The organism is Streptomyces sp. NPDC001536 (assembly GCF_042894505.1).
Taxonomy (GTDB): Bacteria; Actinomycetota; Actinomycetes; order Streptomycetales; family Streptomycetaceae; genus Streptomyces.
Window position 1 is genome coordinate 509,186 of sequence record NZ_JBIAVQ010000003.1, and the last position, 226,425, is coordinate 735,610.

Sequence of the window (226,425 nt, forward strand, 5' to 3'; positions counted from 1 at the left end):
ACACCGGTGGCGAAGGCGACGGCACCTGACCCAGCAGACCGCCCCACGCGCGCGTACGGACCGGAAGCGGACCGTACGCGCGCGTGGCGTTTTCCCGGGCGGGCGGCTCAGTCGGCGAAGGCCTCGCACACCGCCTCGTACTCCCTTGTCCACCACACCGCGAGCGCCGAGGCCGCCGGGAACTGGGGGTCCGCGCGGGTGTCGCCGCGTTCGTAGTGCCAGCGCAGCATCCAGAAGTCGTTGAGGCGCTCCCACCACACCCGGTGCACGGCCGCCGTCAGCTCCGAGGGCGTGGCGCCCGCCGTACGCCGGTACGCGCGCGCGTACGCCCGTACCTTCCGCAGGTCGAGGGCCCCCGCGGGCCGTACGAAGAAGATCGCGGCAGCGCGTACGGCCTCCTCCGCGCGGGGCTGCACGCCCAGCCGGTCCCAGTCGACGATCGCGGCCGGGGCGTCCCCCTTGTAGAGCAGGTTGAACGGGTGGAAGTCCCCGTGCACCCACCCCACACTCCCACCCCGCGGCGGCCGCCGGTCCGCGTGTTCCTCCAGCAGCGCCCGCCGCTCCAGGAGCCGGTGCCGGGCCAGTTCGTCGAAGGAGTCGGCGGGCCGGTGCCGGCGGACTCGGGTGAGCAGGTCGTCGATGAGCGCGAAGGTATGGGCGGGGTCGGCGCTCTCGGCACGGGAGCCTGTGGTGGGCGCGGGCGTGCGGCTCTGTGCCCCGGCGCGCGGCTCGCTTCGCGCGCCCGGTACTCGCCCCTGCACCGGCATCACCCGCTCCAGGCTCGCGTGCACCACCCCGAGCAGCGCGCCCAGGCGTCCGCACTGCTCCGGTGTCAGCTGGCCACCGTGGCGGTGGCGGCCCTCGATCCAGGGGTGGAGGGCGTAGGCGTGGCCGCCGACGACCGCGACCGTGCGGCCGTCGCGGTCGGGCAGGGGCGGGGCGACCGGGACGCCCAGGACCGCGAGGCGCTCGGTGGCGCGGTGCTGGCGGGCGATGGCGGCCGGGTCGGCGGTCTCGGGGTCGAAGTGGTGCTTGAGGAAGTAGTGGCCGCCGGTCGTGCGCAGGCGGTAGCCGCGGTTCAGCAGCCCCTGGTCGACGGGTTCACAGGTGACGGCGGAGCCGGCGGCGTACTGGCTGAGGAGGGCCCGCAACGGGGGCGCGTGAGGCATGGGGGGTGGTACACAAGGGCGCGGCACGCGCCAGATGCTAGGGCACAAGCCGGGCCTGTGAGCTGGGCGTTGTCACAGCCAGTCGCTTTCGGTCACGGCATGTGCGCGAAGTGACTTTCCAGGGCGCCGTCGGTGGAGTGGACGGTGCCGAACTGCGGCTCTACGCGCAGATAGACGGGCTCATAGGGCTCTCCGTCCACGACCCTGGGCGCCGGCCCGAACCGCGCGAGCTCGGCGGCCGTCGGCTCGTACGCCGTGCACTCGCCCACGACCTGCGCGGACCACAGTCCCTCGCCCGGCCGGGCCGAGCTCAGGTTGTCCGCGCCGTACGCGACGACCCCGCCGACGCACGCCCGGTGGTAGCCGCAGATCCTGGGCAGCCGCAGCAGGACCCGCCCGTCGTCCACGACGTGCCGGGCGAAGGCGAGGAAGGGCAGGGCGCGCATGCTGGTGGCCACCCGGCCGTAGTCGGTGCGGGCGAGCAGTTCGACGGCGAGCCGTTCGTCGGAGGGCATACGACCAATGTCGGCCGTGGGCGGTTGCCGGGTCAGGGGTCTTTGGTCCCTAATACGGCGCGATACGGCCGCGACACGGCCGTCGTACCCCCGCCGTGCCCCTCAGCGACGCTCCTGCTCGACCTGCATCCGCGCCACGTACGCCGCCGCCTGCGAGCGACGCTCCATACCGAGTTTGGAAAGCAGACTCGACACATAGTTCTTGATCGTCTTCTCCGCCAGGTGCAGCCGCTCGCCGATCGCCCGGTTGGTGAGCCCCTCGCCGATCAGGTCGAGGATCCTGCGCTCCTGCTCGGTGAGGTGCGCGAGCCTGTCGTCGCTCTTGGCGGTGCCGCCGTCCCGCAGCCGTTCCAGCACGCGCGCGGTGGCCACCGGGTCGAGGAGCGACTTGCCGGCGGCGACATCACGTACGGCCGCCAGGAGTTCGCTGCCGCGGATGGCCTTCAGGACGTATCCCGAGGCGCCCGCCATGATCGCGTCGAAGAGGGCCTCGTCGTCGGCGAACGACGTCAGCATCAGGCACTTGACGTTCTCGTCCCCGGACCGGATCTCCCGGCAGACCTCCACCCCGCTGCCGTCCGGGAGCCGCACGTCGAGGACGGCCACGTCGGGCCGGGTGGCCGGGATCCTGACCAGCGCGTCGGCCGCCGTACCGGCCTCGCCGACCACCTCGATGTCGTCCTCCACCGAGAGCAGCTCATGGACGCCCCGCCGGACGACCTCGTGGTCGTCGAGGAGAAATACCCGGATTTTTCCGTCTTCGCGCACGAGGTCAGTCTCACACAGCCTCTGAGACCTCGCGCCAAGTGGCCTCTTCCCGTGACCTGGGTCACCGGGTTAACGTGCCGTTGTTCCGGCCCCCTGCAAGGCTGTGACCAGGAGTTGTTCCCGACTTTCGCGATTTACTTGGAAATCCAAGCAAAATCGCAGGTCAGGAGGGGTTTCACAGAAATGTGGAGCACTGGGTAACGTGCATTGTGCAGGGCGCTCGCCGGGGCACCTGTCACGCCTGTTCCCGACCGAGCCGCACCCACCCCGTGCGTCCGTAGGGCTTCAGGTGAGCCGCACTGGCGCCCGGCGAACCCGGGTAGCCGGACCGACGGAGGAGCACACGTGACCGTGGAGAGCACTGCCGCGCGCACATCGCGACGCAGCGCCAGTACCAAGAGCACGGCCGGCAAGCGCACGACCGCCAAGAAGCAGCCGGGCACCGAGCCCGAGCTCGTGCAGCTGCTGACGCCCGAAGGCAAGCGCGTCAAGGACGCCACGTACGACAAGTACGTCGCCGGCATCACCCCCGAAGAGCTCCGCGGTCTGTACCGCGACATGGTGCTCACCCGCCGCTTCGACGCCGAGGCCACCTCCCTGCAGCGCCAGGGCGAGCTGGGCCTGTGGGCCTCCCTGCTCGGCCAGGAGGCCGCCCAGATCGGCTCCGGACGAGCCACCCGCGAGGACGACTACGTCTTCCCGACCTACCGCGAGCACGGCGTCGCCTGGTGCCGCGGGGTCGACCCGACCAACCTGCTGGGCATGTTCCGCGGCGTGAACAACGGGGGCTGGGACCCCAACACCAACAACTTCCAGCTCTACACGATCGTCATCGGCTCCCAGACCCTGCACGCCACCGGCTACGCGATGGGCATCGCCAAGGACGGCGCGGACAGCGCGGTCATCGCCTACTTCGGCGACGGCGCCAGCAGCCAGGGCGACGTGGCCGAGTCCTTCACCTTCTCCGCGGTCTACAACGCCCCGGTCGTGTTCTTCTGCCAGAACAACCAGTGGGCGATCTCCGAGCCCACCGAGAAGCAGACCCGGGTGCCGCTCTACCAGCGCGCCCAGGGCTTCGGCTTCCCCGGCGTGCGCGTGGACGGCAACGACGTGCTGGCCTGCCTCGCGGTCACCAAGTGGGCCCTGGAGCGCGCCCGCAACGGCGAAGGGCCCACCCTGGTCGAGGCGTACACCTACCGGATGGGCGCCCACACCACCTCCGACGACCCGACCAAGTACCGGGCCGACGAGGAGCGCGTGGCCTGGGAGGCGAAGGACCCGATCCTGCGCCTTCGCCAGTACCTGGAGACCTCAAACCACGCGGACGAGGGATTCTTCGCGGAACTCGAGACCGAGAGCGAGGCGTTGGGCAAGCGAGTACGTGAAGCGGTCCGCGCCATGCCCGACCCGGACCACTTCGCCATCTTCGAGCACGCGTACGCGGACGGACACGCGCTCGTCGACGAGGAGCGCGCCCAGTTCGCCGCCTACCAGGCGTCGTTCGCAGAGGAAGAGGGGGTCTGACCATGGCAGCCGAAAAGTTGGCCCTGGCCAAGGCGATCAACGAATCGCTGCGCCGCGCCCTGGAGACGGACCCCAAGGTCCTCATCATGGGTGAGGACGTCGGCAAGCTCGGCGGTGTGTTCCGGGTGACGGACGGACTGCAGAAGGACTTCGGCGAGGAGCGGGTCATCGACACCCCGCTCGCCGAGTCGGGCATCGTCGGCACCGCGATCGGCCTCGCGCTGCGCGGCTACCGCCCGGTGGTGGAGATCCAGTTCGACGGCTTCGTCTTCCCGGCCTACGACCAGATCGTCACGCAGCTCGCGAAGATGCACGCCCGCTCGCTGGGCAAGGTCAAGCTCCCGGTCGTCGTGCGCATTCCGTACGGCGGCGGCATCGGCGCGGTCGAGCACCACTCCGAGTCCCCCGAGGCGCTCTTCGCGCACGTGGCGGGCCTCAAGATCGTCTCCCCCTCCAACCCGTCCGACGCGTACTGGATGATGCAGCAGGCCATCCATAGCGACGACCCGGTGATCTTCTTCGAGCCCAAGCGGCGCTACTGGGACAAGGGCGAGGTCAACACCGAGGCCATCCCGGGCCCGCTGCACAAGGCCCAGGTGGTCCGCGAGGGCACCGACCTCACGCTGGTCGCCTACGGTCCGATGGTGAAGCTCTGCCGGGAGGTCGCCGACGCGGCCGCCGAGGAAGGCAGGAACCTCGAGGTCCTCGACCTGCGCTCGGTGTCCCCGCTGGACTTCGACTCCATCCAGGCCTCGGTCGAGAAGACCCGCCGTCTGGTCGTCGTCCACGAGGCGCCGGTGTTCTTCGGCTCGGGCGCGGAGATCGCGGCGCGGATCACGGAGCGCTGCTTCTACCACCTGGAGGCCCCGGTGCTCCGGGTCGGCGGCTATCACGCCCCCTACCCGCCGGCCCGTCTGGAAGAGGAGTACCTGCCGGGCCTGGACCGGGTACTCGACGCCGTCGACCGTGCCCTGGCGTACTGAGGAGAGGGTCGTGACGACGATGACGGAAGCGTCCGTACGCGAGTTCAAGATGCCGGACGTGGGCGAGGGCCTCACCGAGGCCGAGATCCTCAAGTGGTACGTCAAGCCGGGTGACGAGGTCACCGACGGCCAGGTGGTGTGCGAGGTCGAGACCGCCAAGGCGGCCGTCGAACTGCCCATCCCCTACGACGGTGTCGTCCGGGAGCTCCACTTCCCCGAGGGCACCACGGTCGACGTGGGCACGTCGATCATCGCGGTGGACGTGTCGGGCGGGGCGGCTCCCGTCGAGGCACCGGCACCCGCCGCCGAACCCGAGCCGGAGGAGAAGCCCGCGGGACGGCAGCCTGTCCTCGTCGGGTACGGCGTCGCCGCGTCCTCGACCAAGCGACGCCCCCGCAAGGGCCCCCAGGTCCCGGTCCAGGAGCCCGCGCCGGTCCAGGAGGCCGCGGTCGCGATCCAGACCGAGCTGAACGGCCATGGGGCACCGGCACCGGCGCTCAAGGAGCGCCCGCTGGCCAAGCCGCCGGTGCGCAAGCTGGCCAAGGACCTCGGCGTCGACCTGACCACGGTCGTCCCGACCGGCCCCGACGGCATCATCACCCGCGAGGACGTCCACGCGGCGGTGGCCCCGGAGCCGACGGTCGTCGAGACCCCGGCGCCCGTCCCGGCCCCCGTGCGGGCACCCGCGCCCGTACCGACGTACGACACGGCACGGGAGACCCGTATCCCGGTCAAGGGCGTCCGCAAGGCGACGGCGGCGGCGATGGTCGGCTCGGCCTTCACCGCCCCGCATGTCACCGAGTTCGTGACGGTCGACGTGACCCGCACGATGAAGCTGGTCGAGGAGCTCAAGCAGGACAAGGAGATGCAGGGCCTGCGGGTCAATCCGCTGCTGCTGATCGCCAAGGCCCTGCTGGTCGCCATCAAGCGGCACCCGGACGTCAACGCGTCCTGGGACGAGGTGAACCAGGAGATCGTGCAGAAGCACTACGTCAACCTGGGCATCGCCGCGGCCACCCCGCGCGGTCTGATCGTGCCGAACATCAAGGACGCGCACGACAAGACGCTGCCGCAGCTGGCCCAGGCGCTGGGTGAGCTGGTGGTGACGGCGAAGGACGGGAAGACCTCGCCCGCCGCCATGCAGGGCGGCACCGTCACCATCACCAATGTCGGCGTCTTCGGCGTCGACACCGGCACGCCGATCCTTAACCCCGGCGAGTCCGCGATCCTCGCGGTCGGCGCGATCAAGCTCCAGCCGTGGGTCCACAAGGACAAGGTGAAGCCGCGTCAGGTGACGACCCTGGCGCTCTCCTTCGACCACCGGCTGGTGGACGGGGAGCTGGGCTCCAAGGTGCTGGCGGACGTGGCGGCGATCCTGGAGCAGCCGAAGCGGCTGATCACCTGGGCGTGAGTCGTGAGTGCCGAGAGGCATGAGTGAAGGGGCCGGCGTTCTTTCGCCGGCCCCTTCGTTTACGTGGGTTACAGGTAGGGCCCGCCCGAGCGGCCCGCGGTGGGGCCGTCCTCGCCGTCGTGGCCGACACCGGGCGGCAGGGCCCGCCGCATCTGCTCCAACTGCGCCCGCGCGGCCATCTGCTGGGCGAACAGGGTGGTCTGGATCCCGTGGAAGAGACCCTCCAGCCAGCCGACCAACTGGGCCTGCGCGATCCGCAGTTCGGCGTCGCTCGGGGTCGCCCCGTCCGTGAAGGGCAGCGAGAGCCGCTCCAGCTCCTCGACGAGCTCAGGGGCCAGACCGTCCTCCAGCTCCTTCACCGAGCTGCGGTGAATCTCCTTGAGCCGGACCCGGCTCGCCTCGTCCAGAGGAGCCGCCCGCACTTCCTCCAGAAGCTGCTTGATCATGCTGCCGATCCGCATGACCTTGGCGGGCTGCTCCACCATCTCCGTCACCGGAATCTCGCGGGAGTCCTCGTCCCCGGTGCCGCCCAGCGCCATTCCGTCCTGGCCCACGACCAGGATCTGGGGTTGCTCGGGCGACCGTTCGTTCCTCGGCATCTCCATGCCGCCATTCTCTCGCACCGGTACACCTCATCACTGGAGTGCCCCCCGTGGAGGGTGATCCACCGTTTACGGTGCGGAAGTTTCCGTCACTCGCGGGCCTGCGTGAGCCGGAGCAGCCGCACCTCACAGTGATCGAGCCAGCGCAGTTCGGCTTCCGTATGGCACACGAGCTGCTCCAGCACCAGCAGCCGGGCCACCTCGTCGGGGTGCTCGGGCGCCCGTGCGAGGGCGTCGGCCCGCTGCCGCAGATGGCTGTGCAGGGCCCGCGAGACATGCCGCCGCTGGGCCTCGACGACCTCCCGGACATCGGTACCGGCCACGCCCACCGCCATCACCAGCTTGATGGCCAGCTCGTCGCGCTGCGGAACGCCCCGCTCCACGGGCCGCGAGAACCAGGCCCGCAGCTCGGCCCGCCCCGCCTCCGTGAGCGCGTACAGCACCCGCCCCGCCGCGTCCGCGCCGTCCTGCACGACCAGCCCGTCCCGCTCCAGCCGGCCGAGCGTCGTGTACACCTGCCCGATGTTGAGCGGCCAGGTCCCGCCCGTACGCGCCTCGAACTCGGTCCGCAGCCGCGAACCGTAACGGGGGCCGCGTGCCAGGAGCGCCAGCAGTCCGTGTCGTATCGACATACCCGGATTGTGCGGCTCTTTCGGCACTTCGGCGGCGCCCGGAATGCCGGAAGTCCCGCCCGGTGTGACGCTGGTCCCGTGACGCGATGGCTGCGCACAGTGCGCACGACGGGACTGCTGCTCGCCCTGGGGGCGGGCGTGGTCGCGGTTCCGTGCGGGGCGGGCACGTCGTACGGCGTCGAGGCGGTACGGGGGGTGGGGGGCGGGGTCGTGTCGGGCACGCCAGGCGGTGAATCGCCGGCGGGCGCGCGAGGTGCCCGGCGTGGGCTTGGGGCGCCGGCTGCCGGATCGGCGGCGCGAGGGATCGGGGCGACGCCGGAGGGGGAGGCCGCCAGGTCCGCGCCGGGAGGACGGGACGGCGAGTCACCGGCCGAGCGGGAGCCGGGAGCGCCGACCGGCCGGGCGACGGCGGGGGCGCGGGGGCCCGGGTCGACGGCGGGGTCACAGGGGTCCGGTTCGACGCCGGAAGTGAAGGGGCGCGGGTCGGCGCCGGGGTCGCAGGGGTCCGGTTCGACGCCGGAAGTGAAGGGGCGCGGGTCGGCGCCGGGCGGGCATGCTGCCGGGTCCGGGACAGGAGCGCCGGATGTCGAGCCCACGCGGGGTGGGCGGGGCGGCAAGTCCGAGTCGGCTGCCCGGGGTGCCGGGGCCGCTCCGGGGGTGCGTGCCACCGCGTCCCCCTCCGGTGAGCCGTCCCGGGCCGGGAGCCGGGCGGGAGAAGGGCGGGAGAGGCCGGGGCGGCACATGGAGACCGCGGGCCCGGCGGAAGAGGAGGACGCGGCCGCGGAGGTCGGGAGCGAGGCCGACGCCGAACAGCCGACCGCCGACGATGACGCCGACGTCGTACCGGAGCCGTCGCGGGAAGCCGTACCGGCCGCCTCTGTGCCACCGCAGCAGCCCGTGCGGCAGGCCGTCGGCCGTGCCGAAAGCCCCACCGAGCCCGTCCTGCGGATCCTGCCGCTCGGCAGCGGTCTGGTCCTGATCGGGCTCGGTCTGGGGCTCGCGTTCGTCGGCCTGCGGGTGCGACGGGGGTAAGGCCCCGAGGTCCGGCGCGCCCCTACTCCACGACCAGCAGCACCTTGCCCACGTGCCCGCTCTCCTCCACCACCCGGTGTGCCGCCGCCGCGTCGCTCATCGGGATCTCCCGGTCGACCACGGCACGGACATGGCCCCCGTCCAGCAGCGGCCAGACGTGTTCCCGTACCGCCGCCACGATCGCCGTCTTCTCGGCCAGCGGGCGCGCGCGCAGCGACGTCGCGCTGATGGCGGCGCGCTTGCCCAGGAGCGCCGCGATGTTCAGCTCGCCCTTGATGCCGCCCTGCATGCCGATGATCGCGAGGCGCCCGTTGACGGCGAGGGTCTGGACGTTGCGGTCGAGGTACTTCGCGCCCATGTTGTCGAGGATCACGTCGGCCCCCGCGCCGCCGGTCGCCTGCTTCACCTCGGCCACGAAGTCCTGCTCCCGGTAGTTGACCAGGATGTCCGCGCCGAGTTGGGCGCAGTGCTCCAGCTTCTCCTTCGTGCCCGCCGTGACCGCGACCTTCGCACCGACGGCCTTCGCCAGCTGGATCGCCATCGTGCCGATGCCGCTGGAGCCGCCGTGCACGAGCAGCGTCTCACCGGGACGCAGGTGGGAGATCATGAAGACGTTCGACCAGACCGTGCAGGTCACCTCGGGCAGCGCGGCCGCCTGCCGCAGGTCGACGCCCTTGGGTACGGGCAGCAGCTGGCCGGCCGGCACGACGACCTTCTCGGCGTACCCGCCGCCCGCCAGCAGCGCGCACACCTCGTCGCCCACCGCCCAGCCGGAGACGCCGGGACCGGTCTCCAGGACCCGGCCCGAGCACTCCAGGCCGGGGTAGAGGGACGCGCCGGGCGGTGGGTTGTAGAAGCCCTGCCGCTGCAGGATGTCGGCCCGGTTGACGGCACTGGCCACCACCTCGACCAGCACCTCGCCCTCGCCGGGCACGGGATCCGGGACCTCGCTCCAGACCAACGCCTCGGGCCCACCGGGTTCAGGAATCGTGATCGCTCGCATGGGGCGACGCTACTCCTCGGCCCCCGGCCCCAGCCGCGTACGACCGGAACCTCGTCCCGCCTGGCCGGATCCTCCGTCGCTGGTCGCGGCCCTGCTCGGTCCCCGGTCGGAGCCGCGGCCGGTCCTTGGTCCGATCTCCTGAGAAATGCCTGTGCGAAACCGATGAGTTTGCGCGACCGTAAAAGTCTCCCCATGCGTAGCCCAAGCACGCGCAAGCGCCCATGCACGCGGAAGGACAACCCACCATGAGCCAGCACACCTCAGGCCTGGCCATCGAGACGGCGGGACTGGTGAAGACGTTCGGCGAGACCCGGGCCGTCGACGGAGTCGACCTCGCCGTCCCGGCCGGCACGGTCTACGGCGTCCTCGGCCCGAACGGCGCCGGCAAGACGACCACCGTGAAGATGCTCGCCACCCTCCTGCGCCCCGACGGCGGCCAGGCCCACGTCTTCGGCCACGACGTCGTCCGCGAGGCCGACGAGGTGCGCGGCCGGGTGAGCCTGACCGGTCAGTACGCCTCCGTCGACGAGGACCTCACCGGTGCCGAGAACCTGATCCTGCTCGCCCGTCTCCTCGGCCACCACAAGAAGGCCGCGCGGGTGCGCGCCGGGCAGCTCCTGGAGGCCTTCGGGCTGACGGACGCGGCGGCGAAGCAGGTCAAGCACTACTCCGGCGGCATGCGGCGCCGTATCGACATCGCCGCGTCCATCCTCAACACCCCCGACCTGCTGTTCCTCGACGAACCGACGACCGGCCTCGACCCGCGCAGCCGCAACCAGGTGTGGGACATCGTGCGCGCGGTCGTCGCCCAGGGCACCACCGTGCTGCTGACCACGCAGTATCTGGACGAGGCCGACCAGCTGGCGTCCCGGATCGCCGTCATCGACCGCGGCAAGGTGATCGCCGAGGGCACCAAGGGCGAGCTGAAGGCGTCCGTGGGCGCCGGGTCCGTCCATCTGCGACTGCGCGACCCGGCTCAGCGGCCGGAGGCGGAACAGGTGCTGCGGCTGGCGCTGGACACCGACGTACAGCTGGAGCCCGATCCCGTGGCACTGACCGCCCGCCTGGGCGGCACGACCAGCGACAGCGCGGCCGAGCAGGCCTCCCGGGCCCTCGCCGAACTGGCCCGCACCGGCATCACCGTCGACAACTTCTCGCTCGGCCAGCCCAGCCTGGACGAGGTGTTCCTCGCCCTCACCGGACACGACACCCACGACGACTCGAAGAACTCCCAGCTCGCCAAGGACGAGGAGGTCGCGGCATGAGCACCGTGACGCAGACCGAGACCAAGGACCTCGCCCCCGTCAGCGCCGAGTCCCTCGCCGCGCTGCTCGTCTCCGGGCAGCGGCCGCCACGGCCCAGCGCACTGTCGGCGTCCCTGACCTTCGGCTGGCGGGCGATCCTCAAGATCAAGCACGTCCCCGAGCAGCTCTTCGACGTCACCGCGTTCCCGATCATGATGGTGCTGATGTACACGTACCTGTTCGGGGGCGCCCTCGCCGGCTCCCCGAAGGAGTACATCCAGTTCCTGCTGCCCGGCATCATGGTGATGTCGGTCGTGATGATCACGATGTACACGGGTGTCTCGGTGAACACCGACATCGAGAAGGGCGTCTTCGACCGCTTCCGGTCGCTGCCCATCTGGCGGCCCTCGACGATGGTCGGCTATCTGCTCGGCGACGCCCTGCGCTACACGATCGCGTCCATCGTGATGCTCACCGTCGGCCTGATCCTCGGCTACCGCCCGGACGGGGGATTCGGCGGCGTGCTCGCCGGAATCGCGCTCCTGATCGTCTTCTCGTTCGCGTTCTCGTGGATCTGGACGATGTTCGGGCTGCTGCTGCGCACCGAGAAGTCGGTGATGGGCGTCAGCATGATGGTGATGTTCCCGCTGACCTTCCTGTCGAACATCTTCGTCGACCCGAAGACCATGCCGGGCTGGCTCCAGGCGTTCGTCAACAACAGCCCCATCACCCATCTGTCCTCGGCCGTCCGCGAACTGATGGCGGGCGACTGGCCCGCCGACGAGATCGCCTGGTCACTGGGGTGGGCGGGCCTGTTCGTGGCGGTCTTCGGACCGATCACGATGCGGCTCTACAACCGCAAGTAGCTGTCAGTCCTGAGAAATCGGGCGGACGTCGGGCGCGATCTGCGAGCTCGGCGTCGCCCGCACGATGGTGATCAGCCGGTCCGTCAGCTCCAGCGTCCCGACGGCGACGTCGTCGTATCCGAGCACCCGGTGCCCGCGTACGACGCTCACCACCAGGTCCTCCGTCTCCCGCGGCTTCATGCCCACCTCGGCCTTTATGACCGGCCGTTCGACGATGTCGAGCCCGCTGCCCTGCTGGATGAGGTCCTCCATCACCATGCCGGCGGCGGGACTCAGCACGGAGAGTCCGAGCAGCCGGCCGGCGGCACTGGCGCTGGTGATGACCGCGTCCGCGCCGGACTGCTTCAGCAGCGGGGCGTTCTCCTCCTCGCGCACCGCGGCCACGATCTTGGCGCCCTTGTTGAGCTGCCGGGCCGTCAGCGTCACCAGCACCGCCGTGTCGTCGCGCTGGGTCGCGATGATGATCTTCCGGGCCTTGTGCACCTCGGCCCGCTTCAGCACCTCGCTGCGCGTCGCGTCGCCGACGATTCCCGCGTAGCCGTCGGCCGTGGCCGCCTCGATCACCTTGGAACTGGGGTCGACCACGACGACCTGCTCCTTCTTCAGGCCGGTCGCACAGACGGTCTGGATCGCCGAGCGCCCCTTCGTACCGAAGCCGACGACGACGGTGTGGTCGCGCAAGGTGGACCTCCAGCGATTGAGCCGCCATTCCTCCCGGGTGCGTTCGGTGAGGACTTCGAGCGTGGTGCCGACCAGGATGATCAGGAACAGCACCCGCATGGGCGTGATGAGGAAGATGTTGGTGAGCCGGGCGCCGTCGCTGACCGGGGTGATGTCGCCGTATCCGGTGGTGGAGAGCGAGACGGTCGCGTAGTAGAAGGCGTCGAGAAGATCGACGGAGCCGTCCGAGCTGTCGTTGTAGCCGCTGTGGTCGGCGTAGACGATCAGTGCCGTGCCCACGAGGAGCAGCAAGGCCATGATCACCCGCCTGGCGACCTGCCGGAACGGGTGCTCCACCACCTTCCTCGGGAGTTTCACCCGATAGGTCACGAGATGTTCGTCCGCCTGGCGGGCGATCGCATCATGGCCCGGAAGTTTCACGTGAAACACACCTCGATTCCGGCGGACGCCCAGGGCAGGTCGAGCAGTTCCAGCTCCTGACCAGGGCGGGCACCACCGGGCGGTACGACGGCCAGCGCGTCCGCCGCCGCGATGCCGCGCAGCATGGCCGGCCCGTTGTAGTGCAGCGGGACGGCGCTGTCGCCGCGCAGGGCGACGGGGATGAGCCGGGTGTCGTACGGGTGCCCGTGTGCCTCGTCCCGCACGGGCAGGGTGTACGGCTCGGGGGCGGGGCGTGCCGCGAGCGTCCGCAGCAGCGGCTCGGCGAGCGTGAGCAGTCCGGAGACGGCGGCGAGGGGGTTACCGGGCAGGCCGACGAGGTGCTGGTTCTCCTTGGTGCGGGCCAGCAGCATGGGGTGGCCGGGGCGCACCTTGACGCCGTCGACGAGGAGTTCGGCGCCGATCCGCTTCAGCGTGGGGTGGACGTGGTCGACGGGACCGGAGGCGGTACCGCCAGTGGTGACGATCAGGTCGGCGTCGGAGGCGGTGATCGCCTTGTGCAGGGCCTGGGCAGCGTCCCCGAGCCGGCGTACGGCGATGACCTCGGCGCCCAGTCCGCGCAGCCACGGCGGCAGCATCGGACCGAGCGCGTCCCGGATGAGGCCGTCGCGCGGGAGCCCCTGGGTCAGCAACTCGTCGCCGAGGACGAGGACTTCGACGCGGGGGCGGGGGATCGCGGTGACGGTGTCGTATCCGGCGGCAGCGGCGAGCCCGAGGACGGCCGGGGTCACGAGGGTGCCGACGGGGAGGAGTTGGTCTCCGCTACGACATTCCTGGCCCCGCGGACGGATGTCCTGACCGTGACGGGTGTCGCGGGTGGCGTGCAGCCGGCCCTGGGCATCGGTACGGCCGTGCTCGCTGCGGATGACCGCGGTGGTGTCCAAGGGGATACGGGCGCCGGTGGCGATCCGGACGGCCTCCCCGTCGGTGAGCGGCCGCGGTTCCGCGTGCCCGGCCAGGACACCCTCGTCCCGTACGTCCCACGGCCCCGGTCCGGCGACCGCCCAGCCGTCCATCGCGGAGGTGTCGAAGGAAGGCAGGTCGGTGAGGGCGGTGAGGGGGGCGGCCAGGGTGAGACCGAGGGCGGTGTCGAGGGGTACGGAGATTGGGGCGCGGCGGGCGGCTCGGGTCGCGGCCCGGGCGGCGCGGCCGGCGAGGGCACGGGCCTCGGACCAGGAGGTGGCGCGGTGGTGGGTGTCGGCCTTGGTGTCGCCGGTGGGCGACGTGGGCTGCGGCGGGGGCGTCCGGTCCGCGGGGGCGCGGCCGTTGTCGCCGTTCACGAGAGCGAGCACCTCCTCTACGTCCAGATCCTCGGCGTCCTCTGCGTCCGCGCCGGTGCGGGGGGTCATCCGGCGTCCGTGTCGGGCTTGGGCTCGGCGTCGGGGGCGCTCTCCTCGGACCAGCCGAGGGCGAGGTCGGCGGCCTTGCGGGCGAGTTCGGCCACCTTCTCCGGGCCTCCCCCGGCCTGTGCGGCCGCGTAGCCGACGAGGAAGGTCGTCAGCGGCGCCGCGGGCCTGGCCACGTTGTGGGCGGCGTCGCGGGCGAGATCGAGCAGCACGCCGGTGTCGACGTCGAGATCGATGCCCAGCTCGTCCTTGACTGCGGAAATCCATTCATCCAACACGTGCCCATGCTCCCTGATGCGTGCCCTGGCGGCGGCGATGTCGTCCCAGGTGTCGCAGTCGAACGACGCGACGGGGTCCGGGACACGAGTGAGGTGGAGACCTGCGGTGAGGCGACGGAGGGGGAGGCCGGTGAGGCCCTCGTGCTCCTTGTCGAGCGCGAGCAGCTCGCGGCGGAGGGCAGTGGCGCGGTACGCGGCTACGAGCGGCTGGTCACGGCCGTCGGCGTCGGTGAGCAGCGCGCCTTCGGTGTCCCCCGTCCGCAGGGCGGTCAGCAGGTGCCGGACGGTGTCGGCGGCGAGGAACGGCAGGTCGGCGGAGAGGACGACGACGTCCGGTGCCGTGGTGTGGGTCAGCCCGGCGCCGAGCGCGGCGAGCGGGCCTCCGCCGGGTGGGTCCTCGCGGGCCCAGGTCACGGGCCGCGCGGTGGGCCGGGGATCGGCGACGAGGACGGTCGTGCGCGCGTCGGCGCAGGCCGCCAGGACCCGGTCGAGCAGCGCCCTGCCACCCACCCGCACTCCTGGTTTGTCGGCACCGCCGAGCCGCCGGGCGGCACCCCCGGCGAGCACGACGACGTCGTAAGCGGTCACCCCCCGAGTATGCGTGCCGTGGCGATCACAGGGAACGCAGGGGAGGCCGTGCAATCAGTGCGTCCGCGGTCCGTGGGATCAGTGCGTCCAAGGTCCGTGGGATCAGAGGGTGCGCAACAGCACCGCCGGCTGTTCCACGCAGTCCGCCACGTACCGCAGGAAGCCGCCCGCCGTGCCGCCGTCGCAGACGCGGTGGTCGAAGGTGAGCGACAGCTGGACGACCTGCCGCACCGCCAGCTCGCCCTCGTGCACCCACGGTTTGGGGATGATCCGGCCGACGCCGAGCATGGCGGCCTCGGGGTGGTTGATGATCGGTGTGGAGCCGTCGACGCCGAAGACCCCGTAGTTGTTCAACGTGAAGGTCCCACCGGTGAGTTCCCCCGGCGTGAGCCCTCCGGTCCGGGCCGCCTCGGTCAGCCGGGCGAACTCCGCGGTCAGCGACTCGGCGTCGCGCGCGTGCGCGTCCCGGACGACGGGCACGACCAGACCCCGCTCGGTCTGCGCGGCGAACCCGATGTGCACATGGTCGAACTGGACGACCTCCCTGGCCGCCATGTCGACGGTGGAGTTGAGCTCGGGGAACCGGGCGAGCGCGGCCGTGCAGATCCGGGCGAGGAGCGCGAGCAGGGAGATCTTCGGTCCGCCCGCCGCGTTCATCGCCGTACGCGCACGCATCAGCTCCGTCGCGTCGGCGTCCACCCAGCAGGTGGCGTCGGGGATCTCGCGCCGGCTGCGGGAGAGCTTGTCGGCCACGGCACCGCGGATGCCCTTGAGGGGGGTGCGGATGCCCCCGGGGACGGGAGCCGACGTCTGCGGCAGCGCCGTCGCCGTCGGCTCCGCGGCCTTCTCCTGCGCGGCGGCGGACCGCAGCGCGTACTCGACGTCCGCCCGCAGGATGAGCCCGTCGGGTCCGGAACCGGTCAACTCCCGCAGATCCAGGCCGTTCTCGCGGGCGAGCCTGCGCACCAGGGGTGAGATCACCGGAACCGGCCCCTCCACCACCTCGCGCACCGCGGCCTGCCCGTTCGCCGCCTGGGGCGCCGCGGGCACCCCCTGCCCCGGCCGCACCCTGCGCCGCCGCGCGGGCGCCTCGGACGTGCCGTACCCCACCAGCACGTTCCCGGAGCCCTCGCCCTTCCCGGCGGAGCCGTCGGAACCACTGGTGGAGCCGTCGGAGCCACTGGTGGAGCCGTCGGAGACAGGTGCCCCGACCGCCACCGTGATCAGCGGCGCCCCCACGGGCAGCTCCGTGCCCTCCTCGCCGTACCGGGCCGTGACCACACCGCCGTAGGGACACGGCACCTCGACCATCGCCTTGGCCGTCTCGACCTCGACGACCGGCTGGTCCACGGCGACCACGTCGCCGACCTCCACCAGCCAGCGCACGATCTCCGCCTCGGTGAGCCCCTCACCGAGGTCGGGCAGCTTGAACTCCAGGACCTGTGCCATCAGCCCTCGGCCTCCCACTGGAGACGCCCCACGGCGTCCAGGATCCGGTCCACACCGGGCAGATGGTGGCGCTCCAGCATCGGCGGCGGATACGGGATGTCGAACCCGGCCACGCGCAGCACCGGCGCCTCCAGGTGGTGGAAGCAGCGCTCCGTGACCCGGGCGGCGATCTCCCCGCCAGGACCGCCGTAGCCGCCCGACTCGTGCACGACGACCGCGCGCCCGGTCCGCCGGACCGACGCGCAGACCGTCTCGTCGTCGAACGGCACCAGGGAGCGCAGGTCGACGACTTCGAGGTCCCAGCCCTCGGCCTGTGCCGCCTCGGCGGCTTCGAGGCAGACGGGTACGGACGGCCCGTACGTGATGAGCGTGGCGCTGCGCCCCGAACGCCGCACCACCGCGCGGCCTATCGGCTCGACGTCGGCCGGGTGCTCCGGGTTCCAGGAGTCCTTCGACCAGTACAGGCGCTTGGGCTCCAGGAAGACGACCGGGTCGTCGGAGGCGATGGCGGCGCGCAGCAGCCCGTACGCGTCGGCGACGGTGGCGGGCGTGACGACATGGAGCCCCGGAGTCGCCATGTAGTACGCCTCGGAGGAGTCGCTGTGATGCTCGACGCCGCCGATGCCGCCGCCGTAGGGCACCCGGACGGTGATGGGCAGCGGCATCGCGCCGCGCGTGCGGTTGCGCATGCGCGCCACGTGCGAGATCAGCTGCTCGAACGCGGGGTAGGCGAACGCGTCGAACTGCATCTCCACGACCGGCCTGAGGCCGTACATCGCCATGCCGACCGCGGTGCCGAGGATGCCGGCCTCGGCGAGCGGGGTGTCGGTGCAGCGGTCCTCGCCGAACTCCTTGGCGAGGCCGTCGGTGACCCGGAAGACACCGCCAAGGGTGCCGACGTCCTCGCCCATGACGTGCACGGTCGGGTCGGCGGCCATGGCGTCGCGCATCGCGCGCGTGAGGGCCTGCGCCATGGTGGCGGGCTTCACCGCGACGGTGGTCATCGTTCTTCTCCCTCTGCGTGCAGCTCGGCCTGCAACAGGGCCTGCTGCTCGCGCAGTTGCGGGGTGGGCTCGGCGTAGACGTGGGCGAACAGGTCCATGGGGTCGAGCGCCGGGTCCTGGTTCATGCGTTCGCGCAGGTCGGCGGCCATGGTCTCGGCGGCGTCCCGCGCGGCCTGGATGCCGTCGTCGTCGAGGAGTCCGCGTGTGGTCAGCTCGTGCTCCAGGAGGGCGATCGGGTCGTGCTGCCGCCAGGTCTCGACCTCGGCGTCGCCGCGGTAGCGGGTCGCGTCGTCGGCGTTGGTGTGGGCCTCGACGCGGTAGGTGATCGCCTCGACGAGGGTGGGTCCGCCGCCCTCGCGCGCGTGCCGTACGGCGTCGGCGAGGACCTCGTGCACGGCGGCCGCGTCGTTGCCGTCGACCAGCCGGCCGGGCATGCCGTAGCCGACGGCCTTGTGGGCCAGCGACGGGGCCGCGGTCTGCTTGGCGAGCGGTACGGAGATCGCGAAGCCGTTGTTCTGGACGAGGAAGACGACCGGTGCCTGCCAGACGGCGGCGAAGTTCAGCGCCTCGTGGAAGTCGCCCTCGCTGGTGCCGCCGTCGCCGACCATGGCGAGCGCGACCACGTCGTCGCCCTTGAGGCGGGCCGCGTGGGCGAGGCCGACGGCGTGCGGGAGCTGGGTGGCGAGGGGGGTGCACAGGGGGGCGACCCGGTGCTCGCGCGGGTCGTAGCCGGTGTGCCAGTCGCCGCGCAGCAGGGTCAGCGCCTGGACGGGGTCCAGGCCGCGGGCGACGGCGGCGAGGGTGTCGCGGTAGCTGGGGAAGAGCCAGTCACGGTCCTCAAGGACCAGCGCGGCGGCGACCTCGCAGGCCTCCTGGCCGGTGCTGGAGGGGTAGACGGCGAGGCGGCCCTGCTTGGTGAGGGCGGTGGCCTGCGCGTTGTACCGACGGCCGCGCACCAGTTCTGCGTAGAGGCGGCGCAGCAGGCCGGGGTCGGCCTTTCCCGCCGCCTCCGTGCCGAGGACGCGGTACGGCTCCGCGTCGGGCAGCAGCGGCGCGGGGTCGGTACGGGGCTGCCAGGCGGGCGGCGGCGATGGCCGGTACGCGCCCCGCTGCTCCATGACCGTCATGACGGCACCTCCTCGTGGGAGCGGCTTCAGACGCGTCACGGCTTGTGATGCGCCTCACCTACCGATTGTTCGGTCGTCGGCACATTTTGGCTACAGGCACCCTCAGGCTGTGGACAAACGGTTCTCCACAGCCTGCAATGAACGCAGTACGTCCATGGTAGGGAGGCGGGGGGACATGGCACCTGAACAAATGGCCGAAAGCCCGGACGGCGGCCGCCCGCTGCCGCCGCCTCGCCCCCTCGACGCCATCGACGAGGACATCCTGAAGATGCTCCAGGCGGACGGCCGCGCGTCGATAAGGTCGGTCGCCGAACGCGTCCACGTCTCGCGCGCCAACGCCTACGCGCGTATCAACCGTCTCGTCGAGGACGGCGTGATCCGCGGTTTCGGCGCCCGCGTCGACCACGAACGCGCCGGTCAGGGCACGTCGGCGTACATCACCCTGAAGATCGTCCAGAACACCTGGCGCACGGTCCGCGAGCAACTCATCCAGCTGCCCGGCGCCTCCCACATCGCCCTGGTCGGCGGCGACTTCGACGTCCTGCTCCTGGTCCACACCCCCGACAACAGAGCCCTGCGCGAACTCGTCCTCACCCGCCTCCAGGCGATCCCGGAGGTGCTCAGCACCCGCACGCTGCTGGTGTTCGAGGAGGAGGACCTGGAGCCGCAGGGCTGAGTCAGTCGGCCTTCCGAAGTCCCGCGAAGACCAACTGCACCACCGCGTCCGCCACTTCGCGCTCGTTCATGCCCCGCCCGTCCGGCCGGTACCACTCCACGATCGAGTTGATCATCCCGAAGACCAGCCGCGTCGCCAGCCGTACCTCCACGTCGCCGCGCACATCCCCCTCGGCGGCCGCGGCCTTCAGCAGCTCGGCGACCCGGTGGTCGAAGTCGCGGCGCCGCTCCAGGGCCCAGCGCTCGGTGTCGGTGTTGCCGCGGACACGCAGCAGCAGCGTCACGTACGGCAGCTCGGTGATCAGCACCTCGACCATGCGCCGCACGACGTACTCCAGGCGCTCGACCGCCTGCCCCACGCGCGCGTGCTCCTCGCCGAGGATCCCGAAGAGACCGTCCAGCGCACGGCTGACCGCCCTGCGCAGCAGCTCCTCCTTGCCCGCCACGTGGTGGTAGATCGAGGACTTGGAGATACCGGCCGCCTTGGAGAGATGCTCCATGGACGTGCCGTCGTAGCCGCGCTCGATGAAGACCTGGACGGCGACGGACAGCAGCGTCTCCGGGGTGTACGTGTCGCGCTTGGCGGTGGTCATGAGGTGCTGCCCTCCCGCTTGTCGGTGGCGTACGCGTGCCGGTACAGCGCGAGGGACGGCGCGTAGCGGCCGCTGGGATCGCGCAGGTGCAGGTCGTCCAGGAGGGCGTAGGCCCAGTTGCGGCCGAGCCTGCGGCTCCACTCGAAGGGGCCCAGCGGGTAGTTCACGCCGAGGCGCATCGCGGTGTCGATGTCCTCCTCGGTCGCCACGCCCTTGGCGACGGCGTCGTGCGCCAGGTCGACGATCCGGGCGACCGTGCGGGCGACGATCATGCCGGGGACGTCCCCGATGACGCTGACGTCCTTGCCGAGCGCCTGGAAGAGGCCGATCGCCTCGGCGAGGGTCTGCTGGGCGGTGTCCTGGGAGGCGGACAGGGCGATACGGGTGGCCCGGCGGTAGTCGAGCGCGAGGTCGAAGTAGACGACGTCGCGGAACTCCACCGAGGTCTGCCCGTCGGCGAGCGCCAGCTGCCCCCCGCTCGGCAGCACCAGCCGGGTGCCGTGGTCCTCGTCGTCCTCGCGCACCGGGATGCCCGCCTCGCGGATCAGCGCGAGCAGCTCGGAGGCGGGGCCCAGATCGCCCTCGACGACGACGTACGCGGGCGGCTGCGCCGGTTCCGCGGTGTGCGGTTCGGCGGGCTCGGCGTCGGGGCCGTAGGCGTACCAGCCGTGTCCGCTCTTGCGGCCGAGCCGGCCGGACTCCACCAGCCGCCGCTGGGCGAGCGAGGGCGTGAAGCGGGCGTCCTGGAAGAAGGACTGCCAGACCGAGTGCGTGACGGACTCGTTGACGTCCTGCCCGATCAGGTCGGTCAGTTCGAACGCGCCCATCTTGAAGCCGCCCGCCTCCCGCAGCACGGCGTCGATGGTCGCGGGGTCGGCGCCCTGGGCCTCGTACACCGCGAACGCCTCGGCGTAGTAGGGCCGGGCGATGCGGTTGACGATGAAGCCGGGGGTGTCGGCACAGGCGACCGGCGTCTTGCCCCAGAGCCGTGCGGTCTCGTACGCGCGCGTGGCCGAGGTGACGTCGGTGGCGAACCCGGAGACGACCTCGACGAGCGGCAGCAGCGGCGCGGGGTTGAAGAAGTGCAGGCCCACGAAACGGCCCGGGTTGCGCAGGGCGCCACCGATGGCCGTCACCGACAGGGACGAGGTGTTGGTGGCGAGCAGACAGTCCTCACCGACGACGTCCTCCAGCTCCCGGAAGAGCTCCTGCTTGACGTCCAGCCGCTCCAGGGCCGCCTCGACGACCAGGGCGCAGTCCGCGAGGTCGGCGAGGCTGTCGGCGGCCGTGAGACGCGCGCGTGCCGCGTCCCGGTCGGCGCCGGCCAGACGCTCCTTCTCGACGAGCCGGTCGAGCCGGGCGCCGATCACGTCGGCGGCCTCCCGGGCGCGCCCGGGGGCGGCGTCGTACAGCCGTACGGGATGGCCGGCGACCAACGCGACCTGGGCGATGCCCTGGCCCATGGTGCCGGTGCCGACGACGGCCACGGGGCTGCTGAGGTCGAGTGCTGTCATGTGCGCGATCCTCCCGCACGGGGTTTTCCACAGATGCGGCGGACCCCCTTGTCCCGACCGATCGTTCGGTTACTCTAACTCTGTCTGGCTGTATCTGCCCAGGTTCTGCCCAGGTCATGAGCTCGACGAAGAGTTCACAAGACGAGGAGTTGGTCCCGCATGGCCGCCGAACTGACCGCCCACGAGCTGATCGCCAAGCACCGGCCCACCCTCGACCAGGCGCTCGAAGCGATCCGCACGCGCGCGTACTGGTCGCCGCATCCCGAACACCCCAAGGCCTACGGGGAGAACGGCAGCCTGGACGCGGCCGCGGGCAAGGCCGCCTTCGACGCCCTGCTGGGCACCCGCGTCGACCTCGGCCAGCCCGGCACGGACGACTGGGTCGGCGGCGAGACGTCGCCGTACGGCATCGAGCTGGGGGTGACCTACCCGCACGCGGACCTCGACACCCTGCTGCCCGCCATGCGCGCGGGGCAGCGTGCGTGGCGCGAGGCGGGTGCGGAGATCCGCGCGGTGGTCTGTGTGGAGATCCTCAAGCGGATCAGCGACCGGACGCACGAGTTCGCGCACACGGTCATGCACACCTCCGGTCAGGCCTTCATGATGGCGTTCCAGGCGGGCGGCCCGCACGCGCAGGACCGCGGCCTGGAGGCGGTGGCGTACGCGTACGTGGAGCAGGTCCGCACGCCCGACACCGCGGAGTGGAGCAAGCCGCAGGGCAAGCGCGACCCGCTGGCGCTCACCAAGCAGTTCACGCCGGTCCCGCGCGGCATCGGCCTGGTCATCGGCTGCAACACCTTCCCGACCTGGAACGGCTACCCGGGCCTGTTCGCCTCCCTGGCCACCGGCAACGCGGTCCTGGTCAAGCCCCACCCGCGCGCGGTGCTGCCGCTCGCGCTCACCGTCCAGGTCGCGCGTGAGGTGCTGAGCCAGGCCGGCTTCGACCCGAACCTGGTCGCGCTGGCCGCCGAGCGTCCCGGTGAGGGCATCGCCAAGACCCTGGCCACCCGCCCGGAGATCCGGATCGTCGACTACACCGGCTCGACGGCGTTCGGCGACTGGCTGGAGGCCAACGCCCGCCAGGCGCAGGTCTACACCGAGAAGGCCGGCGTCAACACCGTGCTGGTCGACTCGACCAGCAACTACAAGGGCATGCTCTCCAACCTGGCGTTCTCGCTCTCCCTCTACAGCGGCCAGATGTGCACGACCCCGCAGAACCTCCTGATCCCCCGCGACGGCATCCGTACCGACGAGGGCCCCCGCACCTTCGACGAGGTGGTCGCCGACCTCGCCCGCGCGGTGGACGGCCTGCTGGGCGACGACGCGCGCGCGAACGCGCTGCTCGGCGCGATCGTCAACCCGGACGTCAAGGCCCGCCTGGAGGCCGCGGCGGGGCTCGGCGAAGTCGCCCTCGCCTCCCGCGAGATCGCCAACCCGGAGTTCCCGGACGCGGTCGTGCGCACCCCCGTCATCGTCAAGCTGGACGGCGCCAAGCCGGACGACGAGGCCGCCTTCATGAGCGAGTGCTTCGGCCCCGTCTCCTTCGCCGTGGCGGTCGACTCCTCGGCCGACGCGGTGGAGCTGCTGCGGCGCACGATCCGTGAGAAGGGCGCCATGACGGTCGGCGCGTACACCACCGACGACGACGTCGAGCGGTCCGTGCAGGAGGTCTGCCTGGAGGAGGCGGCCCAGCTCTCGCTGAACCTCACGGGCGGGGTGTACGTCAACCAGACGGCCGCGTTCTCCGACTTCCACGGGTCGGGGGGCAACCCGGCGGCGAACGCCGCGCTGACGGACGGGGCGTTCGTCAGCAACCGCTTCCGGGTGGTCGAGGTACGCCGGGAGGCCTAGAAGCCGGCCGCGCTCCAGTGGTACAGCGTCATCGCCACACTGGTGGCCAGGTTGTAGCTGGACACCTGCGGGCGCATCGGCAGGGACAGCAGATGATCGGCACGCGCGCGCAGATCGGCCGACAGGCCGCTGCGCTCCGAGCCGAACGCGAGGACGGCGTCGTCCGGGAGCTTCGTGCCCCGGATGTCGTCGCCCTCCGGGTCCAGGGCGAACAGCGGGCCCGGAGGCAGTTCCTCGACCGTCACCCGTTCCACCGCCGTCGCGAAGTGCAGGCCGGCGCCTCCGCGCACCACCGTCGGATGCCAGGGGTCGAGCGTGCCGGTGGTGACCACCCCCGTCGCGCCGAAGCCCGCCGCCAGCCGGATCACCGCCCCCGCGTTGCCGAGGTTGCGCGGCTGGTCGAGGACCACCACCGGGGTGGTGCGCGGCATCCGGGCCAGCCGCTCCAGGTTGGCCGCGCGGGACGGCCGTACCGCCAGGGCGGCGACCGCGGTCGGATGCGGGCGCGGCACCAGCGAGGCGTACACCGGCGCCGGGACCTCGGTCAGCAGCGCGTCCAGCGCCTGTCGTACGTCGGGGGCGAGTTCGTCCGCGAGGGCGAGCGTGGCCTCCCGGTCGGTGGTGAGCGCGACCGGGATCTCGGCACCGAAGCGCACCGCGTGCTTGAGGGCGTGGAAGCCGTCGAGCAGGACGGAGAAGTCGGCGAGGCGGTGCCAGAGGCCGGCGGGGTCGGTCATGCCGTGAAGCCTACGTGCGTCTCCTCGGCGCTCTCCGGGGCGCGCGGCTCCGGCACCGGCGTAGGACCGCCCCGCCGGGCCGTCAGCCGTTCCCGCGCGCGTGCCACCCAGCCGCCCGCCCGGCGCAGGAACGACGTCGGCAGGAACACCGCGTCGGCCGCGATCATCGCCAGCGAGAAGAACGGCAGCCCGAGGACGACCGCGATCACCGCGTGCTCGGTCATCATGGCCGCCAGCAGGACGTTCTTGACCCGCCGGTTGAACAGGGTGAACGGAAAGGCCACCTGGACCGCGACGGTCCCGTACGTCACGAGCAGCACCATCGTGGCGCTGGACGACAGCGCGTCGGCGAGGGCGGGCCAGGGCGAGAAGTAGTCCAGGTGCAGCGGGTAGTAGACGGCGGTGCCGTCCTGCCAGCGCGAGCCCTGGATCTTGTACCAGCCGGCCGTGGCGTAGATCAGACAGGCCTCGGCCATGATCACGAGCAGGGCACCGTTGTGCACGATGTTGCCGACGACGTCGAGCAGGATCCGCGGCTGGTCCGTCCGCGCCAGTCGCCCGACCGTCCACCACACACCGAGCCCCAGCCACACCGCCCACAGCAGCGCGGGGATGAACGGATCGCCCTCCAGCAGCCGCCCCACCCCCGTCACCGCGATCAGCGCCAGCCCGAGCACGATCCACAGCGCCGGACCGACCCGGTCCACGACCCGCTCGCCACGCGCGCGTGCCGCGTTCTCGCGCCGCGCCCTGCGCGCGTCCAGCGACCAGACCTGGCCGCAGCGCGTGAAGACGAGGTAGACGCACATCAGGTGCAGGACGTTGTCGCCGCCGTCGCCCATGAAGATGGAGCGGTTCTGCAGCGACAGCACGCCGACCATGAAGAGCACGGACATGGTGCGGGTGCGCCAGCCGAGCAGCAGCAGGACGCTCGACAGTACGGCGAGGCCGTAGACGCTCTCGAACCAGATCCGGCCGTCCGACCAGATCAGCGCCGTGAAGGCGCCGTTGCCGGCGATCAGCTGCTCGGCGAGGTCCCAGCTCCACGGGCCGTCGGGGCCGTACAGCTCCTGGCGGTGGGGCAGCTCGCGCAGCAGGAAGAGCAGCCAGGTCGCGCTGAAGCCGATGCGGACCACGGCGCTCTGGTACGGGCCGAGCGCCGACTCGGTGACACGGGCGATGGCGGTGGAGAGCGACAGGGCGAAGCGGTTCACCGGCCACCTCCCGGCAGGTCGGCGGGCGTGACCGACCACCAGGGCAGTTCGCGGTACACGGGCTTGTCGGAGACCTGCTCCTGGCTCCATTTCGGCGGTCGCACATTGGTGGTACGGGAGCGGACCTGGACGCGTTCGACGCTGCCGTCGGACCCGGCCGCGTCGTCCCGGTCCAGGCGCATCACCACGATGCGGCGCAGATACGTCTCGGACAGGGCGCCGCGCAGACCGACGGGACGGTTGTCGGTGCCGTGCGTGGCGGTGAAGAAGTCCCACGCGCGGCGCAGCTCGTTCTGCTGGGTGTGGCTGGGCAGCAGATTGCCGTCGATGGCCCGGCCGTCCTCGGCGGACAGGTCGTACCAGCCGGTGGTCCGCACGGTGCCGTCCGCGGCGAGGACCTGGGCCCGCACCTGGACCGCGATGTTCTGTTGCAGCGGGTTCGGCGCGAAGAGCTTCCAATTCTGCTCGAACTCCGGGTAGATCCAGTCGTCGATCGCCTTGCCGTGCTGCTTGGTGACCGCGTTCGACGGGGCGACGTGCAGGAACGTCATCCCCACATGGACGCAGACGGTGACCGCCACGATCGCGAGCGCCAGCGCGGCACCGATCTGGTAGCGGAGCGAGAGGGCGGCCACACCGGTGCGGGGTGCGGTGCCGGACGGGGGAGGCGGGTCGTACGGCGACGGCCGGGGAGCCGCGTCCGCGGGCAGGGCAGCCCGCGGCCCGGCGCCCCCCTCCGGCGCCGCCGGCCCGTCGGCCGGTCTGTGCCGGGCCCCCGAGCCTGTGTCGTACGCGTCCATTCCGCCCCGATTCCCGATGTCCGCTCCGCCTTCCGGCCGCCAGGCCGCAGAGCACCCCACCACCCGCGCGCACCCCTGCACGGCGCTCGCACGGGAACGGTACTCAGGCCCTCCCGCCCGCACAGCCCGTCGGCAGGTTATCCACAGCGGTTGACACCTTACGGCGCCCGGCACACCATGGAATCGACGAACCGAACGATCGGTCGGGAGCCTGCTCCGGCAGCGCACAGGGTCGAGGGGGCCACATGGCAACAGCAGCACAGGCGTACGACAGGGAGGACGCCGTCGACCAGGACGCCTACGAGCGCGCCTTCGACGCCGCCGTGGCCGCCGAAGAGCGCATCGAACCGCGCGACTGGATGCCCGACGCCTACCGAGCGACGCTCGTCCGCCAGATCGCCCAGCACGCCCACTCCGAGATCATCGGCATGCAGCCGGAGGCGAACTGGATCACGCGCGCGCCCTCGCTGCGCCGCAAGGCCATCCTCATGGCCAAGGTCCAGGACGAGGCCGGGCACGGCCTCTACCTCTACAGCGCGGCCGAGACCCTCGGCACGGGCCGCGACGAACTGCTGGACAAGCTCCACTCCGGCCGCCAGAAGTACTCCTCGATCTTCAACTACCCCACGCTCACCTGGGCGGACGTCGGCGCGATCGGCTGGCTCGTGGACGGCGCCGCGATCACCAACCAGGTCCCCCTGTGCCGCTGCTCCTACGGCCCGTACGCGCGCGCCATGGTCCGCATCTGCAAGGAGGAGTCCTTCCACCAGCGCCAGGGCTACGAGCTGCTGCTGGCCCTGAGCAACGGCACCCCCGAGCAGCACGCGATGGCCCAGGACGCGGTGGACCGCTGGTGGTGGCCGTCCCTGATGATGTTCGGCCCGCCCGACGACGAGTCCGCGCACTCCGCGCAGTCGATGGCCTGGAAGATCAAACGCCACTCCAACGACGAGCTGCGCCAGCGCTTCGTCGACATCTGCGTCCCCCAGGCCGAGTCGCTCGGCCTCACACTCCCCGACCCGGACCTGAAGTGGAACGAGGAGCTGGGCCGGCACGACTTCGGCCCGATCGACTGGACCGAGTTCAAGAACGTCCTCAAGGGCAACGGCCCCTGCAACGAACAGCGGATCACCCAGCGCAGGCGGGCCCACGACGAGGGCGCCTGGGTCCGCGAGGCCGCCGCGGCCTACGCCGACAAGCACAGCGGCAAGCACACCGAGACGGGAGCCACGCGCGCATGACGAACACCGACTGGCCTCTGTGGGAGGTCTTCGTACGCTCCCGCCGCGGCCTCTCGCACACCCACGCCGGCAGCCTGCACGCGCCGGACGCGGAGCTCGCCCTGCGCAACGCCCGCGACCTGTACACCCGCCGCGGCGAGGGCGTCTCGATCTGGGTCGTGCCGTCCACCGCCATCACCGCGTCCTCGCCGGACGAGAAGGACCCGTTCTTCGAACCGTCCGCCGACAAGCCCTACCGCCACCCGACCTTCTACGAGATCCCGGACGGGGTGAAGCACCTGTGACCGTCGACGCGACCACGCACGCCGCCGCTCTGGCCCTCGGCGACGACGCCCTGGTGCTCTCCCACCGCCTCGGCGAATGGGCCGGCCACGCCCCCGTCCTGGAGGAGGAGGTCGCCCTCGCCAACATCGCGCTGGACCTCCTGGGCCAGGCCCGCGTCCTGCTCTCGATGGCCGGCGACGAGGATGAACTGGCGTATCTGCGCGAGGAGCGCGCCTTCTGCAACCTCCAGCTGGTGGAGCAGCCGAACGGCGACTTCGCCCACACCATCGCCCGTCAGCTGTACTTCTCCACCTACCAGCACCTCCTGTACGCCGAACTGGCCGCGGGCGAGGGCCCCTTCGCCCCGCTCGCCGCGAAGGCCGTCAAGGAGGTCGCCTACCACCGCGACCACGCCGAGCAGTGGACCCTGCGCCTCGGCGACGGCACGGACGTCAGCCAGGAGCGGATGCGGCGGGCGTGCGAGGCGCTGTGGCGGTTCACCGGCGAGATGTTCCAGCCGGTGGCGGGGGTCGACGTCGACTGGGCCGCGCTGGAGACGGCATGGCTGGCGTCCGTCACGGACATCCTGGGCCGCGCCACCCTGAGCGTCCCCGAAGGGCCGCGCACGGGCGCGTGGACGGCCGGTGCGGGCCGGCAGGGCCTGCACACCGAGCCCTTCGGGCGGATGCTCGCCGAGATGCAGCATCTGCACCGCAGCCACCCGGGGGCGTCATGGTGACCGTGACACCGCTGGAGGCGGAACTCCTTGAGGTGGCGGGCTCGGTGCCCGACCCCGAACTGCCCGTGCTCACCCTGCGGGAGCTGGGGGTCGTGCGCGCGGTGCACGTCCACGGCGAGGACACGGCCGAGGTCGAGCTGACCCCGACGTACACCGGCTGTCCGGCGATCGAGGCGATGTCCGTGGACATCGAGCGGGTGCTGCACGCCCACGGCGTCCGCGAGGTCACCGTGCGCACGGTGCTGAGTCCCGCGTGGTCGACGGACGACATCTCGGCCGAAGGCCGCCGCAAACTGCGGGAGTTCGGCATAGCCCCGCCGCGCACGCAGCGGTCGGCGGAGCCGGTGACCGTGTCCCTGGGCCCCACCCGGACGCTCGACGCCACCGACCCCGTCCGCTGCCCGCACTGCGGATCCGCCGACACCGAGCTGCTCAGCCGTTTCTCCTCCACGGCCTGCAAGGCGCTGCGGCGCTGCCTGGACTGCCGTGAACCGTTCGACCACTTCAAGGAGTTGTGATGGCCCGCTTCCACGCGCTCCCGGTGGCGGCGGTCGACCGGCTCACCGACGACTCCGTGGCCCTCACCTTCACCGTGCCGCCGGAACTCGGCGAGGCCTACCGCTACGCACCGGGACAGCACCTCGCCCTGCGCCGCACGACCGACGGCGAGGAGATCCGGCGCACCTACTCGATCTGCTCCCCGGCACCGGACGGCGAGGCCCCTCGCCGATTGCGCGTCGGGGTACGGCTGGTGGACGGCGGAGCCTTCTCGACGTACGCCCTCAAGGAGATCGCCGTCGGCGACGAACTGGAGGTGATGACGCCCGCGGGACGCTTCACCCTCGCCCCCGCGCCCGGCCTGTACGCGGCGGTCGTCGGCGGCAGCGGCATCACCCCGGTGCTGTCGATCGTGTCGACGCTGCTGGCGCGCGAGCCGCGGGCCCGCTTCTGTCTGATCCGCAGTGACCGTACGGCCGCCTCGACGATGTTCCTGGACGAGGTCGCCGACCTGAAGGACCGCTATCCCGAGCGGTTCCAGCTGGTCACCGTGCTCTCCCGGGAGGAGCAGCAGGCCGGGCTGCCGTCCGGACGGCTCGACCGGGAGCGGCTGACGGGACTGCTGCCCGCGCTGCTGCCGGTGGCGGATGTGGCGGGCTGGTTCCTGTGCGGACCGTTCGGGCTGGTGCAGGGCGCGGAACGGGCGCTACGCGAACTCGGCGTCCCCCGCAGCCGCGTCCACGAGGAGATCTTCCACGTCGACGAAGGCGCGGCCCCGGCATCGAGAACCCCCGCGCCCGCGCACAGCACGGTGACCGCCCGGCTCGACGGCCGCGGCGGGACCTGGCCCGTCCAGGACGGCGAGTCCCTCCTCGACACGGTCCTGCGCAACCGCCCCGACGCGCCCTACGCCTGCAAGGGCGGGGTGTGCGGCACCTGCCGCGCCTTCCTCGTCTCCGGCGACGTCCGCATGGACCGCAACTTCGCGCTGGAGCCGGAGGAGACCGAGGCGGGATACGTGCTGGCGTGCCAGTCTCATCCGGCGACGGAAGCGGTGGAGCTGGACTTCGACCGGTGAGGGCACCCGGGGTGGGCTGCCCCGTTCCCTTCTTCTAGAACCTGTTCTATCTTGACGGTCCGTCAGATCGGCTCACCCGCCGATCGGCTGACGCGTCGGGAGGACTGGGACCGTGGACTTCACCTTCACCGAGGAGCAGCAGGCGGCGGCCGAGGCGGCACGGGGGGTGTTCACCGGGGTCGCGCCGGACGGCGTGCCCAGCCCCGCGCTCGCCACGGGCGCCGTCGCCGACACGTTCGACCGCGAGCTGTGGAGCAGGCTCGCCGACGCGGACCTGCTGAGCCTGCTGCTGACGGAGGAGTACGGCGGGGCCGGTCTGGACGCGGTCGCGCTGTGTCTGGTGCTGGCCGAGTCGGCGAAGGTGCTGGCGCGGGTGCCGCTGCTGGAGAGCAGCGCGGCCGCGGCGGCCGTACAGGCCCATGGCACCGAGGAGTTGAGGTCCGGCCTGCTCGCCCGGGCGGGCCGCGGCGAAGTCGTCCTGACCGTCGCCGCGAGCGGCCGTACCGGCCACGACCCCGCCGAACTCGCCGTGACGGCACGGCAGGAGGGCGCGGAGTGGGTCCTGGACGGGGTGCAGACGGCGGTGCCGTGGGCGTTCGACGCGGACCACATCGTCGTACCCGCGCACACGGCGGCCGGGCGGACCGTGCTCGCGCTGGTCGCTCCCGCCGGCGCGGGGGTCGTCCTGGCCGAGCAGTTCTCCACCTCGGGCGAGCGGCTCGGCGAACTGCGGCTGGAGTCGGCGCGGATCGCGGATCGGGGCGTCGTGGACGCGGACGGGGCGTGGGAGTCGCTACGGCATCTGCTGACCGTCGGGACGTGTGCGCAGGCACTCGGCCTGGGCCGTCAGGTGCTGCGGATGACCAGTGAGTACACCAGCAAGCGGGAGCAGTTCGGCTTCCCGGTCGCCACCTTCCAGGCCGTCGCCGTGCAGGCCGCCGACCGCTACATCGATCTGAAGGCGATGGAGGCCACGCTGTGGCAGGCGGCTTGGCGGACCGGCTCCGGAACCCAGGGCGCGCTGCCGGTCTCCGGTGAGGTCGCCGTCGCGAAGATCTGGGCCTCGGAGGGCGTACGACGGATCGTGCAGACGGCACAGCATCTGCACGGCGGGTTCGGCGCCGACGTCGACTACCCGCTGCACCGGTACCACGCCTGGGCCAAGCACCTGGAACTCTCGCTCGGCCCGGCGGCCGCCCACGAGGAGACCCTGGGCGACCTGCTGGCCGCCCACCCGCTTGCCTGACGCGCGCCCGGGGTCCTAGAGGACGAACGCCGGCGAACCGTTGTCCGTGACCATCGGGCGGCCGGCGCCGTCCCAGGCCAGCATGCCGCCGTCGATGTTCACGGCGTCGATGCCCTGCTGGACCAGGTACTGGGTCACCTGCGCGGAGCGACCGCCGACACGGCACATCACATAGGCCCGCCGACCGTCCGCCACCGCCTCGGTCACCTCACCGAACCGGGCCACGAAGTCACTCATGGGCACATGCAGCGCCCCCTCGACATGCCCCGCGGCCCACTCGTCGGCCTCACGAACATCCAGAACGAGACCGTCGGCCGGAACACCGGCGACATCGACCGAGGGCAGGGAAGCTCCGAAACTCATGGCCCGAGGCTACCTGAGCGACACCCGATCCCCATGGCCACGGGATCCACGCACACCGTGCCGACACTCGAGCCCTACGGCCGTGCGACCCGTGCCCGCCCTGCCGTCATCCGATGTCCACAGGCTGGCCCGGTGCACACGCCGGCCTGGTCCGCCCGCCCGCCCGTCATACGGCCCGCCGACCGCCCGAACAGCTCCGCCCGCTGCACACGCCCGCCCCGCACACGGCCCGTCTACTGCCCGAGCAGCTCCGCCAGCTCCCGCTCCCGCTCCGCGAGCTGCGCCAGCAGCTGCTCGGCGATCTCCTCCAGAAGCCGGTCGGGGTCGTCCGGGGCCAGCCGCAGCATCGCCCCGATCGCGCTCTCCTCCAGCTCCCGCGCGACCACGCTGAGCAGTTCCTTGCGCTGGGCGAGCCATTCGAGGCGGGCGTAGAGCTCCTCGCTCGGCGTCGGCCCCTGCTCCGGCGGCTTCGGCCCGGCGGCCCACTCCTCGGCCAGCTCCCGCAGCAGCGGCTCGTCACCGCGGGCGTAGGCGGCGTTGACCCGGGTGATGAACTCGTCGCGCCGCGACCGCTCGGTGTCGTCCTGCGCCAGGTCGGGGTGGGCCTTGCGGACCAGCTCGCGATAGAGCTTGCGGGCCTCGTCGCTGGGCCGCACCCGCTGCGGGGGCCGCACCGGCTGGTCCGTGAGCATCGCCACGGCCTCCGGGAACAGCCCGTCCCCGTCCATCCAGCCGTGGAACAGCTCCTCCACCGCCGGCATCGGCATCACCCGCGCACGGGCCTCGTCCGCCTTGCGCCGGTCCTCTGGGTCACCGGTGCGCTCGGCTCTGGCCTCGGCGATCTGCGCGTCCAGCTCGTCGAGCCGGGTGTACATCGGGCCGAGCCTCTGGTGGTGCAGCCGGGAGAAGTTCTCGACCTCGACCCGGAAGGTCTCCACCGCGATCTCGTACTCGATCAGCGCCTGCTCGGCGGCCCGCACGGCCCGCTCCAGCCGCTCCTCGGGCCGGGGCGCGCCTTCCTCGGGCACCGCCCGCGTACCGCCGGCGACACCACCCTGCTCAGCTTCCGGGGTCGTCACCCGACCAGCGTAGGCCACGGCCGGACCGGCCCCTCGGACACGGCCTCTGTCAGCCCCCACGCTCATCCGGGCAATCCGCCGCCAGTCGTGCCCGAACCGGATCTCGATCTCCTCGTCCCCCAGGCGCCGCACCCGCCGCGGCTGGAGATCCTTCACACACCGCCTGCCGGAGAACGCGTAGTGGATCGGTGGCGAAGGCACGCGCCCCCGGCGGGAGTCGCTCCGCGAGCTCGGGCAGCTTCGCGAGACAGGGCCGCGGATCGACGATCACCGTGATGTTGTCCCCGTCCCGCCCGTCGAGATCCGCGGACCTCACCGAGGACCTCCCACGGGCCGCCCGCCCCTCACACCCCCATCTCCGCCGCGAGCTTCCCCGACCGCACCGCCGCCACCAGCTCCGCGTGGTCCGCCTCCGTACGGTCGGCGTACGCCACGGCGAACGCGGCCATCGCCTCGTCCAGTTCCTCGCTCTTGCCGCAGTACCCGGCGACCAGGCGCGGGTCGGCGCTGTGCGAGTGGGCGCGGGCCAGCAGCGCCCCCGTCATACGGCCGTAGTCGTCTATCTGGTCGGCGGCGAGCGCGGCGGGGTCGACGCTGCCCTTGCGGTTGCGGAACTGCCGTACCTGGAACGGCCGTCCGTCCACCGACGTCCAGCCCAGCAGGATGTCGCTGACGACCTGCATCCGCTTCTGCCCCAGGACGACCCGGCGGCCTTCGTGCTCGACGTCGGGCGCCTCGAACCCGGCGGTCACCAGGTGCGGCAGCAGCGCCGAGGGACGGGCCTCCTTCACCTGGAGCACCAGCGGCTCACCGCGGTGGTCCAGGAGCAGCACGACGTACGAGCGCGTACCGACGCTGCCCGTACCGACGACCCGGAACGCGACGTCGTGCACCGCGTGCCGGGACAGCAGCGGAAGACGGTCCTCGGAGAGCGACTCCAGGTACTCCTCCAGGGCCCCGGCCACCGCCGCGGCCTCCGCGTCCGGCACCCGCCGCAGCACCGGAGGGGCGTCGACGAAGCGGCGTCCGCCGTCCTCGGTCTGCTCGGTCGACTTCGCCGCGAACCGTCCACTGGTGTTGGCCCGCGCCTTCTCGGAGACGCGCTGGAGCGTGCCGACGAGATCGTGGGCGTCGGTGTGGGAGACGAGCTCCTCGTCCGCGATGGCGTTCCACGCGTCCAGCACCGGGAGCCTGGCCAGCAGGCGCATGGTGCGGCGGTAGGCGCCCACCGCGCCGTGCGCCGCGCTGCGGCAGGTGTCCTCGTCCGCGCCCGCCTCCCGGCCGGCGAGCACCAGCGAGGCCGCGAGCCGCTTGAGGTCCCACTCCCAGGGGCCCTGGACCGTCTCGTCGAAGTCGTTGAGATCGATGACCAGGTCGCCGCGCGCGTCCCCGTACAGACCGAAATTGGCCGCGTGGGCGTCACCGCAGATCTGGGCGCGGATCCGGGTCATGGGGGTGCGCGCCAGGTCGTAGGCCATGAGGCCCGCCGAGCCGCGCAGGAAGGCGAAGGGGGTGGCCGCCATCCGCCCGACGCGGAGCGGGGTGAGCCCGGGGATGCGATCGCGGCTGGACTCCTTGACCGCGCTCACCGCGTCGGGCCGCGAGCCGTCCAGGTCGAGGGCGCTGTGCGCAGCGCGCGGGACCCGCTTCCGCAGCGCCTTGCCCTCCTGCTTGGGCGACCCCTGCACCGGCCACTCGGCGAAGCCCCGCGCCCGCGGCAGCCTGCGTGCCGCACCCACGGACACCTCGGCGGAGACCTCCGCCTCGGCCGCCTCCGCGGAAGCCCCCGCACCGACCTCGGTCATTCCGACCGCCTCCCCGACCACGCACGTGCCCGAACATCAACTCGTGCAGACCGTACAGCCGGTGGCCGAAACGCGTCAGACCCTGTGGACAACTCCACGGCTGTGGAAAACCGACCTCGCAGCCGGCCTCCCCAGCACCAGCCCCGCAGCCGAGCCTCTCAGCACCCACCCCCAGGCCCGGCAGGCAGATACCGCTGAGCCCACTCCTTCAGCTCCACGAACGCCGGTTCCAGCGCCGCCCCCGCCTCCGTCAGCCGGTACGACACCCGCAGCGGCGGCCCCTCGTCGACCTCGCGCACCACGAGTCCCGCGGCGGCGAGCTCGGTGAGGCGGTCGGACAGCATCCGCTCGCTGATGCCGGGAATCGCCCGGCGCAGGTCGACGAAGTACGCCGGCCCCGGGGTCAGGACGGCCACGATCGGCCCGGTCCAGCGCTTCCCCAGCAGTTGGAAGACACGGGTGATCCCGACGTCCACCTGCTTGCACGCCTCGGTGCCGTGACTCTCCTCGACCGTCATGCCCTTCAGGGTACTGCGCTCACGTATGGGGATGAAAAAAAGTAAGTCCCTGTGTTATCAATAGTCGAGTACGAACTATTAGCCACGCACCGCTCCTCAGGAGACCACCATGGCCACCCTGCTGCACATCGACTCCTCCGTGTTCCCCCACGGCGCCTCCTCGTCCCGCTCCGTCACGGACGCCTTCCGCAGGACCTGGGAGGAGCAGCACCCCGAGGGCACGGTGATCTACCGCGACCTCGCCACGGACCCCGTGCCCCACATCACCGCCGACGCCCACACCGCCGGCTTCTCCGATCCGGCCACGCACACCCCGGAGCAGACAGGCGCCTTCCACGCGCGCGTGCGGCTCATCGAGGAGCTGGAGGGGGCGGACGCCGTGCTGATCGGCGCCCCCATGTACAACTTCGCGATCCCCTCGACCCTCAAGGCCTGGCTCGACAACGTGATGCTCGTGGGCCGCACCTTCATGACCGAGGACTCGAAGATCGCCGGGACCCCGGTCACCGTCGTCGCCAGCCGCGGCGGCTCCTACGCCCCGGGCACTCCGCGCGAGGGCTTCGAGTACGTGCAGAACTACCTGCGGGCGGTCCTCGGCGACTCCCTCGCCCTGGACGTCGACTTCATCGTCCCGGAGCTGACCATGGCCCCGCACAACCCGGCGATGACCGAACTGGTCCCCCTCTACGAGGCCTCCCGCGCGCGTGCCCACCAGGACGCCGAGACCAAGGCGAAGCACCTCGCCCAGCACCTGGCCGCGTAAGCCCGCGACCGGGCCGCACCGTGTGATTGTCCTCACGGCAGGCAGCGTCGTGAGGGCAACGCAAAAGCCCCGCAGGTCTGAGACCTGCGGGGCTTTCAGCTGTGCGCGAGGGGGGAGTTGAACCCCCACGCCCTTGCGGGCACTGGAACCTGAATCCAGCGCGTCTGCCTATTCCGCCACCCGCGCATTGGGTGTGTCCTCGGGCTTTTCCCCCTTGGGGCTGGCGCCTTCCGACACCCAGAACATTAGCACGCGGGCAGGGGTGGGTTCACATCCCTTATCCAGGGGCAGCCGCTCACCAGGGCCGTAGACATCCCGCACCAACCCGCTGTCCCTCCGGCTACGTATCAACACGTGTCTGTTCACGTATCAACCTCGTACCGGTACCGCCCGTCTCCCCAGGAGCCGGTCGGGGTCCACAGTCAGGTGCGGGACACTTGTCTGCGGCCGCCTCTACGATCCTTGACAGGAGAGTCGGCCGGGGGAGTTCGAAGAGGAGCTCCACAGGGAACTTCGGAGGCGTCGACACCCGTCGACGAGGCCGACAGGGGGAACCAGCCGATTGACCGGCGCGTGGATACGATCAGTAAGCAGTACCAGGTAAGGCAGTACCCGCTCTGCGGGGTGCAGGACGGCAGCAGCTACGGAGGAGGTGCCCCATGGGAGTCCTGAAGAAGTTCGAGCAGCGCCTCGAAGGTCTGGTCAACGGCACCTTCGCCAAGGTGTTCAAGTCCGAGGTACAGCCCGTGGAGATCGCGGGAGCGCTCCAGCGCGAGTGCGACAACAACGCGACGATCTGGAACCGCGACCGCACGGTCGTCCCCAACGACTTCATCGTGGAGTTGAGCACACCGGACTTCGAGCGCCTGAGCCCGTACTCCGGCCAGCTCGGCGACGAGCTCGCCGGCATGGTGCGCGACTACGCCAAGCAGCAGCGCTACACCTTCATGGGCCCCATCAAGGTCCACCTGGAGAAGGCCGACGACCTCGACACCGGCCTGTACCGGGTGCGCAGCCGCACACTCGCCTCCTCCACCAACCAGCAGGCCCCCGGCGCCGCCGCCCCGGCCGGCCGCGGCCCGGCCCCCGGCGGCTACGGCTCCGCGTCGGCCTCGGCTCCCGCCGGAGCCCCGGGCGCCCCGCCCATGCCGGCCGCGCCGCCGCCCGGCGGACGCCCCGGCGGCTACGGATACCCGCAGCCCGCGGGCGGTCAGCGGCCCCCGGCCGCGCCCGCTCCCGCAGCCGCGGCAGGCGGACGTACCCGCCACTGGATCGAGATCAACGGCGCCCGCCATCAGATCTCCCGCGCGACGCTGGTGCTGGGCCGCAGCACCGAGGCCGACGTGCGGATCGACGACCCCGGCGTCTCCCGCCGGCACTGTGAGATCCGGACCGGAACGCCCTCGACCGTCCAGGATCTCGGATCCACCAACGGCATCGTGGTGGACGGACAGCACACCACCCGCGCTACGCTCCGCGACGGCTCGCGGATCGTCGTGGGCAACACCACCATCATTTACCGGCAAGCCGAAGGGTGAAGCGGGGGCAATGTCAGAGCTGACCCTCACGGTCATGCGGCTGGGTTTCCTGGCCGTACTGTGGCTGTTCGTGATCGTGGCCGTGCAGGTCATCCGCAGCGATCTGTTCGGTACGCGTGTCACCCAGCGCGGGGCCAGGCGAGAGGCCGCCCGGCCGCAGCAGGCCCAGCGCCAGCAGGCGCCCCCGCAGCAGCGCCAGCAGCCCGCCGCCGGCCGCCGGGGCCGTAACGCCCCCAGCAAGCTGGTCGTCAGCGAGGGCACCCTCACGGGCACCACCGTCGCGCTCCAGGGCCAGACCATCACGCTGGGCCGGGCGCACGACAGCACCATCGTGCTGGACGACGACTACGCCTCCAGCAGGCACGCCAGGATCTACCCGGACCGGGACGGCCAGTGGATCGTCGAGGACCTCGGGTCCACCAACGGCACCTACCTGGACCGGAGTCGGCTGACGACCCCCACACCGATTCCGCTGGGCGCGCCGATCCGCATCGGCAAGACCGTCATCGAGCTGCGGAAGTAGTGCTACATCATGAATAGGCGCGAGCGGAGCGAGCACGCGGAGTGGGCCCCCACCCCGGGCCCCGGCGCGCTCCCGACCGGAGGGTGGGCACCGTGCGGATGTATCCGGAGCCGACGGGCGAGGTGCGCATGAGTCTGTCACTGCGCTTCGCCGCCGGATCGCACAAAGGCATGATCCGGGAGGGCAACGAGGACTCCGGATACGCCGGTCCGCGCCTGCTCGCCATCGCCGACGGCATGGGCGGCGCCGCCGCCGGTGAGGTCGCCTCCTCCGAGGCCATCTCCACCATCGTCGCCCTCGACGACGACGTGCCGGGATCCGACGTCCTCACCTCCCTCGGCACCGCCGTCCAGCGCGCCAACGACCAACTGCGCGCCCTGGTCGAGGAGGACCCCCAACTCGAGGGCATGGGCACCACGCTCACCGCCCTGCTGTGGACCGGCCAGCGCCTCGGCCTCGTCCATGTCGGCGACTCGCGCGCGTACCTGCTCCGCGACGGCGTCCTGACCCAGATCACCCAGGACCACACCTGGGTGCAGCGCCTGGTCGACGAGGGCCGCATCACCGAGGAAGAGGCCACCACCCACCCGCAGCGCTCCCTGCTGATGCGCGCGCTGGGCAGCGGCGAGCACGTCGAGCCCGACCTCTCCATCCGCGAGGTCCGCGCCGGCGACCGCTATCTGATCTGCTCCGACGGGCTGTCCGGGGTCGTCTCCCACCAGACCCTCGAGGACACCCTCGCCAGCTACCAGGGCCCCCAGGAGACCGTGCAGGAGCTGATCCAGCTCGCGCTGCGCGGCGGCGGCCCCGACAACATCACGGTCATCGTCGCCGACGTACTGGACCTGGACACCGGGGACACCCTCGCCGGGCAGCTCTCCGACACCCCGGTCGTGGTCGGCGCGGTCGCCGAGAACCAGCAGCACCCCCTGCACGACAACGGCATCATGCAGACCCCCGCGGGCCGCGCCTCCGGGCTCGGCCGCCAGGTGCCCGGACAGGGCGGAGGCGGACAGTTCGGCCCGCCCGGCTCCGGCGACGTCACCGGCTTCATCTCCACCGACGGCTTCGGCGACTACAGCGACGAGGACTTCGTCAAGCCCCGCAAGGGGCGCAAGTGGCTGAAGAGATCCTTCTACATCGCCCTCGCGCTCGCCGTCGTCGGCGGCGGCCTCTACGGCGGCTGGCGCTGGACCCAGACCCAGTACTACGTGGCGGCCAACGACGAGCACGTGGCGCTGTACCGGGGCATCAGCCAGGACCTGGCCTGGGTCTCGCTGTCGAAGGTGGAGAAGGACCACCCCGAGATCGAACTCAAGTACCTGCCGCCGTACCAGCAGAAGCTCGTCGAGGGCACCATCGCCGAAGGCGACCTCAAGACCGCCCAGAAGAAGATCGACGAGCTCTCCCTGCAGGCCTCCGCGTGCAAGAAGCGCGCCGAGCAGCAGGCCGCCGAGAGCGAGCAGAACTCCAAGACCGGCGAGGGCGAGGCCGGAGGCACCACGGGAACCACCAAGACCTCCCTCACGTCCAAGGCCTCACCTACCCCGTCCACCACGACCTCACCGTCCCCGAACGCTTCCGCCTCCCCGACCGCGCCCACTCCCACCCCTGGCCCCACCCTCTCGGACGAAGAGAAGCAGGTCGTCGGGCAGTGCGGTACGCAGTAGGCAAGCCGTGAGAGGCCCAGTCACACGATGAGCAGTACTTCCAACACGTCGACGCACCACACGTCCACGATCGGCTCGATCGGCACACCGAGCCGACGCAACACCGAGCTCGCGCTGCTGGTGTTCGCCGTCGTCATCCCGGTGTTCGCCTACGCCAACGTAGGCCTCGCCATCAACGACGAGCTGCCCACCGGCCTGCTGGGCTACGGCCTGGGCCTCGGCCTGCTCGCGGGCGTCGGCCATCTCGTCGTACGGAAGTTCGCGCCGTACGCGGACCCGCTGCTGCTGCCGATGGCCACCCTGCTGAACGGACTCGGCCTGGTTGTCATCTGGCGTCTGGACCAGTCCAAGCGACTCAGCGCCAACTACCCCGATGCGGCCCCGCGCCAGCTGCTGTACTCGGCGCTGGGTGTCGCCCTGCTGGTGGCCGTGCTGATCTTCCTCAAGGACCACCGCGTCCTGCAGCGCTACACGTACATCTCCATGGCCGGAGCCATGCTCCTGCTCGTGCTGCCGCTGGTCCCCGGCATCAGCGCCCCCACCTACGGCGCCAAGATCTGGATCAAGATCCCCGGCCTCGGCACCCTCCAGCCCGGTGAGTTCGCGAAGATCGCCCTCGCGGTGTTCTTCGCCGGCTATCTCATGGTCAAGAGAGACGCCCTGGCCCTGGCCAGCCGTCGGTTCATGGGCCTGTACCTGCCGCGCGGACGCGACCTCGGTCCGATCCTCGTCGTCTGGGTGATGTCGATCCTCATCCTGGTCTTCGAGACCGACCTCGGTACATCCCTGCTGTTCTTCGGGATGTTCATCATCATGCTGTACGTCGCCACCGAGCGGACCAGCTGGATCGTGTTCGGTCTGCTGATGTCCGCGGCCGGCGCCGTGGGCGTCGCCTCCTTCGAGCCGCACGTCCAGCAGCGCGTCCAGGCATGGCTCGACCCCATGAACGAGTACCTGCTCAGCAGGAAGGGCATCTACGGCCACACCGAGCAGTCCATGCAGGCCCTATGGGCCTTCGGCTCCGGTGGCACCCTCGGCACCGGTCTCGGCCAGGGCAACTCCGACCTGATCGGCTTCGCCGCCAACTCCGACTTCATCCTCGCAACGTTCGGCGAGGAACTGGGCCTCGCGGGCGTCATGGCGATCCTGCTGATCTACGGCCTGATCGTCGAGCGCGGTGTGCGCACGGCCCTCGCGGCCCGCGACCCGTTCGGCAAGCTGCTGGCCATCGGCCTGTCCGGCGCCTTCGCCCTCCAGGTCTTCGTCGTGGCCGGCGGTGTCATGGGCCTCATCCCGCTGACCGGTATGACGCTGCCGTTCGTCGCCTACGGCGGTTCGTCCGTCATCGCCAACTGGGCCCTGATCGGCATCCTGTTGCGCATCAGCGACACCGCGCGCCGTCCGGCGCCCGCTCCCGCCCCCAACCCCGACGCCGAGATGACCCAGGTGGTCCGCCCGTCATGAACAAGCCCCTGCGCCGGATCGCGATCTTCTGCGGACTCCTCGTGATGGCCCTGCTCATCCGTGACAACTGGCTCCAGTACGTCAAGGCCGACGAGCTGAGGACCGACACCGACAACCGCCGGGTCGCCATCGAGCGGTACGCCACCCCGCGCGGCGACATAATCGTCGACGGCAAGGCCATCACCGGGCACAAAGAGACGACCTCCGGCGACTTCAAGTTCAAGCGCACCTACAAGGACGGCGCCATGTGGGCGCCCGTCACCGGCTTCGTCTCGCAGGCCTACGGCGCCAACCAGCTGGAGTACATCGAGGACGGCATCCTCACCGGCAACGACGACCGGCTCTTCTTCCGCAACACCCTCGACATGATCACGGGCAAGGCGAAGGAAGGCGGCAACGTCGTCACCACCCTCAACGCCGCCGCCCAGAAGGCCGCGTACGACGGCCTCAAGCAGCGCGGCAAGGGCGCGGTCGTCGCCCTCGAGCCGTCCACCGGCAAGATCCTGGCGATGGCCTCCTACCCGTCGTACGACCCCGGCACGATCGCCGGCGGCGGCGAGTCGGACCAGAAGGCCTGGGAGGCCCTGGACAAGAAGAAGAACCCCGACGACCCCATGCTCAACCGGGCCCTGCGCGAGGTCTACCCGCCCGGGTCCACCTTCAAGGTCCTCACCGCGGCGGCGGCCCTGGAGAACGGCCTGTACAGCGACGCCGACGAGAAGACGAAGTCCCCGCTGCCCTGGGTCATGACGGGCACCCGGACCGAGCTGAAGAACGAGGGCAACATCCCCTGCGAGAACGCCACCCTGCGCGTCGCCCTGCAGTGGTCCTGCAACACCGTCTTCGGCAAGATCGGCGCCGACCTCGGCAACGACAAGATGCTGGAAGAGGCCAAGAAGTTCGGCTTCACCGAGGAGCAGTTCACCCCGGTCCGCTCCAGCGCCTCCGTCTTCTCCGACAACATGGAGCCCTCGCAGGTCGCCCTGTCCTCCATCGGCCAGTTCAACACCGCCGCCACCCCGCTGCAGATGGCCATGGTCGCCTCCGCGGTCGCCAACGACGGCACCCTCATGAAGCCGTACATGGTCGACGAACTCCAGGCCAGCAATGTCGACGTCATCGAGAAGACCGACCCTGAGAAGTACAGCCAGCCGCTGTCGGCGAAGAACGCGCAGATCCTGCAGTCGATGATGGAGACGGTGGTCGAGAAGGGCACCGGTAAGACGGCCCAGATCGGCGGCGACGTCACGGTCGGCGGCAAGACGGGTACCGCCCAGCACGGCGAGAACAACAGCAAGAACCCGTACGCCTGGTTCATCTCGTACGCCAAGCTCGCCGACGGCAGCAAGCCGGTCGCCGTGGCCGTGGTCGTCGAGGACGAGAAAGCGGTCCGCGAGAACATCTCCGGCAGCGGCTTCGCGGCGCCCATCGCCAAGAGCGTGATGGAGGCGGTCATCAACTCCAACAAGTGACCCCGATCACGTCCCCTTCACATCGGTGCACGTTGCGATACCGGTCCTGTATCGGGTGACGGGCTTGGCCAGGTCACACAAAGCCAGCCGGGTACGGTAGGGCCCGGACGGCAGCCTCCGACCGCACACCAGTGCCGGTCGGGACCGACGGAGAGGGCTGGTAGGTAGCTATGGAAGAGCCGCGTCGCCTCGGCGGCCGGTACGAGCTGGGCCAGGTGCTCGGCCGTGGTGGCATGGCGGAGGTCTACCTCGCGCATGACACCCGGCTCGGCCGCACCGTGGCGGTGAAGACGCTGCGTGCGGACCTCGCGCGCGACCCGTCCTTCCAGGCCCGGTTCCGCCGGGAGGCCCAGTCGGCCGCCTCGCTCAACCATCCCGCGATCGTCGCGGTCTACGACACGGGTGAGGACTACATCGACGGGGTCTCGATCCCGTACATCGTGATGGAGTACGTCGACGGCTCCACGCTCCGTGAGCTGCTGCACTCCGGCCGCAGGCTGCTGCCGGAGCGCACCCTGGAGATGACGATCGGCATCCTCCAGGCCCTGGAGTACTCCCACCGGGCCGGCATCGTCCACCGCGACATCAAGCCGGCCAACGTCATGCTCACGCGCAACGGCCAGGTCAAGGTCATGGACTTCGGCATCGCCCGCGCCATGGGCGACTCCGGCATGACGATGACCCAGACGTCGGCCGTCATCGGCACGGCCCAGTACCTCTCGCCTGAGCAGGCGAAGGGCGAGCAGGTCGACAACCGCTCCGACCTCTACTCGACCGGCTGCCTCCTCTACGAGCTCCTGACGGTCCGCCCGCCCTTCGTGGGCGACTCCCCGGTCGCGGTGGCCTACCAGCATGTCCGCGAGGAGCCCCAGCCCCCGTCGGTCTTCGACCCCGAGCTCACGCCCGAGATGGACGCCATCGTCCTCAAGGCCCTGGTCAAGGACCCCAACTACCGCTACCAGTCCGCCGACGAGATGCGCATCGACATCGAGGCGTGCCTGGACGGCCAGCCGGTGGCGGCCACCGCGGCGATGGGCTCGGTCGGCTACGGCGCCTACCCGGACGACCAGCCGACGACAGCCCTGCGCTCCACGGACGCCGGCGCCACGTCGATGCTCCCGCCCATGAGCCCGGGCGAGCCGGGCTACGGCGGCTATGACGACCGTCCGGACCGCCGTCGCCAGCAGAAGAAGAACAACACGTCCACGATCCTGCTGGTCGTCGCGGCCGTGCTGGTGCTGATCGGCGCGATCCTGATCGGGAAGTGGGCGTTCAGCGGGAACAACGCGGCCGACGACAAGGTGGCGGTGCCGACCTTCGTCGGTGAGACGCTGAAGAGCGCCAGGACCATGGCGACGAACAGTGACCTGACGCTGGCCACCACCGAGAAGACCTGCGAGGACCAGCCCAAGGGCAACATCTGCGAGCAGGACGTCGACCCGGGCACCAAGGTCGACAAGAAGTCCACCATCAACCTTGTGGTCTCGACGGGCGCCCCGAAGGTGATCGTCCCGAGCGTCATCGGCGACCAGTTCGACGACGCCAAGGCGAAGCTCGAAGGCGACGACTACGGTCTCAAGGTCGAGAAGAAGGAGAAGGAGTCTCCGGAGGAGACAGGCTCCGTCCTCGACCAGACTCCCGTCTTCAACAAGGAAGTCGAAAAGGGCTCGACGATCACCCTCACGGTCGCCATCGAGGTCCAGAAGTCGACCGTCCCCGACGTCAGCGGCCTGACCTGCGACGAGGCCAAGGCCCGGATGACGGAGAGCAACCTCAGCGGCAACTGTGTCACCGACACGGAGACCGAGGACGACAACCTGGTCAACAAGGTCATCAGCGTCGACCCGGCGGCCGGCTCCTCGGTCGACAAGAACTCGACGGTGACGATCCACCTCGGCAAGAAGGCCGAGGACGAGCAGGTCCAGGTGCCGCAGGTGACCCAGCTGAGCGTGAAGGACGCCAAGAAGGCCCTGCAGGACGTCGGCCTGTCGGTCGGTCAGATCGGCGGCTCCTCGGACGACAACGCCATCGTCCTCACCCAGGACCCGCAACCGGGCACCCAGGTCGCCCGAGGCACCGCGGTCAACATGGTGGCCGTGGCCCAGAACAACAACGGCGGCAACAACGGCGGAGGCACCTTCTTCGGCGGCACCACCGGAACGGCTGCCCGCACCGAGGACTGACCCCTGGTCGACCCCATCTGAGGGGCTGGTCGCTTCAAAGCGACCAGCCCCTCAGTGCTTCACGGGGGGCGCAGGTCGCAAGAATCTTCCGTCCGAAGTGCGCGCGGGCGGTTACGACACCAGCAACCCGCAGGCCAGCGACGTCTCTTTGCATTCCCGTCCCGGTGACCCGGTCAGCGCAGCTCCTTGGGCAAGGTCCGCTCGCTGTCCACCTTCTCCACCCGCACCAACTCGCCCCACACCACATACCGGTACCGGGACGTGTACACCGGCGTGCAGGTCGTCAGCGTGATGTACTTGCCGGCCTTCTTCCTGCCGGACTCCTTGGGGATGGCGCCGAGCACCTTGACGTTGTACTTCGAGGTCTCCGGAAGGATCGCGTACGCCTTGTAGACGTACCACTTGTCCTTCGTCTCGAAGACGATCGGGTCGCCCTTCTCGATCTTGTCGATGTTGTGGAACTTGGCGCCGTGACCGTCCCGGTGGGCCGCGAGGGAGAAGTTGCCGTCCTTGCCGGACATCGGGAGCGTCGCCTTGACCGGGTCGGTGTAGTAACCGGCGACACCGTCGTTGAGCTGCTTGGTCGACGTGCCCTTCTCGACCAGGACCTCGCCGTTCTTCATCGCGGGGACATGCAGGAAGCCGATGCCGTTCTTGGTGTTCAGCGCACCCGGCCCCGTGTCCTGGGCCCAGTTGTCACGGACCTTGTCGGCCTGTTTGCCCGCCGCGCGGTCGGCGACGACGTTCGTCCACCACAGCGAGTAGACGACGAACAGGCCGAGGATCAGGCCCGCCGTGATGAGGAGTTCACCGAAGACACTGACCGCCGTGGCGATCGGCCCCATGCCGCGGCGGCGCGGGGCGGGGGTGGTGTCGGTGACCTCGTGCTGCTCCGCGGTCGCTGCCACTGTTCATCTGCCCTTACTGGACGAGCGCATCCGGCTTGCCCTTGCTGCGCGGCCGGTCCTCGACCATCTTGCCCCAGACGATCAACCGGTACTTGCTGGTGAACTCCGGCGTGCAGGTCGTAAGGGTGATGTAACGGCCCGGCTCGGTGAAACCCGACTGCGGAGGAACCGGATTCAGCACGCTGGTGTTGCTCGGCGCCGTCACCGGCAGCGAGGACGTCATCTTGTAGACGAAGTAGTCGTCCTGCGTCTCCACGACGATCTCGTCACCCTTGCTGAGCCTGTTGATGTACCGGAACGGCTCGCCATGAGTGTTCCGATGCCCCGCGAGCCCGAAGTTCCCGGTCTTCGCGCTCGGCATGGCCGTCTTCAGCGCGCCCTCGGAGTAGTGCCCGACCATGCCCCGGTCGAGCACCTTCTTGTTGCTGACGCCCTCCGCTATCGGCACGACCACGTCCAGCTTGGGAATGTGCAGCAGCGCGAACCCCTGCCCCGGCTCGAACTCGCCCGGCGCCCGCTTCCCGCTCGCCCACTCGTTCTGGAGCGTGCTCGCCTCCTTGCCGGCCTGGGCGTGCGCCCGCACGTTCGTCCACCACAACTGGTAGGTGACGAACAGCAGCATCAGGACGCCGGTCGTGATGAACACCTCACCGACCGCCCGGCTCGCCAGCACCGCAGGACCGGGCTTGCGCGCCCGCGCCTGCCGCCGGGCCTCGACACGGGAGAGCGGCGCAGCCGACGTCTGCTCCTCCGCCGACTCCGCGGCAGGCTTCGCTCCACCCCCATGACGCCCACCACGGCGCTTGGCGGCCTTCCTGCGGGCCGCACGGCCCCCCGCAGGGGTTCCGGGGGCTCCTGTGGCGGACGAGGCGTCAGACGCCGGTCCAGACGCCGACACGGCCCCGTCTATTCGCGTCGGCGGTGGCTCCGGTATCCGCAACGCCACCGTCTCGTCGTCGGCCGGCGGCACCCAGGGCTCATCGACCCCCGCACCGCCCCCCGCGTCGTACGACGCGCTGTCGTACCACTCCCCAAGCACACCGGCACCCTCGTACGACTGCTCCCCGTACGAGGTACCGGACTCGCGCTCGGGGCGCAGTGCGGTCACGCCGAGGCCCTGCCCACCACCGGGGCCAGCCCCGCGCTTCTCGCCACCGCACCCTGGTCGCCGCACTCCACCAGCCAGTTGGCCAGCATCCGGTGCCCGTGTTCCGTCAGCACCGACTCGGGGTGGAACTGCACACCCTCGACCGGCAGTTCACGGTGGCGCAGCCCCATGATGATCCCGTCGTGCGTCCGCGCGGTCACCTCCAGCTCGCCCGGCACCGTCTCCGGTTCAGCGGCGAGGGAGTGGTAGCGGGTCGCGGTGAAGGGGGTCGGCAGGCCCGCGAAGACGCCCTTGCCCTCGTGCTCCACCAGCGACGTCTTGCCGTGCAGCAGCTCCGGCGCCCGGTCCACGACACCGCCGTACGCCACCTGCATCGACTGCATCCCCAGGCACACGCCGAAGACGGGCACCCCGGTGGCCGCGCAGTGGCGGACCATCTCGATGCAGACGCCCGCCTCCTCCGGCGTCCCGGGGCCCGGCGACAGCAGCACACCGTCGAAGCCGTCCTGGGCGTGCGCCGTGGACACCTCGTCGTTGCGCAGCACCTCGCACTCGGCGCCCAGCTGGTACAGGTACTGCACCAGGTTGAAGACGAAGCTGTCGTAGTTGTCGACGACGAGAATCCGCGCACTCACTGGTTGTCCACCGTCACATCGTTGAAGGGCAGCAGCGGTTCGGCCCACGGGAAGACGTACTGGAACAGGACGTAGACCACAGCAAGCACCAGCACGAGTGAGATCAATGCCCTCACCCACGCGTTCCCTGGCAGATGCCGCCAGATCCAGCCGTACATGCCGTCCCTTCCGTCGCACCACGGCACCAGACTCACGCCGTACCGCACCAGACTAACGGCGCAGGGCCGTCGGCTTCCCTTCCTCCACAGGCTGTGTGGAGTCCAGGTGCGCCCACACGATCAGCCGGTGACTGTGGCCCCACTCCGGATCGCACGTGGTCAGGGTGAGATAGCGGCCCGACCGCGTATACCCCGACTTACGTGGCACAGGATCGATCACCTCAACGTCCGTGGGCACGGTTTTGTAGGGCCCTTTGTCGATCCGATACGTGAACCAAGTTGTCCCGTCCGTCAGCACCACCGCGTCCCCGCGCCGCAGCTTGGGAAAGTCCTTGAAGGGGTCGCCGTACGTACGCCGGTGACCGGCCACCGAGAAGTTCCCCTTCTCCCCGAGCCGCGCGGTCCGCGCGTAGTGGCCGAGCCCCTTCTTCAGGGTGCCGACGGCCGTCCCCTCCAGCACGGGCTTGTTCCACGTGAAACCAAGCCGCGGGATGTACATGATCGCGAAGGGCTTGCCGCTCTTGTACGCCGCCGGCGCGGCCGGAGTCGCTTCGGCGCCCCCTGTGGCCTTGGGCTGCTCGACGTTCCCCTTCGCCCACTGGTCCTGGAGCTGGTCGATCTGCTCGCCCATGACGTCGTCGGCCTTCACGCCGGTCCAGAACAGCACGTAGACCACGAAGAGGACTATGACGGTGCCGACGGTGATGCAGAGTTCGCTGACGGTCCTGACGACGACACGCACCGGCGGCTCCAGAAGGGACCTACTCCACAGGCTTGGCGTACTGCAGATCCACTGTGCCCGAGTAGCCGGGCAGAGTCACCGTCCCTTCGTCCTCGACTTTCCAGCCGAGTCCGTAGACGTTGACGTACACCATGTAGTTCTGGATCGCCGGGCTCGCCGCGAGCGACTCCTTCAGCTTCTCCGGGTCCCCGACCGCCGTGATCTTGTACGGCGGCGAGTAGACCCGGCCCTGGAGGATGAGCGTGTTGCCCACGCAGCGCACGGCGCTGGTGGAGATCAGCCGCTGGTCCATGACCTTGATGCCCTGGGCGCCGGCCTGCCACAGGGCGTTCACCACGGCCTGGAGGTCCTGCTGGTGGATGACCAGGTAGTCCGGCTGCGGCTCGGGATAGCCGGGGAGCTTGGCGGTGGCGTCCGGCGGGGCGTCGTTGAGCGTGACCGAGATCGCCTCGCCCTTCAGCTTCTGCGTCCCCGCCCTCTTCTCCAGCGCCGCCAGCTTGTCGTCCTCGGCCTGGGTACTGCCGTCGTCCCGCTCGGCCAGCGCCTCGACGTCGTCCCTGAGCGTCCCGTTGGTCTCGTCCAGCTGACCGTTCTTGTGGCTGCGCTCCAGGATGAGGTCGGAGAGCTTCAGCAACGAGGCATCCGTACGGATATTGGTGCCCTTGGCCGTATTGAAGCTGGTGAAGAAGATGAGGCCCGCGAGAGCGAAGACGGCCACCGTGAGCAGCCGCACGGGACGGAAACCCCGTTTGCGGACAGGACTGGATCCGGCCTGGGGGGAGTCGGCAGAATTGCTCAACGTACCCTTATCTCCTTCGGCGCCGCGGAAGCACTACGCTAACGGACGCCCGGGGGAGCACTAAGTGTCCCCTTGTACGCTGCCCCGAGCCCGACCTAGTTACCTGCGCGGCCACGCAGCGCATCGACAGGAGAGACCCTCGTGCCGAAGTCACGTATCCGCAAGAAGGCTGATTACACGCCGCCGCCGGCGAAGCAGGCGACCAGCATCAAGCTGAACAGCCGCGCCTGGGTCGCGCCCGTCATGTTGGCCCTGTTCGTCATCGGGCTGGCCTGGATCGTCGTCTTCTATGTGACGGACGGCTCGCTGCCCATCGACAAGCTCGACAACTGGAACATCGTGGTGGGCTTCGGCTTCATCGCCGCGGGATTCGGCGTCTCCACACAGTGGAAGTAGCTCTGCCCAGGGCTATTCGCTGAGTTATCCACAGATCGCGAGAATATCCACAGGCCCTGGGGATAGAACGACGATCTGTGGATAACCCACAGAGAGTTGACGCCGGTACGACTGCCACACCGGCCCCCGCAAGCCTGTTCGCCCCCTGCCTGACCTGCGCAAACACCGGTCGACGGCAGGGGGCACAGTTGTTCGTGCACACTATGCACAAGATTCGCCACCCGCTGTGGACAACTGCCCCGCTCAGGTGAGCTGAGCCGTCCTCACCAGCGTCAATACGACGACCAGGGCCAGGACCAGAGCGCAGGTGCCGTACTGGATGAGGGCCCGTCGCTCGCGTGGGGCGTGCACCATGGCGTAGCCGATCACCACGCCTCCGACGAGGCCGCCGATGTGGGCCTGCCAGGAGATGTCGAACGCCGGGTTGAAGGTGAAGATCAGGTTGATCACCAGGAGCGCGATGATCGGCCGCATGTCGTAGTTGAGCCGGCGCATCAGGACGGCGGTGGCGCCGAACAGGCCGAAGATGGCGCCGGAGGCGCCGAGCGTGGCCGTGGTCGGGGACTCCAGCAGATAGGCCAGGACGCTGCCGGCGAGGCCGGACACCAGGTAGAGCGCGAGATAGCGGGCACGGCCGAGGGCCGCCTCCAGTGGGCCGCCGAGCCACCACAGGCTCAGCATGTTGAAGGCGATGTGCCAGATCTCCTGGTGCGTGAACATCGAAGTGACCAGGCGGTACCACTGACCGTCCGCCACCCCCGCGGTGGGTGTGAACGGGGCCGGCGGCCAGGCGCCGATGAGCACAAGATCACTGAGCAGTGCGTCCGACGTCCGAACGGCGATGAACACGGCGAGGTTGATCCCGACGAGGATCTTGGTGACCAATCGGGGGTCGGCCGCGACCGTGCCGCCGGCGATCGTGCGGGGCATCGCGGCGTCGGGGCGGTGGCCGGTGCCGGAGCCGCCGCGGACGCAGTCGGGGCACTGGAAGCCGACGGAGGCGCTGACCATGCACTCGGGGCAGATCGGGCGTTCGCAGCGGGTGCAGCGGATGCCGGTCTCGCGGTCGGGGTGGCGGTAGCAGCCGGGCAGGCCGTCGGCTTGCTGGGGGCCTCGGTCCTCCGGGCCCTGCGGGCTGCCTGGCGCCTGGTCCATCGGGTCCCCTAAGTCGTCGTATGCAATGAAACCGCCCCGCCCATCCTTACGGACGAGCGGGGCGTTTGGTTCCCTGGCGGGGCTCGGTGTATCAGCCCTTGCGGGTCTCGACGACGACCGACTCGATGACGACGTCGTTGAGGGGGCGGTCGGTGCGCGGGTTGGTCTGCGTGCCCGCGATGGCGTCGACGACCTTCTGGCTGCCCGCGTCGACGACCTCGCCGAAGATGGTGTGCTTGCGGTTCAGCCACGTCGTGGGGCCGACGGTGACGAAGAACTGCGAGCCGTTGGTGCCCGGGCCGGCGTTGGCCATGGCCAGGAGGTAGGGCCTGTCGAAGGAGAGGTCCGGGTGGAACTCGTCCTGGAACTGGTAGCCCGGGCCGCCGGTGCCGTTGCCGAGGGGGTCGCCGCCCTGGATCATGAAGCCGCTGATGACGCGGTGGAAGACCGTGCCGTCGTAGAGCCTGGCCGTGGACTTCTCGCCGGTGGCGGGGTTGGTCCACTCGCGCTCACCCGTGGCGAGCTCGACGAAGTTCCTGACCGTGATCGGCGCGTGGTTCGGGAGGAGCCGGACCTCGATGTCGCCGTGGTTGGTCTTCAGGGTGGCGTAGAGATGCTCGGCCACGATCTGCCTTCCGTCGTCTTTCTGTGACTCCCCGATCCTCGCACGGTCCACGGGATCCGTCGCTCGTCGTCCTCCTGCGGGCATCCGTTGCGGGGCGTCGCCTGCAGAAAACCGGTCGAGTAGTCCCGGGCCGGGAGCGTTCGTCGGCGATCCGTGGCATTGTCGACGACAAGCTCCCGTTGCCCCGTATTCATCCGCTATTGCATGTGATCAGTTCTTCAGCAGCGCTTGATCGGAGATCGTCCGGAGTCAGCGCCCATGACCCGGATGCCCGCCCTCACATGCCCAAGTGCCCGTTGGCAGGCATGATCCGTAAAAGGGTGGAAAGTCGAATTACCGTACGCCACCGAGGAGGAGGATTCCCGTGACCCGCATCGACAGCGTGCGCGCCGCGACCGGTTCGGCGAAGGACAGCGTGCTGCACGCCGCGGAAGTGGTGGCGCCCTACGCCGACACGGCCAAGGACAGGGCCGCTCACTACACACACGAGGCACGCGTACGGCTCGCGCCGAAGGTGTCGCAGGCGGCGGAGCAGGCCCGCGTCCAGTACGACGCGCATCTCGCGCCGCGTCTGGAACAGGCCCTGACGCATGTGCCGCCGAAGGTCGACCAGGCCGCCCATGAGGCTGCCGTCCGCACCCGCAAGGCTGCCCGGCAGGCCGCCGACTATTCACGTCCGAGGATCGAGCAGGCCGTGGCCGCGGCCGGGCCCGTGAGGGACGAGGCCGCATCCCGTGGTGCGGCCGCGCTGCTCGCGTTGCGCGGTCAGGTCTCGGCCAAGGAGATCGAGAAGCTGGCCCGTAAGCATCAGCGCCGGGCGAGGGCCGGCCGTCTCGCCAAGGCGCTGGCGATCGCGGGTGTCCTCGCGGGCGGTGCCTACGCCGCCTGGAAGTGGTGGGACAAGCAGGCCAACCCCGACTGGCTGGTCGAGCCGCCCGCCGCGACGGAGGTCCCGGAGTCGAGCCGGCTGACGTCGGTCGACGGCAGCGGCCAGTCCGTGCTCGACCCCGAGGTGCAGGCCAAGGAGGCCGAGGAGGAGGCCGCGCACCGCGACGACCGCCCCTGACGTCCGGCAGTCCGAACACCGCTGTGGGGCAGGAGACTTGAGGGTCTGCTGCCCCACAGCGATGTTTCACGTGGAACAGCGGATGCTTGCCCTCTGCACCCACGATGACGTTTGCAACGGTTCAGGTGTGCAAGTTCCGCACAGACTGTGTTGACGGTGAGCATCGCCCTGGTTACCAGCACACGCTCTCACCAGTCCCCACAAGGCCTCCACCAGCGGAAGCATCGGCTCCGCCATCTCGTCGGCTCCTCGCGCGACAGATTTCCGCACTCTGCCGACGCTCACGTTTGCGCAAATATCTGCAACGCCTCGGGCGTCTCCAAGTGACTCACGTCACCTGAGAAGCCCCTCTTCGTCCACACCCGTCGCACACGCGGATCCGTCGCGTGAAAAACCGGCACATGCAAGAACCGGTCAGACGCCGCGAAGGGCGTCTGACCGGTCCGAGGTGTGGAGCCTAGGGGAGTCGAACCCCTGACATCTGCCATGCAAAGACAGCGCTCTACCAACTGAGCTAAGGCCCCGGAAGAGGAGCGTCCGACCGGAAGTGACTCATACCGGTGGGCGTCGCAGACCAGAGTACCGGGTCGCCCCGGGTATCTCGCAAAAAGATTGGGGGTCCCGATGAACGACCACTCTCCGTAAGATGCTCGGCGTGGTTCGCTACAGCGAACCGCGGTATTTGGGGAAGCGATGGGGAGACGCAATGGACGCCGCACAGCAGGAAGCGACCGCAAGAGCGCGGGAACTGCAGCGGAACTGGTACGGGGAGCCGCTGGGGGCGCTCTTCCGTAAGCTCATCGACGATCTTGGTCTCAACCAGGCTCGTCTCGCGGGGGTGCTGGGACTGTCCGCACCGATGCTGTCGCAGCTGATGAGCGGTCAGCGGGCGAAGATCGGCAATCCGGCCGTGGTCCAGCGGGTGCAACTGCTCCAGGACCTGGCGAGGCAGGTCGCGGACGGCAGCGTCAGCGCCGCCGAGGCGACCGAGCGGATGGACGAGATCAAGAAGTCGCAAGGGGGCTCGGTGCTCAGCAACGCCACGACCACGACCAGCAGTTCGGGAGCACCGACGGTCAAGCGGGTCGTCCGTGAGATCCAGTCGCTGCTGCGGTCGGTCGCGGCCGCGGGGGACATCATCGACGCGGCGGACACCCTCGCCCCGACCCATCCGGAACTGGCAGAGTTCCTCCGGGTCTACGGCGCGGGCCGCACCTCCGACGCGGTCTCGCACTACCAGTCCCACCAGAGCTGACCCCGCGGCGGCCCGGTCACCGAAGGGGGTTCGGCAGCCGGGCCGACGGCCGAGGAGGCGCGAGGGGGTCGCGCCGCGCGGAGAGGGCACGGGAGTCGTCGCTCTTCCGGGAGGGACACGTGGGGGCGTGTCACTCACCGGCCGGGGAACGGGCCGTGTCACTCGCCGGAGAGCGGTGCGAGGGGTGTCACTCGTCCCGGAGCGGTGCGGCGGGAGTCGTATCGCTCGCGGAGGGGGAGGCAAGGGGGGAGACCGCAGGGGGAGGAGCGACGCACAGCCATGGGTGAGGTCTTCGCCGGCCGGTACGAACTCGTCGATCCGATCGGCCGTGGAGGTGTCGGCGCCGTGTGGCGCGCCTGGGACCACCGCCGCCGTCGGTATGTCGCCGCCAAGGTGTTGCAGCAGAGCGACGCGCACTCGCTGCTGCGCTTCGTCCGCGAACAGGCGCTGCGGATCGACCACCCTCATGTGCTCGCGCCCGCCAGTTGGGCCGCCGACGACGACAAGGTCCTGTTCACCATGGATCTGGTCGGCGGTGGTTCGCTGGCCCATCTGATCGGGGACTACGGTCCCCTGCCGCCGTCCTTCGTGTGCACGCTCCTCGACCAGCTGCTCTCGGGGCTGGCGGCGGTGCACGCGGAGGATGTGGTGCACCGGGACATCAAGCCCGCCAACGTGCTGCTGGAGGCCACCGGTACCGGTCGGCCCCGGCTGCGGCTGTCCGACTTCGGCATCGCGATGCGGCTGGGCGAACCGCGGCTGACGGAGACCAACCTCGTGGTGGGGACGCCGGGTTACATCTCGCCCGAGCAGATGATGGGCTCGGAGCCGGACTTCCCCGCCGATCTGTTCGCCGTCGGTCTGGTCGCGCTGTATCTCTTGGAGGGCGCCAAGCCGGACGCCAAGGCTCTCGTCCAGTACTTCGCGGCGCACGGGACGCCGAGTGCGCCCAAGGGCATTCCCGAGCCTCTGTGGCAGGTCGTGGCCACGCTGGTGCAGCCGGATCCACAGGCGCGGTTCCGCACCGCCACGGGGGCGCGCAAGGCACTCGCCGCGGCCGCGGAGCTCCTGCCGGAGCCGAGCCCCGACGACGAACTGATCGAGATCTTCGACCAACTGGGTCCGCTGCCACCGGGATTCGGACCGGCGGGACCGCTCAAACCCGCGCCGGGGGTGCGGACGGGGTCCTCGGACACGTTGCAGGCCTCGGACTTCTCGGGGCCGGGAACCGGCTCCGGGCCACGGTCCGGGCAGGTTGCCCCCGGACCGAGTGCCGGCCTCCCGCCGTCCGGGCCGACCGACGCGGGACCGAGTGCGGGCTTCCCGCCATCCGGGCAGGCCGCCCCAGAACCGAGTGCCGACCTACCCTCGCCCGTGCAGGCCTCCCCCGGACCAGGCACCGGAGTCCGGCCGCCCACCCGGGACGACGACTCCGCATGGCCCGGCACCGACTCCGTGTCGGCCGATCCGCGCCGGGGCCACGCCCCCGGTGCCGTACCCCCCGATCCCCGTCAGAGCACCGGACCGCGGTCGGCGGCGTCCCTCCCCGAGTCCTCCGGTGCCACACGGCCGCCCAGCATGTCGGACACCGGCAGCTTCCCTCTGCCACCCCCGCAGGCCACTGCCTCCTCCCCCCAGACCCGCCCCCCGCACGCCCAGACACCGGGACAGGCACAGCAGAGCGCGCAGCACCAGCCTTCCCACGTCTCCCCCGACGACCCCACGCATGTCCTGCCCTCCCCCCGACCGCAGGCGCCGCCCTATCCCACGCCGCCCCCGCCGCTCCAGCGCGCCGACGCCTCTACTGCTTCGTACACCGCTCAGGTCCCGCAGGTTCCACCTCCGGCCCAGGAAATCTCGCGGCACCGCGCAGGCAGAGGAGCGCGCAGGGCACGACGGCGCCCCGGCCCTCCGGCCAAGGTGGTCGTCCCGCTGCTGCTTCTCGCGCTGGCCTGCTACGCCGTGGGTTTCTGGGCACTGACCCGGATCTGAGTGCTCACGGCACCAGAACCCCCGCTCCTACCCGACGGCCCCGGCCGCCCTCCGCCGCGCCACCACCGTCCACGCCCCCAGGGCGACCAGCACCAGGCTCCCGCCCCCGATCCCCGCCACGGCGACCACCTTCATCACCGCATCGCCTGCCGCGCCCCCGGCCGCCGAGGCCCGGTCCTGTGCCGACACCTCGAACAGGCCCCGAGGCTCGGACGGCGCCGCGTACGCGGGTGCCGCCTCGGGCGTGCCGTCGACCCGCACCCGCAGCGTCACGCCGAACGGCTGGTCGCCGTACTTCTCGGCCATGGCCGTCGAGAGATGGAGGGCGAGGTAGTACGAGCCGGCGAACCGCATCGCTCTGTCCTGTCGGGAGGAGGCGTAGCGGTTGGCGTAGTCGACCGGGGGCAAGGGGGCGAGGGAATCCGTCCTCTGGGTGCCGTTGTAGCCGATGCCCATGTCGTCGACGGGCACGCGCGCGGGGTTGTACAGGGACACGGTGAGCGCATTGCCCACGTAGCGGCCGCGCGTGGTGCCGCCCAGTTCGGCGGTGACGTGGATCTGCCGGCCCCAGTCGACCGGCACTGTGTAGAAGAGCGTCTGTCCGGGCTCGATGTCGGTGCTCAAGACCCCCTGCTTCACCGACACCGCTTCGTCGAAGCCCGCGCCGCCCGGACGTCGTACGGCCTGGCCCGTCGGAGGCTGTGGGGGCTCGGAGTTCCAGCCCTGCGGCGCGCTCGTCGCCTCGGCCCGGTCCAGGCGTGACTCCGACACCGGGGCGAGCTCCAGGTCCCAGTCGTCAGGTGAGGCGTCCGTGCCGTCGAGGCGCTCGACGCGTACGTAGTACAGGCCGGCGCCCTTGCACAGGCTGCGCCTGGAGGAGGTCTCCCGCGCTCCCCAGGCGACGACAGGCCGAGGACTGCGGCTCGCTCCGAAGTAGCCGCTCTCGACGGAGCAGGAGCGGCTGTCGGCGTCCTGGAGGTACACCCTGATGCCGCCGGTGGCGGAAACCGTGGTGCCCGCGCGCGGGACGGCCGTGACGGAGACGTACGTGTCCGACGTCTCGTCGAGTGCGAGGCGGTAGTAGAGCTTTCCGCTCGCGGGGAGGGTGCTCCTGTATGTCTCACCGATGGCGAGGGGTTCGGCGTCCGAGGCGGTCGCGGCGCCTGTGACCGACCGGGCGTCGGGGGCGAACTCGTAGGAGGGGCCGGGTGTGCTCGCCGCGAGGGCGGTCTGTGTGGGCAGAAGGGCGGCCAGGGCCGTTCCCACGACAGCCGCGCACACGCCGCGCCACCGCTCCGTACGCCGCCCCATCACGCGTCACCCCTCGCCGTCGCCTGATCGTGGCTCATCCTGCCCGGCCGCGTCTCGCGCAACACAAAACCCCGACCGCGAGGCGGCCGGGGTCTGTTCAGAACCGGATGTCGGTACTCACGAACCCGTGGGCACGGAGTCGGTCGCCTCCGTCCACAGATCCTGCTCGGCGCGATCCGCCTGGATCTGGCGGTACACGAGGAGCCCGCCGATGGCGGCCAGTGCGACCAGGAGAAGCTTCTTCACCGTGCGACCTCGTCTTTCCTTGACGTAGGGGACCTCTGGCGCCCGACTATACACACCGACCGATACCGATCGGTGACCTGCGTCAGCCCCTCAACTTCCGCCCTGCACACCGCAGTAGAACCGGATGACGCCGCTCCGATCGGAGGGTGATCACATCTCCACCGAGGGTCACTTTGGGCTTCCTTCTCCACTCTCCTCCAGTTTTCGGGCTTCTTGCACCCATCCGAGTGGTGTTCATCTGAACATCGACGCGCCACGGGCGTCGGTCCATGATTTCGCAGCCGCCATACACATCATGAGGAAAGTACGCAAATCGCCCAACCCGAAAGTGAGGGGCCATGGCCCAGAACAAGGTCATGAACCTGTGGACCGCCATCGTCACCGCCCTCCTGGCGCTCTGCACGACGCTCGGACTCATCACCACGACCGCCTCCGCGGCCGTACCGCAGACCGAGCCGACCCGCAACAGCAGCACCGAGGCCACGGCACTGGCGCCATCCCTCTGGCCCTGGTCCTTCACCAGGTCCCTGCCCCCCACGATGAAGCAGCGCATCCGCGCCGAGGCCCACGGCAAGACCCCCAGCTGCCGCCACCGCCCGCCCGCGGACGCGGACACGGAGGAGGCCGACGGAGCCACGTCCCCTTGCGACGACTCGGCCGCCGAGCCGGCCACGCCCCTCCAGCGCTGACAGCGCGAACAGTTCGAACAGTCCGCGCGGCTCGGACGGCACGGACGGCTCGGACAGCACGACAGCACGGACAGCAGAAGGTCACGGCACCTCACCCACCGTCGCCCTCCGCGATGTAACGGCGAACTTGCGTACACGCCCGCTACATAGACGTACACACAGCGACACCCCCCGGTCTCCATCGGCCGGGGGGGCCATCATGCTTGGGTGCCTCAGATCGGTCGCAGAGTCCTCACCGCCGGTTGCAGTCGCGGAGCCGAAGGATCGCGGTGATCCTGACAGTGGAGCGTGGTTCGGCGTCGCAGCGGCGCTGTGCGGCGGTGACCGTGCTGTACAGGAAGGTGGCGGCCATGGCAGCGATATCGAGCGAGACACGGCGAGGGCATGGGGGGCCGGGCAACAGCGGGAGACTCAGCGGCGCGTCCCTGTTCGCCGGCGCCGTGATGATGCTCAGCGGGCCGCTCAGCATTCTCATGGGAGCATCCGGCATCGCGGGGGACACCTTGTTCGCCGCGTCCCAGTACGCCTATCGATTCGACCTGACGGCTTGGGGCTGGATTCACATCGTGGTCGGACTGGCACTCGTCATCGCCGGCATGGGAGTCGTGACCAACAAGAGCTGGGGGCGCGGGGCCGGTACGGCGGCCGCAGGCATCAGCCTGATCACCCAGTTCATGTTCGTCCCCTACTACCCGCTGTGGTCCATCCCCGTCATGACACTCGACCTCCTGATCATCTTCGCCCTCACGAGGTTCCATGTCGGAACCGACGGCGGCCGGTGAGCCACTCCAGTTGAACGGCAACCAAAAGACCCCCAGTCCGATGGACTGAGGGTCTTCGTGATGGTGGGGCTAACAGGATTTGAACCTGTGGCCTCATCCTTATCAGGGATGCGCTCTAACCAACTGAGCTATAGCCCCGCCGCGCTCTGCGGTGTGTGTCCCGCGCGCTGACTCCTGAAGATTAGCGCACGACACGGGCAGTCCCAAAATCGGTTGTCCGCGGCCCCTCGGGAGAGGTTTGAAACGGCGATCGGAGTTAATGCCGCCCGCTCGTCACTCGTCCTCGGCGAGCGTCAGCTCGACACCGCCGACGAAGCCCGCGGACAGGTTGTAGATGAACGCGCCGAGGGTCGCGAGAGCCGTCGCGAGGACGACGTCGATGACCGCGATGATCGTCGTGAACATCAGGACGTTCGGCAGCGACAGGAACGACTGCAGGTCGAAGCCGTTCGACTCGTTGGAGCCGGTCGCCTCGGAGATCGTGCCGCCGACGGTCGAGAAGACGCCCATCGCGTCCATGACCATCCACAGCACCGCGGCCGCCACGATCGTGCAGATGCCCAGCGCGATGGAGAGCAGGAAGCTGACCTTCATCACCGACCACGGGTCGGCCTTGGCCACCCGCAGCCGTGCCTTGCGGGTGCGCGGCGTGGTGCGCGCGCCGGTGCGCGGGCGGCGTACGGCGCCCCCGGAGACGGCGGCCTGCGCCGGGTAGGCCTGCGGCGGGTGGTACGGCCCGGCGGCCTGCTGGGGCCCGCGCTCCCCCGGCAGCGGGGACGGAGCCGGCGGCTCGGCGGAAGCCTGCTGCGGCGGCTGTGCGCCCGGAGCAGCCGGGCCCGCGCCGGCCGCGTACTGCTGGGTCTGCGGGCCTCGGGTGTCCGTCACAGTTCCCCCCTGGGATCCATGCGAGTCGGGCGAGGGTGAGTCCTTCGCAGGCGACTTGATCGCTTTGAGCTGGGTCGTGTGCGAATCTGTCGCCTGCGCGGCGGAGCCACGGCCGCCGCCGTCCGTATCCGTACCGGCCTGAGAACCGGTAGAGGTACCGGACGATCCGGCGCCCGTGGCTCCGCTCACGCTGACTCACTCCTCGTGCTACTCGGTCGAGGGCGCCTCGCCCTCGTCCGTGCCGGTGGTCGCGGTACCCTCGGCGGTCTCGTCGACGGCGTCATCGCCTTCGACCTCCTCCGCCTCGCGTCCCGCCTCGGCGTTACGTGCGATACCGACGACGGCATCGCGCTTGCCCAGGTTGATCAGTTGGACGCCCATGGTGTCACGGCCCGTCTCCCTGATCTCGTTGACTCGCGTACGAATCACACCGCCGCCCAGCGTGATGGCGAGGATCTCGTCGGTCTCCTCGACCACCAGCGCGCCGACGAGAGAACCACGGTCCTCCACGATCTTGGCGGCCTTGATGCCGAGGCCGCCGCGACCCTGGACGCGGTATTCGTCGACGGCGGTCCGCTTCGCGTACCCGCCGTCTGTGGCAGTGAACACGAACGTACCGGGTCGAACAACATTCATCGAGAGCAGCTCGTCTCCCTCACGGAAACTCATGCCCTTGACACCCGAGGTCGCACGGCCCATGGGTCGCAATGCGTCGTCCGTGGCAGTGAACCTGATCGATTGCGCCTTCTTGCTGATCAGGAGCAGATCGTCCTCGGCCGAAACAAGCTCGGCTCCGATCAGTTCGTCGTCCGAACCGTCGTCCGTCTCCCGGAGGTTGATCGCGATGACACCACCGGAACGCGGCGAATCGTAATCCTTCAGAGCCGTCTTCTTGACCAAGCCGCCCTTCGTGGCCAGCACCAGGTACGGCGCCACGTCGTAGGTGCGGATCGCGAGGATCTCGGCGATCGCCTCGTCCGGCTGGAAGGCCAGCAGGTTCGCGACATGCTGTCCACGCGCGTCACGGCCGGCGTCGGGCAGCTCGTACGCCTTCGCCCGGTAGACCCGGCCCTTGTTCGTGAAGAACAGCAGCCAGTGGTGGGTCGTGGAGACGAAGAAGTGGTCGACGATGTCGTCTTCCTTGAGCTTCGTGCCGCGCACGCCCTTGCCGCCGCGCTTCTGGGCGCGGTAGTCGTCGGTCTTGGTGCGCTTGACGTAGCCGCCGCGCGTGACCGTGACGACGATGTCCTCCTCGGCGATCAGGTCCTCGATGGACATGTCACCGTCGTAGGGGACCAGCATCGTCTTGCGGTCGTCGCCGAACTTCTCGACGATGACCGCGAGTTCCTCGCTGACGATGCCGCGCTGGCGGACCGGCGAGGCCAGGATCGCGTTGTACTCCGTGATCTTCGCCTGGAGTTCGTCGTGCTCCTGGATGATCTTCTGGCGCTCCAGGGCGGCCAGCCGGCGCAGCTGCATCTCGAGGATGGCGTTGGCCTGGATCTCGTCGATCTCCAGGAGCTCCATCAGGCCCGTGCGCGCGATGTCGACGGTGTCGCTGCGCCGGATCAGCGCGATGACCTCGTCGATGGCGTCCAGGGCCTTCAGCAGACCGCGCAGGATGTGCGCCCGCTCCTCGGCCTTGCGCAGCCTGAAGCGCGTACGGCGGACGATGACCTCGATCTGGTGCGTCACCCAGTGGCGGATGAACGCGTCCAGCGACAGCGTGCGCGGAACGCCGTCGACCAGCGCCAGCATGTTGGCGCTGAAGTTCGACTGGAGGTCCGTGTGCTTGTAGAGGTTGTTCAGTACGACCTTGGCGACCGCGTCCCTCTTGAGCACGATGACCAGACGCTGACCGGTACGGGAGCTGGTCTCGTCCCGGACGTCCGCGATGCCGCCGACCTTGCCGTCCTTCACCAGGTCGGCGATCTTCTGCGCGAGGTTGTCGGGGTTGGTCTGGTACGGCAGCTCCGTGACCACCAGGCACTGGCGGTTCTGGATCTCCTCGACCTCGACGACCGCGCGCATGGTGATCGAGCCACGGCCCGTGCGGTACGCCTCCTCGATGCCCTTGCGGCCCACGACGAGCGCGCCGGTCGGGAAGTCGGGGCCCTTGATCCGCTCCATGAGCGCGTCCAGGAGCTCCTCGTGCGAGGCCTCCGGGTTCTCCAGGTACCACTGGGCGCCGGCCGCGACCTCGCGCAGGTTGTGCGGCGGGATGTTGGTCGCCATACCGACCGCGATGCCGGCCGAGCCGTTGATCAGCAGGTTCGGGAAGCGGGCGGGCAGGACGGTCGGCTCCTGGGAGCGGCCGTCGTAGTTGTCCGTGAAGTCGACGGTCTCCTCGTCGATGTCGCGGACCATCTCCATGGACAGCGGCATCATCTTGCACTCGGTGTACCGCATGGCGGCCGCCGGGTCGTTGCCGGGAGAACCGAAGTTGCCGTTGGAGTCCACCAGCGGCATCCGCATCGACCACGGCTGCGCGAGGCGGACCAGCGCGTCGTAGATCGAGGAGTCGCCGTGCGGGTGGTAGTTGCCCATGACGTCGCCGACGACACGGGCGCACTTGTAGAAGCCGCGCTCGGGGCGGTAGCCGCCGTCGTACATGGCGTACAGGACGCGGCGGTGGACGGGCTTGAGGCCGTCCCGGACGTCCGGCAGCGCGCGGGAGACGATGACGGACATCGCGTAGTCGAGATACGAGCGCTGCATCTCCGTCTCGAGCCCGACGGGCTCGATGCGGACCGTGGTGTCACCTTCGACGCCCTCGGGCGTGACAGGGGTGTTCTCGTCGGCCATTGCTGGTGAAGATCCTTCCTGGTGCGGTCAGCTGAGACCGACTCAGATGTCGAGGAAGCGGACGTCCTTGGCGTTGCGCTGGATGAACGCGCGGCGGGCCTCGACGTCCTCGCCCATCAGGACCGAGAACAGGTCGTCGGCCTGGGCGGCGTCGTCGAGCGTGACCTGACCGAGGACGCGGTGCTCGATGTCCATGGTGGTCACGCGCAGCTCCTCGGCGTTCATCTCGCCGAGACCCTTGAAGCGCTGGATCGAGTCCTCGCGCACGCGCTTGCCGCGCTGGCGCCCCATCTCGATCAGCGCGTCGCGCTCACGGTCCGAGTACGCGTACTCGATGTCGTCCCGGCCCCACTTGATCTTGTACAGCGGGGGACGGGAGAGGTACACGTGCCCGGCCTCGACCAGCGGCCGCATGAAGCGGAACAGGAAGGTCAGCAGCAGGGTGGAGATGTGCTGTCCGTCGACGTCGGCGTCCGCCATCAGGATGATCTTGTGATAGCGGAGCTTCTCGATGTCGAAGTCCTCGTGCACACCCGTGCCGAAGGCCGAGATCAGCGCCTGGATCTCCTGGTTCTGCAGGATCTTGTCGATCCGCGCCTTCTCGACGTTGAGGATCTTGCCTCGGATCGGGAGGATCGCCTGGTACTGCGGGTTACGGCCGGACTTGGCCGAGCCGCCGGCGGAGTCACCCTCGACGATGAAGATCTCGCACTTGGTCGGGTCGTTGGACTGGCAGTCGCTCAGCTTGCCCGGCAGCGACGCCGACTCCAGCAGGCCCTTGCGACGCGTCAGGTCACGCGCCTTGCGGGCCGCCACGCGCGCGGTGGCCGCCTGGATGCCCTTGCGGACGATGTCCGCGGCCTCGACCGGGTTGCGGTCCAGCCAGTCGTTGAGGTGCTCGTAGACGGCCTTCTGCACGAAGGTCTTCGCCTCCGTGTTGCCCAGCTTGGTCTTCGTCTGGCCCTCGAACTGCGGCTCGCTCAGCTTGATCGAGATGATCGCGGTCAGACCCTCGCGGATGTCGTCACCCGTGAGGTTGTCGTCCTTCTCGCGGAGCAGCTTCTTGTCGCGCGCGTACTTGTTGATCAGGTTCGTCAGCGCCGCGCGGAAGCCCTCTTCGTGCGTACCGCCCTCATGCGTGTGGATGATGTTGGCGAACGAGTACACACCCTCGGTGTAGCCGCCGTTCCACTGCATCGCGACCTCGAGCGAGAGGTTGCGCTCCTTGTCCTCGGCCTCGAGGTCGATGATGGAGGGGTGGACCGCCTCTCCCTTACGGGAGTTGAGGTACTTCACGAAGTCGACGATGCCGCCTTCGTAGTGGTACGAGACGGTCTTGACCTCGTGCTTCTCGTCCTCGCCCGCCTCGTCCGCACCGGCGGTGGCCTTCGCCGACTCACGCTCGTCCGTGAGCTTGATGGTCAGGCCCTTGTTGAGGAAGGCCATCTCCTGGAAGCGCCGCGAGAGCGTCTCGAAGGAGTACACGGTGGTCTCGAAGATGTCCGGGTCGGCCCAGAACGTGACCGAGGTACCGGTCTCGTCGGTGGCCTCGTGCCGCTCCAGCGGAGCGGTGGGCGCGCCTGCCTTGTACTCCTGCGTCCAGCGGTAGCCGTCGGTCCTGATCTCCACGGCCAGCTTGAACGACAGCGCGTTCACGACGGAGACACCGACGCCGTGCAGACCACCGGAGACGGCGTAACCGCCGCCGCCGAACTTGCCGCCCGCGTGCAGCACGGTGAGGACGACCTCGACGGCCGGCTTCTTCTCGACGGGGTGGATGCCCACCGGGATGCCACGGCCGTTGTCGACGACGCGCACGCCGCCGTCGGCCAGGATCGTCACGTCGATGGTGTCCGCGTGCCCGGCCAGCGCCTCGTCGACGGAGTTGTCGACGACCTCCTGTACGAGGTGGTGCAGGCCGCGCTCGCCGGTCGAGCCGATGTACATACCGGGTCGCTTGCGAACCGCGTCCAGACCCTCGAGGACGGTGATGGCGCTGGCGTCGTACGAGGCGGTGACCTCGCCGTTGACGCCGACGCCGGTGGACGGGATGTTCTCGTTGGGGTTGCCGGAATCGGCCACGAAGCGCCCTTTCTGGCACAGCACGAGCCAGGCTCGTCGGCGGTTTGCCGGAGCGGCTGCGGCATGTTGCGTTGGTAAGCCTTGATCAGCGTTGCTCAGCTTGTCCCGGCGGTCCCCACGAATGGGGCGGGATTAGCTTCCAGTCTACCGGTAGCGCCGACAGTGATGGGGGTTTGCCGGTACCTGAGTCCTCATGTGCCGCCCTAAATCCTCCTCCGCCGGGTCCCCATATACAGAGCGGGGCTCCAAGAGGCTCACGGAGGCACTCAGCGCTTCGGGCTGTCAACCCTTGGCTACTTGGGAGTCAGGTCGCTGTTCGCAACCGCGTGCGGTCCTGCGACACGAAGGCCGCCGACGGTCCTTCACAGCCGTCGACGGCCCTTGATGTGATGTCTGTCACCCGAAGGTTTGCCGGTCACCCGTAGGTGTCACCAGGGCCGGTGCTGCCCGGGGCACGCAAGGGGCCGTAGCGCCGCGCGGGCCCCGCGGGCCCCTGCACCTTGATGACCCGCACGGCCCCGTGCCCGAGGTCCTCGTTGAGCCGGGCCACCAGCGTCGGCGCGAGCAACCGCAGATTGGTCGCCCAGGCCGTGGAGTCGCAGCGCACGATCAGGACCCGCTCGTCCTCGTCGTACCGCTCCGGCTCGCAGTGCTTGGCCACGTCCTCGCCGACGATCTCCGGCCAGCGCCCCATCACACCGCCCACCGCCGCCGGCGCCTCCCAACCACGCTCACCGATGAGCCGGTTGATCGCCGCGCCCAGCGCCATCGGGTCGCGCCCGTCGGCGCGCGCGCCGGAACGCAGACCGCCCCGCCGCGCCTGCTTCTTCTGCTGCGCCGCGTCCCCCCGCGCGCGTGCCTGCTCCTTGGCCGCCCTGAGCGCCACGCGCGCGAGGTCGACCCCGGACGGCTCGGGGGCCTTCTTGGGCGCCGGTTCCTGCGGACTGCTCATACGCGCTCCACCACCCCGTCGGACACCGAGTACCGCGCCCCGACCAGCAGATGCGGTACGTCGTCGTCGACCGCGGCCGTCACCAGCACCTGCTCACCGGGCGCCACCAACTCCGCCAGCCGCTCCCGGCGCCGGGTGTCCAGCTCGGCGAAGACGTCGTCGAGGATCAGCACCGGCTCATTGCCCTCCGCGCGCAGCAGGTCGTACGACGCCAGGCGCAACGCCAGCGCGTACGACCAGGACTCGCCGTGCGAGGCGTATCCCTTGGCGGGCAACTGACCGAGTTTGAGAAGCAGATCGTCCCGATGAGGGCCTACGAGGGTGACGCCCCGTTCGATCTCCTGCTTGCGGGCCTCCGCGAGCGCCGCCATCAGCTGGGCGTAGAGGTCCTCACGGGTGTGCGCCTCGCCCGGCGCCGACGGCTTGTACTCCAGGGCGATCGGGCCGCCGCCGGGGGCCAGTTGCTCGTACGCCTTGTCGGACAGCGGCTGGATCGCGGCGATCAGGTCGAGCCGCTGGGCGAGCAGCTCGGCGCCCACGCGCGCGAGGTGTTGGTCCCATACGTCGAGGGTGGACAGGTCCATGGACCGGCCGCCGTGCCGCCGGGCGAGCGCCGCGGACTTCAGCAGGGTGTTGCGCTGCTTGAGGACCCGCTCGTAGTCGGAGCGCACGCCGGCCATGCGCGGGGAGCGCGCGGTGATCAGCTCGTCGAGGAAGCGGCGCCGCTCGCCGGGGTCGCCCTTGACCAGCGCGAGGTCCTCCGGCGCGAACAGCACCGTCCGTACGATGCCGAGCACGTCACGCGGCCTGACCTGCGAGGATCTGTTGATACGGGCGCGGTTGGACTTGCCCGGGTTCAGCTCCAGCTCGACCAGCTGCTGCCGTTCGCCCTGCTTGACCTGCGCCCGGATCACCGCGCGGTCGGCTCCCATGCGGACCAGGGGGGCGTCGGAGGAGACGCGGTGGCTGCCGAGGGTGGCGAGATAGCCGACCGCCTCGACCAGGTTCGTCTTGCCCTGCCCGTTGGGGCCGACGAAAGCCGTGACGCCCGGGTCCAGTGGAACTTCGACCCGGGCGTACGAGCGGAAGTCGGCCAGCGACAGATGCGTGACGTGCATGGTCGGGCGCCGACCTCCCCCAGCTTGTGGACTGCGCCTCGGTCCTGTGGATCGCGACGCAGCCCTGTGGATTACTTCTTCTCGACCGCGTGGCCGCCGAACTGGTTGCGCAGCGCCGCGATCATCTTCATCTGCGGCGAGTCGTCCTGACGGGACGCGAACCGCGCGAACAGGGACGCGGTGATCGCCGGGAGCGGTACCGCGTTGTCGATGGCGGCTTCCACAGTCCAGCGGCCCTCGCCGGAGTCCTGTGCATAACCGCGCAGCTTGTCCAGGTGCTCGTCCTCGTCGAGGGCGTTGACCGCGAGGTCCAGCAGCCAGGAGCGGATGACGGTGCCCTCCTGCCAGGAGCGGAAGACCTCGCGCACGTCCGTGACGGAGTCGACCTTCTCCAGCAGCTCCCAGCCTTCGGCGTAGGCCTGCATCATCGCGTACTCGATGCCGTTGTGGACCATCTTCGCGAAGTGCCCGGCGCCCACCTTGCCGGCGTGCACCGAGCCGAAGTCGCCCTCGGGCTTGAGCGCGTCGAAGACCGGCTGCACCTTCGCGACGTTCTCCGCGTCGCCGCCGTACATCAGCGCGTAGCCGTTCTCCAGGCCCCACACACCGCCCGAGACACCGCAGTCGACGAAGCCGATGCCCTTGGCCGCGAGCTCCTCGGCGTGCTTCTCGTCGTCCGTCCAGCGGGAGTTGCCGCCGTCCACCACGACGTCACCGGGCTCCAGGAGCTCGGCCAGCTCGTCGACCGTCGACTGGGTCGCGGCACCGGCCGGGACCATCACCCAGACCACGCGCGGGCCCGAGAGCCTGCCCACAAGCTCTTCCAGGCTGTGGACATCGGCGAGGTCCGGGTTGCGGTCGTATCCGATGACGGTGTGGCCTGCGCGGCGGATCCGCTCGCGCATGTTGCCGCCCATCTTGCCGAGGCCGACGAGACCGAGCTCCATCAGTTGTTCCTTAGGTTGCTGTGGCGTGTGTGGCACCTTCGTACCCACGTCCGAGCCTAAACCCGGACGCTCACGCACACCTGTGGGCATACCCGCTCAAACGTATGCCCCGACCTGCGGGTTCTCTGAAGGGCTCAGCCGCTGAGGCGGACCGGCATACTGCGATCTTGTGGGGGATAACCCCCACACCCCCAGCCGCCGGCAGGACCGACCCTGCTCAGAGCGCTCAGCCGCTGAGGCGCACCGGCATGATCAGGTACTTGTAGGCCTCGTCCGCCTCGGCGTCCAGGGCCGGCTTGCCGCTGAGCAGCGCGGGCTTGGTGGACGTCGTGAAGGAGAGCTGGGCGACCGGGGAGTCGATGGCGCTCAGGCCGTCCAGCAGGAAGGTCGGGTTGAAGGCGATCGACACGTCGTCGCCCTCCAGCTGGGCGTCGACCCTTTCCACAGCCTGTGCGTCGTCGCTGGAACCGGCCTCCAGGATGAGCACGCCCTGCTCGAAGCTCAGCCGCACCGGGGTGTTCCGCTCGGCGACCAGGGCCACACGCTTGACGGCCTCCACGAAGGGGGCGGTCTCGATCACGGCGACGGAGTTGAACTCGGTCGGGAACAGCGAGCGGTACTTCGGGAGGTCGCCCTCCAGGAGGCGGGTCGTCGTACGACGCCCGGCGCCCTCGAAACCGATGAGCCCCTCGCCCGCACCCGAGCCGGAGAGCGCCAGGGTGACGCTGTCGCCGCTCGTGAGCGCCTTGGCGGTGTCCAGGAGCGTCTTGGCGGGCACCAGGGCCACCGCGGACGCCTCGGGGTTCTCCGGCTTCCACAGGAACTCGCGGACCGCGAAGCGGTAGCGGTCGGTGGAGGCCAGCGTGACGGTGTCGCCCTCGATCTCGATGCGCACACCGGTCAGGACGGGCAGCGTGTCGTCACGGCCCGCGGCGATGGCGACCTGCGCGGCGGCGGAGGCGAAGACCTCACCCGGGACGGTGCCGGTCGCGGTCGGCATCTGCGGCAGCGCCGGGTACTCCTCCACAGGCAGGGTGTGGAGTGTGAACCGCGAGGAGCCGCAGACCACGGTCGCCCGTACACCGTCTGTGGAAATCTCCACCGGTCGGTTGGGGAGCGCGCGGCAGATGTCGGCGAGGAGCCGGCCGGACACCAGGACCGTGCCCTCCTCCTCGACCTCGGCCTCCACGGACACCCGTGCCGAGACCTCGTAGTCGAAGCTGGACAGGCTCAGCTGGCCGTCCTCGGCCTTCAGCAGAAGGCCGGCGAGGACAGGCGCCGGCGGACGGGCCGGGAGGCTGCGTGCCGCCCAGGCCACTGCCTCCGCGAGTACGTCGCGTTCCACCCGGATCTTCACTGTTGCCGCCTCCTGCTGTTGCCGGCGCTTCGCTCTGCCTGGCCCTCGTCGTCTGACTCGGTGTCGTCAGCCCCGGTGAGGGGAAGGACACCGGGGAACAGTCTGACGCACCCCACTGACAGTAGGTGCCTCTCGGGGTCAAGTCGTGACGAGGGGCAGCCGGGAGCCGGACAGCGAGTTGTGCACAGGACCCACTTCGAAACGGATTCCCAGCTCTCTCTAGTTGGGAGTAGTAGTAGGGCCTGTGGAAACGGTGGATAACTGCGTTTGCGCAGGTCACACCGGAAATTTTGTCCACGGACCCTGTGGGCGGAGGCGGTGGACAACCGGCCCCTTCTGTGGAGAACGGAAAGTTCTGCACACCCCGTGCACAGGCTGAGGCGACTTCTCCCCAACGCCGTCCCCAGCTTTACCCACGTTTCCCACAGGGCAACCCGGCACCTTCGTGTGACGCCTTTCACTCGACCCGGTGAGCGGCCGCGTCGCGTTGCCGAACAGTGGACAGCGATGTGGAGAAACTGGTGATCGCTGGGGACAACGTGCCTCAGCCTGTGGGTTGTCGGTGGACAACTTCGTGCACAGCCTGTGGATCTTTTCTCTGTCCACAGTCTGTGGAGATCCTTCGTCCACGAATCCACAACCAGGTGACCTGCCCTGATGGTCTTTCAACAGAGGCGCCTGTGGACACAGTCTGGACAACTTCCCGGTCCCCAGGGTGTGGACGGGAAAAAGTCACCGAATCTGTGGAGAGAGGCCGTAACGCGGCAGCTAATCGAACACCGGGCTACGGCGTCATGAAGAAGGGCGCCCTCGGGAACTCGTCCCGGGGCGCCCTCAGCGAGGTGTCCGCGCGGCCGTCAGCCGTTCTTGATGCGGTTCGTGAGCTCCGTGACCTGGTTGTAGATGGAGCGCCGCTCGGCCATCAGATTGCGGATCTTGCGGTCCGCGTGCATGACCGTGGTGTGGTCGCGGCCGCCGAACAGCGCGCCGATCTTCGGCAGCGAGAGGTCCGTCAGCTCGCGGCACAGATACATGGCGATCTGGCGGGCGGTCACGAGCGCGCGGCCGCGCGAGGTGCCGCACAGGTCCTCGACGGTGAGGCCGAAGTAGTCGGCGGTCGCGCTCATGATGGCCGTCGACGTGATCTCGGGTGCCCCGTCGTCGCCGCCGGGGATGAGGTCCTTGAGGACGATCTCGGTCAGGCCCAGGTCCACCGGCTGCCGGTTGAGCGACGCGAACGCCGTCACCCGGATCAGCGCCCCCTCCAGCTCGCGGATGTTGCGCGAGATGCGGGAGGCGATGAACTCCAGGACCTCCGGCGGGGCGTTGAGCTGCTCCTGGACCGCCTTCTTGCGCAGGATCGCGATACGCGTCTCCAGCTCGGGCGGCTGGACGTCGGTGATCAGACCCCACTCGAAACGGTTCCGCAGCCTGTCCTCCAGCGTGACCAGCTGCTTGGGCGGCCGGTCGCTGGAGAGCACGATCTGCTTGTTGGCGTTGTGGAGCGTGTTGAACGTGTGGAAGAACTCCTCCTGCGTCGACTCCTTGTCCGCGAGGAACTGGATGTCGTCGACGAGCAGGATGTCCATCTCGCGGTACCGCTTGCGGAAGCTGTCGCCCTTGCCGTCGCGGATGGAGTTGATGAACTCGTTGGTGAACTCCTCCGAGCTCACATAGCGCACGCGCGTGCCGGGATAGAGGCTGCGCGCGTAGTGCCCGATCGCGTGCAGCAGGTGCGTCTTGCCGAGCCCGGACTCCCCATAGATGAAGAGGGGGTTGTACGCCTTCGCCGGCGCCTCGGCGACGGCCACCGCGGCGGCGTGCGCGAAGCGGTTGGAGGCGCCGATGACGAAGGTGTCGAAGAGGTACTTCGGGTTCAGGCGCGCGGTCGGCTCGCCCGGACCGGCGGCCGGTGCGGGCTGCGCGGCCAGCGGGCTCGGGGCGCCGCTGGACGCGGGCACCGAGGGGCCGCCGCGGTGCACGTGCCCGCCGCCGGAGGGCGGCTCGGGCAGGTCGCGGCGCGGGCCCGGCTGGTCGTAGTCGGAGGCGCGGCGCGACTGGTCGTAGTCCGAGGACGGGCGGGGCTTGTCGTAGTCCGGCCGCTGGTCGTCGTAGGGGGGCCGCTGCTGCTCGTAGTCGGGGCGCTGGCCCTCGTAGGGCGGGCGGTCCATCGGCTGCGGGCGGTAGTCCTGCGACGGCGAGGGGTACGAGTCCTGGGAGTACGAGTCCTGCGACGGCGGCGTCGCGTACGGGTCCCGCTCGGGGAAGCCGAGGCGCGGCTGCTGCCAGCTGTACTCGTCCTGCTGCGGGCGGGGCCAGGCGCCGGGTTCGGGGCGCTGGTACTCGCCGGGGTAGGCGGGACGCGCGGTGGGCAGCTGGTCGTTCTGTTCGGTGCGGCCCGGCCGGTGGTCGTCGGCGCGGTGGCGGCCGTAGCCCTCGTACTGCCGCTCGTTCTGGCCGTCGTACTGGTTGGAGGGGAGCTCGGGCTCCTCGTAGCGCGGCTGCTGGCGGGCGGCCGGAGGCGACGGCGGGGGTTCGCCGGCGGAGTCGTCGACGGTGATGGCGATACGGATCGGGCGGCCGCACTCGCGGCTCAGCGTTTCGCTGACGATCGGCGCGAGCCGGCCTTCGAGCACGCCCTTCGCAAATTCGTTCGGTACGGCGAGCAGGGCGGTGTCGGCGACCAGCGCGAGGGGCTGGCAGCGGCGGATCCAGTGCTCGTCCTTCGTCTCGACCCCCTGCCCACGGCCCCCGTCCAGGAGCTGCTCGAGTACTCGTGGCCACACTGCGGCAAGATCGGCAGGTACGTCAGCCACAGGGCACGCTCTCTCACGGGGTCCCACGATCGTGTGGTGGTGGGACGAGTCGGGATTCAAAGGGGGTGGGGCGGAGACATGGGAACGAATCGGAGTTCAGCCAAGGTAGTCAGGGCGACGGGTGCGGTTCAAGTTGTTGTCCCCAGCCTGTGGATAGTGTCTCCCGGTGACCCCTGGTTTGACCGGATGGCGTAGCCGCGCGTACCGTAACCAGGTCGAGTTGTCGATGGCTGCTGCCGCCTGCCTCCGATGGGCCAAGATCGCGTCAGGTGATCGGGAAGCGGTGCACTCGGGCGTAACGAGAGCTACTCGTGGGCGCACGGTGACAGCCAGGACGGCACCCGCCACCACCGATTGATTTCTGGAGCCCCCGAGTGAGCAAGCGCACCTTCCAGCCGAACAACCGTCGTCGCGCGAAGACCCACGGCTTCCGCCTGCGGATGCGTACCCGTGCCGGTCGCGCGATTCTCGCGAACCGCCGCAGCAAGGGTCGCGCCAGCCTGTCCGCCTGATCCTGATCAGGTCAATGACGTCGTGCTGCCTACCGAGCATCGGCTGAGGCGGCGCGAAGACTTCGCGACCGCGGTACGACGGGGGCGCCGGGCTGGTCGTCCGTCCCTCGTCATCCATCTTCGTAGCGGTGCCACGGACCCGCACGCGCCTGGGGAGAGCGCTCCCCCGACGCGTGCGGGTTTCGTCGTGAGCAAGGCCGTGGGCGGTGCGGTGGTGCGCAACAAGGTGAAGCGCAGACTGCGGCATCTGATGCGCGACCGGATCGAGCTGTTTCCCCCCGGTAGCCTGGTAGTCGTACGAGCGCTGCCCGGTGCGGGTGACGCCGACCATGCACAGCTGGCCCGAGACCTGGATGCCGCCATCGAGCGGTTGCTGGGAGGGGGCGCGCGATGAAGTACCCGCTGCTTGCTCTGATCAAGCTGTACCAGTGGACGATCAGTCCACTGCTGGGGCCTGTCTGCAAGTACTACCCGTCGTGCTCCCACTACGGCTTCACAGCCATCGACCGGCATGGTGCGATCAAGGGCACGGCGCTCACCGCCTGGCGCATCCTGCGGTGCAATCCGTGGTCGCTGGGCGGTGTGGACCATGTTCCGCCCCGCAAGCGCCCGCGGTGGCACGAAATGCTGCGTAACGCCTGGCGTGCACGCAAGGGCGGGCCCTCCGCCGCCGAAACGGCCATTGAAGGACAGACTCCTTCGAGCCCGGCCGCAGAGACACCGTCCCATGCCCAAGGAGCATGATTAGTGGACACGATTGCCAGCCTCTTCAGCTTCATCACGACACCTGTCTCCTGGGTCATCGTCCAGTTCCACAAGGTGTACGGCGCCCTCTTCGGCCCCGACACCGGGTGGGCCTGGGGCCTGTCGATCGTGTCCCTGGTGATCCTGATCCGTATCTGCCTGATCCCGCTCTTCGTGAAGCAGATCAAGGCGACCCGGGCCATGCAGACGCTGCAGCCCGAGATGAAGAAGATCCAGGAGCGCTACAAGAACGACAAGCAGCGCCAGTCCGAAGAGATGATGAAGCTCTACAAGGAGACGGGCACCAACCCGCTCTCCTCGTGCCTTCCCATCCTGGCGCAGTCGCCGTTCTTCTTCGCGCTGTACCACGTGCTCAACAGCATCGCGAACAACGACACCATCGGCTCGATCAACCAGAGCCTGCTGGACAGCGCGCAGAAGGCGCACATCTTCGGTGCCCCGCTGGCCGCGAAGTTCACCGACAGCTCCGCGGACGTCACCGCGCTGGACGCCAACCTGACCAGCGTCCGCATCGTGACCGCGGTCATGATCGTCCTGATGTCGGCGTCGCAGTTCTACACGCAGCGCCAGCTGATGACGAAGAACGTCGACACCACGGTGAAGACGCCGTTCATGCAGCAGCAGAAGATGCTGATGTACGTCTTCCCCATCATGTTCGCCGTCTTCGGCATCAACTTCCCCGTCGGTGTCCTCGTCTACTGGCTGACCACCAACGTGTGGACCATGGGCCAGCAGATGTACGTCATCCACAACAACCCGACCCCGGGTTCCAAGGCCCAGGCCGCGTACCTGGAGCGCCTGTACAAGCACGTCACGCACCACGGCAAGACCCGTGGCCGTGGTGAGAAGGCCATCGTCAAGGCCATCGTCGCCAAGGGCCGTGACCGCAACGAGTTCGAGCGCAAGTTCATCAACGGCCTGAACAAGGCCGGTCTCGCGGCCCAGGCGGACGGCACCGTGGTGAAGGGCGAGGCCCAGGCCGCCGCCGAGACCGAGGACGGTACGGCGACCGGTACTCCCAAGCGTCAGCAGCCGAAGCGGCAGAGCAAGTCGCAGCGGCAGTCCGGTGGTGCTTCCGGCACCCCGAAGGCGGCCGGCGAGCCCACGTCGCTCAGCAAGTCCGATGAGCCCGAGGACGCCAAGCCCGCCGCCGCTCCGGCCAAGAAGCAGTCCGGCGGCAGTACCCGCAGCAAGGCCCAGTCCGGACAGCGCAAGGGTCCGCAGCGGCCCAAGTCCCCGTCCAAGAAGTAAGAAGGAGTCCATCCCGTGACGGAAGGCACCACCTCCGCCGCTGCCGAGGGTGTAGACACCCTGTCCCGCCTGGAGCAGGAGGGCGAGATCGCGGCGGACTACCTCGAGGGTCTGCTCGACATCGCCGATCTCGACGGCGACATCGACATGGACGTCGAGGCCGACCGCGCTGCTGTGTCCATCATCAGCGACTCGGGCGGCCGCGACCTGCACAAGCTGGTCGGCCGTGACGGCGAGGTGTTGGAGGCGCTCCAGGAGCTCACGCGCCTGGCCGTGCACCGGGAGACCGGGGACCGCAGCCGGCTGATGCTGGACATCGCGGGCTACCGTGCCAAGAAGCGTGCTGAGCTCTCCGAGCTGGGTGCCAAGGCCGCCGCCGAGGTCAAGAGCACGGGTGAGCCCGTGAAGATGCAGCCGATGACGCCGTTCGAGCGCAAGGTCGTGCACGACGCGGTCAAGGCTGCCGGTCTGCGCAGCGAGTCCGAGGGTGAGGAGCCGCAGCGCTTCGTCGTTGTGCTTCCCGCCTGATCGGTCCGTACGTTCCTCCGGCCCCGTCTGTAGCGCAGACGGGGCCGAACTTTGTCAGCCTGATAGTTCTGGTGGATGTGGTGATCGGCGCCGGGTGCGCCCATCGCGGTACGGAAGGACGGTCCCCGTGACGGAGGCAGCGGAGCTTCCCCCTGCGCCCGAGCAGGCGCGCACGGTGTTTGGTGATCGCTACGCGGATGCGGTCCGGTACGCCGAGCTGCTCGCTGAGGCGGGAGTGCAGCGCGGTCTGATCGGCCCGCGTGAGGTGCCCCGGCTGTGGGAGCGGCACCTGCTGAACTGTGCGGTGCTCTCGGAGGTCGTCCCGGAGGGTGTGACGGTCTGCGACGTCGGCTCGGGCGCCGGCCTCCCCGGCATTCCCCTGGCGCTCGTCCGTGAGGACCTGAAGATCACGCTGCTGGAGCCCCTGCTGCGGCGTACGACCTTTCTGACCGAGGTCGTGGAGCTGCTGGGCCTGGACCATGTCACGGTCATGCGAGGGCGTGCCGAGGAGGTCATGGGCAAGCTGCCGCCGGTGCATGTGGTGACGGCGCGTGCCGTGGCCCCGCTGGACCGTCTGGCCGCCTGGGGCATTCCTCTGCTGCGCCCGTACGGGGAGATGCTCGCGCTCAAGGGCGACACGGCGGAGGAGGAGCTCAAGGCGGCCGGCACGGCGCTGAGCAAGCTGGGTGCTGTGGAGACGTCGGTCCTCCAGGTCGGGGAGGGCGTGGTGGATCCGCTGTCCACGGTCGTGCGGGTCGAGGTCGGGGAGAGCCCTGGCGGTGTGCGCTTCGCGGCGAAGCGGGCCAAGGCAGCCCGCACGGGAAGGGCGCGTCGACGCCGGGGGTAGCGGTCGTCCGGGTAGTCGGCGTCGAGTGCGTCGTTGATCCGTCCTGACGACGAGACGTACTCCACACAAGCTGCCAAACCTACGCACGCCGGAGTGTCGCGACAGTTCGGCCTCGACTGCTGTGCATCGTGTTTCACGTGAAACGTCGCTCACTGCTGCACGGCATCATCAGCCGTGGTCGCGCTGCGGCCGAACCCCGTGACCGGAAGCCTCTTGGGTCACTCGGAGAGGCAACGGAGTTGTCCACAGAGGTGGATTTCTCCACAGAACGCCAGGCCTCACTGGTTCACGACCCCGAAGACATGGGAGGCTCTGTTCATTGCGAGCCTGAAGTCGAGGAGAGTGAATCCTTGCGGTCCGACGCCAACATCGCGGGACCGATGACCGATCCGGTCCCCGGTCCCCGTACCGAGTCGATGGGGGACGATGTTTCACGTGAAACACCGCCCCCGATGGACGACACTCCCATCGGTCGTGCTGCCCAATTGGCGGTGGAGGCACTGGGCCGTGCCGGCGAGGGCCTGCCTCGGCCTGAGCAGACCCGTGTCATGGTGGTCGCCAACCAGAAGGGTGGCGTGGGTAAAACGACGACAACGGTCAACCTCGCCGCTTCGCTGGCGGTGCATGGCAGCCGTGTCCTCGTGATCGACCTCGACCCGCAGGGCAACGCATCCACGGCCCTGGGTATCGACCATCATGCCGAAGTGCCGTCCATTTATGACGTCTTGATCGACAGCAAACCGCTGGCCGAAGTCGTCCAGCCGGTTCCGGACGTAGAGGGCCTCTTCTGCGCCCCCGCCACGATCGACCTCGCCGGCGCGGAGATCGAGCTGGTCTCCCTGGTGGCACGTGAGAGCCGGCTTCAGCGGGCGATCCAGGCGTATGAGCACCCGCTGGACTACATCCTCATCGACTGTCCGCCCTCGCTCGGCCTGCTGACCGTCAACGCGATGGTGGCCGGTGCCGAGGTCCTCATTCCGATCCAGTGCGAGTACTACGCGCTGGAGGGTCTGGGGCAGCTGCTGCGCAACGTCGATCTGGTGCGGGGACACCTCAACCCCCACCTGCATGTCTCGACGATCCTGCTCACCATGTACGACGGCCGGACGCGGCTCGCGTCCCAGGTGGCGGACGAGGTGCGCACCCACTTCGGTGACGAGGTGCTGCGGACGAGCATTCCCCGCTCGGTCCGTATCTCCGAGGCGCCGAGCTATGGGCAGACGGTGCTGACTTACGATCCAGGATCGAGCGGTGCCCTCTCCTATCTTGAGGCGGCACGAGAAATCGCGCTGAAGGGCGTGGGGGTCGCCTATGACCCGACGCAGGCCCATATCGGCACCCAGAGCAACCCGAGCATGGTGGAGGGTATCCAGTGAGTGAGCGACGGAGGGGTTTGGGCCGTGGGCTCGGCGCACTGATCCCTGCAGCCCCGACGGAGAAGACACCGGCTCAGGCCGGGGTGGGGGGCGCTGGTTCCGCGTCTCCGACGGCCGTACCGGTGCTGACGACCGACCGCGGAGTGGCTGCGGCGAAGGTGGCCACGCTGCCGCCTGTTTCACATGAAACCGAGGAGCCGTCGGTCAACGGCTACGCGGAGACGCCCGGGCCTCCCGTGGGCGCCTACTTCGCGGAGCTCCCGCTCGACTCCATCTCACCGAACCCGCGCCAGCCGCGTGAGGTCTTCGACGAGGACGCGCTTCAGGAACTGGTCACCTCCATCCAGGAGGTCGGTCTCCTCCAGCCGGTCGTCGTCCGGCAGGTCGGTCCTGGGCGCTACGAGCTCATCATGGGCGAGCGGCGCTGGCGGGCCAGCCGTGAGGCGGGCCTGGAGGCGATCCCGGCGATCGTTCGGGCCACCGACGACGAGAAGCTTCTCCTGGACGCGCTCCTGGAGAACCTGCACCGCGCTCAGCTGAACCCGCTGGAAGAGGCCGCCGCCTACGACCAGTTGCTGAAGGACTTCAACTGCACGCACGACCAGCTGGCGGACCGCATCGGCCGTTCCCGTCCGCAGGTCTCCAACACCCTGCGTCTGCTGAAGCTCTCTCCGGCCGTCCAGCGCCGGGTGGCCGCCGGGGTCCTCTCCGCCGGACACGCTCGCGCCCTGCTCTCTGTCGAGGACTCGGAGGAGCAGGACCGTCTGGCTCACCGGATCGTCGCCGAGGGTCTTTCGGTGCGTGCCGTGGAGGAGATCGTGACCCTCATGGGGTCGCGGCCGCAGACGGCTCAGCGTTCCAAGGGACCGCGAGCCGGCGCCCGGGTCTCCCCGGCGCTGACCGACCTGGCAGGCCGTCTCTCGGACCGTTTCGAGACGCGGGTGAAGGTCGACCTGGGGCAGAAGAAGGGCAAGATCACGGTCGAGTTCGCCTCCATGGAGGACCTGGAGCGGATCCTCGGCACGCTCGCCCCCGGCGAGGGACCCGTCCTCCAGAAGAGCCTTCTGGACGGCGACGCCGAAGACACCGAGGACTGAGCCTCAGACCGGCAGGGCGTGATGCCCGGCGGTCGACGGAGCGGGCTGTGTCCGGTGGGTACCGGACACAGCCCGCTCTTTGCTTTCAGGCGGTATCGGGGCAATCACATCGTGGATACCATGCGTTTGGGTATGGCGCATCCACCCGGCAGCACCTTCAGGGGAGGGCAGGTGTCATGCGAACGGTGAGCCGCACCGGACTGGTGAGCGCGGGCCTGGGGCTGGGAGCGGTCGGCGGCTTCGTCGGCAGCCTGCTCCGGGAACGGAGCGCTCTGACAGCCGCCCGCGATGCCGCGGGCGAGGGAAGCGAGGAACAGCCTTCATGGGCCGTCGGCTCGTACCGCTCACGCTGGACAACCTTCAGGACGTTCCCAAGCGCTGTCGCTCGTGTGTCTTCTGGGAGCTGGACCCAGTCAGTGGTGAGGCCGCGCTAAAGGCGGGAACAGCCGCTCTGGAGAAGGAAGCCTGGATCTCCTCGGTCCTGCTGGACTGGGGATCGTGCGGCCGTGTCGTGTACGTCGACGAGGTACCGGTGGGCTTCGTGCTCTACGCTCCTCCGGCCTATGTCCCCCGCGCGACGGCGTTTCCCACGAGCCCCGTGTCACCTGACGCCGTGCAGTTGATGACGGCGTTCATCATGCCCGGATATCAGGGGCAGGGGCTGGGCAGAGTGATGGTCCAGACGGTGGCCAAGGACCTCCTGCGACGCGGCGTCAAGGCGATCGAGGCGTTCGGGGATGCCCGCTGGCAGGAGCCGGCCTGCCTTCTGCCCGCCGACCATCTCCTGGCGGTGGGCTTCAAGACGGTCCGTCCCCACCCTCTGCATCCGCGTCTGAGGCTGGAGCTGCGGACGACGCTCTCCTGGAAGGAAGACGTGGAGATGGCGCTGGACCGGCTTCTGGGGGCCGTACAGAAGGAACCGGCGCTACGGCCGCTGTAACGACAATGGGCCAGCCCTGACGGGCTGGCCCATTCGTGTTTCACGTGAAACGTCGCTCCGGTTTCACGTGGAACGTCACTCGGCGATGAAGTCCTCGAGGTCGCGAACGATCGCGGCCTTCGGCTTTGCGCCCACGATGGTCTTGGCGACCTCGCCACCCTGGTAGACGTTCAGGGTCGGGATGGACATGACGCCGTACTTGGCGGCCGTACCCGGGTTCTCGTCGATGTTGAGCTTGACGACCTCGATCTTGTCGCCGTATTCGGCGGCGATCGCCTCGAGGGACGGAGCGATCTGGCGGCACGGACCGCACCAGGCGGCCCAGAAGTCCACCAGGACGGGCTTGTCGTTCTTGAGGACGTCCTGCTCGAAGGAGTCGTCGGTCACGTTCTTCAGGGTGCCGGCCACGGCGGGCTCCTTAACTGGTTGTGCGGGGGTGGGGTGGAAGGGAGGGTCAGACAGCGGTCTTCTCGGGCTCCGCCTGCTCCTCGTCCGCGAGGGCGGCGAGGAAGCGCTCGGCGTCGAGGGCGGCGGAGCAGCCGGTGCCGGCCGCGGTGATCGCCTGGCGGTAGGTGTGGTCGACGACGTCGCCGGCGCCGAAGACACCCGTCAGGTTGGTCCGCGTGGAGGGGGCTTCCACCTTCAGGTAGCCCTCCTCGTCCAGCTCCAGCTGGCCCTTGAAGAGCTCGGTGCGCGGGTCGTGGCCGATCGCGATGAACAGGCCGGTCACCGGGAGGTCCGAGAGTTCGCCGGTCTTGAGGTTGCGCAGCTTCAGGCCGGACAGCTTCGGGTCGCCCTGGATCTCGGCGACCTCGCTGTCCCACACGAACTTGATCTTCGGGTCGGCGAAGGCGCGCTCCTGCATCGCCTTGGAGGCGCGCAGGGTGTCCCGGCGGTGGACGATCGTCACGGACTTGGCGAAGCGCGAGAGGAAGGTGGCCTCCTCCATCGCGGTGTCACCGCCGCCGATCACGGCGATGTCGTGGTCCTTGAAGAAGAAGCCGTCGCAGGTGGCACACCAGGAGACGCCACGGCCGGAGAGGGCGTCCTCGTTGGGCAGGCCGAGCTTGCGGTGCTGCGAGCCCGTGGTGACGATGACGGCCTTCGCCTTGTGGACGGTACCGGCGGTGTCGGTGACGGTCTTGATCTCGCCGGTCAGGTCGACGTTGACGACGTCGTCCGGGATGAGCTCGGCGCCGAAGCGCTCGGCCTGGGCACGCATGTTGTCCATGAGCTCGGGGCCCATGATGCCGTCCTGGAAGCCCGGGAAGTTCTCCACCTCGGTGGTGTTCATCAGCGCACCACCTGCGGTCACGGCGCCCTCGAAGACCAGCGGCTTCAGCGACGCGCGCGCGGTGTAGAGCGCCGCCGTGTAGCCGGCGGGCCCGGAGCCGATGATGATCACGTTACGGACGTCGCTCACGGCTTGGTTCCTCGTCTCTGGACTGCGTCAGTACGGCCGGTGGGAGCCCTCTCGGAACTCTCACCCCACCCAACGGATCCTAAGGGGCGCGCATTCCCGGTGTGTCCGGGCACACGGAGAGGCGACACGGTACGGGATACCACGCTGGACGGAGACGAAGCGTCAGCCCGTGGACCGCGTGAAGTGTCAGCCTGAGGATCGTGTGTAGGAGTGCGTCAGCAGAACCTTCGCCGAGGACGAGGAATCCGTTTCGCAGGCGGCGTCGACCACGTAGGCGTCGACGCGGCTGGTGTCCTTGGCGTCGGGCATCACCACGAGATACGCCGGGTCGCCCTCGTACGTGCCCTTCTTGGCGGCCAGGGCGTCGGCCTCGCGACCGATGCCCTGAAGGACGCAGGCAGGCACCTGAGGGAGGATCTTGTTCTTGAGCTCGTTGTCGGGGGCGGTGTTCACACCGAAACTGTCCGGGTTGCGGGAGACCGCCCCGGAGGTCTGTCCCAGAAGTGCGGAGACCTCGCTCTCGATCTTCTTCCCGGAGAAAACGTCGGCCTGCGTGGTCGGGTCGGACGGCTTGCCGTCGTTGAAGGACGACAACAGCACCGAACCGAGCCCCAGAGCGGCGACCGTGAACACCGTGCCGAGAACGGCGATCCTGCGGCGCCCGTCACGGGAGCGGCCTTTGCGGCCCGGGCCTGTGGTGGAGCTGCGGGGGCGGCCGGCGGGACGGTCCACTGGCACCGATGTTTCACGTGAAACATGCGCCTCGGTGAGCGCGGGGGCATCCGCGGTGTCGGGGGCCGTGGCGTTGAGCAGAGCCTCGGCGGCCAGTGCGGCGTCGATACGGCTCGCGACGTCGTCGGGCATGCGCGGGGGACCCGGCAGTGTGCCAAGCAGACCCCGGATCTCCTCCAGGGACGCGTGGACGTCTGCGCAGAGCTCGCATTCGTCCAGATGCCGCCGTACGTCCGTGGTCCGGGACGGGGGGAGAAGGCCTTCGGTGAGGTCGGAGATCTCCGCGACGTCCGGGTGCCCGGCCGTGTCTGTCGATGTCACGCTCGCCCACCTCCGCCCTTCACAGCAGCTGAATCGCCTGGACCTGTCTCGCGGGGACCTGTGTCATGAGGTTCCGCTGCGGGTGGGACGGATGTCCCCTGCATCCGGTTCCGTCCCCCGCCCGCTTCTCTGCTGTCACCGGTGTTTTCCGGCCGCAGATGAGTGAGGAGGGGAAGGAGTCTGGCTCTGCCGCGGGCGCAGCGGCTCTTCACCGTGCCGGTGGGGACGTCGAGCATGCGGGCCGCTTCGGCGACCGGGTATCCCTGCATGTCCACCAGGACGAGGGCTGCCCGTTGGTCGGGGGGAAGCGTGCCGAGGGCTTCCAGGAGCTGGCGGTGCAGATCATTGCGCTCCGCCGGGGCCGAGGCCGACTCGTGCGGCTCCAGGAGCTGTTCCAGGCGTTCGGTGTCGTCGACTGGGGACGTCTTGCGGGAGGCCGCCTTGCGGGCGCGGTCGAGACAGGCGTTCACCGTGATGCGGTGCAGCCACGTCGTGACGGCCGATTGGCCGCGGAACGTGTGGGCGGCCCGGTAAGCGGAGACCAAGGCGTCCTGGACGGCGTCAGCGGCCTCCTCGCGGTCTCCGAGCGTCCGCAGGGCCACCGCCCACAGGCGATCACGGTGACGCCTTACGAGTTCGCCGAAGGCGTCGGGATCGCCGTCCACATGCCAGGCGAGGAGGTCCTGATCGCTTGCGTCGCCGTATGCGGTGCCATCTGCCATCGGACCCCCTCCCCTGGGATGCGGTGAGTTGTCAGCCGGTGAACTTCACGTTGGTGATGGCCTGCTTGTAGCCGGCCTGGCTGTAGTTGGCGGAATCCGCGCCGGAGTACGGCATCGCGGTCAGCCAGACGAGCACATAGCGGCTCTTCACCGGCTTGTCGACGGTGATCCTCGCGGAGGTGCCGCTCGTCGTGACCTTGCCCAGTTCCTTCATCGAGCTGAGCGGTGTGGACGAGTCCGGTGTGTCGGTCGCGTACAGCTTGACGGTCGTGTGATTGCCGCCGTACCGGAGGGAGAGCGTCGCGGCCGACACCTCCTGGGTGGAACCGAGGTCGTAGACGATCCCGACGCCAGGCTTGATCACTATCTCCGGACCGTCGTTGTAGCTGTTGGTCCGCCATCCCGTCGTCGCACTGCCGTCGTACGTGAGACCCACGTCGCCGGGGTGCTGGGCGTCGCCCTCGGCCACGTACTCCTGGGCGCCCTCGATGCCGAGCGGCTTGGCCGGCTTCGTTTTGTCGCTGCCCTTGTCGTTGTCGTCCGTCGTCTGCGTCTGGTTGGTGTCGTCGGACTTGTTGCCCTGGTCCATGAGGGCGTCCGCGAGCTGCCAGCTGCCGAGGCCCAGCGCGGCGATGAGAAGCGCCGACACGGCCCACTTGAGGGCCCTGCCGGTGCGGCTCTGCAACGGGGGCGGAGGAGTCGCGAGCACCTGCGTGGCACCCGGGTGCGGCGCGGGGCGGCCGTACGTGCCCTGCTGGTACGTGGTGCGCTGGTACTCGGGCGGCGCGGTGAACGCCGGCTCCGGGGGGCGGATGCGAGGCATCTCGCCGATCGCCTTGACCAGTTCCTCGGGCGTGGTGCACGCGGACTCGTGGCGGGAGGCGGTGGCGCCGTCGTTGACGAGGGCGCGCATCGACAGCTCGGACAGACCGCGGTGCACGCCGGCCCGCACCTGGTCCGGGGCGATCAGACCGACGTCCTTGGGCAGCCCGGACAGACCGTAGGCGTCGCTCTCGTACGGCCAGCGCTGGGTGAGCCCGGCGTACAGCAGGGCGCCGATCGCCTCCGTGTCGGTGCGCTGCGGGGTGTCGGAAGTGATGCCGCGCAGCGCGGCGTTCACGGCGAGGCCGCGGATGCGCCACTGGCCGCTCGAAGTGCGCAGTACCGCGTTCGGGTTCAGGCGCAGATGCGCGAGGCCCTCGCGGTGGGCGGCTGCCATGGCGGCCGCGATCTGACTGACCATCTGGTAGGCGTCGTGCGGTTCCAGCGGCCCGGGGGCCAGGAGCGTGGTCAGTTCGGTGGCGTCGGGCAGCCACTCGTGGACGACGTAGACGAGGTCGTTCTCCTCGACGGCGTCCAGGACCTGGACGAAGCGAGGGTCACCGAGCAGCGCGGACGAACGGGCCGCGGCCAGGACGGAACGAGCCCGTGAGTGGTCCGCGGGCAGGATGTGGACGCCGACCGCGCGGCGGAGTTTCTCGTCGACCGCACGCCAGCTGCTGAAGCCGTCCAGACGGGTGACGCACTCTTCGAGCCGGTAGCGTCTGGCGAGCTTGTGGCCGCTGTGCAGTTCGGGCGGTGAGGCTTTCCCGGGACTTTCTGTCCCGCCACTCCCCTGTGCCTCGTTGTTGTCCGTGTCCCGCTCCCGGTTCTGGGCCACCCCGTCGGCCGTGGACTGGTCCGCCTGTGCGGTCAGCGGCTCATCGCCACTGTTGTCTGCCACGTCGACGGCAGCCGTGCTCCGTTCCGCCACCGTCGTCCCTGCCTCCCCATTCGTTGCGCGCCGACCGACTTCCGTGCGCGCCGTCCGACGCCGAACCCAATTGTGCCCACAGTCCGCCGCTATGCACGACACACGGTGGCGGACGATGGTTGTGCGCGTACCCGTTTATCAGCGCCCCAGCCGTCCGCGCACCATGCCGACCAGGGAGTTCATCTCTTCGATGCGCATCTTGCGAGCGGCCACGAAGAAGATCCCGAGCAGCACGGCCCCGCCGACGATCAGGGCGGCGAACGAGCCGATGACGCCCTGCCCGAGGGTGTGGCTGATGCCGTAGCAGACCGCGCCGCTGAGGACTGCCGCCGGTACCGAGGCGATGCACAGTCTGGCGTACGTCCGCATCACGCGAGCGCCGTCCAGGTCCCCGCCGAGCCGCTTGCGCAGGCGGCTCCAGGCGACGCCGACGCCGACGGCGTAGGCGAGGCCGTACGAGGCCGCCATGCCGACCACGGCCCAGCGGGCCGGGATCACGAAGTAGCAGACGGCGGACGCGGCGGCGTTGACGGCCGCCACGATGACCGTGTTGTAGAACGGCGTCCGGGTGTCCTCGTAGGCGTAGAAAGCGCGCAGGACGACGTACTGCACGGAGAACGGGATCAGGCCGAGACCGAAGGCCATCAGCATGAAGCCCATGTTCGTGGCCTGGTCGGCCCCCGAGGCGCCGAAGATCAGGGTGCACATCGGGATGCCGAGGGAGACGAAGCCGAAGGCGATGGGCACGATCGCGACGGCCGTGGTCCGCAGACCTTGGGAGATGTCGTCGCGGACCGCGCCGGTGTCGTTCTCCGCGGCCGAGCGCGAGATGCGGGGCAACAGGGCGGCCATGAGGGACACGGTGATGATGGCCTGCGGGAGGCCCCAGATCAGTTGGGCGTTGGCGTAGGCGGCGAAACCCGTGCCCTTCACGCCGGAGTCGATGCCGGAGGTGGTGGAGAGCTGGGTGACGACGAGGGCGCCCGCCTGGTTGGCCAGGACGAACAGGATCGTCCACTTGGCGAGCATGGCGGCCTTGCCGAGGCCGTGTCCCTTCCAGTCGAAGCGCAGCCGCATCCGGAAGCCGGTCTCCCGCAGGTACGGGATCATCGACAGCGCCTGGACCACCATGCCGAGCAGGATGCCGACGCCGAGCAGACGCTGGCCCTCCGGCGGGATGTTGGTGACCGCCATGCCGGAGCGCTCCGCGGTGCCGTACACCCAGAGGAACGTGCCGAGCGTCACGATGATGACGACGTTGTTGAGGACCGGGGTCCACATCATCGCGCCGAACTTGCCGCGGGCGTTGAGGATCTGCCCCATCACCACATGGATGCCCATGAAGAAGATCGACGGCAGGAAGTAGCGGGTGAAGGTGACCGCGACCTCGTTGGCCGCGGGGTTGCCCGCGACCGAGTTCGACAGAACACGGACCAGGAGCGGCGCGGCGAACATCGCGAGTGCGGTGAGCGCGGCGAGCACCACCATGACGAGTGTCAGCAGCCGGTTGGCGTATGCCTCGCCTCCGTCCTCGTCGTCCTTCATGGCACGCACCAACTGCGGCACGAAGACGGAGTTGAGACCGCCGCCGACGGTCAGGATGTAGATCATCGTCGGCAGCTGGTAGGCGACCTGGAAGGAGTCGCCGAGGAGGCCGAGGCCCAGTACCGACACAATCATCGCGGAACGCACGAACCCGGTGAGCCGGGACACCATCGTGCCCGCCGCCATCACCGCGCTGGACTTCAGCAGGCCGCCGGCCTTGCCCTTCTTCGCCGGAGCCGGTGCGGCCGGAGGCGGTACGGGGGCGGTGCCCAGGTTCATGGTCCTGTCCGCGGAGGGCGGCATGGGGGGCTCGGCGCCCGGGACCGGTGCCGGGGAGGGGCCGGGGACCGACGGGGGCTGGTACGGGGGTTGGCCACCGCCCTGCTGCTGGTCGCGGAAGAGGTGGGCGAAGGCGTCCGGCTCGTGGCGCTCCTCGGCGGAGTGCGTGACGAGGTCGTCGACGCCGACGTACTGGGTCGTGCGGGGATCGTCGCCGTAGGGCAGGTACTGGGTCGGCCCGTCCGGCTCGGGCGCCGGCGTCTGGGCCCACACGTGCGGGTCGGGCGCGTACGGGGACTGCTGAGGCTGGGCGTACAGCGGCTGCTGCGGCTGGTAGGTGCCCGGGGGCGGCGGAGGGTGCGCGGCGCGATCGTAGAGCGCCTCGGCGACCGGGTCCTGGGCGGAGAGGTCCTGCGCCCGGTAGGGGTCCTGCTCGTAGGCGTCCTGGAGGTACATGTCCGCGGGGGGCTGCGGCGGCACCTGGCCGTGCTCGGGCGGCGGGCCGTCCGGGTAGCCCGAGCTGCCCGCGGCCTGGCCGCGGTCACCGTCGTACGGCGCGTTCATGGTTACCCCACCTCATCGTCCCGGGCCCACCGGCGGCCACGACATCCTCAACGGTCCACTCTCTCACCCGTGCCGGACGGGTCGGCGCTTTCCGCTGCGGTGTCCGGCGCAGGGTCACTCGGCTGCTCCGGGTCGTCTGCCCCGCGCAGGGGACCGGACTCCTTCTGGAGGCGGTCCTCGGAGTCCGCGGGGTTCTCCGTGGTGTCCACGGTCTCACCGGACTCGTGGGGGTCCTCCTCCGCGGCCTCGCGGGCGGCTGCGCGCTTGCGCTGCGTGTACATCCGGAAGCCGGCGAGGACCAGCAGGAGGAAACCGCCGCCGATGACCAGCATCACCGTGGCTGTGAACTCGGTGACCTTCACGTCGAACTGAACGGGGTCGCCGTACGCCTGGCCGTCCTCCGTGAACAGCTGGGCGGTCACCGTCGCCTGGCCGTTGGCCTGGGCGGAGGTGGTGAACTTCACCGACTGGCTGTGCCCGCCGGAGACCGTGACCCGCTGCTCCTGGTACTCGCCGTCGCCGATCTTGAGGCGGGTCGGGCTCGTCGAGGTGAGCCGCAGCACCAGGTGATCGACGCCCTGCACCAGGTTGTTCTGCACGGTCACGGGGATCGTGGCGCTGCGTCCGGAGAGCTTGGTCTCGGACTTGTCGATCAGCTTGACCTGTTCGGTGAGGGAGTTGAGGTACCACTCCACACCGTCGCGATAGCGGTTCGCCTCGGCGGCGCGGCCTCGCCACGACGTGGACATCTCACGGTTCATGGCTCGCCCGAAGGGGGTCACGACCCGGGACTCGTCGGTGAGGATGACCTTGAACCTGTCGAGCTTGTCCTGCGTGGTCGCGATCTGCTCGAAGGCCCCCTTCGGCAGTTCCTGCTTGCGTAGCGCGGACGGGTAGGCGGACGCCGACGGCACCTTGGTGGTGGCACTCGTGTCCGGCTTCGCTGCGGCCGCCGACGTGAGGCCCTGGGCCTGGGACCAGTTCCCGTCCTGGAGGGCTGCGACCGCCTCGGCCATCGCCCGGGCCTGGCTCGCCGTCGCCATGCGCTGCGGGGCGACGACGATGCTGCGCTGCTTGTCGGTCTGGGCGTTGAGCGCCAGGCTCGACGCGAGGAACTTCTGGACGGCGAGCGTCGCGGCGGAGGCCTTCGTCAGATCGCCCTCGAAAGCCGTGGACAGCCGCGCGTCCGCGACCACCGCGGTCGTACCGCCTCCGATGGGGCGGGCCGCGGAGGGCGTGTACGGCAGCCCGCCGGTCTCCTGGAGGCTGTCGCTGCGCGCGATCACCTTGTCGGCGCCGGCGGAGGTGGCGACCTTGACGATCGACGGGTCGACGGCACCTTCGACGGGCCAGGCGTAGTCGGTGCTCGGCGTGACGTGGAGCACCGTCTGCACCGTCGTTGCGGCGGCGTCGGTGGCCTCCTTGAGGTGGCTCAGCGAACCGGTGACCGTCGTGCCGTTGTGGGCCAGCGAGGCCAGGTCCGGGTCGGAGAAGGGGAGGGCGACGACCTCCTTGTCCGCCACCGCCTCCTGCAACTCGGCCAGCCAGTCCCTGGCGGCCTGTTGGTGCGTGCCCGCCACGGAGCCGCTGCCCGACTCGACGCGGTAGGTACGTGTCATCGCGTCGACGGAGGCCAGCAGGTCCGGGTCGATCACCCAGGTGACGTCCAGCTCCTTGCCCAGCGACAGCATCTGCTCCAGGCGGCCGCCCGGGGAGAGCTCCTTGGCGAGGTCGTCGTTGAGGAAGACCGGCGTCTGCTGTTCGTTGGACCCCGTCTCCGCCGTCATGTGGACGGTGGAGACGAGCGGCCACAGGACCGTCGTCTTCGTCGTCGTGTCGGCGCCCTCGGGCTGCCAGGGCAGGAACGTCCGCTGGATGCCGAGCACCTGCTGCCACTGCTGTGCGGACGTCTCACCGGTCAGGGAGACGCCGAGCTGGTAGACGCCGTCAGCGCCCAGGTCCAGCTCGTCGACCGGCACGGAGATGCTGAAGGCCTGTGCGACGCCCGGGGCGAGCTTGGTGAACTTCTTGGCGTACTTGCCGCCGACGACCGTTCCGTCGAGCCCCGGCTGGAAGTCGGTGCGCTTGGCGACGGTGTCGATCGCCGAGCGGGTGCTGAGCTCGGGTCCCACGCGGAGGTCCACCTGGGCGTCGGTGACCGCCTGCTTGCCGTTGTTGGTCACGGTGCCGGACACGGTGAGCGTGTCGCCGTCCGTGGGGGCGCTGGGGGTGAGCGTGTCGAGAGCGACGGCCACCGTGCTCGAGCCGGACGCCGCCGCCGCGGGCGTGGCCGCGGGCAGCTGGAGGAGGCCGGCCAGCAGAGGCGCCCCGGCGAGCAGGGCTCCGGTGCGCCGCAGCCACCGGCGGGCAGGTGAGGGACTCATCCCCTGGAAGTCTGCCGCCTCGGCCACGCGCTCGCCCGTCCCTCGTCGTCGTCAGTGGTCGTCGGAATGTGCGTCCACGCATGGTAACGATGCGCGCTGTGGGGAAGTGCCGCGGACTGGTCCACAAGATCGGGGGAAGGGTCCGGGGCGTCCCGTATGTGTGCGTATAAAGGGGAGCGATTCCGCACGTCCGAGGGGTGAGGCTCACACCGCCGGCTGTGCAGATTTAATGGAGGCGCCCGGCGTCGCCCGGGCCACGTACCCTCTTCTGTTGTGCCGAACGCCAACGAAGACACCCCCAGTGCCCTGAGCCAGGTGCAGCTCCGCGCGGTGAGTGAACTGCTGCGGGTCGCTCCTGTCGCCGACGATCTCGCCCGCCGATTCCAGGAGGCCGGGTTCTCACTCGCCCTGGTCGGCGGCTCGGTCAGGGACGCGTTGCTCGGCCGGCTCGGCAATGACCTGGACTTCACGACCGACGCCCGCCCCGAGGACGTACTGAAGATCGTGCGCCCGTGGGCGGACTCCGTGTGGGACGTCGGAATCGCCTTCGGCACGGTCGGGGCACAGAAGGACGGCTACCAGATCGAGGTCACGACGTATCGGTCGGAGGCGTACGACCGGACCTCGCGCAAGCCCGAGGTGTCGTACGGCGACTCCATCGAGGAGGACCTCGTCCGGCGTGACTTCACCGTGAACGCGATGGCCGTCGCGCTTCCGGAGAAGGAGTTCATCGATCCGCACGGCGGGCTCGACGACCTCGCGGCGCGTGTGCTGCGTACGCCCGGCACTCCTGAGGCTTCCTTCTCGGACGACCCGCTGCGGATGATGCGGGCCGCGCGCTTCGCCGCGCAGCTCGACTTCGAGGTGGCTCCCGAGGTTGTCGCCGCGATGAAGGACATGTCCGGACGGATCGAGATCGTCTCGGCCGAACGGGTACGGGACGAGCTGAACAAGCTCATCCTCTCCACGCACCCGCGCAAGGGGCTGACCCTGCTGGTCGACACCGGACTCGCCGAGCATGTGCTGCCCGAGCTGCCGGCCCTGCGTCTGGAGAGCGACGAGCACCACCGGCACAAGGATGTCTACGAGCACACGCTGATCGTCCTTGAGCAGGCGATCGCGCTGGAGGAGAACGGTCCCGACCTGGTCCTGCGTCTGTCCGCCTTGCTGCACGACATCGGCAAGCCGCGTACGCGCCGCTTCGAGCAGGACGGCCGGGTCTCGTTCCACCACCACGAGGTGGTCGGCGCGAAGATGACCAAGAAGCGCATGACGGCGTTGAAGTACTCCAACGAGTTGGTGAAGGACGTCTCGCGGCTGGTCGAACTCCACCTGCGTTTCCACGGGTACGGCATGGGCGAGTGGACGGACTCCGCGGTCCGCCGCTACGTCCGTGACGCCGGTCCTCTTCTTGACCGCCTCCACAAGCTGACCCGGTCCGACTGCACCACGCGCAACAAGCGCAAGGCGGCCGCGCTGTCCCGTGCGTACGACGGCCTGGAGGAGCGCATCGCCCAACTCCAGGAGCAGGAGGAACTCGACGCGATCCGCCCGGACCTGGACGGCAACCAGATCATGGAGATCCTGGGCGTGGGTCCCGGCCCGGCCGTTGGCCGCGCGTACAAGCACATGCTGGAACTGCGCTTGGAGAATGGACCGATGGGTGAGGACGCTGCGGCGAAGGCACTCAAGGAGTGGTGGGCCGAGCAGGGCTGAGGCAGAGAAATGGGTTCATGTTTCACGTGAAACATGAACCCGGGATACGCCGAGGGGCGATGTTTCACGTGAAACATCGCCCCTCTTGGCGTCTGCCGTACGTCAGGACCTACTACTTGTCCTTCAGGCAGAGCAGGAAGTTACTGCCGTCGCCGGTCTCGGTGTAGACGTACTGGAAGTCCTTGGCCTCTGCGGCGCACTTCGTCTCGGCGAGGCTTCCGCTGAACGTGCCCTCGATCTTGGCCAGCACCGTGAACTCAGCCTTCGAGGAGGTGCAGTCGACGACCTCGAGGTCCGGGTCGTTGTCGTTGGTGCTGCCGCGGTGCATGCAGTCGCCCACCGCCGCCGTGTTGGCGTCGTCGCGGCTCGATATGTAACCGCCGATGGCGATACCGGCGACAGCCAGGACGATGACGATGTTCTTGATCGTCTTGAAGCTGAGCTTGCGGCGAGGCTGCTCCGGCGGAACCGGCGCGTAAGGGACGGTGCCCTGCGGGGGAACGCCCTGGCCCTGGGCGAAGGGGTTGCCGCCCTGGGGCGGGTACGGGGCCTGGGGCTGCTGGCCCTGGGCGTACGGGTTCTGGCCCTGGGGCGGCGGAGTAGTCACTTGGGTGTCCCCCTAGAACATGGGCGTGTGGCACGCATAAGGAGCGAGTAAGACGCACGTAAGTTACCGGGCCCCACTGACACTCCTGCAATCCAGGGGGACTCTGTGTCATTGATGTGACACTTACTGGCGTTCAAAGCGGGCCATAGCCACCGCAATTGCCCCGTAGATAACGGCCACTGTGACCACCAGCACCGCAGACCGCCCATCCGGCGGCAGCATCAGGGCGGCCACGGCGGCCGCGCCGACGAACGCGATGTTGAACAGCACGTCGTAGACGGAGAAGATCCGGCCCCGGAAGCCGTCGTCGACCGAGGACTGCACGATGGTGTCCGTCGCGATCTTCGCGCCCTGGGTGGTCAGGCCCAGGACGAACGCCGCGGCGAGCATGGGCGCGACGGCGAACGGGAGGCCGAGAGCCGGTTCCAGGATCGCGGCGGACGCTGCGCACACGGCGATCCAGCGGCCGGGACCGAGCTGTCCCGCCGCCCAGGGCGTCACTACGGCCGCCACGAAGAAGCCCGCGCCGGAGATGCCCAACGCCAGCCCCAACAGGGCGAGTCCGTCATCGGTGGTCGAGGAGAACTCGTACCGGCAGAGCATCAGCAGCATGACCAGCAGGGCGCCGTAGCAGAACCGCATGAGCGTCATCGTGGCGAGCGCTCGGGCGGCCTGTCGGCGCGGTGGGGAGGCGAGGTGGCGTACGCCGGCCGCCAGATCGTGCGCGGTGCCGGAGAGGGCGGCCGAGAGGCCGGGCTGGACCAACTCCTGGTCGGGGCCCAGAAGTTCCCGTGACATGCGCAGTGAGGCCAGCGCAGCGCACAGGTAGAGCGCGGCGCCCAGCAGCACCACCGCCGCGTCGGAGTCCGCGAACACCAGACGTACGACGAAGGCCAGACCGCCTCCGGCCGTCGCGGCGAGCGTTCCGGCGGTCGGGGAGAGGGAGTTGGCGATGACGAGGCGCTCGGAGTCGACGACCCGCGGCAGGGCGGCGGACAGGCCCGACAGGACGAAGCGGTTGACGGCGGTGACGCACAGCGCGGAGACGTAGAAGAGCCAGTCCGGCACGTGGCTGACCATCAGGACGGCGGTCACCGCGGCCATCAGGGCGCGCACCAGGTTGCCGTAGAGGAAGACCTGGCGGCGGCGCCAGCGGTCCAGCAGGACGCCGGCGAAGGGGCCCACCAGGGAGTAGGGGAGCAACAGGACGGCCATGGCGGAGGCGATGGCGGTGGCCGAGGTCTGTTTCTCCGGGGAGAAGACGACGTAGGCGGCGAGTGCGACCTGGTAGACGCCGTCGGCGCCCTGGGAGAGCAGACGTACGGCGAGCAGGCGCCTGAAGCCCTGGAAGCGCAGCAGGACCCGCAGGTCACGTACGACGGCCATGGCGCACAGCCTCACATAAGGACAGGGTCCCCGGGCGGTACAACCCGGGGACCCTCGACACAGCCCTGGCAGGAGCGATTTTCAGTGAGCCTCGGCGCCTTTAGCGCTCGACTTCACCCTTGATGAACTTCTCGACGTTGGCGAAGGCCTCGTCGTCGAAGTACTGGACCGGCGGGGACTTCATGAAGTACGAGGACGCCGACAGGATCGGGCCACCGATGCCGCGGTCCTTGGCGATCTTCGCGGCGCGCAGGGCGTCGATGATGACACCAGCGGAGTTCGGGGAGTCCCAGACCTCGAGCTTGTACTCCAGGTTCAGCGGGACGTCGCCGAAGGCGCGGCCCTCGAGGCGGACGTAGGCCCACTTGCGGTCGTCGAGCCAGGCCACGTAGTCCGAGGGACCGATGTGGACGTTCTTCTCGCCCAGGTCGCGGTCGGGGATCTGCGAGGTGACGGCCTGCGTCTTCGAGATCTTCTTGGACTCGAGGCGGTCGCGCTCCAGCATGTTCTTGAAGTCCATGTTGCCGCCGACGTTGAGCTGCATGGTGCGCTCAAGACGGACACCGCGGTCCTCGAACAGCTTCGCCATCACACGGTGCGTGATGGTGGCGCCGACCTGCGACTTGATGTCGTCACCGACGATCGGGACGCCCGCCTCGGTGAACTTGTCCGCCCACTCCTTGGTGCCGGCGATGAAGACCGGAAGGGCGTTGACGAAGGCGACCTTGGCGTCGATGGCGCACTGGGCGTAGAACTTCGCCGCGTCCTCGGAACCGACGGGCAGGTAGCAGACGAGAACGTCGACCTGCTTGTCCTTGAGGACCTGGACGACGTCGACCGGGGCCTCGGCGGACTCCTCGATGGTCTCGCGGTAGTACTTGCCGAGACCGTCGTGGGTGTGGCCGCGCTGGACCGTGACGCCCTTGTTCGGGACGTCGCAGATCTTGATGGTGTTGTTCTCGCTGGCACCGATGGCGTCCGAGAGGTCGAGGCCGACCTTCTTCGCGTCGACGTCGAAGGCGGCGACGAACTCGACGTCACCGACGTGGTAGTCGCCGAACTGGACGTGCATGAGGCCGGGGACCTTGGTCGCCGGGTCGGCGTCCTTGTAGTACTCGACTCCCTGGACCAGCGACGCGGCGCAGTTGCCCACGCCAACGATGGCTACGCGGACCGAACCCATTCCGGTTGCTCCCTGTGTGTATGAGTGAGGCCCTGACTGAGCGCTCACGTGGTGGTGTCGTCGGGCGTATCGGTCCGGGGAGTGTCCCCGGCCCGTGGCAGGTTGCCCGGCGCTCCAGATGTGTTGTTCTGCTGAGAGGACTGAGCGGGCCCCCCGGAGGCGGACCCCTTGAGGTCCCGTCCGGCCCGCTCGCTCTCGATGAGCTCGTTCAGCCAGCGCACTTCGCGCTCCACGGACTCCATTCCGTGGCGCTGGAGCTCAAGCGTGTAGTCGTCGAGGCGCTCCCGAGTGCGCGCGAAGGAGACGCGCATCTTGTCCAGCCGGTCCTCCAACCGGCTGCGGCGGCCTTCCAGCACGCGTACGCGTACGTCGCGTGACGTCTGGCCGAAGAAGGCGAAACGCGCGGCGAAGTGCTCGTCCTCGTACGCGTCGGGGCCGGTCTGCGAGAGCAGGTCCTCGAAGTGCTCCTTACCTTCCGCCGTCAACCGATAGACGATCTTGGCGCGACGTCCCGCGAGTGATGCGGCGAGAGCGTCTTCAGGAGCGTTCCCCGGCTCTTCGATCAACCAGCCGTTGGCGACCAGCGTCTTGAGACAGGGGTAGAGCGTGCCGTAGCTGAACGCACGGAACACACCCAGTGACGTATTGAGTCGTTTGCGCAGCTCATAGCCGTGCATCGGGGACTCGCGGAGCAGGCCGAGTACGGCGAACTCGAGGATCCCTGAGCGTCGGCTCATCCTCTCGCCTCCTCGTCCCTGACTCGCTTATCTCGCTCTGATGTATCGACTCGATACATCACGACGATAGAACGACCATCCGGATGCGACAAGTGGGGAGACGGTGAACGGGATCACATCACTTATTCATCCGAGGCAAGTTGCCTGATTTGGGGTGAACTTCGGGGCTAGGCGGGTTTTGACGGTGCGTAGTCTGTGCGGCATGCACACCACCGGGAACCGAGTGACGCCTGGGGGCGTCGTCGTCCTCGGTGCAGTACGGGTGAATGCGAAAGCGACCACATCCGTACTTCGGGGGGACCGGAAACCAGCCGCCGTTTCCAGGCGCGCAAAGGTGCGCCTGCCCGAGGAGTAGTCGTTCGATGAGCGAGCACCGTCGCAAACCGCCGCAGCCGCAGGGAGGCGGACGTGCCGCGGCCCGACGCGGCCAGTCCGGCTCGTCCTCCGGCCGCCGTGCGGCACCGCGAGGCGCCACCGAGTCTCCTTCCGACTCGTACGGGTCGGGTTCCTACGGGTCGGGAGGCGAGGAGCGGCCGTACGGCGGCCGCGCCGACGCCCGCCGCGCGGCCCAGAGAGGCGGGGGCAGCCGACGCAGAGCGCCCGAACCCGCCGGCCGTGGCGCCCGACGCGGGGGCCCGGGGGGCCCGACCGGTCCTGGACGGGGCCGAGCCGCCGCCTCCAGCAAGAACCGGTTCATCGACTATCCGCGCGCCGGCAAGTACGGCTGGCAGCGCTGGATGCCGTCCTGGAAGCTCGTCTCCGGACTGTGCCTGGCGTTCTTCGGCGGTCTGGTGGCGATCGCGGGTATCGGATACGCCATGGTCGGCATCCCCAGCGAGAACGCCGCGGCCAAGTCGGAGAACAACGTCTACTACTGGGAGGACGGCTCCCAGATGGTCGCGACGGGAGCCGGCGCGAACCGGCAGAACGTCACGATCGACAAGATTCCCAAGGCCATGCAGTGGGCCGTGATCTCGGCGGAGAACAAGAGCTTCTACTCCGACTCCGGCGTCGACCCCATGGGTATCGCCCGAGCACTGGCCAACATGGCGCGGGGCGGTGACACACAGGGTGGCTCGACGATCACCCAGCAGTACGTGAAGAACACCTACCTGAGCCAGGAGCAGACCGTCTCCCGGAAGTTCAAGGAGATGTTCATCTCCATAAAGGTGGGCACGAAGCTCACCAAGGACGAGATCCTCCAGGGCTACCTGAACACCTCCTACTACGGCCGTGACGCGTACGGCATCCAGGCCGCCGCGCAGACCTACTACGGGGTGGACGCGGAAGAGCTGTCGCCGAGCCAGTGCGCCTTCCTGGCCGCGCTGCTCAAGGGCCCGACGTACTACGACCCTGTGGACAACACGAGCTACGACCCCGCGGCGACCAAGGCGAAGAACACCGAGCGCTCCAAGTACCGCTGGAGCTGGATCCTCGAGCAGATGCACAACGACAAGCATCTGACGGACGCCGAGTACCAGACGGCCATCAAGAAGTACCCCACGCCTCAGGGGCTCAAGGCGACCAAGGGTATGACGGGCCAGATCAGCTACTTGGTCGACACGGCCAAGAAGTACGTGCTGGCCCACTCGGGCATCTCGCGGACCGAGTTCGACAAGGGCGGCTATCAGATCTACACGACCTTCGAGAAGGACAAGGTCGATGCCCTGACCAAGGCCGTGAAGAAGATCGAGAAGGAGAAGATCGACCCGGAGAAGCGTGAACTGGACAAGCACGTCCAGTTCGGTGCGGCGTCGGTCAGGCCCAAGGACGGTGCGATCGTCGCGCTGTACGGCGGTGCGGGGTACGAGAACGACCACTTCAACAACAACGCGGACACCTCGGGTGTGCCGGTCGGTTCGACGTGGAAGCCGTTCGTGCTCGCGGCGGCCATGCAGTACGGCACCTACAAGGATCCGGATGTCGGTGTCTCGCCACTGAGCAAGTACAACGGCAACGACCATTTGAAGGTCAGAAACAACGACGGCACCTATGTCCTGAAGAAGGACAACTCGGTCTTCTACCAGGAGAACGAGAGCGACTACCCCTGGGGCTACATCAGCCTCCGCAAGGCGATGGAGCAATCGGTCAACACGCCGTTCGTGCAACTCGGCATGGACGTGGGGATGAGCAAGGTGCGGGACGTGGCCAAGGCGTCCGGCATCCTGGATCAGAGCTTCGAGACGCTCAACGCGTCGTTCGCCCTGGGTACATCGACCCCCAGTGCGATCCGCATGGCTGACGCCTACGCGACGTTCGCGGCGTCCGGCAAGCACGCGGACCCGTACTCCGTGACCGAGGTCAAGAAGGACGGACAGCCGCTGTCGGGCTTCGACAAGCCGAAGGTCAAGCTGGCCATGCCCGAGAACGTGGCGAACAACGTCACGGACACTCTCGAGAACGTGATCGAGAACGGTACGGGTCAGAACGCAAAGGCTCTGGGCCGTACGGCGGCCGGTAAGACCGGTACCACCGACAGCAACAAGTCGGCCTGGTTCGTCGGATACACCCAGCAGCTGTCGACGTCCATCGCGATGTTCCGAGAGGACCCCAAGAACAGCAGGCTGCTCTCCATGAACGGCACGGCCGGTGAGGATTCCATCCACGGTGGTGACATCCCCACGTCGATCTGGACCGAGTACATGAAGGCCGCTCTGAAGAACGCCAGCGACCCCGGTTTCCCGGACGCCGAGAAGATCGGCGAGGTCCAGGACGAGGAAGGCGCTCCCTCCCCGACCCCGACCGTCACCGCGACGCCGACCCCGACGCCGAGCGCCACGCCGACCCCGACGCCGAGCCCGACCCTCACCGCTCCCTCGCCCTCGGCGACGGAGACCTGTTTCGGCTTCCAATGTGAGGACAGCGGAGGGGCGAACTCCGGCGGCACTACGGATGGAGGAACGACCTCCACACCGACAGCCACGGAGACAGACACCACCAGAGGCAACGGCAATGGTGGCATCTTCGGAGGATCGAGCGGTTAGCCGCCATATCGCCCGCCGAGGGTGTTTCACGTGAAACATGGGCCGTCGCACCCACCAGGTGCGGCGGCCCTCGGCGTATTCCCAGAGACGTACGGCAGGATGTGCCCCATGCCCAGCGCAGAATCGACGCAAGCGAGCGTGCACGAGCCGGACCCGGTGCGGCCGACCAAGGACGACGAGATCGCCGCGAACGGCAGCGAGCTGATCGGTGGTCCCATCGGGCGGCGTGCGCTGCTAGGGACGTCCTGGTGGACTCCCGTGCGCATCATCGCGCTCGTGGCGATCGGGATGTTCGCCCTCGGCCTGGTCCAGAAGGCGCCCTGCTACAACGGCGGCTGGTTCTTCGGCGCCAGCTCGCAGTACACGCACGCGTGCTACTCGGACATCCCGCACCTCTACGCGGGGCGCGGCTTCGCCGACGGTCTCGTGCCGTACTTCGACAAGCTCAACGGCGACATGGAGTACCTCGAATACCCGGTGCTGACCGGTGTGTTCATGGAGGTCGCCTCCTGGCTCACGCCCGGCAGCGGCAGCATCCAGGACCAGGAACAGTGGTACTGGATGGTCAACGCCGGGATGCTGATGGCGTGCGCCGCCGTCATCGCCGTATGCGTGACCCGTACGCACGCCCGGCGGCCCTGGGACGGTCTGCTGGTCGCTCTGGCGCCCGCCTTCGCGCTGACCGCCACCATCAACTGGGACCTGCTGGCGGTCGCACTGACGGCCGCGGCGATGCTGATGTGGTCGCGGGGCCGCTCACTCGCCTTCGGCGTCCTCCTGGGCCTCGCCACGGCCGCCAAGCTCTACCCTGTCTTCCTTCTCGGCCCGCTGTTTGTGCTGTGCTGGCGCGCGGGCAAGTGGCGGGACTTCGGAAAGGCACTGGGAGGTGCCGCCGTCTCCTGGCTGGTCGTGAACCTTCCGGTGATGCTCCTCGCCTGGGACGGCTGGTCGAAGTTCTACGAGTTCAGCCAGGAACGGGGCGTCGACTTCGGGTCCTTCTGGCTGATCCTGGCCCAGAACTCGACCGACCCGCTGAGCACCGACACGGTCAACACGCTCGCCACGCTGCTGGTGCTGTTGTCCTGCGTCGGCATCGCGGCGCTGACCCTGACCGCCCCACGCCGGCCGCGCTTCGCCCAGCTGGCCTTCCTGATCGTCGCGGCGTTCATCCTCACCAACAAGGTCTACTCGCCGCAGTACGTCCTGTGGCTGATCCCCCTCGCGGTACTGGCGCGGCCCAAGTGGCGGGACTTCCTGATCTGGCAGGCCTGCGAGGTGGCGTACTTCCTGGGGATCTGGATGTACCTCGCGTACACGACCAGCGGGGACGCCCACAAGGGCCTGCCCCAGGACGGCTATCACTGGGCCATCGGACTGCATCTGTTCGGGACGCTGTACCTGTGTGCCGTGGTCGTGCGGGACATCTGGATGCCGGAGCGGGACGTGGTGCGCCGGGCCGGTGACGACGATCCGTCAGGCGGTGTCCTCGACGGCGCGGAGGACGTGTTCGTCCTCGGTCCCGCTGCCCATCCCCCGCGCCACGCCGCCCACTTCGGGGGGCCGCAGGTGGAGTGGGGCGATCCGGCCGCTTCCCCAGACCGTTCGCTCTGAGCGAACAAGGCGTAGCCGACCCACGTAAAAGGCCGTACACGGGAGGTCCGTGTACGGCCTTTCGGCTGTCTGTGTACGGCTCTTCAGTCGTCCCTACGCCGCTCAGCGGTCGACGATGCGGTCGAACTGCGTGGTGGTGTGCCGCAGATGGGCCACCAGCTCCTCGCCGACCTTCGGCTCCGGGGCGTCGGAGGGGACGAACAGGATAGACACCTGCATGTGCGGCGGCTCCGCGAACCAGCGCTGCTTGCCGCCCCAGACGAACGGAGAAAGGTTCCGGTTGACCGTGGCGAGGCCGGCGCGGGCCACGCCCTTGGCGCGCGGCATGACGCCGTGCAGCGCCTTGGGAGCCTCCAGGCCCACCCCGTGCGACGTGCCGCCCGCCACGACGACCAGGAAGCCGTCCGAGGCCGCCTTCTGCTGCCGGTAGCCGAACCGGTCGCCCTTGGCCACGCGCGTGACGTCCAGGACCGCTCCGCGGTACTCGGTGGCGTCGTGGTCCCCCAGCCACAGCCGCGTGCCGATCCGGGCGCGGAAGCGGGTCTGCGGGAACTGCTGCTGGAGCCGGGCGAGATCCTCGGCCTTGAGGTGGCTGACGAACATCGTGTGCAGCGGCAGACGCGCCGCGCGCAGCCGGTCCATCCAGCCGATGACCTCCTCGACGGCGTCCGAGCCGTCGGTGCGGTCCAGCGGCAGGTGGATGGCGAAGCCCTCCAGGCGGACGTTCTCTATGGCGGAGTGCAGCTGCGGCAGGTCCTGCTCGCTGATGCCGTGACGCTTCATCGAGGACATCACCTCGATGACCACGCGGGCGCCCACGAGGCCGTAGACCCCGTCGATCGACGACACCGAGCGGATGACCCGGTCCGGCAGCGGCACGGGCTCCTCGCCGCGCCGGTACGGCGTCAGCACCAGCAGGTCGCCGCCGAACCAGTCCTTGATGCGCGCGGCCTCGTACGTCGTGCCGACCGCGAGGACGTCCGAGCCCAGCCGCGTGGCCTCCTCCGCCAGCCGCTCGTGCCCGAAGCCGTAGCCGTTGCCCTTGCAGACCGGGACGAGACCCGGGAACTGGTCCTGCACGTGCTTGTGGTGCGCACGCCAGCGCGCGGTGTCGACGTAGAGCGTGAGCGCCATGGCCGGACCCGGAACCTTTCTCGTGGCTGCGGTGTATCAGAGGTATGGAAGCGAACGAACGTGCCGACGCTATCGAAGCGAACAGCCGGTGTTCAGCGCCGCGACATGTAGATGTCGAGCGCCTTGTGGAGCAGCTTGTTCAGCGGGAAGTCCCACTCGCCGAGGTACTCGGCGGCCTGGCCGCCCGTGCCGACCTTGAACTGGATCAGGCCGAAGAGGTGGTCGGTCTCGTCCAGCGAGTCGGAGATGCCGCGCAGGTCGTAGACGGTCGCGCCGAGCGCGTAGGCGTCGCGCAGCATCCGCCACTGCATCGCGTTCGAGGGCCGGACCTCACGGCCGATGTTGTCGGAGGCTCCGTAGGAGTACCAGACGTGGCCGCCGACGATCAGCATCGTCGCCGCCGACAGGTTCACGCCGTTGTGGCGGGCGAAGTACAGCCGCATGCGGTTGGGGTCCTCGGTGTTGAGGGCCGTCCACATGCGCTGGAAGTACGACAGCGGGCGGGGCCGGAAGTGGTCACGCACGGCCGTGATCTCGTACAGCCGCTGCCATTCCTCGAGGTCCTGGTAGCCGCCCTGGACGACCTCGACGCCGGCCTTCTCGGCCTTCTTGATGTTGCGGCGCCACAGCTGGTTGAAGTTCTTGTGGACCTCTTCCAGGGACCGGTTCGCCAGCGGCACCTGGTACACGTAGCGGGGCTGGACGTCGCCGAAGCCGGCGCCCCCGTCCTCGCCCTGCTGCCAGCCCATCCGACGGAGCTTGTCGGCGACCTCGAAGGCGCGCGGTTCGATGAAGTCGGCCTCGATGTCGCGCAGCCGCTTCACATCGGGGTTCTGGATGCCGGCCTTGATGGAGGTGGCCTCCCAGCGCCGGATGATCACCGGCGGGCCCATCTTCACCGAGAAGGCGCCCTGGTGCTTGAGGTGCGCGAGCATCGGTTCCAGCCAGTCGGTCAGATTCGGCGCGAACCAGTTGATGACCGGGCCCTCGGGCAGATAGGCGAGGTAGCGCTTGATCTTGGGGAGCTGCCGGTAGAGGACCATGCCCGCACCGACCAGCTCGCCGGTCTTGTCGTCGAACCACCCGAGGCTCTCGGAGCGCCACTCCGCCTTGACGTCTGCCCAGGCAGGAACCTGCATGTGGCTAGCCGAAGGCAGGCTCTGGATGTACGCCAGATGCTGCTCGCGGCTGATCGTCCTCAGGGTCAGGCTCATTCGGGGCGCTCCTCGGGCTGGTGTGTCCCCATGGGTACAGGGGCTCCGGCTCTCGCGCCGAAGCCTACTGCGCCTGGCGAGCGCCCCGACTGGGCGTACGGAACCTGCGCCCCGGCCGATGGGCCGCCGAGGCGTTCCGCGGTGCTTTGTGTGGTGTTGAGGGGACGGTGCCCGTGGCGTCAGCTGATGACTCCGCCGAAGAGGCCGCCGTGCGCCATGCCGAGGAAGAAGCCGATCGCCGCGGCGCCGAGACCGAGGATCAGTCCGAAGCGCTCACGGGTCGTCTCCGAGATCCACTGGCCGTACGCGCCGGTGAGGATCCCCACCAGCCCGGTCCAGGAGCTGAGCAGGTGCAGGCTGTGGAACATCGACGTGACGAACGCCGTGATCCCCAGGACCAGGGTCACCGCGAGCAGGGTGTCCTGGAGGGGGTGGGATTTGCCGTCCGTGGCGAACAGGCCTCCGACGGTGTTGGGTCGCAATGCTTGTGCCATAGGGCACCTCCTGCGAAAGGCGGCGCATCGTAGCGCCATACACACCCGATGTGTACAGATTGTCGGTCCTGGCGGCCGGATTTCAACCGGAAGCCAAGGTGCGGGTACTCTGTACCGTCTGCACTGGTGTCTGCCCATGTCACGACCGGGTCTACCGCGAGGAAGCCCCGATTGTCAGTGGCGGCCGATACCTTTGCGTACGCATTACAACCCTCCTGCCACGGAACGACCGTGGCCGTTGAGTCCAAAGGAGGTGGGTTCCACATGCGTCACTACGAGGTGATGGTCATCCTCGACCCCGATCTGGAGGAGCGCGCTGTCGCCCCCCTGATCGAGAACTTCCTCTCCGTCGTCCGTGAGGGCAACGGAAAGGTCGAGAAGGTCGACACCTGGGGCCGTCGTCGTCTCTCGTACGAGATCAAGAAGAAGCCCGAGGGCATCTACTCGGTCATCGACCTGCAGGCCGAGCCTGCGGTCGTCAAGGAGCTCGACCGCCAGATGAACCTGAACGAGTCGGTCCTCCGGACCAAGGTCCTCCGCCCCGAGACCCACTGAGCCTCCCGCTCAGCTGATCTCGGGATTCGAGTAGCAGCAACCAAGCAGCCAGAGCAGCAAACCCGCCGAGAGGTTCCCCATGGCAGGCGAGACCGTCATCACGGTCGTCGGCAATCTTGTCGACGACCCCGAGCTGCGCTTCACCCCCTCCGGTGCGGCGGTCGCGAAGTTCCGTGTCGCGTCCACCCCCCGCACCTTCGACCGGCAGACCAATGAGTGGAAGGACGGCGAGAGCCTGTTCCTGACCTGCTCGGTCTGGCGTCAGGCGGCGGAGAACGTCGCGGAGTCGCTCCAGCGAGGCATGCGCGTCATCGTGCAGGGCCGGCTGAAGCAGCGGTCCTACGAGGACCGTGAGGGCGTCAAGCGCACGGTCTACGAGCTGGACGTCGAGGAAGTCGGCGCCAGCCTGCGCAGTGCCACGGCCAAGGTCACCAAGACTGCCGGCGGTGCCGGCCGTGGTGGCCAGGGCGGTTACGGCGGCGGTGGCGGCGGCCAGGCCGGCGGCGGCTGGGGTGGAAACTCCGGCGGCGGCCAGCAGGGCGGCGGCGCTCCCGCCGACGACCCCTGGGCGACCGGCACTCCCGCCGGTGGCAACCAGGGCGGCGGCGGTGGCGGCGGCTGGGGTGGAAACTCCGGCGGCGGCCAGCAGGGCGGCGGCTACTCGGACGAGCCCCCCTTCTAGGCCTTCGGGCCAAGGGTGGGTCGTACCCACACTTCTTGATCACACAGGAGAAACACCATGGCGAAGCCGCCTGTGCGCAAGCCTAAGAAGAAGGTCTGCGCTTTCTGCAAGGACAAGGTCACGTACGTGGACTACAAGGACACGAACATGCTGCGGAAGTTCATTTCCGACCGCGGCAAGATCCGTGCCCGCCGCGTGACCGGCAACTGCACGCAGCACCAGCGTGACGTCGCCACGGCCGTCAAGAACAGCCGTGAGATGGCGCTGCTGCCCTACACCTCCACCGCGCGATAAGGGAAGGGTGACCGACCAATGAAGATCATCCTCACCCACGAGGTCTCCGGCCTCGGTGCCGCGGGCGACGTCGTCGACGTCAAGGACGGCTACGCTCGCAACTACCTGATCCCGCGGAAGTTCGCTATCCGCTGGACCAAGGGTGGCGAGAAGGACGTCGAGCAGATCCGTCGTGCTCGCAAGATCCACGAGATCCAGACCATCGAGCAGGCCAACCAGGTCAAGGGCCAGCTCGAGGCCGTCAAGGTTCGTCTGGCCGTTCGCTCCGGCGACGCCGGTCGTCTCTTCGGTTCCGTCACCCCGGCCGACATCGCCTCGGCGATCAAGGCTTCCGGTGGCCCCGAGGTCGACAAGCGCCGCATCGAGCTCGGTTCGCCGATCAAGACGCTGGGCGCCCACGAGACGTCCGTGCGTCTGCACCCCGAGGTGGCCGCCAAGGTCAACATCGAGGTCGTCGCTGCGTGACGCTGCGCTTGGTTTGAGCAGCTGAGAAGGGCCGCACCCGACGGGTGCGGCCCTTCTTGCGTGTGGGCGGACGGGGTGGTGTTTCACGTGAAACAGAGGGTTTCACGTGAAACAGTCAGCGTGGCGCGCGTACGGTCCGGTGCGGTCCTCGGTTCAACGTGTGGCGCCGGTGACGATCCAGCGGCCCGAGCGGGACCGCAGCCAGAGGGTCAGCATGCGCACGGCCATCATCAGCGTCATCGCTCCCCAGACCGCGGTGAGGCCTCCGCCGAGTGCGGGGATGAGCAGGGCCACGGGGGTGAAGACCGCCAGGGTGAGGACCATGGCCCAGGCGAGGTAGGGTCCGTCGCCCGCTCCCATCAGGACGCCGTCCAGGACGAAGACGATCCCGCAGATCGGTTGGGCGAGCGCCACCACGAGAAGGGCGGGTAGCGCCGCGTCCTTCACCACGGAGTCGCTCGTGAACAGTGGAAGGAATGCGGGACGGGCCGCCACGACGGCGAGGCCGAGTACCACGCCGACCGCGATGCCCCACTGCACCATGCGGCGGCAGGCCTCGCGGGCGCCTTGGACGTCGCCCGCGCCGAGGTAGCGGCCGATGATGGCCTGCCCTGCGATGGCGATGGCGTCCAGGGCGAAGGCGAGCAGGCTCCACAGCGACAGGATGATCTGGTGCGCCGCGATGTCGGCATCGCCGAGACGGGCCGCCACGGCCGTGGCGATCATCAGGATCGCGCGGAGCGAGAGAGTGCGGACGAGCAGGGGGACGCCGGCCTGTGCCGAAGCCCGGATACCCGCGGCGTCGGGGCGCAGTGAGGCGCCGTGGGCGCGGGCCCCGCGGACGACCACCACGAGGTAGACGGCGGCCATACCGAACTGGGCGATGACGGTGCCCCAGGCGGAGCCGGCGATACCGAGGTCGGCGCCGTAGACAAGGCCCACGTTGAGAGCGGCGTTGGCGACGAAGCCGCCGATGGCGACGTACAGCGGTGTCTTCGTGTCCTGTAGTCCGCGCAGAACGCCGGTCGCGGCGAGGACGACGAGCATGGCCGGTATGCCGAGGGACGAGATCCGCAGATAGGTGGTCGCGTACGGGGCGGCGGTGTCCGAGGCGCCGAAGAGTTCCACCAGGGCCGGTGCGGTGGGCAGGACGACGGCGACGACGGCGGCGCCGAGCAGGAGTGCCAGCCAGATGCCGTCCATGCCTTGCCGGATGGCGGCCTGGAGGTCGTCGGCGCCGACACGTCGGGCGACGGCCGCGGTGGTGGCGTAGGCGAGGAAGACGAAGACGCTGACGGCGGTCATCAGGAGGGCCGAGGCAACGCCCAGTCCCGCGAGTTGCGCGGTGCCGAGATGGCCCACGATCGCGCTGTCGGCGATGACGAACAGGGGCTCGGCGACAAGTGCGCCGAAGGCCGGGACGGCCAGGGCGACGATCTCTCGGTCGTGCTGTCGCCGTGTGGCGCGCGAGGTCGCCGGAGCATGTGTCATGAGCACCAATCTAATCGTCCACAGGTAAGAGATGCAATGTATTAATGACCCTTACTCGCCGTGTTGTCGCGTGCGCTTCCGCGTGTCGTTCGATGTGATCTTGGTCCGACTGGGGAAGTTTTTCTTCTGCACAGCCGGTGGACGGGAAGAGTGCAGGTCAGAGGCGGTCTCGAACGAGAAGCGCGAGCTTGTTCACAGGCCTGTCCACCGTGTCGTGCACAGGTTTTGCGGAGTTCTCCACAGCATCCGGGCCGTCGTCCACATGGCCTGTGGATAACCAGATTGGCTGACGGTGCCGTCGGGCCTACCGTGGTCCGGCGCCCGCTCCGTCTGTCGGCCTGGAAACCAACACAAAACCGACGCGCCAGAACCGGAGTTGGGCCTCTTATTTGTCAGTGCCGTGCCGTAGAAAAAGAGAAGCACGGCGAGGTCCGCTCCGCGGACGGGAGGAGGTGGCTCGGTGAGCATTTCCGAGCCCTTGGACGATCCGTGGGCCGACAGCGGTCCCAGTGATCGCCTACCTGCCTCGCGCCGTCGCGGCGAGGGTGGCCGGGGTCGCGACGAGCAGCACGATCGCGGCCGGGAGAGCGGTGAATGGGACGGCGGGGGCACGTCCTTCGAACGCGTACCGCCGCAGGACCTCGACGCCGAGCAGTCCGTCCTCGGCGGCATGCTGCTGTCGAAGGACGCCATCGCCGACGTCGTCGAGGTCATCAAGGGACACGACTTCTACAAGCCGGCGCACGAGACGATCTTCCAGGCGATCCTCGACATCTACGCCAAGGGCGAGCCGGCCGACCCGATCACGATCGCGGCCGAACTCACCAAGCGCGGCGAGATCAACAAGGTCGGCGGCGCATCGTATCTGCACACCCTGGTCCAGACGGTGCCGACGGCGGCCAACGCCGAGTACTACGCGGAGATCGTGCACGAGCGCGCGGTCCTGCGCCGTCTGGTCGAGGCCGGCACCCGCATCACCCAGATGGGATACGCGGCCGACGACGATGTCGACGAGATCGTCAACCGCGCCCAGGCCGAGATCTACGCGGTCACCGAGCAGCGCACCAGCGAGGACTATCTGCCGCTCGGCGACATCATGGAGGGGGCGCTCGACGAGATCGAGGCGATCGGCTCCCGCACCGGCGAGATGACCGGTGTGCCGACCGGGTTCACGGACCTGGACTCGCTCACGAACGGTCTGCACCCGGGCCAGATGATCGTCATCGCGGCCCGTCCCGCCATGGGTAAGTCCACGCTGGCGCTGGACTTCGCGCGAGCGGCGTCGATCAAGAACAACCTGCCGAGCGTCATCTTCTCCCTGGAAATGGGGCGCAACGAGATCGCGATGCGTCTGCTGTCGGCCGAGGCGCGGGTGGCCCTGCACCACATGCGTTCCGGCACGATGACGGACGAGGACTGGACGCGCCTGGCCCGCCGGATGCCCGAGGTCTCGGCGGCGCCGCTCTACATCGACGACTCCCCGAACCTGTCGATGATGGAGATCCGCGCGAAGTGCCGCCGACTGAAGCAGCGCAACGACATCAAGCTCGTGATCATCGACTATCTGCAGCTGATGCAGTCCGGCAAGCGCTCCGAGAGCCGTCAGCAGGAGGTCTCGGACATGTCCCGTAACCTCAAGCTCCTCGCCAAGGAGCTCGAGGTCCCGGTGATCGCGCTCTCCCAGCTCAACCGTGGTCCCGAGCAGCGCACGGACAAGAAGCCTCAGGTGTCCGACCTGCGTGAGTCCGGCTCCATCGAGCAGGACGCCGACATGGTGATCCTGCTGCACCGAGAGGACGCCTACGAGAAGGAGTCGCCGCGCGCCGGTGAGGCGGACATCATCGTGGGCAAGCACCGTAACGGCCCGACGGCGACGATCACGGTCGCCTTCCAGGGCCACTACTCGCGCTTCGTGGACATGGCCCAGACCTGAGCCGCCCGTCCCGGGCCCAATGCGTTCGACGTCGCGGTGGTCCGCGGGGTGGACTGGGCCCATGACGACATCTCAGGAAGAGCTGCTTCCCGGCACACGCCGGGCGCTGCTGCACCGTATCGCCGTGGCCCAGGCCGAGGGACGTGCGCCGTCGCTGGTCGCGGCGGTCGTGCGGGACGGGCGGGCCGTCTGGCACGGCTCGCGGACGTCGGTGGAGGGGCACGGGCCGGACGAGACCGTGCAGTACCGCATCGGCTCGATCACCAAGACCTTCACCGCCGTTCTCGTGCTGCGCCTGCGCGACGAGGGACTGCTGGACCTCGGCGACACGCTGGAGAAGCATCTGCCGGGCACCGGTGCGGGGGAGGCCACCATCGCCGAACTCCTCGCGCACACGGCCGGGTTGGCGGCAGAGTCGCCGGGGCCGTGGTGGGAGCGCAGCCCGGGCTCGCTGCGTCCCGAACTGACCGACGTGCTCGGCGAGCAGCCCTTCCTGCACCCGGCCGGCCGCCGTTTCCATTACTCGAACCCCGGCTACACCCTGCTGGGCGCGCTGGTCGAGAAGCTGCGCGGTGCCTCATGGGAGGACGTCCTGCGGCGCGAAGTGCTCGAACCCCTGGGCCTCGACAGCACGAGCGCCCGGCCCAGGGCGCCGCACGCGGGTGGCTGGGCGGTGCACCCCTGGGCCGATGTGATGCTTCCGGAGCCCACCGAGGACCTCGGCCGGATGGCACCGGCGGGCCAACTCTGGTCCACCACCGGCGACGTGGCGAAGTTCGCGGCTTTCCTCGCGAAGGGCGACGACCGGGTGCTGCGCGCGGAGACGGTACGGGAGATGCGGACGCCCGCCGCTCCGGCCGAGGCCGCGGATGTCGTGGACGGTGCGACGTACGGTCTCGGGATGCAGGTGCAGAGCCGGGACGGCCGTCTGCTCGTCGGGCACTCGGGGTCCCTGCCGGGATTCCTGGCCAACCTCACCATCAGCGTGGCGGACGACGTGGCCGCGGTGGTGCTGGCCAACTGCACCTCCGGGCCACTGCTGGGTTCCGTGGGCGCCGACCTCGTACGGATCGTCGCGGAGGCCGAGCCGCGGATTCCCGAGCCGTGGCGTCCGCTGCCCGAAGTCGACGCAGCCGTGCTGGAGTTGGCGGGGCCGTGGTACTGGGGGACGCAAGCGTTCGCCCTGCGGCTGACGACCGAAGGTGGCGTCTCGCTGGATCCCCTGAGTGGCAGCGGTCGCCGTTCACGTTTCCGCAAGAACGGTGACGGCACATGGACCGGCCTGGAGGGCTACTTCGCCGGAGAGCCTCTGAGGGCCGTACGGCGGCCTGACGGCAGCGTGAGCCATCTGGATCTCGGGTCGTTCGTGTTCACGCGTCAGCCGTACGACGAGGGCGCGCCTGTGCCGGGTGGGGTGGATCCGGAGGGGTGGCGCGGTATCGGCTGAGCGGTGTGGGGGCTTGTTTCACGTGAAACAAGCCCCCACAGGAGTCAGAGCGGCAGCTTGAAGCCCACGTGTGAGGCCTCGAAGCCAAGCCTCTCGTAGAAGCGGTGGGCGTCGGTGCGGGTGGCGTCGGAGGTCAGCTGCACCAACTGGCAGTTCTGGCGACGCGATTCATCGACCGCCCACTCGATGAGCTGCGTGCCCAGACCGCTGCCGCGCTCGTCGGCGTGGATGCGGACGCCTTCGATGATCGACCGGGTGGAGCCGCGCCGGGACAGCCCGGGGATGATCGTGAGCTGGAGGGTGCCCACGACACGGTCCTCGCGGACGGCCACGACCAGGTGCTGGTTCGGGTCGGCGGCGAGCCGCTCCAGCGCGGTCAGGTAGGGGGCGAGGTCGTCCGGTGACTCGCGATGCGCGCCCAGCGGGTCGTCCGCGAGCATGGCGACGATCACGGGGACATCGGCGGCGACGGCGGCGCGTATTTCAAGATCTCCCATGCCGGCCAGCCTAGGCGGGCACGTTCAGCGACTCCACGACCCGGACCAGCGGGGCCAGCTCGGGGTTCCTGGCCGCTTCGTCGAGAGCCTCGCGCAGCGCGGTGTCATTGGTCGGCCGTGCCTCGGCGAGGAGCTTGAGACCCGCCTCGGTGACGTTGGTGTAGATCCCGCGGCGGTCGGTGGGGCACAGGTAGCGGGTGAGCAGGCGGCGGTCCTCCAGGCGGGAGACCAGCCGGGTGGTGGCGCTCTGGCTCAGGACGACGGCGTCGGCGACCTGCTTCATCTGCAGATGGCCGCCGTCTCCGTCGTGCTGCCGGCTGAGGACGTCGAGCAGGGAGTACTCGCGCACGCTCAGGTCGTGCTTCGCCTGGAGGGCCCGTTCGATATGGGCCTCGATCCTCCCGTGCAGCAGGGAGAGGGCGCACCAGCCCTGTGCGAGGGCGGTGAGTGCGGGGTCCGTCGCTGTCATCGCGCTTCCTTCGTCCCGGAACGACTGAAACCAGGATAGAGCAGGGCCGCAATAGTCGGCGCTTGCAAGTATCAGGCGTGTGCAAGTATTGTCTTCGAGTGTAAAGCGCTCCTGCAACTACCTGGAAGGTGCACACCCCCATGCCTCTCGCGCTCCTGGCCCTCGCGATCGGGGCCTTCGGAATCGGAACCACCGAGTTCGTGATCATGGGCTTGCTGCCCGAGGTCGCGGGCGACTTCGGGGTGTCCATCCCAACGGCCGGCTTCCTGGTGACGGGCTATGCGCTCGGCGTCATGTTCGGTGCTCCGCTGATGACGGTGCTCGGCACCAAGGTCTCCCGCAAGCGCATGTTGATGGTGCTGATGGGCCTCTTCATCGCCGGCAACCTGCTGTCCGCCCTGGCCCCCGCCTTCGGCGTCATGCTGGTCGGCCGGGTGATCGCCTCACTCGCCCACGGCGCCTTCTTCGGCATCGGCTCGGTCGTGGCGGCCGAACTGGTCGCCCCGGACAAGAAGGCCGGAGCCATCGCGATGATGTTCACCGGCCTCACCGTCGCCAACGTGGTGGGCGTCCCGCTCGGCACCCTTGTGGGACAGACCGTCGGCTGGCGCGTCACCTTCGCCCTCGTCGCCGCGCTCGGCGTCCTGGGCCTGGCCGGCATCGCCAAGCTCGTCCCCGACATGCCCAAGCCTCAGGGCGTGCACCTGCGCCACGAACTGGCCGCCTTCAAGAACGCTCAGGTCCTGCTCGCCATGGCGATGACGGTGCTCGGCTTCGGCGGCGTCTTCGCGGCCATCACCTACATCGCACCGATGATGACCCACGTCGCCGGGTTCGCCGACGGCTCCGTCACCTGGCTGCTCGTCCTCTTCGGCCTCGGCATGGTCGGCGGCAACCTCATCGGCGGCAAGTACGCGGACCGCGCCCTGATGCCCCTGCTGTACGTGTCGCTGGGCGCTCTGGCCGTCGTTCTCGCGCTCTTCACGCTCACCGCGCACAACAAGGTCCTCGCGGCCGTCACGATCGCGCTCATCGGCGCCCTGGGGTTCGCCATCGTCCCGCCCCTGCAGAAGCGCGTCCTCGACCAGGCGCACGGCGCCCCGACACTCGCCTCGGCGGTGAACATTGGTGCCTTCAACCTCGGCAACGCGCTCTCCGCCTGGCTCGGCGGCCTCGTGATCGGCGCCGGTCTCGGCTACACCGCTCCGAACTGGGTGGGCGCCGTCCTGGCCGCTGCCGCTCTGGGGCTCGCACTGGTCTCGGCCGCCCTGGAACGCCGGGCCGCCGCGCCCAGCGAGGTCGTGGCAGGGGCCGTACCGGCTGAGCGACGGGCCACCGTCCACCACTGAGCCGTACAGGCCCGCTGAGCCGCACCAGCCACCTTGAGCCGCACCGAACTGATGCCGGGTCCCGACGAGGGCCCGGCATCACCGCTTCGGCTGCTCTCAGCAGACCGTCGCCACGCCCCCGTTCCTCACCCCGCGGCCACCGTCACCGGCGCGAACCGCCGCCTCCAGTCACCGGGCAACTCCGAAATCCCGTAGGTCATGACCGAGTTGAAGGCCACGGACGCCAGCCCGTGGTCCTTCACCCACGTCAGCAGCTCCCCGTGCCGCACGTCGATGTCGGTACGCAGCCGAAGGTCGGTGCGGGCGGCCAGCGAGGCGATGAGCGCCTTCGCCGTCTCCGTGTCCCGGGCGACCAGCGGCCCCACGACATGGTTGTCCATGTTGCGCCATGCGCCCGCGTACCCGATGATCCGGCCGTCCTCCTCGGCGACCCTCAGCTGGTCGGCGAAGGCGGGCAGGCGCGTCACGATATGCGTGCGATCGGCGCCGAAGACCTCCTCGTCCAGCCGGAGAATGGCGGTGAGGTCCTCGGCGGTCGCCGGTCGCGTGGCGACGGCGGGCTCGTATGCGGCGGCCGTGAAGTGGCCCCGCACCATCTCCGCGCGGCCGGTGACCTTGAAGCCGAGTTCCTCGTAGAGCGGGCGGCCGTTGGGCGTCGCGTGCAGGGTCAGCGGGGCGGTGCCCATCGCCGCGATCACATGGCGCATCAGTCGGCGGCCGATGCCCTTGCGTGCATGCCGTTCGGCGACGAGCACCATGCCGATGGCTCCCAGTTCGGGGCGGTCTTGCGGCCCGTACTCGGTGACGACGCAGGCGCTGACCAGGCCGCCGTCGGGGTCGTCGATGCCGTATCCCTTCCCGGAGGTGAGGAGGAAGCCCCACTTGTGCTCCTCGCGCGGCCACCCCCGGTCCTCGGACAAGTCGGCGCAGGCGGCGAGATCGCGCGGCGTCAGTCGGCGGATGGGCAGATCGGCGAGGGAAGGTGTCGACACGCAGGTCAGGCTGTCTGACGGGTGCCCTCGGCGTCCACCTGTTTCCGGTGGGATGTACGAGGTTTTGGCCATGCCGTGGCCGACTGCACAGCGTCTGGACAGACGACCCATGTTTCACGTGAAACATGGGCGAACGGCAGGCGTCCGACGGCCTTGTGAGGCGTCGGCGGTGTTCTGCCGCAGTGCTTCAGGGGCCTCGCCGAGGCGTCGTCATCCGGCCCGGCTAGCCTCGGGCACCATGGCCAGACTTCATCTCTTCGACCTCGACGGCACCTTGCTCTACGGCACTTCCTCGCCTGTGGAGATCTCCCGGCAACTGGGGCTGGAGGCCGAGACCGTGGCGCTCGACCAGGCGATCGCGACGGGGCTGATCGAGCCGCCCGAGTATGCCGCGCGGGTGCGCGAACTGTGGGCGGAGCTCACCGAGGCCCATGTGGCGGCTGCTTTCGAGGGCGCTCCGTGGCTGGCCCGAATCCGTGACGTCTGGGAGGAGATCCGGGAGAACGGCGACTACTGCGCTGTCGTATCGCTCTCGCCGTCCTTCTTCGTCGAGCGGCTCACCACCTGGGGTGCGCACGCGGCGTACGGATCGCGCTTTCCCGCCGTGCCGTTCACCGAGCCCGTGGACCCGGCCGGAGTGCTCAGTGCCGCGGCCAAGGTCCTGATAGCCGACCGGCTGTGCGAGGAGTTCGGAGTGAGCCGGGCCGATTGCATCGCTTATGGGGACTCGTCCTCGGACAAGGACCTCTTCAGCACGGTGCCGGTCTCCGTCGCGGTCAATGCGGACAGTCATCTGTCCGGTCTCGCGACCCACGTCTACACCGGCAGAGATCTGTGGGATGCCTATGAATTGGTGCGCCGCGCCCGGTAATTGAGGGAATTGATGGTTCGCGGCTCGCCTCATTCGTGGGGGAGGAAGGCGGGACTTGTGTGCGGAGCGTTGACCGGTAGGGTCGACTCCGGTTCTCGTCCGGCGTGAGGTGCGCAGACCTGCAACATGCCCTGCCCGGACCGTGAACAAGGCAAGGCAGCCTAACGGGACGGAGAGATCGAAGACCCGCATTTTCGGTTATGCGGCCGGGGCGTCCCCACGCGGTGGGAGGCTGCGGTGAGAGCACTGCGGCCAATGTCACACTCTCGCCTTACTTGTCCGTATGGAGCGCGAATACGAGTTGAATGTGGCCGCATTGGCCGCGGCCATGAACGGGGACAGCAAGCCGTCTGCGGGGGAAAGCAGGCACATTCCGACCGAGGAAGTGCGCAGACCGACCGAAAGATGTTCGAGGCGAGGCACACCATGGACGCTCCGACCACCGCGTCGGCCGACAACGGCACTTCCGGCGGCGGGGGCGGCTGGTTCACGCCGCACACGCAGCCGGCGTCGACACCGGGTAGCGAGCAGACGGCCGAGGGCAGCCGCCTGGCGGCGCTGCGCCCGGTCGGCAGGACCCCACAGGGCCCGGACACGGCCCCACGGGCACAGGACACCCCACAGCCCGCCCCAGCCCCACAGCACGCCGCAGCCCCGTCGCCCGCTCCCGCCGCACCGCCTGCCCCGGCCGAGCAGGCGCCCCCGGTACCGACCCCCACTTCACACGCGACACCGGCCCCCGGTCCCGCGCAGCCCCCGCCCCCGGACCCCCGTGTGCCCCCACAGCGCACCAACCCGGCGCAGGCCCAGCAGGCATCCCCGGACGCGATCCTCATCCGCCGGACCATGGCGGAGGTCGCCCCCGTGGCCGACAAGGTCACCTCGTACTTCTACGCCCTCCTCTTCGTCCGCCACCCCGACCTGCGCTCGCTCTTCCCCGCCGCGATGGACACCCAGCGGGACCGGCTGCTCAAGGCGCTGCTCACCGCGGCGGAGCACATCGACAACACCCCCGTCCTCGTCGACTACCTCCAGAACCTCGGCCGCGGCCACCGCAAGTACGGCACCCGGGCCGAGCACTACCCGGCCGTCGGCGAGTGCCTGATCGGCGCGCTGAGCAAGTACGCCGAGAGGATCTGGGACCCGGAGCTGGAGGCGGCCTGGGTCCGGGCGTACACGACGATCTCGCAGGTGATGATCGACGCGGCGGCCACGGACGAACTGCGCGCCCCGGCCTGGTGGTACGCCGAGGTCGTGTCGCACGACCTCAGAACGCCGGACGTCGCGGTCGTGACCGTCCGCCCGGACCAGCCCTATCCCTTCCTCGCCGGCCAGTACACGAGCCTGGAGACGCCGTGGTGGCCGCGGATCTGGCGGCACTACTCCTTCGCCTCGGCGCCCCGCTCCGACGGCCTGCTGTCGTTCCACGTGAAGGCCGTCCCGGCGGGCTGGGTCTCCAACGCCCTGGTGCACCGCGCCCGGCCCGGTGACATCCTCCGGCTCGGGCCGCCGGCCGGTTCGATGACCGTGGACCACACCACCGACAGCGGACTGCTCTGCTTGGGCGGCGGTACCGGCATAGCGCCCATCAAGGCACTGGTCGAGGACGTCGCCGAACACGGCGAGCGGCGCCCCGTCGAAGTGTTCTACGGCGCCCGCACCGACCACGACCTGTACGACATCGACACCATGCTCAGGCTCCAGCAGTCCCACCCGTGGCTCTCGGTCCGCGCGGTCATCGACCAACTCGCGCGGGTCCAACTCCCCGACGCCATCCGCCAGTACGGCCCCTGGAACGAGTACGACGCCTTCGTCTCCGGCCCGCCCGGAATGATCCGCAGCGGTGTGGACGCCCTGAGGGACATCGGCATCCCGTCGAACCGGATACGCCATGACTCCGTGGAGGAACTCGTCGTCATCGGGGACTGATCTCAGCCCAGGTCGGGGGCGTGCATGGCACGGACGCCCTCGATGTTCCCGTCCAGGTAGTGGCGCAGGGACAGGGGAACGAGGTGCACGGAGGCGATCCCGACACGGGTGAACGGCACCCGCACGATCTCGTACTCACCGATGGGTTCGTCGATCTCGGGTCCGTGCCGCAGCGAGGTGTCCATGGACTCCAGACGGCAGACGAAGAAGTGCTGGACCTTCACCCCGGTCGCGCCGCCGTCCTCGCCGATGTGCTCGACGGTGTCGACGAAGCAGGGCACCACATCGGTGATCTTGGCTCCGAGCTCCTCGTACACCTCGCGGTGCAGGGCGTCGACGACGGTCGTGTCGGTCGGCTCGACTCCACCACCGGGTGTGAGCCAGTAGGGATCCATGCCGGGCTTGGTGCGCTTGATCAGGATCAGGTCGTCGCCATGCAGGAGAACGGCACGTGCGGTGCGCTTGACCACGGGTCGGACGGTCATGGGGGAAATGTGGCCCGGTTGGTTCCACGTGAAACATCGCGGGCCGTCATCGGCCGAGCTCACCCGGTGACCGGAAGAAAAGCGCAGGTCAGCACCAGTCCGTAGCCGCCTGAAGCAACCAGTCGTGAGCGCGCGCGATGTGCGGCATCGCCAGCGTGCCGGTACGGACCACCAGGAAGTACGTCCGCAGCGGCGGCACCGCCGGGTGGTGCAGGGCGACGACGTCGCCGCTCTCCAGGGCGGACGCACACAAATAGCTGGGCAGCACCGCGAGCCCGGCGCCCGCCACCGCGCAGGCGAGCGCCGCGCGCAGGTCGGGGACGATGACGGTGCCCGGGGCCGCCGGACGGGAGTCGAAGACGGACGCCCAGTAGCGCGAGACGAACGGCAGCGACTCGTGCACCTCGACCACCGGGAGGTTCTCCAGGGCGGACGCTCCCTTGCGGCGCAGGGTCCCGGTGCTGATCCGCTTCGCCCAGCGCGGGGAGGCGACCAAGACGTGCACTTCGTCGCAGAGCGCAGTCGCCGTGAGCAGGGAGCCGCGTGGACGGGCCGTGGTGATGGCCAGATCGTGATGCCCGGCGGCCAGCCCCTCCAGGGTTTCCTCGGCGTTCCCGAAGGAGGCGCGCAGGGCGAAGCCCTGGCCGTCCTCGCCTGTCAGCTCGGTGAGCGCGGGCAGGGCCCGCTCGGCGATGAACTCGGGGGGCCCGGCGAGGTGGAGGGTTCGTAAAGAGGACTCGTCGTCGAGGCCGGTCTCGGTGATCTCCACCAGGGCGTCCAGATGCGGCGCGGCCTTGTGGGCGAGCTCGTCGCCGATGGTCGTCGGGGTCACCCCGCGGGCCTGTCGCAGGAACAGGGGACGGCCCAACTGCCGCTCCAGCGTCCGGATCTGCGAGGTCACGGCCGGTTGGGAGAGGCCGAGCAGTGCGGCGGCGCGAGTGAAGGAGCCGGCCCGGTGCACGGTCACGAAGGTCCGCAACAAGGCCAGATCCATGCCGCGCCCTCCCCTTCGGTGGCTGCTCCTGGCCCTCCGGCCGCGCCCAACTATAAATATGTCGATAGGTCGCTGTCGCTACTGTGATTGGACACTGACACAGAGTCAACTAGCCTTGCTTGCGCGGTTCTTCGCGCGCGGAACCGAGGGCGGTCCGAGCCACGAGGGGGGAGGCTCGGACCGTCCGTTGTGCGTAGCCGGACACCGACAAGGGCGTAGAGACAGCGGTCAGTCCGCCGACTCGTCCAGCGCACGCAGCACATCCGCCACCAGGTCCTCGGGGTCCTCGGCGCCGACCGAGAAGCGCACGAAGCCCTCCGGCACCGCGTCCCCGCCCCAGCGCCCACGCCGCTCGGCCGTGGAACGCACTCCGCCGAAGCTCGTCGCGTCGTCCACGAGCCGCAGCGCGTCGAGGAAACGGTCGGCGCGCTCGCGCGAAGCCAGCGTGAAGGAGACCACGCACCCGTAGCGCCGCATCTGCTGCGAGGCGACCTTGTGGGAGGGATCGTCCGGCAGTCCCGGATACCGCAGCCCCATGACGTCCGGCCGCCCCTTCAGGGCCTCGGCGAGCACGAGCGCGGTCGCGTTCTGCCGGTCGACCCGCAGCTGGAGCGTGGCGATCGAACGGTGCGCGAGCCAGGCCTCCATGGGCCCCGGGATCGCTCCGACGATCTTGCGCCAGCGCCGTACAGCGGTCATCGCCTCGCCGTCGCGGCCGGTGACGTATCCCAGGAGGACGTCTCCGTGCCCCGTGAGCTGCTTGGTGCCGCTGGCCACCGAGAAGTCGGCGCCGAGCTCCAGGGGGCGCTGTCCGAGCGGCGTCGCGAGGGTGTTGTCGACGGCGACGAGAGCGCCACGCGCGTGTGCCGCCTCGACGAGCCGCCGGATGTCGCACACGTCAAGGCCGGGGTTCGACGGCGTCTCGATCCACAGGAGCTTCGCGCCGTCCAGCACCTCCAGCTGGGCGTCGCCGCCGGTCGGCGCGGTCCGCACCTCGATGCCGTAGGCCTCGAGCTGGGCGCGCACCAGAGGCAGCACCTGGTAGCCGTCGTTCGGCAGGACGACCGCGTCCCCGGCGCGCAGCTGGGAGAAGAGCACCGAGGAGATCGCGGCCATGCCCGAGGCGAACACCAGCGTCTGGAGGCCGTCCTGCCCGGGCGCCTCCAGCTCGCCGATGGCCCGCTCCAACAGGGTCCAGGTGGGGTTCTCGTCCCGGCCGTAGGTGTACGGACCGCCCACCTCGCCCGGCAGATGGAAGTGGGCGGCGAACACCGGGCCGGGCAGGGTGGGTTCGTTCCTGACCGGCTCGGGCAGTCCCGCCCGTACCGCGCGCGTGCCCTCGCCGTTGCCCCCGGTCGACTCGCTCATGCCACTCGTCCTTCCACGTCCTCGCGTACCGCGGCGAGCAGACCCTCGCTCGCCGCCTCCACCATCTCAAGACACTCCTCGAAGCCGTCCATCCCCCCGTAGTAAGGGTCCGGTACGTCGAGGTCGTCGACGGAGGACGGGTCATAGGAGCGCAGGAGCCGCACCTTCGCGGCGTCCTCCGGGGTCGGCGCGAGGCGGCGCAGCGCCCTGAGATGGCCGTGGTCGAGGGCGATGACGAGGTCGAGGCGGGAGAACCACGACGGCTGGAACCGGCGGGCCGTGTGAGCGCTGTCGTAGCCGTGCTCCTCGAGGACCGACACGGTGCGCGGGTCGGCGTCGTCGCCCTCGTGCCAGCCGCCCGTGCCGGCGCTGTCGACCTCGACCGTGCCGCCGAGTCCGGCTTCCTCCACGCGGGCGCGGAAGACGGACTCGGCCATCGGCGAGCGGCAGATGTTGCCGGTGCAGACGAAGCAGACGCGGTACGTCATGAGGGGATCAGTCGCCGTCGGGCAGGACGACGTTGAGCGCCCAGGACACGATCGAGATGATCAGGCCGCCCAGTACGGCGGTCCAGAAGCCGTCGACGTGGAAGCTCAGGTCGAGCTTGTCGGCCAGCCACGACGTCAGCAGCAGCATCAGCGCGTTGACGACCAGGGTGAACAGACCGAGCGTCAGGATCAGCAGCGGGAGGCTGAAGAGCGTTACGACCGGCTTGACCAGGAAGTTCACGATGCCGAAGAGCAGCGCGACGAGGATCAGGGTGCCGATCTTCTTGCCCGTGCTGTCACCGGTCAGGGTGATCTTGTCCAGCAGCCAGACGGCGACCGCCAGGGCGCCCGCGTTGGCGATCGTCTTGACTACGAAATTCTTCATGTGTCTGATCGTGGCAGAAGAGATCGGCGATCAGCAGTGTGACGAGGGCGGACGAGGGCGATGAAGGCATTCCGGCTGGACGAACTGGAGGCGGAGCGTGCCGCCAACGACGGCGCCTACCTGCAGTTTCTGCGGGAACGGAACATGTCGGTCGGCCTGTACGCGCTGGATGCCGGCGAACAGGATCCACAGAAGCCGCACAATCAGGACGAGGTCTACTTCGTTGTGAGCGGCCGCGCCGCGATCACCGTCGGCATGGAGACCACCCAGGTCGCGCGCGGCAGCGTGGTCTACGTACCGGCCGGCGTGGCCCACAAGTTCCACCACATCAGCGAGGACCTGCGGGTCCTCGTGGTGTTCTCTCCGCCCGAGAGCTGAGCCGTCACCCCGGGATTCCCTAGGGGATCAGTCAGGGGAGGACAAGGGGTGCGAGGCCCCCGCCGGGGCTCCTCCCCGCCCTAGCATCGAGTGCAGGACATCAGAAGGATCCGGCATCACGAGCCCGGGTCTTCGACCGGACCCGGCACGAGCGACGGGCGGAGAGGTAAGGACGAGAGCAATGGGAGATTTCTTCGCGGGACTGCCCTGGTGGGTGAAGTGGATCGCGGTGCCGGTCATCGCCCTGGTCGTGTTCGGCGGACTGATAGCCAGCGTCGTCGGGTTCGTCATCGGACTGCTCTTCAAGCTGCTGGTGTTCGTGGCTTTGGTCGGCGGACTGATCTACGTGGTGCGGAAGTTCACGTCGAGTTCCTCGTCGCGCGGCGACTGGTGACACGTGGGGCGACCGGCGAGCGGCATCGGTGACCGGTAACAGGAATCACCGGTTCCCTCGGGCGGGGGAAGTTTCGGTACAGGCCGAGTGCGAGCGGTGGCGGACGGTTAAAGTCCGGAATTCGACGCGGGGACGATCCCCCGTGAGCGGCGCACACCCCCTCCCGTGTCCCCCCGCACGGGCGGCCCCCTCGCGCTTCGGGAGTGACCCTTGGCCACGGTTGACACCGCACCCGCAGAACGCCTCACAGCCCCCGCACCGGTCCGAGCGGCCGTCCCGTCGCCGGAGCACCGACTCCGGCCGCCGGAACAGCCCGCAGCCACGAACCGGTCCCGCCCGAAAACACCACCCCTGGCACCGGCATCACGCCCGGCACCGGGAACAGCCCCGGCCGACTCCCCGGACCCACCGCACTCCACGACCCTCATCGGCTCCGTCCAGCGCGCGATGCGCCTGCTGGAATCCGTCGCCGAGCACGAGCACGGCGCCCCCGCCAAACAACTGGCCCGCGAGACCGGACTCGCCCTGCCCACCGCCTACCACCTGCTGCGCACCCTGGTCCACGAGGGATATCTGCACCGGGACAAGGGCCTGTTCTTCCTCGGTGAGGCGGCCGAACGGCTGAGCAGCAGCGGAGCACAGCAGAAACGTCGCAGCACGATTGCCGAGACACTGGCCCACTGGCGCGATGCCATCGGCGTACCCGTGTACTACGCGATCTACCAGGACGGCGAGATCGAGGTCATGTGCGTCTCCGACACCCCGGGGAACCCGGCGGTCGAGGAATGGGCGGACTTCCGCGAGACGGCTCACGCGCACGCCATCGGCCAGTGCCTGCTCGCTCAACTCGACGAGGACGACCGCCGCGACCACCTGGACCGCTACCCCGTTCAGGCCATCACCCCGTACACCGTGCGGGACAGCCGCACGCTGCTGCGGCGTCTGGACCGGACACGGCGGATGGAACCGGTCTTCGAACGGCAGGAGTACGCGCTGGGGACGGTCTGCGCCGCGATTCCGATCACTGTGGGCACCACCGCCGGGGCGATGGCCATCTCGCTGCCCGTCCACCAGGCCGACCGACTGGTTGACGCCAGTCGTCAGTTGCAGAGCGAGGTCGGGCGTCTTCTCGGGTCGCTCGCGATCTCTATCAGTATCTGAAAACTCACTCCTTGTGATCTCCCGTGTACGTTCAGCAAACTTCCACCACAGTCAAAGGGATCATTCCCGGCCAGTCGACGGCAGATGACGGGGTAGACGATGGGTGAGTCCGTACAGGCAGAGGTCATGATGAGCTTTCTCGTGTCCGAGGAGCTCTCCTTCCGCATCCCGGTGGAACTGCGCTACGAGACCTGCGATCCCTACGCCGTGCGGCTCACCTTCCATCTGCCCGGTGACGCGCCGGTGACCTGGGCGTTCGGGCGTGAGCTGCTGATCGACGGCGTGGGGCGGCCGTGCGGGGACGGGGACGTGCGTATCGCGCCGGCCGAGGCGGACACGCTCGGTGAGGTCCTGATCCGTCTTCAGGTCGGCGTCGACCAGGCGCTGTTCCGCTCCTCGGCGGCGCCGCTCATCGCCTTCCTCGACCGCACCGACAAGTTGGTGCCGCTGGGCCAGGAGGGGGCGCTCGGCGACTTCGACGCCCATCTCGAGGAGGCCCTGGACCGGATTCTGGCGGAGGAACAGAGCGCGGGCTGAAGCGTTACGGCCATGTGGGGGGCGTAACGCTTCAGCGCGGGCGTGGGGCCCGCGCAGGAACGCTTCTCCTCCAGGGGGCCTGGGGTAGGCCACAGGGGCTGTACGGCGCCGTACAGCCCCTGTGACAGCAGATGCAGGAGTCAGCGCTTGCGTCGCCGCCCGCGCCCGCCCCGTGCCGCGGCCGGCTGTGTGCCCGCGGACATCGACTGGGCGCCCGTCGGAGCCGGCCCTCCGCCCACCGGTGCCGCCCCGGACGGGAGCGTCGGCCGGTCGGCCGACACCACCAGAGCCGCGAGGGCGGTCGTCACCGGCACGGACGCGACCAGGCCGATCGAGCCCACCAGCGTGCGCACGATCTCCTCGGCGACGAGCTCGCTGTTGGCGACCGTCCCCACGCTGCTCTGCGCGATGGAGAAGAGCAGCAGCAGCGGCAGGGCGGCGCCCGCATACGCGAGGACGAGCGTGTTGACGACGGACGCGATGTGGTCGCGGCCGATGCGGATGCCCGCGCGGTACAGATCGCGCCAGCCCATCGACGGGTTGGCCTCGTGCAGTTCCCACACCGCCGATGTCTGGGTGACCGTCACATCGTCGAGGACACCGAGCGAACCGATGATGATGCCGGCGAGCAGCAGACCGCTCATGTCGATCGACGGGTACAGACCGTGGATCAGGCCGGTGTTGTCGTCCGTGTTGCCGGTGAGCGCGGCCCAGTCGATGAACAGCGAGCCGAGCACGCCGATCAACAGCAGCGAGATCAGTGTGCCGAGCACCGCGACGGATGTTCTCGCCGACAGCCCGTGGCACAGATACAGGGCGATCAGCATGATGGCGCTCGACCCGATCACGGCCACGACCAACGGGTTCGAACCTTGCAGGATCGCGGGCAGGATGAAGAAGTTCAGGATCAGGAAGCTGATGGCCAGCGCGACCAGCGCCATGACGCCCCGCAACCGCCCGACGACCACGACGGCGACAGCGAAGATGCCGGCGAGCAACGCCATGGGGAGCCTGCGGTTCACGTCGGTGACCGAGTACTGCAGGTCCTTGGGGGCGGAGGGCTCGTAGGCGACCACGACCTTCTCGCCCTGGTGCAACTGCCGTGACTGGTCCGGCTGCACGATCTCGGTGAACGTACGGCCCTTGTCGTCCCCGGTGTCGACGCGGATCGTCGCCTTCTTGCATTCGCCGTCGGCCTGCTGCTGAGCGGAGGAACCCTCGGCGGTGGAGGTGTCGCCGGTCGGGGTCTCGCCGGAGGCGTTCACCGACTTGCAGCTGACGTTCACGACCTCGGTGACCGTGGCCTGCTGGGTCTGCCGGTCGAAGCCGACGCCGGTGCGCTCATGACCCGGCGCGCCCCCGGGCCACAGCACGGCGAGCCCGACGATCACGGCGACGCCGAAGGGGATGAGGATCGCGGCGATGACCTTGCGCAGGTGCTGGGAGACGGGAGCCGCCGGGCCGTGACTGTGGCTGTGCGAGTGACCGTGTCCGCCGCCACCGCGACCGCCGCCGCCACTACCACCGCCCGTGCCTCCGCCGCCGGAACCGGTGCCATGCCCGTGCCCGCCACCGGCGCCGTGGTCGTGACCGCCGTCGGAACCGGGGCCCTGCTCGAACCGGCCCCCGGATTGGGGCTCCTGCTCGAACCGGCCCCCGGATTGGGGCCCCTGCTCGAACCGGCCCCCCGATCCGGGCTCCTGCTCGAACCGGCCACCCGAACCAGGCCCCTGTCCGAACCCCCGACCCGATCCGGGCTCCTGCCCGAACCCGCCCCCGGTGCCGTTTCCCTGCTCGTGCCAGTCGCCGGAGCCGGGGCCCGGGCGAGGGCCCGGGCCGTACCCCGCCCCCTGCCCGCGTGCGGGTCCGGGCCCGTTGCCGGGCCCGTTTCCGGAGCCGGGCCTACGAGGAGGCTCGGGCGGTGGGAACGGGGGCTGATGTGTCGTGGTCACCGACCGATCATCGCAAGAACGACAGGGGCCCTCTGTTCACCGCGCCCGAATTGACGCTAGCGTGGGGGGCACCTTTGTACACGCGGGAGCTCGGAGCACCGGGCTGAGAGGGCGCTGACCTCCGTCCCAGCGATGTTTCACGTGGAACATCGTCACCAGCGAGTGACGTTCCACACGAAACGTCGGCAGACGGAAGCCGCTGCGTCGACCGCCGAACCTGTTACCGGGTAATGCCGGCGTAGGGAGTAGGTCTCATGACCATCAAGGACGCGCGCACGCCTGCCTTCAGCCAGGACGAACAGCCCATTCAGGGCGAACAGTCCGCGGAGGTCGGGAAGTCCATCGGCTGGCACAAGGCGTATGTCGAGGGCTCTCGCCCCGATCTGCGCGTGCCGGTCCGTCAGGTGCATCTCACCAACGGGCAGTCGGTCACGCTGTACGACACATCGGGTCCGTACACCGACCCCCTGGTCGATACCGATGTCCGCCGGGGGCTGGCTCCGCTCCGGGAGAACTGGATCATCGCCCGCGGGGACACCGAGGAATACGCGGGCCGCCCCGTCCGTCCTGAGGACGACGGCATCAAGCACACCTCGCCGCGGGGCGGCAACCTCCGCAACCTCGACGCGGTCTTCCCGGGGCGGCCCCGGCTGCCGCGCCGCAGCCGAAACGGGCAGGCGGTCACACAGCTCGCGTACGCACGCCGCGGTGAGATCACGCCGGAGATGGAGTACGTGGCCCTGCGGGAGAACGTGTCCCCCGAGGTCGTCCGGGAGGAGATCGCGGCCGGCCGCGCGGTCCTCCCGGCCAACGTCAACCATCCGGAGATCGAGCCGATGATCATCGGCAAGCGGTTCCTGGTGAAGGTCAACGCCAACATCGGCAACTCCGCGGTGACGTCCTCCATCGAGGAGGAGGTCGAGAAGATGACCTGGGCGACCCGCTGGGGCGCCGACACGGTCATGGACCTGTCCACGGGCCGCAACATCCACACCACCCGCGAGTGGGTCCTGCGCAACTCCCCCGTCCCCATCGGCACGGTGCCGCTCTACCAGGCGCTGGAGAAGGTCGACGGCAAGGCCGAGGAGCTGACCTGGGAGATCTACAAGGACACGGTCATCGAGCAGGCCGAGCAGGGCGTGGACTACATGACGGTCCACGCGGGCGTCCGCCTGCCGTACGTGCCGCTGACGGCCAACCGCAAGACGGGCATCGTCTCCCGCGGCGGCTCGATCATGGCGGCGTGGTGCCTGGCGCACCACAAGGAGTCGTTCCTCTACGAGAACTTCGAGGAACTCTGCGAGATCCTCGCCGCGTACGACGTGACGTACTCCCTCGGAGACGGCCTCCGGCCGGGTTCGATCGCGGACGCCAACGACGAGGCGCAGTTCGCCGAGTTGAGGACGCTCGGGGAACTCAACACGATCGCCAAGCGTTTCCACGTACAGACCATGATCGAGGGTCCGGGCCATGTCCCGATGCACAAGATCAAGGAGAACATCGACCTCCAGCAGGAGATCTGCGAGGAGGCCCCGTTCTACACGCTCGGCCCGCTGACCACGGATGTCGCGCCGGCGTACGACCACATCACCTCGGGCATCGGTGCCGCGATGATCGCGTGGTGGGGCACGGCGATGCTCTGCTACGTCACGCCCAAGGAGCACTTGGGCCTGCCCAATCGTGACGACGTGAAGACCGGCGTCATCACCTACAAGATCGCGGCCCATGCGGCGGACCTCGCCAAGGGACACCCTGGCGCACAGGAGTGGGACGACGCGCTGTCGGACGCCCGCTTCGAGTTCCGCTGGGAGGACCAGTTCAACCTGGCCCTCGACCCCGACACGGCCCGCGAGTTCCACGACGAGACGCTCCCGGCCGAGCCGGCCAAGACGGCCCACTTCTGCTCCATGTGCGGGCCGAAGTTCTGCTCGATGAAGATCTCCCAGGACATCCGCCGCCGGCACGGCGGGAACCAGGAGGAGATCGAGGAGGGCATGGCACTCAAGTCGAAGGAGTTCGCGGCGAGCGGCAACAGGGTGTACCTGCCGATTGCGGACTGATCGGTCTGCCTGGGTGGGGCCCGGTGTCCTGGTGGGCCCCACTCGTCAAGGTACGAGGACGATCTTGCCGTTGGTGCGCTTCTCCTCGATCGTGCGGTGGGCCGCGGCGGCTTGGGCCAGGGGGTAGGTGTGCTGGACCGTTACCTGGAGGCGGCCTGTCTCGATGCGTTCGGTGATCTGGGCCAGCGTCTTTCCCGAAGGCTCGGCCGTGACCCAGACGTAGCGCAGGCCGCGGGCGGTGGCCTGTTGTTCGTCCGTTCCCGGGTCGATCGAGGCGCCGATGAGGAGGCCGTCCGGGCGGAGTACGTCGAGGGAGCGTGGGCCGTAGGGGCCGCCGACCAGGTCCAGGACCACGTCCACGGGAGTCACGGCGGTTCGGAAGTCGGTGGTGGTGTAGTCGATCAGTTCGTCGGCGCCCAGAGCGCGCAGGAAGCCGTGATTGGCCGACCGCGCGGTACCGATGACGTACGCGCCCAACTCCTTGGCCAGTTGGACCGCGACGTGCCCGACGCCCCCCGCCGCCGCATGGATCAGGACCCGGTCGCCGGGCTCGACCCGCGCCAGCACGGCCAGCGCCTGCCAGGCGGTGAACGCGACCAGGGGCACGGCCGCCGCGTGCACGAGGTCGAGGTTCTTGGGCGCGAGGGCCAGCGCGTCGGCCGGTACGGCGGTGAACTCGGCGTACGCCCCGCGACGGGTGACCGCCAGCATGCCGTACACCCGGTCGCCCGGCACGAACCGCGTCACACCCTCACCGACCCGCTCGACGACACCGGCCACATCGTTGCCCGGCGTCCAGGGCAGTGTGACCAGCTCCGGCACCCGGCCGGACCGGAGCACCGCGTCGCCCGGATTGACTCCGGCACCGGCGACCCGCAGCAGCACCTCCCCGGGACCGGGCTCCGGCACATCGGTCTCGGCGTAGGTGAGCACCTCCGGACCGCCGAACGCGGACTGGACGATGGCATGCATACGGGGGGCGGGCATCAGGACTCCTCGGCAGCGGGACGCGGGGCGTCGTTCCCTGTGGGCGGCGCTCTGTGCGCTCCATGCTCGGCCCGAGCGATACCCCTGCGGAAGAAGGCACTTGTCTGATACCGAGGTTCTTCGTGGATACCGGCTTTGACCTGAGAGAACACGGCGGCGTCGAGATTTTCCTGCGCGACTGCCCGACCCGTGCCGTCCTGGACGTGATCGCCAGCAAGTGGACCATGCTGGTGCTGGTGGCGCTCGAGGACGGCCACCCCATGCGCTTCGCCGAGCTGCGGCGACGGCTGGACGGCGTGACGCAGAAGGTGCTGACACAGACTCTGCGCGCGCTGGAACGCGAGGGGTTGCTGACCCGCACCGTGTATCCGACGGTGCCGCCGTGCGTGGACTACCAGTTGACCAAGCTGGGCCTGGAGGTGGGCGGCCTGGTGCAGAGCATCACCGACTGGTCGCGGGCGAACATCGCCGCCATCAGGGCGGCACGGGAGGAGTTCGACGAACGCGCCGAACGCCGGCCGTCCGGCTCCTCAACCTAGAACCGGCCCGCAACCCAGAACCGGCCCGCAACCTGGGGAACCGGTTCCGCCAGCCATGACGCCGTGCCCGCCGGACAACCGGCTTGCGCGCCCCCGAAGGCGGGTCTCCCCGCGGCGAGGGGCGCAAGCCGGGGTTACTCCGGCTGGTGCTCCGGGCCGCCGAAGTCCGGGCTGGTGTAGTCCGGGCTCGTGAAGCTGGGCCGGGCACCGGCGGAGCCGTCGTCCGGGCTGCTGAAGCCCGGACGGCCGTAACCGAGGTTCGGCATACGGCTGGTCGGCGCGGGCGGTGCCGTGCGGTGCAGGGCGGCCGCCGTGCCGGGATCGGCCAGCGCGTCCCGCAGGAACGGCAGGACGCCCCGCTCCAGCAGGGCCTCACGCCAGGCTTCCCTGGCCCGGGCCACCTCCCCGCTCAGCTCGCCGTACGGCCCGGTGTCCAGCGAGGGCCGGTTGCGCAGGGCGGTGAGCAGCAGTCCGACCGCGGCGACCAGGATCGCCAGCGCGGTCACCGCGCCGAACACCCAACCGGTGGTCAGCATGGTCTGGGCGAACGCCGGCTGCGGGTCGAGCATCTTCAGGATGTACCCGACCAGCAGGAAGATCGCCGCGGCGGTTCCGGCGAGGACGGGAGCCAGGACCGCGACGACGGCGACGGCGCCCGCGCCGGCGGTCTCGGCGACCTCTCCCATGGTGGCGGCGAGCCCCGCCGCGCCCGAGCCCGACTCCGCGGAGCCGGTTTCACGGACGGACGTCGGGGTGGACGGCGCCGGATGGCGCAGTTCCTCGCGGACCTTCACATAGTGCTGGTACTCGGTCGCCGCGGCCGCCGTGATGATCGCGGTGGCGTTGAGCGCCATGGTGCGCAGCTGTTCGGGATTGAGCCGCTGTCCCACAGCGGCCAGTTCCGGGCGGTGTGGGGCGGAGCGCAGCGCCTCATCGAGGATCCGCTCGTACTCCTGGCGGTCCTCGCTCAGCAGGTGCTGCGGAACGCTGTTCATGTGCATCCCCCGATGCTCCGTAGGGCTTGGGGCTCGCATGACTGTGAGCCGTCGGGCAGAAACGGAGGGGAGCCTGCTACGGATAAGCCGATGGTAGAGCGGTGACGGCACACGGTGACAGGGGGTTTCCAGAAATTGGGCCCTGGCCTGCGCCGTCTCTGCTCAGTCCGGCATGGGGGGTCGTCTGCCCCGTGAACGTTCAGATATCCAGGGGAAGTTGCTGGACCAGCAGCTTTCCGGCCATGGTCACACCGCCGTCCATCGCGATGGCCAGCCCTTCGGCGTAGACGTGCGGCCCTTCGACCAGCGGACCCGAGGAGTCCTCGCCGTCCTCCGAGCCGACCTCGCCCAGCAGGTAGGGGATGGGGCTGTGACCGTGAACGATCCGGGTGCCGCCGTACGTGTCGAGCAGGGAGCGCACATGGTCGGCGCCGCCTTCGTCACGGAAGGAGAAGCGCTTGGTGAACTTGCGGAACAGATCCCAGACCTCGTCCGCGTCGTTGCGCGTGATCGTCTCGCGGACGGTGTCGTTGACCGCCTCGATCGAGTCGCCGTAGTCGAGGTAGGCGGTGGTGTCCGAGTGGACGAGCAGGTGCCCGTCGACCTCCTCCATGGCGTCGAGGCGGGCCATCCACTGGAGGTGGTGGTCCTGGAGACGGTCCATGTCGGTCTTCTGCCCGCCGTTGAGCAGCCAGGCCGCCTGGAAGGTGGCGGTGCCCGCACCGGAGTTGACGGGGGTGTCGCCGAACCGCTTGGCGCCGAGCAGCAGCAGCTCGTGGTTGCCCATGAGCGCCTTGCAGTAGCCGCCGGCCGCGGCGGCCTCGGCGGACAGCCGCATCACGAGGTCGATGACGCCGATGCCGTCCGGGCCGCGGTCGGTGAAGTCGCCGAGGAACCACAGCCGGGCGGTGCCCGCGCACCAGCTGCCCGCGGCGTCGACGAGGCCCTTCTCCTGAAGGGCCGCCACCAACTCGTCCAGATAGCCGTGGACGTCACCGACGACGAACAGCGCGCCCGGCCCGACGACGGCCTGCGGGACCGCCGCGGGGTCGACGGCCACCTGAAGCGTGTCACCCCGGTTGATGACCGGCAGGTCGCGCTCGGTGGGTGTGTACTCCTCCGGGTAGTCCGCCTCGTGCGCCGGTACGACGTCGCCGGGGTGCGCGCTGTGGCCGTACGGACCGGTCTCGTGGACGTACGCGGGCACCCGGAAGTCGCGCAACGTCGCCGTCCGCTCCGCCTCGGGTCCCTGACCGGCCCCCTGAGTCATCAGACCCCTCCACCATCACGCCGCATCTGCACCGCTTCGGACTGCCTGGTCGCAGCGGCCCGCGGTGTCGTGGGCCCATCATAGGAATGCGGATCGCGCCATGTGATGACCCAGGGGTGGTGAATCGGAGCAAGACTCCTGTTCACCGCGGCTTTCGCCCCGATTGGGCAGGGCCTGTGCCATCTGCTGACGGCCCTCGTCCTACTCCTCCTCGGGCGACCGGGGCGGACTGACGGTCGTCCGGGGCGGACGGCGCTCGGACGAGGTACGCACGATCAGCTCCGTCGGTATAACCTGCTCGACCGGTTGGTCCGATTCGACCCCCTCGATGGCGTCGATGAGGAGCTGGACCACGGCCGTGCCGATACGGCGCGGCTTCAGCGAGAGCGTGGTGATCGGCGGTTCGGTGCTGGCGTACACGGTGGACTCGCTGCAGCAGACCAGAAGCAGGTCGTCCGGTACCCGCAGCCCGTAGCGGCGGGCGGCGGCGAGCAGGTCGGTGCCGTTCGGGTCGAACAGCCCGTAGACCGCGTCGGGCCGGTCCGGGCGGGCCAGCAGCCGGTCGGCGGCGACGGCGCCCGCGCACGGATCGTGCGCCGGGTAGGCCTCGTACACCGGATCCTGGCCGACCCGCTCGCACCAGCGCAGATACGCCGTGGTCGACAGATGGGTGTACGTGTCCGTCGACGTCCCCGTCAGCAGGCCGATGCGGCGGGCGCCGGCGTCGGCCAGGTGGTCGAGGATGCCGAGTACGGCGGCCTCGTGGTCGTTGTCGACCCATGCGGTGACCGGCAGCGAGCCGGCCGGGCGGCCGTCGGAGACGACCGGCAGACCCTGCCGCACCAGTTCGCTGACCACCGGGTCCTGGTCGGACGGATCGATGACGACCGTCCCGTCCAGGGCGACGTTCGACCACACGTCGTGGCGCGAGGTCGCGGGGAGGATGACGAGCGCGTAGCCGCGGGCGAGCGCGGCCGAGGTGGCGGCCCGGGCCATCTCGGCGAAGTACGCGAACTCCGTGAAGGTGAAAGGTTCATCCCCGTACGTCGTCACGGTGAGGCCGATGAGGCCCGACTTTCCGGTACGGAGGGTTCGGGCGGCGGCCGACGGGCGATAACCCAACCGGTCGGCGACCTCGCGGACATGGCGGCGGGTGGCGTCCGGGAGCCGCCCCTTGCCGTTGAGGGCGTCGGAGACGGTCGTGATGGAGACTCCGGCGGCGGCGGCAACGTCTCTGATGCCCGCACGGCCCGGCCGGCTGCCTCGGCGTGAGGTTTCCGCGCGGCTCACCTGGTGCTTCCCTGCTGCTGTCATGGCGAGCCGATAGTAGGGCTCATGCGGTGGGGTAGGGCGGGCGCATATGCACGCGTTGACAGGCACGTTTCTGCATGGTCATACCGCGTCAAACTCCTTTGAATGAAAGGGAGTTGAACGATCCAATGGCACTACGTGACTTGTCGACGCGCATGGGCCTGCCAAGTCGCCGATGTTTCGAAGAGGTCTCAACTCACCTTCACGGGTGATGCGCGCCACGGCGTGAGCCACCGGCGCATAGATATATGTGAGAGCGCCCTGTGATTCGTCTGTCTTCGTACGGTGATGCCCCTGATGCCAGTGGGGCTGATGGGGTTTGCGTCCCGCCTGTACGCAGCGGCGCCGAATCCTCATAAGGTGAGGAGTATTCGATGCCGGTGGTGGTCACAAGGAGGACTGCGGTGAGCGAGACGAGCCCCAAGCTGCGCGCCGAGCTGGAGGGTATCCCCACCTACAAGCCGGGCAAGCCCGCAGCGGCCGGCGGCCCGGTCGCCTACAAGCTGTCCTCCAACGAGAACCCCTATCCGCCGCTGCCGGGCGTGATGGAGAGCGTCACGGCCGCGGCCTCGTCCTTCAACCGCTACCCGGACATGGCCTGCACAGGCCTGATGAACGAGCTGTCGGACCGCTTCGGCGTCCCGCTCTCCCACCTGGCCACCGGCACCGGCTCGGTCGGTGTCGCCCAGCAGCTCGTCCAGGCGACCTCGGGCCCGGGCGACGAGATCATCTACGCCTGGCGGTCCTTCGAGGCGTACCCGATCATCGCGCAGGTCAGCGGCGCGACCTCGGTGAAGGTCCCGCTGACGCCGGGCGATGTGCACGACCTGGACGCGATGGCCGACGCCGTCACCGACCGGACGCGCCTAGTCTTCGTCTGCAATCCCAACAACCCGACGGGCACCGTCGTGCGCCGGGCCGAGCTGGAGCGCTTCCTCGACCGGGTGCCGAGTGACGTGCTCGTGGTGCTGGACGAGGCGTACCGGGAATTCATCCGGGACACCGAGGTGCCGGACGGCGTGGAGCTGTACCGGGACCGGCCGAACGTCTGCGTCCTGCGGACCTTCTCCAAGGCGTACGGGCTCGCCGGGCTCCGTGTCGGCTTCGCTATCGCCCACGAGCCGGTGGCGGCGGCGCTGCGCAAGACCGCGGTGCCCTTCGGCGTCAGCCAGCTCGCGCAGGACGCGGCGATCGCCTCGCTGCGTGCCGAGGACGAACTGCTCGGCCGGGTCGGCTCGTTGGTGTGTGAGCGCAACCGGGTGGTCGAGGGGCTGCGGTCCCAGGGCTGGACGGTGCCCGAGACCCAGGCCAACTTCGTGTGGCTGCGGCTGGGGGAGCGCACGGTCGACTTCGCCGCCGCGTGCGAGCAGCACGGTGTGGTGGTCCGGCCGTTCCCCGGCGAGGGTGTGCGGGTGACGGTCGGGGAGACCGAGGCGAACGACATCTTCCTGAAGGTGGCGGAAGGGTTCCGCAAGGAGCTCTGAAGCTCCGTAGGAGACGTGCGCGGACGGCGGCCAGTTCAAGATCTTGTTGAACTGGCCGCCGTCCGCGTTTACGTGACACAGGAGACACGACCCCCCTGCCGTTCGTCGAAAACCAGTACGTCATACTGGGCTTGTGAATGTGAACGCGTTCACAAGCGTGTCCCGGTTGCTCCATGATGTGTGTGACATAAGGGGCAAACTGCCGCTGTACCCACGGCGACCTAAGGAGACCTGACGACGTGGACCTGGCTTTGGCGCCGGAGACACTGGCGCGCTGGCAGTTCGGCATCACCACCGTCTACCACTTCCTCTTCGTGCCCCTGACGATCTCGCTGGCCGCCCTCACGGCCGGACTGCAGACCGCCTGGGTGCGCACGGAGAAGGAGAAATACCTCAGGGCGACGAAGTTCTGGGGCAAGCTCTTCCTGATCAACATCGCGATGGGTGTGGTCACCGGCATCGTGCAGGAGTTCCAGTTCGGCATGAACTGGTCCGACTACTCGCGCTTCGTCGGTGACGTCTTCGGTGCCCCGCTCGCCTTCGAGGCCCTGATCGCCTTCTTCTTCGAGTCGACGTTCATCGGCCTGTGGATCTTCGGCTGGGACAAGCTGCCCAAGAAGATCCACCTGGCCTGCATCTGGATGGTCTCGATCGGCACGATCCTGTCGGCCTACTTCATCCTCGCGGCCAACTCGTGGATGCAGCACCCCGTCGGCTACCGGATCAACGAGGCGAAGGGCCGGGCCGAACTCACCGACTTCTGGCTGGTCCTGACCCAGAACACCGCGCTCGCCCAGGCCTTCCACACTCTCTCGGCGGCGTTCCTCACCGGCGGCGCCTTCATGGTCGGCATCTCCGCCTTCCATCTGCTGCGCAAGAAGCACATCAGCGACATGAAGACCTCGCTGCGGCTCGGCCTGGTCACCGTCGTCATCGGCGGCATGCTCACCGCGATCAGCGGCGACACCCTCGGCAAGATCATGTACGAGCAGCAGCCGATGAAGATGGCCGCCGCCGAGGCGCTGTGGGACGGCGAGAAGCCGGCACCCTTCTCGATCTTCGCCGTCGGCGACGTCGACAAGGGCCACAACAAGGTCGCCATAGAGATCCCGGGTCTGTTGTCCTTCCTGGCCAAGGACGACTTCACCTCGTACGTCCCCGGCATCAACGACGTCAACAAGGCCGAACAGGAGAAGTACGGGCCCGGCGACTACCGGCCCAACATCCCCGTCGCCTACTGGGGCTTCCGCTGGATGATCGGCTTCGGCATGACGTCCTTCGCGATCGGCCTGCTCGGACTCTGGCTGACCCGCAAGAAGTTCCTGCTGCCGCAGGCCCTGAGGGTCGCCGACGACGAGGTGCCGCATCTCGTGCTCCTGCCCAGGGCCAAGAAGCCCCTCGGTCCGAAGCTGACCAAGTGGTACTGGCGCATCGCGGTCCTGACCATGGGCTTCCCGCTGATCGCCAACTCCTGGGGCTGGATCTTCACCGAGATGGGCCGCCAGCCGTGGGTCGTCTACGGCGTCCTGCGGACCCGTGACGCGGTCTCCCCCGGTGTCTCCCAGGGCGAGGTCCTCACCTCGATGATCGTCTTCACCTCGCTGTACGCCATTCTCGCCGTCGTCGAGGTCAAGCTGCTCGCGAAGTACATCAAGGCCGGCCCGCCCGAGCTCACCGAGGCCGACCTCAACCCGCCCACGAAGATCGGCGGCGACACCCGTGACGCCGACAAGCCGATGGCTTTCTCGTACTAGGCCGAGGGGGATCGAGTCATGGAACTTCACGACGTCTGGTTCGTGCTCATCGCCGTCCTGTGGACCGGCTACTTCTTCCTGGAGGGCTTCGACTTCGGGGTCGGCGTCCTCACCAAGCTGCTGGCCCGGAACCGGCCCGAGAAGCGGGTGCTGATCAACACCATCGGCCCTGTCTGGGACGGCAACGAGGTCTGGCTGCTCTCGGCGGGCGGCGCGACCTTCGCCGCCTTCCCCGAGTGGTACGCCACGCTTTTCTCGGGCTTCTACCTGCCCCTGCTGCTCATCCTGGTCTGTCTCATCGTCCGCGGTGTCGCCTTCGAGTACCGGGTCAAGCGGCCCGAGGAGAACTGGCAGCGCAACTGGGAGACCGCGATCTTCTGGACCTCGCTGCTCCCGGCGTTCCTGTGGGGCGTGGCCTTCGGCAACATCGTGCACGGTGTGAAGATCGACCAGGACTTCGAGTACGTCGGCAGCGTCTGGGACCTGCTCAACCCGTACGCGCTCCTCGGCGGAGTGGTGACGCTGACGCTGTTCACCTTCCACGGGGCCGTGTTCACCGCGCTCAAGACGGTCGGTGAGATCCGGGAGCGGGCGCGGAAGCTGGCGCTTCAGGTCGGGCTCGTGACGGCCGTGGCGGCGCTCGTCTTCCTGCTGTGGACGCAGGTCGAGAGCGGCGACGGCAAGAGCCTGGTCGCCATGGTCGTGGCGGTCGCCGCCCTGGTTGCCGCGCTGGTGGCCAACCAGGCCGGGCGCGAGGGCTGGTCGTTCGCGTTCTCGGGTGTCACCATCGCGGCCGCCGTGGCCATGCTCTTCCTGACGCTCTTCCCGAACGTCATGCCGTCCTCGCTCAATGAGGACTGGAGTCTCACGGTCACCAACGCCTCGTCGAGCCCGTACACCCTGAAGATCATGACCTGGTGCGCGGTCATCGCCACGCCCGTCGTGATGGTCTACCAGGGCTGGACCTACTGGGTGTTCCGCAAGCGGATCGGTACGCAGCACATCGCGGCGGACGTCGCGCACTGAGTCCGAGCCGGGAGTCCGTGCTGGGGAGTTCGGAGGGGGCATGTTTCACGTGAAACATGCCCCTACGTTCCCCGCTGAGAAGAGGGTGTGTTTCACGTGAAACCGATCGATCCGCGTCTGCTCCGGTACGCCCGTGCCACCCGGCTCTTCATGGTGGCGGTCGTCGGTCTGGGGGCCGTCGGGGCGGCGCTGGTCATCGCCCAGGCGATGCTCATCGCCGAGGTGGTGGTCGGTGCGTTCCAGCACGGTCTGTCGGTCTCTGAACTCCGTACTCCCCTGCTGCTGTTGGTGGCAGTTGCGGCCGGACGGGCGCTGGTCTCCTGGCTCACCGAGCTCGCCGCGCACCGGGCGAGCGCCGCGGTCAAGTCCGAGCTGCGGGGGCGGCTGCTGGAGCGGGCCGCGGCGCTCGGGCCCGGTTGGCTGAGCGGGCAGCGGACAGGGTCGCTGGTCGCGCTCGCCACGCGAGGAGTCGATGCCCTCGACGACTACTTCTCGCGCTATCTGCCGCAGTTGGGCCTCGCGGTGGTCGTGCCGGTGGCAGTGCTGGCGCGGATCGTCACCGAGGACTGGGTCTCGGCGGCCATCATCGTCGGCACCCTCCCTCTCATCCCGATCTTCATGGTGCTGATCGGCTGGGCCACGCAGTCCCGGATGGACCGGCAGTGGCAGATGCTGTCCCGGCTGTCCGGGCACTTCCTGGACGTGGTCGCCGGGCTGCCGACCCTGAAGGTGTTCGGGCGGGCCAAGGCGCAGGCCGACTCGATCCGGCGTATCACCGGTGAGTACCGGCGGGCGACCATGCGGACGCTGCGGATCGCCTTCATCTCCTCGTTCGCCCTGGAGCTGCTCTCGACGCTGTCGGTGGCGCTGGTCGCCGTGACGATCGGTATGCGGCTCGTGCATGGCGAGATGGACCTGTACATCGGTCTGGTCATCCTGGTGCTGGCGCCCGAGGCGTATCTGCCGCTGCGGCAGGTGGGGGCGCAGTACCACGCGGCGGCGGAGGGGCTGGCCGCCGCCGAGGAGATCTTCGAGGTGCTGGAGACGCCGGTGCCGGCGTCGGGCACCCGTGCCGTGCAGACCGGTGCGCTGTCCTTCGACAAGGTCACCGTCCGCTACCCCGGCCGGTCCGGAGACGTCGTCTCCGACGTGTCCTTCACCGTCGAGCCCGGGGAGACCGTCGCGCTCGTCGGGCCGAGCGGCGTGGGCAAGTCGACGCTGCTGAACGTGCTGTTGGGGTTCGTGCCGCCCGCCGAGGGGCGGGCGCTGGTCGGGGGAGTCGACCTCACCGAGGCCGACTTGGCGGAGTGGCGCTCACAGGTGGCGTGGGTGCCGCAGCGGCCGCACCTGTTCGCCGGGACGATCGCCGAGAACGTACGGCTGGCACGCCCCGACGCGGACGACACCGCCGTACGGCAGGCGCTCGGGGACGCGGGCGCGCTGGAGTTCGTCGACGCGCTGGCGCAGGGCGCCGACACCGCGCTCGGGGAGGACGGGGCAGGGCTGTCCGCCGGTCAGCGGCAACGGCTCGCCCTGGCCCGGGCGTTCCTCGCGGACCGGCCTGTGCTGCTGCTCGACGAGCCGACGGCGGCGCTCGACGGGGCCACCGAGGCGGAGGTCGTGGCGGCCGTACGGCGCCTGTCGGTGGGGCGGACGGTGCTGCTCGTCGTCCATCGGCCGGCGCTCTTGAGCGTGGCGGACCGGGTGGTGCGGCTGGACGAGGCCGCTGCCCCCGCTCGTACCGAGGCCGTGGCGAAGGTGCCTGCGGTTCGCGCGATCGAAGAGCGGTCCTCCGGCATCGAAGAGCGGACCGCCGGCATCGAAGGGCGGTCCGCCGCCGACGCCGCGCCCGGCGATCCGGAAGCGGCTGTGCCCGCCCGTGGTGTCCTTGCCCGTGTCCGTGCCATGGCCGCCCCCCGGCGCGGGAGCCTCGCGCTCGCCCTGCTCCTCGGGAGCCTCGCCCTCGGCAGTGCCGTCGGTCTCATGGCCACTTCCGGGTGGCTCATCTCGCGGGCCTCGCAGCAGCCGCCGGTGCTGTATCTGATGGTGGCCGTGACGGCGACGCGGGCCTTCGGGATCGGACGGGCCGTCTTCCGGTACGCGGAGCGGCTCGTGTCGCACGACGCCGTGCTGCGGATGCTCGCCGACACCCGGGTCGCCGTCTACCGGCGCCTTGAGCGGCTGGCGCCCGCCGGGCTGCGCCGGACCCGCCGCGGTGATCTGCTGTCGCGCCTCGTCGCCGATGTCGACGCCCTCCAGGACTACTGGCTGCGCTGGCTGCTGCCCGCCGGTGCGGCTCTCGCGGTGTCCGCCGCGTCCGTCGGCTTCACAGCCTGGCTGCTGCCCGAGGCCGGTGCCGTGCTCGCCGTCGGGCTGCTGGCGGCCGGTGTAGGGGTGCCGCTGGTCACCGGTGCGGTGGCCCGGCGGGCGGAGCGGCGACTGGCCCCCGCCCGCGGAGTGCTGGCGACGCGCGTGACCGACCTGCTCACCGGGACCGCCGAACTGGCCGTCGCCGGCGCGCTGCCCGCCCGTACCGCCGAAGCGCGGCAGGCCGACGGAGTGCTCGCCCGGATCGCCTCGCGCGCCGCCACCGCCACCGCGCTCGGCGACGGGCTCACCGCGCTGGTCTCCGGCCTGACCGTCGCGGCCACCGCCCTCGTGGGCGCCCAGGGCGTCGCCGACGGGCGCCTCAGCGGCGTCACCATGGCCGTCGTCGTGCTCACCCCGCTGGCCGCCTTCGAGGCCGTCCTCGGGCTGCCGCTCGCCGTGCAGTACCGCCAGCGGGTCCGCAAGAGCGCGGAGCGCGTGTACGAGGTACTGGACGCCCCCGAGCCGGTACGGGAGCCGGAGCAGCCGCGGGAGGCACCCGCGTCGCCGTTCCCGGTCGTCGTGGAAGGACTGTCCGCCCGTTACGCCGGGCAGGACCGGGACGCACTCGCCGGGCTGGACCTGACCCTCACGCAAGGCCGCCGGATCGCTGTCGTGGGCCCGTCCGGGTCCGGCAAGACGACCCTCGCGCAAGTGCTGCTGCGGTTCCTGGACGCGGAGGCCGGCTCGTACACGCTGGGCGGCGTGGACGCGTACGCGCTGGACGGCGACGACGTCCGGCGCTTCGTGGGGTTGTGTGCCCAGGACGCGCATCTCTTCGACAGCTCGCTGCGCGAGAACCTGCTGCTCGCCAAGAAGGACGCCACCGAGGACGACCTGCGCGACGCTCTCAGGCGGGCCCGGCTGCTGGAGTGGGCCGACGGTCTGCCCGACGGCCTGGACACCCTGGTCGGTGAGCACGGGGCGAGGCTGTCCGGGGGACAGCGGCAGCGGCTGGCGCTGGCCCGTGCGCTGCTCGCCGACTTCCCCGTCCTCGTGCTCGACGAGCCCGCCGAACACCTCGACCTGCCCACTGCCGACGCTCTCACCGCCGACCTCCTGGCTGCCACCGAGGGGCGTACGACGCTGCTCATCACCCACCGGCTGGCCGGTCTTGAAGGGGTGGACGAGGTGATCGTGCTGGACGAGGGACGCGTGGTGCAGCGGGGTTCCTATGCGGAGCTGGCCGCCGTGGCGGGGCCGCTGCGGGGGATGGTGGAGCGGGAGGCGGAGTCGGAGGTGCTGGCGCTCACCGCATGAGTCGCCACGAGGCGTCGGCGCTCATCGCGTGAGCCACCGCCCGCACCTCTCGACTTTCTGCATCAAAGGGGACTAATTACGCTCGGCTCATGACCGACGCCCCGTCCCCCGGTCCCCCGCTCCAGACTCTCTCGACCGAGCTGGCCGCGCGGGTGCCGCAGCTGCTGGAGGCGATGCGGTCCGTCGGCAGCGGCCTGGAGCTGCACTCCACGCTGGACCGGATCTGCGAGACCGCGGCCGGGCTGACGCAGGCCCGGTACGCGGCCATCGGTGTCGTCGACGAGGACGGCCGGGGACTCTGCGACTTCGTCTTCCACGGCGTGGACGAGGCGACCGCCCGGCGTATCGGACGGCTGCCGGACGGGCACCGGGGGCTGCTCGGCGCGCTCATCCGCGACCCGGAGCCGGTCCGGCTCGCGGACCTCACCCGGGATCCGCGCTCCTGCGGCTTCCCCGAGCACCACCCCTCGATGCGCGGCTTCCTCGGTCTGCCGATCCGGGTGCAGGGCGAGATCTTCGGGAACCTGTATCTGACGGAGAAGCGCGGCGGTGAGCCGTTCAACGACTACGACCTCGACATGGTCCGGGTGCTCGCCACGGAGGCGGGCATCGCCATCGGCAACGCCCGGCTGTACGAGGCCGCCAAGCAGCGCGAGCGGTGGATCGACGGGTCGGTCGCCGTGACCACCGCCCTGCTGTCGGGCGGGGACGTCGACGACGCCCTTCAGGTCGTCGCGGAGCAGGCCCGGCGGCTGTCGGGGTCGGCGGCCGGGATCGTGCTGCTGCCCGCCGACGAGGGCGGCCTGGAGGTCGCCGCGGTGGCCGCGGACCAGCCGTCGAACGTCCTGGGCACGGTCGTCCCGCCGGAGAGCAAGGTCGTCACCGAACTCCTCGACGGACAGGCCGTGTTCATGGACGACGCGGCCGCCGACCCACGCATGACCACCACCCTCGCGCGCGGCTACGGGCCGGCCATGATGCTGCCCCTGCACAGCGACGGCCGTGTCCTGGGCGCTCTCGTCACGCCCCGCGCACGGGGGGAGCGGCCGTTCACGGAGGGGGAACGCACTCTCGCGATCCAGTTCGCCGCGCAGGCCGCCCTCGCGCTGATGATGGCCGACGCGCAGCGCGACCGGGAACGGCTCGCGGTCTACGAGGACCGCGACCGTATCGCCCGTGACCTGCACGACCTCGTCATCCAGCGGCTGTTCGCCACCGGGATGATGCTGGAGAGCGCGCAGCGCGGGTCGGTCGTGCCCGAGGTGCGCGAGGGCGTCGGCAAGGCCGTCGACGAACTCGACGTCACCATCCAGGAGATCCGCACCGCGATCTTCGCGCTGCAACAGGGGCCCGCCGAGGTGCCCGCGGGGTTGCGCACGCGCGTGCTGCGGGAGATCAACACCGCCGCCGTGCCGCTCGGTTTCAGGCCTTCCCACCGCTTCGTCGGCCCGGTCGACGCCCTTGTCGGCGACCTCACCGGCAAGAACCTCATCGCCGCCCTGCGCGAGGCCCTCTCCAACGCCTTCCGGCATGCCGGGGCCTCCCGTATCGACGTCGTCGTCGACGCGACCGCGACCCTGCCGGGCGGGCGGAAGGGCGTACGCCTGACCGTCGCGGACGACGGTGTCGGCATCCCCGAGGGCGGCCGGCGCAGTGGCCTGAGGAACCTCAAGCGGCGCGCCGAGTCGCTGGGCGGCGACAGTCGGCACGGGCCGGGCATCGGGGAGGACGGCGGCGGCACGACGGTGGTGTGGGAGGCACCGCTCGACTGAAGAGCCACCCCATGAGCCACTTGCCCTGTGACGGGCCGTCAACAGCGATTCCGGATACGCCTGTTCAGTCGTACGACTCGGCCGAACGGAGGTGGGATTCCCCCGGCTGCACGAGCTGGACATGCCCCTGTCCCGCGCTCGGGCCACGATCGCTGACATGCGACTGCCCTGGCGTCATCCCCTGCTCCTCCCGGTCGTGCTGTGCGCGCTCGCCGTGCTCGCGGCCCGTCCCACCGACGCGGCGGAGAAGAGGCGCGACGGCGGTGACCCCGGGATCAGCGCTCAGGTGGCGCGGTTGTACGAGGACGCGGCCGTGGCGACACAGCAGTACGAGAAGGGGCGGCAGGAGGCGGAGGTGCAGCGCGCCCGGGCGCAGCGGCTTGAAGTGCTGCTCCACCGGGAGCGGCAAGAGATCGCCGTCATGCACGAGGACCTGGGCCGGATCGCACGCACCCAGTACCGCAACGGCGGTGGTCTTCCGCTGACCGCGCAGATCATCCTCGCCGGCAGCCCGGAGGAGCTGATGCGCGGTCAGCAGGTCTTCTCCCAGGCGGATCTGGCCGTGAACAACTCCATCGAGAAGAGCCGGCGTGCCGAGGAGCGGCTCGCGAAGGACGAGGCCAAGGCCGCTGCGGCGTGGCAGGCGCTGGAGAAGCGGAAGGAGGAACTCGCCGGTCTGAAGACGGACATCGAGCAGAAGCTCGAAGAGGCCCGCTGGCAGTTGCAGGGCCAGGCGGACGCGTCGGTCGCGGCGGGTGCCTGCCGGGGTGCCGTCCGGCTGGACCAGCCTCCGACGCAGGTCGTGGGCGGCTGGGTCCCTCCGGTGGAGATGTACACGCTCTCCGCGAGCTTCGGCAGCGGTGGCTCGCGGTGGGCGAACCGGCACACCGGGCAGGACTTCGCGGTGCCGATCGGCACGCCGGTGCGGTCGGTCGGTGCGGGCCGGGTGGTGAAGGTGTCCTGCGGGGGCTCGTTCGGCATCGAGATCGTGGTCGAGCACGTGGGCGGCTACTACACGCAGTACGCCCATCTCGCCGCCGTCACCGTCGACCAGGGGGACCAGGTGACGCCGGGGCAGTGGATCGGGCAGTCGGGCACCAGCGGCAACTCCACCGGACCCCATCTGCACTTCGAGGTCCGGGTCACCCCGGAGCTGGGCTCGGCGGTGGACCCGGTGCCCTGGCTGGCGGCACGCGGCGTCCCCCTCGGCTAGCGCCGCGCCAGCAGTTGCTCGATCACGACCGCCACCCCGTCGTCGTTGTTCGCGACCGTCCGCCCCGAGGCCGCGGCGATCACGTCGGGGTGGGCGTTGCCCATCGCGTACGACTGTCCGGCCCAGGTCAGCATCTCCACGTCGTTCGGCATGTCCCCGAACGCGACGACCTCCTCGTGGGAGATCCCGCGCTCGGCGCAGCACAGGGCGAGCGTGCTGGCCTTGGAGACGCCGGGGCCGCTGATCTCCAGCAGGGCGCTGGGGCTGGAGCGGGTGACGTTGGCGCGCTCGCCGATGGCGAGACGGGCGAGGGTGAGGAAGGCGTCCGGGTCGATCGTGGGGTGGAAGGCGAGGATCTTGAGGACCGGCTCGTCGGCCCCGGGACCGTCCGGCGCGAGCAGCTTCTCGGCCGGCTGGAGCTCGTCGGGGATCTCCATGTGCAGCTTCGGATAGTCCGGCTCCTGGTGGAAGCCGTACGTCTGCTCCACCGCGTACACCGTGCCCGGCGCCGCGTCCCGCAGCAGCCGTACGGCGTCCAGCGCGTTGTCCCGCGCCAGCTCCCGGACCTTCACGAACCGGTGGGCGCCGGGGCCGCCGTGCAGGTCGACCACCGCGGCGCCGTTCCCGCAGATCGCCAGGCCGTGGCCGTGGACGTGGTCGCTGACGACGTCCATCCAGCGGGCGGGGCGGCCGGTGACGAAGAAGACCTCGATGCCCGCCTCCTCGGCGGCGGCGAGGGCCGCGACCGTGCGCGGGGAGACGGACTTGTCGTCGCGCAGCAGGGTGCCGTCGAGGTCGGTGGCTATCAGGCGCGGCGGGACGGTGGAGGCCGGGGTCTCGGGCTGTCGAGTCGCTGAGGTCACCCGCTCATTCTCCCGCATATGCCCGCACGGCCGTGCGGGAGCCCGCACATGTGAGTAGTTACCGCCCCACGGGCACGATCGGTCTCCGTCGCCTCACCGCAGCTGTGCCGGCGCCTCCATGGCGATCTGCTCGAAGACCTTCTCGTCCGCGGCGAAGTCCGAGTCGGCGATCGGCCAGTGGACGACGATCTCCGTGAAGCCCAACTCCCGGTGCCGGCCCGCGAAGTCGACGAACGCGTCGAGCGACTGGAGCGGCCGGGTGCGGTCCGGGGTGAATCCGGTGAGCAGGATCTTGTCGAGCCCGGTCACATCACGGCCGATCTCCGCACAGGCGTCGGCGAGCTTCTCGACCTGTCCGCGAATGGCTTGAATCGACTGTTCAGGAGTGCCGTTCTCGTACAGCTTCGGATCGCCGGTGGTCACCCACGCCTGCCCGTGACGGGCGGCGAGCCGCAGCCCGCGCGGGCCGGTGGCCGCCACCGCGAAGGGCAGCCGGGGCCGCTGCACACAGCCCGGGATGTTGCGTGCCTCGTGCGCCGAGTAGAAGTCGCCCTCGTAGGACACCGAGTCCTCGGTCAGTAGCCGGTCCAGCAGCGGGACGAACTCCGCTAGCCGGTCGGCCCGCTCGCGCGGCGTCCACGGCTCCTGGCCGAGAGCCGTGGCGTCGAAGCCGGTGCCGCCCGCGCCGATGCCGAGGGTGACCCGGCCGCCGGAGATGTCGTCGAGGGAGATCAATTCCTTGGCGAGGGTCACCGGGTGCCGGAAGTTCGGCGAGGTCACCAGGGTGCCCAGCCGCAGATGGTCGGTGACGGCCGCGGCGGCGGTCAGCGTCGGCACGGCACCGAACCACGGGCCGTCCCGGAAGCTGCGCCAGGACAGATGGTCGTAGGTGTACGCGGTGTGGAAGCCGAGCTGCTCCGCGCGCTGCCATGCCTCGCGGCTCCCCTCGTGCCAGCGGCGGTACGGGAGGATCACGGTGCTCAGACGCAGACTCATGGTTCGAGCGTAAGTGGCCGAGCGGGTTTCACGTGAAACAGTCACCGACCGTCATCGTCCTCGGCCGCTGAGCCACGGGCTGAGCCCGACCAGGATGAACTCCTTGTGCACGCGGTCACCCGGCAGCGGGACCATCAGATAGTTGCCCGGCGGGAAGCGGCGCACCTTGACCCAGGCGTGGCCGTCGTAGAGGGCACGGAGGAAGGCGGGCACGTCGTCGCGGGCGATGTCGGGGCATTCGACGCCATCGACGGTGATCAGCGCGTCGTCGTCAGGGAACAGCCGTACGTCCACCTGGGGCCGGCCACCGAGCTCGACGTACGCCTCGTGGGGCAGGGAGCCGTCCGGGTCGGTGGTGACGCCGATGCCCGCGGCGCTGCGGCGCGAGGTCTGGTCGGCGCCGATGTCGTGGGTCACCTCGATCTCGAGCGCGTACTCGGCGGCGAGGGCGCGCAGGGCGGCGACGGCGGCCTCGGTGGTGGGCAGGTGGGTTCCACGGTGGTCCATACCATTGATCATGCCGGACGCCAGTCAGTGAGGCGCGGGAAATCTCAGGTACTCCGGCGGCACCGCTTTGGTCAGCCACACCCCGTTCGCGCTGACGTGGAAGACATGGCCGTCGCGGTGCATCGCGCCGGTGTCCACGGAGAGCACGACGGGACGGCCGCGGCGGGCCCCGACCCGGGTCGCCGTCTCGCGGTCGGCCGAGAGGTGCACGTCGTGCCGGTTCATGGGCCTGAGGCCCTCGGCGCGGATCGCGTCCAGGTAGCGGTCCACGGTGCCGTGGTAGAGGTACGGCGGTGGGGTCGCCGGGGGCAGTCCGAGGTCAACCTCGATGCTGTGGCCCTGGCTGGCGCGGATCCGGGTGCCCTCGACGGCGAAGCGCTTCTTGTCGTTGGCGGCGACCACGTGGTCCAGTTCCTCACGGGTGAACCGGAAATTGTGTGCGGCGGCCGCGGCGATCAGTACGTCGATCTCGACCCAGCCGGCCTCGTCGAGCTCCAGCCCGATCCGCTCGGGTTGATGGCGAAGGTGTTTCGAGAGGTACTTCGACACCTTCACGGTACGTCTTTCGTCCATCCGCTCAGCATGACGGGAGAGACGCGCATCACGCATTTTGTTTTGGCGCGGAGGTTTGATCCACAACCAAGTGTAGTTATCCACAGGCTACTTGGCGTTTCTGTGGACAACTCACCGTCATGTCAGCCCAGTTCGTCAAGATCAGCTGGGGGCAACCGCTTTGACGTGAGCGCGTCCAACCCCCTTGCCCGTACCTCTCGTTCAGCCGCCAGCGCGATGAACTCCGCCGCGTCCTCCGCGCCAACCAGCCCCTCCACCGCCCGCATTGTCTCCTCGGGCAGAGACACGGAGCGTGACGAAGGCGGATCCGGCCGGCCCTCGCCCGAACCCAGGTGCTGCCGAAGATGTCGTACGGCCAACAGCCTCATCGCACGGGCGAGTTCCGCGTCCACCGTCTGCTGGGCGAGCGGTCGCAGCCGGCGTACGAGTGAGGCCGCTTCGGCCGCGTCGGCGTCGGTCGGACGGTGGGGTCCGCCGAGGTAGCGGGCGAAGACGTGCTCGGTGGTGAACTCCAGGAAACGGGCGGCGATGTGCTCGACCTGACCTCTCAACTCCCTTAGATGACCGGAGATCGCGGACAGCGGCACGCCCGCCGCGTGCAACTCGACCGCCACGGCAAGCTCTTGAGGACTCGGCACGAGGAAGCAGTCCGCATCACCGGGCACCGGCTCCAGCACCCCGAGCTCCACGGCGTCGGCGACCGCCGCGTCGTCGGGTGTGCCGCCGAACCGCTCCTCCAGCTCGGCGCGCGAGATCCGTACCGCCTCCTCGTCGCTCCACGGCCCGTCGACCTCGGCGACCAGCCCGAGCACCCCGCCGAGGCCGCGACCGGCGTCCCAGGCCTCCAGGAGCTCCTTGATGGAGGCCAGGGTGTAGCCGCGGTCCAGGAGGCCGGCGATCTGGCGCAGCCGGACGAGATGGGCGTCGGAGTAGAGGTTGGCGCGGCCGCGACGCTCGGGGCGGGGGAGCAGGCCGCGGTCCTGATAGGCACGGATCGTGCGGACGGTGGCGCCGCTGAGGTGGGCGAGATCCTCGATCCGCAGCGCCGGGCCGTCCTGGACGCCGCTCACGCGACCGCCTCCGGTGTGCCGCTCACGCGACCGCCTCCGGTGTGCCGCTCATGCGACCGCCCCCGGTATGCCGCTCATGCGACTGCCTCCGGTGTCCCGCTCATGCGACCGCCTTCCGTGTGCCGCTCATCCCTCACGCTCGCCCCCGGCAGCCGCTGCGAAAACAGCACCGCGCGGCGCCACGCCCCTTCTCACGAAGGCCCCTACCTGGTTCCGCGGCTCACAGCGGTGGCTCCAGTCGTGCGATCGCCCGCACCGCGCGCGGTGCGACCCGGGACAGCAGACGCGCGCCACGGGCCTCGGGGGTCACCGGTACCACCGCCTCGTTGCGCACGACCGCCCGCAGGATCGCGTCGGCGACCTTCTCCGGCGGGTAGTTGCGCAGCCCGTACAGCCGCGCGGACCGCTTCTGGCGCCGCTTCTCCTCGTCGGCGTCCACCCCGGCGAAGCGCGCGGTGGAGGTGATGTTGGTGTTGACGAAGCCGGGGCAGATCGCGCTCACCCCGATGCCCTGACCGGCCAGTTCCGCGCGCAGGCACTCGCTGAGCATCAGCACCGCCGCCTTGGAGGTGCTGTAGGCGGGCAGCGCCCTGGAGGGCAGGTACGCCGCCGCCGACGCGGTGTTGACGATGTGGCCGCCCTGTCCGCGCTCGGCCATCTGCCTGCCGAACAGCCGGCAACCGTGGATGACTCCCCACAGGTTGACGTCGAGGACCTTCTTCCAGTCCTCGGGGCTGGTGTCGAAGAAGGAACCGCCCAGACCGATCCCGGCGTTGTTCACCAGGATGTCCACCACGCCGTACTCGGCGGCGACCTTCGCGGCGAGCTTCTCCATGGCCTGCTCGTCGGAGACGTCGACGGTCTCCGCCCAGGCCTCGGGGGAACCGATCAGCCGGGACATCTCGGCGGTACGGGCCGCGCTCTCCGCGTCCCGGTCGACGGCGATCACGCGCGCGCCGGATTCCGCGAACGCGTAGGCGGTGGCCCGCCCGATGCCGCTGCCCGCACCCGTGACCAGCACGAGCTGCCCGCCGAAGCGGTCGGCGTACTTGCCGGTGGCCGTCACCGCTTCGGGTCGCCCGCCTTCCACGGAGGTGACGAACTCCGAGATCCAGGAGGCCAGTCGGTCGGGGCGCGAGCGTGGTATCCAGTGCCTTGCCTGGAGGGTGCGGCGGGTCAACTGCGGGACCCACTGCTCCAGTTCGTCGTAGAGCCGCTCGGACAGGAACGCGTCCCCGAGCGGCGTGATGAGCTGCACGGGCGCGTGCGCGTATGCGTCCCCGCGGGGGTGGCGCAGCCTCGCTCGTACGTTGTCCCGGTAGAGCCACGCCCCGTGTGCCGCGTCCGTCGGCAGCGACGAGGTCGGGTAGCCGTCGCCGGGGACCCGCTCGACGCGCTCCAGGATGCGCGGCCAGGTCTTGCCGAGGGGGCCGCGCCAGGCCAGTTCGGGCAGCACGGGCGTGTGCAGGGCGTACACGTACCAGGACTTGGCGCCCTGGCCGAGAAGCTGGCCGACTCGGTGCGGGGTCGGGCGCTTGATCCGGCTGTCGATCCAGTGCCCGAAGTGGTCCAGGGACGGCCCGGACATCGAGGTGAAGGAGGCGATCCGGCCCTCGGTGCGCCGGACCGTGGTGAACTCCCAGCCCTGTACCGAGCCCCAGTCGTGCCCCACCAGATGCACCGGCCGGTCCGGGCTGACCGCGTCCACGACGGCCAGGAAGTCGTCCGTGAGCTTCTCCAGGGTGAACCCGCCGCGCAGTGGCCGCGGTGCCGACGAGCGGCCGTGGCCCCGGACGTCGTAGAGGACGACATGGAAGCGGTCCGCCAGCCGCGACGCGACCGGTGTCCACACCTCCTTGCTGTCGGGATAGCCGTGCACCAGGACGACCGTCGGCCACGACGGGTCCCCCAGTTCGGCGACGCACAGCTCGACGCCGCCGGTTCGCACCCGGCGCTCGCGCGCACCCTCAAGAGTCACGCCGCTCACTCCCCCTCCGCCCAGCGCCGCACGTGCGGCAGATCGTCGTCCAGCCAGAACGCGCTCTGTTCGGGGTCCTCGGAGTCGGTGACGACGAGGATCTCCTCGAACTTCGCGCCCGTGCCCCGGAAGCCGAGGTGGGGTTCGACCGCCCACAGGCCCGGCTGCGGCGGGTGGTCGGAGAAGCGGTACGGCGACCACAGTGGCGACCAGCCCTCGCGATGGCCGTGCAGCGCGTCGGCCGCCAGGCCCTTGAGGGACTCCGTGCCGAACCCGAAGACCTTCGGCGACCAGCGGCGCTCCCGCACCCGGTCCACCTTGTGCGCGATCACTCCGAAGGGGTACGCGCGGTGCCGGTTCGCGTAGCCCTGGCGGACCATGAGGCGGTCCACGTCCTGGTAGATCTCGCGCAGCGACCTCCGCTCGCGCACCTCGCGCAGGATCAGCTCGCGGTGGGCCTGGAGGTCGTCCATCAGCTTGTCCTGCACCGGGTGGACGCCCAGCGAGCCCGAGTAGCCGATGTCCGCCGTGAAGCCCTCGTAGACCGGGGCCATGTCGAGGATGAACGGCATCCCCGGCTCAAGGCGGCGGTTCGTGGGGAAGAACTGGAGCGGGACGCGGAAGTTCACGAACGCCGTGCGGTCCCCGAACCAGGCGAAGGGCAGATGGAACCAGTCCCGCACCCCGCGCTCGCGCAGCCACTCGCGCTGCATCCGCGCCGCCTCACGCTCGGTCACCCCAGGCTCCAGGCGGGCCGCGACGGCCTCGGCGCACTCGTACGCCAGCCGCTGGACCTTTCTGAACCCCCGCAGCTCAGCGGCCCGTTCGTCTGTCACTGCCGTCGTCATGCCACTCCGCCCCACCCAGTCCACGTCGACTGCGCTACGTGTCCGTAACTTGACAGCACCGAATGTGACAGTTGTTAGAGGCAGCGTCAATAGGCGGGTCGCGGCCTGGGGAAAACGCGCCCGCGTAGCTCTCAGGCATGGCATCCCCTACGGGCCCGTACGTCTGGAGGCTGACCCGAAGACAGCTCTGGGGTGTGACGACCGACGTGGCGCGGGTCACTACCTTCGAAGACGTGACTGTGATCGCGACCGAAAGCCTGAGCAAGCGGTTCCCCCGGGTGACCGCGCTTGACCGGCTCTCCGTCGACGTCGGGCCCGGTGTGACCGGACTCGTCGGAGCGAACGGAGCCGGCAAGTCCACCTTGATCAAGATCCTGCTGGGTCTGTCCCCCGCCACCGAGGGCCGCGCCGAAGTGCTCGGACTCGACGTCGCCACCAAGGGCGGCGCCATCCGCGAGCGCGTCGGGTACATGCCGGAGCACGACTGTCTGCCGCCCGACGTCTCGGCGACCGAGTTCGTCGTCCACATGGCGCGCATGTCCGGCCTGCCGCCCGCCGCCGCGCGCGAACGCACCGCGGACACGCTGCGCCATGTCGGCCTGTACGAGGAGCGCTACCGCCCCATCGGCGGCTACTCGACGGGCATGAAGCAGCGCGTGAAGCTGGCCCAGGCCCTCGTCCACGACCCGCAGCTGGTCTTCCTGGACGAGCCGACCAACGGCCTCGACCCGGTCGGCCGCGACGACATGCTGGGCCTGATCCGGCGCATCTACACCGACTTCGGCATCTCGGTCCTGGTCACCTCGCACCTGCTGGGCGAACTGGAACGCACCTGCGACCACGTCGTCGTCGTGGACGGCGGCAAGCTCCTGCGCTCCAGCTCCACCACCGACTTCACCCAGACCACGACCACCCTGGCGATCGAGGTCACCGACACCGACGCGCACTCGGACGGCACCCGCGCGGTGCGCGAGGCGCTCCACGCGCGCGGGGTGGAGGTCCTGGACGCGAACAGCGCCCTGCCGGGCGCCGGCCACATCCTGCTGCTGACCGCGCAGGGCGAGGAGACCTACGACGTCGTCCGGGACGCGGTCGCCGACCTCGGCCTCGGCCTGGTGCGCATGGAGCAGCGCCGGCATCACATCTCCGAGGTCTTCAAGGACGACCAGGACAACGGCGAGCAGCGGAAGGAGGCCGTCGGCCATGGCAGTTGAGCACCCGGTCACCGCCCCCGCAGGCGATCAGACCCGTATCCACAACATCGGCTACCGCACCTACGACGGCCCGCGCCTGGGCCGCTCCTACGCGACCCGCTCGCTCTACTCGCAGTCCCTGCGCGGCTCCTACGGCCTGGGCCGTTCGGTCAAGTCCAAGGTGCTGCCGATGCTGCTGTTCGTGGTGATGTGCGTGCCCGCGGCCATCATGGTCGCCGTCGCGGTCGCCACCAAGGCCAACGACCTGCCCGTCGACTACACGCGCTACGCGATCGTCATGCAGGCCGTCATCAGCCTCTACATCGCCTCCCAGGCACCCCAGTCCGTCTCGCGCGACCTGCGCTTCAAGACCGTGCCGCTGTACTTCTCGCGGCCGATCGAGACCGCCGACTACGTCCGCGCGAAGTACGCGGCGCTGGCCTCGGCCATGTTCATCCTCACCGCGGCCCCGCTGCTGGTGCTCTATGTGGGCGCCCTGCTGGCCAAGCTGGACTTCGCCGACCAGACCAAGGGATTCGCGCAGGGACTCGTCTCCGTGGCACTGCTCTCGCTGCTCTTCGCCGGCATCGGCCTGGTCATCGCCTCGGTCACCCCGCGCCGCGGCTTCGGCATCGCGGCCGTGATCGCCGTCATGACGATCTCCTACGGCGCGGTCTCCACGCTCCAGGCCATCGCCGACGCCCAGGGCAGCACGGACGCCGTCCCGTGGATCGGGCTGTTCTCCCCGGTCACCCTCATCGACGGACTCCAGACCGCCTTCCTCGGCGCGAGCTCGGCGTTCCCCGGAGCGGTGGGCCCGTCGAACGGCGAGGGCGTGGTCTACGCCCTGGCCGTCCTCGGCCTCATCGCCGCCTGCTACGGCCTTCTGCTGCGCCGCTACCGAAAGGTCGGACTGTGACCACGCTCAGCATCGACCACGTCTCCCGCTGGTTCGGCAACGTGGTCGCCGTCAACGACATCACCATGACGATCGGCCCCGGCGTCACCGGCCTCCTCGGCCCCAACGGCGCCGGGAAGTCCACCCTCATCAACATGATGGGCGGCTTCCTCGCCCCCTCCACCGGCACCGTCACCCTCGACGGCCAGCAGGTGTGGCGCAACGAGGCGATCTACAAGCACATCGGCATCGTCCCCGAGCGCGAGGCGATGTACGACTTCCTCACCGGCCGCGAATTCGTCGTCGCCAACGCCGAGTTGCACGGCCTGGGAGCCAAGGCAGCCCAGAAGGCGCTGGCCACGGTCGAGATGGAGTACGCGCAGGACCGCAAGATCCAGACGTACTCCAAGGGCATGCGCCAGCGCGTGAAGATGGCCAGTGCCCTGGTCCACGACCCGTCGCTGCTCCTGCTCGACGAGCCCTTCAACGGCATGGACCCGCGCCAGCGCATGCAGCTCATGGACCTGCTGCGCCGCATGGGCGACGAGGGCCGCACGGTGCTGTTCTCGTCCCACATCCTCGAAGAGGTCGAGCAACTCGCCTGGCACATCGAGGTCGTGGTGGCCGGACGCCACGCGGCCAGCGGTGACTTCCGCAAGATCCGCCGCCTGATGACCGACCGGCCGCACCGCTATCTGGTGCGCTCCAGCGACGACCGCGCTCTCGCGGCCGCGCTGATCGCCGACCCGTCGACATCCGGCATCGAAGTCGACCTGGCGGAGGGCGCGTTGCGCATCCAGGCCGTCGACTTCGGCCGCTTCACCGCGCTGCTGCCCAAGGTCGCCCGCGACCACGGCATCCGGCTGCTCACGGTCTCGCCGTCCGACGAGTCCCTCGAGTCCGTGTTCTCGTATCTGGTCGCGGCGTAGGAGGCCGAAGATGTACGACCCCACAGTCGCCCGACTCACCTACCGGGCTCTGCTCGGCCGCCGCCGGGCCCTCATCCTGGGCGCCCTGCCCGCTCTGCTGATCCTGATCGCGGTGATCGTGCGCGCTCTGGTCGGCGCCGACGACCAGACCACCGCCGACCTGCTGGGTGGGCTCGCGCTCGCCACGATGGTGCCGATCATCGGCGTCATCGCCGGCACGGGCGCGATCGGCCCGGAGATCGACGACGGCTCCGTGGTGTATCTGCTGTCCAAGCCGATCAAGCGGCCGACGATCATCTTCACCAAGCTGATCGTGGCGATCGCCGTGACGATGGTGTTCTCGGCGCTGCCGACCCTGATCGCGGGCTTCATCCTCAACGGCAACGGCCAGCAGATCGCCGTCGCCTACACGGTGGCCGCGCTGGTCTCCTCCATCGCCTACGCCGCGCTGTTCCTGCTGCTGGGCACGGTGTCCCGGCACGCGGTGGTCTTCGGCCTCGTCTACGCCCTGGTCTGGGAGGCCCTGTTCGGCTCCCTGGTCGCCGGGGCGCGCACGCTCAGCGTCCAGCAGTGGTCCCTTGCGGTGGCCCACAAGGTCGCCGGCGGGGACCTGGTCACCTCGGACGTCGGACTGACGACGGCCACGGTGCTGCTGGTCGCGGTGACCGTCCTCGCCACCTGGTACGCGGGACAGAAGCTGCGGACGCTGACGCTGGCGGGCGAGGAGTAGACGCCGGGCTTATTGACAGGGACTTCACCTGTGCCCAGGCAGACTGGGCAAAAGGGGATGCACTGCGAGGAGGAACGGGGATGGCGGACGCGCACTACGACGGGCGGGCCCGGTCCGGGGACGACACCTGGGACGACCTCGTCCTGGACGAGGACTTCATACGCTCAGCGGAGACCTCCGAGCCGTCCGCCCGGGCCCGTATGCTCACGGCACGCTGGCGTGACCAGAAGCCCGAGCCGCAGCCGTGGCGTTCCGACGAGCCGCCCGCGGGCTGGTTCTTCAGCAAGGCGCGCCGCAAGTGGTGGCGGCGGTAGGCGAACACCCGGCCGATTAAATCAGTGGCGCCCAACTCGGCGTACCGGCACGATGGTTGTGTCCACGCCGGACAGTGACTCCGGCGCCACGTTCTGGGAGAGGAGCCGGGCGATGTCCATGCACGACAGTACGTCCAGCTCCCTTCAGGGCAGTCCGCGGCGGGTTCCGGTGTAGTTACGCCGCCGTCGAACCCGCTCGTCGGGAGCTGCCCGGGGCGGCCGCTTCGAGCACGCGATGTCGCTCTCGCGTGGGCCGCCCACCCGGAGGATTGGCCGAGTGGAAAGGCACCGGCTTGCTAAGCCGCGGTCGGGGGAAACCCCGCGCACGTTCGATCCGTGCATCCTCCGCAAGACGTTAAGTGCACCCACCTAGGGGCGCGGGGAACTGCGCGACCAGCCACGACGGGCCCGCAGTCATCACACCGCCTCAACCCAGCAGACGCTCCAGGACCACTGCGATCCCGTCGTCCTCGTTCGACGCGGTCACCTCGTCGGCCACCGCCTTGAGCTCCTCATGCGCATTGGCCATGGCCACACCCCGAGCAGCCCACCCGAACATCGGCACATCATTCGGCATATCACCGAAGGCAATCGTGTCCGCGGCCTTCAACCCGAGCCGACGAGCCGCCAGCGACAACCCCGTCGCCTTCGACAACCCCAACGGCAGCAGCTCGACAATCCCCGCCCCGGCCATCGCGACGGTCACGAACCCACCCGCCGCCCGCCGAGACGCCTCCGCCAGCTCGTCGTCCGACAGCTCCGGATGCTGTATGTAGATCTTGTTCAGCGGGGCGGACCACAGATCGGCCGCATCCGTGAAGGGCGTCGTGGGCAGGTCGCCGGTGAGCGCGTACCCCTGCCCCACCAGCACCTCACCCTCGAGACCGTCCCGGCTCGCCGCGAGGTACAGCGGCCCGACCTCCGCCTCGATCTTCGCGAGAGCGACACCGGCCAGCTGCCGATCCAGCGTCACGGACGTCAGCAGACGGTGCTCGCCGGCGTCGTACACCTGCGCGCCCTGCCCGCAGACCGCGAGGCCCTCGTAGCCGAGGTCGTCCAGGATGTGCCGCGTCCACGGCACCGCGCGGCCGGTGACGACGATGTGCGCCGCACCGGCCTCGGTCGCCGCCGCGAGAGCGTCACGCGTGCGCTGCGAGACCGACTCGTCGGAGCGCAGGAGCGTCCCGTCGAGGTCGGTCGCGATCAGCTTGAACGGGAACCCCGCGGCCGTACTCACTTGGCGATCGGCTCCAGCACCTCACGCCCGCCCAGGTACGGACGCAGCACCGGCGGCACGTACACGGAGCCGTCGGCCTGCTGGTGGTTCTCCAGGAGCGCCACGATCGTGCGCGGTACGGCGCACAGCGTGCCGTTGAGCGTCGCGAGCGGCTGCACCTTCTTGCCGTCGCGCTGGCGCACCGACAGGCGGCGGGCCTGGAAGCTGTCGCAGTTGGAGGCCGAGGTCAGCTCGCGGTACTTGCCCTGGGTCGGGATCCACGCCTCGCAGTCGAACTTGCGGGACGCCGACGCGCCGAGGTCGCCCGAGGCCACGTCGATGACCTGGAAGGGCAGCTCCAGGCCGGTCAGCCACTGCTTCTCCCAGTCCAGGAGGCGCTGGTGCTCGTTCTCGGCGTCCTCGGGGGCGACGTACGAGAACATCTCGACCTTGTCGAACTGGTGCACGCGGAAGATGCCCCGGGTGTCCTTGCCGTAGGTGCCGGCTTCGCGGCGGAAGCACGGCGAGAAGCCGGCGTAGCGCAGCGGCAGCTTGTCGGCGTCGAGGATCTCGTCCATGTGGTACGCGGCGAGCGGGACCTCGGAGGTGCCGACCAGGTAGTAGTCGTCCTTCTCCAGGTGATACACGTTCTCCGCGGCCTGGCCGAGGAAGCCAGTGCCCTCCATGGCGCGCGGGCGGACCAGCGCGGGGGTGAGCATCGGGATGAAGCCGGCCTCGGTGGCCTGGGCGATCGCCGCGTTGACGAGGGCGAGCTCCAGGAGCGCGCCGACACCGGTGAGGTAGTAGAAGCGCGAGCCGGACACCTTGGCGCCGCGCTCGACGTCGATGGCGCCTAGCGCCTCGCCGAGCTCCAGGTGGTCCTTGGGCTCGAAGCCCTCGGCGCCGAAGTCGCGGATGGTGCCGTGCGTCTCCAGGACGACGAAGTCCTCCTCGCCGCCGACGGGGACGTCGGGGTGGACGAGGTTGCCGAGCTGGAGGGCGAGGCGCTTGGTCTCCTCGTCGGCCTCGTGCTGCTCGGCGTCGGCCGCCTTGACGTCGGCGGCCAGCTGGCCCGCCTTCTTCAGGAGCTCGGCCTTCTCGTCGCCGGAGGCCTTGGGGATGAGCTTGCCGAGGTTCTTCTGCTCGGAACGCAGCTCGTCGAAGCGGACGCCGGACGACCTGCGCCGCTCGTCGGCAGACAGGAGGGCGTCGACGAGCGCGACGTCCTCTCCACGGGCGCGCTGGGAGGCGCGCACTCGGTCGGGGTCCTCACGGAGCAGGCGAAGGTCAATCACGCGGCCAAGGCTACCGGTGCCTGGTGAGAGCCCACGACTCGCTATTCCGAACTACGGCTTACGTACCGTTATGGGGGAATTGCGTACCGTGTCAATAAAAGGCGTCTCACTCCCTGGAACGAGGCACGAGGTTAACGCCAGGTTGACTCGATTCCCTTGTGCGGAAGGGGACTTGGCGAGTGCTCTGTCCACAGGAATCCACACCCCGAACGAGTTATCCACAGGGTGTGCGAAAGATCTGTGGATGTCGGAAGTGATCATTCCGAATCGGCTTCACGGGGCTGAGAATTCCCGATCCAAACCCTGCTCACGCCCACTTTCGAGTGGAAATGGGTCGCTCCAAAGGATTGATCGATGGAAACGGGTGGACGAAGGGTGACCTGTGGAGCTGTGGACGAAGTTGAGGGCTGTAGGGCGATTTGTCGACTAGGTAGCGCTTCCGTGTCGACTTGTCCCCAGGTCGAGACGGCAGCCTGTGGATAACGCCTGTGGATAACAAAAAATATGCAGGTAGGAACGGCCGGAAACCCGGCGTACCCCTGCCGGACGCCTGCTAGAAACGTCCGTCCTGGCAGCGCGCCACCCAGTCCGCCGCCGCCACGAACTCCTCGTCCGACGTCCCGCGCAGCGGCGGCTGTACGTCGGCCGTGGTCACGTCCGCACGCGGGTACGAGCCGAGGTACCGCACATCGAGGCAGATCCGCTTGAGCCCCATCAGGGCCTCGGCGACCCGGCGGTCGGAGATGTGGCCCTCGGCGTCGATGCAGAAGCAGTAGTTGCCGATGCCTGCGCCGGTGGGCCGGGACTGGAGCACCGTGAGGTTGATGCCACGGGTGGCGAACTCGCCCAGCAGATCGCGCAGACCGCCGGGGTGGTCGTCGCGCTGCCACAGCACCACGGACGTCTTGTCCGCGCCGGTCGGCGCCGCCGGCCGGGCCGGCCTGCCGACCAGCACGAACCGGGTCTGGGCGTTCTCCGCGTCGTGGATGCCGCTCTCCAGCGCCTCCAGGCCGTACCGGGCGGCCGCGAACTCGCCCGCGAAGGCGGCGTCGTACTGGCCCTCCTGGACCAGCCGCGCGGCGTCCGCGTTGGAGGCGGCGGACTCCCAGTGGGCGTCCGGGAGGTTCTTCTTCAGCCAGTTGCGGACCTGCGGCTGGGCGGCCGGGTGCGCGGAGACCGTCTTGATCTCCGACAGCTCGGTGCCGGGCCTGACCAGCAGCGCGAAGGTGATCGAGAGCAGCACCTCGCGGTAGATCATCAGCGGGGCGCCCGCGACCAGCTCGTCGAGGGTGGTGGTGATGCCGCCCTCGACGGAGTTCTCGATCGGGACGAACGCGGCCTCGGCCTCGCCCGCGCGCACCGCGTCCAGCGCGGACTGCACGGAAACGTACGGGACTAGCTCCCGCGTGGCCGTCTCCGGAAGCGTGCGCAGGGCGACTTCGGTGAAGGTGCCTTCGGGACCGAGATACGCATAGCTCGCTGGCATGACCTCACCCTAATGGGCCTTGCGGAACCCGGTGCACTCGTCTCACGGCAGCCCCTCCGCTGAGTGAACCGGCGTGACCGCGGGCCGCCCCGGGCGTTCGCGTGACCCTCCCCGGACCCCACGCCCGCTCACCCCTCGAGCAGCCGCTGCCCCACGTACTCCCCCTCCGCCGCCCCACCCGGCACCGCGAACAGCCCGCTCGACTCGTGCCGGATGTACTTCGACAGGGCGTCACCGCGATCGAGCTTGCGCTGCACGGTGACGAAGCCGCGCAGCGGGTCGGCCTGCCAGCACACGAAGAGCAGCCCCGCGTCCGGCACCCCGTCCGTGCCGATGCCGTCGTGGTACGAGAACGGGCGCCGCAGCATCGCCGCCCCGCCGTTCTGGTCGGGCCGGGTGATGCGCGCGTGGGCGTTGATCGGGACGACCAGATTGCCCTTGGCATCCGTCTTCTCCAGGTCCATCTCGGTCGTCTCGGAGCCCCCGGACAGCGCCGCCCCGTTCGCCTTGCGGCGCCCGATGACGTTCTCCTGCTCGGTGACCGAGAGGTTCTCCCAGTCGTCGAGGAGCATCCGGATACGGCGTACGACGGCGTAGGAGCCGTTCGCCATCCATGACGGGTCCTTCGAACCGGACGCCGGCACGAAGATCCGCTGGTCGAAGTCGGGCTCGCTCGGCTTCGGATTGCGGGTGCCGTCGATCTGGCCCATGAGGTTGCGGGCGGTCATGGGGTGGGCGGTGGCGCCCGGCGACCGGTTGAACCCGTTCATCTGCCACCGGACGCGGGCCGTGCTCCCCGCGTCCTTCTGGATCGCGCGCAGGGCATGGAAGGCCACCAGTGCGTCGTTGGCGCCGATCTGCACCCACAGGTCGCCATTGCTGCGCGCCTTGTCCAGCTGGTCGGAGGAGAAGTCGGGCAGCGGGTCGAGGGAGACCGGGCGCTGCTTCTCCAGGCCGGTGCGCGCGAAGAAGCTGTGCCCGAACCCGAAGGTGATGGTGAGCGCCGACGGACCGGCGTCCCGCGCGACATCCGTGTCGCCGGACGCGGTCGCCTCGCCCGCCATCAGCCGCCGTGCCGTCTCCGACCAGCGCCGCAGAAGAGCCGCTGCCCCCTTGCGGCCCGCGCCCGCCGCCAGGTCGAAGGCGACGAGGTGGCCGCGGGCCTGGAGGCCCTGGAGGATGCCGGGCTGATGTTTCCCGTGAAACATCGCCTCGTCGGCACCGACCGAGGCGAGCGGCGTCGCCTCGGAGGGCCGGGCGGCATATCCGACGGCCCCGCCGGCCGCGCCGAGCACGAGTCCGGTGGCACCGGCGGTCCCGAGCAGGCGGCGCCGCGAAACGCCTTCCTTAATGACGGCGTTTTCCGAAGCGCCGTCATTAAGTGCCTGCTCGGGAGTACGGACGTCCGGGATGGACTGGTCAGCCATGGTGGTTCAGCCGATCTGCGCGTTCTTTGAGACGGTGGTCTGGTCGATGTCGGAGGTCCGCACGGTCACCGCGATCTTCCAGTCGCCCGCCACGGGGAGCTGGATGCCGCTCGCCGACCAGTGGCCGGTGGTGATGTGGTCGGGGACGACGGGCAGCGGTCCGATGTCCTGGGACTCGAGGGTGAAGGAGACCTTCACCTCGGGCACGTCGAAGCCGCGCCCATTGGGCCGCTCCACATAGACGTGCATCTCGTTGGCGCCCACGCGCGCGGGGTCGAGGTCGATCCGCACCAGGCCCTTGCCGTCCTCGCCGCCCGTGTCGAAGGGCATGTCGAGGGTCAGCGCGCCCGAGGACGAGGTGGAGGAGGAAGAGGACGACGACGTGGCCGCCTTGGCCTCCTCCTCGGTGCGGCCGGGCTCGGTCTGGGTCAGCACGGTGGTGACGGCGAGCAGGACGACGGCGACGCTCGCCTCGGCGAGCACCGAGCGGCGCAGCCCGAACCGGTCCGGGTCGGCGTCCCGCTGCCGCTTCTGCCGTGCCGTGTTGACGGCGGCCCGCTGCCGCGCGAGCTGGGCGGCCCGCTTCGAGTCGCCCTCGCCGCCACCGGAGGCCGCGGCGCCGGCACGGACGTGCTCCTTCTCCAGCTCCGCTGCGCCGGCCTCCGCCGCGCCGACCTCCACCGCGCCGGCCTCCGCCGCTGCCCCGTCGCTCAGCCGCGCGGTCCATCGCCGGGAGATCCACGCGATCCCCACCAGCAGCGTCACGAGCCCGATCTTGACGAGCAGCAGCTGTCCGTACGTCGTGTCGGTGAAGGCCGACCAGGAACCGAGCTGGCGCCACGACTGGTAGACGCCGGTGGCGACGAGGGTGAGGACGCTGCTGAACGCGAGGCGGGAGAAGCGGCGTACGGCGGAGCGCTCGATCGGGGTGTCCGCCCGGTACAGCGTCACCAGGAGGGCGGTCAGCCCGCCCAGCCAGGCCGCGACCGCCAGCAGATGCACCACGTCGACCGGCATCGCGATACCGGTCTGGAGCCCGGTCGAGGCGTGCTCGGCCATCGCCCAGCTCGCCGCGAGCCCGGCGGCCACGACGGTGCCGCCGAGGGAGAGCCCGAAGGTGAGGTCCCGCTTCTCCTGGTCCTCGCGTTTGTCGTACGCCCCGAAGAGCACGGCGATGAACAGTGCCGCCGCGGCGAGCAGCAGCAGCCGGGAGACCATCGAGGCGCCGGTCTTGGTCTGGAGGACCTGTCCGAGCAGGCTCAGGTCGAAGACGTCGCCGAGCTTGCCGCCGCTGGTGTACGAGCCGCGCAGGAGCAGCAGCAGGAGCGTGGCCGAGGTGAGCGCGAGCCACCCCGAGACGACGAGCCGTTGCAGGGCCCGTACGCCGGAACCGCGCTGCCAGCAGGCCAGTACGAAGGCGGCGCCGCCGACCATGACGATGAACCCGGCGTAGGAGACGTAGCGCCCCAGGCCGTAGAGCCAGCCGACGACTCCGCCGCCGGCGGTCGGGCCGGAGGCCGAGACGGTGGTCTTCGAGGGGGCGCCGACGGAGAAGGTGTAGGCCCCGGCGACGGGATGGCTGTCCTCGGAGACGACCTGGTAGGTGACGGTGTAGGTGCCGTCGGGCAGTCCGCTGTGCAGCTGGACGGCGTACGTCGTGCCGCTGACCTCGGACGGTTTGCCGGTGTCGACGCGCTTGCCCTTGGGGTCCAGGACCCGCAGGGAGTCGTCGGACATCGCGACCTTCTCGGAGAAGGTCAGCGAGACCTGGGTCGGGGCCTTGTCGACCACCACCCCCTGCTGGGGGTCGCTGCCGGTCAGCGCGGCGTGCGCGGAGGCCGGTCCGGCACCGGCGAGAAGCAGTCCGGTGGCCGCGAGAAACAGCAGCACCAGGTTCCGGACGCGGGGGGCGATGGTCTGCGTCAAGGTGGTCCCTCCCTCAGTGCCCGGTCTTGGGGCTGTACGTCGCGGACTTCACCGGCATCTCGACGGTGACCGGACCGGACTTCGCGAAGTGCAGTTCCACGGAGACCGTCTCGCCCTGCTTCGGCTTCCGCTTCAGGTTCTCGAACATCAGATGGTTGCCGCCGCTTTTGAACACGAGTTGACCGTGCGCCGGCACATCGAGGCTCTTGACCTCCTCCATGGCGGAGTCGACGGTCCTGTGCACGGTGACCCGGCCGACATCGCTGGTGACCGAGGTCAGGTCGTCCTTCGCGCCGCCCTTGTTGGTGATGGTGAGGAAGCCCGCCGCCATGGAGTCGGAGACCGGCTGGGGCATGTAGGCGGCGCTGACGGACAGTTCGGCCTGTCCGTCCTCGGAGCCGGAGTCCGAGCAGCCGGTCAGCACCAGGGCGCCGACCGCGGCGGCCGCGAGGAGCGGGAACCGGCTCACGGGTTCTCTCCCTTGATGAGCTTGGGGAGGTCCTTGGTGTAGTCGTCGACGGTGGCGTCCTCGCCGTAGAGGACGTATCCGCCGTCGGTCTTCGGCGAGAACGCGACGACCTGCGTGCCGTGCGTCGAGACGATCTTGCCGTTCTTGTCCTTGTGCGGCGGCTCGATGGAGATGCCGAGGGTGCGGGCGCCGGCCTGGATGGTGTCGAAGTCGCCGGTCAGGCCGACGACCTGGGAGTCGATGCCCTTGAGCCACGTGCCGAGCGCCTTCGGGGTGTCCCGGTCGGGGTCGGTGGTGACGAACACGATCCGCAGCTCGTCCTGCTGCGCCTTGGTCAGCTGCTTCTTGGCGACGGCGATGTTGTTCATCGTCAGCGGGCAGACGTCGGGGCAGTGGGTGTAGCCGAAGTAGATGAGCGTCGGCCGGCCCTTGGTCTGCTCGCGGAGGTCGTACTTCTCGCCGCTGGTGTCGGTGAGGACGAGGTCCGGCTTCTCGAACGGCTTGTCGAGGACGGTGGCGGCCTTGTCGGAACCCGCCTCCTCGGAGACCACCGAGACGGGCGAGTCGCTGTCGTCACCGCTGCCGCAGGCGGTCAGCGTCAGGGAGGCGGCGGCGAGCAGGGCGGCCGCGGCGAACGTCTTCTTGCGCATAGAAAAATGTCCCAGATGTGAAGGCTCCGGGATGCACCGGGGTCGTGCGGTCGTGCTGTACGACCCCGGTGCACCGCGCGGAAGGGTGGACCTCAGGCGTCGGTGGTGCGCCGACGGCCGGCGAGCACGCCGTAGCCGACCCCGACCACACCGACGGCGATGCCGACCACGCCGAGCACGCGCGCGGTGGTGTCACTGCTGTCGGCGGGGGCGGCCGTCTCGGCGGCGGCGTTCTCGGTGTCGTCGGACGCCTCCTCGGTCGCCGAGGCGCCGTGGTGGCCCCCCTCGGAGGCCTCGGACAGCGTCAGCACGGGAGCCGGGTTCTCGGGCTCCTCCTGGCCGTCCTCCTGGACCTCGATCCAGCGGACGACCTCGTCGTTGGAGTACGTCTGGATCGCCTTGAAGACCAGTTCGTCGGCGTCCTCGGGCAGGGCGCCGATGGCGATCGGGAACTTCTGGAAGTAGCCGGCCTCGACGCCCTTGCCGGTGGCGGTCCAGGTGACCTTGGAGACGGCCTCGGAGATCTTCTGGCCGTGCAGTTCGATCGGCTTGTCCAGCTTGGTCTTGGTGACCTTGGAGGTCCAGCCGGCGACCGGCTCCGGCATCGCCGAGGCGAGCGGGTGGTCGGTCGGGAAGCTGACCTCGAGCTTGGTGGTCGAGGCCTTGTCGCGCTCGTTGGGGACCCTGAAGTCGACGACCGCGTAACCGCCCTTGGCCGCGGTGCCCTCGGGCTGCACGGTGACGTGCGCGAACGCGGGGGAGGACAGGACGACGACGGCAGAGGCGGCGATGGCGCCGACGGCGGCGAGACGAGAAACCTTCATGAAAGAGAGCACTCCACTTCGCGTGTGATTCCGGAGTTGAAGAGGGGCACGCGCGCGCAGAGGTGCCCGATCACTCGGAAACACAGGCACGCGTGTGTGGCCGCACGACGGCGGCCCCCAACTCGGGAAGGGGTGCTCGCGTCGTGTCAGGCGGCGAGGACGAGACGGTCGGCGGCGGGCGGACCGCGCCTGATCACCGCGTGCCGGAGTGCGGTCGTACGAGGTTCAGGGGGCGTGAGCAGATCGGTGCGCGGCAGCCGCGGACCGGCCTCCGGCGCACCCGGCAGCCCGGCCCGCAGGGCGCGCACCAGCGCGAGCGCCCCGCGCAAAGACCGTACGAGCGCCCCCTGAGCGACGCCGTGCGCCGACAGTTCGGTCAGCCGCAGCAGGGCCAGGTCGCCGTGGCGCAGCAGCCAGCCGGCGGCGAGGGCCGCGAGGACGTGGCCGAGCAGCATCGGCACGGAGGGCATCAGCGAGGTGGAGGCGCCGGTGGTGGACATGGTGTCCATCGAGCCGTGCGTGTGCGTGCCCTGGTAGAGGCGTGCCTCGGTGAGGATCCGGACCGCCTGGGTGGGGCTGATCGCCGCCGCGGTGGTCCCGCAGACCAGTCGCGCGGCCTGCTCCACCAGCGAGGCGTCCGAGGGCATCGAGGACATCGACTGGGCGGCCGTACCGTGCTGTCCCAGCCCGAACAGCGTGTGCAGCACGGTCTGTCCGACCGCCAGCAGCGCCGCGATCCCGGCCAGCGAACGCGCCCGCCCGGCGAGCGGTGCCGCGACCGCGAGGACTCCGAGGAATCCCGCGCCCAGCGTCCACAGCGGAACGGCCGCGCAGGCGGCCATCGTGTGCCCGGCCGCGGCCAGCACGACACAGACCGCGGCGAACACCGCGGCCCGCAGGAGCCGGAGAACGGCTCCGGTGCGCTGGTGGGGGGCAGACATGGCGGGCTCATCATCGCACTGGGCTCACGGCGGCCATACGGCAGGTCCACAAGATGACGTACGAGTGGTACGACCAGAAGATCACCCTCTGATACGAACCGCCCCACATACCCCATGCACCGCCCGATACGCATCCCCCATATGGGCGGCGTCACGTCAACTGTGTGCTTACACCCGGCCACTGGCGGCAATAGGTAACGGTATGTCGAGCCGCGGCCGGGAGGCTGGAGCATGAGCATCTGGTGGTCACTCCATCTGCGCCGCGAAGCCGCGAGCGTGCCGCTCGCGCGACGGCTGCTCCTCGGCACGATGGAGACCGCGGGCGTCGACCCCGATGTCTCCTACGACCTCTCCGTGGCCCTCAGCGAGGCCTGCGCGAACGCCGTCGAGCACGGCGGGGACACCGGGCAGGACGGCACCTCGGAGGCGTACCGGGTCACCGCCTATCTGGACGGTGAGAAGTGTCGTATCGAGGTCGCGGACTCGGGCCCGGGCTTCGGCCGCCCCTCCCCGGTGGTCCGGCGCGCCCCCAGCGAGGCCGAGCACGGCCGCGGGCTGTGTCTGATCCAGGAGCTCGCCGACCACGTCCACATCGGCGACAAGCCGGGCCGGGGCGGTGCGGTGGTCAGCTTCGACAAGATCCTCAAGTGGAAGAAGGACGCTCCGCTCATGGCGGTGTAGCGCCCCCGCCCCCGCCCCGGGCGACGACGCGGAATTTCAGCTTCCGCAGCATTCACAGGCGGCTCTCAGCGCCCCCCAACCCACCTGACGGACACCGTCCATAGCGTCCTGGTCATGACGGGAAACCACAAGGACAAGACGATCACCAGGCGCCGCGCCATCGCCGTGACGGGCGGTACGGTCGCCGCGGGCGGCCTCGCCGTCGCCGGCTACCAGTCGGCCTTCGCCGACGACGCCACCACCGCCGACGCGACGGCCTCGGCGTCCGCCACCAGCACCGGCGGCGAGTGCATGACGCTCATGACGAGCGTCACCGAGGGTCCGTACTACCTCGACGGCGCCCTGGTCAGAAAGGACATCACCGAGGGCAAGAGCGGTGTCCCGCTGACCCTGCGCCTCACCGTCGTCGACGCCACCGACGGCTGCACCCCGGTCCCCGGCGCGGCCGTGGAGATCTGGCACTGCGACGCCTGGGGCTACTACTCCGGCTACACCACCGCCAACCCCGGCGGCTCGGCCCCCGCCGAGAGCGAGGACGGCTCGACCGCCAACGACCAGACCTACTTGCGCGGTTACCAGATCGCCAACGGCAACGGGGTCGTCAAGTTCGAGACGATCTTCCCCGGCTGGTACACCCCGCGCACCTGCCACATCCACGTCAAGGTCCACACCGGCGGCGAGAAGGAGGACGGCACCTACGAGGGCGGCAAGGTCAACTACACCGGCCAGTTCTTCTTCGACGACACCGTCGCCGAGGAGATCTTCACGCTGGAGCCCTACTCCCGGCACTCCGGCAGCTACACCACCCTCGACAACGACATGGTGTACGACGGCGGCGGCGCCTCCAGCGGTCTGCTCACCCTCAAGGCCGTCCACAAGAAGGACCCCTCCAAGGGCTACAAGGGCTTCCTGACCCTCGGCATCGATCCCGACGCCGAGAGCACGGGCGCCGGCAGCGGCGGTGGCGGCACCCCGCCGAGCGGCGCGCCGACGGGCACCCCGCCGAGCGACGCCCCGACCGGCAGTGCCTCCCCGTCGGCCTCCGCGTCCTCGTAAGGCGGCCATGAGCAGCCGCGAGGACGAAGCTCTGGCGCAGGCCGCCGTGACCGCCCTGACCGGACAGCTGGCCCTGGCCCCCAAGCCGGGGCTGCCCGATCCGCGTGACCTCGACGCCCGCGTCACCCGCCGGGACCACTGCCTGCTGCGCTGGTCGGCCAAGGCACTCGTGCCCGGCCTCGCGGCGATGGCCGCCGCCGCCCGCCGCACCGGCGAACCCACCCCCGGACTCCGTACGGAACTCGGCGCGATCGGCCGCTGCACCGAGCACTCGGTGCGCCTGGCGGGCGGCGGCCACCGAGGCGCCACGTGGGCCCTCGGCCTGCTGGTCGCCGCGGCCGCCCTGACCCCCGGGGCCGTGGCGACGGACATCGCCGCGACCGCCAAGGGCATCGCCCGGCACACCGACAAACGCGCCCCGCGCAAGCCCTCGCACGGCTCGTCGGTGTCGGCGAAGTACGGCGCCGCCGGGGCGAGGGGCGAGGCCCGGGCCGGATTTCCGCACGTACGGCGGGCGTTGGACGCCCTCGCCGCCGCCCGCGCGGCCGGCGCCACCGAGGCACAGGCCCGGCTCGACGCCCTGCTCACCGTGATGTCCACCCTCCAGGACACCGAACTCCTGTACGCCGCGGGCCCGCTCGGCCTGCGCCACGTCCAGGCGGGCGCCCGCGGAATCCTGGAGGCCGGCGGCACGTCCACCGAGGCCGGTGCCACGGCCCTGGTCGCCTTCGACGAGGACCTGCACGCGCGCGCGTGGAGCCCCCGTGGCAGCGCGGGGCTGCTCGCGGGGGCCCTGTTCCTGGACTCGCTCCCGGCGACGGTCAGTTCACGAGCACGGGCCGCCGCGTGACGTCCGGCTGGGAGGCGGTGACCCGGCGCGCCGCCGGTCCCATGGCGTACGAGGCCATCAGCGTCACCCCTCCCAGCAGCAACCAGCCCGCCGTCCCCCACCCGATCAGCAGCGTGGTCACCACGAGCGGACCCAGCGTCCGCGCCACGGTCACGCCCGTTCCGAAGAACCCCTGGTACTCACCCACCCGGCCGGCCGGGGCCAGATCGAAGGACAGCTGCCACGATCCGGCCGACTGCCCCATCTCCGCGACGACCTGGAGGACCGCTCCGGCCACCAGCACCCCGGCGGCGACCCACGGCGACGCACCGGCCGACAGCGCGAACACCGCGCACGCCGCGAGCATGACCCACCCGGCCCGCCGCACCGCGCCGACCGCCGACCCGATCCCCGTGACACCGCGCGCCATCCGCACCTGGAAGACCATCACGGCCCCCGTGTTGAGCACGAACAGCGCGGACACCAGCCACGCCGGCGCCTGTGTGCGCTCGGCGATCCACAGCGGAAGCCCGAGACTGAGCAGCGGCATCCGCAGCAGCAGGACGGTGTTGAGAGCCGTGACGGCGACATAACGGCGATCCCGTACGACACCGAGGCCGTGACGTTTCCGCACCGGCACCGGCGCCACCGACGGCAGCCGCAGCAGCACCCCCGCACACACCAGGAACGTCACCGCGTCCATCGCGAACACCGCGAGATACGCCTCCCGCGTCCCGGCCTGGATCGCCAGCCCGCCCAGCCCCGCACCCACCGCGAGCCCGGCGTTGAACGCCGACTGGAGATACGCCAGCGCCCCGGTCCGCTCCCCGGCGGGCACCAGCCCCGCCAGCAGCGTCTGCCGGGCCGCGGCCAGCCCCGACTGCGCGGCGGCGTACGCGCACGCGACCGCGACGAACGGCAGGAAACCCCGGACGAACAGGAACGACGCCACCGCGAGCCCCGCCGCCAGCGCCAGCAGCACCGCCGTACCGCGCGCCCCGCGCCGGTCCGCGAGCCGCCCCAGCGGCACACCCGCCACCGCCCCGAGCGCCCATCCGACGGTCAGCCCGAGCCCCACGCGCGCGGGGGAGAGGCCGACGACGTGCGTGAAGTAGAACGCCGAGGTCACGAGGTAGGCGCCGTCACCGACGGCATTGGTCAACTGGGCCAGAGCCAGGACGCGTTGCGGCCCCGCGGGCGGGACGAGGGAGTTCGTCATGTCTACGACGGTAGAAGGCAACTGGACCCCACTACAGACCCAATAGACGCCCCTCTTATTGACCCAATTTATTGGCCCAATCCGTCCAGCACCTTCCCCAGCACCTCCAACGCCTCGGGATACACTCGCTCCCGCGGCGTCCCGTACCCCACCACGAGCCCCTGAGGCCGCCCCTCGGCGTCCGGAGCGTGCCAGTGGTCCCCCAGGTGCCCGACGGCGAGACCCTCCGCCTCCGCCCGCGCCAGGGCCTCCTTCTCGTCCGCGACCTCCACCAGCGCGTGCAGCCCGGCCGCGATCCCCCGCACCGGCCGCCGCTCCCCGAGCCGGTGCAGCAACTGGTCCCGGCGCCGCCGGTACCGCAGCCGGCAGGCGCGCACATGACGGTCGTACGCATGACTCTCGATGAGCTCGGCGAGCGCCAACTGCCCGATGGACTCGGTGTGGTGATCGCTGTGCAGCTTGGCGTCGGCGACCGCGTCGACCAGGTGCGGCGGCAGCACCATCCACCCGAGCCGCAGCGCGGGCCCCAGCGTCTTGGAGGCGGTGCCGAGATACACCACATGCCCCGGCGCCATCCCCTGCAACGCACCGACGGGCTGCCGGTCGTAGCGGAACTCCCCGTCGTAGTCGTCCTCGACGATCAGCCCGCCACGCGTGCGTGCCCAGTCGGTGAACGCCCGCCGCCGCTCGGGATGCAACGTCACCCCGGTCGGGTACTGGTGGGCGGGAGTGAGTACGACCGCTCTCGCGTCCCCCAACTCCTCGGCACGCGCACCCTTCTCGTCGACCGGTACGGGCACGACGCTCCCGCCGCCCCTGCGCACGACCTCCCGGTGGAAGGCCAGCCCCGGATCCTCCATGGCGATCTCGCCACCGTCCAGCACGCGCGTGAGCAGCGCGAGCCCCTGCACATACCCGGACGTGATCACGATCCGCTCGGGCGGCGCGATGACCCCTCGCGCCCGCCCCAGATACCCGGACAGCGCGGCCCGCAGCTCGACGCGCCCGCGCGGATCGCCATAGTCGTACGCCAGTGAGGGCGCCGTGGCGATGGCCCTGCGCAGCGCCCGCAGCCAGGCGGCCGCCGGGAACGCCCCGACGTCCGGGCTGCCGGGCCGCAGATCGAAGCCAGGGGCACGCACGCGTGACGCCGTTCCAGGCGCTTCCTCGTCGACCGACGGCAAGGAGGCGACCTGTGTGCCGGAGCCCTGCCGAGCGGTCAGATACCCCTCGGCGACGAGCTGGTCGTAAGCCGACTTCACGGTCCCGCGCGAGACACCGAGTTCCGCGGCCAGCCGCCGGGTCGCAGGCAACCGAGCCCCGGGCGCCAGCCGCCCATCACGTACGGCATCCCGCAAGGCACGCTCGAGCCCGGCCCGCCGCCCCTCAACAGAACCGAGCTCAATATGCAGGTCCACACCAACCCCCCAGAGGCGCGCGGCTGTATCGATGTGCGGCTACCACCGCGTGGGCGCGACAAGCCCCCACAACCCCGCAGACCGCAACGAAAGGCCGGGCACCCCTTTGGTACCCGGCCGTCCAGCCCTACATCAGCCCTTCAGCGCAGCCATCCAGCTCTCGACCTCGTCCGACCGCCGAGGAAGCCCCGCCGACAGGTTCCGGTTCCCGTCCTCCGTCACGAGGATGTCGTCCTCGATCCGCACACCGATACCCCGGTATTCCTCCGGCACCGTCAGATCGTCGGCCTGGAAGTACAGCCCGGGCTCGACCGTCAGGACCATCCCCGGCTCCAGCGTCCCCTCGACATACGTCTCGGTCCGCGCGGCAGCGCAGTCGTGCACGTCCATCCCGAGCATGTGCCCGGTCCCGTGCAGCGTCCACCGCCGCTGAAGCCCCAGCTCCAGCACCCGCTCGACGGGACCCTCGACCAGCCCCCACTCGACGAGCTTCTCGGCCAGCACGTGCTGCGCGGCGTCGTGGAAGTCGCGGTACTTGCCACCGGGCTGCACCGCCGCGATACCGGCCTCCTGGGCCTCGTACACGGCGTCGTAGATCTTCTTCTGAACGGCGCTGTAGCGACCGCTGATCGGCAGCGTGCGCGTGACGTCGGCGGTGTAGAGCGTGTGCGTCTCGACACCGGCGTCCAGGAGGAGCAGGTCCCCGGAGCGCACGGGCCCGTCGTTGCGCACCCAGTGCAGCGTGCAGGCGTGCGGACCGGCGGCGCAGATGGAGCCGTAGCCGACGTCGTTGCCCTCGACCCGCGCGCGGAGGAAGAACGTGCCCTCGATGTACCGCTCGGAGGTCGCCTCGGCCTTGTCGAGGACCTTCACCACGTCCTCGAACCCACGAACCGTCGAGTCGACCGCCTTCTGGAGCTCGCCGATCTCGAACTCGTCCTTGACCAGCCGCGCCTCGGAGAGGAAGACCCGCAGCTCCTCGTCGCGCTCGGCGGTGACCTTGTCGGTCAGCGCGGCCTCGATGCCGGCGTCGTACCCGCGTACGACCCGCACCGGACCGGTCGCCTCGCGCAGCGCGTCCGCCAGCTCGCGGACGTCGGAGGCCGGGATGCCGTACAGCGCCTCGGACTCCGTCAGGGAGTGCCGGCGGCCCACCCACAGCTCGCCCTGCCCGGACAGCCAGAACTCGCCGTTCTCGCGGTCGGAACGCGGCAGCAGGTAGATGGTCGCCTTGTGCCCGTCGGCCACGGGCTCCAGGACGAGCACGCCGTCCTCGGTCTGGTTGCCGGTGAGGTACGCGTACTCGACGGAGGCCCGGAAGGGGTACTCCGTGTCGTTCGAGCGGGTCTTCAGGTTGCCCGCGGGGATCACGAGACGCTCACCGGGGAAGCGCGCCGACAGCGCGGAGCGGCGCGCGGCGGTCTCGGCGGCCTGCGGGATCGGCCGCAGGTCGTGCAGCTCGGTGTCGGCCCAGCCGGACTTCATGCTGTCGGCCAGCTCGTCGGACACGCCCGGGTACAGCCCGTTCTTGCGCTGCTTGATCGGCTCTTCGGACTCGTTCTCCGGGGTCTCCGGGTTGAGCTCGTCGGCCACGGTCATCCTCCTAGATACGGCACTGGACCCCCTCCATCGTACGGTCGTACGGAAGGGGGCCCAGGGCCGTTGGACCTGTTACCGAGAGCTACCCGGGGCGCTACTCGAAGTGCGCGGCGAGCAGGACGACGTCCTCCTCGGAGTCGGCCTGGTCCAAGCCGTCCGGCAGCACGGTGCGCAGGACGTGGTCGGCGATCGCGTCCGGGTCGTGCCGCAGCGCCTTCGGCACGCTCGCCGCCGCGGAGTGCAGCCGCGCGAAGGCACGGTCGGTGGGGTCGCCGGTACGGTGCAGCAGTCCGTCGGTGTACAGCAGAACCGTCTCTCCGGGCTCGGCCTGGAGCTCCACGCTGGGCGCCTCCCAGCAGGCGAGCATCCCGAGCGGCGCCGACACGGACGTCTCCACGAACTCCGTGCGCCGCTCCCCGACCAGCAGCGGCGGGCAGTGCCCGGCACCGGCCAGCGTGATCTTGCGCAGCGCGGGCTCGCAGTAGGCGAACAGGGCGGTCGCGGAGCGGGCCGGTTCGGTCAGCCGCAGCAGCAGCTCCAGGTCGGACAGGACGGCGACGGGGTCCTCGCCCTCCATCACGGCGTACGCCCGCAAGGACGCTCTCAGGCGGCCCATCGCGGCGATCGCGCTGGCGCCCGATCCGGTGACCGAGCCCACCGCTAGACCGAGCGCGGCGTCGGGCAGCGGCAGCGCGTCGTGCCAGTCGCCGCCGCCGCGCGGGCCGGTGCGGTGCCGGACGGCGAGCCGCACACCGGCGACGCGGGGGAGCCGGGACGGCAGCAGCTCCTCCGCCATCGTCGCCATGCACGCGCGCGTGCGCTCGACCTCGAGCAGGCGCGCCAGGTGCTCGGTCGCGTAGCGCGCGTACAGGCCCACGAGGTGGCGCTGGCGCTCGGACGGTTCGGCGGGCTCGTCGTACAGCCATACGGCGGCGCCGATCCGGCCCGCGGCGTCGGAGGCGAGCGGCAGCGCGTAGCACGCGCCGTAGCCGAGGCGGGCGGCCACCTCGCGGTGCCGGGGGTCGAGGCCGTCCTCGGCGAAGAGGTCCGGCTCGGCGATCTCGCCGTCGGCGCCCGGCAGTCCGTCGAGGATCCTGCCGTACGACATCGCACTGCGCGGCACGGTCTCGATGTGACCGAGGTCGGCGCGGGCCAGTCCCAGGCCGATCGTGGTGTCGGGGCCGAGTCCGTCGCCCGGTTCCATGACGACGAGGCCGCGCCGGGCGCCCACGAGGGCGGCTCCGGCGCGCAGGAGTTCGGTCAGGGCTTCCTGGAGTGCGTCCGTGCGGGCCAGACGTTCCGTGAGTTCGTGCAGGGTGGTGAGGTCGGAGACCCAGCCTGCGAGCCGGTCCTGGAGCAGGGCGCCCGGGGCGTTCGGGGCGTGCGGTGAAGGGACCGGAGAGGTGCCCGGGACGACGGGCGCGGGCGCGACAGTGTGTGCGGGCGAGGGAACCGTTGAATCGATTCCGGCCACTTTCGGAGGGTGAGGGGCGTTCATGGCGTCCGGCTTTCCGACCGGTGCGTATTGCTCAAAAGCATCGCAAACCCCCATGTCATTCTGCGCCGCTAGCAGTGTCTCCACATGTACACGCACTCGTGAGGGGATGTCCAGCATTGTCCTGCCGGGATTCCTGGTGTCCGTGGGTCACCGGGGTACCTCTTGCCAAAAAGCAAAGTTGGCTTAAAACTGCCTCGGGCAACGGCCTATTGCGGTCGACTGGCCTTGCTCCACTGAGCGTCACAGCGGTCGTGATGGGTACGTACTCGGAGAAGGCCAGGGGTGGTTGACATCCACCCGGAACCTGGTGACGGACCCGGGCGTCTTAACCACCGACGACCGTGCCCCATCCTCCGTGGCGGAGGCGAGGAGAAACACGCGGGACGGCAAAAACGCCAGACTTCGCCACCCCCACGCCACGCCCATGCTTTTGATAGACGCAGTGTGGGTCAGGCTGCCGCGGACGCAGCCAACGCTCGACCCATAGGGGTTCCCCTTGTCTCGGACAGGGGTGTGATGCGCCAACAGGTACGCACAGTGCAGTGATCGACACATGGTGTGATGTGGCCCACGGTGTTGCCAGCGGTGCAACGGAAAGGAACGAGCGCTCATGCGCGAGATCCTCGGAAAGGCACGCAGGCTCCTGTCCAAGCGGAACGACGGGGGGCCTGAGTTGATCAGCGCGGCCCTGACCTTCGCGACGGAATGGCAGTGGCCCGTACTCCCGGGCGCGGCACCGGACCCGCAAGGCCGGGCCCGCTGCAGCTGTCCCGACCCAGAGTGCACGGTCCCCGGCGCGCACCCCTTCGACCCCGGGCTCCTCGCGGCCACCACCGACGAGCGCATGGTGCGCTGGTGGTGGACCAACCGGCCCGCCGCGCCGATCGTCCTCGCCACCGGCGGCACGGCACCCTGCGCGGTGTCCCTGCCGGCCCTCGCGGGCTCCCGGGCGCTGGCCGCCCTCGACCGCCAGGGCATGCGCCTCGGTCCGGTGGTCGCCTCGCCCACCCGCTGGGCGATCCTCGTCAAGCCGTACTCCATGGAGCAGTTGGGCGAACTGCTGTACGCCAAGGACTTCGTCCCCGGCTCCCTGCGGTTCCACGGCGAGGGCGGCTATGTCGCGCTGCCCCCGTCCGAGACGGGTCGGGGCCCCATCCGCTGGGAGCGCGCGCCACTGCCCGGCTCGGCCTCCCCGTGGGTGCCCGATGTCGAGGCCGTGGTGGACGCGGTGGTGGACGCCCTCACTCGTACGGGTGTGAGCGCGCCCGAGTTGTAAGGGTGTCGGGCGCGCGCGGAACCAGCGGCCCGCGCGCGCTCGTTATCGTCCCTTTCATGAACCTTCGTCTGCTTGCCCTGACGGGCGTCGTGGCGTGCGCGGTCGCGCTTCCGCTGGCTGTGGCGTCCGCGGGACAGGTGGGCGAGGGGCGTCGTGCCGCCGTACGCGAGGAGACGGCCGTACGTGATCAGGCGCCCGTACGCGAAGAAGGCGCCGCACCCGGCGGGGCGCACGAGGACCACAAGGTCGCCGACCCCACCAGCTCGCCGTGGCTGCTCGGTCTGGGCCTGGCCACCGCCGCCCGCTGCGGACCCGAACTCACCTCCCCCGAGGGCATCGAGGCACAGACCTGTGTCCTGACGCAGGGCGAGGAGACCTGGGCGCGCACCTACTACCGCAACGCCACCGGCGACGGGCTGGAATCCGTCCTCAGTTTCATGGGCCCCGGCGGCCGCACCGTGCAGATGCGCTGCGCCGTGGGCGCGGACGACGAGCCGGGTACCTGCGAGACGCCCAGGGAGCGCACCCAGGGCGAACCGGGCGCGTACACGGCGGTCGCGGAGTTCGCGGGACGCGGCGGCCAGGGGCCGCTCCTGCTGCGATCCGGAAGCAACTCCGGGTCCTACACGGGCAGTTGACGCCCGGCAGCGTTCCGTAAACGGAACGGCGCACAGAAAGACCCGGTTGCTGGCGACGGGGGATGCACCAGCAACCGGGCTACTGGAACGGTAACAAGAGATCGGCTGTTCGCAAATTCGATCTCGGTTTTTCATCGGCTTTCCGGACACCGACTCGCTTGCTCCCGGCGGGAGTTGTGAGCGGATCCGGTCACCCCGCGAGCCCGGGAGCTGCTGACCGACCGGTCAGCAGCTCCAGACCCTCGAACCTGTGTGTCAGCTGAGCGTGACCTGTCGGTTGGTCAGGCCGCCACGCGCGCGACGCTCGTCCGCGGTGAGCGGAGCGTCCGAGGCCAGCGCGGCGGTGAGCCGCTCGGCGAACTCGGCCGCCGGCTTCTCCACGTCCTCCGCGGTGACCCCGCTCGGCAGGTCCCAGACCGGCACGGTGAGCCCGTGGGCACGGAAGGAACCCACGAGCCGGGTGCCCTCGCCGAGGCCCGCCCGGCCCGCCGCGTGCAGCCGCGCGAGCGCGTCCAGAAGCTGCTCCTCGGGATAGGGCATGACCCAGCGCAGGTGGTTCTTGTCCGGCGTCTCGCACCAGTAGGCGGCGTCCACGCCCTGGAGTTTGGCGGTCGGGATGGCCGCGGCGTTGGCCCGCTCCAGGGAGGCGGTCACCTCCGGGGTGGAGTTCTCCGCGTCCGGCACCCAGAACTCGAAGCCCGCGTGCACGACTGGCTCGAACGTGCCTTCGGGGTCGAGGAGGTCCTGCAGCCGCGGCCCGTCGGCGGGAGCGCGGCGGCCCTGGACCGGAGTGCCCGGCTCGGCGGTGAGGGCGCGCTGGAGGGTGTCGGCGAGATCGCGGCTGATGTCGCCCGACGCCGTGTCGTTCTGCAGACCCAGCAGCACCGAGCCGTCGTCGCGGCGCAGCGCCGGCCAGGCCATCGGCAGCACCGTGGCCAGCGACACCGAGGGGACGCCCTCGGGGAGGCCGCCCTTCAGGGTCAGCTCGACCGTGGCGGCCGGCACCAGCTCGCGCAGGGCCACCCAGTCGCCCTCGCCCGGCAGCCCCTCGAACGGGCGCTGCACCAGCTCGGTCACCGCGTGCGCGGCGGCCCGGCCGTGACAGGCCTTGTAACGGCGGCCGCTCCCGCAGGGGCAGGGCTCGCGGGCACCGACGACCGGGACCTCCCCGTCGGTGATCTGCGGGCGCTTGGCCTTTGTCTGGGGTCGCTTCTTGGCCATCGTGAGGTCTCCCGGTTACGGCTGGTCTCGTACGGCGGGAGCCTAGCCGTTCACGGGATGACCGACGGGAGCCTGTGGACAACGTGCCGGATCACCCGGGCCGTGTCGCCTCAGTCCAGCTCGGTGAACGCCTCCGCGAAGTCCAGATCGGCGATCGCCGACACCGAGGGAGCCGTGATGCGCGCGGCGAAGTCGTCGCGGCGATGGCCGGCGTCCGGATCGTGCACGTCGTCATGGACGACGACCCACACCGTGACCTCGCCGCGGGCGTCGTCCCGGACGCCCCAGTCGTCGGACAGCGCGGTGATGATGTTCAGCCCGCGGCCGCCGTGTGCGGTGACCGAGGGCGTGGCCGGAGCAGGGCGGGTGGGCCCGCCGCCGTCCGTCACCTCGACCGTGAGTCTGCCACCGGTGTCCACCCGCCAGGCGGCGCGGACATCGCCGTCCCCGGCCAGGGCCTCGCCCAGCGGCCGGCCGTGCTTGCACGCATTGCTCAGCAGTTCGGAAAGAATCAGTACGGCGTCGTCGATGACCGCTTCCGACACGCCACCCGTGCGCAGCTGAGAGCGCATCCGGTGTCTTGCTTCCCCCACGCCCGCAGGGCCATGGGGTACGGCCATGCTCGACGACGTGGGCACCTCCTGTGCCACCACCAACGCCACCCCCGAGACCTCCTTTGCCCCACGCCACGGTGTGGATGCCCCATTGGCCTGTACCGGAAACCGGCCAATCAAGGTCCGCTGACGCATTCGTAACGATCGAATACGGTCCGAACGCGCCGGAGCACACCCTGTAATCGTCTGGCTGGATTTCGTCGTCATGGCCGGGTTGGGAGAATGCGGGTGTCCGGGGTGCCCGGTCAAGGTGTCTTCACAGGTCTTTACCAGTTATCGGCGTTTTGGTTATCTGCCCAGCTGGCGCAGGACCGCGCGCGGTCGGTTGGTGATGATCGCGTCGATGCCGAGCTCGACGCAGAGATCCACGTCCTCGGGCTCGTTCACCGTCCATACGTGCACCTGGTGACCGGCTCGTTTCAGTCGCTCGATGTACGCCGGGTGATTGCGGACGATCCGGATCGAGGGCCCCGCGATCCGGACCCCCGCCGGAAGCCGACCGTCCCTCAGCCGGGGCGAGACGAACTGCATCAGATAGACCGTGGGCAGCGCCGACGAGGCGGCACGCACGCGATGCAGCGAGCGGGCCGAGAAGCTCATGATCCGCACCGGGGAGTCGGCCGCCGAGGCGGGCGCGTCCAGCCCGAACCGTTTCAGCAGCACGAGCAGCCGCTCCTCCACCTGCCCGGCCCAACGGGTGGGGTGCTTGGTCTCGATGGCCAGCTCCACCCGCCGCCCCGCGTCCGCGACCAGCTCCAGGAGCCGCTCCAGCGTGAGTACGGAGGTGTCCTCGCGGTCCTCCGGGCGGTGCTCCCAGTCGGGCTCCTCGTCCCGGTTCCGCCAGGAGCCGAAGTCCAGGGCGGCCAGGTCGGCCAGCTCCAGGGCGGACACCGCCCCGCGCCCGTTGGACGTACGGTTGACGCGTCGGTCGTGGACGCAGACGAGATGGCCGTCGGCGGTCAGGCGCACATCGCACTCGAGGGCGTCGGCGCCGTCCTCGATCGCCTTCTTGTACGCGGCCAGAGTGTGCTCCGGGGCCTCTTCGGAGGCTCCACGGTGGGCGACGACCTGAATGCTTTGCTGCCGTGCGTGGGTCACCGCGTCATGGTGCCACCGCAGCGGGGCACTCGTCGCACGAGGAGGTCGCCGAGATGCGTCTGGTTCGCCGCACATGTCCCATATAAAGGAAAGTCGTGGACCCACAGTCACCGCTTATGGTGCCCTGACGTCCCGTGGGAAAAGCTGAGGGCATACAAAAGCACATGCACAGCTGCATCGCGCCGGACCGTCGGCACAGCGTGAACGAGCGTGGCCGAGTGCGACCTTAGGACAACAGCCGTGGATCGAGGAGAAAAGCTGTGAGCACCGAGAACGAGGGCACTGCGGTACCCCCGGCCCCGTCCGCACCTCCCGTGCCGGTGGATTCCCCCGCAGCCTCCCCGCAGGGGACCGCGCCCGACAACGGCGCCCCGACGACCCCGCTCCCCACGACGCCCCCGCACGCCCCCGGCGCACCGGAGCAGGAGCTGGTCCACGCGGGCCAGGCACCGGCGTACGCCTCGGTCGGCGCGGGCGGTCCGCAGGGCGGCGCCGCCCCGGGCCAGGCACCGGACGGCTCCTGGCCGCCCCCGCCCCCCGCCACCCCGGCGTACGCCGACAGCGGCTCGGGCGGCGCGGGTGCCGGTGGCTGGGGCGCCTCCTACCAGCAGCCCGCACCGAAGTCCGGCCGCGGCCGCGGCGGCCTGATGGCGGCGGTCCTGATCGCCGCGCTGGTCGCGGGCGGCCTGGGCGGCGGACTCGGCTACACCCTGGCCAAGAACGACGACAACACCTCGTCGACCACCGTCTCCGCCTCCGACAGCGGCGGCTCCGTCAAGCGCGACGCCGGCACGGTCGCGGGCGTGGCCGCCACGGCGCTGCCGAGCACGGTCACCATCCAGGCCGAGTCCAGCAGCGGCGAGGGCGGCACCGGCACCGGCTTCGTCTTCGACACCGAGGGCCACATCGTCACCAACAACCACGTGGTGGCGGACGCGGTGGACGGCGGCAAGCTGACCGCGACCTTCCCGAGCGGCAAGAAGTACGACGCCGAGGTCGTCGGCCACGCGCAGGGCTACGACGTGGCGGTGATCAAGCTCAAGAACGCCCCGTCGGACCTCAAGCCTCTGACGCTGGGCGACTCGGACAAGGTCGCCGTGGGCGACTCGACGATCGCCATCGGCGCCCCCTTCGGCCTCTCGAACACGGTCACGACGGGCATCATCAGCGCGAAGAACCGCCCGGTGGCGTCGAGCGACGGCAGCGGTTCGAACGCGTCGTACATGAGCGCCCTGCAGACCGACGCCTCGATCAACCCGGGCAACTCCGGCGGCCCCCTCCTGGACGCCCAGGGCAATGTGATCGGCATCAACTCAGCGATCCAGTCCACCAGCGGCGGCGGCCTGGGCGGCACCAGCCAGTCCGGCTCGATCGGCCTCGGCTTCGCCATCCCGATCAACCAGGCCAAGTACGTGGCCCAGCAGCTGATCAAGACCGGCAAGCCGGTGTACGCCAAGATCGGCGCCTCGGTCTCCCTGGAGGACTCCACGGGCGGTGCGAAGATCACCGAGCAGGGCGCCAGCGGCTCCGACGCGGTCGAGGCGGGCGGCCCGGCGGCCAAGGCCGGCCTCAAGCCCGGCGACGTCATCACCAAGCTCGACGACCGCGTCATCGACTCCGGCCCCACCCTCATCGGCGAGATCTGGACCCACCAGCCCGGCGACAAGGTCAAGATCACCTACGAACGCGACGGCAAGACCAACACCGTGGATCTCACCCTGGGCTCCAGGGAGGGCGACAGCTGACCCCACGCGCGCGTGGTCACCGGTTACTCTTGTCCCCGCGCCGCCGGTGACCGGTGGTGCGGGGTGGGTTGCCCGAGCGGCCTAAGGGAACGGTCTTGAAAACCGTCGTGGCGCAAGTCACCGTGGGTTCAAATCCCACACCCACCGCGTGGATTGGCGGCCCCTGACCAGGTGAATCGGTCGGGGGCCGTCGTGCTGTGCGCTTCGGTCGTCCCCGTACGATCGCACTCGTGCCGCACCCCATGGATGCCCTGCCCCCGTACGAATTCGCCTTCCCCGGCCCCCTCCGCGACAAGCTCGTGGCCGCCGTCCTGTCCGGTGCGAAGACCTCGACGACGGGGTTGTTCAGGGCGTACGAGGTCGAGGGGGAGGCGCTGCCGCGGGTGGGGGCGCGGTTCGCGGTGGTGGATTCCGAGGAGCGGCCGGTGGCCGTCGTGGAGATCACGGACGTACGGGTGCTGCCGCTCGGTGAGGTCGATCTGGAGCATGCGGTGGACGAGGGTGAGGGGTACGCGTCCGTCGCTCAATGGCGGGCCGCGCATGAGCGGTTCTGGAACGGCGAGGAGTTGCGCGGGTTTCTGAAGGACCCGGGGTTCGTCGTCGAGGACGACACCCTGGTCGTCGCCGAGCGCTTCCGGGTCGTTCCCTACAACTCGTAGTCTTCCGCCAGTTCGTCCCATGCCATGTCCCGCAGCGTGTCCTCCGCGTCGCAGCCCGACGGCACCTGGGTGGTGGGCTGGAACCAGATGACCGTAAGGCCTGATCGGTACAGGACCGGGTCGTGGGCCGGGTTCATGGCGGTGGAGTGGAAGCTGCCCACGCACGCCACCGACGGGAGCACCTCCACCGGGCCGAACGCACCCGAGTACTGGTCCGGGTACTCGCGCGGGGGCGGGACCAGATGGACCGGCGTCCGCGGGGACTCCCGCTCGGCCGATCGCAACAGGCCCTTGATCCTCATCTCGTTGATCGGCTTGCAGGGATAGCCCTCCAGCAGCCCGCCGTACGTCGAGGAGAACCGCAGTTCGGAGAGGTCGACGCTGCGGCCGGAGGTCAGGACGAGGTGGGCCAGTGACATGGTCGGCACTCTATGGCGGTGGTGCATCGAGCTCCCGTGAATTTCATGGCCGACGCCTGTTCCCGGGGTCGGTGCTGTCCGTTCCTGCGTCCGGTGCCGCGCCCGTTCCTAGGGCCGGTGCCCCGTCATGCGTGCCGCCGACGCGATCGTCGCGCGGGCCTCGCGTTCGGTCAGGCCGGTGTTGAGGGCCGCGTCGACCAGGGGATCGACGAGGGCGGGGCCGATGCCGTCCTCGTAGGCGCGGCAGGCCGCCCAGAACAGGCGGGTGTTGCGCTGTCCCTCGTGTGCGGCGAGGACGAACTGGACCAGGCCCTGACCGTGGTCGCCGGCCGACGGGGGCGTGGGGTGGTGGGTGCGGGGCGGGGGGAGGAGGAGCCGGAGCAGGGCCGGCGGGCAGGCGGCGGGGGCCAGACGGGCCGTGCCGGGGGCCGTCGCGTACACGCCGTGGTCGGTGCGGGAGCCGGGGCCCACGAGGTAGCCGCCGGCGCCTCGGATGTCGATGCCGGGGGCGAGGCGGCCGGCCGAGTTGGGGACGACGACGTCCGGTGGGCCGCTCAGCCAGAGGTGGCGGCCGCCGCTGGGGGTCAGGACGACGACCGTGGCGGGGATCGTGAACAGGTGGCGCAGGGCCAGTTCGCGCAGGGCCGCCGAGGAGTCGGTGTCCGATTTCGTGTCGAGGTCGATGCCGATCAGGTGGTGGGGCGGGAGGCCGCAGGCGATGCCGTAGCCGGTCGCCCAGGGGGCCGCGGCGAACAGTTCGCGGATGCGGTTCGGGTCGGTGGCGGCGTCGTAGACCCCGTGGCCGAAGCGACCGCACTCGCCGTGGCAGGGCGGGGCCTCGGGGTCGTCGCGGTGGGGGGAGCGCAGGGCCGGGAGCTTCGTCCGGGACAGGGGGATGACGGCCAGGCCGCGTTCGGCGGCTGACAGGGCGTGGGCTAGGGCCAGCGTCGTGGCCTGCCGGTCTGTGGTGGCCATGGCTCCATTTTCGTACACCTGTTCGAGAAAGGGAAGTGTATTCCGGAGCGACTCGCCGGGCGGGGTGACTTGGCCGGAAAGGCGCCGGAACGCTTCACCTCTTGCGGCGCTTGGGGATGGTCTGCCCGCATCGCCCTGACCTGATTCTCCAGGTCGTGAAAGGGGTTTATCGACTTGTCCTCACGCTTCAGGGGGAATGGTCGCTTCCGGGGTGGTTCGCCGGGGATTCGGTGGGCAACTCTGGTCTCGCGACGTCGTGATCGACTCCGAGGCGGTCGGCCAACTGCCCGGGAAACAGGCTTACTTGACGTACTTCCGGCTGGAAAGCCGGGTTCTGGAGGAAGAACATGGCAAGCATCCGTACCGCCCGCGTCATCGCCGCCGTCTCCGCCCTTCCGCTCGCCGCCGCGCTCTTCACCGGCGTCGCGGCGGCGGACAACGGTGGCTTCGCGGACGACGGATCGAACGCGGGTGTCGCGAGCATCGTCGGCAGCGGTGTCGGTGGCACGAACAACGGCAACTCGTCCACCACGCAGCAGAACGCGGTGGGCTCCGGCGCCTCGAACCAGAGCAACACCGCGCAGGTCAACGGCTCCGCGTTCACGGCCATCAATCAGGGCAACGACAACACGTCCATCAACTTCACCCCGCTGTGGTGGTGACCTGAGGGGCCGCCGCTCCGGCAGCGGCTCCGGTCCCCGACCGGGTGTGCTTCATGGGGTGTGACACATCTGCGCGGCGGTGCTTCGGCATCGCCGCGCAGGCGTTTGCGGGTACGCCCGGCGGACCTCGGGGCCGGGTCGGCGGCTCCGTTCGGGCCGGTGGCCGTCCGCCTTGACAGTGCACGGCATCTGACGGACAGTCAGAAATCTTCGCCGCGTTCGTGGGAACCCCGGCGGCGGCAGCGGTGTACCAGAAGTGTCGATACGAAACGGGCGGGACGCACGGGACCACGAGGACGAGGGGGAGGCCATGGCCGACGAACTGGAGCAGCGACTGAAGGCGTACGAGGGCCGGCCCGCGGCCGTCTCCGGCACCGGCAAGGACCCCGTCAACGCGCCCATGATCCGGCACTGGTGCGAGGCCATGGGCGACACCAACCCGGCCTACTCAGGCCCGGACGCGATCGCCCCGCCCACCATGCTCCAGGCATGGACGATGGGCGGCCTCTCCGGCCACACGGGCCGCTCGTCGGCCTACGACGAACTGCTCACCCTTCTCGACGAGGCGGGCTGCACCTCGGTCGTCGCCACCGACTGCGAGCAGGAGTACATCCGCCCCCTGCGCCCCGGCGACGAGATCACCTTCGACGCGGTGATCGAGTCGGTGTCCTCCCGCAAGACGACGAAGCTCGGCACAGGTCACTTCGTCACGACCCGTATGGACATCCGTGTCGGCCCCGACCTCGCCGGCACCCACCGCTTCCGCATCCTCAAATACGCCCCCGCGCGACAGCACGGGCCGGACAAGGCGCCCCGCCGCCCCCGCCCCGTCATCAACCGCGACAACGCCGGCTTCTGGGAGGGCGTCCGCGAACACCGCCTTCTCATCCAGCGCTGCACCGCCTGCGGCACCCTGCGCCACCCCTGGCTGCCCGGCTGCAACACCTGCGGCCACCCGGAGTGGGACACCGTCGAGGCGAGCGGCACCGGCACGGTCCATTCGTACGTCGTCATGCACCACCCGCCCTTCCCGGCCTTCGACCCGCCTTACGCGGTCGGCCTGATAGAGCTCACGGAAGGCGTGCGGATGATCAGCAATGTGACCGGGGTGCCGTACGACAAGGTGCGTATCGGCATGCCGGTGCGGCTCGAATTCAAGGAGTACGACGAGGAGTTGGTGCTCCCGGTCTTCCGCGCCGAGGAAGGTTCGTACGGGAAGGGTTCGCACGAGGAGGGGTCCCATGTACGTCGGTGAGCAGCTCCCTGCGCGGGAGATCCCGGTCACCCGCACGCTGATCGTCGCCGGCGCCGTCGCCTCCCGCGACTACCAGGACGTCCACCACGACGCGGAGTCGGCCCGGCAGAAGGGCTCCCCCGACATCTTCATGAACATCCTGACGACCAACGGCCTCGTCGGCCGCTACATCACGGACCACTTCGGCCCCACGGCCGAGCTGCGCCGAGTCGCCATCCGGCTGGGCGCCCCCAACTACCCGGGGGACACCATGGTGTTGACGGGCACGGTCGAGGAGGTCGAGGGCGACACCGCGACCGTGAGGGTGGTCGGGGAGAACGGCATCGGCAGACATGTCACGGGCACGGTGACAGTCACCGTCCCGCCGGACGCACCGCCGGGGGCGCCGCCCGGTGTGCCGTCGGAGAGGCCGTCGGGGTCGGTCTCGGGAGGTGCCCGATGAGCGTCCGTACCCGGGACTCCCTCGGCGGGCGGTCGGCGATCGTCGGCATCGGTGCCACCGAGTTCTCCAAGGACTCGGGCCGCAGCGAGCTGAAGCTCGCCGTGGAGGCGGTGCGGGCCGCGCTGGACGACGCGGGACTGACGCCGGCCGACGTGGACGGGATGGTGACGTTCACGATGGACACCAACCCGGAGATCACCGTGGCCCAGGCCTGTGGGATGGGCGAGCTGTCCTTCTTCTCCCGCGTCCACTACGGCGGCGGGGCGGCCTGTGCGACGGTCCAGCAGGCGGCGCTGGCGGTGGCGACGGGCGTGGCGGAGGTGGTGGTCTGCTACCGCGCCTTCAACGAACGCTCGGGGCGTCGCTTCGGCTCGGGCGTGCAGCACCGGGAGCCCTCCGCGGAGGGGGTCGCGCTCGGCTGGTCCCTGCCGTTCGGGCTGCTCACTCCGGCGTCCTGGGTGGCGATGGCGGCCCAGCGTTATCTGCACACCTACGGTCTGACCCCGGAGGCCTTCGGGCAGGTGGCCGTCACCGCCCGCGGACACGCGGCGACCAACCCGGCGGCGTACTTCCACGGCCGTCCGATCACCCTCGCCGACCACGCCGCCTCACGCTGGATCGTCGAGCCGCTCCGCCTCCTCGACTGCTGCCAGGAGACGGACGGCGCCCAGGCCCTTGTCGTCACGTCCCTGGAGCGGGCACGTGATCTGCCGAACCCGCCGGCGGTCGTGGCCGCTGCGGCTCAGGGAGCGGGCCGGGCCCAGGAGCAGATGACCAGCTTCTACCGCGACGACCTGACGGGCCTGCCGGAGATGGGGGTCGTGGCCCGCCAGTTGTGGCGTACCTCGGGGCTCGCCCCGGCCGACATCGACGTGGGGATCCTGTACGACCACTTCACACCGTTCGTGCTGATGCAGCTGGAGGAGTTCGGGTTCTGCGGGAAGGGCGAGGCGGCGGACTTCGTGGCCGGGGAGCGGCTGCCGCTGAACACCCATGGAGGGCAGCTGGGGGAGGCGTATCTGCACGGGATGAACGGGATCGCGGAGGGAGTGCGTCAGATACGGGGGACGGCGGTGAACCGGATATCCGGCGCGGGCCGGGTCCTGGTGACGGCGGGGACGGGCGTGCCCACCTCGGGGCTGATCCTCTCCGGGGAAGACTGAGGCACCGGAAAGCGGGCCCGTCTGCGAGGACGGGCGTACCCCTCAGGGGTCGTCCCGCAGTAGTCCCCACCCCCTCGTCCACCCTCAGGAGGTGGAGCCACCCCCACCCCTACAACCTGAGGCGGACTCGTCTTCGGGACCTGCGGCCGATGAGCGGGAGGCCCCCTCGCTCCTAGCGTGGAGCCATGACCACACCCGTCTGCACCAGCGCTTTGGACCTCGCGGTACCGGCGAGGCAGACCCGCCCGTACGCGACGTACCCCTCCTTCTCGTCGTACGTGAAGGCCCGCCAGCCGGTGCTGCTGCGTACCGCCCGGTCGCTGACCGCGAACCCGTGCGACGCGGAGGACCTGCTGCAGACCGCGCTCACCAAGACCTATGTCGCCTGGGAGCGGATCGAGGACCACCGGGCGCTGGACGGCTATGTGCGTCGGGCGCTGCTGAACACACGCACATCGCAGTGGCGCAAGCGCAAGGTGGACGAGTTCGCGACCGACGAGATCCCGGAGCCCGAGCCGACGCCCGGCGGGGACGACCCGGCCGAGCAGCAGGCGCTGCACGACGCGATGTGGCGGGCGATCATGAAGCTGCCGGCCCGGCAGCGGGCGATGGTCGTCCTCAGGTACTACGAGGACCTGAGCGAGGTCCAGACCGCCGAGGTGCTCGGGGTGTCGGTGGGCACGGTGAAGTCGGCGGTGTCCCGGGCGCTGGGCAAGCTCCGGGAGGACCCGGAGCTGGGATTGGTCCGCTAGAGGCACCTGCCCCGGCGGGTCGTGGAGTGTCGACAGCCAGACCCTGCCCCTCCCGAGGCCCCCGGTCGGCTCTGAGACGGGCGGTGCGGTCTCTCGATAGCGGCACGGCACTGTGAACGCAACGTGACGTGATCGATCACCGCTGCCTAGTGACATACCGCGTGGTATGTGAGCAGAATCAGCGCAACCCTTACCACCGCGTAGGCAATGTCGCCCCGGGAGGACGCCGTGCTGAGCACGATGCAGGACGTACCGCTGCTGATCTCGAGGATCCTGACTCACGGGTCCACGATCCACGGCACATCGCAGGTGACCACCTGGACCGGTGAGGGCGAGCCGCACCGGCGTTCCTTCGCCGGCATCGGCGCCCGTGCGGCCCAGCTGGCGCACGCGCTGCGCGAAGACCTCGGCGTCGCGGACGACGAGCGGGTCGCGACCCTGATGTGGAACAACTCCGAGCATGTCGAGGCCTACTTCGCGATCCCGTCCATGGGCGCGGTCCTGCACACGCTGAACCTCCGGCTCCCGGCCGAGCAGCTGGCGTGGATCGTCAACCACGCGGCCGACCGGGTCGTGATCGCCAACGGTTCGCTGCTGCCGCTGCTCGTCCCGCTGCTGCCGCACCTCAAGACGGTCGAGCACGTGGTGGTGTCGGGTCCGGGCGACCGTTCCGGGCTCGCGGCCACCGACGTGCAGGTGCACGAGTACGAGGACCTGATCGCCGGGAAGCCGACGGCGTACGACTGGCCCGAGCTGGACGAGCGCCAGGCCGCCGCGATGTGCTACACGTCCGGCACGACGGGCGACCCCAAGGGCGTGGTGTACAGCCACCGTTCGATCTACCTGCACTCCATGCAGGTCAACATGGCCCAGTCGATGGGACTCACCGACCAGGACACGTCCCTCGTGGTCGTCCCGCAGTTCCACGTCAACGCCTGGGGTCTGCCGCACGCCACCTTCATGACCGGCGTGAACATGCTGATGCCGGACCGCTTCCTCCAGCCCGCGCCGCTCGCCGAGATGATCGAGACGGAGAAGCCGACCCACGCGGCGGCCGTCCCCACCATCTGGCAGGGCCTGCTCGCCGAACTGACCGCCAAGCCGCGGAACGTCTCCTCCCTCGGCCAGGTCACCATCGGGGGCTCCGCCTGTCCGCCCTCCCTCATGGAGGCCTTCGACAAGCTCGGCATGCGGGTCTGCCACGCCTGGGGCATGACGGAGACCTCCCCGCTCGGCACCATCGCGCGTCCGCCGGCCCATGTGGTGGGCACCGAGGAGGAGTTCGCGTACCGCCTCACCCAGGGCCGTTTCCCGGCCAGCGTCGAGGCCCGCCTCACCGGACCCGGCGGCGAGCGCCTGCCCTGGGACGGCGAGTCCGCGGGCGAGCTGGAGGTCCGCGGCCCGTGGATCGCCGGCGCCTACTACAACGGCCCGGACGCCGAAGCGCTGCGCCCCGCCGACAAGTTCAGCGAGGACGGCTGGCTGAAGACCGGAGACGTCGGCACCATCTCCGCCGACGGCTTCCTCACCCTCACCGACCGCGCCAAGGACGTCATCAAGTCCGGCGGCGAGTGGATCTCCTCGGTGGAGCTCGAGAACGCCCTGATGTCCCACCCGGACGTCACCGAGGCCGCCGTCGTCGCCGTCCCCGACGACAAGTGGGGCGAGCGTCCGCTGGCCACGGTCGTCCTCCGCGAGGGCTCCACCGCCGACTTCGACGCCCTGCGCACCTTCCTCGCCGAGGAGGGCCACATCGCCAAGTGGCAGCTCCCGGAGCGCTGGACGATCATCGAGTCGGTGCCGAAGACGAGCGTGGGCAAGTTCGACAAGAAGGTGCTCCGCAAGCAGTACGCCGAGGGCGCGCTGGACGTCACCAAGCTCTGACCCGAGCTCGGACATACGCGAGATGCCGGGCAGGGAATCGACATCCCCGCCCGACATCCCCGCCCGGCATCCCAGCCCGGCATCGTCGTACGACCACCACGGTCACCTGCGTAGGAACAACGCCGTCACCGTCGTACGGCAGTCACCCCCCACCCCAGCCCCAGCCACACACCCGCCACCATGACCACTCCGCCCCACCCGAAGTGGGTGAAGGCGAGGCCTGCCAGGGCCGAGGCGAGGGCGCCGCCGGCGAAGCCGGAGACGACGTAGGCGCTGTTGGCGGTGGCCGGGGTGGAGGTGGTGGTGAGGGCGAGGGTCTGGTTGGCGATGTGCGCGGCGACCAGGGCGGCGTGGACGGCGATCGCGGCGACGAAGAGCGCCACCAGGACATGGCCGCCGAGCCAGAAGAGCGGGACGGACGCGGCGGCGAGCACATACGCGGTGCGCACCACCTTCGCGGCGCCGAAGCGGTCGACCAGCCCGCCGGCCAGCGGGGCCACCACGCTCGCGGACAGTCCGAAGAGGCCGAAGAGACCGGCGGTGGCGGTCGAGAGGTCGTAGGGCTCGCCGGTCAGCAGCAGGGCGAGCGAGGTCCACAGGGCGCTCCAGGCGCCGTACATCCCGGCCTGCCGCACACACGCGCGCCACAGGTCGGGCGAGCGGCGCACCAGGCCCGGCATCGAGGCGAGGCCGGAGAAGAGGCCGCCGCCGTCCTTCGGGGTCCCCGCGCGTGAGGGCAGGACGGACGCCGTCAGCAGTCCCAGGATCGCGGTGAGGACCGCCGCACCGGCGAACACCGGGCGCCAGCCGAAGGCGTCGCCGGCCAGACCGCCGAGCACGCGGGCCGCGACGATGCCGGTGAACAGGCCCGCGATGACGGCGGCGACATGGCGGGCGCGGCGGTCGGCGGGGGCGCGTTCGGCGACCAGGGGGACAAGGAGCTGGGGGACGACCGTCGCGGCGGAGGCGACGAAGACCGCGGCGGCGAGGGCGGTGGTGCCGGGGGCCGCGGCGGCGACGGCCAGGGCCGCGGTCGTGGCCAGGGAGAGACCGGCGACCAGACGGCGGCGGTTGACGCGGTCTCCGAGCGGGGCGAAGAACAGCAGTCCGGCGGCGTAGCCGAACTGGGCGACCGAGGCGATCCAGGCGACGGCCGAGGGGGCCGAGCCGAAGTCGTGCGCGATGAGGGGGAGCAGCGGGGCGGCGAGGTAGATGTTGGCGGCCGTGACCGCGGTGCACAGGGCGATGAGGACGAGGAAGAGACGGGCGCGGGCGGGCTCCCTGGTGGGGGTCCGGGCGACCGTTTCGGTGGTGATCGTCGATGACGACATGGGCGGCGGGATCCTTCGAGGTCGGGTGCGGCCAGGGGTCGGCTCCGGTAACCAACCAGTTGGTTGGATGGCAGCAAGAACACCCTGCACCTCCCCCGAATTCCCTGTCAACCAAACGGTTGGTTACTTCCCCCGCTACCCTTGACCCATGGCAGTGAGAGACCCCGAGGCCACCCGGGCCCGGATCTTCGAGGCGGCGGTCGCCGAGTTCGCCCGCCATGGCATCGCCGGCGCCCGCATCGACCGCATCGCCCGCGAGGCCAAGGCCAACAAGCAGCTGATCTACGCCTACTTCGGCAACAAGGCGGAGCTGTTCACCCGGGTCCTGGGGAAGGCGATGCTCGATCTGGCCGTCGCCGTCCCGGTCGACGCGGACGACATCGAGGGCTGGATCGACGGCGTCATGGACTACCACGTCGCCCACCCCGAGGTGCTGCGCCTGCTCTTCTGGGAGGGCCTGGAGTACGGCATGACCGAACTGCCCGACGAGGCCGAGCGCCAGGAGCACTACCGGGAGAAGGTCGCCACCATCCAGGACGGCCAGGACCGCGGTGTCGTCTCCGACGCGATCCCCGCCCGCGACCTCCTCTTCCTCCTCATCGCCCTGGCCAACTGGGCCGCCGTCGTCCCGCAGATGCGCCGCATCGTGGTCGGCGGCGAGGAGGACGACCGCGAGCGGCTACGGGCGTCGGTACGGGAGGCTGCGCGGAGGCTGGTGGCGAAGTAGGGGGCGGCCCGGTCACGGCCGGCCCCTGTGCCCCTAGTTCGTCCCGATCCGCGCCAGCAGGTCCACGATCCGTGCCTGTACCTCGCCGCTGGTGGACCGCTCCGCCAGGAACAGCACCGTCTCGCCGGACGCGAGCCGTGGCAGGTCCGCCTGGTCGACGGCGGCGGTGTAGACGACGAGCGGGGTGCGGTTGAGCTGGCCGTTGGCGCGGAGCCAGTCGACGATGCCGGCCTGGCGGCGGTGCACCTGGTGCAGGTCCATCACGACCAGGTTCGGCCGGAACTGCCCCGCCAGCGCCACCGCGTCCGCGTCGCTCGCGGCCCGCGCCACCTGCATCCCGCGCCGCTCCAGCGTCGCGGTCAGCGCCAGCGCGATCTCCGCGTGCTCCTCGATCAGCAGCACCCGCGGCGGATGCTGCTCGCTGTCGCGCGGCGCCAGCGCCTTCAGGAGTACGGCGGGGTCGGCACCGTACGCCGCCTCGCGCGTCGCCTGTCCGAGCCCCGCGGTCACCATCACCGGCACCGAGGCGGCCACCGCGGCTTGCCGCAGCGACTGGAGCGCGGTCCGGGTGATCGGCCCGGTCAGCGGATCCACGAACAGCGCGGCCGGGAACGCGGCGATCTGCGCGTCCACCTCCTCGCGCGAGTGCACGATGACGGGCCGGTAGCCGCGGTCGCTGAGCGCCTGCTGCGTGGTGACGTCCGGCGCGGGCCACACCAGCAGCCGGCGCGGGTTGTCCAGCGGCTCCGGCGGCAGTTCGTCGTCCATGGGCTGCGGCCGCGGGGTGTCCGCGATCTCGACGGCCCCGCCGGGACCGTCCAGCGGCTCGGGACCCTCGGCGGCGTTCTCGTCCGGTGCGCCTATGGCGTACGACCGTCCGGTGCCCTCGGTCATCTGCGCGAGCCGGGACTGTCCGGCCATCGAGGGCTGGGGCTGCCCGGCCGGCGGCGAGGGCTGGGCCGGTGCGGGGGTCTGCTCCGCCGTCGGATGCGGGCGTCCGGCGGCCGGGTCGGGTGGCGTGCCGAGCTTGCGGCGACGGCCGGAACCCCCGGGCTGATGCGGCGCGGGCGTCGCCGTCGGCTGCTGGACCTGGGCCGCCTGCCGGGTGAACGGCACGCCCTGCCCCAGCGTCCGCACGCTGAAGGCCCGCCCCTGCGTCGAGTTCGGGTCGACGGGCGCCGCGGCCTCCGCGGGCAGCGGCTGCGCCGGGCGTGCCTGCGCGGCCGCCTCGGGGGGCAGCGCGGTGCCGGGGGCCGGGGTGCCGGCGGACGGCACGGGCCGCGGGGCGTTCGCCGCTACGGCGGTGTCGTCGCCGGCGGGCCACGGTTGGGGGGCCGGAGTGCCCAGGGGCACCTGACCGGGAGCGGCCTCGGCGGGCAGCGGCTGCCCGGCGAGGGTGTGTCCGGAGGGTGCCTGAGCGGGCAGCGCGGTCTGACCGGTGGCGTTCTGCGCGGGTACGGCGGCGGGCCGGGCGGTCTGGGCGGGGACCGGCTGAGCGGTCTGCTGCCCTGCGGTCATCTGCTGAGCGGTCTGCTGCCCGGCGGTCATCTGCTGTGCCGGAACGCCCTGCTGCTGTGCCGGGACCCCCTGCGCGGGCGTCCCACCGGCCTCCGCGGGCGCGCCCACGGCCCGTCGGCGCCGGCCTGTGGGCGCGGACGCGGGGTGCGGCTGCGGCGGGGTGTGGTCGCCGGACTGGTCGTGCGGCACAGCGTCGTGCCGGCCGTCGTCGACGAGCCCGGCGGCGGGAACGGCGGTGGGAACAGCGGGGGGAACGGCCTGCCCCGGGACCTGGACGGCGACCTGAGCGCCCGGCACCTGCGCGGGTACGGCGGGCGCGCCGGGCGCCTGCCCGGGAAGCGCGGCCTGGACCGGAACCTGTGCGGGTACGGCGATCTGACCCGGCAACTGGCCGGGAGCGGCGACCTGGGCGCCGGCTGTCTGCGCGGGCACGGCGACCTGACCGGGGACACCGCTCTGCCCCTGCCCCGGAATCTGCGCCTGCCCGGCCACGGCCGCCGGCTGATCCGCGCCGCCCGGCCCCTCCGTGGTGCCCTCGGCCCGGTCCGCGTCCGCGGGCGGCAGGGCGAACACCGAGCGGGGCGCGGCTTCCTGTGCGGCGGCCCGCTCGTTCGCGGCGGCCAGGGCGCGGCGCCGACGTCCGGTCGGCTGTGCCCCGTCGCCCTCGGCGGCGGGTTCGGCGGACGCGACCGCGGGCAGCGCAGGCGGCAGCGCGTGCTGCTCACCGGAGCCCGAGCCCTGACCGGAGTCCCGTCGGGCACGGCGGCCGCCCGCGGGCGCGGGCACACCCTGCGGCGGCACGGTCCCGCCCAGCCCGCTCCCCACGGCCGCGGTCCCCGCGGCGTACTCGGCGGCGGTGACGACGGCACCCTCGGACACACCGTCGCCCGTATCGACACCCTCGGCCATGTCCGCGTCGGCACCCTCGGCCGGCCTGCCCCGCCGCCGCCCGGTGCCACCGGAGCCGGACTCCACGCCGGACGCCAGCGCCGGAAGGGCCGGAGCCTGCTCCGTACGCCTCCTGCGACGCCCGGTGGGCGTGCCCTCGGCCCCTTCGGATTCGGGGTCCGCGCCGATGCCGGAGGCCTCGTCGCCCTCCAGGAACGCGTCGACGGACGACCGCCGCGCCCGGCGCCGTCCGCCCCCGCCGTCGGTCCCGGCAGGCGGCTCGATCGCGGCCGGACCGGCGGCCGCGACGGCTCCCGCCCCACCGCCGATGGGCACTTCGAGGACGTACGCGCTGCCGCTCATCCCCGGCACTTCATGTGTCTGGAGCACACCACCGTGGGCGCGCACGATCCCGCGCACGATCGGCTCGTGCACCGGGTCTCCCCCGGCGTACGGCCCGCGCACCTCGATGCGTACGACCTCGCCGCGCTGTGCCGCCGCCACGACGACGGTGTTGTCCATGTAACCGCCCGCCGACACGGGCGCGTTGCCGGTCGCGTCGACGCCGGCGACGTCCGCGACGAGGTGGGCGAGGGCCCGGGCCAGGAGCTGCGGGTCGACCTCGGCCTCGATGGGCGGGGCGTGCACGGCGAACTGCACGCGCCCCGGTCCGATGAGCTCCACGGCCCCGTCGACGCCCGCCGCGACCACGGCGTCGAGCATCACTTTCGTCCGCGTGATCCCGTCGTTGCCGGTGTCGAGGCGCTGGTAGGCCAGGACGTTGTCGATGAGCTGGGTGATCCGCGAGTACCCCGCGGACAGGTGATGGAGCACCTGGTTGGCCTCGGGCCACAGCTGCCCGGCGTCGTCCGCGGCCAGCGCCGCCAGCTCGCGGCGCAGTTCGTCGAGGGGCCCGCGCAGGGAGGTCCCGAGCAGGGTGAGGAGCTGCTCGTGGCGCCCGGCGAGCGCCTCGTACCGGTCCTTCTCCCGCTCGCCCAGGGAGGCGTACCGCTCCTCGCCCGCGGCGAGTTCCTCCTCGTGCTGCTCCTGGAGCTCCTCGACCTCGGTGACGTGCTTCTGGCGCAGCGCGGTCAGCTCGGAGGCGTGCTCCTCGGCGAGCCGCTCCAGCTCCTGCGCGTGCCGCCGCTCGGCGGCGTCCTTCTCCTCGGCGAGCTGGTCGTAGGGCCGCCGGTCGGTGAAGGTCATGACCGCCCCGACGAGCTGGTCGCCGTCCCGCACCGGCGCGGTCGTCAGGTCGACCGAGACCTTCTCGCCCTTCTTCGACCACACCACCTGCCCGCGCACCCGGTGCTTGCGCCCGGAGCGCAGGGTGTCGGCGAGCGGGGACTCCTCGTACGGGAACGGGGTGCCGTCCGCACGGGAGTGCAGCATGAGTTCGTGCAGCTCGCGGCCGCCGAGGTCGCTGGCCCGGTAGCCGAGTATCTGGGCGGCGGCCGGGTTGACGAGCACGATCCGCCCGTCGGTGTCCGTACCGACCACACCCTCGGATGCGGCCCGCAGGATCATCTCGGTCTGCCGCTGCGAACGCGCCAGCTCGGCCTCGGTGTCGACGGTCCCGGTGAGGTCCCGTACGACGAGCATCAGCAGCTCGTCGCTGCCGTAGCCGTAGTTGTCGTAGGCCTGCTGGCCGTTCTCGAGATTGGCGCTGGTGACCTCGACCGGGAACTCGGCCCCGTCGGTGCGCCGCGCGATCATGCGCGTCGGCTTGGTCTGTCCGCGCGGGTCCATGTGGTCCGGCCGCCGCATCGACCCCGGGATCAGCTTGGAGTCGAACTCGGGCAGCAGATCGAGCAGCCCGCGCCCGACCAGAGCCGTACCCGGCGCCTCGAAGGCCTCGAGGGCGATGGTGTTGGCGTTCACGACGGTCCCGTTGGCGTTGACCAGGACCAACGCGTCGGGCAGCGCGTCGAGTATGGCTGCGAGGCGAGCAGCGCCTCGGGATGGCCTGCTGCTCACGAGACGCTTCCTCCCTGTTACCGCACCTTGCCGACCGCTCGGGCCATCTTGCCAACCGGCCCGCGACGTGTCACGCGAGGGAGTCTAAGGGCACCGGTTGTGCCGGGGGCCCCGGATGAGAGGGAGGTCGCACGACGAAGTGACGTAGAACGTGTGACCGCACGCGCGACCACCTGCTTCTACGCCGCGGGACCGCCGCGAGACCACCATGGGACTTTCGTGCGACTTCCGCGGGACTTTCAGGCGCCCTGTTTCCGCCATGAAATGCCTGTGCGAGGTACGTCCCGCCTACCGGCCCATGGCGGGCAGCACGGGAACGAGCCGGTCCCAACGGCCGATCTGACAGCCGTCGCTCCGGTCGTACCGCGCGTCGACGGGCCGCCCGCCCCAGGTCCCGGTGACATGCGCGGTGGCCGGCCCGCCGTACTGCATGGTGCACAGGCTCCGCTCCGGTACGGGGGCGAAGGTGTCCTTGCCCCAGCGCGTCCCGCGGTCGAGCGCGGCGCACGCGCCGCCGGCGTCGGGGTGGGTGCCGCCGCCGGGATGGCAGTACAGCTCGAAGGTCCCGTCCTTGCCGGCGCCCGCGTTGCGCACGGTGACGGTGAGGTGGTCGCCGGCGCGGTCGTCGTCGCGGGCGGGCGGGGGCATGAGGGTGTGGGCGGAGGCGGGTACGGCGGTGACGGAACCGGCGGCGACGAGCGTGGAGGCGCCGAGGACGAGGAGCCGGGCGAGCCGGGAGGACTGGAGCATGACCTGACTAACGCGCCCCGCCCCGCCCGGTTGCGCCACCCCGCTCACACCGCCGGTAGGGCTTTGCCCTGCGGCCCGCCTGCCTAGTACCGTGGGAGGCGATTGGTGACACCACGCTCGACTGTGTCATCATCTGCACGCACCACTCGCGCTCGCGCGGGCGGCTGTGCTGGAGGCGTCGCCTAGTCCGGTCTATGGCGCCGCACTGCTAATGCGGTTTGGGACTTCAATCCCATCGAGGGTTCAAATCCCTCCGCCTCCGCGCTTGATCACGAAGCCCCGGTCCATCGGCCGGGGCTTCGTCGTTGCCACCAGGCCCTCTCAGGGTGTTTCCGCAGCTCACAAGGGGTACGGCAAACGGATTTCACATGGCGGCGGCAGTCATGTAATGTTCTTCCTGTCGCCGCGAGCGGCCCGGAAGGGCAAGGAACGGCGGGAAAACAGAACAAGCACTCGTAGCTTAACGGATAGAGCATCTGACTACGGATCAGAAGGTTGCAGGTTCGAATCCTGCCGAGTGCACACAGGTCAAAGGCCCCGGAGAGATCCGGGGCCTTCGGCGTTTCAGGGGCGTACAGCAGCGGAGCACCGCAACGGGCTTGGACTAGTCGATGCCTGTCCCGCCCATAGCGTCCGACAGCCTGCCGATGGCGGCGCGCACCCCCTCCTCGTTCGCTGGTGGTCTACGTCCAGCTCCCCGCGCTCGAAGTCGACGGACTTCCACCGCCGGCACCCGGACCGGCGGCATCCGCCTCCACAAGGAGGACGGCGCGGCGCTGTGGGCGTTCGGGGCGACGGAGACCAGGGTCAGAGTCGTCGAGTGGCTCGCGTGTCGTGCGCGGCGACGACCCGGACGCCCTGATCGGCGTGTCCGGGCCGGTGTGACCTCAGCAGACGGACATGGTGTTGAAGTCGTACGTCGCCGCGTTCGGGAAGTTCCAGAGAAGTACAGCAACCGCGGCAACTGACTATGACCATCAGTCAGCGTGAGAGGCAGAACAGGGGCTTCTCGCGTTGTCGTGTGTACGAGAAGAGGCCCCGGCGGGATGTCCGGGGCCTCTGGCGTTCTGGGTGTGGCGGTAAGAAAGGGGCGGGTTCAAGCTGCGGCTCCCGCCAGGCGGTGGAACGCCTCGGTGGTGCGGGGGTGGGCCAGTTCGTCCAGGAGGTGGCGCCACTCGGGGTCGGCCGCGGCGGGGTGGGCCTGGTCCCAGGCGGTGAGGAGCGGGGCGAGTTCGCTCTCGTGCGCGGGCTCGGTCACAGCGGTCGCGGTGGTGTTCGGCTCGGGGGAGGGCAGTGACTGCATCGGATTTCCTTCCGGGGAGGTGATCTGTGCCTCGGGCTGTGCCTCGGTTCTGTGCCTCTCGGATCCTCTGCTGTCCACGATGCCCCCGTCGGCCTTCAGTCGCCATGGAGCGACCTACCGGGTGGGAGGTGCAGCTAGCCGTACCCGAGGAGACCGCCAGCCCCCCTCGACCGGTTCTCGAGAACGGCCGGTACGTCGGACGAGGTCCCGCCAGAAGGGGACCGTGGCCCTCGGCCGCCAGGACGCGTCCACCTCGCCCCGGGCCTCGTCGAACTCCTGGTGGACGCAGTCGTACCGGTCGAGTCCGTAGTAGATGACGTCGGTCCCCCACATCGACAACACCGGGCGTCCGAAGGTGCCGCAGCCCGCGGGCAGGCAGCGGTGGGCGTACAGGGGCACCATCCGCGGCGCGTCCGCCGGCCGGCGCCGTGCCACCTCCAGTGCCGCCGACCCCGTCGGACGGGCGCGGGCCCCAGTCCTCGTGCCGGAAGCCGCCGGGCTCCACCGAGCCGCTAACTCCCCGGACCGGCCAGGCGGTTGCTCGCGTGGGAACGGGGCCCAGGGGCAAGTGGCGTGCTGTCCCGGCCCGTTGGCAGCGCTGGTAGCGAACATTTGTACTTGTGTTAACTGTTCGAATACGCATACTTTCTCGCGTCATGACCATGACGCGAAGAGCGATCATCAAGGGCATGGCGGCCGCCCCCTTCGTCGGTGCCGCCGGCAGCCTGCTCGCCCCCACCGCCGCGCACGCCGCGACCATCGACGCCGGCCAGTACTCCCTGACCAGCCGCTCCTCCAACAGCCACGGCGAATTCGCCGCCCTGGCAGCCGGGTTGGCGGCCAGTCTGACCAAGGTGGACGCGACCACCGTCATAGCCGACACCAACCGCAGCGCCGACGTGCTCAGCAGCGCCCCCAGCACCTCCGAGGCCTTCCAGGCCGGCTTCGCCTGGGACGACGACGACCAGATCGTCGACTACTGGATACCCCAGGGCGTCACCACCAGCGCCGACGCCTACGGCAACGGGCTCTACCCCGAGGGCGGCAGCAACAAGGTCATCCTGGTCTCCTGGTACTTCGAGACCGACCCCAACGAGGACAAGATCGACGACTACGCCCTCGACAAGGGCATGCGGCTCACCTTCGTCGACTACAACACCCCCTCCGCACCCACCTATCGGCACGTGCTGCTGGTCGAACCGGTGAGGACCAGTACGGGCGCGTACTCCTTCAACCCCGTCCGTAAACACGCCGGCGGCATCATGTGGTACGGCAACCTGCTGTACGTCGTCGACACGTACAAGGGCCTGAGGATCTTCGACCTCAACACCCTCTTCACCGTCGCCACCGCGGAGAAGGACGTCTGCGGTCTGCACACCGACGGCCAGTACTACGGGTACGGCTACAAGTACGTCCTCCCGCAGAGCCACGCCTACGACAACGCGGGTACCTGGCTGCGCTACTCGGCGATCGGGCTCGACCGCGCCAGCACCCCCGACAGCCTGGTGATAGGCGAGTACTCGCTCTCCGGCGTCGTCGACTACGACGAGCCGGGCGACCCCTTCCTCGGCTCGACCGAGCCCACCAACACCGTGCCCAAGGTGGTCCGCTGGGATCTCGACTACACCGACCGGCACCCGGGTTCGCTGACCGCGACCGAGGCCGTCACCGTCGCCCAGCAGAAGATCCAGGGCGTCGTCTCCCGCAAGACCAAGCACTACCTCTCGGTGAGCGCCGGCAAGTCCACCGCGGGCATGCTGCGCACCTTCACCTCCGGCGCGAACAGCGCGAGCACGGTCGCCGACCTCGCCATAGGCTCCGAGGACCTCAGCTACCACAGCAGCGGTGCGTCGGGCTGGTCGTACAGCGAGTCCGTGATCTGGAACACCAGCGAGTACGTCAACAAGCGGTACGTGTACGCGGTCCGGGCCGACGGCTCCTGAACGCGTGAGCGGAGGCCCCGGGAGATCCCGGGGCCTCCGACGTGCCGCCGAGGAGTTCAGCGGGCCAGCAGCAGGTCGCCGTGCCGGACGCGGCTGCCACGCACGGGACGTACCGCCGCGGCCTCGGTCTCCTTGCGACCGGCGAAGACGAACAGCCGCAGCACCAGGAACCGGCCGATCCCGGCGAGGCCCGAGGCACCGAGGTAGACCGCCTGCTCCCAGACCAGGCTGGGCGAGGACTGCACGGTGTGCAGGACGAACATCGCGGCGCAGGTCACGACGTAGGCGGCGGTCGCCGAACCGGCCGACTGGAGGTGGCGGCGCAGCCCCGCGCGGCCACCGGTGCCGAAGGTGAACAGGGCGTGCAGTTCGGTGCAGAGGATCGTCGACGCGACCGTGATCACCGCGTTCGCCGCCGCCCAGGGCATCAGCAGCGCCAGCAGCGGAACCGCCGCGCTGGACAGGACGCCGACCCCGCCGCCGCACACCACGAACCGGACGAAGGAAGCGAGCGGGCCCACCGGCTTGGCCTCTGTGCGCTGCGTCTCCATGACGGTTCCTTCCGGGCGGGGCGCGAATCTGACGGACCACAGCTGACCCCGGCTCGGCTTCAGGGGGGTTTCACCCCGGCTTCAGCCCGGATCAGCGTGGTTCCACGATCTCGTCGCGCGCCCGCCGGAACGAGGGTGTCCCCTACCGAACCGATGGTGGAGCCAGCCCCACCATCGCCCTGGGCCCCGCCCTACCGGGGAGCGGCCGCAACCCGCCCACCTGCGCCGTCACATGGAACCGCCGTACGCCTCCGCTACGACCGCTGGTCGCCGTCCTGCTCCCGGAGCTCCTCGATGTACTCCAGCGCCAGGCCCGTCGTACGCGTGAACCAGTCGTTCAGTACGGCGATCTCGCCCGCGGAGTAGTCGGCGAAGAGGGTGTTGAGGCGGGCGTAGTAGGGGCCGTAGAGGGCCTCGACGCGAGTGACCGCGGCCGGGACGGCGGCGACGCGCACCCGGCGGCGGTCGTCGGGGTCGGGCCGGCGGGTGATGAAGCCGCCGCGTTCCAGGCGGTTGAGGATGCCGGTCATCGCACCCGTCGTGACATGGGCGTGCTCCGCGAGGTCGCCCGCGGTGAGCAGATTCTCGCCGGCCTTCAGGACACAGCCGAAGCAGAGGAGGTCGGTGACGTTCAGGCCCAGCCGCTGGGCCATCTCCTGCTGGCCGAGCAGGTGTGCCGCGATGAGGGAGTCCATCGACGACAGCGCCTGGGCCGGGGTGGTGGCGGGGCGGGGCTCGGCTTGCATCTGGTGATTACCTTAGATCGTGAGAGGTTTCGGTGCTAAATTTCTTACGTCGTGAGATGTTCTGTCGCTGTGAGCGGGAGGGAAGAACGTGAGTGCGCACCAGTATGACGAGGGGCACACGGTCGCGGGGTGGACCGGATTCGCCGTGGCCATCGTCGGTACGGCCGTTCTGGGACTCGGGATGATCATGGTGTCCGCCCTGGTGCTGGCGGCGGGGCTCGCCGTCGTCGTGGTGAGCGTCCTCGTCACGTGGGCCCTGCACCTCACCGGCTGGGGCAAGCCGCCGGGGCGCCGGCCCCGGGCGGAGTGGGGGATGCGGGTGCGGGACAGCTCGGCGCGCGCCGGGCATCCGGGGTGCGTGGGGTGCCGGCTGGCCGGGCGGGGGCGGGTCGGGAGCGCGGCGGTGGAGCCGATCGTGGTTCCGGGGGAGCCGGAGCCCGCGGGGGCGGTCGGTCGCTGAAGCGCCGCGCTGTCACGTCTGCGCTGCTCAGAGCTCGTTGTCAGTGCCGGCCTCTACTCTCGTCGGTGATGGCACAGGCATGGAAGTGCTCGGGGCTGCGGTGGACGGCGGACGGTCCCGTGCTGGCGTGGGAAGGCGGGCGGCGCAGTGTGCTGACCTGGGGGAAAAGGGTGGCCTTCGGGGTCGCGGACGGGGGTGTGCGGACATGCGTGGGAGCGCGGGGGCATGCGTGTCCGGTGCGGGCGGCCGTGTCGGGGCGGGGCACGGGGGCGCGGTGCGAGGAGTGTGCGCGGCTGGACCGGGCGCACTCCGTGGCCGCCGACACCATCGCGGACGATCCACGGCCGTACCACGTCTATCTGGCCTGGTTCGGACCCGGCATGACCAAGGTCGGGATCACCGCCGAAGAACGGGGCTCCGCGCGGCTGCTCGAACAGGGTGCCGTGAGTTTCACCTGGCTCGGCGTCGGCCCGCTCATGGCGGCCCGGCGGACGGAGGAACTGCTGCGGGCCGCCCTGCGGGTGCCTGACCGCATTCCCTACGCCGACAAGCGGGCGGTGCGGTCCGCGCTGCCCGGCACCGAGGCGGAGCGGGCCGCCGAGATCCGCGAGCTGCACGCACGGGCCGTGGGGCTGGGCGGGTGGCCGGAGTCGCTGCGGGCCGAGCCCTGCCAACCCATCGACCACGTGCGGGTGTTCGGGCTGGCGGACCTGGTGGACCCCGCCGGTGTGGTCGCCGAACTCGTCGCCGGGGGCTCGGTGGGCGGCCGGCTGGTCGCGGCCGCCGGGCCCGATCTGCATCTGGAGACCGGGGGCGGAGTGGTCGTGCTGGACACGCGGTTGATGACGGGGTGGGGGCTGATCCCCGTCGACACCGAGGAACTCACGGTCCCGGTGCGGGAGTTCAGGCGGGAGACAGGGGTGCAGGACGGACTGTTCTGACAAGCCGGACGGCCGGCCGGAGGCGGATGGTAAAGACTCGGATCCCTCCCGGATCCCTTTCGGCAAGGTGCCTGGACGCGGCGCCCGGCCGGGACCGATCGTGGACGACATGAGCGATCACCGAATTGCACCTGTCACCCCTGCCCCTGCCCCTGCCCCTGCCGCTGCTCCTGCCTCCAGCCCTACCACCCCCGCCCTTCCCGTCCCCGCCCACCAACCTCCGTACTACGCCGTCGTCTTCACCTCCCTGCGCACCGACGAGACCACCGGATACGACGCCACCGCGGAGCGTATGGGCGAGCTGGTCCAGGAGGTCCCCGGCTTCCTCGGCGAGGACTCGGCCCGCACCCCGGGCGGGCTGTCGATCACCATCGCCTACTTCCGGGACCTGGCCGGCATCGAGCAGTGGCGTCGGAACGCGGAGCACCGGGAGGCCAAGGAGCACGGGCGGGCGCACTGGTACGAGCGGTACGTGATCCACATCGCCCGGGTCGAGCACAGTCACGGCTTCCAGCGGGCGGTCGCCGAGGGGCCGGGGCGCTGAGAAGGCAAGGAGCCTCCAGGGCGTTCCCTGAGAGGTCCCTGTGAGTTTCTCAGGAAAATCACAGGTTGTGGAAAGCGTGTTCTCAGAGGATCCAGACAGTGTGTCCACATGACCACGACCTCGCCCCAGGGGCGCACCGAACTGCTGAGGCCGGACGGGAGCCCCGTCCGAGTGCTTGTGGTGGACGACGAGTTGTCGATCACCGAACTGCTGTCCATGGCCCTTCGCTATGAGGGATGGCAGATCCGGAGTGCGGGAGACGGCACCGGTGCCATCCAGACCGCTCGGGAGTTCCGGCCCGACGCCGTCGTTCTCGACATGATGCTGCCGGACATGGACGGTCTGACCGTCCTGGGCCGCATGCGCCGTGAGCTGCCGGACGTTCCCGTCCTCTTCCTCACCGCGAAGGACGCCGTCGAGGACCGGATCGCCGGGCTCACCGCCGGCGGCGACGACTACGTCACCAAGCCGTTCAGCCTCGAAGAGGTCGTGGCCCGGCTGCGCGGGCTGATCCGCCGCTCCGGTGCCGCCGACCGGCGTTCCGACTCCGTGCTGGTCGTCGGTGACCTCACCCTCGACGAGGACAGCCACGAGGTGTCGCGGGCGGGTGAGTCCATCCACCTGACCGCGACCGAGTTCGAACTCCTGCGGTTCCTGATGCGCAATCCCCGGCGTGTCCTCAGCAAGGCGCAGATCCTCGACCGTGTGTGGTCCTACGACTTCGGCGGCCAGGCCAACGTGGTCGAGCTCTACATCTCCTACCTCCGCCGCAAGATCGACGCCGGACGTGAGCCCATGATCCACACCCGGCGTGGTGCCGGATACCTGATCAAGCCCGCCGCCTCATGAGCGGACGACGACGACCGCGTACGCAGAAGAAGCGACTGGGCAAGCCGCGCACCCTGCGGACGCGGCTCGTCGTCGCGTCCGTGGTGCTGATCGCCGTCGTGTGCGCGGTGATCGGCACGGTGACGACGCTGGCGCTCCGGTCGCATCTGTACGACCAGCTCAACGACAAACTGGGTGAGGTCGCGGCGCGCGTGGCCCCCCGGGACTTCGGCGGGCCGCCCGGCAGCAATCTGACCGACGAGCAGAAAAGGGAGTCGCTCCCGGAGACCAAGCTCTCCGATTTCGTCACCAAGGGCGGGCAGCCGGACGGCACGATCGCGGCCAAGATCGAGAACGGCACCATCACCAGCGCCCAGCGCGGGGTGAAGTCCGACTCCTCCAACAACTTCTCGATGACCCCCAAGCCGCTCACCGAGGCCCAGACCGAGGTGCTCAACTCCGTCCCCCAGGACCGCGAGACACACACGGTCGACCTGCCTGGACTGGGCACGTACCAGGTCACGTACGCCACCAACGACAAGTACTCCTACTACGTGGCCATCCCCACCAAGGAAGCCGACAGCACGATCAACACGCTCATCCTCGTCGAGGTGAGCGTCACCGCCGCCGGCCTGGGCGCCGCCGTGATCGCCGGATACGTCCTCGTCGGCCTCGCCACCCGCCCCCTGCGCCGAGTCGCCGCGACAGCGACCCGCGTCTCCGAACTCCCCCTCCACACCGGCGAGGTGAACCTCAGCGAGCGGGTCCCGGAGGCGGAGTGCGATCCGGACACCGAGGTCGGCAAGGTCGGCGCCGCGCTCAACCGCATGCTCGACCACGTCCACGCGGCCCTGCACTCCCGCCAGCAGAGCGAGATGCGCGTACGGCAGTTCGTCGCCGACGCCAGTCATGAGTTGAGGACCCCCCTCGCCTCCATCCGCGGCTACGCGGAGCTCACCAGACGCGGCAGAGAGCAGATCGGCCCCGACACCCGGCACGCCCTCGGCCGTATCGAGTCCGAGGCGGGCCGGATGACGTTGCTGGTCGAGGATCTCCTCCTGCTCGCCAGGCTCGACGCCGGCCGGCCCCTCCAGTTCGAGCAGACCGACCTCATCCCGCTCGTCGTGGACACCATCAGCGACACCCGCGCGGCCGGCATGGACCACAACTGGCGCCTGGACCTGCCCGACGAACCCGCCCTCGTCTCCGGCGACGCCGCACGCCTCCAGCAGGTGCTCATCAACCTGCTCGGCAACGCCCGCAAGCACACCGAGCCCGGCACCACCATCACCGCCCGTATCCAGCGGCGCGGACCCTGGATGTGCGTGGACGTCGAGGACAACGGCCAGGGCATCCCGCCCGATCTGCTGCCGCATGTCTTCGAGCGGTTCGCGCGCGGTGACTCCTCGCGGTCCAGGGCCTCCGGGTCCACCGGGCTCGGGCTCGCCATCGTGCAGGCCGTGGTGACGGCGCACGGCGGTGCCGTGACCGTGGACAGCGTTCCGGGGCGGACCGTGTTCACCGTGCATCTGCCCGCGCTCGCCCCGGTGGTTCCCCGCCCGGCGCCCGAAACGAATTGGCAATCGCACTCACAGGTGCAGCACAGTGCCGGCACATGGGTGCAACAGGGCACCTGACCAGAGTCGTTGGCATGCGAACCGACTCTTCTCCCGGCAATCTGCCGGCGCGGGAGCACCTCCCGGCCGGAGACGCCGGTGCGCCTGTCCTGGACGTAGTGATCCCCGTCTACAACGAGGAGAAGGACCTCCAGCCGTGTGTGCTGAGACTGCACGAGCACCTCAAGCGCACCTTCCCGTACGCGTTCCGCATCACGATCGCGGACAACGCGTCGACGGACACCACCCCCCAGGTGGCGTCACGGCTGGAGGCGGAGATCGCCGAGGTCTGCAACTTCCGCCTGGAGCAGAAGGGTCGCGGTCGCGCCCTGCGCACCGTGTGGTCCGCCTCGGAAGCCCCGATCCTCGCCTACATGGACGTGGACCTGTCCACCGACCTCAACGCCCTGCTCCCGCTGGTGGCCCCGCTGATCTCGGGCCACTCCGACCTGGCGATCGGATCGAGGCTCGCCCGCTCCTCCCGAGTGGTGCGCGGCCCCAAGCGGGAGTTCATCAGCCGCTCGTACAACCTGATCCTGCGCGGCTCGCTCCAGGCCCGCTTCTCGGACGCGCAGTGCGGCTTCAAGGCGATCCGGCGTGATGTCGCCCAGGTGCTGCTGCCGATGGTCGAGGACACCGGCTGGTTCTTCGACACCGAGATGCTCGTCATCGCCGAGCGCGCGGGACTGCGTATCCACGAAGTGCCCGTCGACTGGGTCGACGACCCGCACTCCACCGTCCACATCGTCAGGACGGCGACCGAGGACCTCAAGGGGGTGTGGCGGGTGGGCAAGGCCCTGGCCACCGGCTCCCTGCCGCTGGACCGGATCACCCGGCCGTTCGGCGACGATCCGCGCGACCGCGAGATCCAGGACGTACCGAAGGGGCTGGCCCGCCAGCTCGTCGGGTTCTGTGTGGTCGGCGGTCTGTCGACCCTCTTCTACCTCCTGCTCTACAGCGGCTTCCGGCAGTTCGGAGGCTCGCAGATCGCCAACGCCCTCGCCCTGCTCGTCTCGGCCGTCGCCAACACGGCCGCCAACCGCCGGCTGACCTTCGGGGTGCGCGGCCGGGGCAGTGCCGTCAAGCACCAGGCCCAGGGTCTGGTCGTCTTCGGCATCGGCCTCGCACTGACCAGTGGCTCCCTCGCCGCCCTCAACGCGGCCAGCAGCGACCCGGCGCACTCCACCGAACTGGCGGTGCTGATCGCCGCCAACCTCGCGGCGACCGTGCTGCGCTTCCTGCTCTTCCGCGCCTGGGTCTTCCCCGAGCGCCGCGAGTCGACGGTGGTGGCCTCGCACCAGCCGGCCCCCACCCCCTCCTCGCCGACCTGCTCCACCCGGCAGTTGCCCCCTCCGCCGCTGCCGCAGCGCCCGACGGCGCCCCAGTACTCGTACGACACCACGTTCCGCGCCGGTGAAGCCGTGGACCAGAACCGGCGGGACGCCACCGTGCGGCTACAGCCGGTGCGCCCTTCCGACAACACCCCGGGGGACCCCCGATGACCATCACCAGTACGGCTGTCCAGGAGTCCTCGGCTCCCGCGGCCCCGCCCGCCCCTGAGGCCGGTGAGCCCCAGCAGCCCTTCGTCAGGAGACTGTGGCGCGGCCGCCCCGAGGACCCCCGCTGGGCACGCCCCGCGTTCTGGGGTCTGCTGGTGGCCACCGCGGCGCTCTACTTCTCCAACCTGAGCGCCTCCGGCTACGCCAACTCCTTCTACTCGGCGGCCGTCCAGGCCGGCACCAAGAGCTGGAAGGCGATGTTCTTCGGCTCGCTGGACGCGGGCAACGCCATCACCGTCGACAAGCCCTCGGCCTTCATGTGGCCGATGGAGATCGCGGCCAGGATCTTCGGCCTGAACTCCTGGACGATCCTCGGCCCCGAGGTCCTCATGGGCGTCGGCACGGTCGCGGTCGTCTACGCCTCCGTACGCCGCCGCTTCAGCCCCGCGTCCGGTCTGATCGCGGGCGCCGTGCTCGCGCTCACCCCCGTCGCGGCGCTGATGTTCCGGTTCAACAACCCGGACGCGATGCTGGCCCTGCTGATGGCGCTGGCCTGCTACTTCGTCGTCCGCGCCGTCGAGGACGGCAGGACGAAGTGGCTGGTGTACGCCGGTGTGGCGATCGGGTTCGCCTTCCTCGGCAAGACCCTGCAAGCCTTCCTGATCCTTCCGGCCCTGGCGATCGTGTACGCCGTCGTCGCCCCGGTGTCCCTGAAGAAGCGCTTCGGACAGCTGGCCGCGGGCACGCTCGCGCTGATCGTGTCAGGCGGCTGGTGGGTCGCGATCGTCGAGCTGTGGCCGGCCGCCTCCCGCCCCTACATCGGCGGTTCGCAGAACAACTCCTTCCTTGAACTGACCTTCGGCTACAACGGTCTCGGCCGCCTCAACGGCGAGGAGACCGGCAGCGTCGGCGGTGGCGCCACCGGTACCGGCACCGGGCAGTGGGGCGAGACCGGCTGGGACCGGATGTTCAACTCCGAGATCGGCGGCCAGATCTCCTGGCTGCTCCCGGCGGCCCTGATCCTGCTGGTCGCGGGCCTGGTGGCGACGCGCAGGCTCAAGCGGACGTCGGTGACCCGCGCTTCGTTCCTCGTCTGGGGCGGCTCGCTGCTGATCACCATGGTCGTCTTCAGCTACATGGCGGGCATCTTCCACCAGTACTACACGATCGCCCTCGCCCCCTACATCGCCGCCGTGGTCGGCATGGGCGCGGGCACCCTGTGGGAGAAGCGCGCCGGGATGTGGGCCTCGCTCACCCTCGCGGCCTCCGTCGTCGCGGCCTCGGCCTGGGGTTACGTCCTCCTCAACCGCACCCCCGACTACCTGCCCTGGCTGAAGTGGCTGGTGCTCGTCGGCGGTCTGGTCGCGGCCCTCGGCCTGGTCTTCGTGGCCAAGCTCGGCCGGCAGCTCGCGCTCGGCGCGGCGGCCGTCGGCATCGTGGCCGCGCTGGCCGGCCCGACGGCGTACACACTGAGCACGGTCAGCTCCGCGCACACCGGCTCCATCCCGACGGCCGGCCCGGCCGGCGCGAGCATGATGGGCGGCGGCGGTGGCCGGGGCGGCGGTCCCGGCGGTGGCGGTGGCGGTATGGGCGGCTTCGGCGGCCAGAACCAGCAGAACGGCAACGGCAACACCCAGGGCCAGGGCCAGCAGGGCAACGGCTTCCCGGGCGGCGGCTTCGGCGGCGGGATGCCCGGCGGCGGAGGCATGGGCGGTCTGATCAACGGCGCCACCGTCTCCGACGAGGCCAAGAAGCTGCTGGAGGCCGACGCCGACGACTACACCTGGGCCGCGGCCACGACCGGCGCCCAGAACGCCGCGAGCTACCAGCTCGCCACCGACGAGTCGGTCATGGCGATCGGCGGCTTCAACGGCACCGACCCGTCCCCGACGCTGGCGCAGTTCAAGGAGTACGTGGCGGACGGCAAGATCCACTACTACATCTCCTCCGGCACCGGCGGCGGCATGGGCGGCGGCAGCGACGGCACGTCCTCGCAGATCGCCAGCTGGGTCGAGGCCAACTTCAAGAAGGTGACGGTGGGTTCGTCCACCTTCTACGACCTGACGCAGCCGACGAGCAGCAGCTGACGGCTCGCTGAAAGGGGAGGGCGGTGACTTCGGTCGCCGCCCTCCTTTTCGTACGGCGAGAGGGCGGCGAGAGGGCGGCGAGAAATCGCGTTGTACGCCGTATAGGAACTGTTCTACGGTGTACAACATGTCCGCTCCCGCACCCGTCACCGTCGCCCAGGGCCACCCCCAGCGCTGGCTCATCCTCGGCGTCATCTGCCTCGCCCAGCTCACCGTCGTCCTCGACAACACCGTCCTGAACGTCGCGATCCCCTCCCTCACCGAGGAACTCGGCGCGGCCACCTCGGACATCCAGTGGATGATCAACGCGTACTCCCTGGTGCAGTCAGGCCTCCTGCTCACCGCCGGCAGCGCCGCCGACCGCTACGGCCGCAAGAAGATGCTGATCGCGGGCCTGACCCTGTTCGGCGCGGGCTCGCTGACGGCCGGACTGGCCGACAGCACGGGCCAGTTGATCGCCGCGCGGGCCGGGATGGGCGTCGGCGGCGCACTGCTGCTGACCACCACGCTCGCCGTCGTGATGCAGATCTTCGCGCCCGAGGAGCACGCCAAGGCGATCGGCATCTGGGCGGCGGTCAACGCGCTCGGCTTCGCCTGCGGCCCCCTGCTCGGCGGCTTCATGCTGGACCACTTCTGGTGGGGCGCGATCTTCCTGATCAACCTCCCGGTCGCGGCGATCGGCCTCGTCGCCGCCATCACCCTGGTCCCCGAGTCCAAGAACCCGCGCGGTGACCGCCCCGACCTCCTCGGCGCCCTCCTGTCGACCATCGGCATGGCCTCCCTGGTGTTCGCGATCATCTCCGGGCCCGGGCACGGCTGGACCTCGGGCCGGGTGCTGACCTCGGCGACCGTCGCGGTCGTGGTGCTCGCCGGGTTCGCGTACTGGGAGAGCCGGATCGAGTACCCCATGCTCGACCTGCACTTCTTCACCAACCGCCGCTTCACGGGCGCCATCGCGGGCGCGGTGCTGATCACCTTCGGCATGGGCGGCTCGCTCTTCCTGCTCACCCAGCACATGCAGTTCGTCCTCGGATACGGCCCCCTGGAGGCCGGTCTGCGCACGGCCCCGCTCGCCCTCACGATCGTGGCCCTCAACTTCTCCGGGCTGGCGGCCAAGCGGGCGACCAGGCTGGGGAATCCGGCCGCGATCGGACTGGGCATGGTGCTGATGTCGGCCGGACTGGTGTCCATCGCGACGGTGGCCTCCGGCGGTTACACCGGGACGCTGCTGGGGCTGCTGCTGATCGGTGCGGGTGCGGCGGTCGCCAACCCGGCGATGGCGCACGCGATCATGAGCTCCATACCGCCGGAGAAGGCGGGGATCGGGGCGGGGATCAACGGCACGGTGGCGGAGTTCGGACAGGGGCTGGGAGTGGCGGTGCTGGGTGCGGTGCTGAGCTCTCGGTTCGCGGCGCTGATTCCGGTGGCGGCGAGTTCCCTGCCGGCGGCGTTGGCCGCGGCGGGGTCGGATTCCGAGAGGGCGCGTATCACGGACGCCTACTCCTCGGGGCTGGAGACCAGTTTGTTGGTGGGGGCGGTGGCTGTGTTGCTGGGTGGGTTGGTCGCGGCGGCGTTGTTGCGGCGGGCTGAGCGGGAAGAGGTCGCCTAGGAGCTCGGGGGGTGCGGATTGTCTCGCGACTGCGGGCCGGTTGTGGCTGGTCGCGCCCACGCGGCGGAGCCGCAAATTGATACAGCCCCCGCCCCTTCGGGGGCGCTTAAGCTGACCGGCAATTGGCAAGACCAGGAAGGTGCGCCATGGTGAAAGCGGGCCCGCGGACCAGCGTGTGGCTGGAGGGCGGCAAGTCGCGGCGTGGCGGTCAGCCCTCCGGGCTCGACCGTGAGCGGATCACCGACGTCACCGTCCGGCTCCTGGACGCCGAAGGGCTCGCCAAGTTCTCCATGCGGCGGCTCGCGAGCGAGCTCAACGTCACCGCGATGTCCGTCTATTGGTACGTCGACACCAAGGACGACCTTCTCGAACTCGCCCTCGACGCGGTCTGCGGCGAACTGACCCTGCCCGACCTGGAGGCCGACGAGGACTGGCGCGACCAACTGCGCCAGCTCGCCCGCGGCTATCGCACCCTCCTGGTCCGCCACCCCTGGGTCTCCCCGCTGAGCGGGACCTTCCTCAACATCGGCCCCAACTACCTGGCGTTCGCCCAGGTCATCCACCACGTCATCCGCCGCACCGGCCTGCCGGCCCACGGCCTGGCCGCCGCCATCTCCGCCGTCTTCCAGTTCGTGTACGGCTTCGGCACGATCGAGGGCCACATCATCGCCCGCTCCACCGACGTCGGCATGACCCCGGACGAGTACTTCCGGCACGCCATGAGCACAGTGACCCAGGCCCCGGGGGCCGCCGAGATCGTCAAACAGTCCGAGGACATCATGGCGGCCCGCGGCGGCGACACGGTCGAGGAAATGTGGGAACGGGACTTCGACTTCGCCCTGGACCTCTTGGTGGCCGGGATCGAAGCGATGGTCAAAAGAGAGGGTGACTGAACCCACCTAGGGGCGCGGGGAACTGCGCGAGAAACCACGAACAACCGGCACTCGCACACTCACCGAACCCCCCGAGCTCTCAGGCGCCCGGCGAAGCCAACCGCGCCGGGAACCCGCCGGTGGCGACAGGCCCCCACTTCACCGGCGTGACCCGAATGATCGACTTCCCCTGCTTCACCATCGCCTCCCGGTACTCGTCCCAGTCCGGATGCTCCCCCGAGATGTTCCGGAAGTACTCCACCAGCGGCTCGACGGACGCGGGCGAGTCGATGACCTCCGCGGTGCCATCGACCTGCACCCACGGCCCGTTCCAGTCGTCGCTCAGCACGACGACACTGACCCGCTCGTCCCGCTTCGCGTTCCGCGTCTTCGCCCGCTCCGGATACGTGGACATCACGATCCGCCCCGAGTCGTCGACCCCGCAGGTCAGCGGTGACGCCTGCGGGCTCCCGTCGGCCCGGCGGGTCAGCAGCAGGGCCCGGTGCCGGGGCCGTACGAAGTCCAGCAAGTCGTCGAGGGAGACAGTGGTGTTCGTCGCGATGTTGGGTGCCATGCCCTCAGCCTAGGCCTGCGGAGGCAGTGAGTCCCCTTGCACCGCCTGGATGTCCAGCTCCACCTTCAGCGTCGTACCGATCGCGGCGATCCCCGCCTGCACGACCTGGTTGTAGTTCATGGCGAAGTCCTCCCGCCGCAGCTGAGCCGTGGCCCGGAAGGCCGCCCGCGTCCCGCCCCATGGATCGGCGCCCGTCCCCAGATAGGCGAGGTCGAGGTCGACGGTTCGTACGACCCCGTGCAGTGACAGCTCCCCGTGCACGGTCCAGCGATCCGACCCCGCCACGGTCAACCCCGAGGACCGGTAGGTGATCTCGGGAAACCGCTCCACGTCCAAGAAGTCCGCCGACTTCAGGTGCCCGTCCCGCATCGCGTTCCCCGTGTCGATGGAGTCGGCCCGGATCACCGCCTCCACCCGGGACTTGGTGACGTCGTCCGGCGCGACCTCGATCGAGGCGGCGAAGTCCGTGAACCGCCCGTGCACGCTGGAGATCCCCAGATGCTGGGCCACCGCACCCACCGTGGAGTGCGCCGGGTCCACGGTCCACGGCCCCGGCGGCGGCAGCTCGGTCCCGCCCTGCCGGGCCAGCGTCACCGTGCCGACCTCGGCGCGGCCGCTCGCGGTGACGATCGCACTGGCGGCGGCGGGCGCGTATCCGACGGCGGTGACGATGACGGTGTACGCCCCGGGCGGCAGCGGGTTGACGTCCCGTACCGCGCCCTCGATGTCGGCCTCGACCCGCAGCACCTGCGAGCCCGTCATGTCGGTCAGCGTGACGACCGCGTGCGACACGGCCCATCCGTCCCGCGTACGGATCCTCGCGGTCAGTCCCATCTCACGTACTCCTTCGAGAATGCGACCGGCCCGCGGCGGGGCACGCACCTCCGCTCAGAGCGCGCGCCCACCCGCCACGGGCCGGGGTTCAGATGCCGGGCCGTCCCGGCCTTGGCGGAGCGGGGTCCGGACGCACATCTGCCGCGCACCGGACCCCGCTCACCTGGGCCCTGCTACTCGCCGGGGTGGGCGAGCTCGATGTCATGGCCGTCGGTTCCGCGACCGCCCACCGTGAGGGCCGTCGCCACCGGCGGGTAGCCCGTGGCGATGACCGTGTAGTCGCCGCCGTCCAGGTCGGTGAAGGCGTACGCCCCGTCCGACCCGGTCGTCGCGGTCCCTACGACATTGCCGGCCGCGTCGACGAGCGTGACCCGCGCGTCGGCCAGCGGTCCGTGCGGAGCCCGTACGACGCCCTGGACCTGGGCTCCGGACTCCAGCTCGACCTCGATCCGGGTGACGCCCGTGCCGCCGACCTCGACGGGCAGGGCGCGCGGCCGGTACCCGGCGGCGTTCACCGCGACGGTCACCGCACCCGGCACCAGCTCGGCGAAGCCGAACTCGCCCTGCTCACCGGTGGTCCCGGTGGCCAGCAGATCACCGCGGACGTCGGTCACGATGACCATGGCGTCCTTGACGGGCAGCGCGCTGTCCGCGGCCCGCACCACACCGCTCAGTCCGCTCGTGCCGCTGAGCAGGATGTCGTACGCCACCGGCTCACCGTTGACGACGACCGTGGACGCCTGCGGCTGGAAGCCGTCGGCGGAGGCGATCAGGACGTACGAGCCCACGCCCGGCGCGTCCACACCGTAGGAACCGTCCGCCTGCGTCACCGACCGGCCGAGCTGCCGTCCGGCGAGGGAGATCAGCGTGACCGCGGCCTGCGGGACGGGCGCGCTCTCGGCGCCGCGGACGTAGCCGCGGACCGGGATTCCGCCGCCGGAGGAGGCCGCGGGAGCTTCCACGGTCGCCACGGCGGCCGGCTTCTGCGTGCCGTCGGCGGCGGGCTGCGTCTGGGAGGTGGTGGCCCAGCTCGGGACACGCTCCTCGGCGGCGGCCGGAGCCTCGGCCACGGTCTCCTCGGCAGGCGCGGCCTCCTGTGCCAGCGCGCCCTTTGTCCGCAGCGGGACCTCCTTGATGAACAGCGTGATCAGGAAGGCGACCGCCGCCAGGGCCGCCGCGATCAGGAACACGTCCGCGATGCCGTGGCCGTACGCGCTCTCCATGACCGTGCGCAGCGGCGCGGGCAGCTTGTCCATGTCGGGGATCTCGCTGGACGAGCTCGAACCGCCCGCGAGGGAGGCGTACTTGGGGCCGAGGGCGGCGATGCCGTCCGTGGCGTAGTCGGTGATCTTGTTGGCCATCACGGCACCGAGCACCGAGACACCCATCGCACCGCCGAGGGACCGGAAGAAGGTGACCGTGGAGCTGGCGGAGCCGAGGTCGGAGGGCTCGACCTGGTTCTGCGTGCACAGCACCAGGTTCTGCATCATCATGCCGATGCCGAGACCCAGCAGGGCCATGAAGATCGCGGTCTTCCAGTAGTCCGTGTCGTAGCGGATGGTGCCCAGCAGACCGAGGCCCGCCGTGATGAGCACGCCACCGCTGACCAGCCAGGCCTTCCAGCGCCCGGTACGGGTGATGAACTGCCCCGAGACCGTGGAGGAGACGAACAGACCGGCGATCATCGGGATGGTCAGCACGCCGGACATGGTCGGGGACTTGTCGCGGGCCAGCTGGAAGTACTGGGCGAAGAAGACCGTGCCGGAGAACATCGCGGTGCCCACGAACATCGAGGCGATCGACGACAGGGTGATGGTCCGGTTGCGGAACAGCCGCAGCGGGATGAGCGGCTCGCTGGCCTTCGACTCGACGAGCACGAAGATCAGGGCGAGGGCGATGGAGCCGCCGACCATGGCGTACGTCTGCCAGGACAGCCACTCGTACTTGTCACCGGCGAAGGTGACCCAGACCAGCAGCAGCGAGACCGCGGCGGCGACGAAGAACGCGCCGGCCCAGTCGACCTTCACGTCCCGCTTCACGACCGGCAGGTGCAGGGTCTTCTGGAGCACGATCAGCGCGATGACGGCGAAGGGCACACCGACGTAGAAGCACCAGCGCCAGCCCAGCCAGCTGGTGTCGGTGATGACACCGCCGAGCAGCGGGCCGCCGACGGTGGCGACGGCGAAGGTCGCGCCGAGGTAGCCGGAGTAGCGGCCGCGCTCGCGCGGGGAGATCATCGCGGCCATCACGATCTGCGCGAGGGCGGACAGACCGCCGACGCCGATGCCCTGGACCACCCGGAAGGTGATCAGCATGCCGGCGTTCTGGGAGAGGCCCGCGGCGGCCGAACCCAGCACATAGATGACGAGCGCTATCTGGACGAGCGCCTTCTTGCTGTAGAGGTCGGCGAGCTTGCCCCACAGGGGGGTGGAGGCCGTCATCGACAGCAGGGCGGCGGTGACGACCCAGGTGTAGGCGGACTGGCCGCCGCCGAGGTCGCCGATGATCTCCGGGAGGGCGTTCGAGACGATCGTGGACGACAGGATCGCCACGAACATCCCGAGCAGCAGGCCCGAGAGGGCCTCCATGATCTGCCGGTGTGTCATGGGGGCGTGCTCGGAGTGCGCGGTGCCTCCCCCGTGCTTGGCGTGAGCCCGCACACCGGCTGGTGTGGTCGTTGCCATGGGCTTCCTTTGCTTATGTGGTCGCGGGTGTACGGGTGGTCTCTTCGCATACGCGAGGGGCGGCGGCACGGCAGTCGTCGAAACTGGCCCTGAGCCGGGCCATGAGGCCGGTCAGCTGGGCCACCTCTTCGTCGCTCCAGTCACCGAGCCGCTCGGCGAGCAGCTCGCAGGTCCGTCGCGACAGCCTTTCGAGCTGGGCCAGACCCGCGGGGGTGAGGTGCAGGATGCGGGAGCGCTTGTCCGCCGGGTCGGGGGACCGGTCGATCCAGCCCCGCTCGGCGAGATGCGCCGCGTGCCGGCTGGTCACCGACATGTCGACGGCGAGCAGCTCCGAGAGCTTGCTCATGCGCATGTCCCCATGACGGGCGAGCAGCGTCAGCACGGCGGCGGAACCGGCGGGGCAGTCGGACGGCAGGATCCGCCCCATCTCCCTCTTCACGGCACCGAAGGCACTGAACTGACGCATCAGCTCCTCGTACTGCGCCTGCCCGGCCATCACACCTCCCGTATTCGTTGCTTGGGGCAACCATAGGAAGTGTTGGTTGCTACAGGCAAATAAAAAGGCGGGCGATCGCCATAAAAACTTGGCAAAGGCAAGTATTGCGAGAGTAAACAGGCAGGTGAAGGTCGAACGCGGATGACCGCACCCACCCCAGGGGCGCGGGGAACTGCGCGACCAGCCACGACGGGCGCCGCACCCGGCGACGTATCCGCACCCCCACGGCGCGGCCCCGCACTTGGGCAGCCCCCGCGGATTCGCTAGTGTCTCGAGGCATGGCTAACACCCAGGGCCCCCAGGGCACCCACGACCCCGCCGGCAACACCCAGATGTTCCGCGCGTTCGTCGACGAGGCCCCGCAGGGCCCGCAGCAGACGGCAGCCGCCGCCGGCCCCCGCATCGGCCTGATCATCGGCGTCGTCGTCGCCGTGGCGATCGTCGCGGCAGTGGCCTGGCTGGCGCTCAAGTAGGCAACCGTCGGCTCACTTCCACCGCACGTCGACGTCCCGCGTCTCGATGTGCATCCCGAGCGGCACCCTCCACGCGTCGACGCACACCGTCCAGGTCCTCTCCTCGCGCGCCCCGGCCCCGATCGGCGCCGGAAGCGCCACGGCCGACTCGACGGTCCCCCAGTCGACCCCGAGCGCGCCGATGATGTGCGTCCCGAAGGTCACGGTGCCCGAACGCACCGCGCTGCCCCCGGAGTTGCGGAAGACCAGGGTCACCTTCTCGCACCAGCGCTGATCGGTGGCCGCCCGCGCCGGATCGCTCACGGTCAGGACGGCGGGGGCGGGTGCCGCCGTGGGGCTGTCGTCGGTGGACGGTGAACTCGTGGGCGTACGAGTGGACTTGGCGCCGCCGGCCGAAGAAGGGGCGGGGCTGCTCGGCGTTCCGCCGGTGCCTGGGCTTGTTCCCGGCGCGCTCGATGCCGAGGACCGGTCCGGGGTCCTCGCGCCTGAACTCCCCTCCTCCTCCGAAGAGTCGGCCCCGTCCAGCGGTACGACCCGCACACTCCCCGTCGGCCGCACCGACACCCGGGGCGATCCACCCGCCGCGCCGACCGCGACGTACCCGTCGTCACCGCCCCCGCCGCCGCAGGCACCCAGCAGCGCGCCCAGACAGGCGACGGCCGCCGACGCGCCGATCGCGGCGCCCCGACGGCCATGTGTCCATGTCGTCGCCCGAAGCATCGCGCCAGTGTGGCTGACACTCCGTCAGTAAGGAAGTCCCGTGCGGCACTTCTGCCCGCCCTGGACCGTCAGTCCGAGATCAGACCCTCACGCAGCTGCGCCAGCGTCCGGGTCAGCAGCCGGGAGACGTGCATCTGGGAGATGCCGACCTCCTCGCCGATCTGCGACTGGGTCATGTTGGCGAAGAAGCGCAGCATGATGATCTGGCGCTCGCGGGGCGGGAGCTTGGCGAGCAGGGGCTTGAGGGACTCGCGGTACTCGACGCCTTCGAGTGCCGTGTCCTCGTAGCCGAGCCGGTCGGCCAGGGAGCCCTCGCCGCCGTCGTCCTCCGGGGCCGGGGAGTCCAGCGAGGAGGCGGTGTACGCGTTGCCGACCGCGAGGCCGTCGACGACGTCCTCCTCCGACACGCCCAGCACCACGGCGAGTTCGGCGACGGTCGGGGAGCGGTCCAGCTTCTGGGAGAGCTCGTCGCTGGCCTTGGTGAGGGCCAGCCGCAGCTCCTGGAGGCGGCGCGGGACGCGCACCGACCAGGACGTGTCGCGGAAGAACCGCTTGATCTCGCCCACGACCGTCGGCATCGCGAACGTCGGGAACTCCACGCCGCGTTCGCAGTCGAAGCGGTCGATCGCCTTGATCAGGCCGATGGTGCCGACCTGGACGATGTCCTCCATCGGCTCGTTGCGCGAGCGGAAGCGGGCCGCCGCGTAGCGCACCAGTGGGAGGTTGAGCTCGATGAGGGTGTCCCGGACGTACACGCGCTCGGGGCTGTTCTCGTCGAGGGCGGCGAGCCGCAGGAAGAGGGAGCGGGACAGGGTGCGGGTGTCGAGGGCCCCCGAGGTCACCGGCAGGGCCGGGGCCTCTACGGCGACCTCGACAGCCGGGTTGTCGTCGAGCGCGGGCGCAGCCTCGCTCTTGGTGAGCGTGAGCACCTTCGAGCTGCCCTGGTCTGCGGACATGCCACCCCCTTTGGGTCGCGGGACGGTCGCGGCGAACGCTCCATCGAGGAACGCCAGCCTTCACCTGAATACCGGAGCCGAAGCCCCGGCAAACGCTCTGCCGGAAGAATGTCACATGTCGGCAACACGCTGTAGTGACATGTCGACATGTAAGACGTGAATCCGCCCTGGATAAAGGGGGTCTGACGGTTTTTCGGCGCAGAAGTGTCGGGAACGGCCCTGGTGAGCGATTCGCTCGCGCCGGTTACGCCTCGATCCTGCTTGCGAACTGCGACGTTCCGGAACGCGCTCCCGTGCGCCTCTTATGCATCGATCCGATTGGCGGATCGCAGCCGCTGGAAGCTACGCGCGAGTAGCCGCGAGACATGCATCTGGGAGACACCGAGTTCCGCGCTGATTTGGGACTGGGTGAGATTGCTGTAGTAGCGAAGGAGAAGGATTCGCTGCTCCCGCTCCGGCAGTTGGACCAGCAGATGCCGTACGAGGTCGCGGTGCTCCACGCCGTCCAGCGCCGGGTCCTCGTAGCCGAGCCGGTCCAGGAGTCCGGGCAGTCCGTCGCCCTCCTGCGCGGCCTCCAGCGAGGTGGCGTGGTACGAACGTCCGGCCTCGATGCAGGACAGCACCTCATCCTCGCCGATGCGCAGCCGCTCGGCGATCTCGGCGGTGGTGGGGGTGCGACCGAAGGCGGTGGTCAGGTCCTCGGTGGCGCCGTTGACCTGCACCCACAGCTCGTGGAGCCGGCGGGGCACGTGGACGGTCCGCACGTTGTCGCGGAAGTACCGCTTGATCTCGCCCACGACGGTCGGCATCGCGAAGGTGGGGAACTGCACGCCCCGGTCCGGGTCGAAGCGGTCGATGGCGTTGATGAGCCCGATCGTGCCGACCTGGATCACGTCCTCCATCGGCTCGTTGCGGGAGCGGAACCGGGCGGCCGCGTAGCGCACCAGCGGGAGGTTGGCCTCGATGAGCGCCCCGCGGACCCGGTTGTGCTCCGGCGTGCCCGGTTGGACCTCTTTGAGCTGGGCGAAGAGCACCTGGGTGAGCGCCCGGGTGTCGGCGCCGCGGCTGCGCTGGGGGGCGGCGGGCGCCGGGGTCTGGGCGGGCGCCTCGTCCTGGGGCGGCGCAGTACTGGCCGACACGGTCAACGCCACCTCTTCATCGGTCTTCATCGGTCAACTCATCCGTCAAAAGCGGTCATAGCATCACAAGACATGTGCACTGTGTGCAAGCACCGCATAACGCCGTGTTGAGGGAAGAGTTGGGGCACAAGACGCACGAAAGCCCCCCGCCGTTCCGGCGAGGGGCCATCCGAGGTGAGGGGAGCTCAGTACGCGTAGTCCGCGATCACCCAGGTGGCGAACTCCTTCCAGAGCGCCACCCCCGCCTGGTGCTCCGGGTGCTCCACGTACCGCCGCAGCGCCTCCGCGTCCTCGAACCCCGAGTTGATGGCGAAGTCGTAGGCGATGGGCCGGTCACTGAGGTTCCAGCCCAGTTCCCAGAAGCGGATGTCCTCGATCTTGCCGTCGAGGGCACGGAAGGCCTCGACGCCCTTCACGACCCGCGGGTCGTCGCGCTCGACGCCCTCGTTGAGCTTGAAGAGGACAAGGTGGCGGATCATGTGCGCTCCCAGCTTCCGATCAGCCGCTACTGCGCCCCGTCGGCGAGCCAGGTGAAGAAGTCACCGATGGCCTTGGCGGCGTCCGATATGCCCTCGAACCCTATCTGGACGTAGTCCGCGGCCTTGGCCGGGTCCGTGATGATCACGTACAGAATGAAGACCACGAGTATGTAGACAGCGGCCTTCTTAGAATTCACCGCCACCGCGGCCTCCCCCGTGACTGTCGTGCCTGTTGGGACTCCTGTGCCGGCGGCGAGTGTAACTTCCTCACATCACATTTAAGGACCAACGACCTGCGGTTCCGGGCCCTTCGCCGAGCCCACGGAGCCCCGGCGGCCCACAGGATGGATGGTGAGCCCGGCGGATCTGGCAGGAATCCCCGGGCGGGTACGGACCCCACTGCGGGGTACGCGCCACGGCTTCCCCTGAAGCGGCGCGCACTTGAGGGTCCGCACCCCGTCGGGGGAAGCGGCGAGTCCCCCCGATGCCGCTTCCCCCGTCCCCCTCCCGCTTCCCGGACCCCCGGCACGCACGAAGGGCCCCGTCTGACGACGGGGCCCTTCTGAAGCGGTAGCGGAGGGATTTGAACCCTCGGTGACTTGCGCCACACTCGCTTTCGAGGCGAGCTCCTTCGGCCGCTCGGACACGCTACCGAGAGAGACCTTACAACACGGTGGGGCCTGCTCTGAAATCGGTATTAGCGGGTCCGGAAGAAGGCCGTGAGGAGCCGCGCGCATTCCGTGGCGAGTACGCCCTCGATCACCTCGGGACGGTGGTTGAGCCGTCGGTCCCGGACGACGTCCCAGAGGGAGCCGGCCGCGCCGGCCTTGTCGTCGCGGGCGCCGTAGACGACGCGGTCCACACGGGACTGCACCAGCGCGCCCGCGCACATCGTGCAGGGTTCCAGGGTGACGACCAGCGTGCAGCCGGTCAGCCGCCACTCGCCGAGTTCCGCGGCCGCCCGGCGGATCGCCAGGACCTCCGCGTGGGCGGTCGGGTCACCGACCGCCTCGCGTTCGTTGTGCCCGGCACCGAGCACGGTCGTGCCGTCCGGGGCCAGGACGACGGCCCCCACCGGCACATCCGGGCCCGCCCGCCCGGCCTCGTCCAGGGCGAGCCGCATCGCGGCCCGCCAGCGGTCGCGTACCGGGTCCGGGGGGCCCTCGATGGTCTCCCCGGTCAGCGGACGGTCTCCAGGACCTCCGAGGCACCCAGGGACTCGGCGATCTCGGTGAGTGCATCCGTCGACAGGGTTTTCAGCTCCTTCTCGCTGACACCCAGGTCGTCGAGGACGCCGGGGTCGCCGACCGGACCGTGCGGCACGACCTCGGCGGAGCCGGCGCTCTCGGCGTCGTCCCCGTCCTCGTCCTCACCGTCCTCGGTGCCGTCGAGATCGAGGGCGTCCAGGTCGGGTTCGTCGTCCTCGGGCTCCCTTCCGAGCAGTTCGTCGGTGAGCAGGATCTCGCCGTAACTGCTGCGGGCAGCGGCGGCGGCGTCCGAGACGTAGATACGAGGGTCGTCCTCGCCGTCGATGCGGACGACGCCGAACCAGGCGTCCTCCTGTTCGATCAGCACGAGCACCGTGTCGTCCTCGGCCGCGGCTTCCCGGGCGAGATCGGCCAGATCCGACAGCGTCTCCACATTGTCGAGGAGCTCTGTGTCGCTCGCTTCCCACCCGTCTTCGGTGCGCGCGAGCAGTGCGGCGAAGTACACCGTGACTCTCCCACTGGTCATAGGCGTGCCGGTTGGGGGTCCCCCCGGCGGAGGCTATGGGCGGGGAGGTATTGGCTCCGAGCCCCACCCACTCGGAATCGTGGCAGAAACGGAGCGTTCAGGGGACGTCTTCGGCACCCTGTGTCCGCCCGTTTTGATCGTCCACCAGCGGGATCGTACGCGGCCCGGGCGGCCGGGACGTACGCGGGAGCCCGAAGAGAGCGGATCGGCCTGCCAGTTGGCCTACCAGCGGAAGGTGCGCATACGCATCGCGTGACGCAGCCGGGCCGCCTTGGCGCGCCGGGGCTGGACACGGTCGCGCAGTTCACGGGCCTCGGCGAGGTCGCGCAGGAACTGGGCGCGGCGCCTGCGGCGCTCGGCGTCGGTCTCCTGTTGTGACTCCTGGTTCGGCATAGGCTCACCACCCCGTTGCGTCCCTCCCACTTTCCCTCCGACGGGGGGTTTGATGCCAGCGGACGGGTGAAGTGGGGTTTGCCTCAGCGAGGCATGGCGCGCGGGACGCCGGGGACAGCGGGCCCGGTTAATGTTGTGGACATGCGTCTCCACGTCGTCGACCACCCTCTGGTCGCCCACAAGCTCACCACCCTGCGCGACCAGCGCACCGACTCCGCGACCTTCCGCCGGCTGGCCGACGAACTGGTCACCCTGCTCGCCTACGAGGCCACGCGGGACGTGCGCACCGAGGCGGTCGACATCACGACCCCGGTCACCACCACCACCGGCGTCAAGCTCTCCTACCCGCGCCCCCTGGTCGTGCCGATCCTGCGGGCCGGCCTCGGCATGCTCGACGGCATGGTCCGGCTGCTGCCGACCGCCGAGGTGGGCTTCATGGGCATGGTGCGCGACGAGGAGACGCTCCAGGCGTCCACCTACGCCACGCGCATGCCGGAGGACCTCTCCGGGCGTCAGGTGTACGTCCTCGATCCGATGCTCGCCACGGGTGGCACGCTGGTCGCGGCGATCCAGGAGCTGATCAAGCGCGGTGCGGACGATGTGACGGCCGTGGTGCTGCTGGCCGCGCCGGAGGGCGTCGAGGTCATGGAGCGTGAGCTGGCGGGGACGCCGGTGACCGTGGTGACGGCCGCGGTGGACGACCACCTCAACGAGCACGGGTACATCGTGCCGGGGCTGGGCGACGCGGGCGATCGTCTTTACGGCGCCGCGGAGTAAGGGCGCCTTTTCGCCGTAGGGGTGCGGATGCATCGCGACTGACAGCCGATTGGGGCTGGTCGCGCAGTTCTCCGCGCCCCTCAGGTTTCTTCAGCAGGCCTTCTGTGAAGACGTGGGCGTCGGCTGGGGTGCACCCAGCTTGGCCAGTGCCTTGTCCGCCGCCGTCTTCGCCGTCAGGGACTTGAAGCCGGTCCCGATGATCAGGTCGACGTCGGTGCCCTTACGGCTGTCCGCGCGCGCCTCCGCGCCCGTCAGCTGGGTCCCCAGGACCGGCAGCGACGTGCTCACCGCGGACGTGGGGCCGAGCAGTATCCCGGTGCCCTTGACCTTCTTGTCGAACTCCGCGCTCGCGTTGCCCACGTCGCCGATCTTGAAGCCGCGCTTCTTCAGTTCGTCCGCGGTCTTCTTGGCGAGCCCGGCGCGGGGCGTGGCGTTGAAGACGTTGACGGTGATCTGGGCAGGCTTGGGATAGGCCGTGGAGGAGGACGAGGCCGAGGCCGACGGGGACGCTTTGGTCGCGCAGTCCGCCTTGGGGCCGGCCGCCGAGGCCTTGTCGCCGCCGCCGGTGAAGACGTCGATGAGCTGCAGGGTGCCCCAGCCGACCAGACCGAGCGCGGTGACCGAGGCGACCAGGGCGACCACGAGCCGGCCGCGCCGCCGGGGACGGCGCATGCGCGGGTACTTGTCCCCCGTGATCCGGTATTTGCCGCCCATGCCTGGGGGAGTCAGCATGCTCATGGGCGCAGCGTAGTGCGCCGGGGCGGTGATGCCTACTAAATGATCATTGGATCCGGGCCAGAAGAACCCGAAAGGGCCAACCTTTACAAGTTCGCCGCTCAGTCCAGCTCAAGCACACGTGCGTGCAGCACCTGGCGCTGCTGCAACGCCGCCCGTACCGCGCGGTGAAGGCCGTCCTCGAGGTACAGGTCGCCCTGCCACTTCACGACGTGCGCGAAGAGGTCGCCGTAGAACGTGGAGTCCTCGGCGAGCAGGGTTTCCAGGTCGAGCTGGCCCTTGGTCGTCACCAGCTGATCGAGGCGGACCGGGCGCGGTGCGACGTCCGCCCACTGCCGGGTGCTTTCCCGGCCATGGTCGGGGTATGGCCGGCCGTTTCCGATGCGCTTGAAGATCACACGGAAAGCCTACCGGTCAAGACCTTCCGGGCGCAGCCATGGCGACGGAGTGTGATGCTGGAAAAGATGCCGTAAACGGGGGCAAACCGGAACAGGTGCCTGAGATGAGTGACAGCGAGACCATGCCGCAGGCCGCCGCTCCCGAGGCCCCGGGCAGTGCGCCGGCTCTTCCGAAGGAGGCCCTGGAGATCGCCTCCGGGTACGCCTTCACCGGACCCGCCCTCGATCTCGGCGCCCTTCTGTGGGACGGGGCGTGTCTGCCGGACGCGCAGGTCAGGATCCCGCTGCCGATGCTGAACCGGCACGGGCTGGTCGCGGGCGCGACGGGCACCGGCAAGACCAAGACGCTCCAGCTGATCGCCGAGCAGCTCTCCGCGCAGGGCGTGCCGGTCTTCCTCGCGGACATCAAGGGCGACGTGTCCGGGATTTCGGCACCGGGCGCGCGGAACGACAAGGTGCAGGCCCGCGCCGCGGACGTGCACCAGGAGTGGACGGCGACCGGATTCCCGGCCGAGTTCTACGCCCTCGGCGGCCTCGGGCACGGCATTCCCGTGCGGGCGACGATCACGGACTTCGGTCCGCTGCTGCTGTCCAAGGTGCTCCAGCTCAACCAGACCCAGGAGCAGTCGCTCGGCCTGATCTTCCACTACGCCGACACCAAGGGTCTTGAGCTGGTCGACCTCAAGGACCTCAGGGCCGTCGTCACCTTCCTGACCTCGGACGAGGGCAAGAGCGAGCTGAAGGGCATCGGTGGGCTGTCGACCGCGACGGCGGGTGTGATCCTGCGGTCCCTCACCGCGTTCGAGGCGCAGGGGATGGCCGACTTCTTCGGGGAGCCGGAGTTCGACACGAACGAGCTGCTGCGCACGGCCGACGACGGGCGCGGCATGGTCTCCGTCCTCGAACTGCCCGCCGTACAGGACAAACCGCAGCTGTTCTCGACGTTCCTGATGTGGCTCCTCGCCGACCTCTTCCACGATCTGCCCGAGGTCGGGGACGCCGACAAGCCGAAGCTGGTCTTCTTCTTCGACGAGGCGCATCTGCTCTTCAACGACGCCTCGAAGGCGTTCCTGGACTCGATCACGCAGACCGTCCGGCTGATTCGCTCGAAAGGGGTCGGTGTCTTCTTCGTGACGCAGACCCCGAAGGACGTACCCGCCGATGTCCTAGCCCAGCTCGGCAACCGCGTCCAGCACGCGCTCAGGGCCTTCACCCCGGACGACCAGAAGGCGCTGAAGGCCACGGTGAAGACCTTCCCCAACTCGGCGTACGACCTTGAGGAGCTGCTCACCGGGCTCGGGACGGGGGAGGCCGTGGTCACGGTGCTCAGTGAGAAGGGTGCCCCGACACCTGTGGCGGCGACCCGGCTGCGTGCCCCCGAGTCCCTGATGGGCCCCGTCGAGGCCGCCGCCCTCGACGCGGCGGTGCAGGCGTCGCCGTTGCACGCGCGCTATGCACAGGCTGTGGATCGCGAGTCGGCGTTCGAGAAGCTGAACGCGGCGCGGGGCGCGAAGGGGCCGGACGAGATGACGGCCCCTGCCAAGAGGACCGAGTCCAAGGAGCCCCGGCGCAAGGAGTCCAAGGCCAAGGAGGACCCCTCCATGGTCGAACAGGTCGTCGGCAGCGGGGTGTTCAAGTCCCTCGCCCGCTCCCTGGGAACCCAGATCGGCCGCGAGATCACCCGCTCGGTCTTCGGTACGGCACGGCGGAGGCGGTAGCCCCGGAAGGATCCCGGAAGGCCCCGCCTCCGCACCGGCTCAACCGCGCTTCACTTCTTTCACGGGCGGTTTGCTCTCCCGGGGCTGCGGCTTGGGCGCATTGCGGGAGGCCTCGGCGCGCACGAGGGCGCGCAGGACGGCGTACGGGTCGATGGGCATGGTGGTGCTCCTTGCGTCGCTGCTTGACTGACCTCTGGTGCGAGGGCCGGTCAGCAGCGCAGGACCACCGAGCGCAGGGTGTGCAGGGCGTACGGCGGCCGCGGTGGCGCCGGGAGGGGGTGGCCCGCCGGGACGCCGGGCGCCGGGGCGGGCCGGGGCGCGGGGCGCAGGGGGACGACGGGACGGTGGGCGGCGCGGGCCGGTGGCCGCAGGGCGGTGTCCAGGACGTCGTACTCGGCGACCTCACCGGCGACGACGGGGGTGGCGGCGTGGGTGCCGCTGTGGGCGCCGGGGACGAGGAGGGCGAGCAGCAGGACGAACGCCCGTAGCCAGACGCGGCCGCGCGGGAGGGTTCGTGCTGCGGGGTTCACAAAGATCATCTCCCCGTCGGGCGCGGGGTGTTCATCGTCAGGAGGGGCAGATCCCCTCGCACGGCGTACGGGTCGTACATCAGAGCGTCTGCGGAACCTGCTGGGCACGGCCGCGCATACGGATCGCGGTGACGATCTCGACGACGCCGACCACCACCAGCCACCAGCCGCCGACGAGGGTCAGCACGGCGACCGACTCGAAGGGGGAGTCGATGAGCACGACGCCGGCGACGAAGGTGACGACGCCGAGGAAGATCTGCCAGCCGCGGGCGGGCATCGACTTGTCGGAGGCGGCGGCCAGGGTCTGGGTGATGCCGCGGATGAGCCAGCCGATGCCGATCCACAGGGCGAGCAGCAGGATCGACTGCATGGGCCCGCGGAAGCAGAACAGGCCCAGCAGGATCGACAGCGCGCCGCTGATGAAGGCGAGGACGCGCAGCGAGGTCGTCCTGTGTGTGCCGAAGGCGGCGGCCAGCTGGAAGATGCCGCTGATCAGCAGGTAGATGCCGAAGAGGACACCGGCGGCGAAGATCGAGGCGCCGGGCCAGACCAGCACGAGGATCCCGAGGATCAGCGACGCGACCCCGGTGACCAGCACGACCTGCCATGCCGCGCGGGACAGGGCGTGGACGGGCCCCTCGAAGGGTGGCTCGGGTTCATGCGCCGGCCCGGGGTGCGTGCCGGTGGCGTGGACCTTGCGGTCGTCGAACTCCGGGCCCCAGGAGGAGCCGTGCGGTGGCTCGGTCATGGTCCATGCTTGGATCGCGCGGGGCCGCCCCGCACGGTGGGCTGGGCCGATCGGCTTACGTGCCGGCGGCCTTCGCGGCCTTCGCCGCCGCCTTCATCTCCTGCTTGTGCGCCCGCACCTTGACCAGCGACTCCGGGCCGGTGATGTCGGCGACCGAGCGGAAGGACCCGGTCTCGCCGTACGCGCCCGCCGCCTGGCGCCAGCCCTTGGGCTGTACGCCCAGTTGCTTGCCCAGCAGGGCCAGGAAGATCTGCGCCTTCTGCTTGCCGAACCCGGGAAGCTCCTCCAGACGCCGCAGCAGCTCCCGCCCGTCCTCGACGCCCTTCCAGACCAGCTCGGCGTTGCCGTCGTAGTGCTCGACGAGGTACTGGCACAGCTGCTGGATCCGCTTGGCCATGGACCCCGGGTAGCGGTGGACCGCCGGCTTGTCCGAGAGCAGGGCCGCGAAGGCGTCCGGGTCCTGCGCGGCGATCTCGTGCGCGTCGAGGTCGTCCAGGCCGAGCCGGTCCGCGATCGTCCGGGGCCCCTTGAACGCCCACTCCATCGGCACCTGCTGGTCCAGCAGCATCCCGACGAGCGCGGCGAGCGGGGAGCGCCCGAGAAGCTCGTCGGCCTCGGGGTCCTGGGCGAGGTGAAGGGTGACGTCCATGACCCCGATCATGCCCCGGAGTGCGTCAGAGCTCCACGTGAGGACTGGCCAGCGCGGCGCCGAAGTAGCCCTTCACGTTCCGCACGCCGATGCCGACGCTCTTGCCGCACACGTTGACCGAGCCGCTCAGGACGGGGCCGGAGGCGGAGCCGCGGGCCACCCACACACAGCCGTCGCTGTTCTCGGTCGGCGCCCCGACGACCGTCTCGGCCTTGCCGTCCTTGTTGAGGTCGGCGAGGTGGACGGCGGCGCCGAACTGGTCGCCGGTCTCGACGGCGCCGGGGACGCCCGCGGTGTCCTGGGTGTATCCGGCCGCCTTGGTGGTGGTCAGGCCGGAGGCGGAGCCGCGCAGGAGCACGACGGTGCCGGCCAGCTTGCGTGAGCCGACGGCCTCGCTCGGGGCGCCGACGAGGACGTCGGCGTATCCGTCGGCGTTCACGTCGCCGAGGGAGAGCGACTGACCGAACTGGTCGCCGTTCTCGGCGGTGCCGGGGACACCGGCCGTGTCCTGGTGGTAGACCTTCGGCTGCTGGTCGGCGGTGATGCCCTGGGCGCTGCCGTAGAGGACCTGGATCTCGCCGCCGGGACGGGCCCAGCCCGAGGGGCCGCCGGACATGGAGTCGTCCGACGAGATGCCGGTGACGAGGTCGCCGTAGCCGTCGCCGTTGATGTCGCCGATGGCACCGGCGTGGCCGTCTGCGTAAGGGAGTTCGGTGGGCTTGACCGACGACGGGACGGAGTTGGGGCCGTCGGCGCCGTCGTAGACGTACACCGATCCGCGCAGGTCGTCGCCCGAGGGGCCGGGCAGCCAGAACAGTTCGGCCAGACCGTCGCCGTCGACGTCGCCCGCCACCACGCCGCTGGTCCCTCCGAAGAAGTCGTTGCGGACCGTGGCGGCGGCCTTCCCGGTGCGGGTGAAGGGGCCGGTGTAGGTGGCGGCCTCGCACTTGGAGCCGACGGCCAGTTCGGGGTTGCCGTCGCCGTTCATCTCGGCCGTGGCCAGGGAGCGCCCGAAGCCGCAGTACGTCCTGCCCTCTCCGTAGCCGGAGGGCACGGACACGGCTGCCCCGCCCTTCAGCCCGCTCGGCCCACCCCAGACGACGGTCACCGAACCCCGCAGCTCCTGGGCGCCGACGCCCTCGTCCGAAGCCCCGACGATCAGGTCCGCGTACCCGTCCCGGTCGAGGTCCGCGCTGGTCACCGCGGTGCCGAAAGCGTCGTACTCCTCCGGGGTCCCGGGAATCCCGGACGTCGCCTGCGTGATCACCGCCCGCCGCGTGGCGCTCACCCCCGCCCCCGAGCCGCCGTACAGCACGACGACCGAACCGGCCCCCTCCACACTGCCGTTGGCCGCGTACGGCGCCCCGACCGCGAGGTCCCGGTACCCGTCACCGTTGAAGTCGTCCTGGACGGCTGCGGTGTTGGCACCCTTGTAGGGGGCGGCGGCCGATGACGTCACCGGGGTGAGTGTGACGGCGACGGAAGCGGTGAACACGGCGGCTGCCGTGGTTGCTCTGCGCAACGGGACTCCTTGACTCGCGCAACGGACGTCCCTCTCGACACACGAGCACCGCGGATGGTTGTGCTCATGCCGGCGTTCGCGGGGGTGCCCCGCTGCCGGACCTCGCCGAGACCGCTCAGGCCGCCCGCCAGTACCCCAGCGCGTGCAGCCGGTCCTTGGGAACGCCCAGGTCCTTGCGGACGTACGAGGACAGGGTGCGGGTCGTCGTGGTGTCGCAGGCGATCCAGACGTAGGCGTCCGGGTGGGCCTTGAGGAGGTCGGGGAGGTCCTTCTTCACCTCGTCGACGAGGGAGGAGGACGGGCGGACGTCGTGGCGGGAGGGGTCCGTGCGGAAGGGGAGGCCGTCGGTGCCGCCCTCGAACCAGACCGTCGCCGGGGACGAGTCCAGCGCCTCCAGCAGGGAGTTGATGGCGGGCAGGGACGCCGGGTCGCCGATCGCGAAGACGTGGGTCGGTGCCGGGTCGGGGTTCTCGAAGCCGGTGCCGTGGACCGTCGCCTCGATGGTGTCGCCGGGCTTCGCGGTCCGTGCCCAGTCGCTGGCCACGCCCTCGTGGAGGGCGAACTCCAGGCTGAAGGTGCCGGCCGCGGGGTCCGGGTCGACGAGGGTGTAGGCCCGCTGGTGCGGCTTGCCCGCGGCGGAGAACCACAGCCGGACCCACATCGTGGGGTGGACGCCGGTCGCGGCGAGCATGCCGCCGTCGGTGAGGTGGACGCGTCGGTAGCTCGGAGTGACGTCCTCGGCGCCGGTGACGGTGAAGACGTAGTCCTTCGCGCGCAGCAGTTTGAGGACCGCGCCCTCCCAGCCGTGCCCCTGCCCCATCGTCTCTTCACTCCTCGCGTACGATTTCACCACCAGTTACTTAGGTGAGCCTAACCTAAAGCTCAGGAGGGGCACAGAGTGAGCGCCGAGATCTACCGGGATGCCTGGGGTGTCCCGCATCTGCGTGCCGACAGCGTGCGCGAACTCGCCCGTGCCCAGGGCGTCGTCACCGCCCGCGACCGGGCCTGGCAGCTGGAGGTCGAGCGGCACCGGGCCCGCGGCACCTCGGCGTCCCTCCTCGGCCCCGACGCCCTGCCGTGGGACCGGTTCGTGCGGCGGGCCCGGCTCGACGACACCGCGAGACGTTGCTTCGAACATCTGGAGAGACGGGACCCGGAGACGGCCGACTGGGTACGGGCCTACGTCGACGGGATCGACGAAGGCCTCGCCGACGCGACCCTGCCCCTCGGCACCCCCGGCCGCTGGGAGCCCTGGACCCCGCTCGGCGTCTGGCTCTCCGCGCACATCCTCTTCGCCGGATTCCCCGCCAAGCTCTGGCGCGAACAGGCCGTGCAGCACCTCGGCGAGGAGGCCGTCGGACTCTTCGCCATCGACGGTCCCGGCACCTCGGGCAGCAACGGCTGGCTGGTGAGCGGCGAACGGACCGTCACCGGCCAGGCGGTCATCGCCGGCGACCCGCACCGCTTCATCGAGGACCCCGGCGTCTACCAGCAGATCCACCTCTCCTGCCCGGAGTTCGACGTCGTCGGCCTCGCCGTCCCCGGCGTCCCCGGCATCGCCCACTTCGGCCACACCGGCACGGTCGCCTGGGCCATCACCAACGCCATGGCCGACTACCAGGACCTGTACGAGGAGCGGCTGCGACGGACCGGGGCCGGCGTCGAGGCCCTCGGTCCGGACGGGAGTTGGACCCGCGCCTCCCGGCACACCGAGACCATCGAGGTGGCCGGTGAGGAGCCCGTCGAGGTCGAGGTCATCGAGACCGAACGCGGGCCCGTCATCGCGGGCGGCCCGGAAGGGCTCGACGACGGCACACCGCTCGCCCTCAGCCTCCGCACTCCGCCGCGCGTCACCGGCGACCTG

The 226,425-nt window shown here is 70.0% G+C and carries 211 protein-coding genes, 8 tRNA genes and 1 riboswitch (2 of these 220 only partly in view); of the genes, 98 read left to right on the plus strand and 121 right to left on the minus strand.

Going from position 1 to position 226,425, the window contains the following annotated elements; all coding sequences use genetic code 11:
* Window positions 1-29, plus strand: the final stretch of a protein-coding gene (locus tag ACFY0U_RS11250; RefSeq protein WP_388633563.1) for a protein kinase. The gene continues 1,537 nt to the left of window position 1, outside the view; only the last 29 of its 1,566 coding nucleotides appear in the window; its start codon lies off the left edge, out of view; the stop codon is at window positions 27-29.
* 78 nt (window positions 30-107) lie between these two features.
* On the opposite strand, the gene ACFY0U_RS11255 is transcribed toward ACFY0U_RS11250, so the two are convergent.
* From ACFY0U_RS11255 to ACFY0U_RS11265, 3 genes are all read right to left on the minus strand, one after another.
* Window positions 108-1,169 carry a phosphotransferase gene (locus ACFY0U_RS11255; RefSeq protein ID WP_388633566.1) on the minus strand — a complete coding sequence of 354 codons (1,062 nt, stop codon included), beginning with the start codon at window positions 1,167-1,169 and terminating at the stop codon, window positions 108-110.
* A gap of 92 nt (window positions 1,170-1,261) precedes the next feature.
* The gene (locus ACFY0U_RS11260; RefSeq protein WP_388633569.1) at window positions 1,262-1,684 is read right to left on the minus strand and encodes a pyridoxamine 5'-phosphate oxidase family protein; all 423 of its coding nucleotides are present in this window, start codon (window positions 1,682-1,684) and stop codon (window positions 1,262-1,264) included.
* A gap of 102 nt (window positions 1,685-1,786) precedes the next feature.
* The gene (locus ACFY0U_RS11265) at window positions 1,787-2,452 is read right to left on the minus strand and encodes a response regulator (RefSeq protein WP_388633571.1); all 666 of its coding nucleotides are present in this window, start codon (window positions 2,450-2,452) and stop codon (window positions 1,787-1,789) included.
* A 345-nt stretch (window positions 2,453-2,797) separates the two neighbouring features.
* Here ACFY0U_RS11265 and pdhA (ACFY0U_RS11270) point away from each other — a divergent pair, with 345 nt between their 5' ends.
* From pdhA (ACFY0U_RS11270) to ACFY0U_RS11280, 3 genes are read left to right on the plus strand one after another with little or no spacing between them, the layout of a single operon-like run.
* Window positions 2,798-3,976 (plus strand): pyruvate dehydrogenase (acetyl-transferring) E1 component subunit alpha, encoded by a 1,179-nt coding sequence (pdhA, locus tag ACFY0U_RS11270; RefSeq protein ID WP_388633574.1) that lies wholly within the window; start codon window positions 2,798-2,800, stop codon window positions 3,974-3,976.
* A gap of 2 nt (window positions 3,977-3,978) precedes the next feature.
* Complete coding sequence (locus ACFY0U_RS11275; protein WP_388633576.1) at window positions 3,979-4,959, plus strand: alpha-ketoacid dehydrogenase subunit beta; 981 nt, start codon at window positions 3,979-3,981, stop codon at window positions 4,957-4,959.
* A gap of 10 nt (window positions 4,960-4,969) precedes the next feature.
* Window positions 4,970-6,370, plus strand: coding sequence for a dihydrolipoamide acetyltransferase family protein (locus ACFY0U_RS11280; protein WP_388633579.1), 1,401 nt, complete (start codon window positions 4,970-4,972; stop codon window positions 6,368-6,370).
* Window positions 6,371-6,438: 68 nt separating this feature from the next.
* Here ACFY0U_RS11280 and ACFY0U_RS11285 read toward each other — a convergent pair whose 3' ends face one another.
* Window positions 6,439-6,975 carry a bacterial proteasome activator family protein gene (locus tag ACFY0U_RS11285; protein WP_384158516.1) on the minus strand — a complete coding sequence of 179 codons (537 nt, stop codon included), beginning with the start codon at window positions 6,973-6,975 and terminating at the stop codon, window positions 6,439-6,441.
* An 86-nt stretch (window positions 6,976-7,061) separates the two neighbouring features.
* Window positions 7,062-7,604, minus strand: a complete 543-nt coding sequence (locus ACFY0U_RS11290; RefSeq protein WP_388633582.1) for a PadR family transcriptional regulator — start codon at window positions 7,602-7,604, stop codon at window positions 7,062-7,064.
* Between the two features lie 741 nt (window positions 7,605-8,345).
* Between ACFY0U_RS11290 and ACFY0U_RS11295 the strand changes: the two genes are divergently transcribed.
* Complete coding sequence (locus ACFY0U_RS11295) at window positions 8,346-8,636, plus strand: hypothetical protein (RefSeq protein ID WP_388633585.1); 291 nt, start codon at window positions 8,346-8,348, stop codon at window positions 8,634-8,636.
* Window positions 8,637-8,658: 22 nt separating this feature from the next.
* On the opposite strand, the gene ACFY0U_RS11300 is transcribed toward ACFY0U_RS11295, so the two are convergent.
* On the minus strand, window positions 8,659-9,639 hold the full coding sequence (locus tag ACFY0U_RS11300; RefSeq protein ID WP_388633588.1) for an NAD(P)H-quinone oxidoreductase: 981 nt from the start codon (window positions 9,637-9,639) through the stop codon (window positions 8,659-8,661).
* Between the two features lie 245 nt (window positions 9,640-9,884).
* Between ACFY0U_RS11300 and ACFY0U_RS11305 the strand changes: the two genes are divergently transcribed.
* Together ACFY0U_RS11305 and ACFY0U_RS11310 are read left to right on the plus strand one after the other, a co-directional pair.
* Complete coding sequence (locus ACFY0U_RS11305) at window positions 9,885-10,904, plus strand: ATP-binding cassette domain-containing protein (RefSeq protein WP_388633591.1); 1,020 nt, start codon at window positions 9,885-9,887, stop codon at window positions 10,902-10,904.
* Window positions 10,901-11,749 (plus strand): ABC transporter permease, encoded by an 849-nt coding sequence (locus ACFY0U_RS11310; protein ID WP_388633594.1) that lies wholly within the window; start codon window positions 10,901-10,903, stop codon window positions 11,747-11,749. Before ACFY0U_RS11305 ends, ACFY0U_RS11310 begins: the two co-directional genes overlap by 4 nt.
* Window positions 11,750-11,752: 3 nt before the next feature.
* On the opposite strand, the gene ACFY0U_RS11315 is transcribed toward ACFY0U_RS11310, so the two are convergent.
* The 6 genes from ACFY0U_RS11315 to pdhA (ACFY0U_RS11340) form a co-directional block, all read right to left on the minus strand.
* On the minus strand, window positions 11,753-12,850 hold the full coding sequence (locus tag ACFY0U_RS11315; RefSeq protein ID WP_388633597.1) for a potassium channel family protein: 1,098 nt from the start codon (window positions 12,848-12,850) through the stop codon (window positions 11,753-11,755).
* Window positions 12,847-14,217 (minus strand): molybdopterin molybdotransferase MoeA, encoded by a 1,371-nt coding sequence (locus ACFY0U_RS11320; RefSeq protein ID WP_388633600.1) that lies wholly within the window; start codon window positions 14,215-14,217, stop codon window positions 12,847-12,849. The genes ACFY0U_RS11315 and ACFY0U_RS11320 overlap by 4 nt, the downstream gene beginning before the upstream one ends.
* A complete protein-coding gene (locus ACFY0U_RS11325; RefSeq protein ID WP_388633602.1) occupies window positions 14,214-15,080 on the minus strand; it encodes an NTP transferase domain-containing protein in 867 nt (288 codons plus the stop codon). Before ACFY0U_RS11325 ends, ACFY0U_RS11320 begins: the two co-directional genes overlap by 4 nt.
* 102 nt (window positions 15,081-15,182) lie before the next feature.
* Window positions 15,183-16,529, minus strand: a complete 1,347-nt coding sequence (locus ACFY0U_RS11330; protein WP_388633604.1) for a dihydrolipoamide acetyltransferase family protein — start codon at window positions 16,527-16,529, stop codon at window positions 15,183-15,185.
* Window positions 16,529-17,533: an alpha-ketoacid dehydrogenase subunit beta gene (locus tag ACFY0U_RS11335; protein WP_388633607.1), complete on the minus strand. Its 1,005-nt coding sequence runs from the start codon at window positions 17,531-17,533 to the stop codon at window positions 16,529-16,531. The genes ACFY0U_RS11330 and ACFY0U_RS11335 overlap by 1 nt, the downstream gene beginning before the upstream one ends.
* Window positions 17,530-18,660 (minus strand): pyruvate dehydrogenase (acetyl-transferring) E1 component subunit alpha, encoded by a 1,131-nt coding sequence (pdhA, locus tag ACFY0U_RS11340; protein ID WP_388633610.1) that lies wholly within the window; start codon window positions 18,658-18,660, stop codon window positions 17,530-17,532. The genes ACFY0U_RS11335 and pdhA (ACFY0U_RS11340) overlap by 4 nt, the downstream gene beginning before the upstream one ends.
* Before the next feature lie 190 nt (window positions 18,661-18,850).
* Here pdhA (ACFY0U_RS11340) and ACFY0U_RS11345 point away from each other — a divergent pair, with 190 nt between their 5' ends.
* Entirely contained in the window at window positions 18,851-19,336 is a 486-nt protein-coding gene (locus tag ACFY0U_RS11345; RefSeq protein WP_388634313.1) for an Lrp/AsnC family transcriptional regulator, read from the plus strand.
* Between the two features lies 1 nt (window position 19,337).
* Here the strand turns inward: ACFY0U_RS11345 and ACFY0U_RS11350 are convergent, their stop codons facing one another.
* Window positions 19,338-19,928: a TetR/AcrR family transcriptional regulator gene (locus ACFY0U_RS11350; protein ID WP_388633613.1), complete on the minus strand. Its 591-nt coding sequence runs from the start codon at window positions 19,926-19,928 to the stop codon at window positions 19,338-19,340.
* Window positions 19,925-21,442, minus strand: coding sequence for a 3-hydroxyacyl-CoA dehydrogenase (locus tag ACFY0U_RS11355; protein WP_388633616.1), 1,518 nt, complete (start codon window positions 21,440-21,442; stop codon window positions 19,925-19,927). Before ACFY0U_RS11355 ends, ACFY0U_RS11350 begins: the two co-directional genes overlap by 4 nt.
* A gap of 159 nt (window positions 21,443-21,601) precedes the next feature.
* On the opposite strand from ACFY0U_RS11355, the gene paaN reads away from it, so the two are divergent.
* Complete coding sequence (paaN, locus tag ACFY0U_RS11360) at window positions 21,602-23,293, plus strand: phenylacetic acid degradation protein PaaN (RefSeq protein WP_388633619.1); 1,692 nt, start codon at window positions 21,602-21,604, stop codon at window positions 23,291-23,293.
* Here the strand turns inward: paaN and ACFY0U_RS11365 are convergent.
* From ACFY0U_RS11365 to ACFY0U_RS11375, 3 genes are read right to left on the minus strand one after another with little or no spacing between them, the layout of a single operon-like run.
* Entirely contained in the window at window positions 23,290-24,030 is a 741-nt protein-coding gene (locus tag ACFY0U_RS11365; protein ID WP_388633621.1) for a TrmH family RNA methyltransferase, read from the minus strand. The two genes, paaN and ACFY0U_RS11365, sit on opposite strands and share 4 nt — an antisense overlap.
* Window positions 24,027-25,244, minus strand: a complete 1,218-nt coding sequence (locus ACFY0U_RS11370) for an HTTM domain-containing protein (protein ID WP_388633624.1) — start codon at window positions 25,242-25,244, stop codon at window positions 24,027-24,029. The genes ACFY0U_RS11365 and ACFY0U_RS11370 overlap by 4 nt, the downstream gene beginning before the upstream one ends.
* Complete coding sequence (locus ACFY0U_RS11375; RefSeq protein ID WP_388633627.1) at window positions 25,241-26,044, minus strand: DUF5819 family protein; 804 nt, start codon at window positions 26,042-26,044, stop codon at window positions 25,241-25,243. Before ACFY0U_RS11375 ends, ACFY0U_RS11370 begins: the two co-directional genes overlap by 4 nt.
* Before the next feature lie 245 nt (window positions 26,045-26,289).
* On the opposite strand from ACFY0U_RS11375, the gene paaA reads away from it, so the two are divergent.
* The 6 genes from paaA to ACFY0U_RS11405 all read left to right on the plus strand — a co-directional run bounded on the left by paaA (window position 26,290) and on the right by ACFY0U_RS11405 (window position 31,110).
* Window positions 26,290-27,285: a 1,2-phenylacetyl-CoA epoxidase subunit PaaA gene (gene paaA / locus ACFY0U_RS11380; protein WP_388633630.1), complete on the plus strand. Its 996-nt coding sequence runs from the start codon at window positions 26,290-26,292 to the stop codon at window positions 27,283-27,285.
* Window positions 27,282-27,569 carry a 1,2-phenylacetyl-CoA epoxidase subunit PaaB gene (paaB, locus tag ACFY0U_RS11385; RefSeq protein WP_388633633.1) on the plus strand — a complete coding sequence of 96 codons (288 nt, stop codon included), beginning with the start codon at window positions 27,282-27,284 and terminating at the stop codon, window positions 27,567-27,569. The genes paaA and paaB overlap by 4 nt, the downstream gene beginning before the upstream one ends.
* A complete protein-coding gene (paaC, locus tag ACFY0U_RS11390; protein ID WP_388633636.1) occupies window positions 27,566-28,288 on the plus strand; it encodes a 1,2-phenylacetyl-CoA epoxidase subunit PaaC in 723 nt (240 codons plus the stop codon). The genes paaB and paaC overlap by 4 nt, the downstream gene beginning before the upstream one ends.
* Window positions 28,282-28,806, plus strand: coding sequence for a 1,2-phenylacetyl-CoA epoxidase subunit PaaD (gene paaD, locus ACFY0U_RS11395; RefSeq protein WP_388633639.1), 525 nt, complete (start codon window positions 28,282-28,284; stop codon window positions 28,804-28,806). The genes paaC and paaD overlap by 7 nt, the downstream gene beginning before the upstream one ends.
* Complete coding sequence (locus tag ACFY0U_RS11400) at window positions 28,806-29,864, plus strand: 2Fe-2S iron-sulfur cluster-binding protein (RefSeq protein WP_388633641.1); 1,059 nt, start codon at window positions 28,806-28,808, stop codon at window positions 29,862-29,864. Before paaD ends, ACFY0U_RS11400 begins: the two co-directional genes overlap by 1 nt.
* A 112-nt stretch (window positions 29,865-29,976) precedes the next feature.
* On the plus strand, window positions 29,977-31,110 hold the full coding sequence (locus ACFY0U_RS11405; RefSeq protein ID WP_388633643.1) for an acyl-CoA dehydrogenase family protein: 1,134 nt from the start codon (window positions 29,977-29,979) through the stop codon (window positions 31,108-31,110).
* A gap of 15 nt (window positions 31,111-31,125) precedes the next feature.
* Here ACFY0U_RS11405 and ACFY0U_RS11410 read toward each other — a convergent pair whose 3' ends face one another.
* From ACFY0U_RS11410 to ACFY0U_RS11425, 4 genes are all read right to left on the minus strand, one after another.
* A complete protein-coding gene (locus tag ACFY0U_RS11410) occupies window positions 31,126-31,473 on the minus strand; it encodes a rhodanese-like domain-containing protein (RefSeq protein WP_266824702.1) in 348 nt (115 codons plus the stop codon).
* Between the two features lie 233 nt (window positions 31,474-31,706).
* The gene (locus tag ACFY0U_RS11415; RefSeq protein ID WP_388633646.1) at window positions 31,707-32,552 is read right to left on the minus strand and encodes a hypothetical protein; all 846 of its coding nucleotides are present in this window, start codon (window positions 32,550-32,552) and stop codon (window positions 31,707-31,709) included.
* A gap of 344 nt (window positions 32,553-32,896) precedes the next feature.
* Window positions 32,897-34,357 (minus strand): DUF2252 domain-containing protein, encoded by a 1,461-nt coding sequence (locus ACFY0U_RS11420; protein WP_388633649.1) that lies wholly within the window; start codon window positions 34,355-34,357, stop codon window positions 32,897-32,899.
* 158 nt (window positions 34,358-34,515) lie between these two features.
* Window positions 34,516-34,875: a winged helix-turn-helix transcriptional regulator gene (locus ACFY0U_RS11425; protein WP_388633652.1), complete on the minus strand. Its 360-nt coding sequence runs from the start codon at window positions 34,873-34,875 to the stop codon at window positions 34,516-34,518.
* Between the two features lie 109 nt (window positions 34,876-34,984).
* Between ACFY0U_RS11425 and ACFY0U_RS11430 the strand changes: the two genes are divergently transcribed.
* Window positions 34,985-35,638 carry an FMN-dependent NADH-azoreductase gene (locus ACFY0U_RS11430; RefSeq protein ID WP_388633655.1) on the plus strand — a complete coding sequence of 218 codons (654 nt, stop codon included), beginning with the start codon at window positions 34,985-34,987 and terminating at the stop codon, window positions 35,636-35,638.
* Window positions 35,639-35,740: 102 nt separating this feature from the next.
* Here ACFY0U_RS11430 and ACFY0U_RS11435 read toward each other — a convergent pair.
* Window positions 35,741-35,824, minus strand: a tRNA-Leu gene (locus ACFY0U_RS11435).
* Window positions 35,825-36,297: 473 nt separating this feature from the next.
* Here ACFY0U_RS11435 and ACFY0U_RS11440 point away from each other — a divergent pair.
* The 6 genes from ACFY0U_RS11440 to pknB all read left to right on the plus strand — a co-directional run bounded on the left by ACFY0U_RS11440 (window position 36,298) and on the right by pknB (window position 44,488).
* On the plus strand, window positions 36,298-37,176 hold the full coding sequence (locus tag ACFY0U_RS11440) for an FhaA domain-containing protein (protein WP_388633658.1): 879 nt from the start codon (window positions 36,298-36,300) through the stop codon (window positions 37,174-37,176).
* Between the two features lie 10 nt (window positions 37,177-37,186).
* The gene (locus ACFY0U_RS11445; RefSeq protein ID WP_266824712.1) at window positions 37,187-37,699 is read left to right on the plus strand and encodes an FHA domain-containing protein; all 513 of its coding nucleotides are present in this window, start codon (window positions 37,187-37,189) and stop codon (window positions 37,697-37,699) included.
* 98 nt (window positions 37,700-37,797) lie between these two features.
* A complete protein-coding gene (locus ACFY0U_RS11450) occupies window positions 37,798-39,369 on the plus strand; it encodes a Stp1/IreP family PP2C-type Ser/Thr phosphatase (protein ID WP_388634316.1) in 1,572 nt (523 codons plus the stop codon).
* A 27-nt stretch (window positions 39,370-39,396) separates the two neighbouring features.
* The gene (locus tag ACFY0U_RS11455; protein ID WP_388633661.1) at window positions 39,397-40,833 is read left to right on the plus strand and encodes an FtsW/RodA/SpoVE family cell cycle protein; all 1,437 of its coding nucleotides are present in this window, start codon (window positions 39,397-39,399) and stop codon (window positions 40,831-40,833) included.
* Window positions 40,830-42,305, plus strand: a complete 1,476-nt coding sequence (locus ACFY0U_RS11460) for a peptidoglycan D,D-transpeptidase FtsI family protein (RefSeq protein WP_388633664.1) — start codon at window positions 40,830-40,832, stop codon at window positions 42,303-42,305. Before ACFY0U_RS11455 ends, ACFY0U_RS11460 begins: the two co-directional genes overlap by 4 nt.
* 170 nt (window positions 42,306-42,475) lie before the next feature.
* Window positions 42,476-44,488, plus strand: a complete 2,013-nt coding sequence (gene pknB, locus ACFY0U_RS11465; RefSeq protein ID WP_388633667.1) for a Stk1 family PASTA domain-containing Ser/Thr kinase — start codon at window positions 42,476-42,478, stop codon at window positions 44,486-44,488.
* 173 nt (window positions 44,489-44,661) lie between these two features.
* Here the strand turns inward: pknB and ACFY0U_RS11470 are convergent, their stop codons facing one another.
* From ACFY0U_RS11470 to ACFY0U_RS11495, 6 genes are read right to left on the minus strand one after another with little or no spacing between them, the layout of a single operon-like run.
* On the minus strand, window positions 44,662-45,396 hold the full coding sequence (locus ACFY0U_RS11470) for a class E sortase (RefSeq protein ID WP_388633670.1): 735 nt from the start codon (window positions 45,394-45,396) through the stop codon (window positions 44,662-44,664).
* Window positions 45,397-45,409: 13 nt separating this feature from the next.
* Window positions 45,410-46,504, minus strand: a complete 1,095-nt coding sequence (locus tag ACFY0U_RS11475) for a class E sortase (protein ID WP_388633672.1) — start codon at window positions 46,502-46,504, stop codon at window positions 45,410-45,412.
* Entirely contained in the window at window positions 46,501-47,139 is a 639-nt protein-coding gene (locus ACFY0U_RS11480) for an aminodeoxychorismate/anthranilate synthase component II (protein WP_388633674.1), read from the minus strand. Before ACFY0U_RS11480 ends, ACFY0U_RS11475 begins: the two co-directional genes overlap by 4 nt.
* A complete protein-coding gene (locus ACFY0U_RS11485; protein ID WP_198948647.1) occupies window positions 47,136-47,333 on the minus strand; it encodes a hypothetical protein in 198 nt (65 codons plus the stop codon). The genes ACFY0U_RS11480 and ACFY0U_RS11485 overlap by 4 nt, the downstream gene beginning before the upstream one ends.
* A gap of 16 nt (window positions 47,334-47,349) precedes the next feature.
* Window positions 47,350-48,039: a class E sortase gene (locus ACFY0U_RS11490; protein WP_388633676.1), complete on the minus strand. Its 690-nt coding sequence runs from the start codon at window positions 48,037-48,039 to the stop codon at window positions 47,350-47,352.
* Between the two features lie 19 nt (window positions 48,040-48,058).
* Window positions 48,059-48,838, minus strand: coding sequence for a DUF881 domain-containing protein (locus ACFY0U_RS11495; protein ID WP_388633678.1), 780 nt, complete (start codon window positions 48,836-48,838; stop codon window positions 48,059-48,061).
* 141 nt (window positions 48,839-48,979) lie between these two features.
* On the opposite strand from ACFY0U_RS11495, the gene crgA reads away from it, so the two are divergent.
* Window positions 48,980-49,234 carry a cell division protein CrgA gene (gene crgA / locus ACFY0U_RS11500; protein ID WP_171146594.1) on the plus strand — a complete coding sequence of 85 codons (255 nt, stop codon included), beginning with the start codon at window positions 48,980-48,982 and terminating at the stop codon, window positions 49,232-49,234.
* 243 nt (window positions 49,235-49,477) lie between these two features.
* Here the strand turns inward: crgA and ACFY0U_RS11505 are convergent, their stop codons facing one another.
* Together ACFY0U_RS11505 and ACFY0U_RS11510 are read right to left on the minus strand one after the other, a co-directional pair.
* Complete coding sequence (locus tag ACFY0U_RS11505) at window positions 49,478-50,389, minus strand: rhomboid family intramembrane serine protease (RefSeq protein WP_388633682.1); 912 nt, start codon at window positions 50,387-50,389, stop codon at window positions 49,478-49,480.
* A gap of 91 nt (window positions 50,390-50,480) precedes the next feature.
* A complete protein-coding gene (locus tag ACFY0U_RS11510) occupies window positions 50,481-51,014 on the minus strand; it encodes a peptidylprolyl isomerase (protein ID WP_388633685.1) in 534 nt (177 codons plus the stop codon).
* 364 nt (window positions 51,015-51,378) lie between these two features.
* Between ACFY0U_RS11510 and ACFY0U_RS11515 the strand changes: the two genes are divergently transcribed.
* Window positions 51,379-52,080, plus strand: a complete 702-nt coding sequence (locus ACFY0U_RS11515) for a DUF5324 family protein (protein WP_388633688.1) — start codon at window positions 51,379-51,381, stop codon at window positions 52,078-52,080.
* A gap of 451 nt (window positions 52,081-52,531) precedes the next feature.
* On the opposite strand, the gene ACFY0U_RS11520 is transcribed toward ACFY0U_RS11515, so the two are convergent.
* Window positions 52,532-52,604 (minus strand) — tRNA-Ala (locus ACFY0U_RS11520).
* Window positions 52,605-52,786: 182 nt separating this feature from the next.
* Between ACFY0U_RS11520 and ACFY0U_RS11525 the strand changes: the two genes are divergently transcribed.
* Entirely contained in the window at window positions 52,787-53,335 is a 549-nt protein-coding gene (locus ACFY0U_RS11525) for a helix-turn-helix domain-containing protein (RefSeq protein ID WP_388633691.1), read from the plus strand.
* A 279-nt stretch (window positions 53,336-53,614) separates the two neighbouring features.
* The gene (locus ACFY0U_RS11530) at window positions 53,615-55,327 is read left to right on the plus strand and encodes a protein kinase (protein ID WP_388633694.1); all 1,713 of its coding nucleotides are present in this window, start codon (window positions 53,615-53,617) and stop codon (window positions 55,325-55,327) included.
* A 27-nt stretch (window positions 55,328-55,354) separates the two neighbouring features.
* On the opposite strand, the gene ACFY0U_RS11535 is transcribed toward ACFY0U_RS11530, so the two are convergent.
* On the minus strand, window positions 55,355-56,638 hold the full coding sequence (locus ACFY0U_RS11535; RefSeq protein ID WP_388633697.1) for a hypothetical protein: 1,284 nt from the start codon (window positions 56,636-56,638) through the stop codon (window positions 55,355-55,357).
* Between the two features lie 117 nt (window positions 56,639-56,755).
* The gene (locus ACFY0U_RS11540; protein ID WP_003999697.1) at window positions 56,756-56,884 is read right to left on the minus strand and encodes a DLW-39 family protein; all 129 of its coding nucleotides are present in this window, start codon (window positions 56,882-56,884) and stop codon (window positions 56,756-56,758) included.
* A 338-nt stretch (window positions 56,885-57,222) separates the two neighbouring features.
* Here ACFY0U_RS11540 and ACFY0U_RS11545 point away from each other — a divergent pair, with 338 nt between their 5' ends.
* Together ACFY0U_RS11545 and ACFY0U_RS11550 are read left to right on the plus strand one after the other, a co-directional pair.
* Window positions 57,223-57,573: a DUF6344 domain-containing protein gene (locus ACFY0U_RS11545; RefSeq protein ID WP_388633699.1), complete on the plus strand. Its 351-nt coding sequence runs from the start codon at window positions 57,223-57,225 to the stop codon at window positions 57,571-57,573.
* Between the two features lie 350 nt (window positions 57,574-57,923).
* Entirely contained in the window at window positions 57,924-58,355 is a 432-nt protein-coding gene (locus ACFY0U_RS11550) for a hypothetical protein (RefSeq protein WP_388633702.1), read from the plus strand.
* 61 nt (window positions 58,356-58,416) lie between these two features.
* On the opposite strand, the gene ACFY0U_RS11555 is transcribed toward ACFY0U_RS11550, so the two are convergent.
* From ACFY0U_RS11555 to dnaA, 9 genes are all read right to left on the minus strand, one after another.
* Window positions 58,417-58,493 (minus strand) — tRNA-Ile (locus tag ACFY0U_RS11555).
* A gap of 135 nt (window positions 58,494-58,628) precedes the next feature.
* On the minus strand, window positions 58,629-59,429 hold the full coding sequence (locus ACFY0U_RS11560; protein ID WP_388633704.1) for a DUF3566 domain-containing protein: 801 nt from the start codon (window positions 59,427-59,429) through the stop codon (window positions 58,629-58,631).
* An 18-nt stretch (window positions 59,430-59,447) separates the two neighbouring features.
* Window positions 59,448-62,045, minus strand: a complete 2,598-nt coding sequence (gyrA, locus tag ACFY0U_RS11565) for a DNA gyrase subunit A (RefSeq protein ID WP_388633707.1) — start codon at window positions 62,043-62,045, stop codon at window positions 59,448-59,450.
* A 42-nt stretch (window positions 62,046-62,087) separates the two neighbouring features.
* Window positions 62,088-64,127, minus strand: coding sequence for a DNA topoisomerase (ATP-hydrolyzing) subunit B (gene gyrB, locus ACFY0U_RS11570; protein WP_388633710.1), 2,040 nt, complete (start codon window positions 64,125-64,127; stop codon window positions 62,088-62,090).
* A 415-nt stretch (window positions 64,128-64,542) separates the two neighbouring features.
* Window positions 64,543-65,079, minus strand: coding sequence for a DUF721 domain-containing protein (locus ACFY0U_RS11575; protein ID WP_388633712.1), 537 nt, complete (start codon window positions 65,077-65,079; stop codon window positions 64,543-64,545).
* Window positions 65,076-66,197, minus strand: coding sequence for a DNA replication/repair protein RecF (gene recF / locus ACFY0U_RS11580; RefSeq protein WP_388633714.1), 1,122 nt, complete (start codon window positions 66,195-66,197; stop codon window positions 65,076-65,078). The genes ACFY0U_RS11575 and recF overlap by 4 nt, the downstream gene beginning before the upstream one ends.
* Window positions 66,198-66,268: 71 nt before the next feature.
* Window positions 66,269-67,144, minus strand: coding sequence for a phosphogluconate dehydrogenase (NAD(+)-dependent, decarboxylating) (gnd, locus tag ACFY0U_RS11585; RefSeq protein ID WP_388633716.1), 876 nt, complete (start codon window positions 67,142-67,144; stop codon window positions 66,269-66,271).
* Window positions 67,145-67,370: 226 nt separating this feature from the next.
* Window positions 67,371-68,501, minus strand: coding sequence for a DNA polymerase III subunit beta (dnaN, locus tag ACFY0U_RS11590; RefSeq protein ID WP_362386260.1), 1,131 nt, complete (start codon window positions 68,499-68,501; stop codon window positions 67,371-67,373).
* An 857-nt stretch (window positions 68,502-69,358) separates the two neighbouring features.
* Window positions 69,359-71,317, minus strand: coding sequence for a chromosomal replication initiator protein DnaA (dnaA, locus tag ACFY0U_RS11595; protein WP_388633721.1), 1,959 nt, complete (start codon window positions 71,315-71,317; stop codon window positions 69,359-69,361).
* A 374-nt stretch (window positions 71,318-71,691) separates the two neighbouring features.
* Here dnaA and rpmH point away from each other — a divergent pair, with 374 nt between their 5' ends.
* The 9 genes from rpmH (at window position 71,692) to ACFY0U_RS11640 (ending at window position 78,633) form a co-directional block, all read left to right on the plus strand.
* Window positions 71,692-71,829, plus strand: coding sequence for a 50S ribosomal protein L34 (gene rpmH / locus ACFY0U_RS11600; protein WP_005482975.1), 138 nt, complete (start codon window positions 71,692-71,694; stop codon window positions 71,827-71,829).
* Between the two features lie 22 nt (window positions 71,830-71,851).
* Entirely contained in the window at window positions 71,852-72,223 is a 372-nt protein-coding gene (gene rnpA, locus ACFY0U_RS11605) for a ribonuclease P protein component (protein ID WP_388633724.1), read from the plus strand.
* Entirely contained in the window at window positions 72,220-72,573 is a 354-nt protein-coding gene (gene yidD, locus ACFY0U_RS11610) for a membrane protein insertion efficiency factor YidD (RefSeq protein ID WP_388633727.1), read from the plus strand. Before rnpA ends, yidD begins: the two co-directional genes overlap by 4 nt.
* 3 nt (window positions 72,574-72,576) lie before the next feature.
* Window positions 72,577-73,845 (plus strand): membrane protein insertase YidC, encoded by a 1,269-nt coding sequence (gene yidC / locus ACFY0U_RS11615; protein WP_388633729.1) that lies wholly within the window; start codon window positions 72,577-72,579, stop codon window positions 73,843-73,845.
* A gap of 15 nt (window positions 73,846-73,860) precedes the next feature.
* Window positions 73,861-74,373, plus strand: a complete 513-nt coding sequence (locus ACFY0U_RS11620; protein WP_388633732.1) for a protein jag — start codon at window positions 73,861-73,863, stop codon at window positions 74,371-74,373.
* 127 nt (window positions 74,374-74,500) lie between these two features.
* Window positions 74,501-75,220, plus strand: a complete 720-nt coding sequence (gene rsmG / locus ACFY0U_RS11625; protein ID WP_388633735.1) for a 16S rRNA (guanine(527)-N(7))-methyltransferase RsmG — start codon at window positions 74,501-74,503, stop codon at window positions 75,218-75,220.
* 302 nt (window positions 75,221-75,522) lie between these two features.
* Entirely contained in the window at window positions 75,523-76,596 is a 1,074-nt protein-coding gene (locus tag ACFY0U_RS11630) for a ParA family protein (RefSeq protein WP_388634318.1), read from the plus strand.
* The gene (locus tag ACFY0U_RS11635; protein ID WP_388633737.1) at window positions 76,593-77,693 is read left to right on the plus strand and encodes a ParB/RepB/Spo0J family partition protein; all 1,101 of its coding nucleotides are present in this window, start codon (window positions 76,593-76,595) and stop codon (window positions 77,691-77,693) included. The genes ACFY0U_RS11630 and ACFY0U_RS11635 overlap by 4 nt, the downstream gene beginning before the upstream one ends.
* Before the next feature lie 322 nt (window positions 77,694-78,015).
* Window positions 78,016-78,633, plus strand: coding sequence for a GNAT family N-acetyltransferase (locus ACFY0U_RS11640; protein ID WP_388633740.1), 618 nt, complete (start codon window positions 78,016-78,018; stop codon window positions 78,631-78,633).
* 75 nt (window positions 78,634-78,708) lie between these two features.
* Here the strand turns inward: ACFY0U_RS11640 and trxA are convergent, their stop codons facing one another.
* From trxA to ACFY0U_RS11675, 7 genes are all read right to left on the minus strand, one after another.
* Window positions 78,709-79,041: a thioredoxin gene (trxA, locus tag ACFY0U_RS11645; RefSeq protein WP_033273254.1), complete on the minus strand. Its 333-nt coding sequence runs from the start codon at window positions 79,039-79,041 to the stop codon at window positions 78,709-78,711.
* A 46-nt stretch (window positions 79,042-79,087) separates the two neighbouring features.
* Window positions 79,088-80,056 carry a thioredoxin-disulfide reductase gene (gene trxB / locus ACFY0U_RS11650; protein WP_388633744.1) on the minus strand — a complete coding sequence of 323 codons (969 nt, stop codon included), beginning with the start codon at window positions 80,054-80,056 and terminating at the stop codon, window positions 79,088-79,090.
* A 186-nt stretch (window positions 80,057-80,242) separates the two neighbouring features.
* Entirely contained in the window at window positions 80,243-81,109 is an 867-nt protein-coding gene (locus ACFY0U_RS11655; RefSeq protein WP_388633746.1) for an anti-sigma factor family protein, read from the minus strand.
* Window positions 81,106-81,831 (minus strand): RNA polymerase sigma factor SigM, encoded by a 726-nt coding sequence (gene sigM / locus ACFY0U_RS11660; RefSeq protein ID WP_388633748.1) that lies wholly within the window; start codon window positions 81,829-81,831, stop codon window positions 81,106-81,108. Before sigM ends, ACFY0U_RS11655 begins: the two co-directional genes overlap by 4 nt.
* Before the next feature lie 31 nt (window positions 81,832-81,862).
* Window positions 81,863-83,584, minus strand: a complete 1,722-nt coding sequence (locus ACFY0U_RS11665) for a discoidin domain-containing protein (protein ID WP_388633751.1) — start codon at window positions 83,582-83,584, stop codon at window positions 81,863-81,865.
* A 138-nt stretch (window positions 83,585-83,722) separates the two neighbouring features.
* Window positions 83,723-85,972 (minus strand): murein biosynthesis integral membrane protein MurJ, encoded by a 2,250-nt coding sequence (gene murJ / locus ACFY0U_RS11670; protein ID WP_388633754.1) that lies wholly within the window; start codon window positions 85,970-85,972, stop codon window positions 83,723-83,725.
* Between the two features lie 47 nt (window positions 85,973-86,019).
* Window positions 86,020-88,383 (minus strand): DUF6049 family protein, encoded by a 2,364-nt coding sequence (locus ACFY0U_RS11675; protein ID WP_388633757.1) that lies wholly within the window; start codon window positions 88,381-88,383, stop codon window positions 86,020-86,022.
* Between the two features lie 246 nt (window positions 88,384-88,629).
* Between ACFY0U_RS11675 and ACFY0U_RS11680 the strand changes: the two genes are divergently transcribed.
* Complete coding sequence (locus ACFY0U_RS11680) at window positions 88,630-90,072, plus strand: CCA tRNA nucleotidyltransferase (protein WP_388633760.1); 1,443 nt, start codon at window positions 88,630-88,632, stop codon at window positions 90,070-90,072.
* A 112-nt stretch (window positions 90,073-90,184) separates the two neighbouring features.
* Here the strand turns inward: ACFY0U_RS11680 and ACFY0U_RS11685 are convergent, their stop codons facing one another.
* From ACFY0U_RS11685 to ACFY0U_RS11700, 4 genes are all read right to left on the minus strand, one after another.
* Window positions 90,185-90,679 (minus strand): hypothetical protein, encoded by a 495-nt coding sequence (locus ACFY0U_RS11685; protein WP_388633763.1) that lies wholly within the window; start codon window positions 90,677-90,679, stop codon window positions 90,185-90,187.
* Between the two features lie 123 nt (window positions 90,680-90,802).
* Window positions 90,803-92,065, minus strand: coding sequence for an MFS transporter (locus tag ACFY0U_RS11690; protein ID WP_388633765.1), 1,263 nt, complete (start codon window positions 92,063-92,065; stop codon window positions 90,803-90,805).
* Window positions 92,066-92,165: 100 nt separating this feature from the next.
* Entirely contained in the window at window positions 92,166-93,248 is a 1,083-nt protein-coding gene (locus ACFY0U_RS11695) for an inositol-3-phosphate synthase (protein WP_388633768.1), read from the minus strand.
* Window positions 93,249-93,292: 44 nt separating this feature from the next.
* On the minus strand, window positions 93,293-93,985 hold the full coding sequence (locus tag ACFY0U_RS11700; RefSeq protein WP_388633771.1) for a PadR family transcriptional regulator: 693 nt from the start codon (window positions 93,983-93,985) through the stop codon (window positions 93,293-93,295).
* A gap of 737 nt (window positions 93,986-94,722) precedes the next feature.
* On the opposite strand from ACFY0U_RS11700, the gene ACFY0U_RS11705 reads away from it, so the two are divergent.
* A complete protein-coding gene (locus ACFY0U_RS11705) occupies window positions 94,723-96,969 on the plus strand; it encodes a transglycosylase domain-containing protein (protein ID WP_388634321.1) in 2,247 nt (748 codons plus the stop codon).
* 108 nt (window positions 96,970-97,077) lie between these two features.
* Window positions 97,078-98,580 (plus strand): glycosyltransferase family 87 protein, encoded by a 1,503-nt coding sequence (locus tag ACFY0U_RS11710; RefSeq protein ID WP_388633774.1) that lies wholly within the window; start codon window positions 97,078-97,080, stop codon window positions 98,578-98,580.
* Between the two features lie 102 nt (window positions 98,581-98,682).
* On the opposite strand, the gene ACFY0U_RS11715 is transcribed toward ACFY0U_RS11710, so the two are convergent.
* The 3 genes from ACFY0U_RS11715 to ACFY0U_RS11725 form a co-directional block, all read right to left on the minus strand.
* Complete coding sequence (locus ACFY0U_RS11715; RefSeq protein WP_388633776.1) at window positions 98,683-99,714, minus strand: alanine racemase; 1,032 nt, start codon at window positions 99,712-99,714, stop codon at window positions 98,683-98,685.
* 92 nt (window positions 99,715-99,806) lie between these two features.
* A complete protein-coding gene (femX, locus tag ACFY0U_RS11720; RefSeq protein WP_171142170.1) occupies window positions 99,807-100,928 on the minus strand; it encodes a peptidoglycan bridge formation glycyltransferase FemX in 1,122 nt (373 codons plus the stop codon).
* Window positions 100,929-101,107: 179 nt separating this feature from the next.
* Window positions 101,108-101,422: a hypothetical protein gene (locus ACFY0U_RS11725; RefSeq protein WP_388633779.1), complete on the minus strand. Its 315-nt coding sequence runs from the start codon at window positions 101,420-101,422 to the stop codon at window positions 101,108-101,110.
* 264 nt (window positions 101,423-101,686) lie between these two features.
* On the opposite strand from ACFY0U_RS11725, the gene rpsF reads away from it, so the two are divergent.
* From rpsF to rplI, 4 genes are all read left to right on the plus strand, one after another.
* Entirely contained in the window at window positions 101,687-101,977 is a 291-nt protein-coding gene (gene rpsF, locus ACFY0U_RS11730) for a 30S ribosomal protein S6 (RefSeq protein WP_005482942.1), read from the plus strand.
* 79 nt (window positions 101,978-102,056) lie between these two features.
* Window positions 102,057-102,659: a single-stranded DNA-binding protein gene (locus ACFY0U_RS11735; RefSeq protein ID WP_388633782.1), complete on the plus strand. Its 603-nt coding sequence runs from the start codon at window positions 102,057-102,059 to the stop codon at window positions 102,657-102,659.
* 57 nt (window positions 102,660-102,716) lie between these two features.
* Window positions 102,717-102,953: a 30S ribosomal protein S18 gene (rpsR, locus tag ACFY0U_RS11740; protein WP_003949403.1), complete on the plus strand. Its 237-nt coding sequence runs from the start codon at window positions 102,717-102,719 to the stop codon at window positions 102,951-102,953.
* A gap of 18 nt (window positions 102,954-102,971) precedes the next feature.
* Complete coding sequence (rplI, locus tag ACFY0U_RS11745; RefSeq protein ID WP_046256488.1) at window positions 102,972-103,418, plus strand: 50S ribosomal protein L9; 447 nt, start codon at window positions 102,972-102,974, stop codon at window positions 103,416-103,418.
* A gap of 153 nt (window positions 103,419-103,571) precedes the next feature.
* On the opposite strand, the gene ACFY0U_RS11750 is transcribed toward rplI, so the two are convergent.
* Window positions 103,572-104,909, minus strand: a complete 1,338-nt coding sequence (locus ACFY0U_RS11750; RefSeq protein ID WP_388633786.1) for an MATE family efflux transporter — start codon at window positions 104,907-104,909, stop codon at window positions 103,572-103,574.
* Window positions 104,910-105,369: 460 nt separating this feature from the next.
* On the opposite strand from ACFY0U_RS11750, the gene dnaB reads away from it, so the two are divergent.
* The gene (dnaB, locus tag ACFY0U_RS11755) at window positions 105,370-106,842 is read left to right on the plus strand and encodes a replicative DNA helicase (protein WP_171142166.1); all 1,473 of its coding nucleotides are present in this window, start codon (window positions 105,370-105,372) and stop codon (window positions 106,840-106,842) included.
* A gap of 61 nt (window positions 106,843-106,903) precedes the next feature.
* Window positions 106,904-108,289: a serine hydrolase domain-containing protein gene (locus ACFY0U_RS11760; RefSeq protein WP_388633788.1), complete on the plus strand. Its 1,386-nt coding sequence runs from the start codon at window positions 106,904-106,906 to the stop codon at window positions 108,287-108,289.
* Window positions 108,290-108,333: 44 nt separating this feature from the next.
* Here the strand turns inward: ACFY0U_RS11760 and ACFY0U_RS11765 are convergent, their stop codons facing one another.
* Together ACFY0U_RS11765 and ACFY0U_RS11770 are read right to left on the minus strand one after the other, a co-directional pair.
* A complete protein-coding gene (locus ACFY0U_RS11765; protein ID WP_388633791.1) occupies window positions 108,334-108,786 on the minus strand; it encodes a GNAT family N-acetyltransferase in 453 nt (150 codons plus the stop codon).
* Between the two features lie 10 nt (window positions 108,787-108,796).
* Window positions 108,797-109,255, minus strand: coding sequence for a MarR family winged helix-turn-helix transcriptional regulator (locus tag ACFY0U_RS11770; RefSeq protein ID WP_388633794.1), 459 nt, complete (start codon window positions 109,253-109,255; stop codon window positions 108,797-108,799).
* A gap of 140 nt (window positions 109,256-109,395) precedes the next feature.
* Between ACFY0U_RS11770 and ACFY0U_RS11775 the strand changes: the two genes are divergently transcribed.
* Window positions 109,396-110,604 carry an MFS transporter gene (locus ACFY0U_RS11775; protein WP_388633798.1) on the plus strand — a complete coding sequence of 403 codons (1,209 nt, stop codon included), beginning with the start codon at window positions 109,396-109,398 and terminating at the stop codon, window positions 110,602-110,604.
* Between the two features lie 125 nt (window positions 110,605-110,729).
* Here the strand turns inward: ACFY0U_RS11775 and ACFY0U_RS11780 are convergent, their stop codons facing one another.
* Complete coding sequence (locus tag ACFY0U_RS11780) at window positions 110,730-111,596, minus strand: GNAT family N-acetyltransferase (protein WP_388633801.1); 867 nt, start codon at window positions 111,594-111,596, stop codon at window positions 110,730-110,732.
* A gap of 238 nt (window positions 111,597-111,834) precedes the next feature.
* On the opposite strand from ACFY0U_RS11780, the gene ACFY0U_RS11785 reads away from it, so the two are divergent.
* Both ACFY0U_RS11785 and ACFY0U_RS11790 read left to right on the plus strand, forming a co-directional pair.
* Complete coding sequence (locus tag ACFY0U_RS11785) at window positions 111,835-112,467, plus strand: HAD family hydrolase (protein ID WP_388633803.1); 633 nt, start codon at window positions 111,835-111,837, stop codon at window positions 112,465-112,467.
* Window positions 112,468-112,872: 405 nt separating this feature from the next.
* The gene (locus tag ACFY0U_RS11790) at window positions 112,873-114,396 is read left to right on the plus strand and encodes a globin domain-containing protein (RefSeq protein WP_388633805.1); all 1,524 of its coding nucleotides are present in this window, start codon (window positions 112,873-112,875) and stop codon (window positions 114,394-114,396) included.
* A 2-nt stretch (window positions 114,397-114,398) separates the two neighbouring features.
* Here the strand turns inward: ACFY0U_RS11790 and ACFY0U_RS11795 are convergent, their stop codons facing one another.
* From ACFY0U_RS11795 to ACFY0U_RS11815, 5 genes are all read right to left on the minus strand, one after another.
* Window positions 114,399-114,881, minus strand: coding sequence for an NUDIX domain-containing protein (locus tag ACFY0U_RS11795; RefSeq protein ID WP_046256480.1), 483 nt, complete (start codon window positions 114,879-114,881; stop codon window positions 114,399-114,401).
* An 88-nt stretch (window positions 114,882-114,969) separates the two neighbouring features.
* Complete coding sequence (locus tag ACFY0U_RS11800) at window positions 114,970-115,875, minus strand: LysR family transcriptional regulator (protein ID WP_388633809.1); 906 nt, start codon at window positions 115,873-115,875, stop codon at window positions 114,970-114,972.
* Between the two features lie 228 nt (window positions 115,876-116,103).
* Window positions 116,104-117,243, minus strand: a complete 1,140-nt coding sequence (locus ACFY0U_RS11805; protein ID WP_388633812.1) for a cystathionine gamma-lyase — start codon at window positions 117,241-117,243, stop codon at window positions 116,104-116,106.
* The gene (locus tag ACFY0U_RS11810; protein ID WP_388633815.1) at window positions 117,240-117,731 is read right to left on the minus strand and encodes a low molecular weight protein-tyrosine-phosphatase; all 492 of its coding nucleotides are present in this window, start codon (window positions 117,729-117,731) and stop codon (window positions 117,240-117,242) included. Before ACFY0U_RS11810 ends, ACFY0U_RS11805 begins: the two co-directional genes overlap by 4 nt.
* A gap of 7 nt (window positions 117,732-117,738) precedes the next feature.
* On the minus strand, window positions 117,739-118,116 hold the full coding sequence (locus ACFY0U_RS11815; protein WP_388633817.1) for a phage holin family protein: 378 nt from the start codon (window positions 118,114-118,116) through the stop codon (window positions 117,739-117,741).
* Between the two features lie 60 nt (window positions 118,117-118,176).
* On the opposite strand from ACFY0U_RS11815, the gene ACFY0U_RS11820 reads away from it, so the two are divergent.
* From ACFY0U_RS11820 to ACFY0U_RS11835, 4 genes are all read left to right on the plus strand, one after another.
* Window positions 118,177-118,494 carry a cupin domain-containing protein gene (locus ACFY0U_RS11820; RefSeq protein ID WP_388633820.1) on the plus strand — a complete coding sequence of 106 codons (318 nt, stop codon included), beginning with the start codon at window positions 118,177-118,179 and terminating at the stop codon, window positions 118,492-118,494.
* Window positions 118,495-118,675: 181 nt separating this feature from the next.
* Window positions 118,676-118,888: a DUF5326 family protein gene (locus ACFY0U_RS11825; protein ID WP_046256474.1), complete on the plus strand. Its 213-nt coding sequence runs from the start codon at window positions 118,676-118,678 to the stop codon at window positions 118,886-118,888.
* Window positions 118,889-119,314: 426 nt separating this feature from the next.
* Window positions 119,315-120,049, plus strand: coding sequence for an IclR family transcriptional regulator (locus tag ACFY0U_RS11830; protein ID WP_388634323.1), 735 nt, complete (start codon window positions 119,315-119,317; stop codon window positions 120,047-120,049).
* Window positions 120,050-120,148: 99 nt separating this feature from the next.
* A complete protein-coding gene (locus ACFY0U_RS11835) occupies window positions 120,149-120,586 on the plus strand; it encodes an SsgA family sporulation/cell division regulator (protein ID WP_388633823.1) in 438 nt (145 codons plus the stop codon).
* 140 nt (window positions 120,587-120,726) lie between these two features.
* Here ACFY0U_RS11835 and ACFY0U_RS11840 read toward each other — a convergent pair whose 3' ends face one another.
* Window positions 120,727-122,538, minus strand: a complete 1,812-nt coding sequence (locus ACFY0U_RS11840; protein ID WP_388633826.1) for a YibE/F family protein — start codon at window positions 122,536-122,538, stop codon at window positions 120,727-120,729.
* A 72-nt stretch (window positions 122,539-122,610) separates the two neighbouring features.
* Window positions 122,611-122,800: riboswitch (TPP riboswitch) on the plus strand.
* On the opposite strand from ACFY0U_RS11840, the gene thiC reads away from it, so the two are divergent.
* Window positions 122,793-124,598 (plus strand): phosphomethylpyrimidine synthase ThiC, encoded by a 1,806-nt coding sequence (gene thiC, locus ACFY0U_RS11845; protein ID WP_388633828.1) that lies wholly within the window; start codon window positions 122,793-122,795, stop codon window positions 124,596-124,598. It overlaps the preceding riboswitch by 8 nt.
* A gap of 45 nt (window positions 124,599-124,643) precedes the next feature.
* Here the strand turns inward: thiC and ACFY0U_RS11850 are convergent, their stop codons facing one another.
* A complete protein-coding gene (locus ACFY0U_RS11850; RefSeq protein WP_388633831.1) occupies window positions 124,644-125,585 on the minus strand; it encodes an NADP-dependent oxidoreductase in 942 nt (313 codons plus the stop codon).
* 122 nt (window positions 125,586-125,707) lie between these two features.
* Between ACFY0U_RS11850 and ACFY0U_RS11855 the strand changes: the two genes are divergently transcribed.
* The gene (locus ACFY0U_RS11855) at window positions 125,708-126,124 is read left to right on the plus strand and encodes a winged helix-turn-helix transcriptional regulator (protein ID WP_388633834.1); all 417 of its coding nucleotides are present in this window, start codon (window positions 125,708-125,710) and stop codon (window positions 126,122-126,124) included.
* A 134-nt stretch (window positions 126,125-126,258) separates the two neighbouring features.
* Here ACFY0U_RS11855 and ACFY0U_RS11860 read toward each other — a convergent pair whose 3' ends face one another.
* The 3 genes from ACFY0U_RS11860 to ACFY0U_RS11870 form a co-directional block, all read right to left on the minus strand.
* Entirely contained in the window at window positions 126,259-127,125 is an 867-nt protein-coding gene (locus ACFY0U_RS11860) for a hypothetical protein (RefSeq protein ID WP_388633836.1), read from the minus strand.
* Window positions 127,126-127,318: 193 nt separating this feature from the next.
* Entirely contained in the window at window positions 127,319-128,389 is a 1,071-nt protein-coding gene (locus tag ACFY0U_RS11865) for a metallophosphoesterase (RefSeq protein WP_388633839.1), read from the minus strand.
* Window positions 128,390-128,590: 201 nt separating this feature from the next.
* Entirely contained in the window at window positions 128,591-129,703 is a 1,113-nt protein-coding gene (locus ACFY0U_RS11870) for a LacI family DNA-binding transcriptional regulator (RefSeq protein ID WP_171142907.1), read from the minus strand.
* Window positions 129,704-130,104: 401 nt separating this feature from the next.
* Here ACFY0U_RS11870 and hisC point away from each other — a divergent pair, with 401 nt between their 5' ends.
* The 6 genes from hisC to ACFY0U_RS11900 all read left to right on the plus strand — a co-directional run bounded on the left by hisC (window position 130,105) and on the right by ACFY0U_RS11900 (window position 140,576).
* Window positions 130,105-131,184: a histidinol-phosphate transaminase gene (hisC, locus tag ACFY0U_RS11875; protein ID WP_388633843.1), complete on the plus strand. Its 1,080-nt coding sequence runs from the start codon at window positions 130,105-130,107 to the stop codon at window positions 131,182-131,184.
* Window positions 131,185-131,423: 239 nt separating this feature from the next.
* Window positions 131,424-132,938, plus strand: coding sequence for a cytochrome ubiquinol oxidase subunit I (locus tag ACFY0U_RS11880; protein ID WP_388633846.1), 1,515 nt, complete (start codon window positions 131,424-131,426; stop codon window positions 132,936-132,938).
* Window positions 132,939-132,956: 18 nt separating this feature from the next.
* The gene (gene cydB / locus ACFY0U_RS11885) at window positions 132,957-133,964 is read left to right on the plus strand and encodes a cytochrome d ubiquinol oxidase subunit II (protein ID WP_388633848.1); all 1,008 of its coding nucleotides are present in this window, start codon (window positions 132,957-132,959) and stop codon (window positions 133,962-133,964) included.
* Between the two features lie 96 nt (window positions 133,965-134,060).
* Window positions 134,061-137,591: a thiol reductant ABC exporter subunit CydD gene (gene cydD / locus ACFY0U_RS11890; RefSeq protein ID WP_388633850.1), complete on the plus strand. Its 3,531-nt coding sequence runs from the start codon at window positions 134,061-134,063 to the stop codon at window positions 137,589-137,591.
* 89 nt (window positions 137,592-137,680) lie between these two features.
* The gene (locus ACFY0U_RS11895) at window positions 137,681-139,363 is read left to right on the plus strand and encodes a GAF domain-containing sensor histidine kinase (RefSeq protein WP_388633852.1); all 1,683 of its coding nucleotides are present in this window, start codon (window positions 137,681-137,683) and stop codon (window positions 139,361-139,363) included.
* Between the two features lie 157 nt (window positions 139,364-139,520).
* Window positions 139,521-140,576, plus strand: a complete 1,056-nt coding sequence (locus ACFY0U_RS11900) for a murein hydrolase activator EnvC family protein (RefSeq protein ID WP_388633855.1) — start codon at window positions 139,521-139,523, stop codon at window positions 140,574-140,576.
* Here the strand turns inward: ACFY0U_RS11900 and ACFY0U_RS11905 are convergent.
* The 7 genes from ACFY0U_RS11905 to ACFY0U_RS11935 all read right to left on the minus strand — a co-directional run bounded on the left by ACFY0U_RS11905 (window position 140,573) and on the right by ACFY0U_RS11935 (window position 147,411).
* The gene (locus ACFY0U_RS11905) at window positions 140,573-141,439 is read right to left on the minus strand and encodes a Cof-type HAD-IIB family hydrolase (RefSeq protein WP_388633858.1); all 867 of its coding nucleotides are present in this window, start codon (window positions 141,437-141,439) and stop codon (window positions 140,573-140,575) included. The two genes, ACFY0U_RS11900 and ACFY0U_RS11905, sit on opposite strands and share 4 nt — an antisense overlap.
* 93 nt (window positions 141,440-141,532) lie before the next feature.
* Window positions 141,533-142,435, minus strand: a complete 903-nt coding sequence (locus tag ACFY0U_RS11910; protein WP_388633860.1) for an LLM class flavin-dependent oxidoreductase — start codon at window positions 142,433-142,435, stop codon at window positions 141,533-141,535.
* A 51-nt stretch (window positions 142,436-142,486) separates the two neighbouring features.
* Entirely contained in the window at window positions 142,487-142,954 is a 468-nt protein-coding gene (locus tag ACFY0U_RS11915; RefSeq protein WP_388633862.1) for a hypothetical protein, read from the minus strand.
* Window positions 142,955-142,966: 12 nt separating this feature from the next.
* Entirely contained in the window at window positions 142,967-143,515 is a 549-nt protein-coding gene (locus ACFY0U_RS11920) for an RNA 2'-phosphotransferase (RefSeq protein ID WP_388633864.1), read from the minus strand.
* 122 nt (window positions 143,516-143,637) lie between these two features.
* Entirely contained in the window at window positions 143,638-144,585 is a 948-nt protein-coding gene (locus ACFY0U_RS11925; protein ID WP_388633867.1) for a MerR family transcriptional regulator, read from the minus strand.
* A 220-nt stretch (window positions 144,586-144,805) separates the two neighbouring features.
* On the minus strand, window positions 144,806-146,563 hold the full coding sequence (locus ACFY0U_RS11930; protein ID WP_388633870.1) for an SDR family oxidoreductase: 1,758 nt from the start codon (window positions 146,561-146,563) through the stop codon (window positions 144,806-144,808).
* Between the two features lie 5 nt (window positions 146,564-146,568).
* Window positions 146,569-147,411 (minus strand): M24 family metallopeptidase, encoded by an 843-nt coding sequence (locus ACFY0U_RS11935; RefSeq protein ID WP_388633872.1) that lies wholly within the window; start codon window positions 147,409-147,411, stop codon window positions 146,569-146,571.
* A 239-nt stretch (window positions 147,412-147,650) separates the two neighbouring features.
* On the opposite strand from ACFY0U_RS11935, the gene ACFY0U_RS11940 reads away from it, so the two are divergent.
* The 6 genes from ACFY0U_RS11940 (at window position 147,651) to ACFY0U_RS11965 (ending at window position 151,823) form a co-directional block, all read left to right on the plus strand.
* The gene (locus ACFY0U_RS11940) at window positions 147,651-148,625 is read left to right on the plus strand and encodes an ABC transporter ATP-binding protein (protein ID WP_388634326.1); all 975 of its coding nucleotides are present in this window, start codon (window positions 147,651-147,653) and stop codon (window positions 148,623-148,625) included.
* Complete coding sequence (locus ACFY0U_RS11945; protein WP_388633875.1) at window positions 148,615-149,523, plus strand: ABC transporter permease; 909 nt, start codon at window positions 148,615-148,617, stop codon at window positions 149,521-149,523. Before ACFY0U_RS11940 ends, ACFY0U_RS11945 begins: the two co-directional genes overlap by 11 nt.
* On the plus strand, window positions 149,520-150,431 hold the full coding sequence (locus ACFY0U_RS11950; RefSeq protein WP_388633878.1) for an ABC transporter ATP-binding protein: 912 nt from the start codon (window positions 149,520-149,522) through the stop codon (window positions 150,429-150,431). The genes ACFY0U_RS11945 and ACFY0U_RS11950 overlap by 4 nt, the downstream gene beginning before the upstream one ends.
* 10 nt (window positions 150,432-150,441) lie before the next feature.
* A complete protein-coding gene (locus ACFY0U_RS11955; RefSeq protein ID WP_388633881.1) occupies window positions 150,442-151,161 on the plus strand; it encodes an ABC transporter permease in 720 nt (239 codons plus the stop codon).
* A gap of 80 nt (window positions 151,162-151,241) precedes the next feature.
* Entirely contained in the window at window positions 151,242-151,475 is a 234-nt protein-coding gene (locus tag ACFY0U_RS11960) for a hypothetical protein (protein WP_388633884.1), read from the plus strand.
* 263 nt (window positions 151,476-151,738) lie between these two features.
* Window positions 151,739-151,823 (plus strand) — tRNA-Ser (locus ACFY0U_RS11965).
* A 79-nt stretch (window positions 151,824-151,902) separates the two neighbouring features.
* Here ACFY0U_RS11965 and ACFY0U_RS11970 read toward each other — a convergent pair.
* The 9 genes from ACFY0U_RS11970 to ACFY0U_RS12010 form a co-directional block, all read right to left on the minus strand.
* Window positions 151,903-152,712: an HAD family hydrolase gene (locus tag ACFY0U_RS11970; RefSeq protein WP_388633887.1), complete on the minus strand. Its 810-nt coding sequence runs from the start codon at window positions 152,710-152,712 to the stop codon at window positions 151,903-151,905.
* Window positions 152,709-153,986 (minus strand): serine--tRNA ligase, encoded by a 1,278-nt coding sequence (gene serS / locus ACFY0U_RS11975; RefSeq protein ID WP_388633890.1) that lies wholly within the window; start codon window positions 153,984-153,986, stop codon window positions 152,709-152,711. The genes ACFY0U_RS11970 and serS overlap by 4 nt, the downstream gene beginning before the upstream one ends.
* Window positions 153,987-154,539: 553 nt before the next feature.
* Complete coding sequence (gene pheA, locus ACFY0U_RS11980) at window positions 154,540-155,472, minus strand: prephenate dehydratase (RefSeq protein WP_388633893.1); 933 nt, start codon at window positions 155,470-155,472, stop codon at window positions 154,540-154,542.
* Between the two features lie 128 nt (window positions 155,473-155,600).
* Complete coding sequence (gene efeB, locus ACFY0U_RS11985; RefSeq protein WP_388633897.1) at window positions 155,601-156,899, minus strand: iron uptake transporter deferrochelatase/peroxidase subunit; 1,299 nt, start codon at window positions 156,897-156,899, stop codon at window positions 155,601-155,603.
* A 6-nt stretch (window positions 156,900-156,905) separates the two neighbouring features.
* Window positions 156,906-158,825 carry a copper resistance CopC/CopD family protein gene (locus ACFY0U_RS11990; RefSeq protein ID WP_388633900.1) on the minus strand — a complete coding sequence of 640 codons (1,920 nt, stop codon included), beginning with the start codon at window positions 158,823-158,825 and terminating at the stop codon, window positions 156,906-156,908.
* A gap of 13 nt (window positions 158,826-158,838) precedes the next feature.
* The gene (locus tag ACFY0U_RS11995) at window positions 158,839-159,294 is read right to left on the minus strand and encodes a copper chaperone PCu(A)C (protein WP_388633903.1); all 456 of its coding nucleotides are present in this window, start codon (window positions 159,292-159,294) and stop codon (window positions 158,839-158,841) included.
* Complete coding sequence (locus ACFY0U_RS12000; protein WP_388633906.1) at window positions 159,291-159,944, minus strand: SCO family protein; 654 nt, start codon at window positions 159,942-159,944, stop codon at window positions 159,291-159,293. The genes ACFY0U_RS11995 and ACFY0U_RS12000 overlap by 4 nt, the downstream gene beginning before the upstream one ends.
* A 92-nt stretch (window positions 159,945-160,036) precedes the next feature.
* Complete coding sequence (locus ACFY0U_RS12005) at window positions 160,037-160,768, minus strand: YcnI family protein (protein WP_388633909.1); 732 nt, start codon at window positions 160,766-160,768, stop codon at window positions 160,037-160,039.
* Between the two features lie 146 nt (window positions 160,769-160,914).
* Window positions 160,915-161,709 (minus strand): hypothetical protein, encoded by a 795-nt coding sequence (locus ACFY0U_RS12010; protein WP_388633912.1) that lies wholly within the window; start codon window positions 161,707-161,709, stop codon window positions 160,915-160,917.
* Between the two features lie 231 nt (window positions 161,710-161,940).
* Between ACFY0U_RS12010 and ACFY0U_RS12015 the strand changes: the two genes are divergently transcribed.
* The 3 genes from ACFY0U_RS12015 to ACFY0U_RS12025 all read left to right on the plus strand — a co-directional run bounded on the left by ACFY0U_RS12015 (window position 161,941) and on the right by ACFY0U_RS12025 (window position 164,296).
* Window positions 161,941-162,390 (plus strand): ATP-binding protein, encoded by a 450-nt coding sequence (locus ACFY0U_RS12015; RefSeq protein ID WP_388633914.1) that lies wholly within the window; start codon window positions 161,941-161,943, stop codon window positions 162,388-162,390.
* Between the two features lie 114 nt (window positions 162,391-162,504).
* Entirely contained in the window at window positions 162,505-163,446 is a 942-nt protein-coding gene (locus ACFY0U_RS12020) for an intradiol ring-cleavage dioxygenase (RefSeq protein ID WP_388633917.1), read from the plus strand.
* 7 nt (window positions 163,447-163,453) lie between these two features.
* Entirely contained in the window at window positions 163,454-164,296 is an 843-nt protein-coding gene (locus ACFY0U_RS12025) for a triphosphoribosyl-dephospho-CoA synthase (RefSeq protein WP_388633919.1), read from the plus strand.
* Here the strand turns inward: ACFY0U_RS12025 and ACFY0U_RS12030 are convergent.
* The 4 genes from ACFY0U_RS12030 to ACFY0U_RS12045 all read right to left on the minus strand — a co-directional run bounded on the left by ACFY0U_RS12030 (window position 164,268) and on the right by ACFY0U_RS12045 (window position 170,126).
* Window positions 164,268-165,494, minus strand: a complete 1,227-nt coding sequence (locus ACFY0U_RS12030; RefSeq protein ID WP_388633921.1) for an MFS transporter — start codon at window positions 165,492-165,494, stop codon at window positions 164,268-164,270. The genes ACFY0U_RS12025 and ACFY0U_RS12030 overlap by 29 nt on opposite strands.
* A 68-nt stretch (window positions 165,495-165,562) precedes the next feature.
* The gene (locus ACFY0U_RS12035; RefSeq protein ID WP_388633923.1) at window positions 165,563-166,912 is read right to left on the minus strand and encodes a PLP-dependent aminotransferase family protein; all 1,350 of its coding nucleotides are present in this window, start codon (window positions 166,910-166,912) and stop codon (window positions 165,563-165,565) included.
* Window positions 166,913-167,044: 132 nt separating this feature from the next.
* Window positions 167,045-168,511 carry an aminopeptidase P family protein gene (locus tag ACFY0U_RS12040; protein ID WP_388633926.1) on the minus strand — a complete coding sequence of 489 codons (1,467 nt, stop codon included), beginning with the start codon at window positions 168,509-168,511 and terminating at the stop codon, window positions 167,045-167,047.
* A gap of 94 nt (window positions 168,512-168,605) precedes the next feature.
* A complete protein-coding gene (locus ACFY0U_RS12045; RefSeq protein ID WP_388633928.1) occupies window positions 168,606-170,126 on the minus strand; it encodes a PP2C family protein-serine/threonine phosphatase in 1,521 nt (506 codons plus the stop codon).
* Between the two features lie 493 nt (window positions 170,127-170,619).
* On the opposite strand from ACFY0U_RS12045, the gene ACFY0U_RS12050 reads away from it, so the two are divergent.
* Both ACFY0U_RS12050 and ACFY0U_RS12055 read left to right on the plus strand, forming a co-directional pair.
* On the plus strand, window positions 170,620-171,285 hold the full coding sequence (locus ACFY0U_RS12050; protein WP_388633931.1) for a bifunctional DNA primase/polymerase: 666 nt from the start codon (window positions 170,620-170,622) through the stop codon (window positions 171,283-171,285).
* 56 nt (window positions 171,286-171,341) lie between these two features.
* Window positions 171,342-171,923, plus strand: a complete 582-nt coding sequence (locus tag ACFY0U_RS12055) for a hypothetical protein (protein WP_388633933.1) — start codon at window positions 171,342-171,344, stop codon at window positions 171,921-171,923.
* A 255-nt stretch (window positions 171,924-172,178) separates the two neighbouring features.
* Here the strand turns inward: ACFY0U_RS12055 and ACFY0U_RS12060 are convergent, their stop codons facing one another.
* The 3 genes from ACFY0U_RS12060 to ACFY0U_RS12070 all read right to left on the minus strand — a co-directional run bounded on the left by ACFY0U_RS12060 (window position 172,179) and on the right by ACFY0U_RS12070 (window position 174,856).
* A complete protein-coding gene (locus ACFY0U_RS12060) occupies window positions 172,179-173,144 on the minus strand; it encodes a DUF5926 family protein (RefSeq protein WP_388633936.1) in 966 nt (321 codons plus the stop codon).
* A 110-nt stretch (window positions 173,145-173,254) separates the two neighbouring features.
* Complete coding sequence (locus tag ACFY0U_RS12065; RefSeq protein WP_388633938.1) at window positions 173,255-173,893, minus strand: ATP-binding protein; 639 nt, start codon at window positions 173,891-173,893, stop codon at window positions 173,255-173,257.
* A 153-nt stretch (window positions 173,894-174,046) separates the two neighbouring features.
* A complete protein-coding gene (locus tag ACFY0U_RS12070; RefSeq protein WP_388633941.1) occupies window positions 174,047-174,856 on the minus strand; it encodes a glycerophosphodiester phosphodiesterase in 810 nt (269 codons plus the stop codon).
* 260 nt (window positions 174,857-175,116) lie between these two features.
* Between ACFY0U_RS12070 and ACFY0U_RS12075 the strand changes: the two genes are divergently transcribed.
* The 3 genes from ACFY0U_RS12075 to ACFY0U_RS12085 all read left to right on the plus strand — a co-directional run bounded on the left by ACFY0U_RS12075 (window position 175,117) and on the right by ACFY0U_RS12085 (window position 177,260).
* Entirely contained in the window at window positions 175,117-176,601 is a 1,485-nt protein-coding gene (locus ACFY0U_RS12075; protein WP_388633944.1) for a S1C family serine protease, read from the plus strand.
* A gap of 62 nt (window positions 176,602-176,663) precedes the next feature.
* A tRNA-Ser gene (locus ACFY0U_RS12080) sits at window positions 176,664-176,748 on the plus strand.
* Window positions 176,749-176,843: 95 nt separating this feature from the next.
* Entirely contained in the window at window positions 176,844-177,260 is a 417-nt protein-coding gene (locus tag ACFY0U_RS12085; protein WP_388634328.1) for an ASCH domain-containing protein, read from the plus strand.
* Here the strand turns inward: ACFY0U_RS12085 and ACFY0U_RS12090 are convergent.
* Both ACFY0U_RS12090 and ACFY0U_RS12095 read right to left on the minus strand, forming a co-directional pair.
* Entirely contained in the window at window positions 177,248-177,706 is a 459-nt protein-coding gene (locus ACFY0U_RS12090; protein ID WP_388633947.1) for a hypothetical protein, read from the minus strand. The genes ACFY0U_RS12085 and ACFY0U_RS12090 overlap by 13 nt on opposite strands.
* 81 nt (window positions 177,707-177,787) lie before the next feature.
* The gene (locus tag ACFY0U_RS12095) at window positions 177,788-178,654 is read right to left on the minus strand and encodes a bifunctional DNA primase/polymerase (RefSeq protein WP_388633950.1); all 867 of its coding nucleotides are present in this window, start codon (window positions 178,652-178,654) and stop codon (window positions 177,788-177,790) included.
* A 347-nt stretch (window positions 178,655-179,001) separates the two neighbouring features.
* On the opposite strand from ACFY0U_RS12095, the gene ACFY0U_RS12100 reads away from it, so the two are divergent.
* From ACFY0U_RS12100 to ACFY0U_RS12125, 6 genes are all read left to right on the plus strand, one after another.
* A complete protein-coding gene (locus ACFY0U_RS12100; RefSeq protein WP_388633953.1) occupies window positions 179,002-179,316 on the plus strand; it encodes a hypothetical protein in 315 nt (104 codons plus the stop codon).
* Window positions 179,317-179,626: 310 nt separating this feature from the next.
* Entirely contained in the window at window positions 179,627-180,571 is a 945-nt protein-coding gene (locus ACFY0U_RS12105; protein WP_388634331.1) for a bifunctional MaoC family dehydratase N-terminal/OB-fold nucleic acid binding domain-containing protein, read from the plus strand.
* The gene (locus ACFY0U_RS12110; RefSeq protein ID WP_388633956.1) at window positions 180,558-181,013 is read left to right on the plus strand and encodes a MaoC family dehydratase; all 456 of its coding nucleotides are present in this window, start codon (window positions 180,558-180,560) and stop codon (window positions 181,011-181,013) included. The genes ACFY0U_RS12105 and ACFY0U_RS12110 overlap by 14 nt, the downstream gene beginning before the upstream one ends.
* Window positions 181,010-182,176 (plus strand): lipid-transfer protein, encoded by a 1,167-nt coding sequence (locus ACFY0U_RS12115; protein ID WP_388633958.1) that lies wholly within the window; start codon window positions 181,010-181,012, stop codon window positions 182,174-182,176. Before ACFY0U_RS12110 ends, ACFY0U_RS12115 begins: the two co-directional genes overlap by 4 nt.
* Window positions 182,177-182,361: 185 nt before the next feature.
* Window positions 182,362-182,928, plus strand: coding sequence for a SigE family RNA polymerase sigma factor (locus ACFY0U_RS12120; RefSeq protein ID WP_388633961.1), 567 nt, complete (start codon window positions 182,362-182,364; stop codon window positions 182,926-182,928).
* A 207-nt stretch (window positions 182,929-183,135) separates the two neighbouring features.
* Entirely contained in the window at window positions 183,136-184,812 is a 1,677-nt protein-coding gene (locus tag ACFY0U_RS12125) for a long-chain fatty acid--CoA ligase (RefSeq protein ID WP_388633964.1), read from the plus strand.
* A gap of 125 nt (window positions 184,813-184,937) precedes the next feature.
* Here ACFY0U_RS12125 and ACFY0U_RS12130 read toward each other — a convergent pair whose 3' ends face one another.
* Window positions 184,938-186,143 carry an MFS transporter gene (locus ACFY0U_RS12130; RefSeq protein WP_388633966.1) on the minus strand — a complete coding sequence of 402 codons (1,206 nt, stop codon included), beginning with the start codon at window positions 186,141-186,143 and terminating at the stop codon, window positions 184,938-184,940.
* 148 nt (window positions 186,144-186,291) lie between these two features.
* Here ACFY0U_RS12130 and ACFY0U_RS12135 point away from each other — a divergent pair, with 148 nt between their 5' ends.
* Window positions 186,292-186,870 carry a TetR family transcriptional regulator gene (locus tag ACFY0U_RS12135; protein ID WP_388633968.1) on the plus strand — a complete coding sequence of 193 codons (579 nt, stop codon included), beginning with the start codon at window positions 186,292-186,294 and terminating at the stop codon, window positions 186,868-186,870.
* A gap of 33 nt (window positions 186,871-186,903) precedes the next feature.
* On the opposite strand, the gene ACFY0U_RS12140 is transcribed toward ACFY0U_RS12135, so the two are convergent.
* Together ACFY0U_RS12140 and ACFY0U_RS12145 are read right to left on the minus strand one after the other, a co-directional pair.
* On the minus strand, window positions 186,904-191,253 hold the full coding sequence (locus ACFY0U_RS12140; RefSeq protein ID WP_388633971.1) for a PAS domain-containing protein: 4,350 nt from the start codon (window positions 191,251-191,253) through the stop codon (window positions 186,904-186,906).
* A gap of 288 nt (window positions 191,254-191,541) precedes the next feature.
* Window positions 191,542-192,003, minus strand: a complete 462-nt coding sequence (locus ACFY0U_RS12145; RefSeq protein WP_388633972.1) for an SSI family serine proteinase inhibitor — start codon at window positions 192,001-192,003, stop codon at window positions 191,542-191,544.
* Between the two features lie 171 nt (window positions 192,004-192,174).
* Between ACFY0U_RS12145 and ACFY0U_RS12150 the strand changes: the two genes are divergently transcribed.
* Together ACFY0U_RS12150 and ACFY0U_RS12155 are read left to right on the plus strand one after the other, a co-directional pair.
* A tRNA-Ser gene (locus tag ACFY0U_RS12150) sits at window positions 192,175-192,265 on the plus strand.
* Between the two features lie 187 nt (window positions 192,266-192,452).
* Window positions 192,453-192,525, plus strand: a tRNA-Arg gene (locus tag ACFY0U_RS12155).
* 574 nt (window positions 192,526-193,099) lie between these two features.
* Here the strand turns inward: ACFY0U_RS12155 and ACFY0U_RS12160 are convergent.
* Window positions 193,100-193,306, minus strand: a complete 207-nt coding sequence (locus tag ACFY0U_RS12160) for a hypothetical protein (protein WP_388633974.1) — start codon at window positions 193,304-193,306, stop codon at window positions 193,100-193,102.
* Window positions 193,307-193,962: 656 nt separating this feature from the next.
* Between ACFY0U_RS12160 and ACFY0U_RS12165 the strand changes: the two genes are divergently transcribed.
* Complete coding sequence (locus ACFY0U_RS12165; RefSeq protein WP_388633976.1) at window positions 193,963-195,249, plus strand: hypothetical protein; 1,287 nt, start codon at window positions 193,963-193,965, stop codon at window positions 195,247-195,249.
* 56 nt (window positions 195,250-195,305) lie between these two features.
* Here ACFY0U_RS12165 and ACFY0U_RS12170 read toward each other — a convergent pair whose 3' ends face one another.
* Both ACFY0U_RS12170 and ACFY0U_RS12175 read right to left on the minus strand, forming a co-directional pair.
* Window positions 195,306-195,800: a hypothetical protein gene (locus ACFY0U_RS12170; protein WP_388633978.1), complete on the minus strand. Its 495-nt coding sequence runs from the start codon at window positions 195,798-195,800 to the stop codon at window positions 195,306-195,308.
* Window positions 195,801-196,054: 254 nt separating this feature from the next.
* Window positions 196,055-196,546, minus strand: coding sequence for a MarR family transcriptional regulator (locus tag ACFY0U_RS12175; RefSeq protein WP_388633981.1), 492 nt, complete (start codon window positions 196,544-196,546; stop codon window positions 196,055-196,057).
* Window positions 196,547-196,634: 88 nt separating this feature from the next.
* On the opposite strand from ACFY0U_RS12175, the gene ACFY0U_RS12180 reads away from it, so the two are divergent.
* From ACFY0U_RS12180 to ACFY0U_RS12220, 9 genes are all read left to right on the plus strand, one after another.
* Window positions 196,635-197,006 carry an HGxxPAAW family protein gene (locus ACFY0U_RS12180; protein WP_388633984.1) on the plus strand — a complete coding sequence of 124 codons (372 nt, stop codon included), beginning with the start codon at window positions 196,635-196,637 and terminating at the stop codon, window positions 197,004-197,006.
* A gap of 68 nt (window positions 197,007-197,074) precedes the next feature.
* Window positions 197,075-197,947 (plus strand): DUF2797 domain-containing protein, encoded by an 873-nt coding sequence (locus ACFY0U_RS12185; protein ID WP_388633987.1) that lies wholly within the window; start codon window positions 197,075-197,077, stop codon window positions 197,945-197,947.
* A gap of 109 nt (window positions 197,948-198,056) precedes the next feature.
* A complete protein-coding gene (locus ACFY0U_RS12190; RefSeq protein WP_388633989.1) occupies window positions 198,057-198,491 on the plus strand; it encodes an antibiotic biosynthesis monooxygenase family protein in 435 nt (144 codons plus the stop codon).
* Window positions 198,492-198,599: 108 nt separating this feature from the next.
* Window positions 198,600-199,340: a response regulator transcription factor gene (locus ACFY0U_RS12195; protein ID WP_171141772.1), complete on the plus strand. Its 741-nt coding sequence runs from the start codon at window positions 198,600-198,602 to the stop codon at window positions 199,338-199,340.
* A complete protein-coding gene (locus ACFY0U_RS12200; protein ID WP_388633993.1) occupies window positions 199,337-200,956 on the plus strand; it encodes an ATP-binding protein in 1,620 nt (539 codons plus the stop codon). The genes ACFY0U_RS12195 and ACFY0U_RS12200 overlap by 4 nt, the downstream gene beginning before the upstream one ends.
* A gap of 14 nt (window positions 200,957-200,970) precedes the next feature.
* A complete protein-coding gene (locus ACFY0U_RS12205) occupies window positions 200,971-202,437 on the plus strand; it encodes a glycosyltransferase (protein ID WP_388633996.1) in 1,467 nt (488 codons plus the stop codon).
* Complete coding sequence (locus ACFY0U_RS12210) at window positions 202,434-204,521, plus strand: ArnT family glycosyltransferase (protein WP_388633999.1); 2,088 nt, start codon at window positions 202,434-202,436, stop codon at window positions 204,519-204,521. Before ACFY0U_RS12205 ends, ACFY0U_RS12210 begins: the two co-directional genes overlap by 4 nt.
* 127 nt (window positions 204,522-204,648) lie before the next feature.
* Window positions 204,649-206,130 carry an MFS transporter gene (locus ACFY0U_RS12215; protein WP_388634002.1) on the plus strand — a complete coding sequence of 494 codons (1,482 nt, stop codon included), beginning with the start codon at window positions 204,649-204,651 and terminating at the stop codon, window positions 206,128-206,130.
* A 146-nt stretch (window positions 206,131-206,276) separates the two neighbouring features.
* A complete protein-coding gene (locus ACFY0U_RS12220) occupies window positions 206,277-207,023 on the plus strand; it encodes a TetR/AcrR family transcriptional regulator (RefSeq protein ID WP_388634005.1) in 747 nt (248 codons plus the stop codon).
* Window positions 207,024-207,102: 79 nt separating this feature from the next.
* On the opposite strand, the gene ACFY0U_RS12225 is transcribed toward ACFY0U_RS12220, so the two are convergent.
* The 4 genes from ACFY0U_RS12225 to ACFY0U_RS12240 form a co-directional block, all read right to left on the minus strand.
* Window positions 207,103-207,576 carry a PPOX class F420-dependent oxidoreductase gene (locus ACFY0U_RS12225; RefSeq protein WP_388634008.1) on the minus strand — a complete coding sequence of 158 codons (474 nt, stop codon included), beginning with the start codon at window positions 207,574-207,576 and terminating at the stop codon, window positions 207,103-207,105.
* A gap of 9 nt (window positions 207,577-207,585) precedes the next feature.
* Window positions 207,586-208,410 carry a YceI family protein gene (locus tag ACFY0U_RS12230; protein WP_388634010.1) on the minus strand — a complete coding sequence of 275 codons (825 nt, stop codon included), beginning with the start codon at window positions 208,408-208,410 and terminating at the stop codon, window positions 207,586-207,588.
* Between the two features lie 173 nt (window positions 208,411-208,583).
* Window positions 208,584-211,094 carry an MFS transporter gene (locus tag ACFY0U_RS12235; RefSeq protein WP_388634013.1) on the minus strand — a complete coding sequence of 837 codons (2,511 nt, stop codon included), beginning with the start codon at window positions 211,092-211,094 and terminating at the stop codon, window positions 208,584-208,586.
* Window positions 211,095-211,107: 13 nt separating this feature from the next.
* Window positions 211,108-211,590 carry a MarR family winged helix-turn-helix transcriptional regulator gene (locus tag ACFY0U_RS12240; protein WP_388634016.1) on the minus strand — a complete coding sequence of 161 codons (483 nt, stop codon included), beginning with the start codon at window positions 211,588-211,590 and terminating at the stop codon, window positions 211,108-211,110.
* Window positions 211,591-211,868: 278 nt separating this feature from the next.
* On the opposite strand from ACFY0U_RS12240, the gene ACFY0U_RS12245 reads away from it, so the two are divergent.
* On the plus strand, window positions 211,869-212,063 hold the full coding sequence (locus ACFY0U_RS12245; protein WP_388634019.1) for a hypothetical protein: 195 nt from the start codon (window positions 211,869-211,871) through the stop codon (window positions 212,061-212,063).
* A gap of 12 nt (window positions 212,064-212,075) precedes the next feature.
* Here the strand turns inward: ACFY0U_RS12245 and ACFY0U_RS12250 are convergent, their stop codons facing one another.
* The 9 genes from ACFY0U_RS12250 to ACFY0U_RS12290 all read right to left on the minus strand — a co-directional run bounded on the left by ACFY0U_RS12250 (window position 212,076) and on the right by ACFY0U_RS12290 (window position 217,484).
* Window positions 212,076-212,783, minus strand: coding sequence for a hypothetical protein (locus tag ACFY0U_RS12250; RefSeq protein WP_388634022.1), 708 nt, complete (start codon window positions 212,781-212,783; stop codon window positions 212,076-212,078).
* A 68-nt stretch (window positions 212,784-212,851) separates the two neighbouring features.
* Complete coding sequence (locus ACFY0U_RS12255) at window positions 212,852-213,739, minus strand: RNA polymerase sigma factor SigF (protein WP_388634025.1); 888 nt, start codon at window positions 213,737-213,739, stop codon at window positions 212,852-212,854.
* A 302-nt stretch (window positions 213,740-214,041) separates the two neighbouring features.
* Window positions 214,042-214,908, minus strand: coding sequence for an RNA polymerase sigma factor SigF (locus tag ACFY0U_RS12260; protein ID WP_388634028.1), 867 nt, complete (start codon window positions 214,906-214,908; stop codon window positions 214,042-214,044).
* 155 nt (window positions 214,909-215,063) lie between these two features.
* Window positions 215,064-215,357, minus strand: coding sequence for a Dabb family protein (locus ACFY0U_RS12265; RefSeq protein WP_388634031.1), 294 nt, complete (start codon window positions 215,355-215,357; stop codon window positions 215,064-215,066).
* 26 nt (window positions 215,358-215,383) lie between these two features.
* On the minus strand, window positions 215,384-215,560 hold the full coding sequence (locus ACFY0U_RS12270; protein WP_266825018.1) for a hypothetical protein: 177 nt from the start codon (window positions 215,558-215,560) through the stop codon (window positions 215,384-215,386).
* A gap of 365 nt (window positions 215,561-215,925) precedes the next feature.
* Window positions 215,926-216,010 (minus strand) — tRNA-Ser (locus ACFY0U_RS12275).
* A 44-nt stretch (window positions 216,011-216,054) separates the two neighbouring features.
* Window positions 216,055-216,480, minus strand: a complete 426-nt coding sequence (gene tadA, locus ACFY0U_RS12280; protein ID WP_388634035.1) for a tRNA adenosine(34) deaminase TadA — start codon at window positions 216,478-216,480, stop codon at window positions 216,055-216,057.
* A 56-nt stretch (window positions 216,481-216,536) separates the two neighbouring features.
* Window positions 216,537-217,070 (minus strand): hypothetical protein, encoded by a 534-nt coding sequence (locus ACFY0U_RS12285; RefSeq protein ID WP_388634333.1) that lies wholly within the window; start codon window positions 217,068-217,070, stop codon window positions 216,537-216,539.
* 243 nt (window positions 217,071-217,313) lie between these two features.
* The gene (locus ACFY0U_RS12290; protein WP_266890337.1) at window positions 217,314-217,484 is read right to left on the minus strand and encodes a hypothetical protein; all 171 of its coding nucleotides are present in this window, start codon (window positions 217,482-217,484) and stop codon (window positions 217,314-217,316) included.
* Window positions 217,485-217,625: 141 nt separating this feature from the next.
* Between ACFY0U_RS12290 and upp the strand changes: the two genes are divergently transcribed.
* Entirely contained in the window at window positions 217,626-218,261 is a 636-nt protein-coding gene (upp, locus tag ACFY0U_RS12295; RefSeq protein WP_171141789.1) for a uracil phosphoribosyltransferase, read from the plus strand.
* Window positions 218,262-218,351: 90 nt separating this feature from the next.
* On the opposite strand, the gene ACFY0U_RS12300 is transcribed toward upp, so the two are convergent.
* Both ACFY0U_RS12300 and ACFY0U_RS12305 read right to left on the minus strand, forming a co-directional pair.
* Entirely contained in the window at window positions 218,352-218,999 is a 648-nt protein-coding gene (locus ACFY0U_RS12300; protein ID WP_388634039.1) for a LytR C-terminal domain-containing protein, read from the minus strand.
* Window positions 219,000-219,097: 98 nt separating this feature from the next.
* Window positions 219,098-219,394 carry a type II toxin-antitoxin system VapB family antitoxin gene (locus ACFY0U_RS12305; protein ID WP_003999914.1) on the minus strand — a complete coding sequence of 99 codons (297 nt, stop codon included), beginning with the start codon at window positions 219,392-219,394 and terminating at the stop codon, window positions 219,098-219,100.
* A 104-nt stretch (window positions 219,395-219,498) separates the two neighbouring features.
* Here ACFY0U_RS12305 and ACFY0U_RS12310 point away from each other — a divergent pair, with 104 nt between their 5' ends.
* The gene (locus tag ACFY0U_RS12310) at window positions 219,499-221,112 is read left to right on the plus strand and encodes a helicase HerA-like domain-containing protein (protein WP_388634042.1); all 1,614 of its coding nucleotides are present in this window, start codon (window positions 219,499-219,501) and stop codon (window positions 221,110-221,112) included.
* A gap of 209 nt (window positions 221,113-221,321) precedes the next feature.
* On the opposite strand, the gene ACFY0U_RS12315 is transcribed toward ACFY0U_RS12310, so the two are convergent.
* From ACFY0U_RS12315 to ACFY0U_RS12335, 5 genes are all read right to left on the minus strand, one after another.
* Window positions 221,322-221,642, minus strand: coding sequence for a hypothetical protein (locus ACFY0U_RS12315; RefSeq protein WP_388634045.1), 321 nt, complete (start codon window positions 221,640-221,642; stop codon window positions 221,322-221,324).
* Window positions 221,643-221,721: 79 nt separating this feature from the next.
* Window positions 221,722-222,390, minus strand: a complete 669-nt coding sequence (locus ACFY0U_RS12320; protein WP_388634047.1) for an HdeD family acid-resistance protein — start codon at window positions 222,388-222,390, stop codon at window positions 221,722-221,724.
* 55 nt (window positions 222,391-222,445) lie between these two features.
* Window positions 222,446-223,039, minus strand: a complete 594-nt coding sequence (locus tag ACFY0U_RS12325; protein ID WP_388634049.1) for an HhH-GPD-type base excision DNA repair protein — start codon at window positions 223,037-223,039, stop codon at window positions 222,446-222,448.
* 25 nt (window positions 223,040-223,064) lie between these two features.
* The gene (locus ACFY0U_RS12330; RefSeq protein WP_388634052.1) at window positions 223,065-224,561 is read right to left on the minus strand and encodes an FG-GAP-like repeat-containing protein; all 1,497 of its coding nucleotides are present in this window, start codon (window positions 224,559-224,561) and stop codon (window positions 223,065-223,067) included.
* 115 nt (window positions 224,562-224,676) lie between these two features.
* Window positions 224,677-225,381, minus strand: coding sequence for a siderophore-interacting protein (locus tag ACFY0U_RS12335; protein WP_388634054.1), 705 nt, complete (start codon window positions 225,379-225,381; stop codon window positions 224,677-224,679).
* 78 nt (window positions 225,382-225,459) lie between these two features.
* Here ACFY0U_RS12335 and ACFY0U_RS12340 point away from each other — a divergent pair, with 78 nt between their 5' ends.
* Window positions 225,460-226,425, plus strand: partial view of a penicillin acylase family protein gene (locus ACFY0U_RS12340; protein WP_388634057.1) — the beginning only. 1,089 nt of this gene lie beyond the right edge of the window; the window shows 966 of its 2,055 coding nt (coding positions 1-966); it begins with the start codon at window positions 225,460-225,462; its stop codon lies beyond the right edge, outside the window.

Coding starts and splice junctions, on each gene's coding strand:
- ACFY0U_RS11255 (WP_388633566.1), bottom strand. CDS start 1,169: ATGCCTCACGCGCCCCCGTTGCGGGCCCTCCTCAGCCAGTACGCCGCC.
- ACFY0U_RS11260 (WP_388633569.1), bottom strand. CDS start 1,684: ATGCCCTCCGACGAACGGCTCGCCGTCGAACTGCTCGCCCGCACCGAC.
- ACFY0U_RS11275 (WP_388633576.1), top strand. CDS start 3,979: ATGGCAGCCGAAAAGTTGGCCCTGGCCAAGGCGATCAACGAATCGCTG.
- ACFY0U_RS11285 (WP_384158516.1), bottom strand. CDS start 6,975: ATGGAGATGCCGAGGAACGAACGGTCGCCCGAGCAACCCCAGATCCTG.
- ACFY0U_RS11290 (WP_388633582.1), bottom strand. CDS start 7,604: ATGTCGATACGACACGGACTGCTGGCGCTCCTGGCACGCGGCCCCCGT.
- ACFY0U_RS11295 (WP_388633585.1), top strand. CDS start 8,346: ATGGAGACCGCGGGCCCGGCGGAAGAGGAGGACGCGGCCGCGGAGGTC.
- ACFY0U_RS11300 (WP_388633588.1), bottom strand. CDS start 9,639: ATGCGAGCGATCACGATTCCTGAACCCGGTGGGCCCGAGGCGTTGGTC.
- ACFY0U_RS11305 (WP_388633591.1), top strand. CDS start 9,885: ATGAGCCAGCACACCTCAGGCCTGGCCATCGAGACGGCGGGACTGGTG.
- ACFY0U_RS11310 (WP_388633594.1), top strand. CDS start 10,901: ATGAGCACCGTGACGCAGACCGAGACCAAGGACCTCGCCCCCGTCAGC.
- ACFY0U_RS11320 (WP_388633600.1), bottom strand. CDS start 14,217: ATGACCCCCCGCACCGGCGCGGACGCAGAGGACGCCGAGGATCTGGAC.
- ACFY0U_RS11330 (WP_388633604.1), bottom strand. CDS start 16,529: ATGGCACAGGTCCTGGAGTTCAAGCTGCCCGACCTCGGTGAGGGGCTC.
- ACFY0U_RS11335 (WP_388633607.1), bottom strand. CDS start 17,533: ATGACCACCGTCGCGGTGAAGCCCGCCACCATGGCGCAGGCCCTCACG.
- pdhA (WP_388633610.1), bottom strand. CDS start 18,660: ATGACGGTCATGGAGCAGCGGGGCGCGTACCGGCCATCGCCGCCGCCC.
- ACFY0U_RS11345 (WP_388634313.1), top strand. CDS start 18,851: ATGGCCGAAAGCCCGGACGGCGGCCGCCCGCTGCCGCCGCCTCGCCCC.
- ACFY0U_RS11350 (WP_388633613.1), bottom strand. CDS start 19,928: ATGACCACCGCCAAGCGCGACACGTACACCCCGGAGACGCTGCTGTCC.
- ACFY0U_RS11355 (WP_388633616.1), bottom strand. CDS start 21,442: ATGACAGCACTCGACCTCAGCAGCCCCGTGGCCGTCGTCGGCACCGGC.
- paaN (WP_388633619.1), top strand. CDS start 21,602: ATGGCCGCCGAACTGACCGCCCACGAGCTGATCGCCAAGCACCGGCCC.
- ACFY0U_RS11365 (WP_388633621.1), bottom strand. CDS start 24,030: ATGACCGACCCCGCCGGCCTCTGGCACCGCCTCGCCGACTTCTCCGTC.
- ACFY0U_RS11375 (WP_388633627.1), bottom strand. CDS start 26,044: ATGGACGCGTACGACACAGGCTCGGGGGCCCGGCACAGACCGGCCGAC.
- paaA (WP_388633630.1), top strand. CDS start 26,290: ATGGCAACAGCAGCACAGGCGTACGACAGGGAGGACGCCGTCGACCAG.
- paaB (WP_388633633.1), top strand. CDS start 27,282: ATGACGAACACCGACTGGCCTCTGTGGGAGGTCTTCGTACGCTCCCGC.
- paaD (WP_388633639.1), top strand. CDS start 28,282: ATGGTGACCGTGACACCGCTGGAGGCGGAACTCCTTGAGGTGGCGGGC.
- ACFY0U_RS11400 (WP_388633641.1), top strand. CDS start 28,806: ATGGCCCGCTTCCACGCGCTCCCGGTGGCGGCGGTCGACCGGCTCACC.
- ACFY0U_RS11410 (WP_266824702.1), bottom strand. CDS start 31,473: ATGAGTTTCGGAGCTTCCCTGCCCTCGGTCGATGTCGCCGGTGTTCCG.
- ACFY0U_RS11420 (WP_388633649.1), bottom strand. CDS start 34,357: ATGACCGAGGTCGGTGCGGGGGCTTCCGCGGAGGCGGCCGAGGCGGAG.
- ACFY0U_RS11425 (WP_388633652.1), bottom strand. CDS start 34,875: ATGACGGTCGAGGAGAGTCACGGCACCGAGGCGTGCAAGCAGGTGGAC.
- ACFY0U_RS11430 (WP_388633655.1), top strand. CDS start 34,985: ATGGCCACCCTGCTGCACATCGACTCCTCCGTGTTCCCCCACGGCGCC.
- ACFY0U_RS11440 (WP_388633658.1), top strand. CDS start 36,298: ATGGGAGTCCTGAAGAAGTTCGAGCAGCGCCTCGAAGGTCTGGTCAAC.
- ACFY0U_RS11445 (WP_266824712.1), top strand. CDS start 37,187: ATGTCAGAGCTGACCCTCACGGTCATGCGGCTGGGTTTCCTGGCCGTA.
- ACFY0U_RS11450 (WP_388634316.1), top strand. CDS start 37,798: ATGTATCCGGAGCCGACGGGCGAGGTGCGCATGAGTCTGTCACTGCGC.
- ACFY0U_RS11455 (WP_388633661.1), top strand. CDS start 39,397: ATGAGCAGTACTTCCAACACGTCGACGCACCACACGTCCACGATCGGC.
- ACFY0U_RS11460 (WP_388633664.1), top strand. CDS start 40,830: ATGAACAAGCCCCTGCGCCGGATCGCGATCTTCTGCGGACTCCTCGTG.
- pknB (WP_388633667.1), top strand. CDS start 42,476: ATGGAAGAGCCGCGTCGCCTCGGCGGCCGGTACGAGCTGGGCCAGGTG.
- ACFY0U_RS11505 (WP_388633682.1), bottom strand. CDS start 50,389: ATGGACCAGGCGCCAGGCAGCCCGCAGGGCCCGGAGGACCGAGGCCCC.
- ACFY0U_RS11525 (WP_388633691.1), top strand. CDS start 52,787: ATGGACGCCGCACAGCAGGAAGCGACCGCAAGAGCGCGGGAACTGCAG.
- ACFY0U_RS11530 (WP_388633694.1), top strand. CDS start 53,615: ATGGGTGAGGTCTTCGCCGGCCGGTACGAACTCGTCGATCCGATCGGC.
- ACFY0U_RS11535 (WP_388633697.1), bottom strand. CDS start 56,638: ATGGGGCGGCGTACGGAGCGGTGGCGCGGCGTGTGCGCGGCTGTCGTG.
- ACFY0U_RS11545 (WP_388633699.1), top strand. CDS start 57,223: ATGGCCCAGAACAAGGTCATGAACCTGTGGACCGCCATCGTCACCGCC.
- ACFY0U_RS11550 (WP_388633702.1), top strand. CDS start 57,924: ATGGCAGCGATATCGAGCGAGACACGGCGAGGGCATGGGGGGCCGGGC.
- gyrA (WP_388633707.1), bottom strand. CDS start 62,045: ATGGCCGACGAGAACACCCCTGTCACGCCCGAGGGCGTCGAAGGTGAC.
- ACFY0U_RS11575 (WP_388633712.1), bottom strand. CDS start 65,079: ATGAGCAGTCCGCAGGAACCGGCGCCCAAGAAGGCCCCCGAGCCGTCC.
- recF (WP_388633714.1), bottom strand. CDS start 66,197: ATGCACGTCACGCATCTGTCGCTGGCCGACTTCCGCTCGTACGCCCGG.
- gnd (WP_388633716.1), bottom strand. CDS start 67,144: ATGGAGCTCGGTCTCGTCGGCCTCGGCAAGATGGGCGGCAACATGCGC.
- yidD (WP_388633727.1), top strand. CDS start 72,220: ATGAAGTACCCGCTGCTTGCTCTGATCAAGCTGTACCAGTGGACGATC.
- ACFY0U_RS11630 (WP_388634318.1), top strand. CDS start 75,523: ATGGGAGGCTCTGTTCATTGCGAGCCTGAAGTCGAGGAGAGTGAATCC.
- ACFY0U_RS11640 (WP_388633740.1), top strand. CDS start 78,016: ATGGGCCGTCGGCTCGTACCGCTCACGCTGGACAACCTTCAGGACGTT.
- sigM (WP_388633748.1), bottom strand. CDS start 81,831: ATGGCAGATGGCACCGCATACGGCGACGCAAGCGATCAGGACCTCCTC.
- murJ (WP_388633754.1), bottom strand. CDS start 85,972: ATGAACGCGCCGTACGACGGTGACCGCGGCCAGGCCGCGGGCAGCTCG.
- ACFY0U_RS11690 (WP_388633765.1), bottom strand. CDS start 92,065: ATGGCCGTCGTACGTGACCTGCGGGTCCTGCTGCGCTTCCAGGGCTTC.
- ACFY0U_RS11695 (WP_388633768.1), bottom strand. CDS start 93,248: ATGGGTTCGGTCCGCGTAGCCATCGTTGGCGTGGGCAACTGCGCCGCG.
- ACFY0U_RS11700 (WP_388633771.1), bottom strand. CDS start 93,985: ATGAGCCGACGCTCAGGGATCCTCGAGTTCGCCGTACTCGGCCTGCTC.
- ACFY0U_RS11705 (WP_388634321.1), top strand. CDS start 94,723: ATGCCGTCCTGGAAGCTCGTCTCCGGACTGTGCCTGGCGTTCTTCGGC.
- ACFY0U_RS11710 (WP_388633774.1), top strand. CDS start 97,078: ATGCCCAGCGCAGAATCGACGCAAGCGAGCGTGCACGAGCCGGACCCG.
- ACFY0U_RS11715 (WP_388633776.1), bottom strand. CDS start 99,714: ATGGCGCTCACGCTCTACGTCGACACCGCGCGCTGGCGTGCGCACCAC.
- femX (WP_171142170.1), bottom strand. CDS start 100,928: ATGAGCCTGACCCTGAGGACGATCAGCCGCGAGCAGCATCTGGCGTAC.
- ACFY0U_RS11725 (WP_388633779.1), bottom strand. CDS start 101,422: ATGGCACAAGCATTGCGACCCAACACCGTCGGAGGCCTGTTCGCCACG.
- rpsF (WP_005482942.1), top strand. CDS start 101,687: ATGCGTCACTACGAGGTGATGGTCATCCTCGACCCCGATCTGGAGGAG.
- ACFY0U_RS11735 (WP_388633782.1), top strand. CDS start 102,057: ATGGCAGGCGAGACCGTCATCACGGTCGTCGGCAATCTTGTCGACGAC.
- rpsR (WP_003949403.1), top strand. CDS start 102,717: ATGGCGAAGCCGCCTGTGCGCAAGCCTAAGAAGAAGGTCTGCGCTTTC.
- rplI (WP_046256488.1), top strand. CDS start 102,972: ATGAAGATCATCCTCACCCACGAGGTCTCCGGCCTCGGTGCCGCGGGC.
- ACFY0U_RS11750 (WP_388633786.1), bottom strand. CDS start 104,909: ATGACACATGCTCCGGCGACCTCGCGCGCCACACGGCGACAGCACGAC.
- ACFY0U_RS11760 (WP_388633788.1), top strand. CDS start 106,904: ATGACGACATCTCAGGAAGAGCTGCTTCCCGGCACACGCCGGGCGCTG.
- ACFY0U_RS11765 (WP_388633791.1), bottom strand. CDS start 108,786: ATGGGAGATCTTGAAATACGCGCCGCCGTCGCCGCCGATGTCCCCGTG.
- ACFY0U_RS11770 (WP_388633794.1), bottom strand. CDS start 109,255: ATGACAGCGACGGACCCCGCACTCACCGCCCTCGCACAGGGCTGGTGC.
- ACFY0U_RS11775 (WP_388633798.1), top strand. CDS start 109,396: ATGCCTCTCGCGCTCCTGGCCCTCGCGATCGGGGCCTTCGGAATCGGA.
- ACFY0U_RS11785 (WP_388633803.1), top strand. CDS start 111,835: ATGGCCAGACTTCATCTCTTCGACCTCGACGGCACCTTGCTCTACGGC.
- ACFY0U_RS11790 (WP_388633805.1), top strand. CDS start 112,873: ATGTTCGAGGCGAGGCACACCATGGACGCTCCGACCACCGCGTCGGCC.
- ACFY0U_RS11795 (WP_046256480.1), bottom strand. CDS start 114,881: ATGACCGTCCGACCCGTGGTCAAGCGCACCGCACGTGCCGTTCTCCTG.
- ACFY0U_RS11800 (WP_388633809.1), bottom strand. CDS start 115,875: ATGGATCTGGCCTTGTTGCGGACCTTCGTGACCGTGCACCGGGCCGGC.
- ACFY0U_RS11805 (WP_388633812.1), bottom strand. CDS start 117,243: ATGAGCGAGTCGACCGGGGGCAACGGCGAGGGCACGCGCGCGGTACGG.
- ACFY0U_RS11810 (WP_388633815.1), bottom strand. CDS start 117,731: ATGACGTACCGCGTCTGCTTCGTCTGCACCGGCAACATCTGCCGCTCG.
- ACFY0U_RS11815 (WP_388633817.1), bottom strand. CDS start 118,116: ATGAAGAATTTCGTAGTCAAGACGATCGCCAACGCGGGCGCCCTGGCG.
- ACFY0U_RS11820 (WP_388633820.1), top strand. CDS start 118,177: ATGAAGGCATTCCGGCTGGACGAACTGGAGGCGGAGCGTGCCGCCAAC.
- ACFY0U_RS11825 (WP_046256474.1), top strand. CDS start 118,676: ATGGGAGATTTCTTCGCGGGACTGCCCTGGTGGGTGAAGTGGATCGCG.
- ACFY0U_RS11835 (WP_388633823.1), top strand. CDS start 120,149: ATGGGTGAGTCCGTACAGGCAGAGGTCATGATGAGCTTTCTCGTGTCC.
- thiC (WP_388633828.1), top strand. CDS start 122,793: ATGACCATCAAGGACGCGCGCACGCCTGCCTTCAGCCAGGACGAACAG.
- ACFY0U_RS11850 (WP_388633831.1), bottom strand. CDS start 125,585: ATGCCCGCCCCCCGTATGCATGCCATCGTCCAGTCCGCGTTCGGCGGT.
- ACFY0U_RS11860 (WP_388633836.1), bottom strand. CDS start 127,125: ATGCACATGAACAGCGTTCCGCAGCACCTGCTGAGCGAGGACCGCCAG.
- ACFY0U_RS11865 (WP_388633839.1), bottom strand. CDS start 128,389: ATGACTCAGGGGGCCGGTCAGGGACCCGAGGCGGAGCGGACGGCGACG.
- ACFY0U_RS11870 (WP_171142907.1), bottom strand. CDS start 129,703: ATGACAGCAGCAGGGAAGCACCAGGTGAGCCGCGCGGAAACCTCACGC.
- cydB (WP_388633848.1), top strand. CDS start 132,957: ATGGAACTTCACGACGTCTGGTTCGTGCTCATCGCCGTCCTGTGGACC.
- ACFY0U_RS11895 (WP_388633852.1), top strand. CDS start 137,681: ATGACCGACGCCCCGTCCCCCGGTCCCCCGCTCCAGACTCTCTCGACC.
- ACFY0U_RS11900 (WP_388633855.1), top strand. CDS start 139,521: ATGCGACTGCCCTGGCGTCATCCCCTGCTCCTCCCGGTCGTGCTGTGC.
- ACFY0U_RS11910 (WP_388633860.1), bottom strand. CDS start 142,435: ATGAGTCTGCGTCTGAGCACCGTGATCCTCCCGTACCGCCGCTGGCAC.
- ACFY0U_RS11915 (WP_388633862.1), bottom strand. CDS start 142,954: ATGATCAATGGTATGGACCACCGTGGAACCCACCTGCCCACCACCGAG.
- ACFY0U_RS11920 (WP_388633864.1), bottom strand. CDS start 143,515: ATGGACGAAAGACGTACCGTGAAGGTGTCGAAGTACCTCTCGAAACAC.
- ACFY0U_RS11935 (WP_388633872.1), bottom strand. CDS start 147,411: ATGACGACGGCAGTGACAGACGAACGGGCCGCTGAGCTGCGGGGGTTC.
- ACFY0U_RS11945 (WP_388633875.1), top strand. CDS start 148,615: ATGGCAGTTGAGCACCCGGTCACCGCCCCCGCAGGCGATCAGACCCGT.
- ACFY0U_RS11955 (WP_388633881.1), top strand. CDS start 150,442: ATGTACGACCCCACAGTCGCCCGACTCACCTACCGGGCTCTGCTCGGC.
- ACFY0U_RS11960 (WP_388633884.1), top strand. CDS start 151,242: ATGGCGGACGCGCACTACGACGGGCGGGCCCGGTCCGGGGACGACACC.
- pheA (WP_388633893.1), bottom strand. CDS start 155,472: ATGCCAGCGAGCTATGCGTATCTCGGTCCCGAAGGCACCTTCACCGAA.
- efeB (WP_388633897.1), bottom strand. CDS start 156,899: ATGGCTGACCAGTCCATCCCGGACGTCCGTACTCCCGAGCAGGCACTT.
- ACFY0U_RS12000 (WP_388633906.1), bottom strand. CDS start 159,944: ATGCGCAAGAAGACGTTCGCCGCGGCCGCCCTGCTCGCCGCCGCCTCC.
- ACFY0U_RS12005 (WP_388633909.1), bottom strand. CDS start 160,768: ATGAAGGTTTCTCGTCTCGCCGCCGTCGGCGCCATCGCCGCCTCTGCC.
- ACFY0U_RS12010 (WP_388633912.1), bottom strand. CDS start 161,709: ATGTCTGCCCCCCACCAGCGCACCGGAGCCGTTCTCCGGCTCCTGCGG.
- ACFY0U_RS12015 (WP_388633914.1), top strand. CDS start 161,941: ATGAGCATCTGGTGGTCACTCCATCTGCGCCGCGAAGCCGCGAGCGTG.
- ACFY0U_RS12020 (WP_388633917.1), top strand. CDS start 162,505: ATGACGGGAAACCACAAGGACAAGACGATCACCAGGCGCCGCGCCATC.
- ACFY0U_RS12025 (WP_388633919.1), top strand. CDS start 163,454: ATGAGCAGCCGCGAGGACGAAGCTCTGGCGCAGGCCGCCGTGACCGCC.
- ACFY0U_RS12030 (WP_388633921.1), bottom strand. CDS start 165,494: ATGACGAACTCCCTCGTCCCGCCCGCGGGGCCGCAACGCGTCCTGGCT.
- ACFY0U_RS12040 (WP_388633926.1), bottom strand. CDS start 168,511: ATGACCGTGGCCGACGAGCTCAACCCGGAGACCCCGGAGAACGAGTCC.
- ACFY0U_RS12045 (WP_388633928.1), bottom strand. CDS start 170,126: ATGCTGGACATCCCCTCACGAGTGCGTGTACATGTGGAGACACTGCTA.
- ACFY0U_RS12050 (WP_388633931.1), top strand. CDS start 170,620: ATGCGCGAGATCCTCGGAAAGGCACGCAGGCTCCTGTCCAAGCGGAAC.
- ACFY0U_RS12055 (WP_388633933.1), top strand. CDS start 171,342: ATGAACCTTCGTCTGCTTGCCCTGACGGGCGTCGTGGCGTGCGCGGTC.
- ACFY0U_RS12060 (WP_388633936.1), bottom strand. CDS start 173,144: ATGGCCAAGAAGCGACCCCAGACAAAGGCCAAGCGCCCGCAGATCACC.
- ACFY0U_RS12065 (WP_388633938.1), bottom strand. CDS start 173,893: ATGCGTCAGCGGACCTTGATTGGCCGGTTTCCGGTACAGGCCAATGGG.
- ACFY0U_RS12085 (WP_388634328.1), top strand. CDS start 176,844: ATGGATGCCCTGCCCCCGTACGAATTCGCCTTCCCCGGCCCCCTCCGC.
- ACFY0U_RS12090 (WP_388633947.1), bottom strand. CDS start 177,706: ATGCACCACCGCCATAGAGTGCCGACCATGTCACTGGCCCACCTCGTC.
- ACFY0U_RS12095 (WP_388633950.1), bottom strand. CDS start 178,654: ATGGCCACCACAGACCGGCAGGCCACGACGCTGGCCCTAGCCCACGCC.
- ACFY0U_RS12100 (WP_388633953.1), top strand. CDS start 179,002: ATGGCAAGCATCCGTACCGCCCGCGTCATCGCCGCCGTCTCCGCCCTT.
- ACFY0U_RS12105 (WP_388634331.1), top strand. CDS start 179,627: ATGGCCGACGAACTGGAGCAGCGACTGAAGGCGTACGAGGGCCGGCCC.
- ACFY0U_RS12110 (WP_388633956.1), top strand. CDS start 180,558: ATGTACGTCGGTGAGCAGCTCCCTGCGCGGGAGATCCCGGTCACCCGC.
- ACFY0U_RS12115 (WP_388633958.1), top strand. CDS start 181,010: ATGAGCGTCCGTACCCGGGACTCCCTCGGCGGGCGGTCGGCGATCGTC.
- ACFY0U_RS12120 (WP_388633961.1), top strand. CDS start 182,362: ATGACCACACCCGTCTGCACCAGCGCTTTGGACCTCGCGGTACCGGCG.
- ACFY0U_RS12125 (WP_388633964.1), top strand. CDS start 183,136: ATGTCGCCCCGGGAGGACGCCGTGCTGAGCACGATGCAGGACGTACCG.
- ACFY0U_RS12130 (WP_388633966.1), bottom strand. CDS start 186,143: ATGTCGTCATCGACGATCACCACCGAAACGGTCGCCCGGACCCCCACC.
- ACFY0U_RS12135 (WP_388633968.1), top strand. CDS start 186,292: ATGGCAGTGAGAGACCCCGAGGCCACCCGGGCCCGGATCTTCGAGGCG.
- ACFY0U_RS12145 (WP_388633972.1), bottom strand. CDS start 192,003: ATGCTCCAGTCCTCCCGGCTCGCCCGGCTCCTCGTCCTCGGCGCCTCC.
- ACFY0U_RS12160 (WP_388633974.1), bottom strand. CDS start 193,306: ATGCAGTCACTGCCCTCCCCCGAGCCGAACACCACCGCGACCGCTGTG.
- ACFY0U_RS12165 (WP_388633976.1), top strand. CDS start 193,963: ATGACCATGACGCGAAGAGCGATCATCAAGGGCATGGCGGCCGCCCCC.
- ACFY0U_RS12170 (WP_388633978.1), bottom strand. CDS start 195,800: ATGGAGACGCAGCGCACAGAGGCCAAGCCGGTGGGCCCGCTCGCTTCC.
- ACFY0U_RS12175 (WP_388633981.1), bottom strand. CDS start 196,546: ATGCAAGCCGAGCCCCGCCCCGCCACCACCCCGGCCCAGGCGCTGTCG.
- ACFY0U_RS12185 (WP_388633987.1), top strand. CDS start 197,075: ATGGCACAGGCATGGAAGTGCTCGGGGCTGCGGTGGACGGCGGACGGT.
- ACFY0U_RS12190 (WP_388633989.1), top strand. CDS start 198,057: ATGAGCGATCACCGAATTGCACCTGTCACCCCTGCCCCTGCCCCTGCC.
- ACFY0U_RS12195 (WP_171141772.1), top strand. CDS start 198,600: ATGACCACGACCTCGCCCCAGGGGCGCACCGAACTGCTGAGGCCGGAC.
- ACFY0U_RS12200 (WP_388633993.1), top strand. CDS start 199,337: ATGAGCGGACGACGACGACCGCGTACGCAGAAGAAGCGACTGGGCAAG.
- ACFY0U_RS12205 (WP_388633996.1), top strand. CDS start 200,971: ATGCGAACCGACTCTTCTCCCGGCAATCTGCCGGCGCGGGAGCACCTC.
- ACFY0U_RS12210 (WP_388633999.1), top strand. CDS start 202,434: ATGACCATCACCAGTACGGCTGTCCAGGAGTCCTCGGCTCCCGCGGCC.
- ACFY0U_RS12215 (WP_388634002.1), top strand. CDS start 204,649: ATGTCCGCTCCCGCACCCGTCACCGTCGCCCAGGGCCACCCCCAGCGC.
- ACFY0U_RS12220 (WP_388634005.1), top strand. CDS start 206,277: ATGGTGAAAGCGGGCCCGCGGACCAGCGTGTGGCTGGAGGGCGGCAAG.
- ACFY0U_RS12225 (WP_388634008.1), bottom strand. CDS start 207,576: ATGGCACCCAACATCGCGACGAACACCACTGTCTCCCTCGACGACTTG.
- ACFY0U_RS12230 (WP_388634010.1), bottom strand. CDS start 208,410: ATGGGACTGACCGCGAGGATCCGTACGCGGGACGGATGGGCCGTGTCG.
- ACFY0U_RS12235 (WP_388634013.1), bottom strand. CDS start 211,094: ATGGCAACGACCACACCAGCCGGTGTGCGGGCTCACGCCAAGCACGGG.
- ACFY0U_RS12240 (WP_388634016.1), bottom strand. CDS start 211,590: ATGGCCGGGCAGGCGCAGTACGAGGAGCTGATGCGTCAGTTCAGTGCC.
- ACFY0U_RS12245 (WP_388634019.1), top strand. CDS start 211,869: ATGGCTAACACCCAGGGCCCCCAGGGCACCCACGACCCCGCCGGCAAC.
- ACFY0U_RS12250 (WP_388634022.1), bottom strand. CDS start 212,783: ATGCTTCGGGCGACGACATGGACACATGGCCGTCGGGGCGCCGCGATC.
- ACFY0U_RS12255 (WP_388634025.1), bottom strand. CDS start 213,739: ATGTCCGCAGACCAGGGCAGCTCGAAGGTGCTCACGCTCACCAAGAGC.
- ACFY0U_RS12260 (WP_388634028.1), bottom strand. CDS start 214,908: ATGAAGACCGATGAAGAGGTGGCGTTGACCGTGTCGGCCAGTACTGCG.
- ACFY0U_RS12265 (WP_388634031.1), bottom strand. CDS start 215,357: ATGATCCGCCACCTTGTCCTCTTCAAGCTCAACGAGGGCGTCGAGCGC.
- tadA (WP_388634035.1), bottom strand. CDS start 216,480: ATGCGGCTCGCCCTGGACGAGGCCGGGCGGGCGGGCCCGGATGTGCCG.
- ACFY0U_RS12290 (WP_266890337.1), bottom strand. CDS start 217,484: ATGCCGAACCAGGAGTCACAACAGGAGACCGACGCCGAGCGCCGCAGG.
- upp (WP_171141789.1), top strand. CDS start 217,626: ATGCGTCTCCACGTCGTCGACCACCCTCTGGTCGCCCACAAGCTCACC.
- ACFY0U_RS12300 (WP_388634039.1), bottom strand. CDS start 218,999: ATGAGCATGCTGACTCCCCCAGGCATGGGCGGCAAATACCGGATCACG.
- ACFY0U_RS12310 (WP_388634042.1), top strand. CDS start 219,499: ATGAGTGACAGCGAGACCATGCCGCAGGCCGCCGCTCCCGAGGCCCCG.
- ACFY0U_RS12320 (WP_388634047.1), bottom strand. CDS start 222,390: ATGACCGAGCCACCGCACGGCTCCTCCTGGGGCCCGGAGTTCGACGAC.
- ACFY0U_RS12325 (WP_388634049.1), bottom strand. CDS start 223,039: ATGGACGTCACCCTTCACCTCGCCCAGGACCCCGAGGCCGACGAGCTT.
- ACFY0U_RS12335 (WP_388634054.1), bottom strand. CDS start 225,381: ATGGGGCAGGGGCACGGCTGGGAGGGCGCGGTCCTCAAACTGCTGCGC.